Raw genomic sequence first — 172,888 nt, 5'->3', positions numbered from 1 at the left:
GGCCGCCCTCGTACTGGTGGTACGAGGGCGGCCCGGCCGTGCGGCGAGGTGCCGTGCCAGACGCCGCGGACCCGCGAAGATCGGAGAGACGCCCCCTAGGTCGCTCCGGTGAGGTGGGCGTAGACGACGACGTTGCCGGAATAGCCGTCGGTCTTGGTGTAGTTGCCGCCGCAGGTGATGAGGCGCAGCTCGGGGCGGGTCCGCTGGCCGTAGACCTTCGCGTCGGGGAAGTTGGTCCGCTCGTACTCCTCGACCCCGTCGACGGTGAAGTGCGCCGTGAGGCCGTCCGCGCGGGCCACCTCGATCAGGGCGCCCTTCTCCAGGGAACCCAGGCCGTAGAACACCGCCGGACCCCGCTGCGTGTCGACGTGTCCGGCGATCACGGCGGTCCCGGTGCTTCCCGGCATGATCCCGGCGGCATCCCAGCCTGCCAGGTCGGCGTCATCGGGCGGTGGCGGGTCGAGGCCGCCGCCGGCGTTCCTCGCCAGGTCGGTGAGCGGGGCGTCGACGTCGATGCTCGGGATGGCGATGCGGACGGGTGAGGCCTCGGGAAGCGAGGTGATCAGCGGGGGCGTCTCCGGGACCGGGTCGTGGGCGGCCTGCCCCTGGGCCGCGGTGGGTCTGGGCGGCGGCTTCGTCTCCTGGCCGTCGGTCATCCAGTTCACCAGACCCACGATCACGATGATGAAGAGCACCCACGAGGACGTCCGGCTCCGTACGGAACGGGCCGTCGATGAGGAGGAGTAGGCCATGGAATCGCCGTCCTTGCCCGAAGAGGTGCAGCGGTCCGGGCCCCGGCGGGTGAGTCCGCGCTCCGCCCGACGGGGCCCTTCGGACCACGGCGTGGGAGGTCAGCGCTGCCCGGCGGCCTTGCGTCGCGCGAGGAACACCGCACCGGCCGCACCGGCGGCCAGCACGGCCGCACCAGCGGCGAGCTCGGTCGGATCGGTGCTGCCGCCCTGGGCGCCACCCGACCCCGTCCTCATCCCGCCCCGCACCGCCGGATCGGTCGAGTCGCAGAAGCGCTGCGCGGTCGACGCGGCCATGTTGGCCTCGTCCTCCGCGGCCTTCTTGTCGGCCTCGGACGTATTCGGGTCGTTCCTGACCTCGTCGGCGTTCTTCTGGGTGATCTCCGCGTCGTCCAGCGCCTTCTGACAGCTCGGCGACACGGCCTGCGCGGTCGGAGCGGTGATCGCCAGCGCGGCCCCCGCGACAGCCAGCCCCGTCAGCACTCGTATGGAACGCATGTGTACCTCCAGCACCGGCGCGGCCCCCCGAAGCCTGATGCTCCGAAACATGTGTCCTGGCGTTGACCGCGCCTCTACCAACAGCCCTCCCGTCCCACGGCGTGCCGCTATCGCGGACACGCCGCACGTCCCTCGGGTGGCCCACAGGGATACGCCCGTCTTCCGCAGTCGGCCCGCTTCGCCTTCCACTGCGGCTCGCTTCGCCGCGCGCCGCGGAGCGCCCGTCACTCGTGGTGCTGCTCGTCGCGCCGGTCCCGGCTCCACCAGAACCCTTTCCGCTGCCGCCGGTAGCGACGGTCCCAGCGCTCCTCCCGGTCCCGGCGGTCGCGGTAGTCCTGGTAGTCGACGGCGCCGCCCCGGATGCGACCGCCCGAGCGCCGGTGACCGTGGTGGACGATCGCGTAGATCAGCACGGCGGCGACGACCCACCACCAGGCATTGAGGAATCCCAGGCCGACGAGGGCCGCGACGAGAACGACGAACAAGAGGATCACAGCAGGCTCCCCGCCGGAACGTGGCGTACGCGTACCGGGGGCCGGGGCCGCAGTCACCACGCTAGTCCTCCCGCGGGACCGTGGATACGCCCGGCCGCCCGCCAAGGGGCAGTCATGGTTGGGGCAGTCACGGTTCGGCACCTGCTGACGGGCCCCGAGGAGAACCCGCGCCGACGCCTGTGTCACGGTTTCCTCATGGAAAACGATTACGACAGGATCAGGGCCGGCATCGACTTCATGACCGCCTACGCCACCGGCAACGACAGCCTGACCCAGTACGTCGGCGAACAGCGCCGCGACAACCCCGCGGCCGCGGAGCAGATGCTGGACGGCACCGCGGCGCTCTGCGCGCTGCTGCTCCGGAAGGCCGCCGGCGACACCGGGCGCACCCAGCACGAGATCCTGCAGGAGCTCGCCCACGGCATCCAGGAGCACGAGCAGTTGGCCGAAGAGGGCCAGGGGGCATAGGCCCGGGACCGGACCAGGATGGTGCCGACGCGGCGCGCAGCCGCCGGTCGGGGCGGTGCGGAGGGGCAGCCTGGTGTGCCGACGGACGTTTCGTTTGGGCCTTACAGGTCAGGCGGCAGCAGAACACGTCAATGAGAAAGCTGGAGGCGTCGGCATGAATGATGGAGAAGGTAGGGCACTGCTGCCCGTCGAGTACCGGCTGACCGGCCGCCCCGCCTCCGTCGGAGAGGCTCAGCAGGCACTGGGCCGACTGCTCGACGGTCGTTTCCCGTCCTGCTCGGCATCAGCGCGCGCGGACACGCTGCTCGTCGTCTCGCAGCTCATCGATGCCGCGCAGCAGCACGGCATCGATGTCGCCGGCGTCACCGCGCGGGTCGGCGACGACTTGATCGACCTGCACGTGGAGTACGAGCCACAGACCGATGTCCAGGTCGAGAGTGCGCTGACCGACGGCTGGGCCTGGACCAACGCCGCTTCGCTCGCCGACAAGTTGTCGATCACCCAGTCCTCTGCCGAAGGACTCAAGGTCAGACTGCTGGTCCGCCTGCAGTGAGGGCCCCTGCTGCCGGCCGACGGCGGCCGGTGGGCGGCGGAGGGGGGCACGGGGTGCTCGGCAGGGCAGACGGGCGCCGCCGCCCTCGGACCTCGCCCAGGGTGTGTCCTGTCGATCCGCCCCGCCGTTCTGGCCGGCCGGGCAAAATCAGGTGCGCCCGACTGTCCCTGCGGTGTGGGATGTCGGCATGACCATTGTGCTGAACGAGCCTGACGTCGACGAACTGACCGGGGCGGTGGCTGCTCTCCGCGTCTGGCAGGACGACCGCACGCCGCTGCAGCTCCATCCGGGAGACCTCGGCTGGGCCTGGGCGCTGGGTGCGGAGAACCTCGCCGCGGCCGTCCGCACCTGGAGCGTGGACGGACGGATCATCGCCGTCGGATACCTGGACGGCCCTGATGTGCTGCGCCTGACGACCGCGCCGGACCTGCGGCAGGACGGCGATCTGGCGCGCCGGCTGCTGGCGGACCTCGATGATCCGGCGCGCGGGGTCCTGCCGGCCGGGAAGGTCGGCCTCGAGATCCCCGACGGCGCCCTGCTCCGCGAGGTCCTCTTGGAGGCGGGCTGGGAGCTGGACGAGGCTTGGACGCCGCTGAGCCGCGACCTCGCCGAGCCGGTGAAGGACTCCGGCCTGCGGATCGAGGTGGTCGGTCCGGAGACGGCGGGTGTGCGGACCGCGGTGCACCGCTCGGCGTTCGGCAGCCCGGCGTTCACCGAGGAGATCTGGCACGTCCTCGCGGCCGGCCCGGTCTACGCCGACGCACGCTGCCTGATCGGCTACGACGACCGGGACGAGGCGGTGGCCGCGGCGACGGTCTGGTCGGCGGGGCCCGGCCGACCCGGACTGCTGGAGCCGGTGGGCGTGCACGCCGACCATCGCGGTCGCGGCCATGGGACGGCGATCGGTATCGCCGCTGCGGCGGCGCTGCGTGACCTGGGCGCATCGAGCGCAATCGTCAGCACCCCGACCTCGAATGCTGCCGCCGTCGCCGCCTACAGGGCAGCGGGATACGAGCCGTCGGCCGAGCGGCTGGACGTCAGCCGAGCCGCCTGACCATCATTTGCGGACGATCGGGCGGGGCCCGGCCGGAGAGGTCAGGCCACCGCCTGGACGGCGTACAGGATGCCCACCCCCGCGGCCAGGGCGCCGAGCAGCAGACGCAGGGCTGTCTCCGGCAGGCGGGGCTGGAGGCGGGCCCCGACGTAGCCCCCGATGAGTCCGCCGACGCCGCAGGCGAGCCCCAGTTGCCAGTCGGGCGCCACGTCGCCGGGGCTGATCACGGCGAGCAGGGCGTAGCTGAGGGCGCCGACGACGGACGTCGCGAAGGTGGCCGCGAGCGCGGCCGGCGCCACCCGCGCGATCGGCATGCCCCGGCCGACGAGGACGGGGCCCAGCAGGGAGCCGCCGCCGATGCCGTAGATGCCGCCGACCATGCCGACGACGAGCGCCAGCCCGGTCAGGGATGCCTTGGAGGGCTCGGCCGGACGCGAGGGGCGAGCCTTGGCGGGGACGACCGCGCGCAGGCACAACCACATTCCCAGGGGCAGCAAGAAGGCCGCGATCAGCAGCCGGAAGATCCTCGGTCCCGGCAGGGCGACGACGCGGATGACGGCTCCGAGGACGACGCCCGGCAGTGTTCCCGCCACCAACCGCCGGGCGAGAGCACCTCGCAGCGCTCCGCTGGTCCGGTAGCGCCACAGGGCCCCCGGGCCGGCGACCACGTTGAAGAGCAAATTGGTGGGCGTCACGGCCGGGTTGGGCACCGAGAAGACGCTGAGTTGAACCGGCAGGAGGAACACGGCACCGGACACCCCCACGGGTGCGGTCACCGTGGCGATGGTCAAGCCGCACACCACACCGGCCAGCGCCGTCCAACCGTCCACGTCTCCCCCGTTCGCCGCTCGCCCGACCCGCCGCCCGCGCCAGTATCGTCGGCGCCCGCCGCGCCGAAGCCGGAGGGCTGCCACCGTCGCGCCGCCGGTCCCCGACGGGTCCCGGCAAGTGCCGTACGCGGTCCGCGAGTTGCTCGCCTGCGGGCGGCGCACCGGTCCCCGACCGTTCCGGGCGCAGGGCGGCGCAGGGCGGCGTGGTGTTTCGCGTGGCGGCGTCGGCCTGCCGGGTCAGACGTTGGCGTAGCCGGGGATCGAGGCCTTGATGCGCTCCAGCTCCCGCTCGTCGGAGACGCCCTGGAAGTCGTGGCGCGGGGTGTACGGGAGCTCCAGGCGGCGGGCTTCGTCGTCGGTGAGGTCCAGGTCGAGCGAGGCCACCGCGTCGTCGATCTGCCGGACGGTCCGGGCGCCGACCAGAGGGGCGGCGACGACGGGGTTGCGGCGCAGCCAGGCGAGGGCGACCTGGGCGCGGCCGACCCCCCGGGCCTCGGCGATGCTGCCGACCTCGTCGATGATCAGTCGGTCGCTGTCGGCGTTCGCCTTGTAGAGCATGTCGGCGAATCCGCCGTCGGTCGCCGCGCGGGCGCCGGAGTTCGCCTCGTCGAAGGGGCGGGCGAGACGGCCGCGGGCGAGCGGGCTCCAGACCATGGTCGCGACGCCCTCGTCGGCGCAGAGGGGCAGCATTTCGCGCTCCTCCTCGCGGGCCAGGAGGTTGTAGTGGTCCTGCATGGTCACGAAGCGGGCCCAGCCGTTGCGCTCCTGGAGGTGCAGCGCCTTGGCGAACTGCCAGGCGTGCATGGAGGAGGCGCCGAGGTAGCGGGCCTTCCCGGCCTTGACCACGTCGTGCAGCGCTTCGAGGGTCTCCTCGAGCGGGGTCTCGCCGTCGAAACGGTGGATCATGTAGACGTCGACGTAGTCGGTGCCCAGGCGGCGCAGGCTGGCGTCGATCTCGGACATGATCGCCTTGCGGGACAGGCCGCCGCCGTTCGGGCGCCCCGGGCGCATGGCGTGGCGGACCTTGGTGGTGATGACGACGTCGTCGCGGTCCGCGTAGTCCTTCAGGGCGCGGCCCAGAATCTCCTCGGACGAGCCGTACGAGTACATGTTGGCGGTGTCGAAGAAGTTGATGCCCGCGTCCAGGGCGTGCTTGATCAGGGGTCGGCTGGAGGTCTCGTCGAGGGACCAGACGGGGTGACCGCGGCCGGGCTCGCCGTAGGTCATGGCGCCGATGGCGACGGGGGACACGTCGAGGCCGGTACCGCCCAGCTTGATGTAACGCATGAGGGCTCCTACTGTGGGGACAACTAATCCGGAGAGCTCTCCGAATGCCCTGACGACGTTAACGGAGAGCTCTCCGGATCGCAACAGGGGGCGGTCCCCCACAGGTCCGACAGCCGCCACCGCCACCGCCACCGCAGCGAGGAGAAGCCATGCCCGAGGCCGCACGGCAGCGCGCCGACGCGCTCAAGAACCGGGAGCTGATCCTCCAGGTCGCCCACGACACGCTGACCGAGACCCCGGACGCCTCCCTCAACTCGATCGCCAAGCGCGCGGGGGTCGGCCCGGGCACCCTCTACCGGCACTTCCCCACCCGTGAAGCCCTTCTCCTGGAGGTCCACCGGCAGGGCATCGACCGGCTCACCGCCGCCGTGGCGCAGACACTCGCCACCCGGCCCCCGCTGGAGGCTCTGCGCAGCTGGTTCGCCACCCTGACCGGGTACGTGCGCATCAAGCACGGCCTCGGTGAAGCCCTGCACTCGGCCGCGGCCAAGGAGGTCATCAGCGCTTCCTGGCCCCCCGTCACCGCGGCCGTCCAGCAGCTCCTGGACGCCTGCGCCGAGGCGGGCGAGGTCCGCCCCGGCATCGACCCCGTCGACGTCATCATGCTGCTGAGCTGCCTGTGGCGTACGCCGGACAGCCCCGAGGGCGCGGCCCAGGCCGAGCGCCTCATGGAACTCGCCATCGACGGCTTCCGTCCGTGAACCGGCGCTAGGCGGTGGCTTTGCGCCGCGTGACCACGCGGTGCCGAGTGACCACGCGGTAGAGCATCCGCGCCAGCGCATACCCGCGGGGCGGCAGCAGACGGTGGCAGGTCGCGGCGGCCCAGGTCAGGGCTCGGCGCCGCCGGGTGAGCGGGGCCCGCCCCGGCCCGTGAACCGTGAGGCCCGCCAGCCGGGGCGCACTGAGCCAGCCGCACGCGGACAGCCGCAGCAGCACGTCCCACGCTCCGGAAGCCAGCTTCCGGCCCGCGTCCGCCGTGCGGGGGTCGACGGCGGCGACGGTGCGGAAACGGAGCTCCACCAGGTGGGTGCCGTCGTCCTGGGCGGTCGCGACGGGGACCTCCTCGACCGAACTGTCCGCGCGCACCAGCAGTTCGGTACGCCCCCTGCGGTGCCGCAGCAGCGGTGCGACCCTCGCCCTGGCCACGGCGGCGGTGAAGTCGCTCGCCGCGTCGATGCCGGGGACACGAGCCAGTTCGGCGGGCAGGTGCCAGTGGTAGCGCGGTGTTCCGTCGGGCCGCTCGGAGCGTACGAAGAGAACCGGGTCCGGGCGCTCGCCGGCCCGGCCCCGGTGGACGAGGCGGGTGGTGGCCTCGACCTTCAGGGCTCCCTCGACCCACTGGGCCGCCTCCAGGTGCGGCTCTTGGGCGACGTCCGCCTCGAACGAGGCGAAACGGTCCAGCAGGCCGTGGTCGCCGTACCGGGCCAGGGCGGAAACCACCCGCAGCCGCACGGGCAGGTGGGCGTCGACCTCTGGGGGCAGGTCGGCCGCGAGCGCGCAGACGGCGGAGTACCACTGCGCCCGCTCCTCGTCCGGCAGACCGACCAGGCGCTTGCCGGTGAGCCGCTTCAGTGCCTTGTTCCCGTACCAGTTGGCGATCAGACGACGGCGTACCGGCCCGTCGGCGACCCGGGTGTCGGGGGCGTCCAGGACGGCGAGGACCGAGCGGATCGAGGCCAGGTAGGGGTGCGGGTCGATGCGGCGGTAGCTGATGTTGTGCTGGCCGCCGGTGTGCCGGACCCAGTGGTAGCAGGTGTAGTCGTGGACGGTGGCGACGCGCTCGGCCAGCAGGTAGGCGCGGAGCATGAAGATGTGGTCCTCCAGCCGGACCCGGCCCTCCGGAAAGCTCAGCGCGTGACGGCGCAGGAAGGAGGTACGGAACAGCTTGTGCACCGTCATGGTGCCGGTGAGGACCGCGTCCTGACGAAACGTGCCCGCCGCCATCGGCCGGGCGAAGGGGGCACGCGGAGCGCCGCGGCCGTGGCCCGCCATCCGGCCCGCCACGATGTCGGCGCCGGTCTCGCGCGCCCGGGCGTACAGCTTCTCCAGCGCCTTGGGGGCCAGCCAGTCGTCGTCGTCCACATAGTGCACGTACTCGCCGTGGGCCGCCGCGGTGCCCAGGTTGCGGGGGCGGCCGGGCCAGCCGGAGTTGTCCGCGCGGATCAGCCGCATCGACGGCTCGTCGGCCAGTGCCTCTTCGAGCAGGTCGGGGGTGCCGTCGGTGGAGCCGTCGTCGACGTAGACGACCTCGAACTCCTCACGGGGCATGCTCTGCGCGCGCAGCGCCGCAAGCCCGGTCAGGATCGTTTCGCCGGTGTTGTACGTGGGGATCACCACGCTCACCTTGTACCGCGGTGCTTCCTGCGCGCTCTGCGGCCCTGCCGGCCGAGGGCTGGGGGTGGTCTTGGTGGCCGTGGTCATGCAGCGGTTCTCCCTGAGCTGGTCCACCACTCCGGAAGGCACGGATTCATCGTCCCGGAGGGCGTCCTCATGATGTGCGAGCAGCGGGCGCAACCGGTGCATCGTGGAACTCGTGTCGCGCGCCTGGCGGGTGGCTTCTCGTCATCGGCGGTGACGTTGGTCCTATTGCCCCACCGGGCAGTCGGCCACGGTCTCTTCGGCACCGTGCGTCACCGTGGTCGCGTACCCTGCTCGGCACCTGGCACGCGTGAGCCGATGCGCGCAAGACACCACCCCGTACGCACAGTTGTGGCCGGACAGCCACGCGGCTGTCCGGCCACAGATGTTCCGGCGTGCGATGCGGGCGGCTACCGGACCCGGTAGATCTGCCCCGTCTGCGCCCCCTCGATCGACCGGACGTATGCCGTCGCCACCCGTGCCGCGGGGACCGCTTCCATTCCGACGAAGAACGGGCCGTAGGAGGACAGGGACTCCTCGGCGACCGTGGGGCTCACGGCGTTGATGCGCCGGGGCGGGAGCTCGATCGCCGCGGCGCGTACGAACGCCTCGACCGCGCCGTTGGCCGCGGACGCCGCCGCGCCCGCGACGATGGGCTCCTCCGTGAGAATGCCGCTGACCAGCGTGAAGGAGCCCGTCGGGGCCACGTGCCGGGCGCCCTGGCGGACCAGCTCGAGCTGACTGAGCGCCTTGCCGCGGAAGGTCGCGTCGACGTCCCCGGCCGTCAGCTCGTCCAGCGGCTTGAACACGGCGTCGCCCGCCGCGACGGCCACCGCGTCCAGCGGGCCGGCCTCCGCGTAGAGCCGGGTCACGGCCTGCGGGTCCGTGATGTCGGCCACCAGGTCGCCGCCCGAGCGCCCCACACCGACGACCTCGTGTTCGCGTGCCTCCAGCGCCCGGCGCACCGCGCCGCCCAGCGTGCCGCCCGCACCGACCAGAAGAATCCTCATCGTCCACCGTCCCTCACGTATCGAGCAAGAATCCCGGGTGGGAAACACCCGGACGCCCCCACGCTACGAAGGTCTCCCCCGTCGCCGGAAATGCCGTCTGGGCAGGGACTATGCTCCATAGGCATGGATGAAGTGGAACTGCGTCACCTGCGGGCCCTGGACGCGGTGGCCGACGCCGGCACGATCACCGCCGCGGCGGCCCGGCTGCACATGACGCAGCCCGCGCTCTCCCGCACGCTCGCCAAGCTGGAGGCCCGCGTGGGCGTCCGCCTCGTCGACCGCACTTCCCGCCGCCTGGTCCTCACTCCGGCGGGCACGACCCTGCTCGGGCACGGGCGGGCGATCCTCTCCCACCTGGACGCGGCACTCGCCGACACCCGCGCGGTCTCCCGCCCGCTGCGGCTCGGCTACACCTGCGCGGTGCTCGGACAGCAGACCGTACCCCTGCTGCGCTCATGGCGCCGGGCGCACCCGCACGCCCCGCTCGACGTGGTGCGGCGGGACAACAGCACCGCGGGCCTCGCCACCGGCGACACGGATGTGGCGGTGCTCCGCACCGTCCCGGCCGACCCGCGCATCCGTACGGAAGCGCTGTACACGGAGGGTCGCGTCGCCGCCCTGCCGGACGACCATCCGCTCGCGGGCCGGGACCAGGTGCTGCTGGCCGAGCTCACGGCCGGGCCCGAGCTCCCGCTCGCCCTGTGGCCGGACACCGGCACGGCGTCCCCGGACCTGTGGCCGCCGAAGCAGCGGCCGGCCCGGACGATCGAGGTGACGAACGTGGACGAGTGGCTGAACCTGATCGCCATCGGCGGGGCCTTCGGGCTCGGCGCCGCGGGCACGGCGGAGAGCCACGGCCACCCCGGCGTCTGCTTCGTCCCGGTGTCCGACGCGCCTGCCGCCACCGTCTATCTCGCACGCCCCGCCCACCCCACGCACCCCAGGACCGAGGACTTCGTGGCCGCGGTCAAGGACGTGGTGAGCGGCTGAGCTCCCCGCCTAGGCCTGTTGGATGCGCGCGGGTCCGGGCCGGGACCGGGTCCCTGCCGACGTGAGGAACTCGTCGAGCAGGGCGACCTGTTCGCGCTCGGGGAACCGGTCGGGGTCGAAAAGGGCCTGTACGACGAGGCCGTGGGTGAAGGCGACCGCGGAGGCGGCGAGCCGGTCCGTGTCGGTGTCGTCCGGGAGCTCGCCCAGATCGCGTGCGGCGTCCAGATGGGGGCGGATCGTCGAGCGCAGCCGGGTGTAGCGGTCGGCCTGTTCCGCGGTCAGTCCGTCGTCGGCGAGGGAGAGGTCCCAGGAGCTGACCCAGACGCGGTTGCGGGCGGTGTCGCCCGGGGTCAGCGGCAGGATGTCGAGGAGCATGGCCCGCACGGTGGCGAGGCCCGGCGCGGGGCGGGCGCGGCGGGGCCGTTCCGCGGTGCGCTTCTCCAGCAGGTCCAGGGCGTGCGTGAGCAGGGCCCGCTTCGTCGGGAAGTAGTGCATGAGCATGCCCGTCGAGACGCCCATCGCGGCGGCGACGGCCCGCAGCGTCAGTCCTGCGAAGCCCTTCTCCGCGAGGACGCTCCAGACCGCCTCGGACACGTCCTTGCGGCGGGCTTCGCGGTCTCCGGGTGCGGGCGGCATGGTGCTAGCTTACGTACCGAACGCTTGTTACGTACGTCGGGGTGGTTCCCGGCCGCCCGTCGGCCCGGCCCTGCCCCCAGCCCCCGGAGAGCGAGGCCCTCATGTTCACCCTGCCGCTCGGCGACCACGCCCTGCTGAGTCCCCTGGAGCCCTGGCAGGCACCGGAGTTCCTCGCCCATGTCGACCGCGCCAGGGAATCCGTGGATCCGTGGATACCCTGGGCGACCTTCAGCACCGACCTCGACTCGGCCACGGCCACGCTGCAGCGCTATTCCGACCGCCTGGCCCAGGACGCGGGCCGGATCTACGGGATCCGGCTGGAGGGGACGCTGGTCGGCGGCGTCATGTTCACCCGCTTCGACGCCGCGGGCGGCGTGTGCGAGATCGGCTGCTGGCTGGAGCGCGCTGGGGAGGGGCGGGGCCTGGTGACCCGGGCCTGCCGGGCGCTGATCGACTGGGCCTTCCGCGAGCGCGGGATGAGCCGGGTCGAGTGGTGGGTCGCGACGGGCAACGCGCGCAGCGTCGACGTGGCGCGCCGGCTGGGCATGCGGCGCGACGGCGTCCTGCGGCAGCACTCCGCGTACCGGGGCACCCGGCGGGACATCGAGGTGTGGTCACTGCTGCGCGACGAATGGCCCTCCGTCGCCCCGGCGGCCGGGGCGGAGTCGCTGTCCGGCGTGCGCGCCGAACTCGACCGTCTGATGGGCGTGTTCGTCGGCGCGTTCACCAATACCGACGGCCGCCGTCCCGACCTCGGAGTGATCCGCGACCTGTTCATCCCGGAGGGCATGGTCATCGCGAATGTCGGGGGCAAGCCGGTGGTCCACGACCTCGACGCGTTCATCGAGCCGCGGCAGGAGATGCTCACGGACGGGACGCTGACGGAGTTCTCCGAGGCGGAGGTCTCCGAACGGACCGAGATCTTCGGGTCGATCGCGCACCGGTTCAGCGCCTACCGCAAATCCGGCTTCCACCGAGGGACGTGGTTCGAGGGCTCGGGCCACAAGACCACGCAGTTCCTCCGGACCCCGGCGGGCTGGAGGATGTCCTCGCTGGCCTGGGACGACGAACCGGCCCCGGCATGACCTGTGGGAACCCGCGTAACGCGCGGGGGGCGGGCTACCAGTAGTGCTTCCGTCCGCCGACCGCGTGACCGACGGCGCCGAGCACCCAGAGGACCGCACCGATGACGACGAGCACGACACCGATGGTCCACAGGATGGAGATACCGGCCACCAGACCGATGACGAGAAGGATAATTCCGAGTGCGATCATGGAGTCCTCCGACCCTCAGAATTACCTTCAAGTATGCACCTCGGGGACCGCGATGACGGATCCGCTTCACCAGGTATTCGGAGCGGTCTCCGCGACCTCTACGAACCCCTTCTGAAGGGCGGTTCCGGAGCCGCGCCCACGCAGGCCACAGCGGCCCGACCGCGAACGGCCGGGCCGCTGGGCGAGGCGGCGGCGCTCAGGCCTTGGCCTGCATGTCCCGCCGTGCGGGGTTGCCCTGCTGCTCGGCCTTGGGGTCCTTCTCGCCCGCCTTGGCGCGGACGCCCTCCTCGATGCGCTGGCCGATCGACTTGTCGATGTTCGACCAGTACTGGAAGGCGCGCTGCAGGACGGGCTCGGTGACTCCGTTGAGGAGGTGGCCGACCACGTTGTCCACGAGCCGCTCGCGCGCCGCGTCGTCCAGGACCTCCCGGACCATCGTGCCCGCCTGGCCCCAGTCGTCGTCCTCGGCGTGCGAGACGTAGGCGGCGCGGGTGATGTCGCCGTCCGCGTACCAGCTGGGCGGCGTGCCGTGGCGCTCCGTGTCGGCGGCCGGGCCGCCCTTGGAGTTCGGCGCGTAGACCGGGTCGCTGGTCTTGCGGAACGCCATCGCCCCGTCCTTGGAGTACGTGTTCAGCGGCGCGACGGGCGCGTTGACCGGCAGCTGCTGGTAGTTGCCGCCGATGCGGTGGCGGTGCGCGTCGGCGTACGAGAACAGCCGGCCGAGCAGCATCCGGTCGGGGCTCGGTCCGATGCCCGGGACGAAGTTGTTGGGCTGGAAGGCCGCCTGCTCGATCTCCGCGTGGTTGTCCGTGGGGTTGCGGTCCAGCGTCATCCGGCCGACCTCGATCAGCGGGTAGTCGGCGTGCGGCCACACCTTGGTCAGGTCGAACGGGTTGAAGCGGTAGTCCGCGGCGTCCTCGTACGGCATGACCTGCACGTGCAGCGTCCAGCTCGGGTACTCGCCGTCCCGGATGTGCTCGAACAGATCCCGGGTGTGGTAGTCCGTGTCGGCGGACGCCATCTGGTCGGCCTCGTCCTGCGTGAAGCACTCGACGCCCTGGTCGGTCTTGAAGTGGTACTTCACCCAGAAGCGCTCGCCCTGCGCGTTGATCCACATGTACGTGTGCGAGGTGTAGCCGTTCATGTGGCGCCAGGTGCGCGGGATGCCGCGGTCGCCCATCAGCCAGGTGACCTGGTGCGCCGACTCGGGCGACAGGGTCCAGAAGTCCCACTGCATGTCGTGGTCGCGGAGGTTGTTGTCCGCGCGCCGCTTCTGGGACCGGATGAAGTGCTGGAACTTCATCGGGTCCTTCACGAAGAACACGGGGGTGTTGTTGCCCACCATGTCGTAGTTGCCCTCGCTGGTGTAGAACTTCACCGCGAAGCCACGGGGGTCACGCCACGTGTCGGGGCTGCCGCGCTCGCCCGCGACCGTGGAGAAGCGGGTCACGAGGTCGGTCCTGGTGCCGGGCTGGAAGAGCGCCGCCTTGGTGTAGGCGCTGACGTCGTTGGTCACTTCGAAGTGCCCGAAGGCGCCACTGCCCTTGGCGTGCGGCTGGCGCTCGGGAATGCGCTCCCGGTTGAACTGCGCCATCTGCTCGATCAGGTAGGCATCCTGCAGCAGGATCGGACCGCCCGGGCCGACAGTGAGGGAATGCTCGTCACTCTCCACCGGCGCGCCGGAATCGGTGGTCGTCGGCTTGCGTGAATCGTCGGTCATCGGTCTGCCTTCCGTTCAGCTGCCTGGGGCGCGACCCGCTCGGACAAAAACACACAGAACAGAGTCGCGATACTCCGGTTAACCGTGACGCGAGGAGACCAAACATGGATGAGTCCGGTTACTCCTCGTCGCGCGATCCCGACCCAGGGCCTCGTCGCGCCACTCCCCCGGACACAGCGTCATTACCTCCGGACACGATCCGATCATAGGTCGGGGCGGTCACCTCGGCAGCGGGGTGACGGAGAGCTACCCCGCCCGTCCGGCGTCACTGCCCGTCACGGGCGGACGGCCGCGCAGGGGCGCCGTCATTCCGTCGTATCGGCGACCGCGCCCAGGCCGACCTCCTGAATGCCCTCGACCTGGGCGAGGGCCTCCACCAGGGCGTGGACTTCCGCCGTGCCTTCCAGCCGGAGCGCGGCCCTCGCCCGTGCGGGTGAGCCGTCGTCCCGTGTCACGCGTATCGCCGCCACCCGGAACCCGGCATGCGTCGTCTGCTCCAGCACCCGGCCCAGCAGCCCGTGACCGGGGTCGTACACCACCGCAAGGTCCACGGGGCGCTGCCGGGGCTTGAGCGGGATGCGGTCCGTCAGGTGCGGAAGACCGCGCACGACGAGGAAGTGGACGGCCGTCGCCCCGAGCGCGAGCAGCGGCAGCCCACCGCCGCACGCCATGCCGATGCCACAGGTCAGCCAGATCGTCGCCGCCGTGGTCAGGCCCTGTACGGCATCACGTTTGACGAAGATCAGCCCGCCGCCGATGAAGCCGATGCCCGACACGATCTGCGCGGCCACCCGTGACGGGTCGAAGGACACCCCGGCGACCCCCGCGGCCCCGCCGAAGCCGTGGATCGAGACCTCCATGAACAGGGCGCTGCCCACGCCGACCAGCATGTGCGTCCGCATGCCCGCGCTCTTCTGCCGCGCCTCGCGCTCCACGCCGATCAGCAGGGACAGCAGGAGGGCGAGGCCGAGCTCGGCGAACTGGCGCGCGCCCTGCCCGGCGCCCGTATCGAATAGAGGGGCGGCACTCGGCTGCAGTGCCTGAACGGTCGACAACATGCGCCGATTGTTCCACTTCGGCCGACCTCGACGGCGCCTCGTGATCTCCGGGTCCGCGGTGTCCAGGGAGGTGATGTCCCCGGCCGTGGCGGGCCGGTCGTCACTCCCGGGTCAGGTCTGCGCCGGAGATCGGCCGCGTGATCTGGACCTCCTGGTTGTCGGTGAAGGTCCCGTTCGCCACCGTGCCGCCCAGGAGTACGGCGAGCAGGGCCGCGGCACCGGCCAGGGCCCGGCGTGGCAGCCGGGGTCGGGGGCGCCGGGGCCGCGAGTCGGGCGGCCGGCGCGCTGCCGCCGGCCGGATCTCGGCCCGTACCCGCGCGGCGGGCGTGTCACCGCACGCGATGCTCAGGTGAGCCGCCAGCCACGCCCGCGCCTCGTCCGCCTCCAGGCCGCACGCCGCGACGAACGCGACGACCACTTCCCTGCGGGGCAGCCGGTCCTTGCCCAGCAGCGTCGCCGCGGTGGAGTAGGGCAGGACGTGCCCGGCGGCCGCGGCCCGGCGCTCCAACTGCCGGTAACTCAGCCCCGACCACGCCTTGAGCCGCCGCAGGGCGGCCACGAAGGCGGCCGCGTCCGTGTCGGGCGGTGTCGGCGGCGGTGATGGCATCGACGGTGCTGCGGTCATGGTGGCCCCCCGTTGAGCTGGACGTACGCGAGCTCGCACAAGCTCGAACACCTCCACAGCTTGAGGAAGGGGACGAGCGGCGGTCAACCTCGGCGCAGATTCCCGATGTTGGAGGTCAGCCCGATGCATGTGCTCCGCCGCCGTACCGCCGCCACGGCAGGAACGGCCGCGCTCGCCGGATCCCTGCTGGTCCTCTCCTCGCTCGGCGGATGTGCCGCCGGGCGGGCCGACAGCTCCCCCACAGGTCGCACCGAGCACCAGAGGACGACGGCGGCAGCGCCGGACGGGGAGTCGATCGCGGCCTACCTCCGGCGCACGCTGCCCAAGGGCGTCAGCGGCACCGTGATCGCCGCGCGCGGCGGCCACCTCGCCCACTGCGGCGGCTTCGGGACGGCCGACCGCGCCGCGGGCGTTCCGGCCGGCTGTCGCACCGTCTACGACGTCATGTCGATCACGAAACAGTTCACGGCCGCCGCGATCCTGAAGCTCGACGTGATGGGCAGGCTCCGGGTCGAGGACCGCATCGGGCGCCACCTCGGGCCGGGGGCGGTCCCCGGGGACAAGCGCGCCATCACCGTCGAGAACCTGCTCACGCACACATCGGGCCTGGCGGAGGGTCTCGGCGGCGACTACGCCCCCGTCTCGCGCGACGAGTTGGTGCGCAACGCCCTCGCGTCGAAGCTCCGCTCGGCGCCCGGCAAGGGCTTCCACTACTCCAATGTCGGATACAGCCTGCTCGCCGCGATCGTCGAGAAGGCCTCGGGCGAGTCGTACGAACGGTTCCTGGCCCGGCACCTCTTCGCGCCCGCCGGAATGAGGAGCACGGGCTATGTGCTGCCGCGCTGGCCGCGGCGTCTCATCGCGGTGGAGTACGACGCCAAGGGGCGGAGCCAGGGGCGGCCCGTCGACCATCCCTGGGCCGCCGACGGACCGTACTGGAACCTGCGGGGCAACGGCGGCATGCTCTCCACCGCGCCCGACATGCTCCGCTGGTCACGCGCCCTCTCCGACGACACCGTGCTGCCCGCGAGCGCCCGAAGGCGGCTGTTCGCGCCCCGCGTCCGCGTCCCGGGGAGCGACAGCCGGTACGCGTACGGCTGGAACATCCGTGACCTGGGCAGCGGCCGCCTCGCCTGGCACGACGGCGGCAACGGCTGGTCGCTGGCGCTCCTCGCCCGCGCGCAGCCCGATGACGTCCTCGTCCATTGGGTCAGCAACCACGCCTACCGGAAGGGCAGGTGGAACATGGAGGACCGGGCCGAGGAGCTGACGCTGGGCCTCATCGCCCGCGCCCGGGCCGGGGAAGGGTGACAGGCCCCCGCTTCGGGGAGCGGCCGGACGCGGGCCTGACGCGGGCGGCCTGACACGGGGAGGAAACCGGGTGCGTATGGGGTGGTCTGCCCTCGTATACTCGTGTGATCTCAGAGAACGAGGGGACACCAGTGAAACTTGCCGAGGCGTTGGCGGAGCGCGCGGAGGCGACGCGGCGCGTGGAGCAGCTGCGGGCGCGGGTCGTCGGCAGTGCCCGGTACCAGGAGGGCGAGACGCCTCCGGAGGACGCGGCCCAGTTGATGGCCGACGCCGACGAGGTGCTGGACACCCTGGAGTCGCTGATCCGGCGGATCAACCGGACCAACGCGGCCGTGGACCTGGGCGCGTTCGGCACCCTCACCGACGCGCTCGCCCGCCGGGACGTGCTCCGGCTGCGGCACTCGGTGGTGACCGCGGCCGCCGACGCCGCGGCCGGTACGGGCGAGCGCGGATACGGCCGCCAGCTGCGGTCCGAGCTGATGATGCTGTCCGCCCTGCCCGTGGCGGAACTGCGCGGTCGGGCCGACGCGCTCGCACGGGACATCCGCGAGGTCGACGTGCGGATCCAGCAGGCGAACTGGGAGGCCGACCTCCTGGACTAGCGAGGGGAGCAGGTAGCTGTTCCGGAGGCGTGCACACACCGAGGACCGGCGGTTCCGGTCCACTCCTGGCGCGTGGAGAGCAACGCAGGGGTTCAACTCCCCATCGACAGTGCAGCTCAGCACCGCGTACAGGTAACAGTGCACCCTGCACAGCACATCACCAGGTGCAGATCCGGGCAGTGAGGGCGGGTTCGGGGTTTCCCCTCGTGTGACGACGGCCGGTCGCGTTCGCGGCCGGCCGTCGTCGTCAGTCCAGGCCGACCTGGGTGATCCGGTCGTCCCCCAGCCTGCGCTGCACGTCCGCCAGCAGGATGCCCAGCAGGTCGGTGAGCCGGGCCTGCTGTGCGGAGGTCAGGCCCTCGACCAGCTCGGCCTCCCGACCGAGGACCTGGTCGACCGTCGCCTCCACCACGGCGTGACCCGTCCGGGTGAGGGTGACCTCGACGGTACGGGGACGGCCCTCACCGGGACGGCGGGTGACGAGGCCCTCGCGTTCGGCACGGGCCACCCGCTGGGAGACGGCGCCCGCCGTGACCATGGAGAGGCGGCCCAGTTCACGGGTCGTCAGGGTGTAGGGCGCGCCGCTGCGGCGCAGCACGCTGAGCAGGTCCAGGGTCGCGGTGTCCACGCCCGCGCGGACGAGGACGCGGCGCCGGTCGTCGCCGAAGAGCTTGGCCAGCTGCCAGATCGGGGTGACGATGCCGATCGACGTGGCGGGCGTGCCGGGGCGCTCGCGTTCCCAGGCCGCGGCGATGTCCCGCGCGGTGTAGGCGACGGTGCCGGCTCCCCCTCCCGCGTCGCCGCTTTCCGGCTCGCTTTGCGGTCCGTCCCCCGTCCCCGCTGCTGTGTGCCGCTCGTGCGACTCCCTCGCGTTCATGGCTCCTCCGGTGTACGTTTAGCTCTAAATTTAGACCTCAACGGATGTTCGGAGTTCAGCTTATGACACGCACCATCCTGATCACCGGCGGCGGCACCGGTATCGGCCGCGCGGCCGCCCGGCACTTCGTCGGGCAAGGCGATTCCGTGTTCGTCACCGGGCGGCGTCCCGCGCCGCTCGACCGGCTGGCCCAGGAGATCGGCGTACGCGCCCTGGTGTGCGACCACACCCGGCCGGAAGCGCTCACCGCGCTCCTCGCCGAGCTGCCGGAGCGGGTGGACGTGCTCGTCAACAACGCCGGTGGCAACACCGACTTCGACGCCGAGATCCGGGCGGACCCCGGCGTCGGCAGCAGGGAGGACCTGGTCGCGTACGCCGAGGCCTTCCGCGCCAACCTCGACGCGAACCTGATCAGTGCCGCGCTCACCACGCGGGCCCTGGACGGTCGTCTCGCGGCCGGTGGCGCGGTCGTCCACATCGGGTCCATCGCCGCGGACCAGGGCTCCGGATCCTACGGCGCGTCGAAGGCGGGGCTCACCAGCTGGAACGTGGACCTCGCCCGGACGCTCGGGCCGCGCGGCATCACCGCCAACGTCGTCGCCCCGGGTTACATCGCGGACACCGAGTTCTTCCGGGACCGGCTCGCCGACCAGCGGCGCGAGCAGCTGGTGGCGGCGACCTCGACGGGCCGCGCCGGATCGCCCGACGACGTCGCGCGGACGATCGCCTTCCTCGCGTCCGCCGGTGCGCGCCACATCACGGGGCAGGTGCTGCACGTCAACGGAGGTGCGCACGCGACCCGTTGAGCGTGAAGGCCCGTGGCGAGCCGGGGCACGGCCCGGCACCCGCCGGTCAGTGACCGGTCAGCTCCTGCGTCCCCAGGACCGCGAGGAGTTCGAGCCGTTCGGCGTCCTGGGTGCCGGGCTCGGCCGTGTAGACCATGACGCGCAGGTCGCTCCCCGCCACGCTCAGCACGTCGCAGTCCAGCGTCACGGGGCCCACCCGCGGGTGGTCGACGGTCTTGCGGGACGCCTCGTGGCGGCCCATCGCTCCGGAGTCCCAGAGCTCGGCGAAGCGGTCGCTGTTCTCACGCAGCTCCGCGATGAGTCGCCGCAGGCCGAGGTCGGCCGGATAGCGGGCGGCCGCCGCGCGCAGGTCACCGACCACCGCGGTCTCCATCGCCTGCCGGGACCGCGTGGTGTGGCGGACGCGGCCGGGCGCGCCGAGGAAGGTGCGCCAGGCGCCGTTGCGCTCCCGGCCGTGGCGCTCCCCCATCAGCGCCGTGTGGACCGGATTGGCCAGCAGCAGGGTCCAGGACGCGTCGGAGACGGCGACGGGCGTCCCGGTCAGCCGGTCCAGCATCCGGTGCACGCTCGGGGTGATGTACGCGGGGACGATGCCCTGCCCCGGTGGGACGAGGCCGGCGAGGTGGAAGAGGTGCTCACGCTCGGCCGCGGAGAGGCGCAGCGCCCGGCCGAGTGCCTCCACGACCTGCTCCGAGGGGTGCGTCGCCCGGCCCTGCTCCAGCCGTGTCACGTAGTCGACCGAGATCCCGGCGAGCAGCGCCAGTTCCTCGCGCCGCAGACCGGCCGCCCTGCGCTGCCCGCCCTCGGGCAGCCCGGCCGCCGCCGGGGACGCGCGGTCGCGCCAGCGCCGCACCGCCCGCCCGAACTCCGTTTCCGCCATGCCCCCACTGTGCCCGGTCCCGGGCCGTTCTTCCTGGTACCGGCAGTCCCAGGAAGACGGGGCCGCTGGCTGCATCCGTGCCCGCGCCGCAGTGTGGAGCCATGACCACGACACTGATCACCGGAGCGAACAAGGGTCTCGGCCTGGAGACCGCCCGCCGGCTCGTCGCCGCGGGACACACCGTGCTGCTGGGCAGCCGTGACCCCGCCCGCGGGCGGGCGGCGGCGGACCGGGTGGGCGCGCGGCTCGTCGTCCTGGACACCACGGACGACGCGTCGGTCGAGGCCGCCGCGCGGTCTGTCGAGGCGGACGGCGGACTCGACGTACTGGTCAACAACGCGGGGATCGAGGGCCGGGGCCCCGGAAACACCGTCGTCGGCGCCGCGGACGTGACCGCCGCCGACATGCGGGAGACCTTCGAGACGAACGTCTTCGGCACCGTGCGCGTCCTGCACGCCTTCCTCCCGCTGCTCGCGCGGTCCGCCGCCCCCGTGGTCGTGAACGTCAGCAGCGGCCTGGCCTCGCTGGCCCTGGCCACCGACCCGGACCACCCGGCGGCCGCGTACCCGGGCGTCGCCTACCCGGCGTCGAAGACGGCGGTCAACATGGTCACCGTGCAGTTCGCGAAGGCCTTTCCCCGCATGCGGATCAACGCGGTGGAGCCGGGGTTCACCAGGACCGACCTGAACGGCAACACCGGCCTGCAGACCGTCGAGCAGGGGGCCGAGATCATCGTCCGGATGGCACAGGTCGGCCCGGACGGCCCCACCGGCGGCTTCTTCCACGCGGAGGGCACCCTTCCCTGGTGAGGGGGCGCTCCTTCGCTGATGAGGGGGCGCCGTCTCCGCGACGCGGGTCAGGACCTGCCCCAGGTCCCGCGCCGAAGAGCCCTAGGGCCCGCAGGACGGGACCATCGGCGGCCCGGAGGGCGGCGCCACGGGCGTGCAATGGAGCCAGGGGACCAGGCCGAGCAGCCGGCCAGGCCGGCTTTCCGTCCGGAGGCATGTGGTGAGCCAGGAGAAGCAGGGGTTCTGCACGCTCTGCAAGTCGCGCTGCGGCGCGGTCTTCACGGTGGAGGACGGCAGGATCACCGGGGTCCGCCCCGACCCCGACCACCCCACGGGCGCCGCGATGTGCCCCAAGGGGCGGTCGGCGGCCGAGATCGCCCACAGCAGTCGTCGGCTGACCACGCCGCTGCGGCGCACCAGGCCCAAGGACGACGCCGATCCGGGGTGGGAGCCGATCACCTGGGACGAGGCCCTGGACGAGATCGCGGGGCGGCTGCGGGCGATCGCCGCGGAGAGCGGCCCGGAGTCGGTGGCCTTCGGGGTCGCCACGCCGAGCGGCACGATGATCTCCGACGCCACCGAGTGGATCGAACGGTTCGTCCGCGGCTTCGGCAGCCCCAACACCGTCTACAGCGCCGAGATCTGCAACTGGCACAAGGACTTCGCGCACGCCTTCACCTTCGGCTGCCCGCTGCCGCCGCCGGACTACGCCCACACCGACCTCGCGGTGCTGTGGGGCTTCAACCCCGCCAAGACGTGGCTCGCCCAGTCCGCCGCCCTCTCCGCCGCCCAGGCCCGGGGCGCCCGGCTCGCCGTCGTCGACCCGCGGCGCTCCACCAGCGCCCTGCGGGCGGACCACTGGCTGCGGGTGCGCCCCGGCACGGATGCCGCGCTCGCCCTGGGCCTCGCCCACCTCCTCATCGAGGACCAGGCCTACGACGAGGACTTCGTACGGGCCTGGACCAACGCTCCCCTGCTGGTCAGGCTGGACGACGGACACTTCCTGCGCGCCGAGGACCTCGCCGGGAGCGGCGCCGACGGCCGGGCCGACGGTGCGGGCAGGGCGGCGGGCAACGGTGCGGGCTTCGTCGTGTGGGACGAGCGGGTCGGCGCGGCCGAGGCGTACGACACCGCTCTGCCCGCTGACGCGCCGGAGCGGTTCGCGCTGCGCGGGGTGCGCACCGTGCGGCTGCGCGACGGCGCGCGCGTGCGGTGCGTCCCGGCGTTCGAGAAGTACGCCGAGGCCTGCGCGCAGTGGCCCGTCGAGCGGGTCGCGGAGACGACCTGGATCCCCGCGGCGGAGATCCGCGCCCTGGCCGCCGCGATCGGCGCGGCCCGCTCCGTGACGTACTACGGCTGGACCGGCGTGGGGCAGAGCGCCAACGCCGCGCAGACCGAGCGCGCCCTCGCCACCCTGTACGCGCTCACCGGCAGCTTCGACACCGAGGGCGGCAACCGCACCGCCCCGGCACCGCCCTACCGGCGGGCCTCCGCACCGACCGACTTCGCGCCGGCGCAGCGGGCGAAGGCCCTCGGTCTCGACAAGCATCCGCTGGGCCCGCCCGCGGCCGGTTACATCAACTCCGGTGACCTGTGCCGGGCGATCGAGGAGCACGTGCCCTACCGGGTACGGGCCCTGGTCGGATTCGGCTCCAACCTCGTGGTGGCGCAGCCCGGTTCGGACCGCACCGCGCGGGCGCTGCGCGCCCTGGACTTCCAGGTGCACCTCGACCTGTTCCTCAACCCGACGTGCGCGAGCGCCGACATCGTGCTGCCCGTGAACAGCGCGTACGAGCACGAGGCACTGCGTTTCGGCTTCGAGATCGGCCAACGGGCGCAGGAGCACGTGCAGTTGCGGCAGCGCATCGTCGACCCGCTGCCCGGCACCCGCTCCGACACCGAGGTCGTCTTCGACCTTGCCGCGCGGCTCGGCATGGGCGAGGAGTTCTTCGGCGGTGACATCGAGGCGGCCTGGAACTGGCAGTTGGAGCCGCTGGGGCTGACCGTCGAGGGGCTGCGGGCGGCGCCGGGCGGGGTGCGGGTGCCGCAGCCCGCCGTGGAGCGCGGCTACGCGGCCGTCGGGAGCGACGGCACGGTCTCCGGTTTCGGCACGCCGACACGCCGCGTCGAGCTGTACTCCCAGCGCCTTCTGGACCACGGCTACCCCGCCGTTCCCGAGCACCACGAGCCCACCGCGCCCGACCCGTCGTTCCCGCTCGTCCTGACCTGCGCCAAGCACGGCTACTACGTGCACAGCCAGCAGCGCGCCGTCTCCTCGCTGCGCCGCCGCGCCACCGACCCGTGCCTCGACCTGCATCCCCGTACCGCCGCCGACCGCGGCGTCGAAGAGGGGCAGTGGGTGGAACTCGCCACCCGGCTCGGCGCGATCCGGCTGCGCGCCCGCTTCGACGACTCCCTGCACCCCGGTGTCGTCGTCGGCGAGTACGGCTGGTGGCAGGACGCCCCCGATCTCGCCCTGCCCGGCGCCGATCCGCTCAGCGCGCTCGGCAGCAACTACAACCGCCTGGTCGACCACTCCACGACCGACCCGCTCAGCGGCTCCGCGCCGCTGCGGTCCCTCGCCTGCGAGGTCCGGCCGGTGCCGCCGGACGGGGCCTGGAACGGCACGCGCGGCTTCACGCTGACGGCCATCACGGAGGCCGGCCATGGAGTGCGCACGCTGCGCCTGGAGCCCGTGGACACCGGCTCGCTGCCGGACCACCGGCCCGGTCAGCACGTGACCGTACGCGCGGTGGTGCGGGCGGCCTCACCCGCCTGGGATGTAAGGGGTGTTGGGGAGGTCGAGGGCGCTGCGGAGGTCGAGGGTGTCGGGGACGCCGGGGGTATCGGGAGTGTCGGAGCCGGGGGCGTCTCGGACGCGGTCCGCGCCTACTCGCTCACCGGGGCGGCCGTGGACCCCGCACGGCGTGCGTACGAGATCGCCGTGCGGCACCTGCCGGGCGGCACGTTCTCCACGTACGTCCACGAACGCCTTCAAGTCGGCGACCGTCTCGAACTCACCGCACCCGGCGGGGTGTTCAGCATCCCCACCGACACCGATCATCCGGTCGTCCTGCTGGCGGGCGGTATCGGGATCACTCCGTTCCTCGCCTACCTGGAGACGCTCGCCGCCACGGGCGGCACGGTTCCGGAGGTGGTCCTGCACCACGGTGTCGCCCACTCCGGCGACCACCCCTTCCGTGAGCGGCTGCGCGAGCTGGCCCGGCGGCTGCCCAGGCTGCGCGTCATCACCCACTATGCGGCCCCTTCTTCCGGCGATGCCGTCGGCGAGGACTACGACCGCCGGGGATTCGTCACGGCCGCCGACATCGCCGACCCGCTGGTCGAACGCCGCGCCCGCTTCTATCTCTGCGGGCCCGAACCGATGCTTGCCTCGCTCACCGAGGGGTTGCGCTCGCGCGGGGTGCCGCCGTTCGAGATCTTCGCCGAGCGTTTCGGGGCGGCGCGGCGCACGGTCGACGTGCCCGACGACGCGCGGTTCACCGTCCGCTTCGCCCGCTCGGGCCGCGAACTGACCTGGACGGGGCTCACCGGCACACTCCTCGACCTCGGCGAGCGGGCGGGCGTCACGATGCCCAGCGGTTGCCGGGTGGGCCAGTGCGAGAGCTGCGCCTGCCAGGTCCTCGACGGGCGCGTCGCCCATCTCGTCGCACCCGCCGACGATCTGCCCGACGACACGGCCCTCACCTGCCAGTCGATCCCGGCCTCCGACCTCGTCATCGACGCCTGAACGCCGGAGCGCCAGAAGGGCGGCCCGCGGCCCTTCTGGCAGGCGTGACGGCGCGTCCCCGGCGGGGTCCGGCTCGGCCCACTTGTGCGGCAATCATTTGAACTGCTGTGCATGATATTGCTGTTGGGTCGTACGTTGTGCCGTACATGACGCACTCCACGGCGGAAAGACGACGGCAGCCATGACCGAGCACGCCACGACGCCCGATCCCGCGGCACGGCAGAAGATCGACACGACGGTGCCGCACTCGGCCCGGATCTGGAACTACTGGCTGGGCGGGAAGGACAACTATCCCGTCGACGAGGCCGCGGGCGACGCGTACAGCGCCGTCTTCCCCGGCATCGTCACCGTCGCCCGCAGCAGCCGCGCCTTCCTGCGCCGCACCATCGCCCACCTGGTCACCGAGGCGGGCATCCGGCAGTTCCTGGACATCGGGACCGGGCTGCCGACCGTGGACAACACCCATGAGGTCGCGCAGCGGCTCGCCCCGGCGTCCAGGATCGTCTACGTCGACCACGATCCGATGGTGCTCACCCACGCCCGCGCCCTGCTCACCTCCACCCCGGAGGGGGCGACCGCCTACGTCGACGCGGACCTGTCCGACCCCGACCGCATCCTGACGGCGGCCGCCGAGACGCTCGACCTGACGCGGCCCACCGCCCTGATCCTGAGCAACATCCTGGGGCACGTCGGGGACCACGACCGGGCGCGGGAGGTCGTCGCCCGGCTGATGGACGGTCTGCCGTCCGGCAGCTTCCTCTCCGTCAACGACGGCTCGCGGGGCGTGGACACCGCGTACGAGCGGGCGCAGGACGCCTACAACGCGTCCGGCGCCGTCCCGTACTTCCTGCGTCCCGTCGACCAGATCACGGCGTTCTTCGACGGACTCGAACTCCTGGAGCCCGGGGTCGTGTCGGTCCCGTTCTGGCGCCCGGAGCCCGGCTCGCCCGTGCAGGAGCCGATAGGCGAGCACGGCGGCCTCGCCCGCAAGCCGTGATCGCCTGGAGCGGGCCGTCCGGGCCCTGCCGCGCCGGGAGGCAGCGACCCTGAGGTGTGTCAGGGTCAGCGACCCCGGGGTGCCGGTCAGACGCTGCCGAGGTCCGACGAGTACCAGTGCTCGGGCCGCAGGTGGTAGATGGCCTGCTTGCCGTGTTCCTTGGAGGCGAACTCCACGTACCCCTCGACCTTCTCGGGCGCGAGGTAGCGCGCCGAGATCTCCCGCAGGTGCTCGACGGTGGCCTCCTCCGTACGGACCACGGGCCCCTCGACGGAGACGTACCGAATGGTCGGCTCCAGCCGCTCGACCATGAGCGAGAAGCGCCCGGCCGCGGAGATGAGCCGCCCCTTCTTCGATTCGGAGCCGGTCATCACCCACAGCTCGCCGCCCGGCGCGTACTGGTACCAGATCGGGAGCGTGAGCGGTCCCCGCCCCTCCCCCGCGGCCACGGCCAGCGCACCGATGTGCGGCTCGGCCAGGAACTGTTCGCGCTCTTCGACGCTGAGGGGCATGCGACTCTCCTTCGACGTTCACCAACGGTCTCCGGCACTCACGATCCCCAACTCGCCCCCGCCGACAGGTATTCCACGCCCGTGGGAGGCCTCCCCCGACCACCCTCTTCACTCCTTCGAGTAGGAAGGCGACCCGGTTGGGCGTGGCGTCGGCGAGTGCCGCTCAGCTCCTGCCGCTCAGCTCCTGCCGTTCAGTTCCTGAGGAGCGCGACACCGCGCCCGCACACCCGCACGCTGACCTGACCTGACCTGCTACGATGCTGGACATTACGCAAGCCTTCTCGGTGCGGACCCGGTCCACCGAGGAGGCTTTTTTCATGCCTGGCGCCCGCCCCGGGGCCTCGCCCCGGCGTGCCACGCCGCCCGGCGCGCACGTCCCGTTTCCCGATGAAGGAGATCCACGCCATGAGTTCCCGAACGAGCACCGCCCCAGCAGCAAGCACCTGGAACCTCGGCGACCTGACCGTCAACCGCGTCGGGTTCGGCGCGATGCGCCTGACCGGTACGGAGCCCTTCGGTCACGGCCTGCCGCGGGACCGTGACCGGTCGATCGCCGTACTCCGGCGTGCGGTCGAGCTCGGCGTCGACCACATCGACACCGCCGCCTTCTATTTCTCGGCGACACGCTCCGCCAACGAACTGATCAACCGCGCGCTCGCGCCGTACCCGGAGGACTTGGTCATCGCCACCAAGGTCTGGCCGGGCCGTGACTCCTCGGGCGCGTGGTGGTGGGCCGAGCCCGCGCAGTTGCGCGGTCAGGTCGAGGAGAACCTGCGTCAACTCGGCCGCGACCACCTGGACGTGGTGAACCTGCGCGTGCCGCCGAGCTCACGGAGCCGGTCGATCGACGAGCACTTCGGCGTGCTGGCCGAACTGCGCGAGGCCGGACTGATCCGCCACCTGGGCCTCTCCAACGTGACCGCCCGGCAACTGACCGAGGCTCAAGCCATCGCCCCGGTCGTCTGCGTGCAGAACGCGTACGGGATCGGGGCGCCGAGCGAGGACCAGGCGCTGCTGCGGCTGTGCGGGGAACGCGGCCTCGCCTTCGTCCCGTTCTTCGCCATCACCGGTGACCGGCGGGAGGCCGGGCCCGCGGCCGAGGACAGCGAGGCGGTGCGTGCCGTCGCCCGTGGACACGGTGTCTCGCCTGCGCAGGTGCGGCTGGCATGGACCTTGCACCAGGGACCCCACGTACTGGCGATTCCGGGGACCGGGAATCCGGACCACCTCGCGCAGAACATGGCGGCCGGCGCACTGCGCCTCTCGGCGGAGGACTTGGACCGCCTCGCCCCGCCGGAGGCGACCGGCACACCGTCGGCCGCTGCCGACCGTGCTCCGCTTCCCTAGCCAGGGCTCGAAGGCACCGGTCTCACCCCCGAGAGACCCGAGAGACCGGAGTGACCCGAGTGACCCGAGTACTCAACTCCCCATCCGTCTCACTAATCTTCGTACGTATGACCGAACTTCAGACCCGCGACCGGGTCGTGCGTGATCTCGAGAGACCGCCGACCCGCCGCGTCTTATGGTGTGCCGCAGGCGGCACCGCGGCGCTGCTTCTCGCCGACCTCGGCACGCGCGCCTACAACCACTACGACCCCATACCGTCCGTCCGCCGGCTGGTGAACGTCGACGTCGAAGCCAATCTGGCGACCTGGTGGAACAGCGCGCTGCTGCTGGCCGTGGCGGGCGTGGCGCTGATCGCCGCACTGCTCAGCGGCCGCGGCTCGCGTCCCGGACGGCTCTCCTGGCTGGGCCTTGTCGGCGCGGCGGGACTGCTCAGCGTCGACGAGACGATCTCGTTGCACGAACGTCTCGGCCAGGTCGGTAAGTCGTGGAAGCAGTGGGCGGGGGGCTCATTGCCCACGCACGCCTGGGTGCTGCCCGGCGCGCTGCTCGCGGGGGCGGGCACCGTGTGCGCCGTGCTGTGGGCGCGCAGGCTTCCGCGCGACCTGCGGCGCGGATTGCTGGGCGCGCTGGCGGTGTATCTGAGCGGGGCGCTGCTGGCCGAGGCGTTCAACGGCTGGGCGCACGCCCACGGCCACAGCACGGTGCTCATGCTGGGCACGATCGTCGAGGAGGGGCTCGAGATGAGCGGCTGCCTCGTCGCCCTGGCCGCCCTCGGCCGGTACGTGGTGATGGAGAGGGACTACACCTCCGGGCGCATGGCACTGCGGCTGCGGGACGGCTAGGCCCGGGCCCGCCTCGGAGGTCGGCGCCGAAGACACCCCCTGTCGTGCGCTCCTCGCACGAACGGGTGTGGCCGGACCACCTCGACGGTCCGGCCACGCCCTCGGATGCTCGCGCGCACGAGGTGCACCGGGGTTCCGGCCCACGGCCTCTGCTACTTGGTCGTGTGCGTCGGGTAGACCTCGACGTCGGTGTAGGCGCCCTTGATCGCCCCCGCGGCCTCGGGCCAGTCCAGGGTCACGCTGTGGGTCTCGTTCGGAGGCGTCACGACGATCTCGGTCGGGGACGTGAGGCTGTCGCCACTGCCGTCGATGGTGTAGGCGAGGTCGAAGACCGCGGCGTCGCCGGGCTTCAGGGTGGTGACCCGCGGCTGGGCGTGGCCGCGCGCGATGGGGCTCGAGGTGTTGTCGGCGTCCTTGATGTCGACGCCCGCGAACCCGGTGGCGGAGCAGGTGGTCGAACCCCGGTTGACCATCGTGATGTTGATCCGGCCCGAGGTCTCGTCGGGCGCGGCGTTCACGGCGTCGATGGCGAGGTCCTTCGTCCTGCAGAAGGTGACCTTGGCGCCGGTCTTCGTCGCGCCGTTCACGGTCTGGGCCTTGGTGTCCTGCCCGGAACCCGACGCGCCGTCGCCGGCCTGCGCGTCGCCGGAACCCGGGCCACTCTCGGCCTGTGCCCCACCCTTCGAGGACGAGGAAGAGGACGAAGAGGCCCCGGAGCCGGCGCTCTTGGCGGACGAGTCCGTGCCGGAATCGCCGTTGCCACAGGCGGTGAGCGAGAGGGTGGCGGCGACCCCGACAGCGGCGAGAGCGGCGATGCGGGTGTGCTTCATGGTGTTCCCCCAGAAGGAGCTCGGTGCGTGCGGTCTGAATTATTTGTATCCCGCACCGAGTTACGGGCCGTTGCCCGCGAGGTCTTGGTTCTGTCACGAAGGCCGCTGCCTCGCGGTCGGCTTCAGCTCGTTCCGTGCCCCCTCTGGCCCGCACGGCGAGGACGTATTTGACTTGCTCGACGCCGACTTGCCGGACATCGACTTGCGGGACATCGACTTGCTCGACCATGACGCCGGTCGGCCGACGGCCGCCGAGGGAAGGACGTGGACGTGCGCGCACGGGGCATCAACTACGACACCGGGTTCCTCCCGGGCGCGGAGCTCTCCCGCAAGAGCTTCGCCCCGGAGGAGGTCCGGCAGGACATGGCCGTGATCTCCAGGGAGCTCCACTGTGACGCCGTGCGGATCTCCGGAGGCACACCCGAGCGGCTGAGCGTCGCCGCGCGGCACGCCGCCGACGCGGGCCTCGAGGTCTGGTTCGCCCCATTCCCCGTGGACCTCCCCGGTTTCCCCGTGGACCTCCCCGGCGACCAGCTCCTCCCCTTCTTCGCCGACTGCGCCGCCCGCGCGGAGGCCGTACGGGAGACCGGTGCGGACGTGGTGTTCGTCGCCGGGTGCGAGATCAGCGCGTTCTGCGGCGGCTTCCTCCCGGGCGACACCTACGGGGACCGCCTGCAAGCCATGACCGACGCCGACATGGAGTGGTGGTCCCGCCTCGGCCCGATGCAGGACCGCCTCAACGAGACCCTGTCCGGCATCGCCGGGACCGTCCGTGCGCACTTCGGCGGCCGGGTCACCTACGCCTCGGGGCCCTGGGAGTTCGTCGACTGGGGCGTGTTCGACCTGGTCGGCGTCGACGCGTACCGGGCCTCGTACAACGCCGACCACTTTCGCGGCGAGCTGCGCGGGCGCCTGGCCCACGGCAAGCCCGTCGCGGTGACCGAGTTCGGCACCGGCGCCTACCGGGGCGCGGCGGACCGTGGCGGCATGGCCTGGCAGGTTCCGCGCGGTGCGGTCCCGGACGAGGACGAGCAGTCGCGGTACCTCACCGAGCTCCTGGACGTCTTCGAGGAGGAGGGCGTGGACACCGCGCTGTGGTTCACGTTCGCCGGGTACAGCAGGACGGGTCCGGCCGACCTCGGCTCCTACGGGGTCGTGCGGATGCTCGACGAGAGCCGCTGGGAGCCGAAGAAGGCCTTTCACACGATGGCGGCCAGGTATCGCCGCGCCTGAGGATCGGGCTCCCGCACGGTCGGTGGACCCGTCGCCGCGGGCGGGATGCCCGCCCTACGGCCGTCCGGCTGCCGGGCGCGTGAGGATCGCGTGGGCGACGACCTCGAAGAGGTGATCGGCGCGCGGCGCGAGGGACGGCTGGTCGCCGAGCCAGGCGAGCATGGCCACCAGGGCGAACAGATCGGCGCCGTCGAGGTCGCCGCGTGCCACGTCCGCCTCCTGGGCGCGGGTCAGCAGACGCGCCCCGGCGGCACGCAGCGTGACGCAGGAGGCGTGGAGGGCGGACTCGGGGTCCTCGATGGCCGCGGCCATCAGGGCGGTCACGCCCCGGTACTCCGTCGTCCACCCGACGCAGTCCCGCAGCCATGTGACGAGTGCTTCTTCGGGTGAGCTCGACGTCTCGAGCTCGGCCGCCCGGGCCGTCAGCTCGTCGAAGTTCGTGCGGAGCAGGGCGTCGAGGAGCGCTTCGCGGGTCGGGAAGTGGCGCAGCAGCGTCGCGAGTCCGACGTCCGCCTTGCGTGCGATGTCGCGCAGGGAGACGTCGACGCCCTGCTCGGTGATGGCGGTGCCCGCGACGGCGAGCAGGTGGTCGCGGTTCTTCCTGGCGTCGGCCCGCATGTGTGCCTCTCGTGCCCCTCTTGACTATCCGGATCAGTGGTCCATATATTCGGATCAGTGGTCCACTTATGTGGATCGCTGATCCGGATAAGCGTATCCCGCGACCCGTGCAGGAGAAAACGATGCCGACACAGACGATGAGGGCGGTCCGCCTCCACGAGCACGGCGGCCCTGAGGTCCTGCGGTACGAGGAGGTGCCGGTTCCCGAGCCGGGGCCGGGCGAAGTGCTGGTGCGCGTCCACGCGGCCGGCATCAATCCGCCGGACTGGTACGTGCGCGACGGCATGACCGACCTGCCGCCCGAGACGCGCCCCAGGTTCGAGCTCCCCGTGACCCCGGGGACGGACCTGTCGGGCGTCGTCGAGGCCGTGGCAGCCGACGTGGACGGCTTCCGGGTCGGCGACGAGGTCTTCGGCCTCCTCCGCTTCCCCAGCTTCGACGGCAGTACGTACGCCGAGTACGTGGCCGCACCCGCGGCGGACCTCGCGCTGAAGCCGAGCCGCATCGACCACGTACGGGCCGCCGGGGTCCCCATGGCCGCGCTCACCGCATGGCAGTTCCTGATCGAGCTCGGGCACGATCACCCCTCCCCCTTCCAGGAGGCACGGCACCGTCCCGTACCGCTCGACGCCGGCACGAAGGTGCTCATCAACGGCGCCGCCGGGGGCGTGGGGCACTTCGCGCTGCAGCTGGCGAAGTGGAAGGGCGCCCATGTCACCGCGGTGGCCTCCGGCGGACATGAGGCGTTCCTGCGCGAACTCGGCGCCGACGCGTTCATCGACTACACCAAGAACCGTCCCGAGGAGATCGCACGCGACCTCGATCTCGTCCTCGACACCGTCGGCGGCCCCGACAGCAGGCGATTCCTGCGCACGCTCAAGCGCGGCGGTTCCCACTTCCCGGTGTTCTTCGGCGCGTTCGACGAAGAGGAGAACGCGAAGCTGGGGGTCACGGTGACGGGCACGCAGGTCCGCTCCAACGGCGCGCAGCTCGCCGAGCTGGCACGCCTGCTCGACTCGGGCACGGTCCGCGTCGCCGTCGACAGCACCTTTCCGCTCGCGCAGGCCCGCGCCGCGCACGAGCGCGCCGCCCGGGGCCACATCCGCGGCAAGATCGTGCTCACGGTCGCCTGACGGCGGGCGGGTTCGGCGGGGCGGCCCCCGGGGCGCGGGCCGGCCCCCGACGAGGCCCTCGGAGGCCCCGCGATCGCCTGGGTCCTGCGGGCCGCACCGCTGTCGACCGGTCCCGGCGGGCGTACCGCCGTCGGCTCGCCGCGGCAGACGCACCGCGATCGGCTCGCCCCGGCAGGCGCACCGCTGCCGACTCGTCCCCGCAGGCGCACCGCTATCGGCTGGTTGGAGCACAGGCGCGCGCGGGTTCTCGACGGGCGGGTGAAGCTGGGGATCCCCTCGCGCTTCCCTCGCGCCCCTGCCCCAGGAGTACCCCGTGCCCGCTCCCCGCTGTCGTCCGAAGGTGCGTTATCCCGTGGTCGCTCTGCTGGTGGCCGCCTGCGTCGCCGGGCTGGTCGACGTGCCGGTCCAGGCGGCTGACGGCCCGGGGCCCGACGCGCGGGCGCTGCGGCGGCAGTTGCGGGAGCTGACGACGGCCCCGGGTGGCCCGCCCGGAGCGATCGCCGTCCTCAAGCGCGGGTCCCGTACCGAGGTCTACCGGGCCGGCGTCGCAGAGACCGGCTCCGGCCGCCCCGTCGAGGCGACCGACCACATGCGCATCGCCAGTACGGCCAAGGCGTACAGCGGCGCGGTCGCCCTGCGTCTCGTCGACCGCGGGGAACTGCGGCTCGGCGACACCCTCGGCAAGGTGCTGCCCCGACTGCCGCGCGCGTGGCACCGGGTCACGCTGCGTCAGCTCCTGAACCACACCAGCGGGCTGCCGGACTTCAGCGCCGACCCGAAGTTCCTGAAACTGGTGTCCGAGAACCCGCGCCGCCGCTTCGACTCCCGTCGGCTGCTGGACTTCGTGGCCGGGCGGCCGCTGGAGTTCCGGCCGGGCAGCCGCTACGTCTACTCCAACTCCGACAACATCGCCGTCGCCCTGATGGCGGAGGCGGCGACGGGCTGCCGGTACGAGGAGCTGCTCGCCCGGCTCGTGTACCGCCCGCTGGGGCTGCGCGAGACGAGCCTGCCGCAGGGTTACCGCATGCCCGAGCCGTACATGCACGGCTACGACGTCACCCCGCCGAACCCGCCCGAGGACGTCAGCGAGGTCCTCGGGACGTCCGGCGTGTGGGCTTCGGGCGGGATCATCTCGACCCCGAAGGACATGACGGCCTTCGTCCGCGGTTACGCGGGCGGCAGGCTGATCTCCGACCCGACCCGGCGTCAGCAGCTGAAATGGGTGGACGGCGCTTCCGAGCCCGCGGGCCCCGGGCGGAACAAGGCCGGCCTCGCCCTCTTCCGGTACACCACCCGCTGTGGTGTCGTGTACGGCCACACGGGCAACTTCCCCGGCTACACCCAGCTGATCGCCGCCACCCCGGACGGGGAGAGGTCGCTGACCGTCTCCCTCACCACCCAGATCAACAAGACGAACAAGCCGGAGCTGCTGGAGCGCGTGCGGTCCGTGGAGGAGAACTTCGTCTGCGCGCTGTTGCGCAGCTAGGGGGCTTGCGGCGTCAGCGGGCCCCGGGCAGATTCGGAGTCCGCGCCCGGTACGCACAACGGCCACAGGGGGCCGGTGTCGGCCGAAGTTTCGGCGGCCTCCTTGCTGACCCTTCTGGCGCGCAACTCCGTGAACTCCCGCTCTGACAGGGCCAGTTCCTCGCGAATGCGGCGGGTCGTCACGTACTGGATGCCGTCTCGGGCGGTCCGCGCCGACCAGGCGTCGAACCGGTCCGCCAGTGGCCGCGCGACGGACTGGGGCGGCCCGCTGGGGGCCTGTGCCGCCGTCGGTGCGTGGGGGCGTGCGCGCGGGTCCGTCCGGAGCGTGCCGTTGCGGGCACGTTCGCGTTCGCGGGCGATCTCCGAGAAACCGCAGACGCGTACGCTCGCCGCCTCCGCCCCGGCCAGCGTGGTGGTGTCGTGCAGGGCGCGGGCCAGGGGGTTGAGGGCCAGGGCCCGGGCGAGCGGCAGGGCGTGGACACGGGGGCTCGCGTCGGACAGGGTGACCGGCCGGGCGGCGTCGCGGATCCCGCACACGCCGCGCACGCCGTGGGCCGCGGCGGTCACCAGCGCGCTCGCCTCCGAGGGGTGCCAGTCGAAGACGTGCTCGACGGCGCGGGTGTGTTCGGCGGTCAGGGTGAGCGCCGGTGGGGCTCCGCCCAGGCGGCGCAGCACGTCCGCCTCGGGGATCTCGCAGTCCAGGCCCGGGCCGGCGACATGGACGGTGGCCGGAATTCCGGTACGCGCGCAGGCGGCCAGGACCAGGGCGTCTCCCAGCGGGCTGCGCAGGGTGGGTTCGGTCCCCTCGGCGAGGATGTCCCCGCCCACGTCGACGACGTCGATGCGGGCGGCGCCGCAGTGGGCGGCGGCCTCCGCGATCTGCGCGGCGAGGCCCTCCGCCCCGTCGTAGGGGTCGAGCACGCCGAGCCGGGGCGACAGGTCGGCCGCCAGACGGGGCAGCAGGGACCCGGCCGGGGCGACGGGGGCCGAGTCGGGGGTGAGCAGGCGCAGTCGGGGCCCGGCCGCGTCGGTGCCCGTGAAGTCCGAGGCGCGACGCGGCCCGGGGACGGGGTCGACGGTCAGCCGCTCCCAGGCGTAGGTGAGGACGAGGGCCGGCGCGTGCGGACCGTGCAGGGCGCCGTGGACCGCGGTGGTGGTGATGACGTCACCGCCACCACCCGCGGCTATCAAGAGGTTCGTCATGGCCCCACCCGTACCGCATCCGCCCGGACGTGATCCACGGAAAGTCGAAATCCGGACATGGCTCTTTTTGCCGCTCCTCGCGAAACACATGACGAGGAAGGGGGCAATGCGAGGAAGTGCCTATTCGGCGGCGTTCTGGGGCGTGAAATTCGGAGGTTAGCATCGTCGATCTGGAGGAGCGGCGTCCGTAGCGTTGCCGGTGGGCGCGATCGATCATTTCGTACCGAAAGGACGCTTCCGCTCCATGGCGACTACTGTTCCTCTTCCGTTAGTCTCTTCCGGTTCGTCCGAGCCGGAGACCCCCTACAAGCAGTACGTGTACGCCTATCCGCACCAGAAGTCCTACCGTCTCCAGGAGAACGGTCCTCTCCTCAGCGACCTGTGGTCGCGGGAGCGGCTGGACGCCCTCTCGCTGTACGTGCACATTCCGTTCTGCGAGATGCGCTGCGGATTCTGCAACCTCTTCACCCGGACCGGCGCCCCCGAGGACGTCACCCGGGCCTTCCTCGGCACGCTGGAGCGCCAGGCCCGGGTCACCCGGGAAGCGCTCGAAGCCAAGGGGGAGCCGCTGCGCTTCGCTCTCGCCGCGTTCGGCGGCGGGACGCCCACCTACCTGACGGCCGCCGAACTCACCCGCCTGTCCGACATCTGCGAGAACGTCATGGGCGCGGACCTCGCCGCCGTCCCGTGGTCCGTGGAGACCTCGCCGGCCACCGCGACCGCCGACCGGATCGCCGTGCTCAAGGAGCGTGGGGCCACCCGGCTGAGCATCGGGGTGCAGAGCTTCATCGACTCCGAAGCGCGGGCCGCCGTACGGCCGCAGAAGCGCTCGCAGGTCGAGCAGGCCCTGGCGCGGCTCAAGGACGCCGCGTTCCCGGTGCTCAACATCGACCTCATCTACGGCATCGACGGCCAGACCGAGGAGACCTTCCGTGTGTCGTTGGACGCGGCGCTCTCCTGGGAGCCGGAGGAGATCTACCTCTATCCGCTGTACGTACGCCCGTTGACCGGTCTCATGGCACGGCACGACAAGGACGGCCGGGTCTGGGACGAGCAGCGCCTGCGGCTGTACCGCTACGGCCGGGACCACCTGCTGTCGGCGGGGTACGAGCAGACCTCCATGCGGGTCTTCCGGCGCGTGGGGAGCGCCGCCGTGGAGAGCGCGGACGAGACCAGCATCAGCGAGTACAACCAGCAGGCCGGCATGGTCGGACTCGGGGTGGGGGCACGCTCGTTCACCACCGATCTGCACTACACCACCGACTACGCCGTCGCGGTGCCCGAGGTGCGCCGGATCATCGACGACTACATCGCCACCCCCACGGACCAGTTCCGCCGCGTCCAGTGGGCGTTCACCATGGACGACGACGAGCGGCGGCGCATGTACGTCCTTCAGGGACTGCTCGAATCCGGTGGGCTGCGGCGCGGCGACTACCGGAGCCGCTTCGGGAGTACCCCCGAGGGCGACTTCCCCGATCAGTTCGCGCTGCTCGCCGAGCGGGACTGGACGAAGGACGGCGAGCGTGACCTGCTGCGTCTGACGGGCGAGGGCATGGCGTGGGCCGATGCGATCGGGCCGATGTTCTTCTCCGCCCGGGTGAACGACGCGATGGCCTCGTACCAGGACCGGTGACACCGCCCGGTCGCTCCCGGGGCCGCTGACCCCGGACAGGCCCCGGGCGCCTGCCGGTCGGCGCGGGGCTCACCCGCCCTCGCGTCGGCCGGCCACCAGCGACCGGTCCGCGTCGCCGTCCCGGGCCCGGGAGTCCTCGGGGTCCGGCCCGCCCCGGTCCCGGGACGGCAGGGACGTCACGACCAGGCCGCCGAGCAGCAGCACCGCCCCGCAGGCGGCGAGCGCGCCGGGCCGCTCCCCCAGCAGGGCCACTCCCAGGGTTGCCGCCACGAGCGGTTCGATCAGGCTGAGCGTGCCTGCCGTGGCACCGCTGACCCGGGTCACGCCCTTGGTGAACAGCAGGTAGCCCAAGGCCGTGGTGCACAGGCCCAGATACCCCACCAGGAGAAGGCTCTCAGGCCGCGCGAAGCCCTCCGGCCGGGCGAACAGCCACGGGGAGACGACCAGACCGGCGCAGACCACGCTCACCGGTGCGGCCGCCGACGGGTCGGCGCCACGCGCCGCGATCCGGCCGGTCACCGCGATGTAGATGCCGAAACTCGCCCCGGCGACGCACCCCAGGGCCACGCCCAGGGCGTCGGCGCGGGCGCCCGCGCCGGGGACGAGCAACAGCACGAGGCCGCCGACCGCGCAGGCCGTTGCCATGACCCAGCGGACGCCGAGGCGGCTCTCGCCGAACCGGCGGGCGCAGAGCCCCGCCACGACGGGCACCGTGCCGAACGCGGCGGCGGTGGCCAGCGCCGACCCGCACCTGTCGACCGCGGCGAGGAAGCAGGCCTGGAAGCACGCCGTCACCGCGACGCTCACCGGCATCCACCCGCGCACGCCGGGCCGTGCCAGCGTCCGCAGCCCCGCACCGCGGAGCGTGACAAGGCCGAGGACGAAGCCGCCCACCAGCATGCGGCAGGCTCCCAGAGCCACCGGGTCCACCCCGGTGTCGGCCAGCAGTTGGGCGGGGCCGACCGTCCCCCAGAGCACGGCGGCCGCGCCGATCAGGCCGACCCCGCCGTACGACTCCCGCCTGGCTCCGCCCGATCCCGATGTGGTTCGCATGAGTGCTGCCTGCCCGTCCCCTCCGTGACCGCGGCGTCCGGCGCGTGCCTGCCGACGTCCGCGTTCCTGTCGACGTCCCCGGGCGACGCTAGCCCGCTCCCCGCCACGGAGCCCATCAGGAGATGCCACCAACTCCGGCACGAAAAGGGGCCCCTACTTCATGGCTTCGTACCGTTCGTGCCGAGGGCGGGAACGCTTGCCTGGAGTGCGCTCCAGGCTCGTAGCGTTGCGGGCATGCCTGCATCACCGGGTCTCGCCGGCGCCCCGGATGGCTGCCCGACTTCTGTACCGGCTCCCGGCTCGACACGAGGCGACGGGAGCCGGACGACCACCATGTCTGGAGCACTTCACATGAAACACCGCACGCTGGGGCAAGGCCTCGAAGTCTCGGCTCTCGGGCTCGGCTGCATGGGCATGAGTTTCTTCTACGGTCGGTCACAGGACACAGCCGAGATGACGAAGCTGCTGCGGGCGGCCGTCGACCACGGCGTGACCTTCTTCGACACGGCCGAGGTCTACGGCCCGTTCACCAACGAGGACCTGGTCGGGCAGGCGCTGGCACCGGTCCGCGACCAGGTGGTGATCGCCACCAAGTTCGGCATCAGGCACGGCGAGCACGGGCCGACCCCGATGTCGGGGGTCGACAGCAGGCCCGAGCAGATCCGCCGAGTGGCCGAGGCCTCGCTCAGGCGCCTTCGAACCGAGAGCATCGACCTGTTCTACCAACACCGTGTCGACCCCGACGTGCCCGTGGAAGACGTGGCCGGCACGGTCAAGGAGCTGATCGCCGAGGGCAAGGTGAAGCACTTCGGCCTGTCCGAGGCCGGTGCCGCGACGATTCGTCGCGCCCATGCCGTGCAGCCGGTGACGGCACTGCAGAGCGAGTACTCGCTCTGGATGCGCGAGCACGAGACGGACGTCATCCCGACCTTGGAGGAGCTGGGCATCGGTCTGGTGCCCTTCAGTCCGCTCGGCAAGGGATTCCTGACCGGCACGATCGATTCCAGCACCTCGCTGGCCGACGACGACCTCCGCCGTCTGCTTCCACGCTTCAGCCCTGAAGCGCGGCAAGCCAACCAGGTGCTGGTCGACCTGCTGCGGCAGATCGCCGACGACAAGGGAGCCACGCCGGCCCAGATCGCTCTCGCCTGGGTGCTGGCGCAGAAGCCGTGGTGCGTGCCGATCCCCGGCACCACCAAACCGCACCGTCTGGAAGAGAACCTGGGCGCACTCGACGTCGAGCTGACGACCGGCGACCTGCACCGGATCGAAGAGGCCGCGGCCGACATCCGGATCCAGGGCGACCGACTCCCTGAGCAGTGGCAGTCTCGGTTCGGCCGCTGAAAGCCTGCACGGGCAACTGACCGTCCAGTTGAGACCGTACGTCGAGGCCGACCAGCGCACGTACGAGGAGCGTCGTCATCCGCACGCGCCTGTTTCCGCGCCGCGGCCCGCCGCATAGGGTGCGCGCCATGACGATGACCTTGGACCCCGCCCACACCGCGCTCGTGCTCATCGACTTCATGCCGCGCATCATCAGCCTGCCTCTTGGCCCCCGCTCGGGCGACGACGCGCTTCGGGCCGCCCTGTCGCTGGCGGGGCGGTTCACCGCGGCCGGTGCCCCCGTCATCGCGGTGCGTGCGGACCGGCCCGGAGTCCCGGAGCAGCCCGCGGGAAGCGAACTGCACCCGGACGTCGCCTCCGTCGCCGACCGCGTGGTGGAGAAGCAGACGGTGGGCGCTTTCCACAGGACCGGCTTGGACGCGTTGCTGCGCGAGTACGACGTCACCACGCTCGTCTTCGGCGGGATCGCCACGAACATGGGAGTGGAGTCGACAGCGCGGACTGCGGACGACTTGGGCTACACGCTGGTGTTCGCCGAGGACGCCATGAGTGCCTTGACCGCACGGGAGCACGATGCGGCGATCACACTCGACCTTCCACGGTTCGGCACCGTCGTGGCCGCCGGGGAACTGAGCATCTCCCCTGCGCCGCGCGCCCTTTGATGCTTGTCGAGGAGCGTCGTACCCACCACCGCCCGTAGGAAAGTCGCGCGTGCACACCGCAGGACGCTCCGGCGGTCGTCATCCTGCCTTGAACAGTTTGGAGTCAACGTGGCCGTGTGGGAGATGATCGGACTGGCGCGCGAGCACGAGCCGCCGCCGGTGGTCGGCGACCTCCATGAGCGTCTGAACATCTACCACAAGCGGGCCCGGGAGGACCTGGGCATCAGAACGGGTGCGCGGCAAGTCGGCTGAACCCGACGCCAGGTCAGGCTGACTGACCCGACGTCAGGTCCCGTCGACCGACCCGACGTCAAGTCCGGTCGACGTGGTCCGCCGGGCCCACCTCCAGCCAGGTGTAGCGGTCGGCGGGCGTCGTCCGGCCGAGGAGCTTGTGGGTCGTCTCCAGGAGCAGCCCCGTGCCGGGATCGACGACGTACCGGTCCTTCGCCCGGTTCGTGACGGCCTTGCCGGAGCCCGTGCTGTACGACGACTTCCGGGTGATCTCGACGGCGACTCCGGCCCGGCCCCTGCTGTCGCGCACGTCTCCGACGAGGTGCACGCCGGGGGTGTCCGCGAGGATCCGGAAGAGCGTCGCCCGCAGTTCCGGGCCCGCCGGCGAGTCCTCCAGGAGGAGCGCCACCTGCTGGAAGCGTGCGGTGGCGTCCGCGGGGAAGAGCGCGGTGAGCGCCTTCTGGGCGGTCGGCAGCTCGCCGAGCGCAGGCCAGGTGAGCCACCGCTCGCCGACCGGCCACCGCTTGACCTTGCCCTTCTTCCCTGCGGGGGGTGTGTGGACCGTGCCGTCCGGATCCACGGACCAGATGCGGCCCGCGCGGTCGAAGTAGGTGGTGTCCGTGCGCCGGCCGTCGTCCTGGTTGGCCGTCTCGACGCGTACCTTCCAGTACGGCGCGCGCGTCGCGGGCGCCGCCGCGGCCACCTCCGCCACCCCGTCGAGGAACTGACTCGCCGAGGCCGTCGCCGTCGGCTCGCCGCCGAGGTCGAGGACGGGGTACGTCACGGCTCCCGCCGCGATGGCGGTCACCGCGGCGGCGGCGACGAGGAGCCTGCGCGGGCGGCCGCGGGGCCGTTGGCGGCGGGGCGACGGAAGGGGGCGGACCGTCTCCGGTCGCGGGACCGGGATCCTCTCCGCGCGGGCGGAGCGGGCCACCGCCGCCTGCACGGCGGCCAGCACGTCGGGGGACGGCGGGGGCACGGTGCCCGCGGCGGTCAGTTCCGCGGCGCCGGGGAAGTCGAGCAGATCGCCGGGTTCGGTGCGTTCGGTCATGCCGGGTCTCCTGTCAGCTTGAGGGGGATGTCGGCGCGCAGCCGGTGCCGGGCGCGGTGAAGGCGTGAGCGGGCCGTGCCCGCCGGAATGCCGACCACGGCGGCGGCCTCGCCGGGCGTCAGCTGCTCCCAGGCGACGAGCAGCAACAACTCGCGCTCCTCTGCGGGGAGTTCCCTCAGCAGGGTGCGCAGCCGTGGTGCGACGGCCGCCGCGTCGAGCCGTGCGTCCACCGCCTCCCACGGATCGTCACGGCTGTCACCGGCCGGTCCGGGCCGCTGCCGGTCGATGCGCCGCCAGTGCGCGGACAGGACGTTCCTCGCCACGCCGAACAGCCAGGCACGCGCGGGTCCACGGCCCGCGTCGAAGCCGCGCCGGGTGGTGTAGGCCTGGAGCCAGGCCTCGGCCAGCAGATCGTCCGCCGCGTGGGGTGCGCGCCGGGCGAAGTAGCCGTGCAGCGCCGCCGAGTGGCGTCGGACGAGCGGTTCGAAGGCCGAGCCGTCCCGCGCGGCGCGGGCGAGCAGATCCTCGTCCGTGGCCGCGTCGTCGTCCGCGGCGGGGCCGTCCTGTCGTACGACCGGTGTCACGGGTTGTACGTCCGGTGTCACGGGCCCTCCCTCCTGACCGCCGGTCGGCGGTCTCACCCCCTACTTGGCGCCGACGGCCCGTGGCGTTCGCGGGCACGTGCTCATCCTCGCGAGGCGCGGTGGGTGCCCTCGCTCTCGGCGCACGGCGCGGCCCTCGCGCGGGCGCATAGGCGCACGGCGCGGCCCTCGCGCGGGCGCATAGGCGCACGGCGCGGCCCTCGCGCGGGCGCATAGTGGGAGGGTCGCTGCGCGCGGGCCCTTGCGCACGGCCGCTCCCCCGGCGGATGTTGGCGTCGCCCGTCTCCAACGGTCAGCCCGGCTGCGGCGGTTCAACCCAGCTCGGCCGGTTCAGTCCAGCTCCGGCGGTTCAGTCCAGCTCCAGCAGTCAGTCCCGCTTCCTCTTCTTCAGGGCGTCCGTTCCGGGGGCGCAGCTGGCCCGCAGTTCCTCGAATCCGGCGGCCGTCAGCTCCCGGCGGGCGGATCCGCGGCGGCCCCCGTCGAGCCGACGGCACGCCTCGTCCAGCCACCTCGGGCACGGCTCGACCCCGACGAACCCGGCGAGGCGGGCCAGTTCCTGACGGGGTGCGTCGAGCAGGTCCTCGTAGGCGAGGGTCATGCCCAGACCGGCGGGCAGATCCTGGAGGAACCGCGCGCCCTGGACCACGAGTTCGGACCACAGGGCGCCGAACCGCGGCGGGGGAAAGTCGCGGTCCGCCACGAGGGCGGGGTCGAAGCACTCGTCGAGCAGGGGTGCCAGGTCGGGCGGCAGCGCGCGCACCTGCTCCGCGGTCAGGTCGCCGAAGCTCCGCACACCGGTCCGCTCCGCGATCTCCCGTATCAGGGTGATCACGCGGTAGCCCGGATGCCGGCTCATGGACAGGGCACAGTCCGGCCCGTCCCGGAACAGGTGCACGAACCTCGCGTGCGGGAAGGTCGCCCGCAGCTTCACCGCCCACCCGGTCGAATAGCCGGAGCGCTCCACGACCGCGCGGCGGCCGAACCGCATGCCGAGCGTCTCGAAGAGCGCTTCGTGATGCTCGGCGGCGGTCCTTGCGGGCCAGCCGCCGACCGTCTCGCGCAGGGTGTCGAGCAGGCCGTCGGGGTCGTCGGTCAGGTGGGGCAGCACCATGAGGGAGAGCGCGGGGATGCCGGTGGTCTCCGCCGCGTACCGGCCCGGGCGGCGGGTGTAGAGGAACTCGGGCATGAGCACTCCGCTGCGGATCATGCTCGCGAAGTACGGGGTGGGCCGGTAGAGGGCCTGCCAGAAGTCGGCGCCCGAGACCTGCCCTTCAGGGAAGGCCGCGTCCCCGACCGAGGCCATGTACTCGTTGAGGCTGAGCACGTCGGGGTGCGTGTTGAGGATCTCGGAGAGGACGGTGGACCCGCTGCGGCCCGTACCGATGACGAAGGTCAGGCTGCGCACAGTCGCCCTCCCGGGGCGCGGGACGGATGTTCCGGGATGCATGGTGCACCTCAGCACAGTCCCGGCGAGGGCGCCAGGCGGTCGGCGCGATGCCGGACGCCGGTTGACGCCGCTCCTCAACTGCCTTGGGCCTCCAGGGTCCTGTCCGGGTCCGGCGCGCCGGTGGCCGCCGGTTCTCCGGTACGGATCCACAGCAGCGCACCGGCCGCGAGCACCGCCGACCCGAGCAGCCAGGGCAGCGGGCCGGACGGGAGGGCTCCGACGAGCAGACCGGTGAGGCCCGCGACCAGTTGCAGTGCGAGGGACTGGACGGAGAGGGCGGTGGCCCGCCCGGCCGGGGTCACTCTGCGGTGCAGCAGGTCGTTCTCGTTCGGGCCCGCCGCGCCGAGGCCCAGATAGACGAGCGCGAAGCCGACGGCGGCCAGGCCCAGCGGCAGGGCGCCGTGGAAGGTCGCCGTGGCCGCCAGCAGGAGCAGGCCGCACGCCCCCGCGCCGAGGCTGATCAGGACGGCGTGCGCCCCGCCCGCGACCCGCGCGGCGAGCGGCGCGAGATGGCTGCCGAGCGCCGAGCAGACGAATCCGGCGCAGGCGAGGCCCGCGAACAGCACGGCGCCCGTCTCCGCGTCGCCTGCGACCGCGGCCGCCCGGCCCGGCGAGAGCAGTTCGACCGTGGCGAGGGCGCCGCCGGCGGCCCCCGCGCTGAGCAGGATCCGGCGCACCAGGACGTCGTGCCCGCCGAGGCGGAGCCCGGACCGGACGGTCGCGGGCACGTCGCGCAGGACGGCGCGCAGGCCGGCGGGCGGCCTCGGCGGCTCGGGCAGGGCGGTCAGGACGTAGACCAGGAAGACGACGTCCACGACGGCCGCCAGGAGCACGGGGACGGAGAGCGGGAGCACCAGGTCCGAGGTGGCGCGGCTCAGCCGTGCGCCCGGGTCGGGGCCGAGTCCGAGCAGCCAGGGCAGCGCGCCGCCGACCAGCGTGCCGACGGCGAGCGCGGCCGAGGTGGCCGCGCTGCCGCGGGCCAGGCCGGTGCGCAGATCGGCGTCGGGCCCCGCGGCGGCCTGGACCGTGTCGACGTACCAGGCCTCGGCGGGCCCGCTGGACAGGGCGCGTCCGGCGCCCTTCACGGCCATGCCGAGCGCGAGGACCCAGGCGGTGGTGCCGAGGCTCACCATGGTGAACGCGGCCAGGTCGAGGAGGCCCGCGGTGACGAGGATCGCGCGGCGGCCGAGGACGTCGGACAGTCCCCCGGTGGGGAGTTCGAGCACCACGGCGGTCAGGGAGTGCGCGGCGAAGAAGCCCGCGATGGCGGCGAGGGTCATGCCGCGCTCGGTGAAGAGCAGCAGTTGCGGGGCGATCGCCAGGCCGAGCGGGAGCCAGAAGAGGACGGAGACGGTGACGTAACGGCGGCGCGCGGTGCGCAGGGCCACGGCCTCGGTCATGCCTCGCCCCCGGCATCCGGTTCGGTGCCGGGAGAGGGCGGGTCGGGGTGGGTCTGCTCCGCGGCGGCGGTGCGTGGCGCGAGGGGCAGGCCGGCGGTGAAGAGGACGACCTGTGCGGCGCGGGGATCGCCGTCGTCGCGGGCGGTCAGTTCGGCGAGCTTGTCCTCGAACATCTGCCACAGTTCGGTGAGCGACTCCGGGGTCAGCCGCGGCAGCAGGTCGCTGATGCCGGCCGGGTCCAGCCACTCCCGGCCAAGCCGCCCCTCGGCCAGGTCGGCCTCGTGGCGCAGCAGCGCCTCTTGGAGGTGCTCGATCTGGCGCCGGTGCATCGCGTTGACGAAGACGGTGCCGCCCTCCACGCCGTCCATCTCCCGGTTGCTCCAGGACGTCACCGCGTGGGCGGCACGCCAGCGGCGCTCCCGGCCGTCGCGCTGTTCCGCCTCGACGACGAAGGCGTACTTCGCCAGTACCCGCAGGTGGTAGCTGGTGGAGGCGGACGACTCCCCCGTCTTCGCCGCGAGTTCGCTCGCGGTGGCGGGGCCGTCCATCCGCAGCAGGCCGAGCAGCCGGATGCGCAAGGGGTGCGTGAGCGCCTTCAACGCCGTCGCGTCGCTCTCCGGGTCGAGGACCCGCTTCTTGTCTTCGCTGACCATGACGGGAGCGTAGAGCGGAACACGGGGTCCGCAAAAGAAGTTTTGCAAAACTATTTTGGGAAAGTTGGTGCCGGCCCGGGGCGGGCGCCCCGGGCCGGGCCGCGGTCCGCTCGCCGCTCAGCCCGTCACGGTCGCGAGGCGACCGGGCGTGTAGGAGCCGCCCCGGTTGTCGAGGATCACCCCGAGCCGGTTCGTCGCGTTGATCATGGCGATGAGGGAGACCAGCGCGACCGTCTGGTCGTCGTCGTAGTGCTCGCGCACCTGCGCCCAGGTCGCGTCGGACACGCCTCCATGGGCGTCGACGATGCGGGTGCCCTCCTCGGTGAGCGCCAGGGCGGCCCGCTCGGCCTCGGTGAACACCGTGGAGTGGCGCCACGTCGCGACCAGGTGGAGCCGGGCCGAGGTCTCCCCCGCGGCCTCCGCGTCCTTGGCGTGGATGTCGGCGCAGAATCCGCAGCCGTTGAGCTGACTGGCGCGCAACTGCACCAGTTCCTGGGTGGCCCCGGGCAGCGGCGACTCCTGGATGACCTGGCTGACGGCGTAGATCCGCTTGCCGATCCTCGCGCCGATCTCGTGGTCGAACAGGTTCATGCGGGGTTCCATGTCTCTTCCTCACTGGCGGAGTTGGGTGGTCGTGCGACGACCTGACGGCCATGGGATGCCGGCCGCCCCGGCCTTGTGACGACGCGATCTTGTGACGTAGAACACCGATCGGGGGTGTCACAGGACGCGTCGGGCCGGTGTCTCGTGGGTGTCACGTCGAGGACGAACACGGGAGCCGGCCATGCGCGAACGCAGCACGCCAACGGGGGCCACGGGGGCGCCGCCCGGCGGGGGTCGGAGGGAAGCCGTACTCCGCGGTGAAGCCGTACCCCGCGGTGAAGGCATCCCCCGCGGGGGAGGCGGCAGTCGCATGCAATCGGCCACCGAGACGTTCGTCGCCCACCGCAATCTGCTGTTCACCGTCGCCTACGAGATGCTCGGTTCCGCCGCCGACGCGGAGGACGTCCTCCAGGAGACCTGGCTGCGCTGGGTCGACGTCGATCTCGGCAGCGTGCGCGACCGCCGCGCCTACCTGGTCCGCATCGCCACCCGGCAGGCCCTGACCCGGCTGCGCACCCTGCGGCGGCGCAAGGAGGCCTACGTCGGGCCCTGGCTGCCCGAACCGCTGCTGACCGTGCCCGACGTCGCCGAGGACGTCGAGCTGGCCGACAGCGTCTCGATGGCGATGCTGCTGGTCCTGGAGACCCTCGCGCCGGTCGAGCGGGCGGTGTTCGTGCTGCGCGACGTGTTCGCCCTGGAGTACGGCGAGATCGCGGACGCCGTGGAGAAGAGCCCGGCCGCGGTCCGCCAGATCGCACACCGGGCGCGGGCCCACGTCGCGGCACGACGGCCGCGCAAAACCGTGTCACCGGCCCAGAGCCGGGATGCCGTCGCCGCGTTCCGGCGGGCACTGGAGACGGGCGATCTGCAGCGGCTGCTCGACATGATCGCGCCCGACGTCGTCCTGCTGACCGACGGGGGCGGGGTCGTGCGGGCGGCCGTCGAACCCGTCGTGGGCGCCGCGGCGGTGGCCGGGGTGCTCGGCAGGATCGGCGCCGCGATGTCGCTGGGCACGGCGCCGGTCAACGGCCACACCGCGCTCCTCGTCCGGCGGGACGGCGTGCTCGACACCGTGATCGCGGTGCGCGTCGACGACGGTCTCATCACCGGGCTCTACGCCGTGCGCAATCCCGAGAAGCTGTCGCGGGTCGAGCGGGAGACCGCGGTACGCCGCTGAGCACACCGCAGGTCCCCCGTGGACGCCTCGGCGTCCTCCCGCTCAGGCCGCCCGGGGCCGCTCCGGATGCATCAGGCGGGCCAGCAGGTCGTCGAGGGTGACCATGCCCGTCAGGCGGCCCGTGTCGTCGCTGACGACGGCGAGCGAGGCGCGGCGCTGGCGCAGTTGCTCGATGGCGTGGCCGAGCGTGTCCTGCGCGGCCAGCTCCGGGACCGGGCGGGCCAGTTCGCGTGCCGTGACGGCCGACCGGTCCCTGGCGCGGGCGATCAGGGCGTCGCGGGCGTGCACGGAGCCGAGGACGAGCGGGCCGTCGAAGACCAGCAGCCGGCTGCGGTCGTGCGCGGCGGCCGTGGCCAGGACGTCGTCGATGCCCGCCGCGGCCGGGACGGAGATGATCTGCCGGGCGGGCGTCTGGAGGTCGCCGACCGGAGTGTGCGGCTCGGTGAGGGAGTTGGTGATCAGCCCGGAGTCCGTCTCGCTGATCAGGCCGAGGCGCTCGGACTCCTCGACGAGGTGGGTCAGCTGTTCGCGGTTGTGGACCGAGGTGAGCTCGTCGCGCGGGGTCACCCGGCACAGCCGCACCAGCGCGTTGCTGACCTTGTTGAGCAGCCAGATCAGCGGGCGTACGGCCTTCACCACCGCGCGGAAGGGCGGGGAGAGGAGCATCGCCGAGCGCTCGGGGTGCGCGATGGCCCAGGACTTGGGCGCCATCTCGCCGACGACCATGTGCAGGAAGACCACGACGAGCATCGCGAAGGCGAAGGCGACTCCGTAGCTGAGGCCGCTGGGCAGGCCCCACCGGTGCAGCAGCGGGTCCAGTTCGTGCGAGATGGCGGGCTTGGAGATCGAGCCGAGGCCCAGGGTGCAGACGGTGATGCCGAGCTGCGCGCCCGCGAGCATCAGGGACAGCTCGCGCATACCGGCGAGCGCCGCCTTGGCGCCGCGCCGGCCGTCGGAGACCGCCTTCTCCATGCGGTGTCGTTTGGCGGCGACGAGCGCGAACTCGGCGGCCACGAAGAAGCCGCTGCCGATCAGCAGCAGGACGGTGATGAAGAGTGCCAGCGGGAAGCTCACGCGCGCGTCCCCTCTCCGGCCGAACCCTTGTCCGGGTCCTCGGCCGTGACCTCGTGCGGGTCCTCGGCCGTGGCCTCGTTCGGGTCCGGGCGCTCGGCGAGCCGCTCGAGCCGGACCTGTTCCGCCACGTGGCGCTCCAGCGTGCGTACTTCGACCAGGGCGGTGTCCCCGTCGGCCAGCGGGACGGTGAGCCGGTCACCGACGGACGGGAAGCGGCCGAGCCGGTCGACGACCAGACCCGAGACGGTGTCGAAGTCGTCCTCCTCGGGCAGCTCGATCCCGGTGGCCTCGGCGACTTCGTCGAGGCGGCGCCCGGCGTCCACCAGCCAGCCGCGGCCGTCCGCGACGGCCAGGGCGACGACGGTGTCGCTCTCGTCGGCGATGTCCCCGACGAGTTCCTCGGCGATGTCCTCGTACGTGACGATGCCCGCCACGCCGCCGTGCTCGTCGAGGACGACGGCGAACTCGTCGTCGCGCTCGCGCATCTGCCGGACCGCGTCCGGCAGTTCCAGGGTGTCGGGCAGGAGCAACGGCCGCCGGGCGACCGTGCCCGCCGTCGCGCCCGCGAGGCTCGCGGCGGGCAGCCGGGTCAGCTCGCGGACGCCGAGCACGCCGCCGATGTCGTCGGGGTGGTCGCCGAGGACGGGATAGTTGGAGTGGCCGTGCTTGGCGATCAGGTCGATCGTGTCGGCGGCGCTCGCCTCCTTGCGGACGAAGACCGCGTCGGCGCGCGGCACCATCACCTCGTCGAGGGTGCGCTCGGAGAACTCCAGGGCGTGGTCGAGGAGGGCCGCGGTGTCCTTGGGGAGCTCGCCCTGTTCGTGGGACTCGCCGATGAGGTGGCCCAGCTCCTCCAGCGTCGCGCCGTGGTGCAGCTCCTCGACGGGCTCGATGCCCACCCGGCGCAGCAGCCGGTTGGCCGCGCTGTCGAAGATCCGTACGACCGGTCCGACCACCTTGAGGTACGCGAGGGTGGAGCCGGCCAGGGACTTGGCGAGGCGCTCGGGCACGGCGAGGGCGAGGTTCTTCGGGGCGAGCTCGCCGAGCACCATCTGGACGACGGTGGCCAGTACGAAGGCGAGCACGACGGAGATCCCGCCGACCGCGCCCGCGGGTACGCCGATCCCGGTGAGTGCGGGCCTGACCAGCGCGGACACGGACGGCTCGGCGATGAAGCCGACGACCAGGCCGGTCACGGTGATGCCGAGCTGCGCGCCCGACAGCATGAACGAGAGGCGCTCCAGCACCTGGAGGGCGCGGGCGGCCCGCTTGTCGCCCGCCTCGGCCTCGCGGGCCAGGGCGAGACGGTCCGCGGAGACGTACGCGAATTCCTGGGCCACGAAGTAGCCGGTGCCGGCGGTGAGGACGAAGACGGCCAACAGGCCCAGCGCGGCGCTCATCGGAGCGTGGACGGCGAGGGCGCGGGCGCACCCCGTCGCGCGGCTCGATCAGGCCGGTCGTGCGGGGTCTGGCGGGATGGTCGGGGTCTGTGCCCCGGGGGGTCCGTCGGTCTGGCGGACAAGCGGTGCTCCTCGTTCAGTGTGTTTCAGGACAACGATCACGGTCGGGGGCGGGTTCCCGGAGCGTGCGGCGTCGCCGCTCCGATCACTTTCCGCCGCAGGAGCGCCGGGTGCCACCTGATGCGCCGCCGGTCCCGCGCGCCGTCGGGGCAGAGCTCCATGTGCGGGCACCGCGGTCCGTCGGGCCGGAAGGCGATGCCCGTCTCGTCCGTCATGGCGGCGAAGAAGCGCCGTCCGTCGGCGGACTGCCGTGAGGTGGCCCAGGCGTAGCCGAGGCAGGGGGCCAGGGCGGTGTGGACGGCGTGCCGCGCCAGGCCCTGGCCCTGCCAGTGGGCGGCGACGGCGACGGTGCCGATGTGTCCGAGGCGGCACAGGTGGCAGACCTGGTATTCGAGGCGGCCCACCTGCCGGTCGCCGTCGTCCAGCATGACGACGGCCCGGCGTCCCGCGGGCAACGTCTCGACGACACGTTCGAAGTGGACCGCGGGAGGCCGGGCCGGTGGGGTCACGCGGCTCGCCTCCCCGGTCTGCGGCCCTTCGCGACGGCGGCCGCGTCCTGCTTGAAGGCCCACTCCATCCTCGGCTCCATGGCGAAGCGGAACATGCGTTGCACGGGTGGCGTGCAGAGCACGGTGATGACGGTTCCGGCGAGGAGGGTCACGGTGATCTCGCCGAGCGGCCGGTGTATCCAGTCGGCCTCGTACCAGTCCCAGAAGCGGGATCCCTTGGCCAGGAAGCCGTGCAGCAGGTAGCCGTAGAGCGTCCCCGCGCCCAGCGCCGTGAACCAGAGCTTGCGCCCGGGGACCCAGGCGAAGAAGCACGCGACGAGCAGCAGCGAGCAGCCGAACATGGCCAGGGTCATGACGGCGCCGGCCCAGCCGGGCGCCACGAGTTCCTGGGCGCTGTCGCGGCGGTAGAACCAGGCGGCGTTCATCCGCGGCGCCGCCCAGTAGGCGAACGCCAGCGCCATGGCGAAGACGGGCAGGGCCAGGAGCCGTGCCTCGCGGCGGCGCACCAGCTGGAAGTGCTCCGGCTTGAGGACCAGGCCGAGGACGAAGAAGGGCAGGAACTGCAGGACGCGCTGGAGGTCCAGGTCGTCGCCGATGTCCGGCGAGACGGACGCGAGGACGGCGATGGCCAGTGCGAGCGGCAGCGGCCAGCGCACGACCTTCCAGAGCGGCGTGGTGAGCCGCCAGATGAACAGCGCGGCCAGGAACCACGTGAGGTACCAGGGGTCGAGCAGGCTGATCGGGTAGTCCGGGTCGCCGCCCGCCCAGCGCTTGAAGAACGTGTACGCGACCTCGAAGATCACGTACGGCACGGCGATGCCGGTGACCAGGCGCTTGATCCGGTGCGGGCTCGCGTCGAAGCTCCGGGAGAAGTAGCCCGAGATGACGATGAACGCCGGCATGTGGAAGGTGTACACGGTGATGTACAGCGCGGCGGCCGCCCTGCTGTCACCGCGCAGCGGCTCCCACGCGTGCCCCATGGCGACGAGGACGATCGCCAGGTACTTCGCGTTGTCGAAGAAGGCGTCCCGTCGCTTGGTCGGCTTCGCCGGGTCCGGGGCGGCCGTGCCGGTGCCGGGCGGTCTCCCGTCGCCGGAGGAGGGCGCGGGGGCCGCGCCGGGGGCCGTGTCCGTGACGGCGTCGGGCCGCTGGGGAGGGAGCGGCATCGCACGGCGGCCCGTCGTCGGCCGCGATGTCTCGGTCAAGACGCCTCCCACAGTGAACCCGGGCCTGCGAGATCGCGTCTTGCACAAGATGCGGGTGTTGCGTCGTCGCAGAACATCTCCGGCACCCTAGCCATACTTCTACAGCCGCGTAAAACCCCACTGGTCGCGGGACCGATCCCGCGGGACGTACGTCACACGGCCTGCCGGGCCCGCGAGTTCGGCGGGCGCCCCCGCGGATGCGGTGGGCTCCCGGCTCCGAACGACGGAGGGCCGGCCCGGCGCCCGTGGCGTCGAGCCGGCCCTCTCCGGCTGCCGTGCGCCCCTGGCCGGGGCCCCGGTCGGTCAGTCCGTGCCGAACTCCATCGCGGCGCGGTCGAGCATCTCGTCGTCGGCGGAGACGCGTCCGCGGGAGGCGATGGCCTCGGCGCCGCCCTCCGGCATGGTGCCGATCAGACCGGTCGCGGCGGCCTGCGCGGCGCCGATGGCCGGGTTGGCGGTGCCGATCAGGCCGAGACCCGCGTACTGCTCCAGCTTCGCGCGGGAGTCGGCGATGTCGAGGTTGCGCATGGTGAGCTGGCCGATGCGGTCGACCGGGCCGAACGCGGAGTCCTCGGTGCGCTCCATGGACAGCTTGTCCGGGTGGTAGCTGAACGCGGGGCCTGTGGTGTCGAGGATCGAGTAGTCCTCGCCGCGCCGCAGCCGGAGGGTGACCTCGCCGGTGACGGCGGCGCCGACCCAGCGCTGCAGCGACTCCCGGATCATCAGCGCCTGCGGGTCCAGCCAGCGGCCCTCGTACATGAGGCGGCCCAGGCGCCGGCCCTCGGCGTGGTACTGCGCGAGGGTGTCCTCGTTGTGGATGGCGTTGACGAGGCGCTCGTACGCGGCGTGCAGGAGGGCCATGCCCGGGGCCTCGTAGATGCCGCGGCTCTTGGCCTCGATGATGCGGTTCTCGATCTGGTCGGACATGCCCATGCCGTGGCGGCCGCCGATCGCGTTGGCCTCCATCACGAGGTCGACGGCGGAGGCGAACTCCTTGCCGTTGATCGTCACCGGGCGGCCCTGGTCGAAGCCGATCGTCACGTCCTCGGTGGCGATCTCGACCGACGGGTCCCAGAACTTCACGCCCATGATCGGCTCGACCGTCTCGACGCCCGTGTCGAGGTGCTCCAAGATCTTGGCCTCGTGGGTGGCGCCCCAGATGTTGGCGTCGGTGGAGTACGCCTTCTCCGTGCTGTCCCGGTAGGGCAGCTCGTGGGCGACCAGCCACTCCGACATCTCCTTGCGGCCGCCGAGCTCGGCCACGAAGCCCGCGTCGAGCCACGGCTTGTAGATCCGCAGGTTCGGGTTGGCGAGCAGGCCGTACCGGTAGAACCGCTCGATGTCGTTGCCCTTGTACGTCGAGCCGTCGCCCCAGATCTGGACGTCGTCCTCGAGCATCGCCCGGACCAGGAGCGTGCCGGTGACGGCACGGCCCAGCGGGGTGGTGTTGAAGTAGGCGCGACCGCCCGAGCGGATGTGGAAGGCGCCGCAGGTGAGCGCGGCCAGGCCCTCTTCCACCAGCGCCGCGCGGCAGTCGACCAGGCGCGCGACCTCGGCACCGTAGGTCTTGGCGCGGCCGGGCACGGAGGCGATGTCGGGCTCGTCGTACTGCCCGATGTCGGCGGTGTAGGTGCACGGGACGGCGCCCTTGTCGCGCATCCACGCGACGGCGACGGAGGTGTCGAGACCGCCGGAGAAGGCGATGCCGACGCGCTCGCCGGCGGGGAGGGAGGTGAGGACCTTAGACATAGGAAGAGTATGCATCATCGCGCATGGTCATGCAAAGACGCCCGGCCGGAGCCCGCTCCACGACCACGCGGGGCGTCGGTGGAGCCGGGCTGCGGATGCCGGTGAGGGGCGAGGTCCGCCGACGGTCAGGCGGTCCCGTCGAACGGGGTGATGCGGCGGTACGCGGCTCTGGCGTACCGGACCCGGGCCGCCGCCGTCCCGATCAGGGCGGCGGCCAGCAGGCATGCCACCCAGCCCGGATCGCGGTGTCCGGCCCAGGAGAGCTCACCGGTCGGGTGCGCGGCGAAGACGTTCAGCAGGGCCCAGCACAGGAGGGCCGTGCCGGGCGCCGCGACGAAGCGGCCGAGCGTGCCGACGAGGGCGGCCAGGACGGACAGGGCGGCGAGGGCGAGGCCGGTGCGGTCGAGCGCGCCGAGCAGGTCGAAGGCGATCACCAGGACCAAGGAGCCGGAGCAGGCCGTCGTCCAGACGAACGGAGTGGCCATGGGTTCGGGTACGGGCCTCATGCCCCGGGCGATGTACCGCCACTCGACCACCGTCGTCCTCCCCACCGCCGGACGCCGGGTAGGACACCGGCCCCCGGCCTCTCCCCGGCCGAATCCTCGTGCAACGCGACCAGGTCACCGGTGCGTGAGCACCGGTGACCTCGCGTCGGGCGATTGTCCCACCCCGGCCGGAGAATGCCGAGATCGGTCTTCCGGCCAACCGCGGCACCCGCTGGAACCGGCCGGGGCCGGGGGTCAGTACAGCTTGTTCACGGCCGTGGCGGTCGTCTTCTTGAACGCGGCGACCGGGGCGTCCGCGAAGCCGCCCATCTGCCCCCAGTGGACGATCGTGACGGTGCGTCCGTCGCGCCCGACCGAGAACATGTTGATGTCCGTGGCGCCCCAGGTGGCCGTGGTGTGGTAGCCGTACACGTGGGCACCCTCCTCGACGTCCACCTTGCCGTAGTACTTCTGCTTGGCGGTGATGTCCGGGTTCTCCTGCATCACCTTCTTCGCACAGCCGTCGAGGTCCTTGCGCAGCAGCGCGGCGAAGTCCTTGGCCCGCTGCACGTCGCGCTCGACCACGGTCACCTGCAGTGCGTTGGTGTCGAGTTCGGTGCGGAAGGCGCGGTGCACCGAGGTCGACGGCAGCGCCTCGCCGACGCACATCGGCAGCGGGTCCGGCTGCCCGGCCGTCACGGGGCCGGCGGTCCAGGCCGACGACGCGTGCGGCGGCAGCTGGGACGCGGACAGGAACCGGGGCGCATCGGCCGCGGCGGCCGGCACCGTGGCGGCCGCGACGCCGACCGCGGCCAGCGCGGCACCCGTGGCGATCCAGCCCTTGTTCACGCGCATGTTCTTCTTCACTGCTTTCCCCCATCTCACGTGGTGAGCCGGCTCGTTCGGACGGACACGGCCGCCCTTTGCTCCCACGCCACGTACGACCCGCGACCCGGCACACCCGTTGCCCTGCCCGACGTCACAGCTCTGTCCTGCGTGTCACCGAACGGCAACAGGGCGACACTCCGGGGCCGTCGGCCCCGGCGCGGCCACGCGCTCGCCGCGGGTGGCACATGGACACCCGTTCCCGGCCCGGGGACCGGTCGCCTGTGACCATCGCACGATTCACTCGTTTGATGGAGGTCAGGACGCAACGTCGTCAGCCTTCGGAAGGCCCTTTGATCGATGAGTACATCGCAACGGCGCTGGGCGAAGGGTTCCGAGCCCGTGGCCCTCGACCATGCCGAGGCCGTCATCGTCGACCAGTACACCCGGCTCGTACGCCTCGCCTACCTCACCCTGCCCAGCAGCCTCACCCGTCACCGGCGCGTTCTTGTCGCCCATTCCCTGGTACAGCGCGCGCTGCCCGGCTTCGGGACGCGGCGGACCGCGTCGCGGGCGTCGAAGATCCCGCTGCCGAGGGCGGGGGACGACGCTCGGGAGCCGGGCACCGCGGAACCGGACACCGAACGGGCGGCCTCCGCGCCGCCGGGGGCGTCCTGGACGGGGACGTCGTGGATGACGGCGCGCGTCCTGTGCGCCGCGCTGACCCACGAGCGACGGCCGCGCGGCTGGCCGGACCGGCTGCCGCCGCCCCGTGAACTGCTGCCGACGCTGCCGGTCGTCTGGGGGCTGCGGTTGTTCCCCCGTGCCGGCGGCACCGAGGAGATCGCGCTGGCCCAGCTCCTGTCCGAGGTCTCCGCACCGTCCCGCGCCGCGTTCGTGCTGTGCCGACTCGACGGTCTGCCCCGTGCCGAGGTCGCGGAGCTGCTCACCGCCGCGGGCGTGAGTGACGCGGAGAAGGCGCTGGAGACCGCCTGCCACGTCGAGGAGTCGGTGGGCGAGGCGGCCGGGGCGCTGCTGCGGTCCCAGGAGTTCGACGCGTGCTCCGTCCAGACCCGGCCCACCGATCTGCTGCGCCGCAGGCGGCGGTTCCGGCTCGTCTGGTGCGCGGTGGGCATCGCCGCCATCAGCTCGGTGGCGCTGGCGACGCTCAGCTCGTCCGCGCAGCGGGACGAACCCGAGCGCCCCGCGGGCGTGCGGCCCGCGATCAGCGCGGACGCCCTGCTGCGCACCGCGCCGGACGCGTGGGCCGACACCTCCCGGGTGGACTTCACCGCGTGGCCGGCCCGCGGCTCCCGCGCCGACGACCGCGCCCTGCTCACCCGGGCCCTGTCCACGTGGACGAAGCCGCCGCGCGGCACCCGCGTGGGGGCGGGCCGGGCCGCCACGACCGAACCGCCCTCCCCCTCCACGCAGTTGCTGTACGCCGGGGTCGTGGGCAAGGAGGCCGTCGTCCTCTTCCACGACGACAGCCGTGTGGTCCGCTACGGCGAGCCCTCCTCCCCCGCCGAACCGGCGACGCTGGACTTCTCCCGCGCCGACGACTCCGACGTGACCACGGCGGCGGCGCTCGTCGCGGGCCGCGAGGACGGCAAGGTCCGCTACCTCACGGCCCCCTGGATCGCGGAGGCCCGGACGCGCGACCTGCTGAAGCCCAACGCCCCCGGCGGCCCGCTCGACGTGTCCGGCGAGGGGCTCACCGCCCCGGTCGACGTGCCCTCGGCCACGGGCCCCTGCGACAGCCTGCCCGTGCTCCAACTGCGCTCGTCCGTGAAGATCGTGGAGAAGCACGCCTTCCTCGTCACCGACCTCGGGGACCTCACCCCGGCCCACCTCAGTTACACCCCGCTGCCCGGCTCCGGCGTGCCGTCCCGCCAGCCGCGGGAGGCCACGAGCAGCACGGCACTCGTCAGCTGGGCCCGGGGCGCGTGCCGCCTCTCCGAGCTGCGCGGGAACGGCGTACGGTCCGTCAACCAGTGGGACTTCGCCGAGCAGGACCTGCCCGAGAACGGCGGCCGGGCCGTGTGGTCCTGCGTCCGCGCCTCCACCTGGCGCGGCCCGGGTGACGTCACCCTGCAGTTCCGTACGTCCGGCGAGTCCGCCACCGCTCCGGCGAAGGTCGTCGGGCGGGCCAGGTCGACCGCGGCCTGCAGCCGGTTCGGCCAGCACGTGGTGGCCAGCACCCGCTGGACGGCGGGCTCCGGGCACCGGTACCTGCTCGCCGCGGGCAGCCGCGACGTCACCCGGATCTCCGTGACCGGGGACGTCGACGCGGACAAGCGCGGCCGCACGCTGGCCGTCCGCGCCCCTCAGGACGCCCGGGCGACGGTGCGGGCCCGCCTGACCGACGGCGAGGAACTGGCCGAGGTCGGTGCCGCGTCGCCGCGCGCAGCGGGCCGCCCCGCTTCGACGGCCTCGACGGCCTCGCAGCGCGCGCGTGGCTGACCTTCGTGGTGAGCGGCACGGGACGCGTGCGGACACTGTGGGGCAAGTCATGATCACTCAGGGGTGTGAAACAAGCCGCGCAGCGGCTTTACTCACGACATGACCGACACGAATGGACTGCTGGCCGGCAAGGCCGTCATGATCACGGGTGCGTCGAGCGGGATCGGCGAGGCCGCCGCACGCCTGTTCGCCGCCGAGGGGGCCTCGGTCCTGCTGATGGCCCGCCGCGAGGACGTGCTCGGGCGCATCGTCCAGGAGATCCGGGACGCGGGCGGCCGGGCGGCGTTCAGCACGGGCGACGTCGCGGACGCCGGGGACGTGCAGCGCGCCGTGGACGCGACGCGCGAGCACTTCGGCGCCCTCGACGCGGCCTTCAACAACGCGGGCTTCGCCGGCGCCGACCTGTCTCCCCTGCACCAGCTCGACCAGGACGTCTTCGACCGCACGATGGACGTCAACGTGCGCGGGACCTGGAACTGCCTGCGCTCGCAGATCCCGGTGATGCTCGACGCCGGGAAGGGCGCGATCGTCAACACGTCGAGCACCGCGGCCATGGTGGCCACCGGCGCCCCGGTGCCGTACGTCGCCGCGAAGCACGCGGTCCTCGGCATGACCAGGGCCGCGGCGGCCGAGTACGCCGCGCACGGCATCCGCATCAACACGCTCGTCGTCGGCACCACCCGGACCGAGATGATCGAGCACGCGGTGGAGGCGCACCCGGAGTTGGAGCAGCTGTTCGTCGCCCGGCAGATGCAGAAGCGCATGGCGGACCCGGCCGAGATCGCGCAGGCGGCCCTGTGGCTGTGCAGCGACCGGGCCTCGTTCTCCACGGGGACGGCGCTCGCGGTGGACGGCGGCCTGACGTCCAACTGACCGCTGCCGCCGCGGCGGGGGCAGGCCGCTTCAGTGCGACCCCGCCGTGCGGCCCGGAGCGGACCGGCGCGGGTGGCGGGCGTCGATCACGTAGATGTGCGTGTGCCGCCAGCCGTGCGGGCCAGGCCGCGCGTCGGCCAGGTGCGGATCGCCCTCGGGCAGGCCGGTGTGGACGTGCGTGCGGCCCGCCGGATCGTGCGCGGGCCACAGCAGCACGGCCCCGGTCGCCGCGGCGAGCGCAAGAGCGGCCAGTGTCGCGGCGGCCACCGGCATCCCGGCGGCCGCGCCCAGCCGCCCCGCGAGCGGGTAGGTGAGCAGCCAGCAGCTGTGCGAGAGGGCGAACTGCGCGGCGAAGGCGGCCGGCAGGTCCGCGGGCGCCGCCGAGCGGCGGATCAGCCGGCCGACCGGCGTGAGGACCATGGACGTGCCCACGCCGAGCAGCCCCCAGGCGCACAGCAGCCCGGCCCACGACCGGACATCGCGCGCGAGACCCACGGCGCACCCCGCGAGGACCGCGCCGAGGAAGAACCCCGCGGGCAGCATCACCGCCCGGTCGCCCACGTGCTCCAAGACGCGCGGCAGGACCAGCGCGGCCACCATCGACCCCGCCCCGAACGCCCCCAGGGCCAGCGAGACGTCACCGGCCCCGCGGTGCAGACCGTCGCGGACGAGCACCACGGTGTCGACGAGGACCAGGGACCCGGCGGCGGCCGCGGCGAGGTGCAGGGCGAGCAGGGCGCGCAGCCGGGGTGTGGCCCAGTACAGGCGGGTGCCGTAGGTGGCCTTGGCGCAGCGGCCGCCGGAGCGTTCCACCGGGCGCGGCGCGGGCAGGGTGACGGAGACGACCAGGGCCGCGGAGGCGAGGAATCCCGCCGCGGTGCCGGTGAACAGCCAGTGGTAGCTGGTCAGCGCGAGGAGTGCGGCGGCGAGGGCCGGGCTGAGCAGGCTCTCCAGGTCGTAGGCGAGCCGGGAGAGCGACAGCGCACGGACGTAGTCGCGTTCGGCGGGCAGGATCTGGGGGATCGTGGCCTGGAAGGCGGGGGTGAAGGCCGCCGACGCGGCCTGCAGCAGGAAGATCAGGACGTAGACCTGCCACACCTGGTCCACGAACGGGAGGGCGAGCGCGACGGCGGCCCGGGTGAGGTCCATCGTCACCAGGAGCGTGCGGCGCGGCAGTTGGTCGGCGAGGGCGCCGAACAGGGGGGCGAGGCCCACGTAGGCGACCATCTTGATGGCCAGCGCGGTGCCGAGGACGGCGGAGGCGTCCGAGCCCGCGAGGTCGTACGCCAGCAGGCTGAGGGCGACGGTGGCCAGGCCCGTGCCCGCGAGGGCCACGATCTGGGCGGTGAACAGGCGGCGGTAGGTGCGGTTGCGCAGGACTGAGCGCATGGCGGCGTCCCCTGGGTCGGCGGCCCGGACCTCCTCACGGTAGACGACGTGTGCGCAGGTGCGCACACGTGATGCATGAAAAGGCCTGAACCCGGCCTGCGCGGGGGCGGGTTCAGGGGTGCCAGGGCTCGCCGGTGACCTGGTGGTCCGCGTGGTTCAGCGCCTCGGTGACCAGACGGCGCAGGTGGCCGTCGCGCAGCGAGTACACCATCCGGCGCCCCTCCTTGCGGGCCTGGACGAGCCCGGCGAGACGCAGCTTGGCCAGGTGCTGGCTGACGGCCGGCCGGGCCGCGCCGCTCACCGTGGCGAGCTCCGTCACGTCCGCCTCCGCCCGGGCGAGCAGCCACAGGAGGTGCAGTCGCGTCGGGTCGGCGAGCAGTGCGAACACGGTCGTCGCGGTCTCCAACTGCGCCTTTCCGGGGCCCTGTTGGTGCCCATGATGTGCAGGTGGGGGTTCTTCGCGCGCAGGCATGACCTCATCGTAGGAGCGCTCAGACCCCGTTCCGCAGGAACCCCCAGGTTGCGGGGCCGACGATGCCGTCCTTGGGCAGACCCCAGCTGCCCTGGAACTTCTTCACGGCCTTGAGGGTGTCGTCGCCGAACTTGCCGTCGATGCCGGAGCGGCCGATGTCGTAGCCGTTGTAGCGCAGGAGCGCCTGGATCTCCTTGACCTTGTCGCCCCGGTCGCCGTAGTCGCTGTAGGTGTTGGCGGCGTGGTAGCCGCAGTACCAGCCGAGGCCGGAGTTGTAGGCGCACCCGGCCAGGGTGGTGGAGGCGGCGGGCGTGGCGGCCGGGGTGTCGGCGGCGGCGGTGGCCACGCCGGTGACGGTCGTCGCGGCCAGGACTCCCGCGGCCACGAGGGCGGCGGCGTTGCGGTGTACGGGCATGTGGGCTCCCGGTGGAAGGGCGGCGCGGGGCCGCCGCGGACAGGGGGGGGCGTCGGGGCCGGCGTGCCGCGGCCCGGACACGCTCCACGCTAGGGAGGCCCGCGTCGCGGGGCGTCCACCGAGCGTGTGATTCCTGGCTGCACCCAGGGTTTGCGCGCGGTCAACCACCGCCGTAGGGAGCTTCGGTCCTCCACCCGCAGCGGTACGCCCGGCAGCGCTCAGCGCAGCACGGCGGCCAGCAGGTCCGAACCCAGCGCGGTCAGATCGGGCACGTTGAGGGTGTGCCGGACGTAGCGTCCGTGCCGCTCGGCCGTGAGGAGGCCAGCGCGGCGCAGGACGGCGAGGTGGCGGGACACCTCGGGCGACGAGAGGTCCCAGGTGTGGGCCAGTTCACCGGTGGTGTGCGGGCCGCGGGCCAGGGTGCGCAGCAGCCGCAGCCGTACGGGATGGGCGAGGGCGTCGAGGCGCAGGGTGACCGTCTCCAGGGACACCGGCCCGGCCGGACCGGGATCGGCCACGGGGTACTGGACCACGGGCTGCCAGCCGGGCGCGTGGACCACCACCAGGTGCGGGCTGCCGAAGGCGCTGGGGATGAAGGTGACTCCGCCGTCCTGGGCCGTGGTCGCCTTGTCCTGCAGCTTGTCGACGACGACGCAGTCGCCGTCCGGGGCGAGGGAGACCGCGCCGGAGACCGACGCGAGCGCCGCGCCGAGGCCCTGGCGTCTCCTCAGGTCCTGCTTGAGGCGCAGGTCGGTGGCGAGCCGCACGGCGACGTCCGTCCAGGCCGCGTCGAAGAAGGCGTCGGCGCACTCCTCCAGGGTCCGCCGCACCCACGCGCGTACCCCGGCCGGGTCGGTGAGCAGTCGTTCCGCGAAGGCCTCCTGGCGTGCGCCGCGCGCCTGCGCCAGGTCAAGGGCCCGCTCACGGGCCGCCGCGTCGGTGAGCGGCGACGGCGCGGCCAGGCGTGCCCGGCCGCCGCCGCAGGTGGTGACGAGGGCGGCGGTCACGTAGGTCTCGTCGTCGATCCGGTCCACGTCGTCCAGTTCCTCGGCGAGGGACGGCCGGGGCCGGGCGGGCAGCAGGAAGTCGGCCTGCGAGGAGCGCCAGAGGCATTCCGCCTCCCGCAGCCGTTCGGCCAGTTCGGGACGCAGGCCGGCCCAGACCTCGCGGGCCCAGTCGGCGCGCTGCGGATGGTGCCCGGGCTCGGCCAGGACGTGCAGCATCGCGGTCAGCTCGGCCAGCGGGGAGGCGGCGAACCGGAGCCGGTCGGGGGCCAGTCCACTGATGTCGATGCGCACCGTCATCCGCTCATCATCGCTGGTCGGACGGTCGGCGCCGACGTCGGTTGACGGAGTCCGTCAACCGACGCGGCCGATCCGTGGACCGGGCGCACCGTTGCCGCCATGGCAATCACCACCAAGATCGCGCCCCGCGACCTCGTCCGAGCGTCCGGCGGCCCCCGCTATGCCGTCGCCCTGGCCGTGGACGCCCTCGGCACCGGCCTGTTGCGGCCCTTCCTGCTCCTCTACGGGGTGACGGTGCTGCGGCTCTCCGCCCCGGCCACCGGCGTGGCGATGACGGCGGGCATCGTGGCGGGCCTGGTGTGCATGCCCGCGGTGGGCCGGTGGCTGGACCGGGGTGCGCGCAGCACGGTGGTGGCGGCGTCCATGCTGGTGCGGGTCCTCGGGGTGGCCCTGCTCCTCGCCGCCCCGGCCGGGCACGCCGGGCTGTTCGCCGCCGCCGCGCTCTTCCTCGGGATCGGCAACCAGGCGTGGCCGGCCGCCCACGCGGCCCTGGTGGCCACGGTCGCCCGCGGCCGGGAACGCGACGCCGCGCTCGCGGGCGGCCGCGCCCTGCGCAACGCCGGGATGGGTGTCGGCGCGCTGCTCGCCACCGTCTGCCTGGCGGGCGGCACCACGGCGCTGCGGGTGCTGGCGGCGGGGACGGGGCTGGCCTGCCTCGTCGCGGCCTGCTTGGCGTGGTCGGTCCGCCTGCGCGCGTGTCCGGCCGCCGCCCCGGCCGACGGGGCGCCGCACGAGGGGCCCGCACCCCGGATGCGCGCGCTGCTGGCGGCCAACGTGGTCTACGTCTTCTGCCTCAACGTCCCCGAGATCGCGCTCCCGCTGGTCCTGGTGACCCAACTGGGCGCCTCTCCCGTCTGGTCGGCGGCCGTCTTCGTCGCCAACACGGTGCTGGTGGTCACGCTTCAGGTCCCCCTCACGGTGCTGATGTCCCGCTGTCCCCGGCGGGCGGTGCTCGCCGTCGCCGGAGTGGTGCTCGCCGCGTCCTACCTCGGGTTCCTCGCGGCCGCCTCGCTGGGGCCCGGCTGGGACGCCCCGGCCGTCGCCGCGGTCTCCGTGATCTGCACGATCGGGGAGATCCTCTACGCGGGCAGCGCGACGGCCCTGGTGACGGCCCTGGCGCCCGCGCACGTCCTGGGCCGCACGCTCGCTCGGTTCGAACTCTCCACGGGTTTCGGCCTCGCCGTCTCCCCGCTGGTCATCACCGCTCTCGCACCGCGCGGGCCGGGCACGCTGTGGGGCGCCCTGGCCGCCGCGACTCTGTTCTCCGCCTCGGCCGTCGCCCTGGAGAAGGACGGCGGTGCGCCGGGAGACCGTGCGGCGGTGCCGGAGGCGGGTGAGCTCGTGCGTTCCCCGGCGTCGGCCCCGTGACGACGTCCGGCGGGGCGTGCCGCGGGTCCGCACAGCACGCCCCCCGGCCATGAGGTCTTGAGGATCGGTCAGGCCTTGGCCTCCGGCGCTTCCGCGGCGGCCGCGGGCACCGGTGCGGCGGCCGGGCCCTGCCGGGTGGCCGACGGGCGTACGGGGATGAGCGCGGCGACGACCGCGGCCGTCAGGCCCACGCCGCAGCCGATCGCCATGGCGACCCGGAAGCCGTTCTCGGAGGGCAGGGCGTAGCCGCCGAAGTCGGTGGTGAGCTGGGCCAGGACGACACCGATGACGGCGGCGGAGACCGAGCTGCCGATCGATCGCATCAGGGTGTTGAAGCTGTTGGCCGACGCGGTCTCCGAGGGCGGCACCGCGCCCATGATGAGCGCGGGCATCGCGCCGTAGGCGAAGCCGACTCCGGTATTGCAGACGATCGTCACCACGAGCAGGCTCCAGGGGGAGCCGGAACCGGTGAGGGGCAGGCCGAGGCCGTAGCCCACCGCGATGACCAGACTGCCCACCGCCAGGGTGACCTTGGGGCCGCGGGCGGCCGACAGCTTGGCGCCCAGCGGTGACATGGCCATCATCATCAGGCCGGCCGGGGCCATCCAGAGGCCCATGGCGACCATCGACTGGCCCAGGCCGTACCCGGTGGCCTCGGGAAGCTGCAGCAGTTGCGGTACGACGAGGGACTGGGCGTACATGGAGAAGCCGACCAGGATCGAGGCCAGGTTCGTCATCAGGACCTGGGGGCGGGCGGTCACCCGCAGGTCGACCAGCGGGTCGCGCAGGCGCAGCTCCCACCACGCCCACACCAGCAGAATGATGACCGCTCCGGCGAACAGGCCGAGCGTGGTACCGCTCCCCCAGCCCCAGTCGGCGCCCTTGGACACGCCGAGCAGCAGACAGACCAGACCGGCGCCGAGGCCGACGGCGCCGAGCACGTCGAAGCCGCCGGGTGCGGTGTTCTCCTTGTCCTCGGGCACGAGGGCGCGGATGAGGGTGCCGACGGTGACGGCCAGGGCGGCGACGACCCAGAACAGCACGCGCCAGCTGGCGTTCTCGGCGATCGCGGCGGCGAGCGGGAGGCCGAGCGCACCGCCGACGCCCATCGAAGCGCTCATGATCGCGATGGCGGAGCCGAGCCGCTCCGGGGGCACGATGTCGCGCAGCAGGCTGATGCCGAGCGGTACGACGCCCATGCCCATGCCCTGCAGCCCGCGCCCGACGATCATCGGGACGACCGAGGAGGAGAGGGCGCACACCACGGAGCCCACGAGCAGCGGTATCAGGGACGCGAGCAGCATGCGGCGCTTGCCGAACATGTCGCCGAGGCGGCCCGCGACGGGTGTGGCGACGGCCGCGGCCAGCAGGGTGGCGGTGATGACCCAGGAGGCGTTCGACGCGGAGGTGTCGAGCAGTTCGGGAAGTTCCGCGATCAGCGGCACGACCAGGGTCTGCGTGATCGCCGCCACGATGCCGCCGGAGGCGAGGATGCCGACCACGGCGCCTGGTCGGGTCGTCGGTTGCGCACTGGCCGCACTGTCCACACTGTCGCCACTGTCGCCACTTTCCACGGGTACTCCCTCGTTGCCGCGCCGTGGCACGACACCACGGAATCGATGTGCACCGTACACTAGATATGCATCATGCATGCCCTATGCGCCATGCATGCAATGTGCTACATGCACACAATCCGTGATATATCTGCTGCGAGGCGGCCGTCTCGACCGGGAGGCAAGCCCGGGAGCAGGAGGGACCTCGCATGGAGAAGCCGCTGGACCAGATCGAGTTCGAGACCATGCTCCTCGGCCGGCACATGAGCCTGCTCGCCTCCCGCGGGGACGGGCGGCTCGACCGCAGCGCGTACATCCTCCTCAGCCGCATCCTGGCCGAGGGGCCGATGTCCATCGGGCAGTTGAGGGACGCCTTCGGCCTGGACACCTCGACCCTGAACCGACAGACCGCCGCCATGCTGCGGGCCGGTGTCGTCGAGCGCATCCCCGACCCCGACGGGGGCATCGCGCGGAAGTTCGCCATCACCGAGGAGGGCAGGCGCCGCCTCGACAGCGACCGCTCCGAGAACGTGACGGGGCTCGGCAAGCTCCTGGCCGACTGGACCCCCGCGGAAGCGGCCCAGCTCGCCGACTGCCTCGGCCGCCTCAACCGCGACATCGAACGGCTCGACGGACGGCCCTGGCCGCGCGACTGACCCGCGCCGCCGTCTCACCTCCGGTACGCGCCACCCGCGAGCCGGACGAACGAGTGGACCAGGGGGTTCGTGTCGTCCCGTCGCCAGGCCACCACGACATCGCTCGGCGCCATGTCGAGCAGCGGCACCACGGCCAGGCCCTCCCCCGGATCGTGCGGCAGGGGCGCCATGCCGACCGTGCCGTTCCACCGCACCGCCTGCCGGCATTCCGCGACGCCGCGCACCACCGGACCCCGGCGGGGCTCCCCGCCGCTCCAGTACGCCTGCCAGAGCGGGTCGGTCCCCTCCGGGAACACGAACCAGCGGCAGTCGGCCAGGTCGGACAGCTTCAGGGCGTCGCGGCGGGCCAGCGGATCGTCGGTGCGGAGCAGTGCCCCGACCGGATCGGCGCGCAGCACCTGGACGGCGAGGCCGGTCTCGTCGAACGGACCGCGGGTCAGGGCGACATCGACGAGACCGGCGTACAACCCGCAGGTGGGGTCGGCCAGATCGGCCTCGCGGATGCGGACGTCGACGTCCGGATGACGTCGGCGGTAGACGTCCGCGAGGCGGGCCGCGCCCGGGTCGGCGGTGTCCCCGAGGATGCCGACCGTCAGGGTCGCGGTGCCGGCCGCCGCGGCCACGCGGACACGCATCCGGTCGGCTCGGTCGAGCAGGGACCGCGCCTCGTCGAGCAGGACGGACCCCACCGGGGTGAGCGCGACTCCGGCGGGTGAACGGTGGAACAGCGCGGCGCCGGCCTCCGCCTCCAGTTGCTTGATCGCGCGGCTCAGCGGGGGCTGGCTCATGTACAGGCGCGCGGCGGCCCGGCCGAAGTGGAGTTCCTCGGCGACGGCCACGAAGTAGCGCAGCGTCCGCAGCTCCATGCTGCGACGATACCCAGCCGGTATCGGCACCCGACATCAGGTCTTGGACAGTTTCGGGGCCCCCGCAGTGCAATCGACGCATGAGCGACGACACGCAGAGCAGCACAGCGCCGGGGAACGCCGACGCGGGGACACCCCCCGGCGGGCCGGACGACCGTACGCCGACCACCGGCACCGCGTCGGGCTCCGTGCCCGTATCGGTGGTGGGCCCCGGCGACGGCGAGACGATCGTCCTGGGCACCACGCGGCTGCGCATCCTCGAGGACGGCAGCAACACCGGGCACCGCCTCGGCATCGCCGAGTCCGTGCTCGCCCCGCACACGCCCGGCCCGCCCCAGCACCGGCACGCCCAGCACGACGAGGGCTTCTACGTCATCTCCGGGAGCGTGCGCTTCACGGTCGGCGAGACGGACCACGACGCGGCCGCGGGCACGCTCGTCATGGTCCCGACCGGCGCGCCCCACACCTTCGCCAACGTCACCGACCGGCCCGCGGTCATGCTCAGCACGTTCACACCCGACCTGTACGTGCAGTACTTCCGCGACCTCCAGGCCATGATCGCCGACGGCCGGGAACTGACCCGCGAGGCAAACATCGAAGCAATGACCCACTACGCGACGGAACCGGCCACCGACTTCGCCTGACCGTCGGACACCCCGGCCCGCCAAGGGCAGAACCCGCCCCGGCATCCCCCGCTCCCCCTGGCCACGACTCCCCCAGCGGAAACCCAGTCGTAATTGCGCAGCCTGGACTGCGCAAGTTAGCCTGTGCATATGCGTGAGACCAGTAACCCCTCCGGCGGTGTGTCCGAGTCGTCCGCGCGTGCGGCTCATGATCTGCGCGTGGCGTTCAGTCGGCTTCGGCGGCGGATGCGGGAGACGTACGATCCGGGGGATCTCACCCCGTCGCAGACGTCCGCCCTCAGCCGTCTGGACAAGGACGGCGAGGCGTCCGTCAGTGAGCTGGCGGTCGCCGAGCGGGTCCGGCACCAGTCGGCCGCCACCACCGTCGGCGTCCTCGCCGAGCGCGGCCTCGTCGCCCGGCGCGCGGACCCCGCGGACGGCCGCCGCCAGCTGGTCCACGTCACCGAGAGCGGTCACACCTTCCTGGAGGAGCGGCGCCGGGCCGGCGAGGGCTGGCTCAGCGGTGCCGTGGAGGCCCAGTGCACGGAGGAGGAGCGCCGCACGCTCATCGAGGCGGCCGCCCTCCTGGAACGCATCGTGCGGTCATGACCCACGGCCTCACCGACAGCCTGTCCCGCCTGATCCGCCGCGTGCGGCCGGGCGGCGCCAAGGAGGCGGGCGACGGGTTCGACCGGCGGCTGCTCGCCCCGATGATGCTGGGATCGGTGCTCAATCCGGTCAACTCCTCCATCATCTCCGTCTCCTTGGTGCCGATCGGCGCCGCCTTCGGCGCCCCGCCCTCCCGCACCGCGTGGCTCATCTCCGCGCTCTACCTGGCCACCTCCATAGGCCAGCCCGTAGTGGGCCGGCTGATCGACCTCTACGGGCCCCGCCGCCTGTTCCTCGCCGGCACCGCGCTGACCGGCATCGCCGGTGTCGTCGGCATGCTCTCCCCCGGCCTCGGGGTGCTCATCGCCTCCCGGGTCCTCCTCGGCTTCGGCACCTGCGCCGGCTACCCGGCGGCCATGTACCTCATCCGCAGCGAGGCCCGGCGCACCGGACAGGAGAGCCCGGCCGGCGTCCTCACCGCGCTCGCCGTCGCCACCCAGACCATCGCCGTCGTCGGCCCCAGCCTCGGCGGCCTCCTGATCGGCATCGGCGGCTGGCGCGCCACCCTGGCCGTCAACATCCCCCTCGCCGCGGCCGGGCTGTTCCTCGGGGCCCGGCGCATCCCGGCGACCCCTCCCGCCCGGCGCGAGGCCGACCGCCACCCGGTCGGCGACCTGGACCTGCCCGGCATGGGCCTGTTCGCCGCCGGACTCGTCTGCCTCCTGCTGTTCCTCATGAACCCCGGTGGCGGCGACTGGTACCTGCTGGTGCTGGCGCTCGCCGCGGCAGGCGGTTTCACCTGGCGCGAGCTGCGCGCACGGCTGCCCTTCATCGACGTACGGGTGCTCGGCGGCAACCTCCCGCTGCTCGCCACGTACGCCCGGGCCCTGCTCTCCTACGTCGTCAGCTACGCCTTCCTGTACGGCTACACGCAGTGGACGCAGCAGGGGCGCGGCCTCTCGCCCTCCCAGTCGGGCCTGGTGCTGCTCCCCCTGTTCGCCACCGCGATCGTCGTCTCCACCCTCACCGGACGCCGCCAGGCCATCCGGGGCAAGCTCCTGGTGGGAGCCGTGGGGCAGATCGTGGCCTGCGCCCTGCTGCTCCTGCTGCACGACGACAGTCCGCTGTGGATGCTGCTGGCCGTCGTGTTCGTGCTCGGCATCCCCCAGGGCCTCAACAACCTCGCCCTGCAGAACGCCGTCTTCCATCAGGCCGACGCCGGACGCATGGGCTCGTCGGCCGGACTGCTGCGCACCTTCGGTTACCTCGGCGCGATCGTCGCCTCCGCCGCGAACGGCGCCTTCTTCGGCGAGCGCGCCGACACCGGCGGCCTGCACCACCTCGCCGTCTTCATGCTCGCCGTCAGCGTCCTGTTCCTCGTGGTGACCGTCGCCGACCGCTCCCTGCGCCGCGGCACCCCACCCCGTACGGACCCCGAGATACCCCGCACCACGGAAAAGGATCAACCATGACCACGCCCGCGCTGCTCGTGATGGACGTCCAGCAGGCCATCGTCGACCGCCTCCCCGACACCGACCCCGATTACCTGCCGCGTCTCACGCGCGCCGTCACCGTGGCCCGGTCCGCGGGCATCCCCGTGGTGCACGTCGTCGTCGGTTTCCGTCCCGGCCACCCCGAGGCCAAGTCCAGCCCCCTGTTCGGCGCCCTGCCGGAGGGAGCGTTCACCGAAGGCGACCCCGGGGCCGCCATCCACCCCGCCGTCGCGCCCCTGCCCGGTGAGAGCGTCGTCACCAAGAAGCGGGTCAGCGCCTTCACGGGCAGCGATCTCGACCTCGTGCTGCGCGGGGGCGCCGTGGACCACCTCGTCCTGACCGGCATCGCCACGAGCGGCGTCGTCCTGTCGACCCTGCGCCAGGCCGCCGACCTCGACCACCACCTCACCGTCCTCGCCGACGGCTGCGCCGACGCCGACCCCGAGGTCCACCGGGTGCTGACCGAGAAGGTCTTCCCGCGCCAGGCCGACGTCACCACCGTCGACGCCTGGATCGCGGGCCTCACCCACAGCACCCCGCAGGGGCAGTAGGCGGCGCCGCGCGAATCCGGCCACCGGGGCCGCAGAGGGCTCGCCGCGGCGGGGTCGTTCGCGCCACAATTTCGACGCGCCGTCACGGGGCGGGGCAGCGTGCCGTCACGCACGCGGGGGACGGGGAAACGGAATGACCGGTGTGCCGAACGCACCTACGCCCGCTCCACCTTCGCCCGTGCCGCCTCCGCCCCGACCCGTGCGACGCTTCGGCGAGGTCGCTGCCTGGATCTCCGCCATCACAGGGCTCATCGGCCTCGTCCTCGGCTTCTTCGGGCTGCCCGCGGTGTTCAGCTCGCCCACGGCCAGGACGGTCACCGAGACCGTCACGGCCACCGCCACGGTCACGGCTCCCGCCGACCCGGCGAAAGCACCGCCGTCACCGTCCTCGTCCGCCCAGGGCGACCCGCGCGCCTCCGACGTCGTCCGGTCCGTCACCGTCGACCTCGCCGCCGACTACGGCCTCAGTCTGGAAGACACCCCCCTGCGGCCCGTCAACACGAGCGAGGCGAACAAGGAGCTCTTCTGGGACTCGGGCAACCTCCGCGTGGGCGAGGGCGCCCAGTTGGTGGTCCTCGGCCGCAAGGAGAAGGGCACGTACGAGACGTGCAGCTCGGTGACCCGGTTCAGGGAGAGCGTGTTCATCGAGCACATGCGGATCGGCGAACGGTTCTGCCTCCTCTCCCCGTCGGGGCTCGTCGCCCTGGCCGAGTACGCGGGAGGCGACATTCCCTCGGCGTTCGTCCGGCTGAAGTTCACCGTGTGGAACGGGCGGCACTGATCCGGGAACCCCGACGACGCTGCACGGTCACCACGTCTCCGGCTCCGGTTCCCCCGGCCGCCCGGAGCTGCCCTTCCGCGCACGGCCCCGCACCCGCATGCCGAGGAGCGGGAAGACCAGGACGGAGATCATCGCGGCGCCGACGAGCGCGGCCGCCTCGTCCTTGCCCAGGACCTTCTCGTCCAGCCCGATCGTCGTGATGGCCACGACCAGCGGGAGGCACGTGGACGAGTACAGCGTCAGCGCCCGACGGCTGAGCGGTGAGAGGTCCCGCGGCGCGAGGACATACGCGGGGAGGCCCCGTACGACCAGGAAGAGTCCGAGGAAGAGCGGCAGCAGTGCCAGGGCGCGTCCGCCGTCCAGGAGCGACGCGAGGTCGAACTCGATGCCGGTGACCACGAAGAAGAGGGGCACGAGGAAGCCGAACCCCATCGCCTCGACCTTGGCGAGCACCTCCTCGCTGCTCTCGGGGGCCGCGCCCTGAAGCACCAGCCGGGTGAGCAGTCCTGCCGCGAAGGCGCCGAGCAGCACGTCGAGCCCGAAGGCCTGCGAGAGCGCCAGCATGGCGACCAGGAGCAGCATGACGAAGCGGACCGCGAACTGTCCGCTCGTGTGCAGCGTCGTCCGGACGACCTGGCTGAACCACGGCGGGCGCGGCCGCAGCGCCCAGCACACCGCCGCGGCGGTGACGGCCGCGAACGCGGCGAGCACGAAGGTGGCGGCCCCCGGTTCCCGGCCGCTCAGCAGCACCGCCATCGCCACGATCGGCCCGAACTCGCCCACCGCTCCGAAGGCCATCATCACCGTGCCGAAGCGGCCCTGCAGATCGCCGCTGTCCCGCAGGATGGGCAACACCGTGCCCAGTGCCGTGCTGGTCAGCGCGGTGCCGATGATCACGGAGCGGGAGAGGTCGAGGCCCGTCAGGGCCAGCGCCACGGCCATCCCGAGGACGAGGGAGATCACCCACGCCCAGACGGACCTGCGCAGGGTGTCGCCCCGGATGGCGTCGAACTGGATCTCGTACCCCGCGAGGAAGATGAGCATGGACAGGCCGAGGTCGGAGAGCACGTCGATGACGTCGCCGCCGTGCGCCCAGCCGAGCACGTCGGGGCCGATGAGGATGCCGAGCACGATCTCGAAGATGACCACGGGGATGCGGACCCGGCGCCCGGCGGCGAAGGCGAGCAGGGGTGCGAGGACGGCGGCCGCCATGATGAGGATGAGCGTCCCCGGCTGTCCCACACCGCCCCCTGCTCCGCACGGATCGTGATGCTCCGACCCTGGGCGCGGCGGGCGCCCCGCGCATCCGGGGCGGCCCGAGCGGGTGACTGCCGCCGCTCCCGTCCGCGCGCCGCCGCACGCTCTCCGCGCCCGCCACCGCCCTCCCGTTCCGGCCCGCGCGCCTCACCCGGTTGACCCGTGCGGCGTGAAGGCCGGTCGGCGCCGCCGCAGACTGGTGCCTCCCGGCCCGTCGGGACACCGAGGATGGGTGGTGCGCGCCGCGTGACAGCCGGTACGGACAAGTGGGCGCCGCGGTGGCACCGGCCCACCCTGCTCGCCGTGGCGACCGGGGTCATGGTCACCCTGTTCTTCCTGGCGCCCCTGCACCTGCTCGGCCCGCACCGCCCTGTCGTGAGCTGGCTCGCCTTCGTCGCCGGTCTCCTGCTGGTCGCCGTGCTGCTCCTGGTGCAGCTCCAGCACGTGCTGACCGGCCGGGGCGGGACGAGGCCCGGCTGGGTCATCGCCGGGCTGATGTGTCTGACCGTCCTGCTGTTCGCGTCCGCCTACTTCGTCCTGGCGCGGCAGCCGGGCGAGTTCACCGGCCTGCGCACCCGCGTCGACGCGCTGTACTTCACCGTCGTCACCCTCGCCACCGTCGGGTACGGGGACATCACCCCCACGGGCCAGTCGGCCCGCGTGCTGACGATCCTGCAGATCCTGTACAGCTTCGTCTTCCTCACCGCCGGGGCCACCGCCCTGACCCGGCAGCTGCGCCGCAGGTTCCTGCGGCACGACAGGGCGCGGCCGGCCCGCGAGCGGGAGTGAGCCCGCCCCGCACGAGGGAGCGGGGTCAGCCGGTCCGGTCCGCGTCCGCCGCGTCCCGCATGCGCAGCAGGTACGTGTCCATGATCCAGCCGTGCCGGGCACGCGCCTCGGACCGCAGGCTGAGGATGCGCTCGGAGACTTCGGCGAGCGGTCCCGCGACGAGCAGTTCGTCGGGGGTGCCCAGATAGGCGCCCCAGTAGATCCAGACGTCGTCGCCCTCGACGTCGGTGAAGGAGGCATGGGCGTCCAGCATGACGACGATGTCGCCGTCGTCGTTCTGCCCCACGTCCCCCAGCCGGCGCGCGGGCGTGATGTGGACCGGGCGGCCGACCTGGTTCAGCGGAATGCGGTGGCGCGCGGCCAGCGTCGACACGCTGCTGATCCCGGGGACGACCTCGACGTCGCAGGAGACGGAGCCGCGTGCCTCGATGTCGGCGAGGATGCCGAGCGTGCTGTCGTACAGCGAAGGGTCGCCCCACACCAGGAACGCCCCGGTCTCCCCCGGCGCCATCTCCTCGCGCAGCACCCGCTCGAAGACGTCGGCACGCCGGGCCCGCCAGTCCTGTACGGCACCGGCGTAGTCGGAGCGGTCCATGGGGCGGCGGTCCCTGCTCGGGTCGTCCACCTCGACGACGCGGTGGGGGCCCTGCGCATGTTCCTCGATCATCCGGTGGCGCAGGTCCGTCAGGGCGGACTTGTCGGGTCCCTTGCCGATGACGACGAAGACGTCGGCGCGCCGGATGGCCTTCATCGCGCCGAGGGTCAGGTGGTCGGGGTCGCCCGCTCCGATGCCGATGACGAGGATCGTGCGCTGCTGCTCGGTGATCATTGCTGCAGTCTCCCATCAGGGCGCGGGTGGTCCCCTGAGGTGTCGGGGGCGGTCGGTGCGGGGGCGGCGAAGCGCACCGGGGCGCGGAACTTCGCCCGGCGGGCCGCGCGGCGGAACGTGGTGAGGACGGCGGGCCCCGCGAGCAGGACGCAGACGAAGTTGGTGACGGCCCGTCCGGTGTCCCAGCCGAGCGAGGTGGCCAGGTCGAAGGCGACGTAACGCTGCCACTGCTCCGTGAAGGGCAGGCCCGGCAGATAGGCGATCGAACTGTTGGGGTCGAGGGAGAAGGGCCAGAAGGAGAGATTGAGCAGGAAGCCGAAGAGATAGCCGGAGAGGGAGCCGTAGACGGCGAGGAGCAGGACCTCGCGCCGTCCGGTGGCGCGGGGCAGCAACCCCGCGAGCATGCCGACGAAGGCGCAGCCGAACATCTGGTACGGCATCCAGGGCCCGACGCCGCCGGTGATCAGGGCCGATGCGAACAGCGAGGTGCAGCCGAGGGTGAAGCCGAAGCCGGGGCCGTAGACGCGGCCCGCGAGGACGAGGACGAAGAAGACGGTCTCGATGCCCGCCGTGCCCGCTCCGAGGGGGCGCAGGGCCGCGTTGACCGCGGAGAGCACACCGAGCATCGCGAGGGCCTTGGAGTCGATGCCGCCCTCCGCGATCTCGGACAGCACGACGCAGAGGACGAGGGCGAGCAGGACGCCGAAGATCAGCGGCGGGGCGTAGTTCGACCCGAAGGTGCCGGGGGCGACGAGGAACGGCCAGAAGAAGGCGACGACGCCCAGGAAGGCGGCCATCGTCATCACCAGGCCCACGCGGGCGGTGAGGCGGATGGCCACGGTGGGCTCGGCGCGGCTCATGCCGGCTCCCCCGGGTCGGTGCGGTCGAGTGCGGCGGCCACCTGGCCGACCGTCAGGAACGGCAGCGGGGCGAGGATCTTCGCCGTCTGCGGCGCGAAGACCGGCGAGGCGACGATCACGTCGGCGGTGGGCCCGTCGGCGACGATGTCGCCCTCGGCCATGACGACGACCCGGTCGGCGGCGCGGGCGGCGAACTCGACGTCGTGCGTGGAGACGACGACGGCACGTCCCTCGGCGGCCAGCGCGTCGACCGCGCCGACCAGCGCGGCCTTCGCCCGGTAGTCGAGGCCGCGGGTCGGCTCGTCGAGCAGCAGGACCCGGGGAGCGGCGGAGAACTGGATGGCGAGGACGAGCGCCAGCTTCTGCCCCTCGGAGAGGTCGCGGGGGTGGGTGCGGTCGTCGATGCCCGGCGCGAGGCGGTCCAGGAGGGTGCGCGCGCTCTCCCCCGTCGCGGTCTCGCGGTCGGCCTGGTCGAGTTCCTGTTTGACGCTCTCCAGGTAGAGGAGGTCGGACGGGGTCTGGGGGACGAGGCCGACCAGGGTGCGCGCCCGTGCGGCGGGCAGGTCGTGCGGGTCCGACGTGGCCTCGCCGTCGGCCACGGCGACCTTGCCCGCACGGCGCGGCCCGGAGCCCTGGAGCGCCCACAGCAGGGAGGACTTGCCCGAGCCGTTGCGTCCCATCAGGGCGGTCACCTCGCCCGCGTGCAGGTCGAGGTCGACCTGTCGCACGGCCGGCACGCCCTGGTGGGTGACGGTCACGCCCCGGGCCGTCACCAGGCGGGTCCGTTCCCCTTCCCCCGCCGGGCGCACCGGTTCGGGCGCGGTGTCCGCGAGGCTCCGGCGCAGCGGGGCGGCGCTTCTGCGGGCGTCGCGGATGGACAGGGGCAGCGGGTCCCAGTGGGCGGCCCGCCCCAGTTCCACGATCGGGGGTGCGATGTCGGAGGAGCGGAGGATGTCGGCGGGGTCGCCGATGCGGGCGCGGCCGTCACCCGGCAGGTGGATGACGCGGTCGGCGTACTGGACGACACGTTCGAGGCGGTGTTCGGCCATGAGCACCGTGACCCCGAGGTCGTGGACGAGGCGGGTGACGGCGGAGAGGACCTCTTCGGCCGCGGTCGGGTCGAGCGCGGAGGTGGGTTCGTCCAGGACGAGGACGCGCGGGTGGGCGGTCAGGACGGAGCCGATGGCGACGCGCTGCTGCTGGCCGCCGGAGAGCTCGTACAGGGCGCGGTGGCGCAGCTCGGCCAGGCCCAGCAGGTCCAGCGTCTCCTCGACGCGCTTGCGCATGGTGGCGGGCGGGACGGCCAACTGCTCCATGGCGTAGGCGAGTTCTTCCTCCACGGTGTCGGTGACGAAGCCGTCCAGGGGGTCCTGGCCGACGACGCCGACGACGTCGGCGAGTTCGCGGGGCGGATGGTGGGCGGTGTCCCGGCCGTCGACCGTGACGCGGCCGTGCAGGGTGCCGCCGGTGAAGTGCGGGACCAGGCCGTTCACCGCGCCGAGCAGCGTCGACTTGCCGACACCCGTGTGGCCGACGACGAGGCACAACTCCCCTTCGTCCACGGTGAGATCGACGTCCCGCAGGGCGGGTCCGGGCGCGTCGTCGTACGCGATGGTGACCTGGTCGAAGGTGATCACGCGGGGTCGGCTTCCGGTCGGGGGCGGGGGGTCTGCGGCGGTGGGGCGAGCAGGCCCGCCGTGCCGGCCAGCAGGATCGCCAGGGTCGGGACCAGGGGCAGGCCCGGCCAGGTGAGGGGGTAGAAGGTGGGGTTGAGCTGGGCGGGGTCGTAGCCGAGGTTGCCGAACAGCAGGGCCGCGGCGAGCACTCCGCTGCCCGCCACGGCCCACTCGGCGAGCAGCCATGGGTCGGGGCGGTAGGTGGTGCGCGTGACCCGGCGGCCGCCGAGGCGCAGTCCCGCGACGCAGAGTGCGGCGCCCAGGGCCATGGCGGGCAGGCCCAGGAAGGCCGGGGCGGTCGCGTCGAGGAGTCCGTACGCGCCCGCGCACAGCCCGCACATGCCGAGCAGCATCAGGGCTCCGGTGATCCGGCGGGAGCGGCGGGTCGCGGTGCCGGCCCGGCCGTAGCCGCGTGAGTCCATCGCGGCGGCCAGCCGCAGCGAGCGCTCCAGGGCGTCCTCCAGGACGGGCACGACGATGCCGCGCAGCGCCCGAGTGCCCCGGGTGCTGCCCGCGCGCAACTTCCGTGCGCGGGAGACGCGTTGGACGCTCTGTACCAGTTGCGGGGCGACGCTGATGGCGACGGTGACCGCGACGCCCAGCTCGTACAGCGCGCCGGGCAGGACCCGCAGTGCCCGTTTGGGGTTGGCGAGGGTGTTGGCCGCGCCGATGCAGCAGAGCATGCAAGCCAGGCGCAGGCCGTCCGTCGCCGAGGACAGGACGGCCTCCAGGGAGACCGGGCCGCCGATCTGGATGCCCGCGTACCAGTCGGGGGTGGGGATGTGCGGCAGGGAGAAGAGGAAGTGGTCGCGCGGGGTGATGCCGGTGGCGAACACGGCGCGGAAGACGACGCGGATCGCGACGACCGTGAGCGCGAGGTACAGGTAGTACTGGAAGCCGCGGGCCCACGGTGCCGCCGTCCGGCGGGCCGTCACGACGTAGCCGAGGACGGCGAGGACGAGGAAGAGCAGCAGCGGGTTGTTGGTGCGGCTGACGGCCGTGGCGAGGGCCAGGGCCCAGACCCACCAGGCCACCGGGTGCAGGGTGCGGGGCAGGCGGCGGCCGTGGTCCGGGCGTGGGCCGGTCCGTGCGGCCGCCGCCTCGACCGAGGTGCGGGCCACGGCGCTCACTCGTGCGGGCGGCGGCGTGCCGAGTAGACGGCGGCGCCGCCGATCAGCGCGACCAGGCCGATTCCGGCGACCACGGGCAGGACGGAGCCGGAGTCGTGCGGGGCGTCGGCCGTCGGTTCGGCGTCGACCACTTTGGTCTTGCCGCCGGCCCGCGCCGACGGGGACGCGGTCGCCTTGGGGGTGGGGGCCGGTGTGGCGGAGGGTGACGTGCGTGGCTTCGGCGCCTTGGACTTCTCGGGTTTCGGCGTGCTGGCCGGGGGCCGTTCGGTGTCCTGCCGGGCGGGCCGTTCCGGGGCGGGGCCGGTGTCGACGTCCGGCCGCAGCCTGGGTGCCTGCGCGGTGGAGGCGGGGCGGCCCGCGCCGCTCGGCCTGGTGTTGTGGGCGCGGAGCTGGTCGGGGGTGATCTTCGGTCGGCCCTCGGTGCCGCCGATGTCGGTGCCGCCGAAGATCCACAGGTCGACGCTGCCCGGCGCGGGCTTGTAGAGCATGGCGCCGAGCTGGCTGTACTCCCAGTCGTCGGCGCCCGGATCGGCGTGCCAGTACGACCAGTAGGCCGAGGCGGGCGGAGTGAGGACGCAGTCGTCCTGGGAGGCAGGGGGGAACTGCTTGCCGCCCTTGTATCCGCTGAAGCCGATCCGGCAGATGAACGCGGGACCGTCGTGCCCGGTGCCGGTGGTCCGCCAGCCGCCCTGGTTGAGCAGCTCGTATCCCGTCGTCGGTGTGGTGCCGCAGGCCCGGTAGACGGGGCCGCCCCAGCGGCCGAAGTCCACCGCGAGCACGGCACCCGAGGTGGTCGTGCAGCGGCCCATCGCCTGCGGATCGGCCGCCGCGGGGCCGGTGGTGCCCGCGAGCGCGGCGGCGGTCAGCCCGAGGGCGGCGACCGCTCTGGCCAGTACGCGCGCGAGGTGTCCGGTTCCCATCAGTGGTTCCCTCCGGTGGTGGCGCGGCGCCGGGCGGCGACGACCGTGCGCCAGCCGGCCAGGCAGAGCAGCACGGCGACGGCTCCGAGCAGGCCGATCCGCACGCCGGTCGAGGCGAGCGCGCCGTCGTCGCCGGTGGCGTCCACGACGTCTCCGCCGCCCGTGCCGCCGCTGTCTGCGCCGTCCCCGGGCGTGACGATCCGCGGCGCACCACCGCCGCCGTCACCGCCGTCCTTCGGGGCGGGCTGCGCCGATGTCCCCTTGAGGCTGCGCTCCAGGGTCCCGAAGGAGATTCCGGTGGCGCCGCCGACGGCCTGGGTCGAGGCCCGCAGGTCGGAGCCGCGCTGGCCCTGCTCGGCGACGTTGAAGCCGCCGTCGGAGTTCTGCTGCGTGGCCAGGAACTTCAGCGCCGCCGAGATCTCCTTCTCGTACGCCCGCTCGTCGAGGGACAGGCCCTGCACGGCGAGCGCGGCCGAGTTGACGGAGTTGCCCGCCGCGCCGGGGAAGCCGCCGTCGCCGAGCTGCTGGGACGCGATCCATCGGAGGGCCTTGTCGACCGCCCGGTCGGCGGTGTCGCCGCCCGCCAGGTCGAGGGCCATCGCGGCGATCGCGGTGGAGTCCACGTCGGAGTCGCCGGTCGGCGGGACGAGGCTCGGCCAGGCGCCGTCGGCGTGCTGCAGGCTCTCCAGGTACGCGATCGGGTCCCGTGCGTTCCGCTCGTCCCCGGCGCGCAGCTGGGCCATGATCGCGAGGGCCTGGGAGAAGACCGAGGGAGCGTAGGTGTAGGCACCCTTGGCCGCGCAGGACCGGTCCGGCGCCTCGCTCTTCCTGGCGCATACGGCCTTGTCGAGCGCGGCGATCAGGTCGTGTCCCGCAAAGTTGCGGGGGTCCCGGCCGACCGACTCGGCGAGCAGCGCGGTCTTGCCGATCGAGCCTCCGGCGGCGTACTTGGTGCCGATGCCCGTCCAGTCGTCGACCGTGCGGCCTTCCCCGTCCTTGCTTCGCTTGTCGAGGAAGTCGACGACGCCGCGCAGCTTGCCGTTGTTCAGGCCGGTGGCCGCGAGGGCGTAGGCGCCGTCGATGGTCAGGCCGAAGTCGGCGCGCGAGGAGCCCGGACCGGCCGGGTAGTACCGGCTCTGCTTGAGCCGCGCCGCGCCCGTGAGGTAGGCGACGCCCTTCTTGAGGTCGGGCCCCCCGTCCCGCGCCGGGGGCCGCGGTCCGGTGGTGGGCGGGTCGGTGGGCTCGGTCTTCTTCGTGGTGAGCCGCACGAGGTCGGTGCGGGCGCCGGTCAGGACGGCCGTCGGCGTCGTGTAGACGGTGGGCTCCGCGGCGTCCTGCTCGAACCCGAAGCCGCCGCCGGGCAGTTGCTCCCTGGACAGCCAGCCCTCGGCGGCGTCGGCACGCCGGGTCTCGCCCAGGGCGCGCAGGGCCTGGGCCGCGTAGGCGGTCGCCGTCACGTCGCCGGCGGACGAGCCGGTGTAGGCGGTGAACGCGCCGTCGTCGCGCTGGACCTTCGCGAGGTAGTCGCGCGCCTTGCCGACCTGCGTGGTGTGGCCGCCCGCCTTCTTCAGGACCAGGGCGACCAGGCCGGTCGTCGCGGGGTCGCCGTCGCAGTTCTCGCCGGTCCTGATGAGCACGCCGGTGACGCCGCCGTCCCTGCACTGGACTTGGGTCAGCCGGTCCACGGTCGCCGTCGGCGGCTTCTCCCCGGCCCGCAGCAGGGCGAGGACGGCGAGCGCCTGGCCCTCGACGTAGGTGGCGTTGCGGAAGTCGCCCTTCGCGGTGCAGCCGGGGGTGGGCTGTCCGGCGTCGGGGCCCGCGGCGCACACGTTGCCGGTGAGGTCGGCGATCAGGTCACGGCCGCCGAGGTGACGGGCGTCCTTCCCGGTGATCTCGGCGAGCAGCGCGAGGCGGGCCACGGCGGCGGCGTCCGGGGCCTCGCCGGTGCCGTTCGGCGCCACGAAGGCGTCGGCGTGCCGGGTCAGGAACGCGGTGACCTTGTCGAGGTCGGTGCTGCTGCCGCCCGCCGCGGCCAGGGCGTAGGCGGTCTGGACGGTGAGCGGGTAGTCGGTGGCGGAGCCGTCGACGACGATGCGTTCCCCGTCGGTCAGTTGGCCCCTGAGCCAGGCCCCGGCCGCCCGTACGTCGATGTCGCCGGGCGGGCCGGTGGGTTCGCCGCCCGGGTCGGGTCCCCCGCCGCCGCCGGGCCGGACGTCGTCGGGGGTGAAGGCGGGTCTGCCGGTCGTGCCGCCGACGTCGGTGCCGCCGTACACCCAGGCGTCGACGTCGCCGTCCTTGAGCTTGCGGTCCATGGCGCCGTACTGGCTGTAGGTCCATTCGTCCTGGCCGCGCGAGGCGGTCCAGTACGACCAGTAGGCCGTGGCGGGCGGGGTCAGGACGCAGGGCTCCTTGGCCGGGGTGGGGTATTTCGTCCCCGCGTGGAAGGAGCCGTGGCCGATGCGGCAGATGAAGGCGGGGCCGTCGTGCTGGGTGCCCTCGGTGCCGAAGCCGCCCTCGCGCAGGAGCTGGTAGCCGGTGCCGGGGCTGGTGTCGCAGCCCCGCTCGACCGTGCCGCCGAACGGGCCGAAGTCGACGGCGACGACGGCTCCGCGGGTGGCCGTGCAGGCGCCGACGGGGTCGGCCGTGGCCGGGGTGGCGCCGGCGAAGGTGAGGCAGGCGGCGACGGTGACGAGCAGCGCGGACAGCCCGGCTCCGTACACGCCGGGTCGTCTTCGTGTGCGTGCGTCCTTGCGCCCCATGGTCCTCACCACGGCCCCCTCGCTGTGTGGCCGGAGCGGGAGACGGGACGCGGCTTGACCCCGTGCGTCGGCCGGGGGCCTGACACGGGGGCGGGTCGCACCACGCCGTAGTCCGCGACGGCGTCTGTTGCTGTGGAACACGCTCCAGGCATTCCGGCTCGCCCGGCTCGTGCCGGGCCTACGGTTGCGGGTCAGCGCCGGATTTCGACCGGCTTCCCCTGGAACTGCTTGCGTATCAGGGCGGATTGGAACACGGGTGCGCGGCGAGCGTCAAGGCGGTGCGGGGCGGGCCTCAGGTGCCCCTCGAGGCGGGCTGTGGCGGGGCCGGGCGGGCGTCGGGTACTGTCCCGCCCTGCCGAGTGGGGGAATTCCGGTGGGAGTCCGGAGCTGACGCGCAGCGGTGTGGGACGCAGGCCGTCCCGAGCCCGAATGCCCAGGCGGCACAGGCTAGTTGGAAGTCGGTCCACGCGTCCCGGACGGCGGCCACACCCGCCGCGTGCACCCCTTTGGGGCACCGCCCGGGCCGGTCGGCGTCCCTCATTCCTGGAGCACGCCATGCCCCGCCACACCTCCGCACGCCTCACCTCCCCGCGCCGTGCCGCCCTCGCCGCGGCGGCCGCGCTCGGCGCCTTCACCCTGACCACGGTGCCGGCGGCCGCGACCGCCACTCCGGCGCAGCTGGCCACGTCGAAGACGAACGGCGTCGCCTATCTCAAGTCCCTGCAGGCCGCCGACGGTTCGTACGCCGGGTCGGGACTGTCCAACGAGTGGGCGTTCAGCGCGCTCGCCGCCGCGGGCACCGCCGCGGTCGATGTGACACCCGGCGGCGACGCGAGCAAGAACGCGAGATCCGTGTACCGGACCCTGCTGGCCGGCAGCGGCTGGCCCTCGTCGTCCCCCGTCGTCACCGACTACGAGCGGGCGGCCCTCAACGCCTACGCCGCCGGCATCGATCCCGCACGCGTCTCGGCCTCCCGCAACCTCGTCGCCGACATCTACCGGCACTGGCAGACGGCCGAGCCCGGCTACTTCGGCCCTTCGGCCAACTTCAACGGCACCGTCTTCGCCGCCCTCGCCCTGAACGGGGCCAGGACGACGGCCGGCCAGACCCGCGTCCCGCAGGCACTGCGCGACAAGATGATCACCCGTATCCGCGCCAACCAGCACAACGACGGCGGCTGGAACTTCGGGAAGGCCGAGGGCGACCCCGGCCAGCTCGGCGCGGCGAGCGACATCGACATGACCGGGGCCGCGATGGCGGCCCTGTGCGTGTCCGGCGTGCCGAACACGGACGCCGACGTCGTGCGGGCGAAGGGCTTCCTCAAGGGCAAGCTGATCGCGACCTCCGGCGCGTTCAACGCCATGTTCGGCGTGAACACCGACTCCAACGGCTGGGCGGTATCCGGCCTCAACGCGTGCGGCATCAACCCGCAGACCGGCGACTTCCTCACCTCCCGGGGCAAGACGCCGGTGGACTTCCTCATCAGCCAGCAGTTCAACCCCGGCGGCGGCTTCAAGTACCTGCCGAGCGACACCGCGCCGCAGGCCTACGCGTCGATCGACGGCCTGCGGGCCGTGGCCGGGGGCGGCTTCACCGCCGCCCCGCCGACTCCCGTCACCTCCGGCGCGCCCCGGTGGGTGGGCGAGAGCGCCCTGACCGCGGGGACGGCCACGACACTGGCCGTGACCGTGGACGACGGCACGGGCGACCTGAAGGTGTGCTCCGTCTCCCTCACCCCGACGGGCGGCACGACGACCCTCGGCGCCGTCCTGGACGCGGCGCCGGCGTCCGCCACGCCCACGGGCTGTGTCGGCGCGGTCACCCCGTCCTCCGGGAGCGGCACCATCACCTCGCTCAACGGCACGGCCAACAGCGGCACGAACACCTGGAAGGTCAGCGTCGACGGCTCGTCGTTCGCCGCCGCCTCCCGCGGAAAGGTGATCTCCGTCGGCGACACGATCGCGCTGCGCCGGGGCGCCTGACCCGGCGGCTTTCGGGCTCGCCGCCCGGCGCCGGGATCAGGCGGCGCCGGGCCGCCCGCCCATCAGGCGGTACATGCCGATCGAGTCGTGCGTGGCGGTGTCGGCGAAGCCGAACTTCTCGTAGAGGAAGCGCGCGGGGCCGTCCGCGATCAGTGAGACGTAGGCGGTCGCGGGCGCCCTGCGCTCCAGTTCCTCGGTGAGCGCGGCCATGATGCGCTTGCCGAGGCCGCGGCCCTGGTGTGCGGGGTCGACGCAGATGTCGACGATCTGGAACGCCGTGCCCCCGTCGCCGATCACCCGCCCCATGCCGATGGGCTCGCCCTCGTGGGTGAGGACGACTCCGTGCCACGTGCGGGGCAGCGCCAGCTCGACCGCCTCGCGGGCCTTGTCGGAGAGCCCGGCCCGGGTGCGCAGCCGCCGGAAGTCCTCGACCGTGGGTACACCGTCACGCAGCTCGTAAGGGTCCCTCTGCTCACTCATGCATTACATCGTACCCGTCCGGCCTACGTCGGCCCCTCGGGCGGGCGCTCGGGCGAGGGCCAGGCGGACACCCTCCGTCAGGCGCGGCGGATGCCCTCCGGCGGCTCGGGCGCCAGGGTGAAGGTGATGCGGGTGCCGTCCCGGTGGTCGGGGTCGACGGCGATGGTCCCGCCGTGGAACTCGACGATCTTCTTGCACATGGCGAGGCCGATGCCGCTGCCGGAGTAGGCGTCCTTGGTGTGCAGCCGCTGGAAGATGACGAAGACCTTCTCGGCGTACTCCGGCGCGATGCCGATGCCGTTGTCCGTGACGGTGAACCGCCACAAGTCGCCCTCCCTGGCCGCCGCGACGTGGACCTCCGGCGCCCGGCCCGGGCTGCGGAACTTCACGGAGTTGCCGATGAGGTTCTGCCAGAGCATGCCCATCTGGGTGGGGTCGGCGACCAGGGTCGGCAGCGGGTCGTGGGTGACGGTGGCACCGGCCTCCGCGATGCCGAGGCTGAGCGCGGACAGCGTCTCCGCCAGCTTCTCGTCCAGGTCGACGCGCTGGTGTGCGTCGTGCAGCCGTCCCACGCGGGAGAAGTCGAGCAGGTCGCTGATGAGGACCTGCATGCGGTTCGCGCCGTCGACGGCGAACTCGATGTACTGGTCGGCGCGCTCGTCGAGTTGCCCGCCGTAGCGGCGCTGCAGGAGCTGGGTGAAGCTGGAGACCTTGCGCAGCGGCTCCTGCAGGTCGTGCGAGGCCACGTAGGCGAACTGCTCCAACTCGGCGTTGGAACGCTGCAGTTCGACGGCCTGTGCGTCCAGGACCCCCCGGGAATTCTCGCTGAAGGCCAGTTCGCGTACGAGCCGTCGGCGCATGGAGTCGATCTCGCCGCTGAGACGGCGCAGGTCGGCGGGCCCCGTGGCGGTGATGGGGTGGTCGAAGTCGCCGCCCGCGATGGCGCGGGCGTCCGCGCCGAGCTGCTCCAGCGGGCGGGTGATGCCGCGGCGCAGGCCCTCGAAGACGAGCGCGGCGAGGCAGAGCATGAGGATGCCGATGGAGCCCAACACCCCGTTGCGCAGCGCCACCGTGCCCCTCAGGTCGTCCCTGGCCCGCGCGCGGTCCGCCTGCAGCCGCGCCTGCTGCCCGGCCATCGCGGCACGCACCCGGTCGAAGGCCTTCTTGCCCTCCGCCGCCCGCTCGGTCGCCAGCCGCGAGGGTGCGCCGGGCGGCTCGGCGGCGATCGGGCGGGCGATCCGCTCCTGCCATGCCGCCAGGGCCGTACCCACCGCCTTCAGGTCGTCCAGGCGGGCGGAGTCGCCGTCGAGGAGCCGCTCCAGTCGCCGTTCGTCCTTCTTCTGCTCCGCCAGCCCCTCGCGGTAGGGCGTCATGAACTCCGGCGACCCGGTCAGGCCGTAGCCACGGACCCCGGTCTCCTGGTCGAGCACGGCGGACTCGAGACGGATCGCCGCGGTCAGGGCGGGCGACCGGGTGTCCACGAGGTTCTTGCTGAGGGAGCCGGTCCGCCCGAGGACCCACACGCCCGCCGCCCCGAGCACGGCGAGCACGGTCAGGGAGACGGCCACTCCCACGCGAAGCCATCGCCGCGTCGTCCACGCGGGGGGCCTTCGCGTACGCGATCGCCCCTCATCGCCGCCGGTCATGCTGTGCACTCCTCGTGGTGTGAGCCGCGTCGAGGGTGCGGCCCGCACACTCTAGAGCTCGACAACCGGCGTTGTCGCGGGCGGCCCCGGGATCCGGGATCACGGACCGGCCGGGCGGCGAGTGCGGACCGCGATCCCCCTCGTCAGGCGCCCGCCGCCGGCGCGGACTTCCCCGTGATGGACCTCAAGAGCCACGGGCACATGCACGGGGCAGTCCCGTAGTCACAAGGCGGTGAAGCCCCGGCAACGAACGGCACGACCCCGGTGTCCGGACCGGCGTCCGGACCGTTGCCCGGGCATGCAGAGATCAGGCGATATCGGGGAGCGCGCACAGCTGTTGGGCGCCTACTGGCTGGAGATGTCCCAGCGGACGCACAGTGAGTGCTGCGTGTGCGAAGGGCTGCCCGGCCAGGACACGGTGCCGACCGCGACGGCGGTGGCCTTCCCCTGGGGTCGTACGGTGATGCTGACCCTGGCCGCGGTGTCCATCGTCGCGGCGACGGTCCTCGTGTCCCAGTGACCAGGCCCGCACGCCCCGCGCTCCTCCCGGCCACCGCGCGTTCGACGACCGCGTCCGAGGCTGCCGGGCGGACCGCATGCCGCGCGGACTCCCCCTGCCGGGCGTCAGGTGCGGCCGGGCGGCCCGGGGCTCTGTTGCGGCAGCACTCCGAGACCGGCGGCGGGCGGGAGCGGACGGTCGCCCTCCCGGTCCTGGAAGGCCTGGAAGAGGTAGGCGAGCAGACGGCGGGAGGACGCGAGGGCCGCCTCCCGCGGCTGTCCGGCGAGGCCGCTGTGCGCCAGGAGCAGCAGGGTGATGTCGGCGGGGTCGAAGTCCGCGCGCAACTGTCCGCGCGCGCGGGCACGTTCGACCAGCCGCGTCAGTCCCTCCTCGGCGCAGGCCCGTTCCTGCGTGTGGTCCAGGGCGCCGGGGAACCGCGTCATGAACACGGAGGCGAAGCCGCGCTCGGTCACCTGGGTCGTGCAGACCTTCTCCAGGAGCGCGTACAGGCCGCGCCCCGGGTCCGGGTCGGCCAGGGCCTCGTCGAACGCCGCGGCGCACAGGGCGAGCTGTTCGGCGAAGGCGGCGGAGACGAGGGCTGTGCGGGTGGGGAACCGGCGGTAGAGCGTGGCCACGCCGACACCGGCACGCCGGGCGACGGCGCTCATCGGCACGTCGGTGCCGTGTTCGGCGAACGCCTCACGCGCGGCCTCGACGATGCGGTCCCGGTTGCGCCGCGCGTCGGACCGCAGGCCCGCCGGAACAGGCCCGTCCGCTGTTCCCCCGGCGGCCCGGGAACTCGTGCCGCCAGGTGTTCCTGCCCCGGTCGCGGGGGTGTTGTGAGAAGGCTGATCAGGCATGTCTCTCACTTCGAGCGAAACGGACGGTGTCATCCACTTACCGGTCTAGCGTGACCGTACCAGCGGGCAGGCACGGAGCCCGTGCCGCTGCGCGGAGCGACGCCGCCCTCAGGTGACCGCTCCCCCGCCCGCCCCTCCGCCACGCGACCCCCGGGACGAGATCATGACCGACATGCGCGCCGCGCTCTTCGACCGTTACGGCCCGCCGGATGTCCTCTACCTGGGCAGACGGCCCGTCCCGGTCCCGGCCCCCGGCGAGGTGCTGGTGCGGGTGCGCGTCGCCAGTGTGAACGGCGGCGAACTGCTCGACAGGGCGGGGAAGGTGCGGCTGGTGACCGGCCGCACCTTCCCGAAGGCCACCGGGATCGACTTCGCCGGTGAGGTCGCCGCGGTCGGCCCCGCGGCCACCGGCGTCCGCGAAGGGGACCGGGTGTGGGGGCTGTTGGGCCGGCGGACCGGCAGCATGGCCGAGTACGTCGCCGTGCACCCCCGCCAGATCGCCCGCGCCCCGGAGAACCTCACCCCGGAGCAGGCCGTCTCGCTGCTCGCCGGCGGCACCACCGCGGTCACCGCGCTGCGCGACAAGGCCTCCCTGCAGCCGGGTGAGCGCCTGTTGGTGCGCGGGGCGAGCGGCGGTGTGGGCAGCGTCGCCGTGCAGATCGGGCACCTCTTCGGTGCCCGCGTCGTCGCACTGGCCGGCGCCCGGAACCTGGACTTCGTGCGCGGTCTGGGCGCCGACGAGGCGTGGGACCACCGCACCACGCCTCTGGGCGGACTGGGACGCTTCGACGTCGTCCTGGACGCCGTCGGCACGCGGCACGCCCGGCTGCGCCGCCTGCTCGCGCCCGGCGGGCGGATGGTCGCCGTCACCGTGGACTTCGACCGGCTCCTCGCGAGCGTCGGCACGGTCCTCGCCTCGACGGTCCACGGGAGCGGGCGCATACGGGTGTTCAGCGGCCGGCCCGACACCGCGCTGCTGACCGAGATCACCCGGTACGCGGAACGCGGCGACCTGGTACCGGTCGTGGACACCGTGCATCCCTTCGACCGCATCGCCGACGCGCACAAGGCGCTGGAGTCCGGTGGTGTCCGGGGCAAGCACATCGTCCGGATCGCCTAGCCGGGCCCGCCGCCCTCACGCGCTCCAGCCGCCGCCGACGGCCCTGCTCGACAGGTAGGAGTCGCGCAGCGCCTTGCGCAGACCGGGGACGACGCCGTCGTAGTGCGCGGCCAGCTCCTTGAGCCGCTGCTTGTGCGCGCGGCGCTCCTTGCCGGTGAGCACGCTGGTCACCTCGACCTCGGCCGCGAACACCGCCATGGCCAGGTCGTCCGTCGGGAGCGCCGAGGGCGCGGCGGTGCCGAGGACGGCTCCGCGTACGCGCTCCTGCAGGCCGCGCACCTGGCGCGGGTCGTTGACGACGACCCGGTCGAGCGGCAGCAGCCCGAGCCGCTTCTCGTACTCGACGGTGATCGCCCCGGCCGCGACGAGCTGTTGGCGGACCGGCTTCTCGGCCGTGTGGGCCTTGGCGTGGACGAACTGGATCCAGCTCTTCGGCCGGTCCGCGGGGACGTCCTGCCACACCGCGTCGATGAAGGGGTCGTCCGGGGCGTGGCCGGGCAGGCGGACGACCTTGCTGCCCCGGGGTTCCAGCAGCCCCGCCCGGGTCAGTTCGGTCAGCGCGCCGGCACGCAGCAGCTGGCCGCGGCCCTGAAGGTTGGTGAGCTCGAACTTCTCTTTGTCCACGGTGTAGCAGAGCAGGTAGAGGCTCTGCGGCAGGGAGTGGTCCACGGGGTGCTCCTCACTGCTCCTCGGGATGTACGGCACGACGGGTGGCCGGCGGTCCGGCCGGGGACTTGAGTCGCCGCGCGGAGCGGCGGCCCGCCCAGAGGACGACGAGCAGGGCCAGGGCGAGGAGCGGGTAGCCCATCGCGATCCGGGCGACGGCCAGCCAGCCGGTGCGGTCCTCGTCGTAGAGCCACTGCCAGACGGCGAACCGGACGCCGAAGACGCCGACCAGGGTGAGCGTGGCGATGTCGTAGGCGCGTCGCGAGGGCTTGTCCTTGAGCCAGGCGGTGCCGGTGCCGTTGAGCGCGCCCCAGACGATGCCGGCCAAGGGCCTGCGGACGAGGACGGACAGCAGGAAGAGCACGCCGAGGGCGAGGTTGCTCCAGATGCCCGTGAGGAAGAACCCCTTGGCCGATCCGGTCTTCCAGGCGACGAACGCGGCGACCGCGACGCCGAAGAGGCCGGAGAGCGCGGGCTGGAGCGGCTCCTTGCGCACGAGCCGCAGCGCGGCGACGGCCAGGGCGACGCCGATCGCCGTGCAGGTGGCGGCCGTCAGGCCGAGGGAGGCGTTGGCGAGGACGAACGCGACGATCGGCAGCATCATGTAGACGAGGCCGGTGGTGCCGCCCATGCTGTCCAGCGGCGTGGGCCTGGCCGGGCCTTGCGGGGGCGTGCCGGGTACGGGGGGTGTGGTGGGCTCGGTGTGCGGGGTGCCGGTGGAGTCACTCATGCGGGGTCACCTCGTCCGGTGTCGGTGTCGGGTGGGGCGCCGTCCCCAGGTGGCGTGCGAGGAAGCGGTCGGCCGTCCGGTACGCGTCGATGTTGTTCTCCGGGTTCACGAATCCGTGGCCCTCGTCCTCCTTCACCAGGTACTCGACCTCGACCCCGCGGGCGCGCAGGGCGTCGACGATCCGGTCGGACTCGGCCTTGACGACCCGGACGTCGTTGCCGCCCTGGACCACCATGAGCGGGGTGCGGATCTCGTCCACCCTGCTGATCGGCGACCGGGCCCGGAGCCGGGCCTCCTGCTCCGGGTCCGCGGGGTCGCCGGCGAAGAGGTACCAGTTGTTGATCAGGTGGGGCCGGACGAACTCCGGCACGGTCCGCAGGAAGGTGACCAGGTCGGAGATGCCGCAGAAGTCGATGGCGGCGGCGAAGACGTCCGGGGTGAAGGTGACGCCGACCAGGGCTGCGTACCCCCCGTAGGAGCCGCCGAAGATCGCGACGCGGTCCCGGTCCGCGTACCCCTGCCCGACGGCCCAGTCGACGGCGTCGATGAGGTCGTCGTGCATCTTTCCTGCCAGCTCTCCGATGCCGGCCTTGAGGAACGCCTTGCCGAAGCCGGCCGAGCCGCGGAAGTTGACCTGGAGCACGGCCATGCCCCGGTTGGCGAGCATCTGCACGACCGGGTGGTAGCCCCAGCTGTCGCGCGTCCAGGGGCCGCCGTGGACCAGCAGGACCAGCGGGAGTCCGGTCGGTTCGGTGTCGAGGGGCAGGGTCAGGTACGAGGGGAGCGCCAGGCCGTCGCGCGCGGTGATCGTGACCGGCGTCATGGGGGCGAGGCTGTCGGGGTCCAGTTGCGGGAACGGCCGGTACAGGAAGCGGCTTTCGCCCGTGGAGTGGTCGTAGAAGTAGGTGGCGCCCGGGGCGCGGTCGTGGGTGAAGGTGACGACCCAGCGGTCGCCGTCCCTGTCGGACGACACCGCGGCCAGGTCCCCGTCCGACAGCTTCTCCAACTCCGTGAGCACGGCGGCGAAGTGCGGGTCCAGCGGGCGGATCTCCTGGCGCTCGCCGAGGTAGCGGACGCCGAGCAGTTCGCCGGTGCGCCGGTGGCGGATCAGGGGCGACGGCAGGGTCGGGAAGACGGTCGCACGCATGTCGATGTCGTACGCGGGGTGGCTGTCGACCTCGGTCTCCTCGCCGGTGGCCAGGTCGAGCCGGATCAGGCGGGTGCGGTCGCTGCCGCGGCTCGATCCGTGCCACACGCCGGTTCCGTCCGGGGTGAGCTCGAACGGCTGGACGCTGAGCGGGTAGTCGGCGCCGTCGAAGGTCGCGACCGAGCGGACCTTGCCGACCGCCACGTCCCACTGCGCCAGCTCGATGTCGCCCTCGGGCGTCCAGTCGTGGGTGTAGAGGTCGCCGGACGGCGTGTACAGCAGGCCGGCGATCTGCCCGGGGTTCCGCACGAGCATGGTCGGTTCGGCGGTGGCGATGTCGATTTCGTAGAGGTCGAACTCGGTGGGGTCGCGGTGGTTGATCCGTACGAGCACCTTGCCCGGGCGGGACACCATCGTCTCCAGGCCCACGGCCGTGGCCCCGGGGAAGGGGGTCAGGTCGACCGCTCCGGCGTCCGGGTCGTCCAGGTCGACCCGGTAGATGTGCCAGTGCTCGTCGCCGTCGCCGTCCTGTTCGTACAGGAGCCAGCGGGGATCGTCCGTCCAGTGGTACGTGTGCACGCTGCGGCGGTCGTCGGCGGTGACGCAGCGGGCCTCCTCCGTGCCGTCCAGGCTCTGCACCCAGACGTTCAGGCGGTCCCGCCACGGTGCCAGCCAGGCGAGTCTCGTGCCGTCGGGCGAGATCGCGGCGGCGGCACGGACGGGCGAGCCGAACAGGTCCTCTACGGCGAGGTGCGGGACCGTGCTCCGGGCAGCGGACATGGGAGCGCTCCTTCTGTACTCGTGGGGGGCGTACGGTGCCTGTGCTCGTGGGGGGGCCGTACGGTGTGCGGCCGGGGCCGCGCCTGATCGCGGGCGCCCGGCGAGGGGCGCGCGGTGTTCTCAGGTGACGGGGTCGCCGACGACTCCGCCGGTGGCCGTGCGGATCGCCTGGGCGAAGCGCCGGGAGACGGCCGGGACGTCGGTGAACTCCGTGAGGTCGGCGTCGGCCAGGATGGCGGCGCCGATGTACTCGTCCAGGACGCGGATGACGGCGGCGGCCGCCGCGGCGTGCATCCGCACCTCCAGGTCGTCGGCGGGCCGGTCGAGGCGGTCGCCGATGATCACGCGCAGTTGCTGTTCCGTCTGGTCGCAGGCCATCAACCAGGCGGTGCGGAGGGCGGGTTCGGTGTCGGCGAGCCGGATCATCTTCATCGCCAGCATCTCGTCGGCGAGGTCGACGGGCGGCTTCTGCTGGCGCAGCGCGGCCAGACCGGTGACCAGGTGGTCCTCCAGGGAGCTGTCCCGCGGCCACCTGCGCAGCACGCTCAGCAGGGTGACGACGCCCTGCATGACGACGGGCTCGGCGCAGCTCTCCTTGCTGCGGAAGTGCCGCCAGATGGTGCGCGTGGACAGGCCGACGGCCTCCGCGATCTGATCGCCTCCGGTGGCGGCCACGCCCTGCTCCCAGAACAGTCGCGCGGCCTCCCGGGAGATCTCGAGCCGCAGCCGCGCACGCCGCTGCTCGCTCATCCCTCCCCCGGCGCGCTTCTTCGTCGTCATGGTGTCGTGCCACCCTCCTCATTCGATGTCTCCAAGAGACACGATGTCACTAAGTGACACACATGGCAAGGGTGCCCGCCCCCGGACGGTGGCGCGGGCGGCCCCTTGACTCCCTCCCGGGCACTCACGCGTGAGCAGCGCATTCGGGGGGACACGGGAGCCATGGCAACTGACAAGGACGAACCGGGGCCGGTCGAGGAACCCAAGGATCCCACCGACCTGCCGGCCCGCTCGTGGGGCGCGGTGCTCCGTCGCACCGGCAAGGAGTTCCTCGACGACGACTTGCCCGACAAGGCGGCGGCCCTCACGTATTACGGCGTCCTGTCGATGTTCCCCGCGCTGCTCGTGCTGGTCTCGATGCTCGGGGTCATCGGGGAACGGGCGACACGCACGGTGCTGGACAATCTGCGCCACCTCACCCCGGGGCCGGTGCGGGACATGCTCGACGACTCGGTGCGGCAACTGCAGGACAGCGGGGGCACCAGCGGTGTCATCGCGGTGGTGAGCCTGGTCGCCGCGGTCTGGTCCGCGTCGGGCTACGTCGGCGCGTTCATCCGCACCGCGAACGCCGTGTACGACCTGCCCGAGGGGCGGCCGGTGTGGAAGGTGACGCCGCTGCGCATCGCCCTCACCGTCACGCTGATGGTGCTGCTCGCGGTCAGCGCGGTGATCGTGGTCTTCACGGGTCCGCTGGCGCGGCGCGCGGGGGACGCGATCGGTGTCGGCGACGCGGTCGTCACGACGTGGAACATCGCGAAGTGGCCGGTGCTGCTCGTGCTGGTGGTCCTGATGGTGGCGCTGCTGTTCTGGCGCGCCCCGAACGTCCGGGGCCCCGGCTTCCGCTGGCTCAGCCCGGGCAGCCTGGTCGCGGTGCTGATGTGGATGGTGGCGTCGGGTGCCTTCGCGCTCTACGTGGCGAACTTCAGCTCGTACAACAAGACTTACGGCACCCTGGCCGGCGTCATCATCTTCCTGGTCTGGCTGTGGCTGTCGAACCTCTCGATCCTGCTGGGCCTGGAACTGGACGCGGAGCTGGCCCGCCAGCGCGCCATCAGCGGCGGCCTGCCGGAGGGCGAGGAGCCGTACGTGAAGCCGCGCGACACCCGCAAGTGGCCGGCGCGCATGCGGCGGCGCAGGACACATCCGTCGGTGCGGTGAGGTGAAGTGAGCGTCCGCGCCCTCTAGCGGGGCGTGGGCGCCTCTTGCTGTTCCGGGCTTTCCTCCCGGTCCGGAACTGCCACGCGTACGCGGGCCACCGTCGCGCCCCGCAGGCCGAGGCGCGCCTCGTCGGTGCCGGGCAGGACCGTGTCGAACCGCTCCAGACGCCGGCCGCCGAGCGACACGATGCCTTCGAGGACCACCAGGGCGGTGGCGGCCGCGGCGGACACCGGCATCTGCGCGTCGCCCCGCAGCAGGTCGATGCCGCCGCGCAGACCGGTGCACACCATGAGGTTGAGGGCCTGCGCCCTGCCCTGCACGCCGGTCGTGGCCACCTCACGGTCTCCCGCGAACGAGACGACCTGGGTGTAGTGCAGGTCGTGGTCCACCCCGTCCACGGACAGGCGCAGCGGCACGGGCGCGGCCGACAGCAGGTGCCGCCGCATCCCGGGGAACGTCGAGAAGGGCCCGGTGGCCTCGATGTCGGCGAGGCTCAGCCGCCACAGGGTCGCCCCGGGACGGCCGGCCGCGGGTTCGCGGTGGATCTCACGGGTCCAGCCGCCTCCGTTGGCCCACCGCTGTGGTGCGAGCGCGGCCGCCCTGATGACGCGCGCTGCGTGCGTCGTACCGTCTCCCGGCTCTGCCGAGGGCGCCTGGGGTGAGGACATGCCGGTCCCGTCTCCGTCCTTGCCGGGGTGTGTCCCCGGTACGTCGACGGGCGTGGGCCCGTACGGCGCACCGGGCGTGACAGCGTATCCGGTGCGGTCGGGCGGCCGTTCCGCGGCGACCGGCGCCCCTGCGTCCGTCCGCAATCCGGTTGAGATGCCCTTCGCGGTCCACGATGATCCCTGCTCGTGGAGTTCTTCTGCTATCACCGCGACCGGGCCGGATCTCTCGCACTGCGCGAAGAGCTGACCGAAGAGCACTGGTCCTACATGGACGGGTACGAGAAGGAGCTGATCGCCCGCGGGCCGACCTTCGCCTCAGACGGCGAGACCCCCACCGGGAGCGTGCACATCGTCGACCTGCCCGGGCCCGCCGCCGCCCGCGCGTTCGCCTTCGACGAGCCCAACTACCAGGCGGGCGCGTTCCGGGACGTGCTGCTGCGCCGGTGGCGCAACCTCCTCGGGCGCACCATGTGGGACTTCCCCGGCGGCCGGACCGGCGACGACCGCTATCTGGTGCTGGGACTCGGGGCGGGCGGCCCCGTCGATCTCGTCCTGCCGGACGACCGGGACGATCTCGTCGCGTTCGGGCCACTGCTGTCCGACGACGGCGGCGCGTGGCTGGGGACGGCGGCGCTGGTCCGGGCGCCCGATCCGGAACAAGCCCGTGCGGTCCTCACCGCGGACGGATACGCGGGCATCGAGGTCCATGCCTGGGAGTTCGGCGGCCGGAGGTCCTGAACCTCCGCCGCGGTGCGCGGGCCGACGTCGCGGAGGCCGCCTCGGCACGAGTACGCCATCGGTCCGCACGGTCCGTCCATGAGGCACCGATCCGACCTTTTCGGGCAGCGATCCGCCGTCCGTCGGCGTCCAGAATAGTCCTGGACACGGCCCCCGCCCGGTGCCATCTTCTAGGCAACAGCTCACGGGACAGACCACTGGCCACTCTTCCGGACGGTCCAGCACCTACCGCCAATCCACCCTCACAGGATCCCGGTGCAGGCACCACCGGCAGGGCAGCCGAAGCGGGAGACCGGCCAGCCGCCCACCACCGGGAACCGGCCGACGGGTGGGGCCGCGGGCTCCCTGGCGCGCCCCTCCCACCAGGTGAGCCGCCCCCACCCGTCGGACGCATTCCGTCGCCATCGCGGCCGAGGCGCAGGTCGCGGTCGGGTATGAGCGCGCCGTGGGTCAGCGGCTGGAGACACCCTCCAGCTCCCGCTTGAGGTTGCGCAGGGTCCGGTCGATGTTGCCGACCTGGAAGGCGGCGAAGGTGCGGCCGCCCGTGGCGACGCGGTCGAAGACGGCGGCCACGAAGTCCGGCCAGGTCCGCCGGTCGTCCGTCCAGGTCTCCGTCACCCGCGTCGCCGGCCCGGACGCGCCCGCCTCGCCCTCGACCTCCTTGAAGCGGTACTCCCAGGTGGCGATGGGTGCGCGCAGCCGCGGGCGCTTGAGGCCGATCGCGTGCACCCGGAAGGCGAACCGGCTGCCCGGCTCCGCCGCGGTGACCGTGCAGCGCGTGGTCCAGCGGAACATCCCGCGCTTGTTGCGCCCCTCGAAGACGAGGCCCACAGGAGCCGGTCCGTCGCCGTCCGGCAGGTTCGCGCCGAGGTTCTCCGGGCTCCAACGGCCCATCTGCCCGGGCCTGCTGACCTGCTCGTACACGGTGGACGGTGGCGCCTGGACCAGGATGCTGCGGGACACGGTGAACGTGCGGGCCATGGGAATGCTCCGTTCCTGGGGCCCCCGACCCTACCCGCCAGTAGGGCGGGCGGGAAGCGCCTTCCGTCGCGGAAGGTGAGCGGCGGTCGCGCCGGGCCGCCCGCTCCTCGGCAGGGCCTCGCCGATCCTGCCGGTCGACCGGGGCGTTCCGGTACGCCCCTCAGGACCGGAACCCGCCCTCCGGCCTCCGGTAATCTGGCTCTTTTCCCGCAGGAGGAGTTGCGTCAGTGGAGTTCCGGCTGCTCGGAGCGGTGTCCGTCGCCACCGGGACCGGCGTGGTGCCGCTCGGCCCCGCCAAGCGGCGCAGCCTGCTCGCCGCTCTGCTGCTCAGGCCCAATCATCCGGTCACCGTCGGCCAGTTGACGGCCGCTCTGTGGGATCACGAACCGCCCGCGCGGGCCCGCGGGGTCATCCAGGGCCACGTGTCGCGACTCCGGGCGCTGCTCGCCGAGGCGGACGCCGAGATGTTCGGCGTCGAACTGCTCACGCAGGGCACCGCGTACGTGCTGCGCATGCCGGAGTCGCTCCTCGACGCCCACCGCTTCGAGGAGTTGGTGACGCTGGCCCGCGGTCAGCGCACGCCCGCCGACGCGGTGGCGATGTACCAGGAGGCGCTGTCGCTGTGGCAGGGGCCCGCGCTGACCGGGGCGTACCCCAGCCAGCCCCTGCAGTCGGCCGCCCAGGCCCTGGAGGAACGGCGCCTCATGTCGGTGGAGTCGCTGGCCGTGGCGTACTCGCGACGGGGCGAACACGCCCGGGCGGCGGCCGTGCTGCGCGCGGAGGCGAGCGTCCACCCGCTGCGCGAATCGCTGTCCGCCGCGCTCGTGCGCGAGCTCCAGCGGGCGGGGCGCCGTTCGGAGGCGCTCGACTGGTTCCACCGCACGCGTCGGCTGCTCGCCGACGAGCTGGGGGTCGACCCGGGGCGCGACCTGGCCGACGCGTACGCCGACGTGCTGCACGGCGGCGGCGAGGGGGCCGGGGTCGCCGCGCGGGCGGCGGTCCCCTCCCGGGTCACGGCAGCGGCGACCGCCCCCGCGCCGTCCCCCGCACCCATGGCCACCGCCGCTCCCCCGCCCGTGCCCGCCCTGCCGGCCGCGGCGCCGCCGGCCACGATCGACCTCCTGCCGCGGCTGCCGCGCGGCTTCCACGGTCGGGCCGGGGAACTGACCGCGCTCTCCCGGGCAGCAGCGGGCGAGGCGCCCGTCTGCCTGGTCACCGGGCCCGCGGGCGTCGGCAAGACGGCGCTGGTGACGCACTGGGCACACCGCCACCGCGAGCAGTTCCCCGGCGGGCTGCTCTACGCCGACCTACGGGGCTTCGGCGACACGGGCGAGCCCGCACTGCTGGAGGTCCTGAGGGAGTTCCTGCTGGGCCTCGGTGTCGCGCCGCGCCGGATACCGGAGTCGGCAGGCGCAGCGTCCGCGCTGTTCCGCTCGCTGTGCGCCGAGCGGCAGATCCTCGTCGTACTCGACAATGTGCGCGCGTCCGGGCAGGTCAGGGAGCTTCTTCCGGGCGGCGCCCAGTGCGTCACGGTCGTGACGAGCCGGTATCGGCTGCGCGGTCTGATCGCCTCCGACGCCGCCCGGCCCGTACCGGTGGACGTCCTGGAACCGGCGGACGGCACCGCCCTGCTTGCCGCGGTGCTCGGCAAGGAGCGGGTCCTCGCGGAGGAGGTGGCGGCCCGGCGCGTCGCCGAGCTGTGCGGCGGGCTTCCGCTCGCGCTGCGGGTGGCCGCCGCCCGGCTCGCGGACCAGCCGGACTGCTCCCTGAGCGCGATGGCGGCCGAACTCTCCGACGAGTCGCGCCGGTTGGGCCTCCTGGACGTGGAGGACACGGGCGTACGGGCGGCGCTGCGGCTCACCGTACGGCGGTTGCCCGAGGACGCCGCCCACCACTTCGCCCACCTGGGGCAGCACCCGGGCACGCGCATCGACCGGTACACGGCCGCGGCCCTCGCCGGTTCCGACCCGGACACCGCCGGGGCCGCGCTGGACACGCTCGCCGCGGCGCATCTCGTGATCAGGGAGTCGCCCGACCGCTGGTCGCTGCACGACCTGGTGCGGCTGTACGCGCGCGGCCTGGACACCGGCCCCGACGCCCTCGTCCGCGGTCTCGACCACAGCGTCGCCACGGCGCTCGCCGCCGCCGACGCGGCCGAGCCCGGCGACGAGTCGTGCTTCGTGCTGCCCGCGGACTTCCGGTCGCCGCCCGCGACACGGGAGTTCACCGGCCGGGAGCAGGCGATGGAGTGGTACTCCGCCGAGCGCGACGACCTCACCCTGGCGGCGGCCGCCGCCCACGCCGCCGGGCTGCACGGGAGGACCTGGCGGATCGTCCTGGGACTGTGGCCGCAGATCGTGTGGCGGGTCCGTGACGGCTGGACTCCCCTGCTGCGGACCGCACTTGAGGCGGCGCGGGCCGACGGCGACGCACGCGCCGAGGCACGGGTCCTCGCGCTGCTCGGCTGGGTACTGACGGAGGAGGGCCGCCTCGGGGAGGCGCTGCCCCATCTGGAGGCGGCTCCGGTGCTCGCCGCCCTGGCCCGTGACACACGCGGCGAGGCGACCGCGCTGATCAACCTCTCGCTGGCGCAGGGCGAGCTCGGCAGCCCCGAGGAGGCGGCCGAGGGCTGCGCGCTCGCCGCGGAGCTCGCGCACAGCGTCGGCGACCGGAACACCGAACGCCTCGCGCTGTACCACCTGGCCCGGCACCGCCTCGACGCGAGGGAGTGGCGGCCCGCCTTCGAGACGGCGCTCGCCGCGCTCGACCTGGACGGCCCTTCGGAGGCTTCGGTGGCGGCCCGGGTCCTGCTGCGCACCGTCATCGGTGAGGCGCTGCTGGGGATGGGCGACGAGACGGAGGGCATCCGGCGCCTGGAGGCCGCGGCCCTGGACGCCGAGGCGTGCGGCTACGACGACGGCGCGGTCCGCGCCCTCGGGGCGCTGCTGCGGGTCTCCGCGGACGCCGGGCTGCAGGCGCGGTACGACACGGCGATGGTGCGGCTGATGGCACGCACGTGAGGTGTACCTGATGACGGCACGTACGTGAGGTGTGCCTGATTACGCGGCGTGCACGTGAGATGTGCCTGATGGCACGTCCGTGACGTGTGCGTGGCGTGTGCCTCACGGGTCGCCCGTGCGGATGTGGGTGCGGGGCGGGAGCGCCGCGCGGAGTCGGGGCGCCCCGGGCCCGGTCGGGCGACCGGTGTCCTGCCCGGCCGGGCGACCTGCCCCGCCTACTCCGCGGCCCGGTCGGGTGTGGGCCCGTCCGCCGCCTGCGCGGCGTGCTCGGCGAGCTGGTCGTTGACCTCCCGGGTCTGCTCGGCGAGCCGGCGGGCCCGCGCCTCGGCCTGGTCCGCGCGGGCGTTGATGCGCGCGATGTCGTCCTCGATGACCTTCAGGGCCAGCTCGGTCGCGGCGTCCGCGTCCTGGGGCGGAAGGTCGCCGGGGAGGTCCTCCAGCGCGCTCTTGACCGCGGGGATGCCGCCGCGTTCGTGAATCTCTTTCCAGAACTCATAGTCCATCGAGCCATCTTGGCCGATCGTCGGCCTTCGACGCGAGGCGGCCCCGCGGCGGCCGTCGGCCCCTCCCCCGGCCCCGGGCGGTCCGGGGACCTCCGGGAGGGCGCCCGCGCCGTCCCGCCGACCCTCAGGACGCGGGCGCGGGCGACGCGCTCGCGCCGGAGGCCGTTCTGAAGTCCAACAGGTCCTCGGCTGTCTGCTGGGTCTCCTCCGCGGCCTTGCGGGCCGTGGCGACGACATCGCCGTGCTCCTGGACGAGGGTGTGGTAGATCGGCGCCTGAGTGGCGTCATTGGCCGGCATGACCTGCGGCTCCTTGTTCGGTGACGGTGTTGCTCGGGTGGCCGTGTGCGGCCGACCCGCGACCTTACGCGAACCATGGGGGCCGATGGCACCCGACCCCGATCATGAGGGGGCCGCTTGTGATCACCTTCACACCGGGGGCGGCCGACAGGGCGCCCGTGCCGCTCAGCGGGCCGGGTCGTAGGTCAGGCGATGGAGGGAGGTCGACGGGACGACCGTCACCGGGGCCCCTTCCGAGTCCGGCTGGATGTGGAGGAAGGCTCCGTCGAAGGCGACCCGTGCGGCGCTGATCGATGCCTTGCGGTCGCCCTCCCGCTCGTGCGGTCCGGACGAGATCGACGGGGCGCTCAACTGCACCAGCTTGGCCGCATACCAGGTGAGATCAGTCATATCTCCAGCATCCCGCCTCGAAGGCCCCGCTACACGCTCCGGGAGCCGCGGCTTCTCCGTGCCTTCACGGCCTTCACGGCCTCCACGACTCTTATGGCGTCCATGGCGTCCATGGCCTTCATGGTTTTCACGCGTCCGGGGTTCCTGGGGCCGGCGGCGCGGGCGAGGGGGCGACGGTGAACGCGCGGGTGACCGGATTGACCCGGGCCCGCAGCACCGTCCCCTGCGTGACGCCGCCGAACCGGTACCTCAGGACGTCGCTGCCGCACTCGAAGGGTTCGAAACCGGGGCCGCTGATGCGCATCAGGAGCCGGATTTGGTGGTGGTCGTCGTTGGTCGGCGGGGCGGAGGCGACCGCGAGCACCAGGGCGCTCCCGTCGACGCCGAGGGCGGCGAGCTGGAGCGTGGCCCGCCGTTCCTCGCGGGCGAAGAGGATGGTGGACAAGCCGACGCAGGCGATGAACGCGGCGGCCAGGGCGAGGCCGACGCCGGCCCACATCCACCCGCTCCCCGTCTCGTCCAGGTCGGCGACGGTGCGGACGGTGACGTAGGCAAAGGCGCCGCCCGCCCCCAGGAACAGGACCGCGCCCACGGTGCAGGCGATGGCCGTGATCACCGGACCCTTGGGTTCCAGCAGGACGGGTTCGAGGGCGCGGGCGCTGGCCATGGCCGCACCCTAGCCAAGGAGACGTGGCATGCGCAGGGGTGCGGGCACCCCTCTCCCCGCGCCGGTCGGCCCAGGGGCGGACCGGAGTGCGATCACGCAGGTGAGCGGCCTCCGTTCGCGGGTACCCGGAGACGGACGCAAGGAGGAGTCCATGCCACTCACGTTCCGCAAGAGTTTCCGGATACTTCCCGGTGTGCGGTTGAACATCAACAAGCGCTCGTGGTCCGTCACCACCGGCGGCGGGAACGGCCCCCGGCGCACCCACAGCAGTACGGGCCGGCGCACCACGTCCATGGACCTGCCCGGTCCGTTCGGCTGGCGCCGGACGACGAAGCGGCGGCGCTGAGGCCGCCCGGGCGGCGCGAAGGGCGGGCAGCAAAGGGCGGGCAGCAAGGGGCGCGAAAAATAAGTCTCGTGGCGGATCGGGTTCTGCTAGCTTCACCGGCATGAAGAAGCGCGCTGTGATGACGACGACGCCGGAGAGTGTCCCGGCGCGCTGACCGATGTCCGAGTCCGAAGCCCCGGGGCGAGTGCCCCGGGGCTTCGTCCTTTCCTCCCGCGGCCACTCGCCCCACCGTCCGCGAGGAGACCGCTATGCACGACCACCGCAAACTCGGCCGCGAGCTCGACCTGTTCGGCACCGACCCGCTGATCGGCGCGGGCCTGCCCTACTGGCTGCCCGACGGCGCGGCGGTGCGCCACACCCTCGAGGAGTACATCCGGGACGCCGAACGGCGGGCGGGCTACCGGCACGTGTACTCGCCGGTGCTCGGCAAGCGGGAGCTGTACGAGATCTCCGGGCACTGGTCGCACTACAGCGAGGACATGTTCCCGCCGATGGATCTGGGCGGCGAGCAGGTCGTCCTGCGGCCGAGCCTGTGTCCGCACCACGCGGTGATCTACCGCTCCCGAGCGCACAGTTACCGCGAGCTGCCGCTGCGGATGGCCGAACTCGGCGGCATGTACCGCGCCGAACTCTCCGGGGTGCTGGGCGGGTTGAGCCGGGTGCGGGCCATCCACCTCAACGACGCGCACATCTTCTGCACCCTGGACCAGGTCGCCGACGAGGCGAGCGCGGCGCTGGCGATGATCCGCGCCGCCTACGACGCGCTCGGCATCAGGGCGGCCCGCTTCCGGCTCTCCCTGCCCGGCCCCGGCGGCAAGTACGTCGCCGACCCCGAGAAGTGGCGGCGGTCCACCGCGCTGCTCGCCGAGGTGCTCGACCGCGCCGGCGTCGAGCACGAGGCCGTCGAGGGCGAGGCCGCGTTCTACGGCCCCAAGATCGACGTGCAGGTAGTCGACGGCGCGGGCCGCGAGTCCACCCTCTCCACCGTCCAGGTCGACTTCCACCAGCCCGAGCGGTTCGACCTGCACTACATCGGGGCGGACGGCGCCAAGCACCGCCCCGTCATGGTGCACCGCAGCATCATCGGCAGCGTGGAGAGAGCCGTCGCCCATCTCATCGAACAGCACGGCGGCGCCTTTCCCGCCTGGCTCGCCCCGACCCAATTGGTGGTCCTGCCGGTCTCCGAGGCGCAGGTGCCCGGCGCCGAGCGGCTGCTGCGGCGGTGCGCCGAGCTCGGACTGCGGGCGGAACTGGCCGGTCCCGAGCACGGCAGCCTGGGCGCCCGCATCCGGGCCGCCCGGCTGGTGCCCTACCAGGCTGTCCTCGGCGCCAAGGAGGACGCCGACGACCTGGTCGCGCTGCGGCTGCGCGACGGGCGGCGCATCGACCCGCTGCCCGCCGCCGAGGCGCTGGCCCGCGTCGAATCCCTGGTGGCGGCACACCGCACCGAGCTGTGGGACGCCGAACCGCCGGTCCTGCGGTCGGCGTGAGCGGCACCGGATCCTTCAGAGCACCCCGGCGATCAGCGTGCCGCCCATGACCGTCATCGTCGCGGCGATCACGAAGTCCAGGGCCCGCCAGGACGCGGGCCGCTCGAAGAAGCCGCTGAGCAGGCGGGCGCCGTAGCCGAGCGCCATGAACCAGCAGATGCTGCCGAGCATCGCGCCGGCGCCGAAGGCCCAGCGCAGCCCGTCGTGACCGGCGGCGACCGAGCCGAGGAGGAGCACCGTGTCGAGGTAGACGTGCGGGTTGAGCCAGGTCATGGCCAGGCAGGCGAGCAGCGCGCCGCGCCGTGACCCGGCCGCCGCACCCGTCGTCGTCATGGTGCCGGGGCGCAGCGCCCGGCGTGCGGCGAGCACCGCGTACGAGAGGAGGAAGCCTCCGCCTACGAGGCCGACCAGGGTCAGCGCCGGGGGCCAGGCCGTCACCACGGTCCCGACCCCGGCCACGCCCGCCCCGATGAGCAGCACGTCGGACACGGCGCAGATGGCCACCACGCTGAACACCGCCTGGCGTCGGATGCCCTGGCGCAGCACGAAGGCGTTCTGCGATCCGATGGCGACGATGAGCGAGAGTCCGGTGCCGAAGCCGGCGGCCGCGGCGGTCAGTGCTGTTCCCATGAAGATCGACGTTAAGGAGCCTTGACGCCCTAAGTACAGGTAAAGATTCTGATGTAGCTTAAGCAATCGTGATGTCACGAGCCGAAGATGCGGGCCCGGTGGCGGGGGCGTTGTCGGAGCTGCCGCTGGAACATGTACGGACGCTGCTCGCCGTCGTCGACGAGGGGACCTTCGACGCGGCCGCCGCGGCCCTGCACGTCACGCCGCCCGCGGTCAGCCAGCGCGTGAAGGCGTTGGAGCGTCGGACGGGCCGGGTGCTGCTGATGCGCACGAAGCCGGTGCGGCCGACCGAGTCCGGTCAGGTCGTGGTGCGCTTCGCCCGGCAGCTGGCCCGTCTGGAGCGGGACGCGCGCGCCGAGCTCGGCATCGGTGACAGCGGCGAGCCCGCAGTGCTTCCGGTCGCGGTGAACGCCGACTCGCTGGCGACCTGGTTCCTGTCCGCGCTGGCCCGCGTCCCCGACGAGCCGCGCCGCTGTTTCGAGCTGCGGCGCGAGGACGAGGACCACACGACGTCGCTGCTGCGCGAGGGCTCGGTGATGGCGGCGGTCACCTCGTCGCCGGACGCGGTGTCGGGCTGCACCGTGCGGCGCCTGGGGCGGATGCGGTATCTGCCGGTCGCCTCGCCCGGGTTCGTGGCGCGGTGGCTGGGCGACTGGCCGCGGACGCCGCTCGGACAGGTCCTCGCGGACGTGCCGGTGGTGTTCTTCGACCGGCGCGACTGTCTGCAGGACGACTTCGCGCGGCGCGTGACGGGCGGGCGCGGGGCGAGCGCCCTGCGGCACTACGTCCCGTCGTCGCGCGGCTTCGTCGAGGCGATCGAGGCGGGTCTCGGCTGGGGCGTGGTGCCGCGGGAACAGGCGGAGCCGCTGCTGCGCGCCGGGGCACTGACGCTGCTCGACGCCGACCGCTTCATGGACGTACCGCTGTTCTGGCAGCAGTGGAAGCTCGACTCGCCCGCGCTCGCCACGCTCGCGGACGCGGTGATCGCGACCGCCGCCGAGGCCCTGGACCAGTGAGGCGCTTGACCTTGACACGGTGTCAAGGCCTTCACTGCGGGGCGAGGAGGTGGTCCCGATGACCCCGTCGGTTCAGGACACCGAAGTACTGCGGGCCGTTGCGGCGCTCGGCGACGCGCACCCGTCGGTCCGGCTGCGGGCGGCGCTGGCCCTCGGCACGTACCCGGACCCGCGCTCCCTCGGCACGCTCGTCGAGCGCTGCGCGGTCGAGCCCGATTTCCAGGTCCGCGAGATGCTCACGTGGGCGCTCACCCGCCAGCCGGCGGAAGCAACCGTTCCCGCGCTGCTCGACGAGGTCCGCTCGGGCGGCGCGCAGGCCCGGAGTCAGGCGCTGCACACCCTGTCCAAGGTCGGTGACCGGCGGGCCTGGCCGGTGATCACCCCGGCGCTGCTGGCCGACGCCGACGACGAGGTGGCCCGCAGCGCCTGGCGGGCGGCCGTCGCGCTCGTCCCCAACGGGGCGGAGCCCGGCCTGGCCGTCGCGCTCGCCGCCCGGCTCGGGCGCGGCGGGCGCGAGACACGGCTGAGTCTGAGCCGGGCGCTGATCGCGCTCGGTGAGACGATCCTGCCGACGCTGCGCGCCGCGTCGGCCGACCCCGACCCGGACGTGCGGGAACACGCGCTCGCCACGGAGCGGCTGTTCCACGACCCGGATGCCGGATTCGAGTTCGCGCTCCACGAGGCCAGGCGCGTCGCGGTCCTCGGGACGCGCGGCCGGGAGGAGTGACAGGCACGTGTTGATCGGTGAGGTGGCCCGGCGGTCCGGGGTGAGCGCCCGCATGCTCCGCCACTACGAGTCGCTCGGCCTGCTGCGGCCGGAGGAGCGAACCGGCTCGGGCTACCGCACGTACGCCGACGAGGACATCCGGCGGATCTTCCACATCGAGAGCCTGCGGTCGCTGGGCCTCTCGCTGCGCGAGGTGGGCAGGGCGCTCGACGATCCCGGCTTCGCGCCCGCCGAACTCGTGGCCGACCTGGTGCGCCGGACGCGCGAGCGCATCGCCCGCGAGACGGAGCTGCTCACGCGCCTGAACCGGATCGGCGCCGCCGAGCCCGACGGCTGGGGGGACGTCCTGGAGACCATCGCGCTCCTGCAGGCGTTGGGCTCGGCGAGCGCAGGCGAGCGCCAGCGCGCGGCGCTCGCCTCGGTCGACGGGGTGCCGGTACCGGTGGAGGCGCTGGTCGAGGCGGCGCTCGGCGAGAGCGACCCGCACGTCGCGGGGGCCCTGCGGTGGGCCCTGGCACGGTCAGGCCCGGCCGCCGTCGCACTCTTGGCGCGCGGGCTCGACTCCCCGGTCGCCGCCGTGCGCGAGCGTGCCGTGCGGTCCATCGCCGAGTTCCCGGACGACGAGACGGCGGCGGTGCTGCACGACGCCCTCGGCCACCCGGACGTCGTGGTCCGCAGGCGGGCCGCGCTGGCGCTCGGCGCGCGGGGTGTGGCCGACGCGGTCCCCACCCTCGTCGAGATGGTCGTCGACGAGGTCAATGACGTCGACGCGGCCGACGCGCTCGGCACGCTGGCCGTCCGTCCCGCGACGGCGCAGGACATCGCCGCCCGGCTCGTCGGCCGCCTCGCCGACGGCACGGTCGACGCCCCGGCGCGCCGGCGGCTGACGCAGGCGTTCGCGGACGTCCCCGGGCCCACGGCGGAGCGGGCCCTCGCGAAGCTGTCCCGGGACGACGACCGCGGGGTCGCGGTGACCGCCGCGTACCTCCTGCGGATCCGCGCCACGCCGTAGCCCCGCCACCGGGCGCGGCGCCGGCCCCGGGCGGCCAGAACGTGCGGCGCCCGCCACTCGTGTCTAGCGTCACTGGCATGAACAGTGAACCGCAGCGTTACGAGCTTCTGCTGATGCCCGAGTTCACCGAGGGCGGCACGGGGACGGACGGCGCCCTGCGCTCCGCGGTGGTGACGGCCACCGGGGACACCGGCGCCTCCGGCTATCCCCGGTACGTGGGGGACGGCATGGAGGCCGACATCGACCCGGCGACCCGCTCCGTCGAAGCGGTGCTCGTCGACGGCGCCGAGCTGGACTACGGCCTGTCGGTCCGGGTCGCCGACCACACCGGCTGACGCGGCGCCCGCCGGCCGCTCAGGCGCCGAGGGGTGAGACCGGGCGCTCGAAGAACGTCTCCAGGGATACCGTGGCCTGCGTACCGCTGACGCCCTCGATCGCGTACAACCGGCGCAGCACGTCCTGCAGTTGCTCGGTCGTCGCCGTGCGGACCTTCACCAGGACCGACGCGCTGCCCGCGATCACGTGCGCCTCCTGGATCTCGGGGATCGCGGCGAACGCGTCCGCTGACTCCCCCATCCACACCGTCGATTCGACCATCACGAAGGCCAGCACCCCGCGGTCGAGCGCCGCGGGGTCCACGTCGACCGTGGTGCGCCGGATGACGCCCCGCTCGCGCAGCTTGCGCACCCGCTCGTGGGCCGCGCCCGCGGAGAGCCCCGCCCCCTTGCCGAGCGCGGCGTACGCGATGGTCGCGTCCTCCTGGAGGAGGGCGATCAGCCGTCGGTCGATGTCATCCACGGTCACCATGGCGCAACCATACAGCGTTCTGGCATAGTCATGATCAACCGAATGCGATTCAGTCTTATTCAGCCGAGGGGTAACCATGTCCGGCAGCGACGACACCGGCCTGTACGAAATCCTGGACGAGCGGTTCCGCACCGGGCGGTGCGCGAACGGCGACGACCGGCTGGAGCAGCTGTACGGGGGCTGCCGGTGGGCCGAGGGACCGCTGTACCTGCCCGCCTGGCGCCAGCTGGTGTGGAGCGACATCCCCAACGACCGGCTGCTGCGGTGGGACGAGGCGACCGGCGCGGTCGCCGTCTTCCGCTCGCCCGCCGGGCACATCAACGGCAACACCCTCGACCGCGAGGGCCGTCTGATCAGCTGTGAGCAGGGCAACCGCCGGGTCACCCGCACCGAGCCCGACGGCCGGATCACCGTGCTCGCCGACCGGTACGAGGGCAAGCGGCTGAACAGCCCCAACGACGCGGTCGTCCGCTCGGACGGCTCGGTGTGGTTCTCCGACCCGGACTTCGGGATCACCAGCGACTACGAGGGATTCCGCGCCGAGCCGGAGATCGACGGCTGCCATGTGTACCGGATCGACCCGGCGACCGGCGAGGTCCGCCTGGTCGCGGACTGCTTCGCGACGCCGAACGGGCTCGTGTTCTCCCCCGACGAGCGGCAGTTGTACGTCTCGGACACCCGCGGCGGCCGCATCCACGTCTTCGACGTGCGCGACGACGGCACGCTCTCCGACGGCCGGGTCTTCGCCGAGGCCAAGGACGGCGTGAGCCGCTTCGACAACCTCCGGTTCGACGACGGCGGCCGGCTGTGGGCCGCCGCCATCGCGGGCGGGGTGCACTGCTACGACCCCGACGGCACCCTCATCGGCCGCCTGCGGGTGCCGGAGCCGGTGTCCAACATCGCCTTCGGCGGCCCGAAGAACAACCGCCTCTTCATCACGGCCACCAGCTCGCTCTACTCCCTCGTGATGGGCGTGACGGGACTGCCGCGCGTACACCCCTGAGCTGCCCCGCGGCCGAACCGCGACGACGGTCGGCCGCGGGCGCACAGCGGGCGCCCCGCCCGGTCAGGGGCTCGCGGGGCGGCGGGCGGCGGCCCGCTGGGCGCGGCGGGAGACGCGCCCCTCGGCGCCCGTGGCGGGCGTCCCAGGAGCGCCGTCCGGGCTGATGCCCAGCTCTGCGCTCAGGTCGGCCACGAAGGCCCGCACGGTGGGGTACTCGACGAACGCCGAGGAGCGCACCGGATGGGCGAGTTCGTCGCCGAGCTTGGCGATGACCTCGATGAGGATCAGCGAGTCGAGGCCCATGTCGAACAGGTTGGCGTCCTGGTCCACGGTCTGCGGGTCCGGTGCCCCGAGGACGGCGGCGATCTCCTGCCGGATGAAGGCCGTGAGCAGCGTGGCCTTCTCGGTGTCCGGGATTCCCTCGAAGCGGTCCTTGAGCGTCTCGCCCGCGGCCCGCGTCACCGGCGCGGCGCCGCCGTGCGGCTCGATCCAGTGCCGCTGCCGGTCGAAGGGGTAGCGGGGCAGCGGCACCCGGCGCACGCGCTCGCCCTCGTGGTACGCGGCCCAGTCCACCGGCTCCCCCGCCGTCCACAGCCGGCCCAGCACCTCCAGGAGGAAGGCGGGCCCTGCCGTGTCCGGCGACCGCGGCAGCAGCGCGACGGCCGGGCGGCCCGCCGCGGTGGCATGCTGCGCGGCACTCTGCTCCAGCAGCCGCAGGGCCGCGTCGGGCAGATCGGTGCGGTCGGCGGCGACCACCGTCGTGCGTACGCCCCAGTCGGCCAGTGTCCGCAGCGTGGCGTACTGGACGGCGAAGGCCCCCAAGGTGCCGTCGGCGCCGAGGAGTTCGTCCGGGCCGCCCGGAGTGCCGAGCTCCGTGGCGATCCGGTCGAGGTGCTCGCGGAAGGCCGGGACCTCCTCGTACAGGGCCGTGGCGTGTCCGGGGACGCCGGGCGCCGGGTCGCCGAGGGCCAGGTCGAGGACCGGCTTGTCCGCGGTGGGGTCGCCCGTCAGGACACGGTTCTCGTCGCCGAGGGCCAGGGCGAGCGCCGCGTCGCGCACGTCGGTGGCGACGAGGGCGCGTCGGTAGGTGTGCACGCGCCGTCCGACGGCCAGCGTGTGGGAGACGGCGGCCAGGTCCAGGTCGCGGTCCTTGCGGAGCTGCCGGGCCAGGTCCGCGGCGACCGTGTCGAGCGCCGCCGGGGTGCGGGCGGAGAGCACCAGGAGCCGGGGCCCGGCCGTCCCGGCGGCGGGCGGGGGCGGCGGCGGCTCCTCGACGACGAGGTGGGCGTTCGTGCCCCCGATGCCGAAGGAGCTGACGCCGGCGCGGCGCGGGGTCGCGCCCGCGGGCCACTCCTTGGTCTCGGTGCCGACGTGGAACGGCCCGGCCGCGAAGTCGATCTCCGGGTTGGGCGCGTCGAAGTAGAGGCTCGGGACCAGGGTGCGGTGGCGCAGCATCAGGACCGTCTTGATCAGGCCCGCCATGCCCGCGGCCGTGTCCAGATGGCCCACGTTGGTCTTGACCGAGCCGATCGCGCAGGATTCCGGGGCGAGTCCGGCGCCGTAGGCCTGGTTGAGCGCGGCGATCTCGATGGGGTCGCCGAGCGGTGTCGCGGTGCCGTGCGCCTCCACGTACGAGATGGTCTCCGGTCCGCAGTCGGCGATCTGCTGCGCCTCGGCGATCACGGCGGCCTGGCCCTGCACGCTGGGGGCGGTGTAACCGGTCTTGGCGGAGCCGTCGTTGTTGACGGCGGTGCCCTTGATGACGGCGTGCACGGTGTCGCCGTCCGCGAGCGCGTCGCTCAACCGCTTGAGGACGACCACGCCGGCGCCGTTGCCGATCACGGTGCCCTGGGCCTTGGCGTCGAAGGCACGGCAGTGTCCGTCGGGCGAGAAGATCATGCCCTCGTGGTGGAGGTAGCCCTCGCCCTGGTCGGCCTGGATGTGGGCGGCGGCCGCCAGGGCCATGGTGCAGTCGCCGGACAGCAGGCTGAGGCAGGCCAGATGGACGGCGACCAGCGAGGTGGAGCAGGCCGTGTTGGTGCTGATGCTCGGGCCCTGGAGGTTCAGCTTGTAGGCGGTGCGGGTGGCGGCGAAGTCCTTGTCGTTGGTGATCATCATGCGGTAGCGGTCCACGGACGATCCGGTGCGGTAGCGCTCCGCGAGGTTGCGCAGCAGATAGGTGTTCATGCCGACGCCGGCGAAGACCCCGATCCGCCGCTCGTCGCGCTGGGGGTCGTAACCGGCCCCTTCCAGCGCCTCCAGCGAGCACTCCAGCAACAGCCGCTGCTGCGGGTCGATCAGCTCGGCCTCGTCGTGGGTCATGCCGAAGAATCCTGCGTCGAACGTGTCGGCGCCCTCGACGATCTGGCCGGCCTTCACGTACCGCTCGTCCGCGATGAGCTGCTCGCCGACACCGGCCGCGCGCAGTTGCTCGTCGGAGAAGTAGGTCAGGGTCTCGCGGCCCTCGCTCAGCACGCGCCAGAACTTCTCGGGGGTGTCGGCGCCGGGGAACCGGCAGGCGAGGCCGACGATCGCGATGTCCGCGTCCCGGACGTCGAGGGCCTCGCCGGTCCGATCCCGGTCGTCCTGCTCCATCTGGTCGTTCATCTCTCTCCTCAACCCACCTTGATGCCGAGGTCCGCCGCGACACCGCGCATGTCCAGGAACGTCTCGGCGATGAACCTGGCTCCGTCGTCGGTGGTGTCCATCTGCTTGAAGAGCTCCACCAGCGTCTCGCGGTGGCTCTCGCGGTCGCCCTCGCCCGCGGCGATCTCCAGCACCACCCGCTTGAGCCGCTCCTCCACCTCGGGCAGGTCCAGGGAGCGCGGGAACTTGATGCTGAACGTGGAACGGTCGTAGTCCTTGTTGCGGCTCACCGCGCGCGTGTAGCTGGACGCGTTGAGCTTGTAGAACATGCAGTCCCAGTTCTTGAACGAGTAGTAGTTCAGGAGCGGGAACAGCGTGCAGTGCGTCTCCATCGGCGAAGAGGCGTACAGCCCCTTCTCCTTGAGTTCGGCGACCATGCGGTCGGGGTCGTAGTCGTGCCGCATGGCGATGAACGGGAAGACGATCTTGGGGAGTTCGTCGTCCTCGGCGAACAGGATCTCCTCGATCTCGCCGTTGAACAGTTCGCTCGCGAGCTCCGGCCCGAACGACTTGTAGAAGCCGCGGACGACCTCACGGACGTTCGACTCCATGGTGAGGATCTGCTGCGGGTCGGCGCACAGCGCGATGTAGGGAATCCGCTCGCGGAAGGCGTACAGGATGGCCCGGATCACGAAGAAGGTGCGGCAGGAGACGCACGGCAGCTTCTCGTCGAGATACTGGCCGGGCTTCTTGGGGCGCGGCCGGTTGAAGACGTCCCGCATCATCTTCTTGATGTTGTCGTCGTCGGAGTCCACCACGAACGTCGCGTCGAGCTTCTCCTGCGCGAGCTTGATGTTCTGCGCCGCGTGCGTGCTCTCGAAGGGCACGTCGAAGGTGTACGCGAGCGTCCGCTTGCCGTATTCGTTGACGAACTTGTCCAGCATGTACGTGCTGTCCTTGCCGCCGCTGTACATGAAGAGGCAGTCGAACGCGCCGTTCGGGTTCGGCGCGGCCGCCTGGAACTGCGCGAACACCTCATTGGTGTACTTGTAGTTGGCGATCAGATCGCCCGCGAAGTCCAGGTTGCACAGATTGCAGACCTGCTCGTCGTCGAGCACGATCCCGGGGTGGCCGGCCTTCAGTGAACAGATCTTGCAGCGAACGGTGGTCGGTTCCATGGTGCCTCCTTGAAGAAGTGCCGACGCATACATGCCGGTTGCCCGCCCTCGGGCGGCTCAGCGCTCCGCGCCCGACCGTCGTCGGCGCGCCCCGAGCAGGGACCGGCTCCGGCCCTGCGGCTGCCGCTCGCGCGTCGGCGCCGGCGTGCCCGCCGAACCTCCGTCGAGATGACGCGCCATGGTCCGGATCGTCGGGTGGCGGAACATGTCCAGTCGGTTCAGCGAGGGGCGCAGCTCCGCGCGGAGCCGCGCCACCACCTGGGTCAGCCGCAGCGAATCCCCTCCGGCGTCGAAGAAGTTGACGTCCACGCCGACCGTCGACCGGCCGAGCGCGCCCTGCCAGATCGCGGCGATCCGGTGTTCCACCGCGCCCTCGGGCGCCGCGCCGCCGCTCCGCCCGGCCTCGGTGGCCGTGTCGTCGGGCGCCGGCAGGGCCTTGCGGTCGAGCTTGCCGTTCGGGGTCAGCGGCAGGTCGGGCAGGGTGACGACGGCGCCGGGAACCATGTAGGCGGGCAGTCGCTCCCCCACGTGGTCCCGGAGCTCGGGGACCACCAGCGGCCGGGTGTCCGCGCCGACGACGTACGCCACCAGACGGTCGCCGACGTCGTCCTCACGCACGGCCACCGCCGCCCCGGCGACCGCGGGGTGCTCCCGCAGCACCGTCTCGACCTCACCGAGCTCGATGCGGTGGCCGTGCAGTTTCACCTGGTTGTCGACGCGGCGCAGATACTCCAGGCGGCCGTCCGGCAGATGGCGGACGAGGTCCCCGGTCCGGTAGACCCGGCCGGGGGCGAAGGGGTCGTCGAGGAACTTCCGCGCGGTGAGATCGGGCCGCCGGTGGTAGCCGTCGGCCACGCCGTCGCCGCCGATGTACAGCTCGCCCGGCGCGCCGGGCGGCACGGGCCGCATCCGCTCGTCGAGCACGTACATCCGCGTGTTGGCCAGGGGCCGCCCGATGGTGACCGGCCGTCCTGCCAGCACCTCGTCGACGGAGGACCAGATGGTGGTCTCGGTCGGCCCGTACATGTTCCAGACCCGGCCCGCGCGCCGCAGGAGGTCCTCGGCGAGGTCGGCGGGCAGCGCCTCGCCCCCGCACAGGACGGTCAGGCGTCCGTCGCCCCGCCAGCCCGCCTCGATCAGCATGCGCCAGGTGACCGGGGTGGCCTGCATGACGGTGGGGCGGCGGGCCTCGACCAGCTCGCGCAGCGCGAACCCGTCGGCGGCCGTCGGCGCCGGGGCGATCAGGACCTGGCCGCCGGTCACCAGCGGCAGGTACAGCTCCAGGCCCGCGATGTCGAAGCAGGCCGTGGTGACGGCGAGCAGGGTGTCCGTGGCGGCGAACCCGGGCTCCTTCGCCATGGAGCAGAGGAAGTTGGTCAGCGCCCGGTGGCCGACGCGCACGCCCTTGGGCAGCCCGGTGGAGCCGGAGGTGTAGATGACGTACGCGGGGTCCTCGGCCACCGCCCGGTCCGGGAGGCCTTCCTCGAACGGACCGGCCGGAGCCGTGCCCGTGTCCGTGTCCGCGTCCGTGTCCGTGGGGTCGGTGTCCGGCGCGTCCCGTGCGACCACCCGGGCCGGGCAGTCCGGTGGCAGCGACGCCGTCAGGGCGGACTCGGTGAGGACCAGGAGCGCGCCGGAGTCGTCGAGCATGTGGCGGATCCGCTCGGGCGGGTAGACCGGGTCGAGCGGTACGTAGGCCGCGCCCGTCCGCAGCACGGCGAGGAGCCCGGTGAGCAGGTCGGCGTCCCGGTGCAGGAACACCCCGACGAGGGTGCCGGGACCCGCGCCGAGCCGGGCCAGACGGCGGGCGAGCAGCTCGGAACGGCGGTCGAGCTCGCCGTAGCTGAGGACCGTGTCCCCGCACCGCACCGCGGGCGCCTCGGGCGTGCGGCGGCTCCACTCGGCGAAGAGCTGGTGCACGCAGCGGTCGTCCGGGTAGGCGGCCGCCGTGTCGTTCCAGGCCTGGAGCACCTGACGGCTCTCGTCCGGCGTGAGCAGGGCGAGCAGTCCGGCGTCCTCGCCGGGGTGTTCGGCCGCCGTGCGCAGGAACACGCCGAAGCGCTCCGCGAGTTGGCCTGCGGCACCGGCCGTGCGGGGGTCGGAGGTCTCGAACGTCACGGCACGGGCCCGCTCGTCGGACGTCCCGATCCGGACGGTGAGGGCGGGCGCCGCCGTGCCGGTGCCGGTGCCCGTGCCGTCGGTCAGGTCCACCGCGATCGGCAGCGTGCCGCCCGACGCCGCGGAGCGCTCGCGCAGCAGGGGGTCGCGCAGACGGAGGCCGCGCGGCGGGGCGCCGCGCCGGGCCACCTCGGCGAGTTGCTCCGCGACCGTCTCCTTGAGGTCGTCCAGGGTGCGCCCGGGCGCCGGTTCCGGGGCGCGGAACGGCACGTCGGGCATGACCGGGTCCGGTCCGTGCGCAGCACCCGGCGCCGGGCGGACGCGCAGCCCGACGTCGAAGCCGCCGGCGGACTCCCCGGCCATGCGGCCGAGGAACAGCAGCAGTGCGGCGAGCAGCCAGGCCGTGCGCTCGGGCTCGGCGAAGGAGCGGACCCGTTCGGGTACGTCGGCTGCCGCGGCCGGCGGCGCGGACGTGTGCGTCCCGGAGGGCGTGGCAGCCCTCTCCCCCTCCCCCGCGGAGTGTGCCGGCTCCCCGGCGGGCCAGGGCACCGCCAGCGGAGCCTGCGCGGTGAGCCGTCGCAGCCAGTACGTCTCGTGGCGGCGTGCGGCTTGGGCGGCCGACGTCCAGCGTTCGGCCGTGGCGTCGTCCGGCTCGCTGAAGCACGCGCCGGGCCGGATGCCCTGCTCCGCACCGGCCGGGTCCCCGCTGTCCGGGTCGGCCAGCCCGGTGAGGCGCACGTCGAGGTCGGTCGTGGCGACGACGACGGCGCCGTCGTCGACGGCCAGCACGGTGCCGGGCGGGCGCGTGGAGCGGCGTGCGGTGATCTCCGCGCCCCGCACCGCGAACAGCCGTCGGTCCAGGGCGAGGAGGGCCAGGCCGAACGTGTTGCGGTGCGGTCCGAGCGTGGTGGCCCGCACCAGCGCGCCGAGTTCGGCCGCGGGTCGCCGCCAGGAGAACAGGCCCTCGCGGGGCGGTCCGTCGTGCGGGCCGTGGTAGGTGCGGCGCGTCAGGTCCTGCGGGGTCCGCGTCTCGGTGCCGGTGGCCAGTTCGTCGGCCAGCTCGCCGAAGGACGCGGCGGCGGCCTCGTAGCAGGCATGGTTGAGCGTGTACGCGGTGTCGTCGGGGCCGACCGGGACGGACCGCTGCTTGAGGATGTCGCCGGTGTCCGCCTCGCGCTCCATCACGTGCCAGGTCACGCCGTGCTCGGTGGCGCCCTCCAGGACGGCCCAGCTGGTCGCGTGCAGACCGGCGTGCCGGGGCAGCGGCCCGTCGTGGAAGTTCACCGGCATGCGCTCGGGCAGCGCGAGCACCTCGTCGGGGAGCATCCGCAGATTGGTGACGCTGAACAGGTACGCGAACCTCAGCGGACGCAGCCGCCCGGCCAGGCCGCGGCCGGGCTCGACGACGGTGAGGCCGTGTCCGGCGGCCCAGCGGCGCAGGTCCTGACTCGCCGCGACGACGGCGGTCACCTGGTGGCCGCGCGTCAGCAGGTGTTCCCCGCACTCGGCGAGGAGGGGTTCCTCGCCGATCAGGACGGCACTGAAAGGGGTGGTCATCGCTGCTCCTCCTGGTCCTGGAGAACGGTGCTCAGCTGGTGGAGCAGGCGGTCCACCTCCGCGTCGGACAGGCCGTCGACGATCTCCTCGATGTCGTTCGCGGGCCGGGCGGGCGGGGCCGGCGGCGCGGCGGGCGCCGTCCCTCCGCCCTCGGGGTGCCGGCCGGCGAGGTGGCGGGCCAGGCGCTCGATGGTGATGTGCTCGAACAGCAGGGTCGACGGCAGCGGCCCGTACTCCCGCTCCAGTTCCTTGGTGAGGCTCAGGACCACCAGCGAGTCGATGCCGTAGTTCTCGAAGGTGGCCTTGCGGTCGAGGAGTTCCTCCGGCATCTCCAGGACGCGGGCGAAGACCGCCCTGACGCGGAGCTCGGTGGCACGGATGTCTTCTCCGGCGGCTGTCGTGGTCGGTGCCATGCCTTGCCGTTCCGTGCCTTTCTGTTCCGAGCTCTTCTGTTCCGTGCCCTTCTGTTCCGTGCCTTCCTGACGGGTGGGTACGGCTTCTCGGGTCGTCACTCCCGCCGGGGCGGTCGGGGCGGGTTCGGGGGCCGCCACGGGCACCGGCACCAGGCCGTCGCTCTCCGCGACGAGGACGCGCTGGTGGCTGCCGCCCGCGGGGCTCCGCTCCACGGCAATCCGGCGGAAGCCGTTGTGGGCGAGGACGTCGTGCCAGGCGGTCAGGCCGAGCAGCGGGGATCCGGCCAGCCGGTACTCCGCGTCCTCGAACAGCCACCAGCCGGTGGCCAGACCGAAGATCAGCGACATCTGGTCACGCAGTTCGACGCCTTCGTTGACCACCAGCACGCCGTTCGTGCGCAGCAGCCGCTTCGTGTGCGTCAGGGTGCGGTCGATCCGGCTCGTCGCGTGGAACACGTTGGTGCCGAGCACCAGGTCGTAGCCTCCGATCTCGAAGTCCTGCTCCTTCGGGTCGCGTTCGACGTCCAGCGTGCGGAAGTCGGCGAAGGGGTACGCGGCGCCGAAGCGCCTGCGTCCGTGCCGTACGAATCCCTCGGAGACGTCGGTGTACACATAGTCGACGTGGTCGCCATGGCCCGCGGCGGCCAGCTCGGCCAGCACCCGCGCGCTGGTGCCGCCCGTGCCCGCGCCCACCTCCAGGATCCGCACCCGGTCCCCGGGCCGCGCCCGCAGCCGCCGCGCCACGTACGTGAGCACGATGTCGGCGACCTGGGCGTTGCACCGGTCGGTGACCGGATCCCCCGCGTAGACGGCCTCCACGAGGTCGAAGGAGCCGCCGGGGAAGAGCACGTCCAGGTGGCTGCGGCGGCCCGTGAGGATGCCGGGCAGCGCGTCGAGGCAGCGCAGCAGCAGCGTCGTCACCGCCGCCGTCCCGGGGTGCCGCCGCGTCAGGTCGGCCACCGCCTGCTCCGGTCGGGCGATGGCGTTCAGCAGGTCGGGATCGTCGACACGGTCCGTGACGACCAGTCCGCCGCCGCTGCCGTTGCCGTCGCCGTGGGCCGGGTCATCCGCTTCGCGCAGGTGGCCGCCGCGGACGAGGACGTCGACGAGCAGGTCGAACAGCCGCTCCTGGACGGCCGTGACGCCGAGGCGGTCGCGGAGCCCGTCGCGGGTGTGCCGTTCGCCGGGGGCCCGCAGGACGCCCGCGCCGCGCAGGGTGCCGACCAGGAGCTGTCGGGCGAGGTGCTCGGTGTCGGTGGAGGAAGTGTCGGTGGAGGAAGTGTCGGTGGGGGTGGGAACAGTGGCCGTGGGAACAGTGGCCGTGGGAACGGTGACTGCAGGGGTGGTGTCCGTTGCGCCCGGGTTCTCGGTCCCCGGTCGCGTCGTGAGCCCGGCCGGTGCGGGCCGCTGGTGCGGCTGCTGCCGCAGCACGGTGTGCGGGTCGGCGCCGAGCCCGGCGAGGATCTCCGGCGCGGCCTTGACCACCACGGTCTGCGGCAGCCCGCCCGCCAGGATCCGTTCGACGGCGGCCATGCCCTCCTCGGCGCCGATCGGCTGGATGCCCGCGGCCGCGAAGCGGCTCAGGACGCGTTCCCGGTGGGCGTCGCCCGCCGCATGCCAGTAGCCCCAGTTGACGGTCCGCACCGGGTAGGGGACGGTCCGCGCGGCGGCGGTCGCCCAGGCGTCGGCGACATGGCAGCCCGCCGCGTACCCGGCCTGGCCGTGGTTGCCCTCCAGCGTGACGGCGGAGGAATAGAGGAGCGCGAAGTCGAGCCGCTCGCCGCGCAGGGCGTGGAACATGCTCCACACGGTGGCCGCCTTCGCGTCCAGGGCGCCGCGCAGCTCCGCCTCGCCGAGGTCGCGGACCGGCTTGTCGACGAGCACCATCGCGGAGTGGATGACGCCGTGCAGGGCGCCGAAGCGGCTCTTGGCCTCGTCGACGGCGCCGCGCAGCGCCACCGGGTCGGCGGCGTCGCACGGCACGTACAGCACCTCGGCGCCCAGCTGTTCCAGGGCCGCGAGGTCGGCGCGGCGCCGCTCGTCCGGTGCGCCGCGCCCGACCAGCACCAGGCGCGCGCGGTAGGTGCGGGCGAGGTGGGCGGCGGTGTCGCGGCCGAGGACGCCCAGGCCGCCGATCACGAGGTAGACGCCACGGTCCCGGAAGCGCGTCGGCATGGCGGGCAGCTCGGCCTTCTCCAGCGTGCGGACCCGTCGTACGCCGCCGCGCAGGGACACCGGGCGGACCTTGGCCCGCACCGGCTCGGTCACCAACCCCCGGACTCCGTCGGCGAGTTCACCGCCGCGGACGTCCAGGTACGCCACGCTCAGCCGCGGGTACTCCTTGGCCGCGACCTCGCAGAAGCCGACGAGCCCGGCGGCCGCGGGCCGCACCGGGTCGTCGTCGCCGAGCGGCAGACCGTCGGCGGTCAGGACCTTGAGGCGCAGCGGCCGGTCGAGCAGGCCCGCCCGGTCGAGGCCGCGCACCAGGCGGTACAGCGCGACGACGCCGCGGTCCTGCGCCTCGCGGACGAGCCGGACGTCGTCCGGCAGTCCCTCGGGGCCGTCGGTGGCGAGGAAGTACACCAGGTCGACCTCGGGCGAGCGGGCCAGGACCTGGTCCACCGCGTGCTCGTCGAGTCCGGCCGCGCCGATGTCGATGCGCACGTGCCGCGCGCCCGGGTGGGCCTTCTCCGGCACCCGCGCCAGGGTCGGCGCGTCGTGCGGGGCGACCGTCAGGACCGTGCGGGGCGCGGGGGCGTCCTCGGCTTCGGGCGGCGGCGCCGGCGTCCAGCGGGGCCGGTAGTCGATGCCGGGCGGTGCCTTCGGCTCGCGCAGGGCCAGCCCGGACACGCGGACGCAGACGTTCCCCGCGTCGTCGGTGACGGTCACGTCGTACCGGTGGGAGCCCCGGTCCGTGACGCAGGACCAGCCGTCGTGGGGCAGTGGGGCGTACGTGTCGACGCGGTCGGCGGCGAAGGGCAGGAGCGGGCGGCCCGGGGTGTCCGCCCGGTCGGCGAGCAGCAGGGCCAGCGGGTGCAGCGCCGCGTCGAGGGTGCCCGGGTCGAGCGGGCCGGAGCGGGTGCCGTCGGGTCCCGCCGGGTGGCGCAGCCGGGCGAGTGCGGTCCGGTCGCCGGTCCACACCTGGTCCACGCGCCGGAAGAACGGGCCGTAGGGCAGGCCGCGCCGGCGCAGGTCGGCGTAGAGGTCCTCGTGGGTCGTCTGCCGGGGGCAGTCCGCCCTGAGCCGGTCGAGGTCCAGCGCGGCGGGCCGGTCGGGGAGCGCCGAGAGCACTTGGCCCAGCGAGTACACCGGTTCGTCCCCGGTGCCACCGGTCAGGCGGTAGTCGTGGGCGGCGCCTTCGGCGCCTTCGGCGGCGTCGGTGTTCATCGCGGGGCCGAGGTGGAGCGTCAGCTCGGTGCCGTCGTCGGGCACCTGGACGGGCGCCGCCCAGCGCACGTCCCGGAAGGCCCGCGCCGCGCCCTCGTCCAGTGCCCGGGCGACGAGCGCGAGGTGACCCACGCCGGGCAGCACCCGCACGCCGTCGACGACGTGGTCGCGTACGACCGGATCGGTGGCCGTCAGGCCGAGGGCGATCCGCTGATCCCGCGCCGCCCGTGCCGGGTCCGAGGCCACCGTGTGCGGGGCCACCGTGTGCGGGGCCACCGTGTGCGGGGCCACCGTGTGCGGGGCCGCGGCGCCGGTCACCGGCAGCCAGTGCCGGGTCCGCTCGAACGGGTAGCCGGGCAGCGGCACGGTGCGGCGGCCCGGTGCCGTCGCGGCCAGCGCGGCCCAGTCGTCGAAGGCGCCGGAGACCCAGAGCCGGGCCAGCCGCGTGCGGTCGCCGTCGGCGGCCAGGGTCCGCAGGAAGCCGGGGCCCGCGCCGTCGGTGAACACCTCCGCGAGCGCGGTGTGCTGGTCCGCGTTGCCGCGGATCGCCCAGGGGGCGTCCTCCCCGTCGGCGAACGCCGAGAACTTCCCGGCGGCCTCGGCGACATCGGAGACGAGGAACGCGAGTCGTTCGGGCAGCGCCTCCCTGCCGATGCGCAAGGTGTGCCCCAGGTCGGCGAGCGCGGTGCCCTCGCGGCCCAGGTGGGCGGCGAGTTCGGCGGCGTACGCCCGCAGCCGCTCGGGGCCGCGCGCGGAGAGCACCAGCAGCTCGGGGCCGTCCGTGGGGGCCGTGGTCCGGTCCGCCGGGGCTCGGTACTCCTCCAGGACGACGTGTGCGTTGGTGCCGCCCGCGCCGAACGAGCTGACGCTCGCCCGGCGCGGCAGCTCCACCCACTGGCCGTCCCGCTGCGTGACCGGCCTCGGCCACGGGGCGAGCGAGCGCTGCACCCGGAACGGGGACCGTGTGAAGTCGATGACGGGGTTGGTCTCGTCGGAGTGCAGCGAGGGCACCAACTCGCCGTGGGACAGCTGGAGTACGGCCTTGGTGAGGCCCGCGATGCCCGCGGCTCCCTCCAGGTGGCCGATGTTCGACTTCACCGAGCCGAGCGCGATGCTCCCCGCGGCCGGCCGGGCCGCCGCGAAGGCCTGCTGCAGTCCGGTGTGCTCGATCGGGTCCCCGAGGGACGTGCCGGTGCCGTGCGCCTCGACGTAGCCGATGGTCGCCGGGTCGATGCCGGCCCGGTCCAACGCCTCCTCGACGAGGGCCTGCTGGGCCTGCGGGTTGGGCACGGTGAAGCCGCCGGTGCGGCCGCCGTGGTTGACCGCGGTCGCCTTGATCACGGCATGGATGTGGTCGCCGTCGGCGACGGCCTCCGAGAGCCGCTTGAGCAGGACCGCGCCGACGCCCTCCCCCGGCACGTACCCGCTGCCGCCGGCCCCGAAGGAGCGGCAGCGGCCGTCGGTGGAGAGCATCCGCATGCGGCTGAGGTGCGCGTACTTCAGGGGATGCGCGGACACGTTGACGCCGCCCGCGAGCGCGTAGCGGCACTCGCCCGCGCGGATGCTCTCGCAGGCCTGGTGCAGGGCGACGAGGGAGGCGGAGCACGCGGTGTCGACCACGACGCTGGGGCCCCGGAAGTCGCCGAAGTACGAGACCTGGTTGGCGATCGCGGAACGGTTGGCGAGCACCGTGTGGTGGTGGCCCCCGGCCGACTCCTCCGCGGCGAGCTGGGCGTAGTCGCCCCACATGACGCCCGCGAACACGCCGACGTCGTGCCCCTGGCCGCCGTAGCGCGGGCGCGGGAGCCGCGACGGCGGGTACCCGGCGTTCTCCAGCGCCGACCAGGAGGCCTCCAGGAACAGCCGCTCCTGGGGGTCCATCAGCTTGGCCTGCGACGGCGGGATCCGGAAGAACAGCGAGTCGAAGGCGGCCACGTCGGAGAGGAAGCCGCCCCACTTGCCGTAGCTGGTGCCGTCCTTGGATCCGTCGCCGTCGAAGTGCGCCTCGGCGTCCCAGCGTTCGCGGGGCACCTCGGTGACGGAGTCCCGCCCCTGACGCAGGTTCTCCCAGAACTCCGCCAGGTCGCGGGCCTGGGGGTAGCGGCCGCTGATCCCGATGACGGCGATGTCGCCGTCGCCCGCCGCGGGGCCGCGCGCGGGGCGCTCCGGGGTGGGGAGCGGGTCCGGCCGCTCCTCGGCGGTGACCGTCGGGGGCTCCGGGGGCGTCGGGGAGGTCGTCGCGGGTGGCGCCGTGTCGGGCAGGACGTCGGGGAACAACCGGCGTACGGCGTCGGCGTGTTCGTCGACGAGGTACTCGGCGAGGTCGTGGACCGTGCGGTACTCGAACAGCAGGGTGCCGCGGGCGCCGGGGAAGTCACGGTCGAGCTGTTCGTTGGTCTCCATGACCAGCACGGAGTCGAGACCGTAGGCGTCCAGGGTGGTGTGGTCGTCCATGCGCTCGCCCGCGAGGCCGAGCACCTCGGAGAGCATGCCGCGGACGTGGTCCTTCGTCCTGGCGAGCAGGGCCGGGGCGGACGGCGTCCGCGCCGGGTGGGCGGCATCCGGCTCGGTGCGGGGCGCCGGGGCGGGTGCGGTCCGGGGCGCCAGCGCCAGGTCGACGGCGCGGGGGTCGCCGACCGCCGGGACGAGCCGTACGAGACCGGTCCGCCAGGCCAGGTCGAGCGCCCGCATCCCCTCCGCGCCGGTGAACTCCCGCATGCCGGTGCGCCGCCGGTAACCGGCGCGCTCCTCCTCGCCCATCAGGGCGTCCACGCCGCCGATCCGCCACAGCGGCCAGGCGAGGGCGAGCGTACGGCCCGATGCCTGCCCCGCCCGCACCCGGGCGTCACGCCGGGCCGCGTACGCGTCGAGGTAGCGGTTGGCGGCCGCGTAGGCGCAGGTGCCGAAGTCGCCGACGGCCGAGGCGATCGAGGAGAACACCACGAACAGGTCGAGCGGTTCGTCGGCGGTGAGCGTGTCGAGCAGCGCGACGCCGTGCGCCTTGGCGGCGAGGAGTTCGTCGAAGCGGGCCGCGTCGGCGTCGAGGACGGTGCCTTGATCGGCGGCGCCCGCGAGGTGGAAGACGCCGTCGAGGTGGCCGAAGCACTCCTTGGCGTGGGTCACCGCGGCGCCCAGTGTCCGCGGATCGGCGCTGTCGGCCGCCACGAGCAGGACCTCGGCGCCGAGCGCGCCCAGTTCGTCGGCGGCGGTGCGCGCCGCTTGCCGCTCGGCGGACCGGCTGACCAGGACCAGCCGCGCCCGGCAGGTGGCCGCGAGGTGGCGGGCCAGTCGCAGGCCGATGCCGCCGGTTCCGCCGGTGATGAGGTACGTGCCGCCCTCCTTGAGCGGGTTCGTTCCGTGCGGCGCCGCGGGATGCGTGCCGTCGGGCGCGGGGGCGGCCTCGGCGGTCCTGCGGAGGGTCCTGACCTGGCGGCCCGTCGCCGCGTGGCGGACCTCGGCGCCGGCGAGGCGGCCGCCCTGGGCGAGCTCCGCGGCGAGCAGGTGCGGCAGGCGCGGACCGTCGGCGAGGCCGTCCGCGCAGGCCACGGTGAACAGTTCGAGACGCGGCAGCACCGCGCCGGTGGAGAGCGCGAAGCCCGCGACGGCTTCCTGGTCGGGGCGTACCCCGTCCGCCGTCTCGGCCAGGACATAGGCGCAGCGCACCCGTCCGGGGAGCGGTGCCCCGTCGAGGGCCAGGGCGAGGGAGCGCAAGGAGCCGAGGCCCCGGGCGAGCGCCGTGCCGAGTGCCTCCGTGACCGAGTCCGCCTCGGTGACCGCGACGCCGACCGGCACGGGTGGCGTCGTCAGTCCCCACAGGTGGGCGATGTCGAGGGACCGGACGCCGTCGCGTGCCAGCTCCGCGAGGAGCCGCTCGAAGTCGGCGGGCCGGGCGGGATCGACGGCGTACCGGTCGGGGCCGCCGCGGGTGAACGAGGGCGCTGTGCGGACGCCGATGACGCGCCGCCCGCCGGACACGGCCGCGAAGGCCTGTGCGGTCGCGTCGTCGTCCGCCAGGACGAGCAGGGCGTCGGCGGCCACGGGGGCGTCCGGCGCGAGATCCTGGTCCTGCCAGACGTGCTGGTAGAAGAAGGGGGTGTCTACCGGTTCGGGTGCCGTCGGTTCGGGTGCCGTCGGTGCGGGGCTCGTCCGGGAGGTGTCCGTCCGGAGGGTGTACGTCCGTGCGGGGGCCGTCGGCGTCGCCTCTCCGTCGAGGTGACCGCCGCCGAAGTCGTCGATGCGGACCAGTTCGGCCCCCGACGCGTCGAGGATGCGGACGTCGAACCGGGGCAGACCGGACGCCGTGTCGGCGCCGCGGGCGGGGACGGCGTGCGCGTAGCACCTGCGGGGCAGGGGGCCCGTCGCCCGCACGACCTCCAGGGCTCCGAGGTGGAACGGCACCGCGAGGCTCCGGGACTCCCCGGGGGCCTGCCGATCCGCCCAGTGGCAGGCGCGCAGGGCGCCGTCGAGCAGTGCGGGAGGCAGGACTTCGGTGGCGCCGGTGTCCTGTTCGGGCAGGGCGAGCGCGACGAGGGCGCTGCCCTCCCCGAAGTGGACCTCCTCGATGACGTCGAAGGCGGGACCGTAGGCGAAGTGGGCTTCCTGGTAGACGTGTTGGACGTCCGCGGCGTCCCGGTGCCGGGCGTGGTCCGCGCGCAGGGCGTCGAGGTCGACGGGCGGAGTGGGGTCGCCGGGGCGGCCCGTGGTGACGGTGCCACGGACGTGGACGGTGCGCTCCGGGCCGTCGGACGTCCAGACGGTGAAGGCCAGTTCGCCGGGGCCGCCGTCGCGTGCGGTGCCCGCGCGCGCCAGGCTGACGTGGACGTCGCACGGCTCGTCCCCGATCACCAGCGGCCGCCCCCACAGGACGTCCCGCAGGCCACGGGCGTCGTCGAGCCCGGCGAGTGCGGCCGCGGCGCGGGCCATCTCCAGGCAGGCGGCACCGGCGAGCAGGGCCCGTCCGTCGATGACGTGGTCGCGTACCAGAGGTTCGTCCGGCAGGAACGTCCTGCGGAAGCGGATCTCGTCGACGGTCGACTCGTTGGCGTCGATCAGCGGGTGCGGGCGGGCGGTGGCGGACGGCCGCGGCGACCGGTCCCCCGCGGGCACCCAGTAGCGCTCCCGGGCGAACGGGTAGAGAGGGGCGGGGATACGGCGGGGCCGTGTGCCCCGGGCGGGGACGAGCGTGTCCCAGTCGGCGGTGCCGTCCCGCGTCCAGCGCGCGGCGAGCGTGCGAGCCGCGTCGTCCGCTTCCGGGCGTGCGCTCGCGGCGCGGTCGCCGGGCAGTACGAGTCCGGGGCAGGCCGTGCCGCTCCGGTAGGCGCGCAGGGCCCGGACGAGCGCGGCGCCGTCCTCGGCGACCACCGTGAGGCGCTCCGCCATCACCTCGCGGCCGTGCTGGAGCGTGTGGGCGAGGTCCGCGGCGCGTACGTGCGCGCGGGCCGCGAAGTCGGCGACGCTGCCCGCGTACGCGTGGAGCCGTTCCACGTCCCGTGCGGAGAGGGGGAAGACGAGGGTCTCCTCGAAGCGCTGTTCCGCCAGCGGCTCGGCCGTGCGCTCGGGTCCTCCCCCGTACTCCTCCAGGACGAGATGGGCGTTGGAGCCGCCCGCGCCGAAGGAGCTGAGACCCGCCCTGCGGGGTGCCGGGCCCGCGTCCCCGGCCGGTTCCGCCCACCGGGCGGCTTCCCGCTGCACCCGGAACGGCGCACGTCCGAAGTCGATGTTCGGGTTGAGCTCATCGGAGTGCAGGGAGGGCGCCAGCGTGCGGTGCCTGAACTGGAGGAGGACCTTGGTGAGACCGGCGATGCCCGCCGCCGATTCGAGGTGGCCGATGTTCGACTTCACCGAGCCGATGGGCCAGCGCCGGCCGTCCGCCGGGGTCCCGCCGAACGCCTTGGCGAGCCCGGCGACCTCGATCGGGTCGCCCAGTGACGTGCCGGTGCCGTGCGCCTCCACGTACCCGATGTCGGCGGGGCGCAGCCCGGCGCCGTCCAGCGCGCGGCGCACCGAGTCGGCCTGCGCGTGCGGGCTGGGCACGGTGTATCCGTTCGTACGGCCGCCGTGGTTGACCGCGTGGCCGCGGATCACGCCGTAGATGTGGTCGCCGTCGCGCTCGGCGGCGGCCAGCGGCTTGAGCAGGACCGCGCCGACGCCCTCGCCGGGCACGTAACCGGTACCCCCGGCGCCGAAGGCACGGCACCGGCCGTCGGCGGAGACGAACCTGCCCTGGCTGAGGAAGACGTACTTGTACGGGTGCAGGGAGAGGTTCACGCCGCCCGCGACGGCGACCTCGCTCTCGCCGCCGCGCAGGCTCTCGCAGGCCAGGTGGATGGCCGTCAGGGACGACGAGCACATGGTGTCCAGGGCGATGCTCGGCCCGTTCAGGCCCAGCGTGTAGGAGACCCGGTTGGCGATCGAGGCGAAGGAGGAGCCGGTGACCCGGATGCCGCCGCGTTCCGCGTCGGCCGCCCCGTAGAGCTGGTACTCGCCGTACATCACTCCGACGAAGACGCCGACGGCGCGGCCGGACAGCTCGTCGGCCCGGTATCCGGCGTCCTCCAGGACGTGCCAGGCGTTCTGGAGGAAGAGGCGTTCCTGCGGGTCCATCAGCTCCGCCTCGCGGGGCGAGATGCCGAAGAACAGCGGGTCGAAGCGGTCCACGTCGCGCAGGAAGCCGCCCCACTTGGAGGAGGCGCGGCCGCGGGCCGCCGGATCCGGGTCGAAGTACCGGTCGTGGTCCCAGCGGTCCGCGGGGATCTCCGTGACGCAGTCGCGGCCCGCGGCGAGGTTCGCCCAGAACTCGTCGATGTCGTCGGCCATCGGGTAGCGCCCGGTGAGTCCGATGACGGCCACGGCGCCGTCGTCCTGGGGCGGCGGGCCGGCGGGGACCGCGTCGCTTGTCGCCGGGTGCGGGGTTCCTGCCGCGACGGTGGTTCCTGCCGCGACGGCCGAGGGGGTCGCCGGGGTCGGCGCGGGTGTCTCGTCGCCGTACGCGGAGCCGTCGCCTGACGCGGAGCCGGACACCGGGCCCGACCCGGGGCCCGGCATGGGTGCGGAGGCGCCCGCCAGCTCGGTCAGCCGGTCGGCGTGTTCCGCCACGAAGTGGCCCGCCAGTTCCTCCAGCGTGGCGTACTCGAAGAACAGCGTCTTGGGCAGGTCGTCGAAGTGCCGCTCCAGCTCGGCGTTGAGCTGGGTGATGATCAGCGAGTCGATGCCGTAGCGGTCGAAGGGCACCCGCAGGTCGAGCTCGGCCGGGTCGAGTTTGGTCCGCTCGGCGAGCAGCTCCCGCAGGAAAACGCTCGCCCAGTCGGTCAGTTCCCGCTCCGACAGCGCCGCCGACGCCCCTGCGGCCGCGGTGGTCCGCTGCTCGGCGCGCCGGGGTGCGGGGGCGAGCGCCGCCGCGATGCGGTCCGGGTCGCCGTGGCCGACGAGAAGCGCGCCCTGGTGCCCCCGCAGCGCCTCGTCGAACGCGGCGAGGCCCGCCGCCGAGGGCATCGGGACCAGGCCGAGCCGGTGCCGCATGGCCCGCGCCGCGTCCTCCTCCTGGCGCATCCCGCCGTCCTGCCACAGCGGCCAGGCCAGGGACAGGGTGCGGCCCGTGCGCAGGCCCGCCGCGGTCTGCGCGCGGCGCCGTTCGGCGAAGGCGTCGAGGAACGCGTTGGCGTACGCGTAGTCGCTCTGGCCGGCGTTGCCGAAGGCGGCGGCGATCGAGGAGAAGCAGACGAAGAAGTCCAGCGGGTCGTCGGCGGTGAGCCGGTCCAGATGGACGGCGCCGTGCGCCTTGGGCCCGACGACCCCGGTGAACTCCTCCCAGCTCTTGTGCAGCAGGAAGGAGTCGTGGAGCGTGCCCGCCGCGTGCACCACCGCGCGGATCGTGCCGTGCTCGGCGCGCACCGCGTCGAGCACGGCGCCCAGAGCGTCCGCGTCGGTGACGTCCGCGCGCCGGAAGGCGACGTCGTGCCCGGCCGAGCGGAGGGCGTCGATGCGGCGGTCGGCCGCCTCGTCCGGCTCGTTCCTGCCGATCAGCACGACGGGCCGCGCGGAGCGGCTCGCGAGGTGTTCGGCCAGGGCAAGACCGAGGCGGCCCGCACCGCCGCTGATCAGGCAGGCGCCGTCCTCGCCGGGCTCCTCGCCGTCCTCGCCGTCCCCGCCGGGCACCCCGCCGTCCTCGGCGGCGAGCGGCTCGGCGCGCCGGTGGCGGCGTACGCTCCGGACGCCGCCGCCGTGCCGGGTCTCGGGCTCGCCGTCGTCGAGGCGGGCGAGTTCGGCGACCAGGGCGGGCAGCGCCGGGGTGTCCGCGTCGAGACCGACCAGGCGGTGGGTCACGCGGGGGTTCTCCTGCGCGATGCTGCGGGCGAAGCCGGTGAGCGCGGCGGCGCCGGGGCCCGGGCCGTGGATGTCGTGGCGGTGCGCGGTCAGCAGGGCCGTGCGCCGGCCGCCGCCGCGTGCGACGAGGGCCTTGGTGAGCGCGAACACCGCGCGCGGCCCGGGGCCGAGCGGCGCGGCGGCGAGCGGGTCGCCCGGGTCGTCGGCGTCGCCCCAGGTGTGCAGCACGCACGCGGGTGTACGCCCCGTCTCGGCAAGCCGGTCGAGGAGCGCCGCGTAGTCGGCCTCGCTGCCGGGGTCGACGGTGACGTGTCCCTCGTCCGCGACGGCGAACCCGGATCCCGGGGTGACCAGGACGACGTCGGGGTCCAACTCTCCGGCGGCGCGCAGCGCTTCGACGAGCTCGTCGCGGCGGGCGGGTGCGTGGGCGAGGAGCAGGTGGGGGCCGGCCGGTGCCGTACGGCGTTCGGCCGGGTCCGCCGCGGGTTCCCAGACGCGCTCGAAGAGGACCGTCCGCGGGCGGCCGTCGCCGTCGCGCAGTGTCCGTACGGACAGGTCGCGCAGCCGTGCCAGCGTCCTGCCCTCGGTGTCGAGGACGACGGCGTCGGCCTTGAGCTGTTTGTTGCCCGCTCCGCCGTCGGGCAGCGTCACGTGCACGAGGCAGTTCCGGGGCAGCGGTGCGAGGACCTCCAACTGCCCGAGTGCCAGCGGCAGATACGTCGTCCCGTCGTCCTCGTCGGCAGCGAGCAGGCCCACCACGGCGTGCAGGGCGCCGTCGAGCAGCGAGGGGTGCAGGACGAACGCGCCGTCGCCGTACGCGGTCGCGGCGGCTGCGGGAAGTTCGAGGACGCCCAGCGCCTCCCGGTCGCCGCGGCGCAGCTCGCGTACGGCCTGCATCTCCGGGCCGTAGTCGAGTCCGCGGTCCCTCAGGAGGTCGTAGAGCTCGGGTGCGGCGAGCCGGTCGGTGCAGCGTGCGGCGAGCACCGCCGGGTCACCGCTGCGGTGGGCAGTGCTGTCTGCACCTTCTGTGCTGTCTGCGGGGGTACGGGTTATCAGCTCGCCGCGGGCGAACACCTCGGGGGCGTCCTGTGCGGTGTCATCCTCGGCGGCCCGGCCGTCGATCACGAACCGGGCGCCGTCGCCGTGCGGGGTGAGCCGGATGTGCACGGTCCGCGGCCCGTGCGCGAAGGACAGCGGGCGTTCGAAGGAGACCCGGCCCAGCGACGGACCGCCCGGACCGCTGCCGGGCAGCGACAGGGCTCCGGCGGCACGGGCCATCTCCAGATATCCGACGGCGGGCATGATCGCCTCGCCCGCGACCCGGTGCCCGGCGAGGAAGAACTCGTCGCCGCTCAGGGTGGTGGCGTAGTGGTGCTCGGCGAGGGTGGAGACGTTGGCGCCGAGCAGGGGGTGCAGGGTCCGCGGCGCGTCGTCGGCGGTGTCGCCCGTGCCGGGCCTCGGAGTCTCCCGGGGGGCCTCGGGGTCGAGCCAGATCCGCCGCCCCTCGAAGGGGTACGTGGGCAGGGGAATGCGGCGGCGGCGCTCCGCACCGTAGAACGCGGCCCAGTCCACCTCCTGCCCGCCCAGCCAGGCGGCGCGCACGGCGTCCAGCAGGGGCCGTCCGGTCAGCTCGGCGCCGGGCACGAACGTCCCCTGCTCAGGGGCGGGTTCGCCGTCGCCGGTGGCGCACTGCGGCGCGGACCGCTCGCGCAGGGCGCGGACGGCCCCGGGACCGTCGGCGCACAGGACGGCGCGGCGGTGGCGCTGGGGGCGGCGACCCAGGGCGAGGGTGTACGCGGCGTCGGCGAGGTCCGTGTCGGGGTGCTGTTCCAAGTGGTCGGCGAGGTCGTCGGTGAGGGTCTCCAGGGCCGTGGCGGTCCGGGCGGACAGGACGAGCAGGTGCTCGTCGCGCGGGGAGGGGTCCGAGGGCCGCGGGCGCGGGGCTTCCTCCAGGACGGCGTGGGCGTTGGTGCCGCCGATGCCGAACGAGCTCACGCCCGCCCGCAGCGGGCCGTCGCCGACGCCGGTCCATGGAGCGGTCTCGGTGCTCACGTAGAACGGGGTGGCCGCGAAGTCGATGGCGGGGTTGGGCCGTTCGTAGTTCAGGGTCGGCACCAGCGACCGGTGGCGCAGCATCAGCGCGGTCTTGATCACTCCGGCCACCCCTGCGGCCGCGTCGAGGTGACCGACGTTGGATTTGAGCGAGCCGATGGCGCAGAAGCCGGTGTCGCGGGTGCCGCGCCGGAACGCGTCGGTGAGCGCGGAGACCTCGACGGGGTCGCCGAGCCGGGTGGCGGTGCCGTGCGCCTCGACGTAGGTGATGTCGGCCGGTTCCGTGCCGGACACGGCGTGCGCCTCGGCGACGACCGCAGCCTGGCCCTCCTTGCCGGGTGCCGCGTAACTCACCTTCAGCGAGCCGTCGTTGTTGGTCGCCGTGCCCTTGATCACGGCGTGGACGGTGTCCCCGGCGTCGAGGGCGTCCGCCAGGAGCTTCAGGACGACGATGCCGACGCCGTTGCCGAGGACGGTGCCGCTGGCGTCCGCGTCGAAGGTGCGGACGCGCCCGTCGGAGGAGAGGATCGCGCCCTCCTCGTACAGATAGCCGCGCTTCTGCGGGAACTTGACGGTCACGCCGCCCGCGAGCGCCATGTCGCACTCGCCGTTGATCAGCCCCTGGCAGGCGAGGTGGACGGCGACCAGTGAGGTCGAGCAGGCCGTCTGGACGCTGTAGCTGGGGCCGCGCAGGTCGAGCTTGTAGCTGACGCGGGTGGCCAGGAAGTCCTTGTCGTTGCCGACCATCACCTTGAAGTGGTCGGACGTCGCGGTCTGGTCGATGCGCGGCAGAACGTTCTGCTGGAGGTAGGTGTTGATCGCCGCACCGCCGTAGACGCTGATCAGCCCGTCGTAGCGGCGCGGGTCGTACCCGGCGTCCTCCAGTGCCGTGTGGCAGCTCTGCAGGAAGAGCCGCTGTTGCGGGTCGATGACCTCGGCCTCGGCCGGGGTGAGCTCGAAGAATCCCGTGTCGAAGAGGTCGGCGTCCGGCAGGATGCCGTGCGCCGGTACGTAGGCGGGATCGGAGCGCAGGGCCGCGGGGACCCCGGCACCGGCCAGTTCGTCGTCGCCGAACCGCGTGATGCCCTCGCGGCCGTCGCGCAGCAGCTCCCAGAACTCCCCCACGCTGTCGGCTCCCGGGAAGCGCCCGGCCATGCCGACGATGGCGATGTCGTTCCCGGACACTTCGGTGGCGTCGTGCGAACTCACGGTCGTCCCCTCTTCCTTTGCTGCTCGGCTCAGAGTGCGGCGAAGCGGGCCGCGCGGTGGCGCAGCAGTGCGGCGGTCTCGGACATGAGCTGCTCGGCGATCGTGTCGACGTGGCGCGACTGCCACGGTTCGAGGACCGTGCCGCGCACCCAGGCGTTGAAGGCCCCCATCGCGGGCCCGCAGTAGATCAAGTAGTCGACGGTGCGGCCGGGTTCGCCGCTGCGGGCGAGCGCGAAGCCTCGGTCGAGGTAGGCCCGGAAGGCGTCGGCCATCCGCCGCTTGGCGTCGTCGCCGGGGGCCGCGCCCGCCGGATCGAGGGGGCCGCGCAGGAACTTCTCCTCGATCTGGCGGCGGGTGGCGGCGTCGATGTCGTCGAGCGAATCGTGCCGGCGCCACAGCTCGTGCAGCTTTCCCGCGCGGGCGGGCAGGAACACGCCGCGCTTGACGACCTGGGCGCGGACGCCGAGTTCGAACATCTCGGCGGCGGGCGCGAGGGCCACGTCGTGCACGTCGAGCTCCTGGAGCAGGTCCTTGACCGGGGTGCTGGTGTGGGCCTCGGGCGTGCACTGGTTGATGGACCCGGTCAGGAGGAAGTCCGCGCCGAGCAGGAACGCGGCGGCGGCCGCCTCCGGGCTGCCGATGCCGCCCGCCGCGCCGACGTGCACCCGGGGCCCCGCGCCGGAGGCCGCGTCCCGCAGCCGGACCACGGCGGGCAGGAGGGTGGCGAGGCTGCCCACGGCGTCGTACCAGCCGGAGCCCGCCTCGACGCACAGGTCGTCGGCGAGCGGCAGGTCCGCGTACCGCGCGGCGTCGGCGGCGGGGACCTGGCCGGAGGCGACCAGGTCCCGGACGACGGCTGGCGGTGCGGGCGCGAGGAAGGCCGCCGCCATGTCGGTGCTGGACACCTTCGCGAGGATCCGGCCACCGCTCAGCCGGAACTTCACGAGGGCGGGGGTGATCCGCAGGAAGCCGGAGGCCTCGACGGTGTGGACCCCCTTGCGCAGGAACAGGTCGACCAGCGCCGCTTCGCGCTGTGGGTCGGCGTGCTGGTGGAGCAAGTTCGCGCCGTATGCCCCGTCGGCGCCGAGGTCGGCGCGGACCGTGTCCAGGCCCGTCTCGATCTCGGCCGGGGAGAGGCCCCCGGTGCCGAGGAACCCCATGCAGCCGGCCTTCGCGAGGCGGACCAGGAGGTCCGCGCCGGAGAGTCCGCCGTACATGGATCCGGCGAGGTAGGCGTGGCGCAGGCCGTAGCGCTCCCGGAAGGAGTCGGCGCCGAGCGCGGCCGGACGGAGGACGGAAGCCCGCTCCCCCTCCGGTCGCGTCGCGGCGACGGCGTCCCCGAAGGGCTTCTCGACGGGGACGGCCTCCGGGACGGTCTCCTCGGCGGCCTGTCCGACCGGCTCGTGGACCAGCGCGTCTACGGGTTCTCGGACCGGCTCGTAGACCGGGTCTTCTGCGGGCTCTTCGACCGACTCGTGGACCAGCTCCACTACAGGTGCAGGTACAGGTGCGGGTGCAGGCTCTGCGACGGGCTTTAGGACCGGCTCGCGTACCGACTTCTCCGGCGCGTCCACCGTCAGCGGCTCCGCCTCCGCCTTGATCTTCGTGACGAGCTTGCGCAGCACCCTCCCGGGGCCCAGCTCCTCGAAGGTGAACTCGCCCTGGCCCATGAGGTAGCGCACCGTCTCGCTCCACCGCACCGGCGACGAGATCTGCCGGGCGAGGAGCTGTTTCACCTCACCGGGGCCGTAGGGCCGGGCGTGCGCGTTGGCAAGGACGGGGATCGCCGGGTCGCGCAGGTCGAAGCCGTCCAGGTAGCGGCCGAACTCCTCCGCCGTGGCCCGCAGGTAGCGGGAGTGGAAGGGGGCGCTGACGTTCAGCGTCACGTAGTGCGCGCCGAGCCCCTCGAACACCGCCTTGGCGCGGCCGATCGGGTCCGCGGGCCCCGCGAGGACGAACTGGGTGGGCGCGTTGTGGTTCGCGATGTCCAGCTCCCCCAGGCCGTGCTCGGCGAGGGCCCGCTCCACCGTGGGGAGGTCGGCGCCGAGGACGGCCGCCATCCGGCCGCCCTCGGCACGGCTCATCAGCTCGCCCCGGCGCGCCACGAGCCGGAGCCCGGTCTCGAAGTCGAAGGCGCCCGCGGCGAACAGCGCCACGTACTCGCCGAGGCTGTGGCCGACCAGCCAGTCCGGCGGTTCCGGGTCGTCGCGCCGGGCGCGCAGCCAGGTCAGCGCGCTGACGGTGTACAGCGCCGGCTGGGTGAACCGGGTGAGTTTGAGCTCGCGCCGCGGGTCGTCGACGCACAGTTCACGGATCGAGTACCCGAGCACCGAGTCGGCGATCGCGGTCTCGTCGGGGAACGCGTCGAAGAGGTCCTTGCCCATCCCCTTGGCCTGGCTGCCCTGGCCGGGGAATCCGTATACCTTCATCATGCCGTCCTCGGGCCGGGGGTTGGCCGAACGGGCCGCCCGCCGTGCGCGGGGGGCCACCGCCTCGCGCGCGGCGGCCAGCGACCGGGTGTCGTCGCCGAGGGGGCTCAGCAGCGGCAGCGACCGTGACCGCGAGGCCGCGGGCAGACCGTTCTTCGCGAAGTTGTGCAGGGTGCCGGAGGGCCCGAGGTCCAGGTAGGTGAAGGGACCCCGCCGTTCGAGGCCCGTCAGGGTGTCCTGGAATTCGATGGGCAGCCTCGTCGCCCGCCACAGGTGGTCGACCGTGATCCGGTCGACCTCGCCCGCGGTGGCACAGGACACCATCGGGATCGCCGGGTCCTTGAGGTCGATGCCCGCCAGGGCGGACCGGAACTGCGCCTGGGCCGGGTCCATCCGGCGGGAGTGGAAGGCGTACGCGACGGGCACGCGGTGGCACACCACCTGGCGGGCACGCAGCAGTTCCTCGGCGGCGACCAGGTCGTCGTGCGCGCCCGAGACGACGAAGTGGCCGGGGTAGTTGCGGGCGGCGACCTCGGTGCGTTCGCGCAGCAGCGGGACGTCCCCGTGCAGCGCCACGTCGTCGAGGACGGCGAGCATGCCCCCGCGTGCCGTGTCGTCGAGACCGGCGGCCTGGCGGACCAGGAGCCGCAGGCACTCCTCGGCGTCGAGGGCGCCCGCGACGACGGCCGCGCTGAACTCTCCGAGGCTCGCCCCGAGCAGCAGGTCGGGCCGCACGCCGTGGTGGGCGAGGGTGTCGGCGAGGCCGAGTTCCACCATGACGATCGCGGGGTGGGTGAGGACCAGCTCGTCGAACGGTTCGGCGGGGCCGTGGTCCTCGGCGTACATGTGCCCCAGCACGGACCGGCCGAGTTCGTGCATGACGACCGCGTCGAGACGGTCGAGCGTGTCCCGGAACACCGGCTCGGACCGGTACAGGTCCTGGCCCATGCGGTGGTACTGCGAGCCTTGCCCGGAGAACATGAAGACGGTGGGTGGCGTCATCGTGCCTCCCCGGGCGTGGTTGCGGCCGTGTCGTCGGTGCCGGGCTCCTCCAGCAGCGCGCAGACGTCCTTGACCACGAACTCGCCCTCGCGGAAGGAGAGCAGGCCCTGGGGCGGCGGGTTGTCGCGGCGCGCCGCCGCCATCAGGTCTCCGACGGTGCGCGGATCCTCGGCGGCGAGTTCCTCCAGTACGGCGGTGAGGGAGCCGAGCAGGCGGGTGATCGTGGCGTCGGTGAACCGGTCGCGGTAGTACGACATGTGGATCTTGACCGTCTCGGTCGGGAACACGTCGAGGCGGAGGGGGAAGCCCATCCGCGAGATGTAGTAGGCCGCGCTGAACCGCTCGGAGTTGTCGAGGCCGACGTTCTGGAACACCAGGTAGCTCTCGGTCGGCGGCACGTCGTCCGGCTGCCCCGCCCAGGCCAGCGCCCGGTGCAGCGGGGTGTTCTCGTGGCCGCTCAGGGCGATCAGCTCGTCCCTGACCCGGGCGAGGTGGCCGGGAACGCCCTCGGCGGCGTCGACGCGGGTGCGCAGCGGGAGGATGTTGAGGGTGGGCGCGACCATGTCGTTCACGCCCTGCGGTCCCGCCGAGCGGCCGGTGAACAGGACCCCGTGGGCGAGGTCGGCGTGCCGCCCGTCGCCGTCGGCGACGAACGCCGCGACGGTGGCTGCCCAGCCGGCCTGGAACAGGACGTTCAGGGTCAGCCGGTGGTCGCGGGCCACCGCGCGCAGCCGGGCGGCGAGCCGGTCGGGCAGCGCGATCCACTGGCGCCCGAAGCCGCTCTCGGTGCCGGTGTCGTTGCCGGGCAGCCGTGCGGAGAGGCGGGTGGGTCCGGGGAGGCCGCCGAGCGCGCGCTGCCAGTAGGCCTCGGCCGCGCGGTGGTCGGCGCCGCGCACGCTCGCCACGAACTCCTTGAAGGGCAGGCCTTCGGTCAGTTCGAGCGGCTCGCCCGCGGCGAGGGCGGGCAGTCCGCGGTCGACCTGGTTGGCGATGATGTCGAAGCTCCAGCCGTCCAGGCACAGGTAGCTCAGGCTGACCACGATGACGCAGGTGCGGTCGTCGACGTCGGCCACGAAGTAGCGGATGGCGCCCGGCAGTCCGGGTTCGATGCCCCGTTCCCGGTCGGCCTTGAGGTGGCTCTCCAGGGCCGCGTCCTGCTCGTCGGCGGTGAGGCCGCGCCAGTCCACGAAGTCCAGCTCGACGCGCGGCTCCCGGTGGACGGCCTGGACCGCCTGGTCGGCGCCGATCCAGTGGAAGGACGTCCGCATCGTCGGGTAGGTGCGGGCCTGGACCTCCAGGAAGCGCCGGAAGTCGTCCTTGTCGGCCATGCCGAGCGGTACCGCGGTGAGGCGGTGGACCTGGAACATGCCCGGCTCGGGGTCGCGCAGCTTGCGCAGCGCCCACTCCTGGAAGGGGGCGACCGGGTAGACGTCCTCGACGTCCGGGTCGGCACGGAGCCCGGCGAGGCGGGCGGCGGCCTCCTGGTCGTCGGGTTCGGCCTCGGCGCCCGCCGCCGCGACGGCCGTGCCGTGGTCCTCGGCCGCCGCGGCGAGCTCCGCGAGGGTGTCGTACTGGAAGATCATCTGTGGGGTCAGTTCCAGGCCGCGGTCGCGGGCCTTGGACACCACGTGGATGCTGTGGATGGAGTCGCCACCCAGCCGGAAGAAGTTGCTGCCGGTGCCGATCGGCTCCACGCCGAGCACCTCGGTCCACACCTCGGCGATGATCCGCTCGGCGGGCGTGCCGGGCTCGGTGGTGTCGTCGGACTCGTCGCGTGTCTCGGCCGGGGGCTCCGGCAGCGCGGCGCGGTCCAGCTTTCCGTTCGCGTTGCGGGTACGTCTTCAGCGGGACGTAGGCGGCGGGGAGCATGTAGTCGGGCAGCCGGTCCTTGAGGTGGCCGCGGAGTTCGGGCACCACGGCGTGCGCCCACTGATTGAACAGGGGGTCGGTGGCGTACGCGTCCCAGCGGCCGGTGGGCGCGGGCACCGGCACGGCGGTCACGTCGGGGGCGCCGCCCTCGGGGGCCAGCAGCACGCTGTAGCTGCCGTCGGTGCGGTCCGGCATCCAGTCGACGCTCACGGTGCGGTGCAGGCGCTCGGCCAGTCGCCACCACTGTTCGGGCTGGATGCCGCCGGAGCCGCAGCCCGGCACCGCGAGACGCGCGTTGGGTACGCCGAGGACCGCGAGGGTCCGGTCCGGTCGGGCGCGCAGTCGCTCCTCGGCGACGGCGAGCACGTCGTCGTCCGCCGTCCAGACGATCTCGTCGTCCGGGGCCGCGGGGGCCGGTGCGGGCGCGCCCACGTCCAGGAAGGCGTCGTACCGGTAGCGGGTCATCTCGTTCTCGTGCTCCCCGCGCCGCAGTTGGGTGCGCACGCGCGCCAGGCGGGGCTCCTCCTGCTGGACGGCCCGGAAGAAGTCGGGGTGCAGCACCAGTTCCTGGTCCTGGGCGACGCGCCTGCGGACGCGGGTGCGCAGCACCTCGTCGCTCGGTGCGGGTCCCGGCTGGTGGAGTTCGACGTCGGTGTGGAAGGTCTCCAGGAGGGCGAGGTTGCGGACGTCCCCCACGAGCACCGTGCCGCCGTCGTCGACGCGGCGCACCGCCTCTCCGAGGGTGTCGCGGAGGTAGCCGGCGCTCGGGAAGTACTGGACGACGGAGTTGAGGACCACGAGGTCGAACCGCTGGTCCCGGACGGCGGACAGGTCGTCCGCTCCGCCCGCGTGCAGCGCCACATGCCGCAGGTCCTCCCGCTGGTCGAGCAGTCGGGAGCGCACGTGGTCCAGGGCCGTCCGGGAGATGTCGGTGGCGTGGTACACCTCGCAGTGCGGGGCGACGCGGGACAGCAGCAGGCCGGTGCCGCAGCCGATCTCCAGGACGCGCCGGGGGCGCAGGGCCAGGATGCGCTCGACGGTGGTCTCCACCCACTCGCGCATGTCGTCGTCCGGCAGCGGGGCGCCGTCGTAACTGCTGTCCCAGCCGGTGGTCTTGAAGTCGGCGGGCCCGCCGTCGCCGTCGGCGTAGACGCGGTCGAAGACGTCCTCCCACGTCGTGCCCTCGGCCGCGCCCCGCCCCGGTGGCTGCTCGTCGCGCCCGGTGGCGCCGCGCGCGTCCGGCACGACGTACGCGACCAGCCGCTTGTTGCCCGTCCCCGTGGGCTCGGGCCCGGCGAGCACGACGGCCTCGCCGACGTCGGGGTGCCCGGCGAGCGCCGCCTCGACCTCGCCCAGTTCGATGCGATGGCCGCGGATCTTCACCTGGTCGTCCGCGCGGCCCAGGTATTCCAGTTCCCCGTCCGCCGTCCGGCGGACTAGGTCCCCGCTCCGGTACCAGCGCGAGCCGTCCGGGTCGCGCAGGAAGCGCTGCTCGGTCAGTTCCGGGCGGTTCAGATAGCCGAGGGTCACCCCGGCCCCGCCGACGTACAGTTCGCCCCGCACCCCGACCGGGGTGGCGCGGCCGTAGCGGTCGAGGACGCGCACCTTCAGATCCGGGAGGGGTCGGCCGATGGGGCTGCGCACCACGGCGGCGTCCACGTCCGCGCGGGTCACCGGGCGGTAGGTGACGTGGACGGTCGTCTCGGTGATCCCGTACATGTTCACCAGCCGCGGCGACCGGTCCCCGTGCCGGTCGAACCAGGGGCCCAGGCTGCGTACGTCGAGTTCCTCTCCGCCGAAGACGACCACGCGCAGGCTCAGGGCGCCCCGCTCCACGTCCGACAGGTGCCGGAAGGCCAGCGGCGTCTGGTTGAGCACGGTGACGCGCTCGTCGCGCAGCAGCTCGTAGAAGTGCTCGGGGGAACGGCTCACCCAGTGCGGCACCACGACCAGGCGTCCGCCGTGCGCGAGCGCGCCCCACAGCTCCCACACCGAGAAGTCGAAGGTGAAGGAGTGGAAGAGGGTCCAGGTGTCCGCGCGCCCGAAGCCGAACCATGCGTCGGTGGCCGAGAAGAGCCGGAGCACGTTGGCGTGGCTGACCAGGACTCCCTTCGGCGCGCCGGTGGAGCCGGAGGTGTAGATGACGTACGCGGGGTCGTCGGGTCCGGCGCCGGGCGCGCGTTCGGGCGCGTGCTCGTCCGTCGCCCCGCCGAGGACGACCAGCTCGGCGGTGTGCTCGGGCAGGCCGTCGACGAGGTGCGGCTGTGCGACGAGGATCGGCGCGGAGCTGTCCGTCAGGAGATAGGAGACGCGCTCCGGCGGGTAGTTCGCGTCGATCGGCAGGTAGGCGCCGCCGGACTTCAGGATGCCGAGGATGCCGACCACGAGGTCGACGGAGCGCTCCGCGCACAGGGCGACCAGGGTGCCGGGGCCCGCGCCCAGCCGGCGCAGCCGGTGCGCGAGGGCGTTGGCCCGGCCGTCGAGTTCGCGGTACGTGACGTGCTCGCCGTCGTGGCTGACCGCGACGGCGCCGGGCGCCTCGGCCGTGCGCCGCCGTACCACCTCGTGCAGCAGATCGCCCGGTGCGGGAGCGAGGCCGGGGGCGGCAGCGAGGTCGGGCGCGGGCGTGGGACTCTCTGCACCGCTCCCCTGCGCCTCCAGGCGCTCGCGGTCGGCGTCGGGCATGACCGGCAGCTCCCCGACGCGCAGTCCCGGGTCGGCGACGATCGCCTCCAGCAGGACGCGGTAGCCGTCGAGCAGCCGCTGCACGGTGTCCTCGTCGAAGACCGCGGAGTTGTACTCCACCTCGACCAGGAAGTCCCGGTCGCGGTCCACGACACTGATCCACAGGTCGAACTTGGCGGTGTCGTTGCGGATGCCCTCGATGGCCTCGACCGTCAGGTCGTCGCCCGAGCTGAGCCCGCGCGCGGGCAGGAAGCTGAACGACACCTGGAACAGCGGGTTCTGGCTGAGGTACCGCTCGGGCTGCAGGGCCTCGACGACCGCCTCGAAGGGCACCTCCTGGTACTGGTGCGCGCCGTTCACGACCTCGTGCACCCGGCGCAGCACCTCACGGAAGTCCGGCTCGCCGTCCAGGCTCGTCTTGTAGACGAGGGTGTTCACGAACAGCCCGATGAGCTGCTCGATGTCCAGCCGGGTGCGGTTGGTGACCGGCGAGCCGACCGCGATGTCGTCCTGCCCGGTGTAGCGGTGCAGGAGGACGTTCAGCGCGCCCAGGAGCACCGTGAAGAGGTTGACGCCCTCGCGCTTGCACAGATCGCCGAGGCCGCTCCGCAGCTCCCCGGGGAAGACCGTCCTGAGGTCGCGCCCCTCGAAGGTCTGCACGGGCGGGCGCGGCCGGTCGAAGGGCAGCTCCAGCGGTTCGGTGCCTTCGCCCAGTTGCCGTCGCCAGTAGGCGAGTTGCTGTTCGAGCCGGTCGCCGCTGAGGTGCTCGCGCTGCCAGGTGGCGAAGTCGGCGTACTGCACCGGCAGTTCCGGGAGCGGGGACGGGCGCCCGGCGGCGAAGGCCCCGTACAGGGTCAGGAGTTCCTGCCAGAACAGGCCGAGCGACCAGCCGTCGACGACGATGTGGTGGGCGTTGAGCAGGACGACGTGCAGCTCGGGGCCGAGGCGGTAGAGGGTGACCCGCAGCAGGGGCCCGGCTGCCAGGTCGAAGGGCCTGCGCGCCGCCTCGTCGACCAGTCCGTCGAGCGCTCCCGGGTCGGCGGCCAGGTCGACGAGCTCGACCCGCACGGCCGACTCGGGCAGGATCCGCTGCCAGGGCTCGCCGTCCTCGCTGGGCAGGACGGTCCGCAGCGACTCGTGCCTGCGGACGATCTCGTCGACGGCACGCTGCAGGACGTCGTGGCGCAGCGGGCCGCGGAGCCGGAAACTCATCGGGACGTTGTAGGCGGCGCTGCCGGGCACCATCTGGTCGAGGAACCACAGGCGCCGCTGGGTGAAGGAGAGCGGCGGCCGCGCGCCGGCGGGCCTGCGGGGGATGCCGCCGGTCCCCGACGGGCGGGCCGCGCCGGTCAGCTTCTCCAGCAGCGCCCGCTTCTGGGGGGAGAGCTGCGACTTGCGTGCGGGGGCGAGGTCTTCGGGGGACATGGTGCGGGCAACTCCTTGGGGTCGTCGGCGGCGTCCCGGCTCTCGCCGGTTCAGGCGAGCAGGGTGCTGACGGTCTCTTCTGGCAACTCCTCGATGCGGTCGATCAGTTCGGCTTCGAGGAGCCGCACCATGTCCGCGAGGGTGCGGGCCTGGAAGAGTTCGCCGAGGTCCAGCTCGATCGGGAAGCCGCTCTTGATCCGGGAGATGATCTGGGTCGCCAGGATCGAGTCGCCGCCCACCTCCTGGAAGTCGTCGTCCGGGTGGACGGCGGTGACGCCGAGCACCTCGCGCCAGGCGTCGGCGACGAGCTGCTGGAGCGAGCCGCCGGGCTCCGCGGCGGTGGTGTCGACAGCGGGCGCGGCGGGGGCCGGTCCGGTGCGGGCCGGCTGAGTGTGGGCCGCCGTCCGGGGCGCCTCGTCCGGTGCCGGTGCGGGCCGTACTGCGGGCCGTGCGGGGGTGACGGGCGCGGCGCCGGTCGGGGCGCCCCCCTTCTCGGCGAGGACGACCGCCTGGTAGGCCCGGTCCTCGCGGACCGGCGCGGGCGAGAGACTGCGCACCGAGCGGAAGCCGCCGCGTTCCAGGGCCCGGCGCCACAGGGGGACGCTGAGCAGCGGGGAGCCCGGCAGCCTGCCGTCGTCCTCGAAGGCCCACCAGCCGCCCATGAGGCCGAAGGTGAGGGTGAAGAAGTCCTGGGCGCGGGTGGTCTCCAGGAGGATCAGGACGCCGCCGGGGCGCAGCAGTTGCCGGGCGTGGGCCAGGGTGGTGTCGATGTTGCGGGTCGCGTGCAGGACGTTGCAGGCGAGGACGAGGTCCTGGGTGCCGGGGGCGAAGCCCTGCGCGGCGGGCGCGCTCTCGATGTCCAGCGGGGCGAAGGTCACGAAGGGGTGGTCCTTGCCGTACTGGTTGCGCCCGTACTGCGTGAAGCCGCGCGAGATGTCGGTGTACACATAGCCGAGCCGCCCGTCGGTGCCGTCCAGCGCGGGCAGCACCTTCGCGGTGGTGCCGCCGGTGCCCGCGCCGATCTCCAGGACGGAGACGGTGGCCTCGGGGTCGCGTTCGCGGCGGGCGCGCACGTACCGGGCGACGAGCCCGGCGACCAGCCCGTTGGTGTCGCCGTCGCTGTGGTAGACGGCCTCCACCGCGTCGAAGGAGCCGCCGGGGAACAGTACTTCGTGGGCCTTCCTGCGGCCGGTGAGGACCTCGGGGAACTCCTCCAGGCAGATCGTCAGGAGGTGGAAGTAGCCGTCCATCTCCGGGTATTCGGCGGTCACCTCGCGCTTGAGGGCGGCCAGTTCGTCCTCGTCCCAGGTCAGGCGGCCCGGCTCGGTGACGAGGTCCGTGGTGACCAGTTCCTCGCCCTCGGCGCGCAGATAGCCGCCTTCGGTCAGGACGCCGAGCAGCCCGTGGAAGAGGGGGGCGTGCTCGTCGACGACGCCGAGCCGGCCGGCGAGGTCCTCCTCGCGGTGGCGCTCCCCCGCCGTGGTGAAGACGTCCATCCGGCGCAGCGAGGCGAACAGCATCCGGCGGCACACCTGGGTGAGCTCGCGCACCATCACGTCGGAGCGCAGGGCGGCCGCCAGGTCGCCCGCCGCGGGGTCGGCGCGCAGGTGTGCGTCGGCGGCGTCGTCGAGTTCGGCGAGGACGGAGGGCACGGCCGCGGCGTCCGGTTCCTCGGCCGCCGCCGTCCGAGCGGTGGTGCCGGGTGCGGTGCCGTCGGCCCAGACGTGCGGGAACACGTCGCGTACGAAGGGGTGGCCGGGCAGGGCGACGCGGCGCGGGGCGCCGCCGGTGTGCAGGCGGGGCCAGTCCACCGTGGCCCCGGTGGTCCAGGCGGCGGCCAGCTCGTCGACGTCGCGCCCGGCGACCGCTGCGCCCGGGCGGCGGTCGGTGACCTGCCCGTGCCGCGTGCCGGCCACCTCGGTGGCGCCGTCGGCGAACGCGTCCAGGCGCTCCAGGAGTTCGGCCATCGTGTCGGCGGTGACGGCGAGGCGTTCGGCGAACGCCTCGCGGCCGACCTGGAGCGTGTACGCCACGTCGCAGAGCGCGTCGTCACCGGCCTCGGTCCCGCGCAGGTGGGCCGCCAGCTCCGCGGCCTTCGTCCGGAGCTGATCGGCGCTCCGCGCGGAGAGCGGCACGAGTTGCCTGCGCCGGGGCAGGGTGCGGGTGGGCGCCTCGGGCGCCACGTACTCCTCGATGATGACGTGGGCGTTGGTGCCGCTGTAGCCGAACGAGCTCACGCCCGCCACTCGCGGGGCGGGGCCGTCGGCCACCCAGTCGGCGGGCTCCCCGCTGACGTAGACGGGGCTCTCCTCGAAGTCGGCGTGCTTGTTCTCCGTACGGAAGTTGGCGGCGGGCGGGAGCGTGCCGTGGCGCAGGCACAGCAGCACCTTGATGGCACCGAGGACACCGGCGGCGCCCATCGTGTGGCCGATGTTGGCCTTGACGGAGCCGAGCGCGCAGAACTGCCTGCGGTCGGTGAAGGCGGCGAACGCCTCGGTCAGGCCGTGCACCTCGATCGGGTCGCCGAGGCTGGTCCCGGTGCCGTGCGCCTCCAGGTAGCGCAGGCGGCCCATGTCGACCCCGCTGCGGCGGTAGACGTCCCGGAGCAGGTGGCTCTGCGCGGCGGAGCTGGGCGAGGTGATGCCGGAGGTGCGGCCGTCCTGGTTGGTGCCGCTGCCGCGGATGACGCCGAGGACGCGGTCGTGGTCGCGGACGGCGTCGGAGAGCCGTTTCAGGACGAGGACGCCGACGCCCTCGCCGACGAGCATGCCGTCGGCGTCGGCGTCGAAGGGGCGGCAGGCCCGTCCCGGCGAGACGGTGCCGAGGGCCTCCATGGTGACGAAGGTCCCGGGATGGTTGGCCACGTACACGCCACCGGCCAGCGCGAGGTCCGACTCGCCGTCGAGCAGCAGCCTGCGCGCGATGTCGACCGCGACGAGCGAGGAGGAGCAGGCGGTGTCGATCGTCATCGCCGGGCCGCTCAGGTCGAGCTGGTAGGCGAGCCGGGCCGCCATGATGCTGGTGTCGGAGCCCATCAGGGCGTGCGCCGAGTACTCGGCCTGCGGCGCGAGACCGGTGCTGCCGACGACCGTCGCGACGGCGCGGCCCCGCAGGGCGGAGGCGTCCTGGCCCGCGTCCTCCAGGGCGTGGTAGCAGGATTCGAGCAGGACGCGCTGGGCCGCGTCCATCGCGGCGGCCTCGCGCGGCGCGATCCGGAAGAACGCCGGGTCGAACGCGTCGCTGTCGGCCATCGCGCCGTAGCGGGGCGCGGCGACGTCCGGGAAGTGCTCGGCGAGCAGGGAGAGCGCGACCGGGTCGTCGACCTCGGTGGTGCGGTCCTCGCCCGCGCTGATGACCTGCCACAGCTCGTCGGGGTTCCGGGCGCCCGCGGCGCGGCAGTGCATGCCGATCACCGCGACGGCCTCCGGCGGCGCCTGGCGGTCCAGGGCGGCCGTGACGCGCTCGGCGAGCCGGTCGAGGTCGCCCGCGTCAGCGACCGCGCCGGTGGGCAGGGCCGTGCCGAAGCGGGCGTTGACCTCTTCGGTGAGGGCGACGGTTGCGACCGGGGTCAGACCGAGGTCGTGGAAGGACGCCCGGGCGATCCGCTCGGGTTCGGCGTCGAGGACCCGGGCCGCGATCTCCGACAGCGCCTGCTTGACGTGGAGCGACATGAGCTCTCTTTCTCCTTCAGCTTCGCGGGGCGCGCGGCTGCGCGGTGGTCTCGGCCAGGTGGGCCCGGTTGGTCCGCAGGCGGTCCTCTTCGGTGGTGGAGGTGTCCTTGCGCAGCCGGAACAGGCGGCGCTCGATCCAGCCGTGGCGCAGCGGCCCGGCCAGGTCGGGGTCGGTTGCGGGGCCCGGCTCGTCGTACGCCGTGACGGCCTCGACCACGAACCTGTTCCGCGCGAACAGTTCGGTCCAGGTGCGCGCGGTGGGGACGCTGATTCCCGCGTCGGAGTCGGCCAAGTCGCCGCTGAGGGTGCACAGATGGTCGTCGACGAGGAGCTGTCCGCCGTCCACGAGGGCCGCGTCCAGGTGGGCGAAGAGGGTCTGCTTGTCCTCGGTCCGGGCGCAGCCGTCGATGCCGTACGCCAGGTCGTAGCGGCCGGGGAAGGGGGCGAGCGGGCCGCTGCGGTGGAACACCGCGGCCCGGTCCGCCAGGCCGTGTCCGGCGATCTGCCGTGCGGCGGCGTCGGCGAGTTCCTTGTCGCCGGTCGCGCCGTGCACGATCAGCTCCGGGTGGTCCGCCGCGAGGGCGACGAGGGGCTCGCTCCCGTGACAGGCGAACTCCAGGACGGCGCCGAGCCGTTCGAGCCCGGCATCGGCGAGCAGACGGCGGTGGCGGTGGTACGGGGGTTCGGCGACCGGGGCGGCCTGGGTGGTGGAGGACGATGCCTGCGCCACGGTGTCGGGCGAGTCCTTCGGCGGGTTCGCGGTCGCCGCCGCCGTCGTCGTCCCCGTTGACACCGTGGTCGGCTCCGACACCGTGGCCGGTTTCCCGGTCGTGGCCGCTTTATCGATCCTGGCCGGCTTCCCCGCCGTGGTCGCCTTCTCCGCCTTGGCCAGCCGGTCGCGCAGATACGCGGCGAGCGGTCCCGGCGCCGGGTGGTCGAAGACGAGGGTGACGGGCAGCCGCAGCCCGGTGGCGCGGTTGAGCCGGTTGCGCAGTTCCACGGCGGTCAGGGAGTCCAGGCCGAGTTCGACGAAGCCGGTGTCGGCCCCGATCGTCGCGGGATCGGTGACCAGGACGGCCCCGACCTGGCGGCAGACCAGATCCAGGAGCGCGGCGAGCCGCTCCGCCCCGGTCAGGTCGGCGTACCCGTCGAGGCTGTCGCCGTCCGGCGCCTCGGCGGGCGCCGTCGACCGGGGCGAGGTCCGCACGAGGCCCCGGTGCAGCGGGTGTCCCGCGCCGGACTCGGCCTGGGTGCGCAGCGCCTCGGGGTCGAGGCGCATCGGCACCTGGAGCGGTTCGTCGGCGCCGCGGGCCACGTCGAAGAGGGCGAGTCCGTCCGCGGAGGGCAGCGGCAGCAGGCCGCCGCGGGCCATCCGTCCGGTGTCGCCCTCGCTGAGGTGCCGGGTGAGGCCGGTGGCCTGCTCCCAGTAGCCCCAGGCGAGCGAGGTGCCGGGCAGTCCGTGTGCCCGGCGGTGCTGGGCCAGCGCGTCCAGGAAGGAGCTGGCGGCCGCGTAGTTGGCCTGTCCGGGGTTGCCCAGGACGCCGGCCGCGCCGGAGAAGAGGACGAACTCGGCGAGGTCCTTGTCCCGGGTCAGCCGGTGCAGGTTCAGGGCGCCCTCGGCCTTGGGCCGCAGCACGCGGGCGAGCCGCTCGGGGGTCAGCGCGTCGAAGACGCCGTCGTCCAGGTCGCCCGCGGTGTGCACGACGGTGCCGAGCGGGTGGGCGGCGGGGAGGGCGTCGAGCACCTCGGCGAGCCGTGCGCGGTCGGCGACGTCGCAGGCCACCACGGTCACCTCGGCTCCCGCGGCGGTGAGTTCGGCGGTCAGCTCGGCCGCGCCCGGGGCGTCCGGGCCGCGCCTGCTGAGCAGGAGCAGGTGGCGGGCGCCGCGCGCGGTCACCAGGTGCCGGGCGAGGAGCGCGCCGAGGGTCCCGGTGCCACCGGTGATCAGGACGGTGTGCGCGGGGTCGGGTCGGCGCGGCACGGTCAGGACGATCTTCCCGACGTGCCGGGCCTGGCTCATGTACCGGAAGGCGTCCGGTGCGCGCCGCAGGTCCCAGCTCCGGCGCGGCAGATGGCTGAGGACGCCGCGGGCGAAGAGGTCGACGATCTCCCGCAGGATCTCGCCGATGCGCCGCGGCCCCGCGTCGACGATGTCGAACGCCCGGTAGCGGACGGCGAAGTGCTCGGTGGCGACCTGTCCGGCGTCGCGGATGTCGGTCTTGCCCATCTCGACGAACCGGCCGCCGCGCGGCAGCAGGCGCAGCGAGGCGTCGACGAACTCGCGGGCCAGGGAGTCCAGGACGACGTCCACGCCGCGGCCCTCGGTGACGGTGCGGAACTTCTCCTCGAAGTCCAGGTCGCGCGAGGAGGCGAGGTGGTCGTCCGGCACCCCGAGGGCGCGTACGGCGTCCCACTTGCCCTCGCTCGCGGTGGCGAAGACCTCCGCGCCCAGGTGCCGGGCGAGCTGTACGGCGGCCATGCCGACGCCGCCCGCCGCCGCGTGCACGAGGACCGCCTCGCCGGAGCCGAGGCCGCCCATGTCGACCAGGCCGTAGTAGGCGGTGGCGAAGGCGACCGGGACGGCGGCGGCCTGCTCGAAGGTCCAGCCCTCGGGCATCGGTACGACGGTGTGCGCGTCGGCCACGCAGACCGGCCCGAGGCCGCTCGGGAAGAGCCCCATCACCCGGTCGCCGACCGCGAGGTGCGTGACGTCGGCCCCGGCCTCGACGACGGTGCCCGCCCCTTCGGCGCCCAGCGTCAGTTCGCCGGGGTACATGCCGAGCGCGCCGAGCACGTCGCGGAAGTTGAGGCCCGCGGCCCGCACCTCCACGCGCACCTGACCGGGCGCCAAGGGGGCGTCGGCGGCGGGCCAGGGCAGCAGGGCGAGGTGGTCGAGGGTGCCGGCGCCTTCGGTGTCCAGGCGCCAGGCCGTGCCGTCGGCGGGCGGCACCAGCGCGCCGCCGGTGGCGAGCGGGGCGAGGCGGGCGACCGTGGCCGCTCCCCCGCGCAGCGCGACCTGGGATTCACCGGCGCTGACGGCGGCGGTGACCGCGGCGGGCAGCGCGGCGGTGGAGGCGTCGTCGCCGTCCACGTCGACGAGGAGGAGCCGGTCGGGGTTCTCGGCCTGCGCGGCCCGCAGCAGACCCCACACCGGGGCGTTCACCAGGTCCTCGACGTCCTCGCCGACCCGGGTGGACACCGCCCGCCGGGTGACGACGGCCAGGCGCGTCGCGGTCTGGGTGTCGTCGGCGAGCCAGCCGCGCACGAGGTCGAGCGCGCGGGCGGTGGCGTCCTGGATGCCGGCCGCCGGGTCGTCCGTGGCCGCGGCGTGCAGGGACACCAGCGCGATCTCGCCCGCGCCGTCGGCGGCCGCCTCGGTACCCGCCCGGCGCAGCGCCGCGGCGAGCCCGAGGTCGTCGGGCCCCGCCGTGGTCCACGGGAGCGCGGGCGCGTCGGCCGGCGCGAGCGGCGTCCAGTCCAGGCGCAGGAGCTCGTCGGGCAGGGCGGGGCGGGCCGGGCCCTGCCGTGCGCCGCCGGCCGGGCGCAGCACGAGCGTGTCGAGAGCGGCCAGCGGCCTGCCCGCGGTGTCGGCGACGATCGCCGCGACGGCGTCCGTCCCCGCCCCGGTCAGCCGTACCCGGACCGTGTCGGCCCCGCCGCCGAACAACCGCATTCCGGACCAGGAGAACGGCAGCAGTCCCCCGCCGTCGCGGACGAACCCGCCGAAGCCCATGGCGTGCAGGGCCGAGTCGAGCAGCGCGGGGTGCAGGCCGTAACGGGCCGCTTCGGCCCCGTCGTCGAGGGCGGCCTCGGCGAACACCTCGTCGCCGCGCCGCCACACGGCGCGCAGCCCGCGGAACGCCGGGCCGTACGCGTAACCGGCGTCGGCCATCAGGCGGTAGTAGTCGTCCACCGGGACGGACTCGGCGTCGGCCGGGGGCCACACCGCGAGGTCGAATCCGGCGTCGGCGTCCTCGGCCGTGAGCAGCCCGGCCGCGTGTCGTGTCCAGGTCCGCGCGGACACGTCCGGCCCGGTGTCCTTGCCGTCGTGGTCCGCTCCGCCCCGGTCCGTCCCGTCGGGGGCCGGCGAGTACACCTCGACGGGCCGGGCGCCGGTGGCGTCGGGGGCCCGGACGACGAGCTGCAGCCGGGCGCCGCCCTGCTCGGTGAGGGTGAGGGGTGCCTCCAGGGTCAGCTCCTCGATTCGCCCGCAGCCCAGTTCCCTTCCGGCGTGCAGCGCCATCTCCACGAAGCCCGTGCCGGGGAAGAGCACGGTGCCGGACACCGCGTGATCGGCGATCCAGGGGTGGGTGTCCAGCGACACCTCGCCGCTGAACACGGTGCCGCCGTCGGCGAGCGGGACGGAGGAGGCGAGCAGCGGGTGCCCCGCGGTCCGCCGCGCGTCGGCGACGGCTGCGGGCGCGGCGGCCCCGACCCAGCAGGACCGGCGCTCGAACGGGTACGTCGGCAGGCCCGGCTTCCGCGCCGGGACGCTCTCCGGCCCGTCGTACAGACCGGTCCAGTCGACCGTCGCGCCGCGCACCCACAGGTCGGCCACCCGGCCGAGGTCCCGCTCGCGCAGCGCCGCGTCGAGCCCCGCCGCGTCCGGCCGGCCCGCGACCGCCGCGAACACGGCGTCCCCGGCACGGCCGCGGCGCCAGCGCGTCAGGTGCCCGCGCAGTTCCTCGGCGCCGGACGCGAGGACCGCCAGACGGTGGGTCAGGTCCACGCGTCCGACCTGGAGGGTGTACGCGATGTCCGTGAGGTCGGCGGAGGGCTGCCGGCCGAGGAAGTCGAGCCAGATGTCCACGTACGCGCCGAGCCGTTCCTCGGTGTGCGCCGAGAGGACGAAGAGGACCGGCCCGCGCCGGGCCGCCCGGGTGCGCGGCGGGGGTTCGGGGGCCTCCTCGACGACGACGTGCGCGTTGGTGCCGCCGCCGCCGAGGCCGGTGATGCCCGCGCGGCGCGGCGCGGGCACGCCGTCCACCACGACCCGGTCCCACGGCACGGGGTCCGGGGACAGTGCGAAGGGCAGCCGGTCGATGTCGATCGCCGGGTTGAACGCGTCGGGCAGCCGCGTCGGCGGCAGGGTGCGGTGCTGGAGGGCGAGGACGACCTTGAAGAGCTGGGCCATCCCTGCGGAGGCCTCGCCGTGGCCGATGTTGGGCTTCAGGGAGCCGATGCCGAACCGCCCCACGGTGCCCGGCCGGTCCTCGAAGGCCTGGGTGAGGGCCGTCATCTCGACGGCGTCGCCGATCTCCGAGCCGTTCGCGGTGGCTTCCACGTAGCTGACCGTCCGCGGGTCGACCCCGGCGTCTTCCAGGGCCGCCCCGATCACCTCGGCCTGTCGCCGGGAACTGGGGCTGGTGAAGCCGATGGTGCGGCCGTTGTGGTTGACGGCGCTGCCCCGGATGACCGCACGCACCGGGTCGCCGTCGCGCAGCGCCTGGCGCAGCGGCTTGAGCAGCACCGCGCCGACGCCCTCGCCGGGCACGATCCCGTCGGCCGCCAGGCCGAAGGACGCGCAGTCGGAGCGGTCGGAGAGCAGGCCCACGGTGGCCAGTTCGACGTACGTCGAGGGGTGCAGGTAGAGGTTGACGGCTCCGGCGAGGGCGAGGTCGCAGCGGCCGGCGCGCAGGCTCTCGACGGCCTCGTGCAGGGCGACGTGCGCGGAGGAGCAGGCGGTGTCGACGGCCTTGCTGGGGCCGCCCAGGTCGAACTGGAAGGAGACCCGGTTGACCATGTCGCCGAACGAGGTGCGGGGCATCTCCAGGCGGCCCTCGGCGCCGAGCCGGGTGAAGCCGTGCTTCGCGCCGCCCGCGAACACGCCGATCCGGCCGCGTACGTCGGCGGGCATCTTCGAGGGGGCGTAGCCCGCGTCCTCCAGGGCCGTCCAGCACTCCTGGAGGAACAGCCGCACCTGGGGATCGGTGTTGCGCGCCTCCGGCTCGGTGAAGTGGAAGAGCGCGGGGTCGAACCGGTCGAAGTCGGCCAGGAACGCGCCCCACTTGGAGTGCGCCTTGCGCACGACGTCGTCGCCCTCGGGGTGCGGGTCGTAGTGCTCGCGCCAGTCCCAGCGCCGGTGCGGGATCTCGGTGACGGCGGAGCGGCCGTCCATCAGGAGCCGCCAGTAGCTGTCGCTGTCGGGGGCGTCGGGGAAGGTGCCGCTCATACCGATGATCGCGACGGCGCCGTCGAGCGCGTCGGCTTCGGTCTCGGCCGCCGCGTCGGCGTCGGCCTCGGCCTCGGCCTTGGTCTCGGTCTCGGCTGTCGCGTCGGCTTCTGCCTCGGGTTCCGTTGCGGGGTTCGCCTCGGCTGCTGTCTCGGGCCCCGCCTCCGGCGACGGCTCCGGCGTGGGCTCCGGCATGGGTGCCGTTTCCCGGGCCTTCGCGTCGGGGGCCGGTTCCTCGTGGGCCGGTGGGGCGACGGCCGCCGTGCCGTCCCGGCCGAGGAAGGCCCGGCACGCGTCGGGGAAGGCGCCCGTCAGGTGCCCGGCCACGTCCTCGACCTTCGCGAACTCGAAGAAGAGCGTGCGCGAGGCCGCCGGGAACGCCTCGCTCAGCAGGCTGTTGAGGCGGGTGCGGGTGATCGAGTCGATCCCGAAGCGGTCCAGCTGTTCCCTCGGGTCGACCGCGTCGTCGCCGTCGGTGCCGCCGGTGAGTTCGGTGGCCAGCGCGGCGATCCGGTCCTCCATGGCCTCCAGCAGCCGCTCCGGGCGCTCCTCGGCGGCCTGCGGCCGCTCCGGGCGCCGGGCGGGAGCCTCGGCCGCCGGGACCGGGCTCTCCGCCCGGGGCGCGGCCGCGACGGCGGGCGGCGCCGTGGTGGCGGCCGCGGGGATGCCGTGGTGCGTCGGCTCGAACGGATAGCCCGGCAGCGGCACCCGGTGGGGCGTGCCGTCCCCGTGCAGTCGCCGCCAGTCGACGGGACCGCCGCGCACCCACAACTCCGCGACCCGGGCGAGCTTGCCGCGCTCCAACCACTTGCCGACGGCCTCGCGCAGCTCGTCGTCGTCCCCGAAGAGCCGGACGACGTCACCCCGCGCGTCGACGTCGCCCGCCCAGCAGGTGTCAGGGAGCTCCCGCCCCGCGGCCAGGGCCCGTAGCCCGGAGAGCAGTTCGGCACGGTCGCGTACGAGGAGCGCGGCGCGGGACGGGAGTGCGGCGCGGCCGAGCTGGAGGGTGCGGGCCACGTCGGCCAGCGACGCGGGCGCGGCCCCGTCGGCCACGGTCCCGGCCGGGTCGGCGCAGCCCTGCGCGTCCCCGTCCGAGGCGAGCCGTGCCAGCTCCGCGGCCGTACGGCCCGCATGCGGGGCGTCGGCGTCCGGGCGCGGTCCGAACGCGGTGTCCAGCGCCTCGCCGATGCGGGCGAACTGTTCCGGGCGTACGCCGTAGGAGTCCAGTCGCTCGTCCGGGTCGATCTCGGCGGGATCCACGCCCAGGACGCCCGCGACCAGCTCGCACACACGCGCGGCGGTCACGGGGCGGGCCGCGGGGCGCGGCGGGACGGCGGTGGGGGCCTCCTCCAAGTGCTCCGCGAGCACGCGTGCGTAGGCGCGCAGCCGCTCGGGGGTACGGGCCGACAGCGGGACGAGCCGGGGTGTGCCGTCGTCGATGCGGCCGGGGCCCGGGGCGAGGGGGACGTACTGCTCGACGACCACGTGCGCGTTGGTGCCGCTGTGGCCGAAGGAGTTCACCGCGGCCAGCAGGGGCGTGTCGGCGGGCGGCCAGGGCCGGGGGGTGTCGTCGGGCACGAAGGCCGAGTCGCCGAAGTCGATCAGGGGGTTGAGGGTGCGCAGGGTCGGCAGGCCGACGAGCCGGCCGTGCCGCATCGACAGCAGGACCTTGATCAGTCCGACGACGCCCGCGGGGGCGCCCGTGTGACCGATGTGCGCCTTCGCGCTGCCGATGGCGCAGAACTCCCGCTCGCCGGTCAGCCGCCGGAAGGCCCGCACCAGTGCGTTGGCCTCCACCGGGTCGCCGAGGGCGGTGCCGGTGCCGTGCGCCTCGACGTATCCGACCCGTTCGGCGGGGATGCCGAAGCGCCGGTAGGTGTCGACGACGAGCTCTTCCTGCGCGGTGCCGTTGGGAGCGGTGATGCCGTTGCTCGCGCCGTCCTGGTTCATGCCGGTCGCGCGCACCACGCCGTGGATGTGGTCGCCGTCGGCCACCGCGTCCGCCAGCGGCTTGAGCACGAGGACCGCCACCGCCTCGGAGTAGACGGTGCCGTTCGCGTCGGCGTCGAAGGTGCGGCACTGCCCGCTCGGCGACATCGCGCCGCTCTCGACGAGGAGGTCGAGGCCGCGGGCGTCCAGGCCCGCGTTCACGCCGCCGACCACAGCCAGTGACGACTCGCCGGAGCGCAGGCTCTGGCAGGCCAGGTGGACGGCGGCGAGGGAGGACGAGCAGGCCGTGTTGACGACGAGCGCGGCGCCGCGCAGGTCGAGGAAGTAGGACAGCCGGGACGCCACGAGCGCGTCGGAGGCGCCGGTGAACGACTCGTGCGGGTAGCCGGTGGGCTCGGCGCCGATGAACAGCCCGGTGCGGGAACCCGCCAGGGACGTGGGGTCGAGTGAGGCGTCCTCCAGGGCGTGCCAGCTCTCCTGGAGCAGCAGCCGCTGGTTGTGGCTCATCAGGTCGGCCTCGTGCGGGCGGATGCCGAAGAACTCCGCGTCGAAGCTGTCCCGTTCGGTCAGCGCGCCGCCCCAGCGGTAGCCCCCGGGGTCGTCCGCGGCGACGTAGTGGTCGGGCAGCTCGCCGTAGCCGACCCGGCCCTCGGTGAGGTTGTGCCAGAACGCGCGGACGTCGGCGGCACCGGGGAACTGTCCGGCCATGCCGACCACGGCGATGTCCAGCATCGGCGAACGGTCGGCGGATTCGTGCCGGTCCCGGCCGTCGCCCGCCGGGGTGGGCGTGCCCGGCCCGGCGCGGCGTGCGTCCAGCAGACCGCGTGCCTGCTCCGCGCCGACCGTGCCCCTCGCGTATCCGTCGAGGATGTCGCGGAAGTCTGCGCTGCTCATCGTTGCTCCCTCGTGGCCAGTTCGGCGTCGAGCAGGTCGAGCACGTCGGCCGCGGAGAGCTCTCCGGCGGCGAAGCGTGCCTCCAACCCCGCGATCAGGTCGTCGGATGCCGCTGTCATGGGTGTCCCTGGAGGCGTCGGTGTCTCGGGTGCCGTCGGCGCGGCGGGTGGCGCTTCCCGGAGCAGCTCGGCCAGATGGCCGGTCAGGCGCTCGACGGAGGTGAACTCGTACAGCGCGGCGGCGTTCAGCTCGATACCGAGTTCCTCGCCGATCCGTGCGACGAACGTCGAGCCGGTGATCGAGTCGACGCCGAGGTCGGCGAACGCCGTCGACGGCGACAGGTCCGCCTGCGGCACGCGCAGCGTCCGGGCCAGCCGCTCCACGAGCAGCCGCCGGATCTCCGGACGCCGGTCGCCGCGGCCGGCCGGGTCCGGTCGCGAAGTGTCCTGCTGGTGCGGGCCGGTGGTCGTCCGCCCGGGCGTCGTGCCCGCGGGGCGGGCCGTCGCGGGAGCCGCCGCGCGCATCCCGACGACCTGCCGGTGCCGGTCCGCGCGCAGCAGGCGTACCGCCGTGTCGAAGCAGGCGGCTCCCTCCTCGTCGTCGAGGAAGCCGAGCCCCGGGTAGTCCTTCGCCGCCTCGCCGAACGACGCCCGCCAGGCACCCCAGTTGACGATCCCGACCGGGAACGGAGCGTCGGGGCCGACCGAGCGGGCGAAGGCGTCGGCGGAGGTGATCCCGGCCGCGTACGCGGCGTGGGTGCCCGCTCCGCCGAACGAGAAGGCCTGTGCGGAGGAGAAGTAGAGGAGGAAGTCGAGCGGCTCCTCGGCGACCGCCTCGTACACGTTGCGCGCGCCCTGGGCCTTGACCTCGTAGTGCGCGCGGAACTCGTCCTCGCCGAGTCCGGCGAGCGCGCCGGGCGCCCCGGTGATGCGGGTGGCGCCCGCGAAGAGCACGCCGTGGATCTCCCCGAGGAGCGCCTTCGCACCGGCCATCGCCCGGCGTGCCTGGTGCGGGTCGGTGACGTCGCCCTGGACGTAGCCGACGCGGTCGCCGTACAGCGCCTCGCGGACGGCGGGGTCGCTCTGCGGCCTGCGCCCGACGCAGACCACCTTGGCGTCGTACCGGTCGATGAGATGGCGGCTGACGACGCGGCCGACGAATCCGCTGCCGCCGACCACCACGTAGGTGCCGCCGGGCCGGATGCCGGGCAGGCCGGGGCGGGCCGCCTCGGACGGCTCCACCGGGCGCACCTCCTGCCGGTGGCGGCGACCGCCGCGCAGCGCCACGAGGTCACCGGCCGGGGACGGGGGCTCGGCCGCCACGGCGGCGGCGACGGCCGCGCGGCCCCCGGGCGTGCGCAGGTCGGTGCCCGCCACGTCGAGGTTGCGCACCGCGAAGCGGCCGGATTCGCGGGCCACGAAGTACGCGAGGCCGGCCAGGCCCGCACCGTGGGGCGTGCTGCGCTCACCGGCCACGGACTGGGTGTCCTGGGTGGTGACCCAGAGGCCGGTGGTGCCCTCGGGTGCGGTCCGCCGGACGGCTTTGACGACGCGGAGCAGGGCGAGTTCGGCGGCGGCCGCCCGCTCCTCGGCGTCCGGGGCCGCGCCGGTCACGAGGTGGACGCGGTCGGGGGCCGGTCCGTCGAGGTCGGAGAAGCCGTCGAGCGGGACCTCGGTCACCGCGGGGGCTCCGCCGCCGTGCCGGTAGTGCTCGGCCAGGGCCCCGGCGAGTGCGGCTCCCGGCCGGTCGGCGACGATCAGTACCCGGCTCGGCGCAGGGCCGGCCGCGGCGGGCGCGGGTGTCGCGGTCCAGCGCGGCACGGTCAGCAGACCGGGGGGCGGGACGACCGGCGCCTCGACCGGGGCCGCCGGGGCGGCCCGGCCGGCTTCGGCTGTCGGACGCGGGGCGTCGCGGCGGCCGTCGGTGGGCACCCAGTGCCGGTCCCCGGCGAAGGGGTACGTCGGCAGGGACACCTTGCGCGGCGGCGCCTCGCCCGGGGCGGCGGGCCGGGCCTGCCAGTCGACGGTGCCGCCGTCGGCCCAGTGCCGTGCCGTGGCGTGGAGGTCCGTCGTGCCCTGCGCCGGGGGCGTCCCCCGGGTGGCGAACGCGTCGAGCTGTCGCGTCAGTTCGGCGGTGTCCCGGACCACGAAGGCGACGCGTACGTCCCAGGCGACGCGGCCGGTCCGCAGGGTGTGCGCGAGGTCGCGCAGCGCGGGCGCGGTGCCGTCCGCCGTGGCCCCGGCGAGGGCGTCGCGGAGCCGGGCGGCACTCTGCCGCAGCTGCTCCTCGGTACGGGCCGACAGCGGCACGAGCACGGGCTGCTCGGCGGCGGCGGCCGACGGGGTCGCCGCGGTGGACGGTGCGGGGGCGGCGGGCACGTACTCCTCGAGGACGATGTGGGCATTGGCTCCGGTGGCCCCGAACGAGCTCAGGCCCGCGCGTCGCGGGCCCTCCGGCGGCGCGGGCCAGGCGACGGTGTCGCGCTGCAGCCGGAACGGCGTGTCGGCCAGGCCGAGCAGCGGGTTGACGGTCTGCGCGTGCAGCGAGGGCACCAGCGTGCGGTGGTGCAGTTGCAGGACCGCCTTGGTGAGGCCGGCGATGCCCGCGGCCGCCTCGGCATGGCCGATGTTGGACTTCACCGATCCCAGCGCGCAGAACCCCTTGTCGGCGGTGTCCTTGGCGAAGGCCGTGGTCAGGCCCCGCACCTCGATCGGGTCGCCCAGCGAGGTGCCGGTGCCGTGCGCCTCCAGGTAGCCGATGGAGCGGGCGTCGACATCGGCGGCGGCGAGCGCGGCGGAGATGACGGCGGCCTGGCCGGCCGGGCTCGGCACGCTGAACCCGCTGGCGGCGCCGACGTGGTTGACGGCGGACGCGGCGACGACGGCGTAGATGTGGTCGCCTGCCGCCTCGGCCGCGGCGAGCGGCTTGACGACGACCGCCCCGACGCCCTCGGCCGAGACATAGCCGTCGCCGCCCTCGCCGAAGGAGCGGCAGCGGCCGTCCGAGGCGTGCATGCCGACCTGTCCGTAGGTGCGGTACTTGCCGGGGTGCAGGGAGAGGTTGACGCCGCCCGCGACGGCGACCTCGCACTCGCGGCGGCGCAGGCTCTCCACCGCGAGGTGCAGGGCGGTGAGCGAGGAGGAGCAGAGGGTGTCGACCGTCATGCTCGGGCCGTGGAAGTCGCAGACGAAGGAGACCCGGTTGGCGATCTGGCCCTGGTTGAGGCTGAGCGGTACGGGCGACGCGGCCTCGGCGGCCACCAGTGTGTAGTCCTTGTGCATGGCGCCGACGAACACGCCGACCGCGCGGCGCAGGTCGGGTCCCCTGGCCTCGGCGAGGGTGGCCGGGGTGTGACCGGCGTCCTCGATCGCCTCCCAGCAGGTGCGCAGGAACCAGCGTTCCTGCGGGTCGGTGATCTCCGCCTCGGGCCGGGAGATCCGGAAGAAGTCGGCGTCGAACCGGTCGACGTCGTCGAGGAATCCGCCCCAGCGCGATCCGGTGTCGGCCGCGGCGTCCCAGCGCTCGGCCGGCACCCCGGTGACGCTGTCCCGGCCCGCCTTGAGGTTCTCCCAGAAGGCGGCGAGGTCCGCGGCGCCGGGGTAGTGACCGGCCATGCCGACGATCGCGAACCGTTCGGTGCGCGCGGTCGGCAGGCGGCGCCGGTGCAGCCGGGGGCGGGCCAGGGGCTGCCGGGCGGCGGGTGCGGTGCCGGGGCCTTCGGGTGCCGCGGCGATGATGGCGTGGGCGTTGGTGCCGCCGTCCGCGAAGCTGGACACGGCGGCCACGGGCGGCGCGTCGGGCCAGGGGGCGAGCTCGCGCGCGAACCGCAGCGGCACGGCGCCGAAGTCGAAGTGCGACAGCGGCTGTTGGCCGCTCAGGAAGGGGACGATGCTGCGGTTGCGGAGCATCAGGACGGTCTTGACGACTCCGGCGATGCCCTCGGCGCACTGCGGGTGGCCGATGTTCGGCTTGACCGAGCCGAGCGAGCAGGGGGTGTCGGACCCCGGCCGGTAGACGGCGGCTATCGCCTTCAGCTCGATGAGGTCGTGGACCTGCGAGCCCGCCGCGTTGGTCTCGATGTACGTCACGTCGTCGGCGGCGACACCGGACCTGGCCAGCGCGCGGGCCATGACGGCCTGCTGCGCGGCCGGGTTGGGGGTGGCGGGGCCCGCGGTCCTGCCGTCGTTGTTGACCGCCACCGCCTTGATCACCGCGTGCACCCGGTCGCCGTCGGCGCGGGCCGCGGCGAGCGGCTTGAGCAGGACGACGCCGACGCCCTCGGCGGGTGTGAAGCCGCGGGCGCGCCGGTCGAAGACGTGGAATTCCGAACCGGTGTTGAGCAGTCCGCGCCGGTCGAACAGGCGGTGCCCGTCGGCGTTCGGGAGCAGGGTGATCCCGGCGACCACGGCCGCCTCGATGTCGCCGGAGCGCAGGGACTGCACGGCGTGGTGCATCGCGACGAGCGCCGAGGAACAGGCGGTGTCGACGACCGAGCTGGGGCCGCGCAGGTCGAAGTGGTGCGACAGGTTCGCGGCCAGGTAGTTCTGGCCGACGGCCACGACCGGGTTGCGGCTGCGGCCGAGGGAGGTGTCGTCGGGCGTGTGCCGGGTGCGCCCGCCGACGTAGACGCCGACCTCGCGTCCCTTCAGCTCGTCGGGGGCGTATCCGGCGTCGCAGAAGGCGAACAGCGTCTCCTCCAGGAGCAGCAGCGCCTGCGGGTCCATCGCCGCGGCGTCGCCGTCGGAGAGGTGGAAGTACCCCGGGTCGAATCCGTCGACGTCGACGAGCCCCGCCGTGTATCCGGTCTCGCTCCCCCAGCGGCGCGCGGGCACCGGGGCGATGGCCGAACGGCCCTCGCTCAGGAGCCGCCAGTAGGCGTCGAGGTCGGGGGCGCCCGGGAAACGACCCGACATGCCGATGACGGCGACGTCGTACGGGCCGTCGGCGGGGGCCGGTCCACGGGGAGCCGCAGCAGGGGCGGGGGACCGCCGGGCCGCCGTGGAGGTCAGGTCCGGAGAGGGGGCCCGGTCCAGAGAGGGGTCACGGTCCAGAGAGAGGTCCCGGTCCAGAGAGAGGTCCCGGTCCGGAGAGGGGCCCCGGTTCGAAGTGAGGTCCCAGGCCGGGGTGGAGGGTGTCGCGGCGGCGGTCGGGTGTCCGGCGGCCGGCGCGTCCGGGTGGCCTGCCGGGTCCGGCGCGCCCGTGGGCGCCGTCGCCTCCGCGCCGAACCTCCGCGTCAGCGCCGCACCGTGCTCGGCCGCGAGCCAGTCGACGAACGACTCCACGGTGGGGTGGTCCACGAGGACCGACGGGTCGAGCTCGGCGCCCAGTTCGGCGCCGACCTTGCGCAGGATCTGCACCATCATGATCGAGTCCGTGCCGTAGTCGGCGATGGCGACCTCGGCCGACAGCCGGGCACGGTCGAAGCCGAGTTGTTCGGCGAGCAGGCCCAGGAGCCACTCCGCGGCCGCCGGGGCGGCACTCCCCCGGTCTGCGGGCGCGGACGGTCCGGCCGGCGTGCGGGGGGCCGCCACGGTGTCCTCGGGTGCGCGCGCCGGCGTCTTCGGCCTGGTGCCGCGGAGCGCCGCCGGAGTCCAGTCGGGTGCGACGACGGCCGGGAGGACCACCGGGCCCGCGCCGGTGGACAGGATGTGGTCCAGGAGCCGCAGCCCCTGCTCCTCGGAGAGCGTGCCGAGGCCGGTGGCCCGGTAGCCGGGGCCGGGCCGTTCGCTGCCCATGCCGATGCCCTGCCAGCTGGGCCAGGCCACGCTCACCAGCGGCAGCCCGTGCGGTGCCCGGCGCGCCACGGCGTCCAGGTGGGCGTTGGCCATCGCGTAGTCGCTCTGTCCGACGGCCGCGTCGGGCACCGCGGACGCGACCGACGAGAAGAGCACGCAGAACCGCAGGGGATCGGTGGCGAGGCACTCCACGAGGGCGTCGAGTCCGGCCGTCTTGGGGGCGAGCACCGCGCGGAAGGCCTCGACGGGCTTGCCGACGAAGGCGAGGTTGTCCCGGTCGACGAGGCCCGCCGCGTGCAGCACCCCGCCGATCGGGCCGAACTCCACGCGGATGTCGGCCAGCGCGGTGCGGACGGCCTCGGTGTCCTCGCCGAGCGGCAGCGCCAGCACCCGGAGCCGGACCCCGTCGTGCTCCAGCGCGCGCAGCCCGGCCAGCTTGCGCCCCAGCGCCGTGTCGGTGCCGTACCGGTCCCATTCCCGGCGCGGCGGCACCTGTTCACGGCCGGTCAGGACGAGGGTGCGGGCACCCCATCGGTCGACGGCGTGCCGGGCCAGCGCGAGTCCGATGCCACGGGTGCCGCCGGTGATGAGGAGCGGCAGCTCGGGCGGGAACGAGACCGCCGCGCCGGTCGTGAGGGGCAGCTCGGCGAGCACGGCACGGTGCCGCGTCCCCGCGCGGTAGGTGACCTCGACGTCGTCGCCGCCGTCGGCCAGCTCGCGTGCCACCAGGCCGGGCAGGTCCGGGTCGGCGGGGTCCGCCGCCAGATAACGGGAGCGGACCCTTCCGTACTCGCTCTGCAGCATGCGGTAGAGCCCGGCGCGGGCATCGTCGGCGCCGACCCCGAGGAGCAGCGCCTCGCGCCCGGCCATCCGCTGCACCACGGGCAGCCAGGCGGACAGCGCGAGACCGCCGAGGTCAACGAGCGCGTCGAAGCGGTCGTGCAGGTCGGCGACGGATCCGATCGTTTCGGCGTCCGGGAGCGCGGCGGCGAGCCGTCGGGCGTCGGGCCCGGTCCCGAGGACGGCCACGGCGCGCGGCCGGTCGCCCGCGGTGGCGTCGGCGGGCTGCCACGCGCGGGCCAGCAGCCGGGTGCCCTCGGGTGCGGGGACCCCGGCCGTGGGGCGCTGCGCGGCGAACACCTCGCCGAACGAGTCCGGTTCGGCGACGGGCCGCCACACGTCGTCGAAGCCGGCGTCCCGCAGGACGTCCTGCCAGCGGGGCGCGGAGAGGATCGGGGCGCCGGGGACGCGGACCTCCTCGTCGTCGTAGAGCCACCAGCCGTCGAGCAGCCCGAAGGTGAGGGTGAGCACGGCGGACTTCCGGGTGATCTCGTTGACGACGAGGACTCCGCCGGGACGCAGGGCGGCGGCCAGGTTGCGCAGGACGAGGCGGATGTCACGGGTGGCGTGCAGCACGTTGGTGGCGACGATGACGTCGCAGTCGCCGCCGGTGAGGCGCTCCCCCGCACCGGGCCGTGTCACGTCCCAGCGGCCGTAGCGCAGGTGGTCGCGGCCGGGCCCGAAGCGGCGCTCGGCCTGGTCGAGGAAGGCGGGCGACAGGTCGGTGTACCAGTACTCGACGCGGTCGGCGTACGCGTCGAGACGGGGCAGCACGACGGCCGTGGTGCCGCCGGTGCCCGCGCCGACCTCCGCGACGCGGACGGTGGCGGACGCGTCGTCGGCGAGGCGCTCGCGCACGGCCGTCGCGGTGAGGTCGGCGACGACGTCGTTGAGCCGGTCGGCGACGGCGTTGCCCTGGTAGACGGCGGTGAGCTTGGCCATGGAGCCGCCGGGGAACAGCACGTCGGTGGCGGGCACCGCGCCGGAGAGGATCTCGGGCAGCCGCTCGACGCACTCCTCGACGAGCGAGAGTTGTGCGTGCCAGTACGGGTCGGCCGCGAAGCGTTCGCGTACCGCCGCCCATGCGGTGTCGTGGGCCGGGGGCCGGGCGGAGACGAGTTCGAGGGTGTCGCCGGCGAGGCGGGTCAGTCCGGTGGCGGTGAGCAGCCGGGCGGCCTCGTCGAGCCAGCGCCGGTACTTGTCCGCGACGGCCAGGCGCCGGGCGAGCGCGGGCACGGACTCGGTGCGCCCGTCGGCGAAGGCACCGGCCGCGCAGAGCGCCGCCAGGACCCGTCCGGCGATCAGCCGGTCGAGTTCCGCCGCGGACAGCGCCGCCGGAGCGGGGGCGGGCGGCACGACGGCGCCCCGCCGGATGCGGTCGAGGCCGCCGGAGGGCTCCGGTGTCACGGACCGCTCCGGGGCGGGCTGCTGGTCCGGCGCCGTGCCGAAGGTGCCGGGGTACTGGCCGGCCAGATGCGCGGCCAGGTCGCGGACCGTGGTGTATTCGAAGAGGAGGGTCGGCGGGAGCTCGCGGCCGACGACGCCCTGGAGGGTCTCCACCAGTCCGAGCACCTGCACGGATTCCAGGCCCAGTTCGTAGTATCCGGCGTCCGGCGGGATCGACTCGGGGGTGCGGCCGAGGTGTTCGGCGAGCAGGCGTCGCAGGAAGTCCGCGACGCGTGCGGTCTCGGGCTCCCCGTCGGCGACGGCCCCGGCGGTGGACGCGGGCGGTTCAGCCGCTCCCGCCAGGGCCTTGCTGGACAGCCCGGACAGCTCGGCGACCTGGTGTCCCGCCGGGTCGAAGAAGTCCACCGAGAACCGGACGACCTCGCCGCGCCGCCGCACCGAGTCGCGGCGTACGCGGGCCGTGCACGGGCCGGTGAGAGGTCGCGTCGTACGGAACGACACGCAGTGCAGCGGAAGGAACGCCTGCCCGTCGGTGTCGAGGAGCGAGCCGGCCGCGACGGCGGCGCCGAGCAGGAGTGCCGGGTGCACGAGCATGTCGCCCTGCGGGGCGGTGAGTTCCGCGGTGAGCCGGTCCTCGTCGACGCGGACCCGGCCTTCGGCGCGCGCGGCGCCGCTGTAGTGCTGGCCGTGGGTGGCGTCGCGGTGGTACGTGTCGGCCAGCGGGGTCGGCGGGCCGCTCGGGTGGCCGTCGAGGCGTGCGGTGAGGGGGGCGGCCTCGCCCACCAGGACCTCGGCGGTGGCGTAGGGCTCTCCGTCGGTGACGGTGACCTGCCAGCGGCCCGTGCCGTCCGGGGTGCAGCGGATCTCGGCGGTCACCGGTCCGTCGGTCACGTCCAGGGGGCGCAGCGCGGTGAGGTTGCGCACCGTGATCCGGTCGAGGGGGTGGCCGTGGTCGTGGAACAGCCGCGCGATCAGGTCGAGATGGGCGACGGCGGGCAGCAGCAGGCGGCCCTGGACCCGGTGCCCGGCGATGACGGGGGTGTCGGCGGAGAGCCTCACCGTGCCGTGCGGGGGCCCGGCGTCCGGCGACGTGGCGGCCGGGGCGCCGGTCGACGGCACTGCGGGCTTGTCGGTGCGGGCCGGGATCTCCTCCCCGACGGGCTGCGCGAGGACCGCGTCGGCAGCGGGGAGCCAGCAGCGGTCCTTGGCGAACGGGTAGCCGGGCAGGGAGACGCGGGGGCCGGCCGCGGGCCACGTGACGTGCGCACCGCGGACCCAGGCCGCCGCGCGCTCGTGGGCCGTGTCGTCGGCGGCGGGCTCGGCGGACCGTCCCGCGATCCCGGTCAGGACGCGCGGCGCGGCCGTTCCCGCCAGGTGTGACGTCAGCGCGTCCACCAGGTCGGCCACGCCGTCGAAGACCACGGCGAGCCGGTGTGCCATCGGTTCCCGGGTCTGGAGCGTCGCGGCGAGCGCGGCGGGTTCGGTGTCCCGCCCCTCGCCGCGCAGGAACTCCACGGTCCGCTCGGTGTGCTCGGTGAGCCGCTCCGCGTCGCGCGCGGAGAGCACGCACACGTGCGGTGCCTGCCGCACGGGGGGCTGCGTCGGTGACACGAACTCCTCCAGGATCACGTGGGCGTTGCTGCCGCCCGCTCCGAACGCGCTGATTCCGGCGGTACGGGGCAGCGGCCTGCCCGCGGCGTCGACGCGCGGCGTCCACGGGGCGAGTTCGCGCTGCAGCCGGAAGGGGGTGGCGGCCAGGTCGAGGTTCGGGTTGAGCCGGTCGGCGTGCAGGGAGGGCACCAGGCTGCGGTGCCTGAGCTGGAGCAGGACCTTGGTGAGCGCGGCCATTCCGGCGGCCGACTCGGCGTGCCCGATGTTGGACTTCACCGAGCCGATCGGGATGCGCACGCCGTCCAGGTCGTGTCCCTGGAAGGCGCGGACGAGGCCGGTGATCTCCACCGGGTCGCCGAGCGAGGTGCCCGTGCCGTGCGCCTCCAGGTAGTCGAGTTCCGCGGGGGTCAGTCCGGCGCGGGCGAGCGCCTCGCCGATCATCACGCCCTGCGCCTTCGGATGGGGCACGCTGAAGCCCTTGCCCGCACCTCCGTGGTTGACCGCCGTCGAGCGGACGACGGCGAGGATCCGGTCGCCGTCCGCCTCGGCCGCGGACCGCCGCTTCAGCAGGACCGCGCCCGAGCCCTCGGCGGGGACGTATCCGTCGCCGCCCTCGCCGAAGCTCCGGCACCGGCCGTCCGTGGACAGGAAGCCGCCCTTGGCGAGCTGCAGGTACTTCAGCGGGTGGCTCGACACGTTGACGCCACCGGCCACGGCCACCTCGCAGTCGCCGTCCCTGATCGCCCGGCACGCCAGGTGGAGGGCGGTGAGCGAGGACGAGCACATGGTGTCCAGGGCGATGCTCGGACCGTCGAAGTCGAAGAAGTACGACACCCGGTTGGCGACCGAGGCGTACGACGAGGAGGTCGCCGCGCCGACGCCGCGCAGGGCCTCGTCGACGCCGTACAGCTGGTAGTGGCCGTACATGAGGCCGACGAAGACTCCGGTGCGTACCCGGGACAGCGCCGTGCGGGAGGTGCCCGCGTCCTCCAGGAGGTGCCACACCGTCTGCAGGAAGATCCGTTCCTGCGGGTCGATGTGTTCCGCCTCGACCTGGGACATGCGGAAGAACAGGGGGTCGAACGACGCGACGTCGGAGAGCCAGCCGCCCCACTTGGCGTACGTCTTGCCGGGGACGTCACGGTCCGCGTCGTAGAACCGGTCGTGGTCCCAGCGGTCCTCGGGGACCTCCTCGACGCTGTCCTTGCCGTCGCGGAGGTTCTGCCAGAACTGCCCCAGGTCGTCGGCCTGCGGGTAGCGTCCCGCGACGCCGACGACGACGATGTCGTCGTCCTCGGCGGGCCTGCGGTCGGTCACCTCGGCGATCGCAGCGGGGGCGTGGGTCCGTTCGGCGGGCGCGGGGACCACGGGGGCAGCGGGAGCCGTCGGGGCCGGGGCGGCGGGGAGGGGTTCGGGGAACAGCAGGTCGCCGAGCTCGGCCGGGTACTGGCCGATCAGGAAGTCGGCCAGCTCACCGATCGTCAGGTACTCGAAGAAGAGCGTCTTGGACAGCGGCCCGAAGCGCTCCTCCAGGGCCCGCGTCAGGCTGAGGACCAGCAGCGAGTCGACTCCGTAGTGGTCGAACGCCTCGTCCTCCACCACGTCGTCCAGGGGCATCTTCAACTCGTCGGCGAGCAGCCCGCGCAGGAACGCGACGGTGGGCGCGCGCAGAGCGGCGGCGCTGTTCTCCCCGGTCTCCGGCGCCGGGGCGGTCCCGGGAGCGTCGGTGGCCGCGGGGGCCGCGGGGGCAGTGCCCGTGCGCCCGCGCAGCGCCCGGCCGATCCGTTCCCGGTCACCGGCGGTCAGCAGGACCCGCGGGAGTCCGCTCACCAGGGCGGCCTCCAGTGCGTCGAGCGCGCCCTGCGCGGGCAGCGGCTGCATGCCGAACTCGCGCAGCATCGCCTGCCGCACCTCGCGGGTGACGCTCATCCCGCCGTCGCGCCACAGCGACCAGTCGACCGCGAGGCCGCCGCCGGGGCGCCGCGCCAGATAGTGGTCGAGGAAGCTGTTGGCGTACGCGTAGTCGGTCTGGCCCGGGTTGCCGAACACCGCGGCGGTCGACCCGAACGCCACGAAGTAGTCCGGGGCGTCCGCCCGGGTCGCCTCGTCCAGGTGGACCAGGCCGCGCACCTTGGGCGCGAGCACCGCGTCGGCGTCCGCGCCGTCCTTGTGCAGCGCGAGTCCGTCCCGCAGTGTCCCGGCCGCGTGCACCACGCCGGCGATCCGTCCGAAGCGGCGCCGCGCCTCGTCCACCACGCGCTCGACGTCCGCCCGCACACCGACATCGGCCCGGGCGTACGTCCAGCCGTCGGGAAGCCGCTCCGCCGGGCGGGAGCGTCCCACCAGGACGACACGGGCGCCGGGGTGGCGGGCGATCCTGGCCGCGACGAGCAGTCCGAGCTTCCCGGTGCCGCCGGTGATGATATGGGCCCCGTCGCGCGCCAGCGGCGACGGGTCCGTGCCGGTTCCCGTCACGGGAAGCTCGCGGGCGCGCCAGGAACGGATCGTGCGGCGCGGCCCGTCGGTGCGTATCTCCGCCTCGGCGCCGCCGAGTTCGGCGAGCACGAGCTCGGCCAGGGCCCGCGGGGACGCCGGTCCCGCGTCTCCGGCACGGGCGAGCACGCTCATCCGGATCCCGGGGTGTTCCTGACCGATCGTCCGGGCGAACCCGTCGAGCGCGGCGTGCGCCGCCCCCGCCGCACCGGGCCGGTCCTCGTGGACGTACAGGTAGCGCACGGGTCCGCCGCGTGCGGCGATCCTGGTGCGGCAGAGGTCCAGTGCGGTGTGGAATCCGTCGCGCAGCGCCTCGTCGAGTCCGCCGCGTGCCGCGAGGTGCACGAGGTGCGAGGCCTGTTCGTCGACTCCGATCCGCACCGGCATGCCCGGGGCGAGCGAGCGGAGTTCGTCGCGCAGTGCCTCGGCGCGACCGTCGCCGGCGTCGACGAGGGACAGCAGCGTGACGGCCTCCTCCGGCGCGGCCACCGCGTCCTCCAGGACCGGCTCGAAGGCGTGCACGGCGGGCTCGCCGCCCGGCACGGCCCGCAGGGTGAACCGCTCCATGCGCGCCGCCACCGTGCCGTCGGGGGCGGCCAGGGTGATGTCGAAGACCTGCGCGTCGGCGCGGCTCTCCACCGACACGGCGTGCACGAGGCACTCGGCGGGCAGTTCGCCGAACAGCCGCACGGAGCCGATCGAGTACGGAAGATGGGCGGTCGAGCCGGGGACCAGGCGGCCCGCGGTCTGCAGCGCCCCGTCGAGGAGCGAGAGGTCGAACCGGTGCGTGCCCGCCCCGGGGCCGCGCAGCCGGGCCAGCGCCTCGCCGTCGCCGAGCGCCAGTTCCTCGATGACCTGGAACGTCGGGCCGTACCGGAAGCCGAGGCTGCCGAAGTAGTCGTAGCACTCCTGCCGGGTCCTGCTCTCCGGGCACCTCGCCCGGACCGCGGCAGGGTCGATCCGGTCGATGACCGGGGCGTGTGCGGCATCGGGGCCCTCGAACACCAGGCGCCCGCGGGTGTGCGGGCGCTCCCCCGCGATCTCGAACTCGCCGGACGGCGCGACGACCACGCGGAGGTCCTGCCGTTCGCCCGGGGCGAGCGCGACCGGCGCGGCCCAGACGACGTCGTCGATGCGCCGGACCGGTGCGGTCCCGTGGGCCCGCTCCCCGGCCAGGCGCGCCATCTCCAGGTACACCACGCCCGGCAGCACGCGCTCCTCGCCGACCTGGTGGTCGGCCAGGTAGTACTCGGCCCCCGTGAGGTGCTTGGCGAACGCGGACGCACCGAACGTCGAGATGTTCTCGTCGAGCAGCGACTCATTCGGCGGCGGGCCTTGGTGCGCGCCGCCTTGCCGCACGTCACCTTGTTGCGCGCCGCCTCGTGGTGCGGGGTCCTGTCGCCCGGGTCCGGCCGGAGCGTCGACCCAGTGCCGCACCGGATCGAACGGATAGGTCGGCAGTCCGATCCGGCGGCCCTGCGGGAGCCCGGACCAGTCCACGTCCGCGCCGTCGATCCACAGCTGCGCGAGCGACTCCAGGTCCCGTTCGGCGCAGAGCGCCCGCGCGAAGTCGTGCCAGGCGGCACCGCGCGACGCAGCGGCGCGGCGTCGGGCGGCACTCACCCGCCCGCGCAGCACGCCGTCCACGGGACGGTCCTCCGCGCAGGCGTCCAGGCGGTCGAGGAGCTCGGCGTGGTCGGCGGCCACGAAGGCGAGCCGCTCGTCCATCGGCTCGCGGCCCACGCGCAGGGTGTGGGCGACATCGGCGTCCGAGCAGTCCTCGGCGCGCAGGTGGGCGGCCAGGCGCCGGGCCTGTTCGCGCAGCGCCCGCCCCGACTTGGCGGACAGGACGAACAGGTCCTCTCCCCGGCGGCCGGACCGTACGGGGCCGGGGGTGTGCCCGAAGGGCGGCTCGTCCGGCGCCTCTTCGACGACGACGTGCGCGTTCGCGCCGCCGAAGCCGAAGGAGCTGACGCCGGCCCGGCGGCGCCGCGCCGAGCCGTCCGGTGCCACCGGCGCGGCCCACGGGCGGGTCGAGTCGACGATCTCGAAGGGGCTGCCGTCCAGGGCGAGATAGGGGTTGCGCTCGCGGAAGTGGAGGCTGGCGGGGAGCGTGCGGTGGCGCAGCGCCAGGACGACCTTGAACAGTCCCGCGATGCCCGCCGCGGCCTCCAGGTGACCGATGTTGGTCTTCACCGAGCCGATGCCGATACGGGCGGGCGAGCCGGTACCGGACGAGTCGTCCGCGCCCGCGACCGCGGCGCTGTCCCCGTGGTCGCCGCTCAGCCGCTCGAACGCCTCCGTCAGACCGCTGGTCTCGATCGGGTCGCCGAGCGCCGTACCGGTGCCGTGCGCCTCGATGTAGCCGACCGTGCCCGGCTCGACCCCCGCCGCACGGTAGGCCTCGACGAGCAGGTCGGCCTGGGCCGCGGGGTTGGGCGAGGTGAGCGAGGTGGTGCGGCCGCCGTGGTTGACCGCGACCGCCTTGATCACCGCGGCCACCCGGTCGCCGTCCCTACGGGCGCACGCGTGGTCGCGCAGCACCACGACGCCCACGCCCTCGCCGCGCACATAGCCGTTGGCGGAGGCGTCGAACGCCTTGCACCGGCCGTCCTCGCTGAGCATCTCGTTGCTGCTGAGGGCCTCGTACAGGCCGGGGTCGAGGATCAGGCTGACCCCGCCCGCGATGGCCAGGTCGCAGGTGCCGTCGCGCAGCGCGGTGACCGCCTGCTGGACGGCGGTGAGCGAGCTGGAGCAGGCGGTGTCCACCGCGACGCTGGGGCCGCGCAGGTCGAGGAGGTACGAGATGCGGTTGGGGATGATCGACAGCGCGGCACCGGTGAGGGTGTGGGCGTCGGCCGACCGGCCCGCGGCGCGCCGCACCTCGGCGTAGTCGGAGTTCGTGGTGCCGATGAACACGCCGACGCGCTTGCCCGCCAGGTCGGAGGCCCGGTATCCCGCGTCCTCGATCGCCGACCACACCACTTCGAGGAGCAGCCGCTGCTGGGGGTCCATCAGTTCGGCCTCGCGGGGCGAGATCGCGAAGAAGGCCGCGTCGAACCGGTCGACGCCGGTGAGGAAGCCGCCCCAGCGCGAGCGGGATCCCTCGGCGTGCGCCCGCCAGTCCCAGCGGTCGGCGGGGATCTCCGAGACCAGGTCCCGGCCGTGGACCAGGTGCTCCCAGAATTCGCCCAGATCGGCGGAGCCGGGCAGTCGCCCCGCCATGCCGACGATCGCGACGTCCCCGGACGCACCCCCGGGCCGCGTTCCAGCAGCTTCGTCGGCCTCCCCGGTTTCCCCGGTCCCGGTGGTCCTGGTGGTCCCGGTGGCCTCGGTGATCTCTGCGCCCTCTGCAGCCTCCGTGGCCTCCGTGACCTCCCCCGGCGCTGCCCCGTCCGCGCCGGGACCGGTCCGCGCCAGATGCCCGGCGATCGCCGCGACGGTCGGGTGGCGGTAGAACAGCGTCGGCAGCACCTCGGTCCCGTACAGCTCGCTGATCCGCGTGCTGAGCGTGGTGAAGCTGATGGAGTTCATGCCGAGCTGCCCGAGCGGTACGTCGTCGGGGATCTCCCCGGTGTCCGTGCCGAGGAGGTCGGCGATCACCGCGGTCAACTCGGCGACCTGGGCGGCGGACGGCCGCGCGGCACCCGTCGCCGGCCCGGCCGTCCGGCGCGCGGGTTCCCCGGGCGCGTCCGCCGCGTCCGCTCCTGCGGTACGCGCGCGCAGCTCGGTCAGCGGGGTGCAGGTCAGCGTGGTGCGGTCCACCTTGCCGTTGAGCGTCTGCGGCAGCGTCGGCAGCGGCACCAGGACGTCCGGGACCATGTGCGCGGGCAGCCACCGTGCGAGGGCGTCCCGGCTCGGCGGTTCCGCCCCGTCGGCCAGGACGAGGAAGGCGTGCAGGGCGTTGTCGCCGCCCACGCTCCGCGCGACCACGACCGCCTCGTGGACACCGTCCTGTCCGCGCAGGGCCGCCTCGATCTCGGCGGGTTCGATGCGGAAGCCGCGGACCTTGATCTGCGCGTCGAGCCTGCTCAGGTACTCGATCCTGCCGTCGGGCAGCGTGCGCACCAGGTCTCCGGTGCGGTAGCGGCGCACGCCGTCCGCGGTGACGAACCGCTCGGCGGTCAGCTCGGGCCTGCCCAGGTAGCCGGTGGCGAGGCCCGCGCCGCCGATGTGCAGCTCGCCCGGCACACCGGGGGGCACCGCGCGGCCCCGGTCGTCGAGCACGTACAGCTGAGTGTTCGCGATCGGCCGGCCGATGGTGACGCGGTCGCCGGGCGCGAGCCGGCAGACGGTGGACCAGATGGTGGTCTCGGTCGGGCCGAACATGTTCCACACCTGTCCGGCGCGGGCGAGCAGCCGTTCCGCGGTGTCCTGGTCGAGGGCCTCTCCCCCGCACAGGACCTTCAGGCCGGGGTCGCCGGACCATCCGGCGGCCAGGAGCATCTTCCAGGTGGCGGGGGTGGCCTGGACGACGGTGGCCGGGCTCGCCTCGACCAGGCGGCGCAGCAGGACGCCGTCGCGGGCGACTTCGGTGGGCACGATCTCCACCCGGCCGCCGGTGGTCAGCGGCAGGAACAGTTCGAGGGCCGCGATGTCGAAGCAGACGGTGGTGAGCGCGAGCAGATGGTCGTGGGCCGAGAAGCCGGGCTCCTCGGCCATCGAGAGGAGCAGGTTGGCCAGGGCCCGGTGCGGCACCTGGACGCCCTTGGGACGCCCGGTCGACCCGGAGGTGTAGATCACGTACGCGGGGTCCTGGGCCGTGGGCCCGGCGCAGGGGACCTGCGCTGACGGTCCGTCGTCCGCGGTGTCCCCGCCGTCGTCTTCCCCGTCGCCCCGGTCGTCCGCGTCGTCCGCGTCGACCGGCAGGACCGGGGTCCCGAGGTCGGGACCGGTGCCGGTGCCGGAACGGACGAGGAGCAGGTGGAGTCCGGCGTCCTCGGCCATGTACCGCAGGCGTTCCACGGGGTAGTCGGGGTCGAGCGGCACATAGGCGCCGCCCGCCGCGAGCACACCGAGCAGGGCGGTCAGGAGATCCGCGGAGCGCTCGACCAGGACGCCGACGTTGCGCCCCGGCGCGACGCCGCGCGCCCGCAGTCGCGCGGCCAGCGCGTCGACGCGTGAGCCGAGTTCGCGGTAGGTCAGGGTGGTGTCGCCGTCGAGGACGGCGGTCGCGTCCGGGGTGCGACGGGCCTGCTCGGCGAGGAGGGCGGGCAGGGTCCGGTCCTCGGCGTAGTCGCGCCGGTTCCGGCGCCGGCGCTCCGCGTCCGCCCGCTCCTCCGCGGGGCCGCGCAGGGAGAGCAGGCCGAGGTCCCGGTCGGGGGCGGCGAGGGCCGAGTCGAGGAGCAGGCCGAAGTGGTCGCCGAGCCGCCGGACGGTCTCCTCGTCGAACAGGTCCGGGTTGTACTTGAGGCAGTACCGGGCGCCCTCGGGCTCCTCGACGATCTCCAGTGTGACGTCGAACTCGCCCTCCTGATGGATGCCGGGGAACACCTCGGCCACGGGGGCGGTGTCGGTGTCGTCCTGCACCCAGTTCTGGAAGTAGAAGGCCGTGTCGAACAGGCGGGACGCCTTCAGTTCCTGGGCCAGCGTGAGGAGCGGGTAGTCGCTGTGCTCCAGTGCCGCGAGGACGGTGTCGCGTGTCTCGCGCAGGAGGGCGCGGAAGTCCTGGCCCTCGTCGATGTCGTGGCGCAGGACGACCATGTTCATGAAGTAGCCGAGCACCGCGTCGAACCGCGGGTCCGGCCGCCCGGCGACGGGTGTCCCGACGTGGATGCGGTCCTGCTGGGTGTAGCGGTGCAGCACGGTGACGTAGGCGGTCAGCAGGACGGCGAAGAGCGAGGTCCGTTCGTCGGCGGCGAGCTGCCGGGCGGCGCGGACCTGCCGGGCGTCGAGCCGGCCTTCGAACGAGGCGCCGTGGAAGCTCGGGGCGGCGGGACGGGGCCGGTCCAGGGGGAGCCGGAGCGTGGGCAGCGGGCCGGAGAGCCGGTCGAGCCAGTAGGCCCGCAGGGTCTCGCCGCGCCGCGAGTCCAGCAGCTCGCGCTGCCGGTCCACGAAGTCGGCGAAGGTCACGCAGGGGGCCTCGCCGGGCGGCCGGCCACGGTAGTACGCGGTCAGTTCGCGCAGGAACACGGCGATGGACAGGCCGTCGAAGACGATGTGGTGGAAGGTGAGCAGCAGCACCCGGCGCCCGTCGGCGAGGGCGAACAGCGTGACACGCCACAGGGGCCCGCGGGCCAGGTCGAAGGGCTCGCGGACGCACGCCCTGGCGGTCTCGCGCACCTCGGCCACGTCGGAGGTGTCGAGCTGCTTGCGGTCGAAGTCGACGTCCCGGCCGGGTGTGACGGTCTGCCGGTCCCCGTGCACCCGGGCGCGCAGCTGGGGGTGCCGTTCGGCCAGGGAGCACAGCGCCTCGCGCAGGGCGCTCTCGTCGGTGTCCGGCTCCAGCCAGAACGCGAGGGGCAGGTTGTACGCGTAGTTGCCGGGCGCGGTTCGTTCGATGACGCTCAGCGCGAGCTGTCCGGCGGAGAGGGGGAACTCGACGGGCTCGGGCTCCGGTGCGGTGGGCTCGTCGACGCGGGTCGCGTCGTCCGGGCCGGAGCCGGTGTCGGGCCCGTGGGCGCCCGAGGCGGCGAGCGCGTCGCCGAGGTCGCGCAGCGTGGGGTGCTGGAGCAGGTCGCTCAGCCGCAGGCGGATGCCGAGCTGTTCCTCGATCACCGCGGCGATCTTCATGCCGCTGAGCGAGTCGAATCCGTAGTCGGACAGGAGCCGGTCCGGGTCGGCCGGTTCGTCCAGCTTGAGGGTCGTCGTGATGATGTCCCCCAGCGCGGCGAGTGGCCCCTGCCCGGCCTGGCGGCTGCCGTCCGCTCGTACGGGTGTGGTGATGCCGGCCGGTGCCGGGGCGGGGGCCCCGGCGCGGCGGCCCGCGTTCTCGCCGACGATCACGTGCTGGCCCAGGGCCGCGCCGCGGTCCAGGACGAGCGCGTCGGCGAAGCCCTCTTCGAGCAGGAGGCGCTGCCAGGTCTGCGCGGTGGCCAGCGGGGCGTCCTTGATGCGCAGTTCCGGATCGGTGAACGCCCACCAGCCGTCCAGGACCCCGCCGGTGACGGTGATGCTGCTGCGGACCGACGTCAGCTCGTTCAGGACGAGACGGCCGCCGGGGCGCAGCAGTTCGCGGGCCGTGCGCAGGGTGCGGCGCAGGTCGGCGGTGGCGTGCACGACGTTGGTGGCGACCACCACGTCCACGCTGCCGGGCGTGAACCCCTGGGCGGACAGGTCGCGTTCGAGGTTGAGCGTGCGGAAGCGGGTGAAGGGGTGGCGGTCGCCGAAGCGCTGCTCGGCACTCTCCAGGAACTGCGGGGAGATGTCCGTGAAGACGTACTCGGTGCGGTCGGCCCACGGGGTCAGGACGGGCAGCACGCGATCCGTGGTCGCTCCGGTGCCCGCGCCGAACTCGACGACGCGCAGCCGCTCGCCCGCGCCGAGTCCGGGCACCCGCGTGCGGGCGTGTTCGGCGACCGCCTCGGCGGCCAGTTCGTTCAGGGAGTCGGTGAGCGGGTTGCCCCGGTAGAAGTCCTCGACGAGGTCCATCGACGCGTTCGGGAACATGATCTCGGTGGCGCCGACCTCCCCGCGCAGCACGCGCGGGTAGTCCCGCAGGAAGAGGCGGGTCAGCTCCACCGTGGCGGCGATGTCCGGGTGGTCGGCGGCGATCAGGTCGAGCTCGTGCTCGGCGTGCTCGCGGTCGGTGGCGCCCGCCGGTGAGCGGACCTCGACGGTGTCGCCGCGCACCGTCAGGTGGCCTGCGTCGGCGAGGATGTTGAGCAGGGCGACGTGCAGCGGGTGGTACTTGGGTGCGATGCCGAGCCGGTCGGCGAGCGCGCGCACGCCGTGCCGCTCGCCCGGGCGGGTGAAGGCCCCCATCCGCTGGTAGACGTCGAGCAGTGCGGTGTCGCAGAGCGCGGAGAGCCGGTCGTAGCCGGCGAGGACGGCGTCGGCGCCGGGCCCTGCGGGGGCGGGCGCGCCGAACCGGGCGGCGAGCGGGCAGGGGCGGTGGCCGAGGGCCGCCAGGGCACGCTCGTCGGCGCGGATCGGCATGACCTGGACGGCTCCGCAGGACAGCACGCGCTCCAGCGCGTCGAGGCCTTCGCGGACCGTGAACCCGGCGACGCCGGTCCTGCGGAACATCTCCGGCAGCCCGGGCCGGTCACCGGATCCGACCCGTCCCCAGTACCCCCAGTTCACCACGCGCACGGGGTACGGGAGGCGGCCGGCCAGGAGGCGGCCGTAGGCGTCCTGGAAGGAACTGGCCGCCACGTAGGGGGCGTTGCCCGATGCGCTGACGAAGGAGCCCACCGAGCTGAAGAACGCCAGGAAGTCCAGCGGCTCGTCCCCGAGCGCGGCGGTCAGCGCGAGCGAGCCGTCGACCTTGGCGGCGAGCGCGGCACGCAGCGCGGGCTCGGTGAGCTCCGCGATCGTGCTGGCGTCGAACGTCATGGCGGCGTGCACGACGCCGTGCAGCGTGCCGAACTGCCGCCTCGCCTCGGCGACGGCCTCCCGCAGGGCGACGGGGTCGGCGGCGTCGGCGCGCAGGTGGAGCAGCCGTCCGCCCGCCGCGCGGACCCGTTCGGCCGCGGCCCGCTGTGCGGGGCCGAGTGCGCCGCGGCTGATCCACACCACGTTGGCGTGGAAGCGTTCCGCGAGGTCCTCGGACAGGGCGCGGCCGATCCCGCCGGTGCCGCCGACCATCAGGTAGGTGCCGCCGGGGCGGTAGGGGGACCGTTCGGTCCGCGGTACGGGGGTCTCCACGAGCCGCCGGACGTGTCGGCGTCCGCCGCGCAGCAGGACGGCGCGTCCCGCCGGGTGCGGCGGCTCGGCGAGCAGGGCGGACAGCGCGCTCCGCGGATCGGTGTCCACGACGTCGACGCAGGTGACGTCCCGTTCGGGGCACTCGGCGGCCAGTACTTGGGCGTAGCCGAGGAGGGCGGCCGCGTGCGGGTTGTCGGTGTGCGCGCCCGCGGTCACGACGGTGAGCCGGGCGCCGGTGCCGTGGATGCGGAACAGGGCGAGGACGCCGTCGCGCAGGGCGTCGTCGAGGCTGTCCGGGCGGTGCAGTCCGCCGAGGTGGAAGAGGTGCCGGACCGGTTCGGCGAGCAGGGTCGCCGGGTCGTCGCGGTCCAGGCGGAGGTGGCGGGCGCCGGGGTGGTGGCGGAGCAGCGCCTCGGCGAGGGCGTCGGGTTCACCGGCCGTGAGCACGACCACGGGGCCGGGTGCGGAGGGGGCCTCGGGGGTGGCGGTGGGGGGTGTCGGGTCCGGGAGTTCTTCGGGGGCCCAGACGGGCTGGTAGAAGCCGAGTTCGGGGGTGTCGCCCGGGATGTGGCCGCTCGCCCGCGGCGTCGGCGGCGTCGGACCGGCGGGTGCGCGGTCCGTGTCCTGCCCGGGCCGGGGTATCCAGTAGCGCTTGCGGGCGAAGGGGTAGGTGGGCAGGCCGATCCGGTGTGCGCCGCTGTCGGGCCAGGTCGCCTCGGCGCCCCGGGTCCACAGGCGGGCCGCGGTCGCGAGGTCGCCGTCGGCCAGGGCCTGCGCCAGGCGCTCCGCCGCGTCCGGGTCCTGCGAACGGCGCGTGCGGCCCGTGTCGTTCAGCTCGACACCGCTCTCCGTCCCGGCCGCGACGGCCCGTAACACCTCGAGGACGTGGGAGAGGCCGGTCGTGGGGAAGGCGAGCCGGACGTCGAGCTGCTCGCGGCCGACGCGCAGCGTGTGCGTCATGTCCGCGAGGCTCGGGGCGAGTTCGGGTCCGGAGCAGGCCAGTTCGCGCAGGGAGGTCTTGTCGGTGACGGTCCGGTCGAGGCCGAGCCGTTCGCTCAGTCCGGCGAGTTCGGGTGCGCCCAGGCCGTACTCGGCGAGTTCCAGGTCGGGGTCGAGGTCGTCGGGCCGTACGCGCAGCACGTCGGCGGCCACGCGCAGCACCTGCGTCAGCGACCGCTCCGTGGCCGCCCGCCCGTCGAGGAAGGCGGCGAGCTCACGGGCGTAGGCCCGCAGGCGCTCCTCGCTCAGTGC

Annotated in this window: 114 protein-coding genes, 1 pseudogene and 2 riboswitches (1 of these 117 cut by a window edge); of the genes and pseudogenes, 45 read left to right on the top strand and 70 right to left on the bottom strand. The window is 73.7% G+C overall.

The window, feature by feature from the left end:
* Positions 1-95: 95 nt before the first annotated feature.
* The 3 genes from ACFYXE_RS11575 to ACFYXE_RS11565 all read right to left on the bottom strand — a co-directional run bounded on the left by ACFYXE_RS11575 (position 96) and on the right by ACFYXE_RS11565 (position 1,741).
* Entirely contained in the window at positions 96-752 is a 657-nt protein-coding gene (locus ACFYXE_RS11575) for a class F sortase (RefSeq protein ID WP_389311349.1), read from the bottom strand.
* 99 nt (positions 753-851) lie between these two features.
* Positions 852-1,247, bottom strand: a complete 396-nt coding sequence (locus tag ACFYXE_RS11570; protein ID WP_389311347.1) for a hypothetical protein — start codon at positions 1,245-1,247, stop codon at positions 852-854.
* 224 nt (positions 1,248-1,471) lie between these two features.
* Positions 1,472-1,741 (bottom strand): hypothetical protein, encoded by a 270-nt coding sequence (locus ACFYXE_RS11565; RefSeq protein WP_389311345.1) that lies wholly within the window; start codon positions 1,739-1,741, stop codon positions 1,472-1,474.
* Positions 1,742-1,936: 195 nt separating this feature from the next.
* Between ACFYXE_RS11565 and ACFYXE_RS11560 the strand changes: the two genes are divergently transcribed.
* The 3 genes from ACFYXE_RS11560 (at position 1,937) to ACFYXE_RS11550 (ending at position 3,816) form a co-directional block, all read left to right on the top strand.
* Positions 1,937-2,209, top strand: coding sequence for a hypothetical protein (locus ACFYXE_RS11560; protein WP_389311343.1), 273 nt, complete (start codon positions 1,937-1,939; stop codon positions 2,207-2,209).
* A gap of 154 nt (positions 2,210-2,363) precedes the next feature.
* Positions 2,364-2,762: a hypothetical protein gene (locus tag ACFYXE_RS11555; protein ID WP_389311341.1), complete on the top strand. Its 399-nt coding sequence runs from the start codon at positions 2,364-2,366 to the stop codon at positions 2,760-2,762.
* 187 nt (positions 2,763-2,949) lie between these two features.
* Positions 2,950-3,816 (top strand): GNAT family N-acetyltransferase, encoded by an 867-nt coding sequence (locus tag ACFYXE_RS11550; RefSeq protein WP_389311339.1) that lies wholly within the window; start codon positions 2,950-2,952, stop codon positions 3,814-3,816.
* Between the two features lie 41 nt (positions 3,817-3,857).
* On the opposite strand, the gene ACFYXE_RS11545 is transcribed toward ACFYXE_RS11550, so the two are convergent.
* The gene (locus ACFYXE_RS11545; protein WP_389311337.1) at positions 3,858-4,646 is read right to left on the bottom strand and encodes a sulfite exporter TauE/SafE family protein; all 789 of its coding nucleotides are present in this window, start codon (positions 4,644-4,646) and stop codon (positions 3,858-3,860) included.
* A 237-nt stretch (positions 4,647-4,883) separates the two neighbouring features.
* Positions 4,884-5,933: an aldo/keto reductase gene (locus ACFYXE_RS11540; RefSeq protein WP_389311335.1), complete on the bottom strand. Its 1,050-nt coding sequence runs from the start codon at positions 5,931-5,933 to the stop codon at positions 4,884-4,886.
* A gap of 149 nt (positions 5,934-6,082) precedes the next feature.
* Here ACFYXE_RS11540 and ACFYXE_RS11535 point away from each other — a divergent pair, with 149 nt between their 5' ends.
* Positions 6,083-6,634, top strand: a complete 552-nt coding sequence (locus tag ACFYXE_RS11535; protein WP_361174724.1) for a TetR/AcrR family transcriptional regulator — start codon at positions 6,083-6,085, stop codon at positions 6,632-6,634.
* Between the two features lie 7 nt (positions 6,635-6,641).
* Here the strand turns inward: ACFYXE_RS11535 and ACFYXE_RS11530 are convergent, their stop codons facing one another.
* Together ACFYXE_RS11530 and ACFYXE_RS11525 are read right to left on the bottom strand one after the other, a co-directional pair.
* On the bottom strand, positions 6,642-8,396 hold the full coding sequence (locus tag ACFYXE_RS11530) for a glycosyltransferase family 2 protein (protein WP_389311333.1): 1,755 nt from the start codon (positions 8,394-8,396) through the stop codon (positions 6,642-6,644).
* A 305-nt stretch (positions 8,397-8,701) separates the two neighbouring features.
* Positions 8,702-9,301, bottom strand: a complete 600-nt coding sequence (locus ACFYXE_RS11525; protein ID WP_389311331.1) for a short chain dehydrogenase — start codon at positions 9,299-9,301, stop codon at positions 8,702-8,704.
* 123 nt (positions 9,302-9,424) lie between these two features.
* Here ACFYXE_RS11525 and ACFYXE_RS11520 point away from each other — a divergent pair, with 123 nt between their 5' ends.
* Positions 9,425-10,291: a LysR family transcriptional regulator gene (locus ACFYXE_RS11520; protein ID WP_389311329.1), complete on the top strand. Its 867-nt coding sequence runs from the start codon at positions 9,425-9,427 to the stop codon at positions 10,289-10,291.
* Positions 10,292-10,300: 9 nt separating this feature from the next.
* Here the strand turns inward: ACFYXE_RS11520 and ACFYXE_RS11515 are convergent, their stop codons facing one another.
* Complete coding sequence (locus ACFYXE_RS11515; RefSeq protein WP_389311327.1) at positions 10,301-10,927, bottom strand: TetR/AcrR family transcriptional regulator; 627 nt, start codon at positions 10,925-10,927, stop codon at positions 10,301-10,303.
* Positions 10,928-11,028: 101 nt separating this feature from the next.
* Between ACFYXE_RS11515 and ACFYXE_RS11510 the strand changes: the two genes are divergently transcribed.
* Complete coding sequence (locus ACFYXE_RS11510) at positions 11,029-12,012, top strand: GNAT family N-acetyltransferase (RefSeq protein WP_389311325.1); 984 nt, start codon at positions 11,029-11,031, stop codon at positions 12,010-12,012.
* Positions 12,013-12,046: 34 nt separating this feature from the next.
* On the opposite strand, the gene ACFYXE_RS11505 is transcribed toward ACFYXE_RS11510, so the two are convergent.
* From ACFYXE_RS11505 to ACFYXE_RS11490, 4 genes are all read right to left on the bottom strand, one after another.
* Positions 12,047-12,202, bottom strand: a complete 156-nt coding sequence (locus tag ACFYXE_RS11505; protein WP_361176149.1) for a DUF6131 family protein — start codon at positions 12,200-12,202, stop codon at positions 12,047-12,049.
* A 196-nt stretch (positions 12,203-12,398) separates the two neighbouring features.
* A complete protein-coding gene (locus tag ACFYXE_RS11500) occupies positions 12,399-13,922 on the bottom strand; it encodes a catalase (protein WP_361176147.1) in 1,524 nt (507 codons plus the stop codon).
* A gap of 305 nt (positions 13,923-14,227) precedes the next feature.
* Positions 14,228-14,980: an MgtC/SapB family protein gene (locus ACFYXE_RS11495; RefSeq protein ID WP_389311322.1), complete on the bottom strand. Its 753-nt coding sequence runs from the start codon at positions 14,978-14,980 to the stop codon at positions 14,228-14,230.
* Positions 14,981-15,080: 100 nt separating this feature from the next.
* Positions 15,081-15,605 carry a hypothetical protein gene (locus ACFYXE_RS11490; RefSeq protein ID WP_389311320.1) on the bottom strand — a complete coding sequence of 175 codons (525 nt, stop codon included), beginning with the start codon at positions 15,603-15,605 and terminating at the stop codon, positions 15,081-15,083.
* Between the two features lie 123 nt (positions 15,606-15,728).
* Here ACFYXE_RS11490 and ACFYXE_RS11485 point away from each other — a divergent pair, with 123 nt between their 5' ends.
* Together ACFYXE_RS11485 and ACFYXE_RS11480 are read left to right on the top strand one after the other, a co-directional pair.
* Positions 15,729-16,916, top strand: coding sequence for a serine hydrolase domain-containing protein (locus ACFYXE_RS11485; RefSeq protein ID WP_389311318.1), 1,188 nt, complete (start codon positions 15,729-15,731; stop codon positions 16,914-16,916).
* A gap of 131 nt (positions 16,917-17,047) precedes the next feature.
* A complete protein-coding gene (locus tag ACFYXE_RS11480; RefSeq protein WP_389311316.1) occupies positions 17,048-17,518 on the top strand; it encodes a DIP1984 family protein in 471 nt (156 codons plus the stop codon).
* 247 nt (positions 17,519-17,765) lie between these two features.
* Here ACFYXE_RS11480 and ACFYXE_RS11475 read toward each other — a convergent pair whose 3' ends face one another.
* Complete coding sequence (locus tag ACFYXE_RS11475) at positions 17,766-18,395, bottom strand: MarR family winged helix-turn-helix transcriptional regulator (protein WP_389311314.1); 630 nt, start codon at positions 18,393-18,395, stop codon at positions 17,766-17,768.
* Positions 18,396-18,457: 62 nt separating this feature from the next.
* On the opposite strand from ACFYXE_RS11475, the gene ACFYXE_RS11470 reads away from it, so the two are divergent.
* Positions 18,458-19,201 carry an SDR family NAD(P)-dependent oxidoreductase gene (locus ACFYXE_RS11470; protein ID WP_389311312.1) on the top strand — a complete coding sequence of 248 codons (744 nt, stop codon included), beginning with the start codon at positions 18,458-18,460 and terminating at the stop codon, positions 19,199-19,201.
* Between the two features lie 46 nt (positions 19,202-19,247).
* Here the strand turns inward: ACFYXE_RS11470 and ACFYXE_RS11465 are convergent, their stop codons facing one another.
* The gene (locus ACFYXE_RS11465) at positions 19,248-20,081 is read right to left on the bottom strand and encodes a helix-turn-helix transcriptional regulator (protein ID WP_389311310.1); all 834 of its coding nucleotides are present in this window, start codon (positions 20,079-20,081) and stop codon (positions 19,248-19,250) included.
* A 101-nt stretch (positions 20,082-20,182) separates the two neighbouring features.
* Here ACFYXE_RS11465 and ACFYXE_RS11460 point away from each other — a divergent pair, with 101 nt between their 5' ends.
* From ACFYXE_RS11460 to ACFYXE_RS11450, 3 genes are all read left to right on the top strand, one after another.
* Positions 20,183-20,890 (top strand): SDR family NAD(P)-dependent oxidoreductase, encoded by a 708-nt coding sequence (locus ACFYXE_RS11460; protein ID WP_389311308.1) that lies wholly within the window; start codon positions 20,183-20,185, stop codon positions 20,888-20,890.
* 199 nt (positions 20,891-21,089) lie between these two features.
* Positions 21,090-24,620, top strand: coding sequence for a molybdopterin-dependent oxidoreductase (locus ACFYXE_RS11455; RefSeq protein ID WP_389311306.1), 3,531 nt, complete (start codon positions 21,090-21,092; stop codon positions 24,618-24,620).
* Positions 24,621-24,801: 181 nt separating this feature from the next.
* Positions 24,802-25,617, top strand: a complete 816-nt coding sequence (locus ACFYXE_RS11450) for an SAM-dependent methyltransferase (RefSeq protein ID WP_389311304.1) — start codon at positions 24,802-24,804, stop codon at positions 25,615-25,617.
* 86 nt (positions 25,618-25,703) lie between these two features.
* Here the strand turns inward: ACFYXE_RS11450 and ACFYXE_RS11445 are convergent, their stop codons facing one another.
* Entirely contained in the window at positions 25,704-26,129 is a 426-nt protein-coding gene (locus ACFYXE_RS11445) for a pyridoxamine 5'-phosphate oxidase family protein (protein ID WP_389311302.1), read from the bottom strand.
* Positions 26,130-26,534: 405 nt separating this feature from the next.
* On the opposite strand from ACFYXE_RS11445, the gene ACFYXE_RS11440 reads away from it, so the two are divergent.
* Entirely contained in the window at positions 26,535-27,476 is a 942-nt protein-coding gene (locus tag ACFYXE_RS11440) for an oxidoreductase (protein WP_389311300.1), read from the top strand.
* A gap of 107 nt (positions 27,477-27,583) precedes the next feature.
* Positions 27,584-28,318, top strand: a complete 735-nt coding sequence (locus ACFYXE_RS11435) for a hypothetical protein (RefSeq protein ID WP_389311298.1) — start codon at positions 27,584-27,586, stop codon at positions 28,316-28,318.
* A gap of 152 nt (positions 28,319-28,470) precedes the next feature.
* Here ACFYXE_RS11435 and ACFYXE_RS11430 read toward each other — a convergent pair whose 3' ends face one another.
* Positions 28,471-29,148, bottom strand: a complete 678-nt coding sequence (locus ACFYXE_RS11430; RefSeq protein WP_389311296.1) for a DUF4232 domain-containing protein — start codon at positions 29,146-29,148, stop codon at positions 28,471-28,473.
* Between the two features lie 270 nt (positions 29,149-29,418).
* Here ACFYXE_RS11430 and ACFYXE_RS11425 point away from each other — a divergent pair, with 270 nt between their 5' ends.
* Entirely contained in the window at positions 29,419-30,381 is a 963-nt protein-coding gene (locus ACFYXE_RS11425; RefSeq protein ID WP_389311294.1) for a hypothetical protein, read from the top strand.
* A gap of 54 nt (positions 30,382-30,435) precedes the next feature.
* Here the strand turns inward: ACFYXE_RS11425 and ACFYXE_RS11420 are convergent, their stop codons facing one another.
* On the bottom strand, positions 30,436-30,999 hold the full coding sequence (locus tag ACFYXE_RS11420) for a TetR/AcrR family transcriptional regulator (protein WP_389311292.1): 564 nt from the start codon (positions 30,997-30,999) through the stop codon (positions 30,436-30,438).
* 122 nt (positions 31,000-31,121) lie between these two features.
* Here ACFYXE_RS11420 and ACFYXE_RS11415 point away from each other — a divergent pair, with 122 nt between their 5' ends.
* Both ACFYXE_RS11415 and ACFYXE_RS11410 read left to right on the top strand, forming a co-directional pair.
* Positions 31,122-32,132, top strand: a complete 1,011-nt coding sequence (locus ACFYXE_RS11415) for an NADP-dependent oxidoreductase (RefSeq protein ID WP_389311290.1) — start codon at positions 31,122-31,124, stop codon at positions 32,130-32,132.
* Positions 32,133-32,484: 352 nt separating this feature from the next.
* The gene (locus ACFYXE_RS11410; protein ID WP_389311288.1) at positions 32,485-33,618 is read left to right on the top strand and encodes a serine hydrolase domain-containing protein; all 1,134 of its coding nucleotides are present in this window, start codon (positions 32,485-32,487) and stop codon (positions 33,616-33,618) included.
* On the opposite strand, the gene ACFYXE_RS11405 is transcribed toward ACFYXE_RS11410, so the two are convergent.
* On the bottom strand, positions 33,615-34,820 hold the full coding sequence (locus ACFYXE_RS11405) for a DUF1152 domain-containing protein (protein WP_389311286.1): 1,206 nt from the start codon (positions 34,818-34,820) through the stop codon (positions 33,615-33,617). The two genes, ACFYXE_RS11410 and ACFYXE_RS11405, sit on opposite strands and share 4 nt — an antisense overlap.
* A 244-nt stretch (positions 34,821-35,064) precedes the next feature.
* On the opposite strand from ACFYXE_RS11405, the gene ACFYXE_RS11400 reads away from it, so the two are divergent.
* Positions 35,065-36,453, top strand: coding sequence for an STM4012 family radical SAM protein (locus tag ACFYXE_RS11400; RefSeq protein ID WP_389311284.1), 1,389 nt, complete (start codon positions 35,065-35,067; stop codon positions 36,451-36,453).
* 69 nt (positions 36,454-36,522) lie between these two features.
* Here the strand turns inward: ACFYXE_RS11400 and ACFYXE_RS11395 are convergent, their stop codons facing one another.
* A complete protein-coding gene (locus ACFYXE_RS11395; RefSeq protein WP_389311282.1) occupies positions 36,523-37,506 on the bottom strand; it encodes a DMT family transporter in 984 nt (327 codons plus the stop codon).
* Positions 37,507-37,857: 351 nt separating this feature from the next.
* Between ACFYXE_RS11395 and ACFYXE_RS11390 the strand changes: the two genes are divergently transcribed.
* The 3 genes from ACFYXE_RS11390 to ACFYXE_RS11380 all read left to right on the top strand — a co-directional run bounded on the left by ACFYXE_RS11390 (position 37,858) and on the right by ACFYXE_RS11380 (position 39,764).
* Positions 37,858-38,850 carry an aldo/keto reductase gene (locus tag ACFYXE_RS11390; protein ID WP_389311280.1) on the top strand — a complete coding sequence of 331 codons (993 nt, stop codon included), beginning with the start codon at positions 37,858-37,860 and terminating at the stop codon, positions 38,848-38,850.
* Between the two features lie 128 nt (positions 38,851-38,978).
* Positions 38,979-39,512, top strand: a complete 534-nt coding sequence (locus tag ACFYXE_RS11385; protein WP_389311278.1) for an isochorismatase family protein — start codon at positions 38,979-38,981, stop codon at positions 39,510-39,512.
* A 108-nt stretch (positions 39,513-39,620) separates the two neighbouring features.
* Entirely contained in the window at positions 39,621-39,764 is a 144-nt protein-coding gene (locus ACFYXE_RS11380; protein WP_389311276.1) for a hypothetical protein, read from the top strand.
* A gap of 58 nt (positions 39,765-39,822) precedes the next feature.
* Here ACFYXE_RS11380 and ACFYXE_RS11375 read toward each other — a convergent pair whose 3' ends face one another.
* From ACFYXE_RS11375 to ACFYXE_RS11350, 6 genes are all read right to left on the bottom strand, one after another.
* The gene (locus ACFYXE_RS11375; protein WP_389311274.1) at positions 39,823-40,794 is read right to left on the bottom strand and encodes a hypothetical protein; all 972 of its coding nucleotides are present in this window, start codon (positions 40,792-40,794) and stop codon (positions 39,823-39,825) included.
* Positions 40,791-41,399 (bottom strand): RNA polymerase sigma factor, encoded by a 609-nt coding sequence (locus ACFYXE_RS11370; protein WP_389311272.1) that lies wholly within the window; start codon positions 41,397-41,399, stop codon positions 40,791-40,793. The genes ACFYXE_RS11375 and ACFYXE_RS11370 overlap by 4 nt, the downstream gene beginning before the upstream one ends.
* Before the next feature lie 364 nt (positions 41,400-41,763).
* Complete coding sequence (locus tag ACFYXE_RS11365; RefSeq protein ID WP_389311270.1) at positions 41,764-42,801, bottom strand: sulfotransferase; 1,038 nt, start codon at positions 42,799-42,801, stop codon at positions 41,764-41,766.
* Between the two features lie 116 nt (positions 42,802-42,917).
* Positions 42,918-44,243: an MFS transporter gene (locus ACFYXE_RS11360; RefSeq protein WP_389311268.1), complete on the bottom strand. Its 1,326-nt coding sequence runs from the start codon at positions 44,241-44,243 to the stop codon at positions 42,918-42,920.
* A complete protein-coding gene (locus ACFYXE_RS11355) occupies positions 44,240-44,896 on the bottom strand; it encodes an ArsR/SmtB family transcription factor (protein WP_389311266.1) in 657 nt (218 codons plus the stop codon). Before ACFYXE_RS11355 ends, ACFYXE_RS11360 begins: the two co-directional genes overlap by 4 nt.
* Before the next feature lie 117 nt (positions 44,897-45,013).
* Positions 45,014-45,499 (bottom strand): carboxymuconolactone decarboxylase family protein, encoded by a 486-nt coding sequence (locus ACFYXE_RS11350; RefSeq protein WP_389311264.1) that lies wholly within the window; start codon positions 45,497-45,499, stop codon positions 45,014-45,016.
* Between the two features lie 310 nt (positions 45,500-45,809).
* Between ACFYXE_RS11350 and ACFYXE_RS11345 the strand changes: the two genes are divergently transcribed.
* Positions 45,810-46,676, top strand: a complete 867-nt coding sequence (locus ACFYXE_RS11345) for an RNA polymerase sigma-70 factor (RefSeq protein ID WP_389311262.1) — start codon at positions 45,810-45,812, stop codon at positions 46,674-46,676.
* Positions 46,677-46,718: 42 nt separating this feature from the next.
* Here the strand turns inward: ACFYXE_RS11345 and ACFYXE_RS11340 are convergent, their stop codons facing one another.
* The 7 genes from ACFYXE_RS11340 to ACFYXE_RS11310 all read right to left on the bottom strand — a co-directional run bounded on the left by ACFYXE_RS11340 (position 46,719) and on the right by ACFYXE_RS11310 (position 54,073).
* Positions 46,719-47,750: a hemolysin family protein gene (locus tag ACFYXE_RS11340; RefSeq protein ID WP_389311260.1), complete on the bottom strand. Its 1,032-nt coding sequence runs from the start codon at positions 47,748-47,750 to the stop codon at positions 46,719-46,721.
* Positions 47,747-49,150 carry a hemolysin family protein gene (locus ACFYXE_RS11335; RefSeq protein ID WP_389311258.1) on the bottom strand — a complete coding sequence of 468 codons (1,404 nt, stop codon included), beginning with the start codon at positions 49,148-49,150 and terminating at the stop codon, positions 47,747-47,749. The genes ACFYXE_RS11340 and ACFYXE_RS11335 overlap by 4 nt, the downstream gene beginning before the upstream one ends.
* Positions 49,151-49,308: 158 nt before the next feature.
* Complete coding sequence (locus tag ACFYXE_RS11330) at positions 49,309-49,779, bottom strand: GNAT family N-acetyltransferase (RefSeq protein WP_389311256.1); 471 nt, start codon at positions 49,777-49,779, stop codon at positions 49,309-49,311.
* Complete coding sequence (locus tag ACFYXE_RS11325) at positions 49,776-50,984, bottom strand: acyltransferase family protein (protein WP_389311254.1); 1,209 nt, start codon at positions 50,982-50,984, stop codon at positions 49,776-49,778. The genes ACFYXE_RS11330 and ACFYXE_RS11325 overlap by 4 nt, the downstream gene beginning before the upstream one ends.
* A gap of 303 nt (positions 50,985-51,287) precedes the next feature.
* Complete coding sequence (gene argG / locus ACFYXE_RS11320) at positions 51,288-52,733, bottom strand: argininosuccinate synthase (RefSeq protein WP_361177808.1); 1,446 nt, start codon at positions 52,731-52,733, stop codon at positions 51,288-51,290.
* A 125-nt stretch (positions 52,734-52,858) separates the two neighbouring features.
* Positions 52,859-53,239 carry a hypothetical protein gene (locus ACFYXE_RS11315; RefSeq protein WP_389311252.1) on the bottom strand — a complete coding sequence of 127 codons (381 nt, stop codon included), beginning with the start codon at positions 53,237-53,239 and terminating at the stop codon, positions 52,859-52,861.
* Between the two features lie 234 nt (positions 53,240-53,473).
* Entirely contained in the window at positions 53,474-54,073 is a 600-nt protein-coding gene (locus ACFYXE_RS11310) for a hypothetical protein (protein WP_389311452.1), read from the bottom strand.
* A gap of 330 nt (positions 54,074-54,403) precedes the next feature.
* Between ACFYXE_RS11310 and ACFYXE_RS11305 the strand changes: the two genes are divergently transcribed.
* Positions 54,404-56,506 carry a hypothetical protein gene (locus ACFYXE_RS11305; protein ID WP_389311250.1) on the top strand — a complete coding sequence of 701 codons (2,103 nt, stop codon included), beginning with the start codon at positions 54,404-54,406 and terminating at the stop codon, positions 56,504-56,506.
* 99 nt (positions 56,507-56,605) lie between these two features.
* The gene (locus ACFYXE_RS11300; protein WP_389311248.1) at positions 56,606-57,379 is read left to right on the top strand and encodes an SDR family NAD(P)-dependent oxidoreductase; all 774 of its coding nucleotides are present in this window, start codon (positions 56,606-56,608) and stop codon (positions 57,377-57,379) included.
* Between the two features lie 30 nt (positions 57,380-57,409).
* On the opposite strand, the gene ACFYXE_RS11295 is transcribed toward ACFYXE_RS11300, so the two are convergent.
* The 4 genes from ACFYXE_RS11295 to ACFYXE_RS11280 all read right to left on the bottom strand — a co-directional run bounded on the left by ACFYXE_RS11295 (position 57,410) and on the right by ACFYXE_RS11280 (position 60,959).
* On the bottom strand, positions 57,410-58,768 hold the full coding sequence (locus ACFYXE_RS11295) for an MFS transporter (RefSeq protein ID WP_389311246.1): 1,359 nt from the start codon (positions 58,766-58,768) through the stop codon (positions 57,410-57,412).
* Between the two features lie 112 nt (positions 58,769-58,880).
* Positions 58,881-59,240, bottom strand: a complete 360-nt coding sequence (locus ACFYXE_RS11290; protein ID WP_389311244.1) for an ArsR/SmtB family transcription factor — start codon at positions 59,238-59,240, stop codon at positions 58,881-58,883.
* A 19-nt stretch (positions 59,241-59,259) separates the two neighbouring features.
* Positions 59,260-59,655 (bottom strand): peptidoglycan-binding protein, encoded by a 396-nt coding sequence (locus ACFYXE_RS11285; protein WP_389311242.1) that lies wholly within the window; start codon positions 59,653-59,655, stop codon positions 59,260-59,262.
* 218 nt (positions 59,656-59,873) lie between these two features.
* Positions 59,874-60,959: a DUF5937 family protein gene (locus ACFYXE_RS11280; protein ID WP_389311240.1), complete on the bottom strand. Its 1,086-nt coding sequence runs from the start codon at positions 60,957-60,959 to the stop codon at positions 59,874-59,876.
* 99 nt (positions 60,960-61,058) lie between these two features.
* On the opposite strand from ACFYXE_RS11280, the gene ACFYXE_RS11275 reads away from it, so the two are divergent.
* The gene (locus tag ACFYXE_RS11275; RefSeq protein ID WP_389311238.1) at positions 61,059-62,327 is read left to right on the top strand and encodes an MFS transporter; all 1,269 of its coding nucleotides are present in this window, start codon (positions 61,059-61,061) and stop codon (positions 62,325-62,327) included.
* A gap of 68 nt (positions 62,328-62,395) precedes the next feature.
* Here the strand turns inward: ACFYXE_RS11275 and ACFYXE_RS11270 are convergent, their stop codons facing one another.
* Positions 62,396-63,829 (bottom strand): MFS transporter, encoded by a 1,434-nt coding sequence (locus ACFYXE_RS11270; RefSeq protein ID WP_389311236.1) that lies wholly within the window; start codon positions 63,827-63,829, stop codon positions 62,396-62,398.
* A gap of 260 nt (positions 63,830-64,089) precedes the next feature.
* Here ACFYXE_RS11270 and ACFYXE_RS11265 point away from each other — a divergent pair, with 260 nt between their 5' ends.
* Positions 64,090-64,536 (top strand): MarR family transcriptional regulator, encoded by a 447-nt coding sequence (locus tag ACFYXE_RS11265; protein WP_361174219.1) that lies wholly within the window; start codon positions 64,090-64,092, stop codon positions 64,534-64,536.
* A gap of 14 nt (positions 64,537-64,550) precedes the next feature.
* Here the strand turns inward: ACFYXE_RS11265 and ACFYXE_RS11260 are convergent, their stop codons facing one another.
* Complete coding sequence (locus ACFYXE_RS11260; protein WP_389311233.1) at positions 64,551-65,402, bottom strand: LysR family transcriptional regulator; 852 nt, start codon at positions 65,400-65,402, stop codon at positions 64,551-64,553.
* A gap of 80 nt (positions 65,403-65,482) precedes the next feature.
* On the opposite strand from ACFYXE_RS11260, the gene ACFYXE_RS11255 reads away from it, so the two are divergent.
* The 5 genes from ACFYXE_RS11255 (at position 65,483) to ACFYXE_RS11235 (ending at position 69,459) form a co-directional block, all read left to right on the top strand.
* A complete protein-coding gene (locus ACFYXE_RS11255; protein ID WP_389311231.1) occupies positions 65,483-66,046 on the top strand; it encodes a cupin domain-containing protein in 564 nt (187 codons plus the stop codon).
* Positions 66,047-66,175: 129 nt separating this feature from the next.
* Entirely contained in the window at positions 66,176-66,634 is a 459-nt protein-coding gene (locus tag ACFYXE_RS11250) for a MarR family winged helix-turn-helix transcriptional regulator (protein WP_389311229.1), read from the top strand.
* A complete protein-coding gene (locus tag ACFYXE_RS11245; protein WP_389311227.1) occupies positions 66,631-68,106 on the top strand; it encodes an MFS transporter in 1,476 nt (491 codons plus the stop codon). Before ACFYXE_RS11250 ends, ACFYXE_RS11245 begins: the two co-directional genes overlap by 4 nt.
* Positions 68,103-68,678 (top strand): cysteine hydrolase family protein, encoded by a 576-nt coding sequence (locus ACFYXE_RS11240; RefSeq protein WP_389311225.1) that lies wholly within the window; start codon positions 68,103-68,105, stop codon positions 68,676-68,678. The genes ACFYXE_RS11245 and ACFYXE_RS11240 overlap by 4 nt, the downstream gene beginning before the upstream one ends.
* 199 nt (positions 68,679-68,877) lie before the next feature.
* Positions 68,878-69,459 (top strand): hypothetical protein, encoded by a 582-nt coding sequence (locus ACFYXE_RS11235; RefSeq protein WP_389311223.1) that lies wholly within the window; start codon positions 68,878-68,880, stop codon positions 69,457-69,459.
* 27 nt (positions 69,460-69,486) lie between these two features.
* On the opposite strand, the gene ACFYXE_RS11230 is transcribed toward ACFYXE_RS11235, so the two are convergent.
* Positions 69,487-70,671: a cation:proton antiporter gene (locus ACFYXE_RS11230; RefSeq protein ID WP_389311450.1), complete on the bottom strand. Its 1,185-nt coding sequence runs from the start codon at positions 70,669-70,671 to the stop codon at positions 69,487-69,489.
* 363 nt (positions 70,672-71,034) lie between these two features.
* Between ACFYXE_RS11230 and ACFYXE_RS11225 the strand changes: the two genes are divergently transcribed.
* A complete protein-coding gene (locus ACFYXE_RS11225) occupies positions 71,035-71,505 on the top strand; it encodes a potassium channel family protein (protein WP_389311448.1) in 471 nt (156 codons plus the stop codon).
* A 25-nt stretch (positions 71,506-71,530) separates the two neighbouring features.
* Here ACFYXE_RS11225 and cobF read toward each other — a convergent pair whose 3' ends face one another.
* Genes cobF through ACFYXE_RS11195 form a run of 6 tightly spaced genes read right to left on the bottom strand, consistent with a single transcriptional unit; the run spans position 71,531 to position 79,679 of the window.
* Positions 71,531-72,334, bottom strand: coding sequence for a precorrin-6A synthase (deacetylating) (gene cobF, locus ACFYXE_RS11220; RefSeq protein WP_389311221.1), 804 nt, complete (start codon positions 72,332-72,334; stop codon positions 71,531-71,533).
* Positions 72,331-73,194: an ECF transporter S component gene (locus ACFYXE_RS11215; protein ID WP_389311219.1), complete on the bottom strand. Its 864-nt coding sequence runs from the start codon at positions 73,192-73,194 to the stop codon at positions 72,331-72,333. The genes cobF and ACFYXE_RS11215 overlap by 4 nt, the downstream gene beginning before the upstream one ends.
* Entirely contained in the window at positions 73,191-74,831 is a 1,641-nt protein-coding gene (locus tag ACFYXE_RS11210) for an ABC transporter ATP-binding protein (protein ID WP_389311217.1), read from the bottom strand. Before ACFYXE_RS11210 ends, ACFYXE_RS11215 begins: the two co-directional genes overlap by 4 nt.
* Complete coding sequence (locus ACFYXE_RS11205) at positions 74,828-76,000, bottom strand: energy-coupling factor transporter transmembrane component T (protein ID WP_389311215.1); 1,173 nt, start codon at positions 75,998-76,000, stop codon at positions 74,828-74,830. The genes ACFYXE_RS11210 and ACFYXE_RS11205 overlap by 4 nt, the downstream gene beginning before the upstream one ends.
* A complete protein-coding gene (locus tag ACFYXE_RS11200) occupies positions 75,997-76,920 on the bottom strand; it encodes a hypothetical protein (protein ID WP_389311213.1) in 924 nt (307 codons plus the stop codon). The genes ACFYXE_RS11205 and ACFYXE_RS11200 overlap by 4 nt, the downstream gene beginning before the upstream one ends.
* Positions 76,920-79,679 carry a prenyltransferase/squalene oxidase repeat-containing protein gene (locus tag ACFYXE_RS11195; RefSeq protein ID WP_389311211.1) on the bottom strand — a complete coding sequence of 920 codons (2,760 nt, stop codon included), beginning with the start codon at positions 79,677-79,679 and terminating at the stop codon, positions 76,920-76,922. The genes ACFYXE_RS11200 and ACFYXE_RS11195 overlap by 1 nt, the downstream gene beginning before the upstream one ends.
* 125 nt (positions 79,680-79,804) lie before the next feature.
* A riboswitch (cobalamin riboswitch) is annotated at positions 79,805-79,937 on the bottom strand.
* 104 nt (positions 79,938-80,041) lie between these two features.
* A riboswitch (cobalamin riboswitch) is annotated at positions 80,042-80,114 on the top strand.
* A gap of 120 nt (positions 80,115-80,234) precedes the next feature.
* On the opposite strand from ACFYXE_RS11195, the gene ACFYXE_RS11190 reads away from it, so the two are divergent.
* Entirely contained in the window at positions 80,235-81,662 is a 1,428-nt protein-coding gene (locus tag ACFYXE_RS11190) for a prenyltransferase/squalene oxidase repeat-containing protein (protein WP_389311209.1), read from the top strand.
* A gap of 36 nt (positions 81,663-81,698) precedes the next feature.
* Here ACFYXE_RS11190 and ACFYXE_RS11185 read toward each other — a convergent pair whose 3' ends face one another.
* On the bottom strand, positions 81,699-82,142 hold the full coding sequence (locus ACFYXE_RS11185; protein ID WP_389311207.1) for a GNAT family N-acetyltransferase: 444 nt from the start codon (positions 82,140-82,142) through the stop codon (positions 81,699-81,701).
* 77 nt (positions 82,143-82,219) lie between these two features.
* Complete coding sequence (locus ACFYXE_RS11180) at positions 82,220-83,788, bottom strand: ATP-binding protein (protein WP_389311205.1); 1,569 nt, start codon at positions 83,786-83,788, stop codon at positions 82,220-82,222.
* Positions 83,789-84,086: 298 nt separating this feature from the next.
* On the opposite strand from ACFYXE_RS11180, the gene ACFYXE_RS11175 reads away from it, so the two are divergent.
* A complete protein-coding gene (locus ACFYXE_RS11175) occupies positions 84,087-84,308 on the top strand; it encodes a hypothetical protein (protein WP_389311203.1) in 222 nt (73 codons plus the stop codon).
* Between the two features lie 104 nt (positions 84,309-84,412).
* Here the strand turns inward: ACFYXE_RS11175 and ACFYXE_RS11170 are convergent, their stop codons facing one another.
* Positions 84,413-85,147, bottom strand: coding sequence for a TetR/AcrR family transcriptional regulator (locus ACFYXE_RS11170; protein WP_389311201.1), 735 nt, complete (start codon positions 85,145-85,147; stop codon positions 84,413-84,415).
* A 163-nt stretch (positions 85,148-85,310) separates the two neighbouring features.
* On the opposite strand from ACFYXE_RS11170, the gene ACFYXE_RS11165 reads away from it, so the two are divergent.
* The gene (locus ACFYXE_RS11165; RefSeq protein ID WP_389311199.1) at positions 85,311-86,267 is read left to right on the top strand and encodes an NAD(P)-dependent alcohol dehydrogenase; all 957 of its coding nucleotides are present in this window, start codon (positions 85,311-85,313) and stop codon (positions 86,265-86,267) included.
* 15 nt (positions 86,268-86,282) lie between these two features.
* On the opposite strand, the gene ACFYXE_RS11160 is transcribed toward ACFYXE_RS11165, so the two are convergent.
* From ACFYXE_RS11160 to ACFYXE_RS11145, 4 genes are all read right to left on the bottom strand, one after another.
* Entirely contained in the window at positions 86,283-86,936 is a 654-nt protein-coding gene (locus tag ACFYXE_RS11160) for a GPP34 family phosphoprotein (protein WP_389311197.1), read from the bottom strand.
* Positions 86,937-86,946: 10 nt separating this feature from the next.
* Entirely contained in the window at positions 86,947-87,663 is a 717-nt protein-coding gene (locus ACFYXE_RS11155) for a DUF3159 domain-containing protein (protein ID WP_389311195.1), read from the bottom strand.
* Entirely contained in the window at positions 87,656-89,590 is a 1,935-nt protein-coding gene (locus ACFYXE_RS11150) for an alpha/beta fold hydrolase (RefSeq protein ID WP_389311193.1), read from the bottom strand. The genes ACFYXE_RS11155 and ACFYXE_RS11150 overlap by 8 nt, the downstream gene beginning before the upstream one ends.
* Positions 89,591-89,710: 120 nt before the next feature.
* The gene (locus ACFYXE_RS11145) at positions 89,711-90,370 is read right to left on the bottom strand and encodes a TetR/AcrR family transcriptional regulator (protein WP_389311191.1); all 660 of its coding nucleotides are present in this window, start codon (positions 90,368-90,370) and stop codon (positions 89,711-89,713) included.
* Between the two features lie 162 nt (positions 90,371-90,532).
* On the opposite strand from ACFYXE_RS11145, the gene ACFYXE_RS11140 reads away from it, so the two are divergent.
* Positions 90,533-91,528: a YihY/virulence factor BrkB family protein gene (locus ACFYXE_RS11140; protein ID WP_361174153.1), complete on the top strand. Its 996-nt coding sequence runs from the start codon at positions 90,533-90,535 to the stop codon at positions 91,526-91,528.
* Positions 91,529-91,551: 23 nt separating this feature from the next.
* On the opposite strand, the gene ACFYXE_RS11135 is transcribed toward ACFYXE_RS11140, so the two are convergent.
* Positions 91,552-92,196, bottom strand: coding sequence for a HutD family protein (locus tag ACFYXE_RS11135; protein WP_389311189.1), 645 nt, complete (start codon positions 92,194-92,196; stop codon positions 91,552-91,554).
* 186 nt (positions 92,197-92,382) lie between these two features.
* On the opposite strand from ACFYXE_RS11135, the gene ACFYXE_RS11130 reads away from it, so the two are divergent.
* Positions 92,383-92,934: a YciI family protein gene (locus ACFYXE_RS11130; RefSeq protein ID WP_389311187.1), complete on the top strand. Its 552-nt coding sequence runs from the start codon at positions 92,383-92,385 to the stop codon at positions 92,932-92,934.
* 450 nt (positions 92,935-93,384) lie between these two features.
* Here the strand turns inward: ACFYXE_RS11130 and ACFYXE_RS11125 are convergent, their stop codons facing one another.
* A complete protein-coding gene (locus ACFYXE_RS11125) occupies positions 93,385-93,915 on the bottom strand; it encodes an SRPBCC family protein (RefSeq protein WP_389311185.1) in 531 nt (176 codons plus the stop codon).
* Positions 93,916-94,142: 227 nt separating this feature from the next.
* Between ACFYXE_RS11125 and ACFYXE_RS11120 the strand changes: the two genes are divergently transcribed.
* Positions 94,143-96,935, top strand: coding sequence for a BTAD domain-containing putative transcriptional regulator (locus ACFYXE_RS11120; RefSeq protein WP_389311183.1), 2,793 nt, complete (start codon positions 94,143-94,145; stop codon positions 96,933-96,935).
* 215 nt (positions 96,936-97,150) lie between these two features.
* On the opposite strand, the gene ACFYXE_RS11115 is transcribed toward ACFYXE_RS11120, so the two are convergent.
* The 4 genes from ACFYXE_RS11115 to ACFYXE_RS11100 all read right to left on the bottom strand — a co-directional run bounded on the left by ACFYXE_RS11115 (position 97,151) and on the right by ACFYXE_RS11100 (position 98,793).
* Positions 97,151-97,438, bottom strand: a complete 288-nt coding sequence (locus tag ACFYXE_RS11115) for a hypothetical protein (RefSeq protein ID WP_389311181.1) — start codon at positions 97,436-97,438, stop codon at positions 97,151-97,153.
* Between the two features lie 124 nt (positions 97,439-97,562).
* A complete protein-coding gene (locus tag ACFYXE_RS11110) occupies positions 97,563-97,736 on the bottom strand; it encodes a hypothetical protein (RefSeq protein WP_361165139.1) in 174 nt (57 codons plus the stop codon).
* Positions 97,737-97,901: 165 nt separating this feature from the next.
* Entirely contained in the window at positions 97,902-98,126 is a 225-nt protein-coding gene (locus tag ACFYXE_RS11105; protein WP_389311179.1) for a hypothetical protein, read from the bottom strand.
* A gap of 127 nt (positions 98,127-98,253) precedes the next feature.
* Positions 98,254-98,793 (bottom strand): hypothetical protein, encoded by a 540-nt coding sequence (locus ACFYXE_RS11100; RefSeq protein ID WP_389311177.1) that lies wholly within the window; start codon positions 98,791-98,793, stop codon positions 98,254-98,256.
* Positions 98,794-98,944: 151 nt separating this feature from the next.
* On the opposite strand from ACFYXE_RS11100, the gene ACFYXE_RS11095 reads away from it, so the two are divergent.
* Both ACFYXE_RS11095 and thrS read left to right on the top strand, forming a co-directional pair.
* Positions 98,945-99,139, top strand: coding sequence for a DUF4236 domain-containing protein (locus tag ACFYXE_RS11095; RefSeq protein WP_361165149.1), 195 nt, complete (start codon positions 98,945-98,947; stop codon positions 99,137-99,139).
* A gap of 137 nt (positions 99,140-99,276) precedes the next feature.
* Complete coding sequence (gene thrS / locus ACFYXE_RS11090) at positions 99,277-100,629, top strand: threonine--tRNA ligase (protein ID WP_389311175.1); 1,353 nt, start codon at positions 99,277-99,279, stop codon at positions 100,627-100,629.
* Positions 100,630-100,644: 15 nt separating this feature from the next.
* Here the strand turns inward: thrS and ACFYXE_RS11085 are convergent, their stop codons facing one another.
* Positions 100,645-101,259: a LysE/ArgO family amino acid transporter gene (locus ACFYXE_RS11085; RefSeq protein WP_389311173.1), complete on the bottom strand. Its 615-nt coding sequence runs from the start codon at positions 101,257-101,259 to the stop codon at positions 100,645-100,647.
* 71 nt (positions 101,260-101,330) lie between these two features.
* Between ACFYXE_RS11085 and ACFYXE_RS11080 the strand changes: the two genes are divergently transcribed.
* The 4 genes from ACFYXE_RS11080 (at position 101,331) to ACFYXE_RS11065 (ending at position 104,349) form a co-directional block, all read left to right on the top strand.
* A complete protein-coding gene (locus ACFYXE_RS11080; RefSeq protein ID WP_389311171.1) occupies positions 101,331-102,275 on the top strand; it encodes a LysR family transcriptional regulator ArgP in 945 nt (314 codons plus the stop codon).
* 58 nt (positions 102,276-102,333) lie between these two features.
* A complete protein-coding gene (locus ACFYXE_RS11075) occupies positions 102,334-103,002 on the top strand; it encodes a HEAT repeat domain-containing protein (RefSeq protein ID WP_389311169.1) in 669 nt (222 codons plus the stop codon).
* Between the two features lie 7 nt (positions 103,003-103,009).
* Positions 103,010-104,014: a MerR family transcriptional regulator gene (locus ACFYXE_RS11070; RefSeq protein ID WP_389311167.1), complete on the top strand. Its 1,005-nt coding sequence runs from the start codon at positions 103,010-103,012 to the stop codon at positions 104,012-104,014.
* 77 nt (positions 104,015-104,091) lie between these two features.
* Complete coding sequence (locus ACFYXE_RS11065) at positions 104,092-104,349, top strand: hypothetical protein (RefSeq protein ID WP_389311165.1); 258 nt, start codon at positions 104,092-104,094, stop codon at positions 104,347-104,349.
* Between the two features lie 19 nt (positions 104,350-104,368).
* Here the strand turns inward: ACFYXE_RS11065 and ACFYXE_RS11060 are convergent, their stop codons facing one another.
* A complete protein-coding gene (locus tag ACFYXE_RS11060) occupies positions 104,369-104,812 on the bottom strand; it encodes an Lrp/AsnC family transcriptional regulator (protein ID WP_361165258.1) in 444 nt (147 codons plus the stop codon).
* 85 nt (positions 104,813-104,897) lie between these two features.
* Between ACFYXE_RS11060 and ACFYXE_RS11055 the strand changes: the two genes are divergently transcribed.
* Positions 104,898-105,824, top strand: coding sequence for an SMP-30/gluconolactonase/LRE family protein (locus ACFYXE_RS11055; protein WP_389311163.1), 927 nt, complete (start codon positions 104,898-104,900; stop codon positions 105,822-105,824).
* A gap of 63 nt (positions 105,825-105,887) precedes the next feature.
* Here ACFYXE_RS11055 and ACFYXE_RS11050 read toward each other — a convergent pair whose 3' ends face one another.
* The 10 genes and pseudogenes from ACFYXE_RS11050 to ACFYXE_RS11005 form a co-directional block, all read right to left on the bottom strand.
* Positions 105,888-108,431, bottom strand: a complete 2,544-nt coding sequence (locus tag ACFYXE_RS11050) for a type I polyketide synthase (RefSeq protein WP_389311161.1) — start codon at positions 108,429-108,431, stop codon at positions 105,888-105,890.
* 8 nt (positions 108,432-108,439) lie between these two features.
* Positions 108,440-109,588: an OzmP gene (locus tag ACFYXE_RS11045; RefSeq protein ID WP_389311159.1), complete on the bottom strand. Its 1,149-nt coding sequence runs from the start codon at positions 109,586-109,588 to the stop codon at positions 108,440-108,442.
* Positions 109,589-109,645: 57 nt separating this feature from the next.
* Positions 109,646-113,263: an amino acid adenylation domain-containing protein gene (locus tag ACFYXE_RS11040; RefSeq protein ID WP_389311157.1), complete on the bottom strand. Its 3,618-nt coding sequence runs from the start codon at positions 113,261-113,263 to the stop codon at positions 109,646-109,648.
* The gene (locus ACFYXE_RS11035) at positions 113,260-128,646 is read right to left on the bottom strand and encodes an SDR family NAD(P)-dependent oxidoreductase (protein ID WP_389311155.1); all 15,387 of its coding nucleotides are present in this window, start codon (positions 128,644-128,646) and stop codon (positions 113,260-113,262) included. Before ACFYXE_RS11035 ends, ACFYXE_RS11040 begins: the two co-directional genes overlap by 4 nt.
* Positions 128,647-128,675: 29 nt before the next feature.
* Entirely contained in the window at positions 128,676-132,077 is a 3,402-nt protein-coding gene (fabD, locus tag ACFYXE_RS11030) for an ACP S-malonyltransferase (protein ID WP_389311446.1), read from the bottom strand.
* Positions 132,074-133,792 (bottom strand): condensation domain-containing protein, encoded by a 1,719-nt coding sequence (locus ACFYXE_RS11025; protein WP_389311444.1) that lies wholly within the window; start codon positions 133,790-133,792, stop codon positions 132,074-132,076. Before ACFYXE_RS11025 ends, fabD begins: the two co-directional genes overlap by 4 nt.
* 889 nt (positions 133,793-134,681) lie before the next feature.
* Positions 134,682-137,876: pseudogene (locus tag ACFYXE_RS11020) on the bottom strand (amino acid adenylation domain-containing protein); the annotation flags it as partial.
* 230 nt (positions 137,877-138,106) lie between these two features.
* Positions 138,107-141,727, bottom strand: coding sequence for a beta-ketoacyl synthase N-terminal-like domain-containing protein (locus tag ACFYXE_RS11015; protein WP_389311153.1), 3,621 nt, complete (start codon positions 141,725-141,727; stop codon positions 138,107-138,109).
* Positions 141,728-141,743: 16 nt separating this feature from the next.
* Entirely contained in the window at positions 141,744-150,743 is a 9,000-nt protein-coding gene (locus ACFYXE_RS11010; RefSeq protein WP_389311151.1) for an SDR family NAD(P)-dependent oxidoreductase, read from the bottom strand.
* Positions 150,740-172,888: the 3' portion of an amino acid adenylation domain-containing protein gene (locus ACFYXE_RS11005; RefSeq protein WP_389311149.1), read on the bottom strand. Its footprint extends 1,479 nt past the window's final position; 22,149 of the gene's 23,628 nt are visible here — the last part of the coding sequence; its start codon lies beyond the right edge, outside the window — the gene reads right to left on this strand; the stop codon is at positions 150,740-150,742. Before ACFYXE_RS11005 ends, ACFYXE_RS11010 begins: the two co-directional genes overlap by 4 nt.

Source organism: Streptomyces sp. NPDC002564, assembly GCF_042889645.1.
GTDB lineage: Bacteria > Actinomycetota > Actinomycetes > Streptomycetales > Streptomycetaceae > Streptomyces.
This window is presented reverse-complemented; position numbering and strand designations above follow the sequence as displayed.

What these genes read in the sequence shown, in the direction of transcription:
- ACFYXE_RS11295 (WP_389311246.1), bottom strand. Translation starts at nt 58,768, where the DNA reads ATGCGCTCAGTCCTGCGCAACCGCACCTACCGCCGCCTGTTCACCGCC.
- ACFYXE_RS11175 (WP_389311203.1), top strand. Translation starts at nt 84,087, where the DNA reads ATGCAGAGATCAGGCGATATCGGGGAGCGCGCACAGCTGTTGGGCGCC.
- ACFYXE_RS11460 (WP_389311308.1), top strand. Translation starts at nt 20,183, where the DNA reads ATGACCACGACACTGATCACCGGAGCGAACAAGGGTCTCGGCCTGGAG.
- ACFYXE_RS11550 (WP_389311339.1), top strand. Translation starts at nt 2,950, where the DNA reads ATGACCATTGTGCTGAACGAGCCTGACGTCGACGAACTGACCGGGGCG.
- ACFYXE_RS11300 (WP_389311248.1), top strand. Translation starts at nt 56,606, where the DNA reads ATGACCGACACGAATGGACTGCTGGCCGGCAAGGCCGTCATGATCACG.
- ACFYXE_RS11335 (WP_389311258.1), bottom strand. Translation starts at nt 49,150, where the DNA reads ATGAGCGCCGCGCTGGGCCTGTTGGCCGTCTTCGTCCTCACCGCCGGC.
- ACFYXE_RS11095 (WP_361165149.1), top strand. Translation starts at nt 98,945, where the DNA reads ATGCCACTCACGTTCCGCAAGAGTTTCCGGATACTTCCCGGTGTGCGG.
- ACFYXE_RS11390 (WP_389311280.1), top strand. Translation starts at nt 37,858, where the DNA reads ATGAAACACCGCACGCTGGGGCAAGGCCTCGAAGTCTCGGCTCTCGGG.
- ACFYXE_RS11050 (WP_389311161.1), bottom strand. Translation starts at nt 108,431, where the DNA reads ATGAACGACCAGATGGAGCAGGACGACCGGGATCGGACCGGCGAGGCC.
- ACFYXE_RS11085 (WP_389311173.1), bottom strand. Translation starts at nt 101,259, where the DNA reads ATGGGAACAGCACTGACCGCCGCGGCCGCCGGCTTCGGCACCGGACTC.
- ACFYXE_RS11110 (WP_361165139.1), bottom strand. Translation starts at nt 97,736, where the DNA reads ATGCCGGCCAATGACGCCACTCAGGCGCCGATCTACCACACCCTCGTC.
- ACFYXE_RS11115 (WP_389311181.1), bottom strand. Translation starts at nt 97,438, where the DNA reads ATGGACTATGAGTTCTGGAAAGAGATTCACGAACGCGGCGGCATCCCC.
- ACFYXE_RS11275 (WP_389311238.1), top strand. Translation starts at nt 61,059, where the DNA reads ATGGCAATCACCACCAAGATCGCGCCCCGCGACCTCGTCCGAGCGTCC.
- ACFYXE_RS11360 (WP_389311268.1), bottom strand. Translation starts at nt 44,243, where the DNA reads ATGACCGAGGCCGTGGCCCTGCGCACCGCGCGCCGCCGTTACGTCACC.
- ACFYXE_RS11170 (WP_389311201.1), bottom strand. Translation starts at nt 85,147, where the DNA reads ATGCCTGATCAGCCTTCTCACAACACCCCCGCGACCGGGGCAGGAACA.
- ACFYXE_RS11315 (WP_389311252.1), bottom strand. Translation starts at nt 53,239, where the DNA reads ATGAGGCCCGTACCCGAACCCATGGCCACTCCGTTCGTCTGGACGACG.
- ACFYXE_RS11475 (WP_389311314.1), bottom strand. Translation starts at nt 18,395, where the DNA reads ATGAACGCGAGGGAGTCGCACGAGCGGCACACAGCAGCGGGGACGGGG.
- ACFYXE_RS11470 (WP_389311312.1), top strand. Translation starts at nt 18,458, where the DNA reads ATGACACGCACCATCCTGATCACCGGCGGCGGCACCGGTATCGGCCGC.
- ACFYXE_RS11575 (WP_389311349.1), bottom strand. Translation starts at nt 752, where the DNA reads ATGGCCTACTCCTCCTCATCGACGGCCCGTTCCGTACGGAGCCGGACG.
- ACFYXE_RS11055 (WP_389311163.1), top strand. Translation starts at nt 104,898, where the DNA reads ATGTCCGGCAGCGACGACACCGGCCTGTACGAAATCCTGGACGAGCGG.
- ACFYXE_RS11560 (WP_389311343.1), top strand. Translation starts at nt 1,937, where the DNA reads ATGGAAAACGATTACGACAGGATCAGGGCCGGCATCGACTTCATGACC.
- ACFYXE_RS11525 (WP_389311331.1), bottom strand. Translation starts at nt 9,301, where the DNA reads ATGAGGATTCTTCTGGTCGGTGCGGGCGGCACGCTGGGCGGCGCGGTG.
- ACFYXE_RS11080 (WP_389311171.1), top strand. Translation starts at nt 101,331, where the DNA reads ATGTCACGAGCCGAAGATGCGGGCCCGGTGGCGGGGGCGTTGTCGGAG.
- ACFYXE_RS11400 (WP_389311284.1), top strand. Translation starts at nt 35,065, where the DNA reads ATGGCGACTACTGTTCCTCTTCCGTTAGTCTCTTCCGGTTCGTCCGAG.
- ACFYXE_RS11265 (WP_361174219.1), top strand. Translation starts at nt 64,090, where the DNA reads ATGGAGAAGCCGCTGGACCAGATCGAGTTCGAGACCATGCTCCTCGGC.
- ACFYXE_RS11355 (WP_389311266.1), bottom strand. Translation starts at nt 44,896, where the DNA reads ATGGTCAGCGAAGACAAGAAGCGGGTCCTCGACCCGGAGAGCGACGCG.
- ACFYXE_RS11465 (WP_389311310.1), bottom strand. Translation starts at nt 20,081, where the DNA reads ATGGCGGAAACGGAGTTCGGGCGGGCGGTGCGGCGCTGGCGCGACCGC.
- ACFYXE_RS11150 (WP_389311193.1), bottom strand. Translation starts at nt 89,590, where the DNA reads ATGTCCGCTGCCCGGAGCACGGTCCCGCACCTCGCCGTAGAGGACCTG.
- ACFYXE_RS11450 (WP_389311304.1), top strand. Translation starts at nt 24,802, where the DNA reads ATGACCGAGCACGCCACGACGCCCGATCCCGCGGCACGGCAGAAGATC.
- ACFYXE_RS11260 (WP_389311233.1), bottom strand. Translation starts at nt 65,402, where the DNA reads ATGGAGCTGCGGACGCTGCGCTACTTCGTGGCCGTCGCCGAGGAACTC.
- ACFYXE_RS11230 (WP_389311450.1), bottom strand. Translation starts at nt 70,671, where the DNA reads ATGGCGGCCGCCGTCCTCGCACCCCTGCTCGCCTTCGCCGCCGGGCGC.
- ACFYXE_RS11540 (WP_389311335.1), bottom strand. Translation starts at nt 5,933, where the DNA reads ATGCGTTACATCAAGCTGGGCGGTACCGGCCTCGACGTGTCCCCCGTC.
- ACFYXE_RS11240 (WP_389311225.1), top strand. Translation starts at nt 68,103, where the DNA reads ATGACCACGCCCGCGCTGCTCGTGATGGACGTCCAGCAGGCCATCGTC.
- fabD (WP_389311446.1), bottom strand. Translation starts at nt 132,077, where the DNA reads ATGACGCCACCCACCGTCTTCATGTTCTCCGGGCAAGGCTCGCAGTAC.
- ACFYXE_RS11280 (WP_389311240.1), bottom strand. Translation starts at nt 60,959, where the DNA reads ATGACGGTGCGCATCGACATCAGTGGACTGGCCCCCGACCGGCTCCGG.
- ACFYXE_RS11500 (WP_361176147.1), bottom strand. Translation starts at nt 13,922, where the DNA reads ATGACCGACGATTCACGCAAGCCGACGACCACCGATTCCGGCGCGCCG.
- ACFYXE_RS11350 (WP_389311264.1), bottom strand. Translation starts at nt 45,499, where the DNA reads ATGGAACCCCGCATGAACCTGTTCGACCACGAGATCGGCGCGAGGATC.
- ACFYXE_RS11135 (WP_389311189.1), bottom strand. Translation starts at nt 92,196, where the DNA reads ATGTCCTCACCCCAGGCGCCCTCGGCAGAGCCGGGAGACGGTACGACG.
- ACFYXE_RS11245 (WP_389311227.1), top strand. Translation starts at nt 66,631, where the DNA reads ATGACCCACGGCCTCACCGACAGCCTGTCCCGCCTGATCCGCCGCGTG.
- ACFYXE_RS11445 (WP_389311302.1), bottom strand. Translation starts at nt 26,129, where the DNA reads ATGCCCCTCAGCGTCGAAGAGCGCGAACAGTTCCTGGCCGAGCCGCAC.
- ACFYXE_RS11310 (WP_389311452.1), bottom strand. Translation starts at nt 54,073, where the DNA reads ATGCGCGTGAACAAGGGCTGGATCGCCACGGGTGCCGCGCTGGCCGCG.
- ACFYXE_RS11520 (WP_389311329.1), top strand. Translation starts at nt 9,425, where the DNA reads ATGGATGAAGTGGAACTGCGTCACCTGCGGGCCCTGGACGCGGTGGCC.
- ACFYXE_RS11165 (WP_389311199.1), top strand. Translation starts at nt 85,311, where the DNA reads ATGACCGACATGCGCGCCGCGCTCTTCGACCGTTACGGCCCGCCGGAT.
- ACFYXE_RS11305 (WP_389311250.1), top strand. Translation starts at nt 54,404, where the DNA reads ATGAGTACATCGCAACGGCGCTGGGCGAAGGGTTCCGAGCCCGTGGCC.
- ACFYXE_RS11125 (WP_389311185.1), bottom strand. Translation starts at nt 93,915, where the DNA reads ATGGCCCGCACGTTCACCGTGTCCCGCAGCATCCTGGTCCAGGCGCCA.
- ACFYXE_RS11225 (WP_389311448.1), top strand. Translation starts at nt 71,035, where the DNA reads ATGGTCACCCTGTTCTTCCTGGCGCCCCTGCACCTGCTCGGCCCGCAC.
- ACFYXE_RS11395 (WP_389311282.1), bottom strand. Translation starts at nt 37,506, where the DNA reads ATGCGAACCACATCGGGATCGGGCGGAGCCAGGCGGGAGTCGTACGGC.
- ACFYXE_RS11485 (WP_389311318.1), top strand. Translation starts at nt 15,729, where the DNA reads ATGCATGTGCTCCGCCGCCGTACCGCCGCCACGGCAGGAACGGCCGCG.
- ACFYXE_RS11215 (WP_389311219.1), bottom strand. Translation starts at nt 73,194, where the DNA reads ATGAGCCGCGCCGAGCCCACCGTGGCCATCCGCCTCACCGCCCGCGTG.
- ACFYXE_RS11100 (WP_389311177.1), bottom strand. Translation starts at nt 98,793, where the DNA reads ATGGCCAGCGCCCGCGCCCTCGAACCCGTCCTGCTGGAACCCAAGGGT.
- ACFYXE_RS11440 (WP_389311300.1), top strand. Translation starts at nt 26,535, where the DNA reads ATGAGTTCCCGAACGAGCACCGCCCCAGCAGCAAGCACCTGGAACCTC.
- ACFYXE_RS11385 (WP_389311278.1), top strand. Translation starts at nt 38,979, where the DNA reads ATGACGATGACCTTGGACCCCGCCCACACCGCGCTCGTGCTCATCGAC.
- ACFYXE_RS11045 (WP_389311159.1), bottom strand. Translation starts at nt 109,588, where the DNA reads ATGGAACCGACCACCGTTCGCTGCAAGATCTGTTCACTGAAGGCCGGC.
- ACFYXE_RS11375 (WP_389311274.1), bottom strand. Translation starts at nt 40,794, where the DNA reads ATGACCGAACGCACCGAACCCGGCGATCTGCTCGACTTCCCCGGCGCC.
- ACFYXE_RS11180 (WP_389311205.1), bottom strand. Translation starts at nt 83,788, where the DNA reads ATGACCGGCGGCGATGAGGGGCGATCGCGTACGCGAAGGCCCCCCGCG.
- ACFYXE_RS11435 (WP_389311298.1), top strand. Translation starts at nt 27,584, where the DNA reads ATGACCGAACTTCAGACCCGCGACCGGGTCGTGCGTGATCTCGAGAGA.
- ACFYXE_RS11040 (WP_389311157.1), bottom strand. Translation starts at nt 113,263, where the DNA reads ATGACCACCCCTTTCAGTGCCGTCCTGATCGGCGAGGAACCCCTCCTC.
- ACFYXE_RS11010 (WP_389311151.1), bottom strand. Translation starts at nt 150,743, where the DNA reads ATGAGCAGCGCAGACTTCCGCGACATCCTCGACGGATACGCGAGGGGC.
- ACFYXE_RS11285 (WP_389311242.1), bottom strand. Translation starts at nt 59,655, where the DNA reads ATGCCCGTACACCGCAACGCCGCCGCCCTCGTGGCCGCGGGAGTCCTG.
- ACFYXE_RS11515 (WP_389311327.1), bottom strand. Translation starts at nt 10,927, where the DNA reads ATGCCGCCCGCACCCGGAGACCGCGAAGCCCGCCGCAAGGACGTGTCC.
- ACFYXE_RS11200 (WP_389311213.1), bottom strand. Translation starts at nt 76,920, where the DNA reads ATGGGAACCGGACACCTCGCGCGCGTACTGGCCAGAGCGGTCGCCGCC.
- ACFYXE_RS11405 (WP_389311286.1), bottom strand. Translation starts at nt 34,820, where the DNA reads ATGACGAACCTCTTGATAGCCGCGGGTGGTGGCGGTGACGTCATCACC.
- ACFYXE_RS11140 (WP_361174153.1), top strand. Translation starts at nt 90,533, where the DNA reads ATGGCAACTGACAAGGACGAACCGGGGCCGGTCGAGGAACCCAAGGAT.
- cobF (WP_389311221.1), bottom strand. Translation starts at nt 72,334, where the DNA reads ATGATCACCGAGCAGCAGCGCACGATCCTCGTCATCGGCATCGGAGCG.
- ACFYXE_RS11490 (WP_389311320.1), bottom strand. Translation starts at nt 15,605, where the DNA reads ATGACCGCAGCACCGTCGATGCCATCACCGCCGCCGACACCGCCCGAC.
- ACFYXE_RS11415 (WP_389311290.1), top strand. Translation starts at nt 31,122, where the DNA reads ATGCCGACACAGACGATGAGGGCGGTCCGCCTCCACGAGCACGGCGGC.
- ACFYXE_RS11145 (WP_389311191.1), bottom strand. Translation starts at nt 90,370, where the DNA reads ATGACGACGAAGAAGCGCGCCGGGGGAGGGATGAGCGAGCAGCGGCGT.
- ACFYXE_RS11290 (WP_389311244.1), bottom strand. Translation starts at nt 59,240, where the DNA reads ATGCCTGCGCGCGAAGAACCCCCACCTGCACATCATGGGCACCAACAG.
- ACFYXE_RS11195 (WP_389311211.1), bottom strand. Translation starts at nt 79,679, where the DNA reads ATGGGGCGCAAGGACGCACGCACACGAAGACGACCCGGCGTGTACGGA.
- ACFYXE_RS11505 (WP_361176149.1), bottom strand. Translation starts at nt 12,202, where the DNA reads ATGATCGCACTCGGAATTATCCTTCTCGTCATCGGTCTGGTGGCCGGT.
- ACFYXE_RS11185 (WP_389311207.1), bottom strand. Translation starts at nt 82,142, where the DNA reads ATGAGTGAGCAGAGGGACCCTTACGAGCTGCGTGACGGTGTACCCACG.
- ACFYXE_RS11535 (WP_361174724.1), top strand. Translation starts at nt 6,083, where the DNA reads ATGCCCGAGGCCGCACGGCAGCGCGCCGACGCGCTCAAGAACCGGGAG.
- ACFYXE_RS11190 (WP_389311209.1), top strand. Translation starts at nt 80,235, where the DNA reads ATGCCCCGCCACACCTCCGCACGCCTCACCTCCCCGCGCCGTGCCGCC.
- ACFYXE_RS11555 (WP_389311341.1), top strand. Translation starts at nt 2,364, where the DNA reads ATGAATGATGGAGAAGGTAGGGCACTGCTGCCCGTCGAGTACCGGCTG.
- ACFYXE_RS11255 (WP_389311231.1), top strand. Translation starts at nt 65,483, where the DNA reads ATGAGCGACGACACGCAGAGCAGCACAGCGCCGGGGAACGCCGACGCG.
- ACFYXE_RS11155 (WP_389311195.1), bottom strand. Translation starts at nt 87,663, where the DNA reads ATGAGTGACTCCACCGGCACCCCGCACACCGAGCCCACCACACCCCCC.
- ACFYXE_RS11495 (WP_389311322.1), bottom strand. Translation starts at nt 14,980, where the DNA reads ATGTTGTCGACCGTTCAGGCACTGCAGCCGAGTGCCGCCCCTCTATTC.
- ACFYXE_RS11065 (WP_389311165.1), top strand. Translation starts at nt 104,092, where the DNA reads ATGAACAGTGAACCGCAGCGTTACGAGCTTCTGCTGATGCCCGAGTTC.
- argG (WP_361177808.1), bottom strand. Translation starts at nt 52,733, where the DNA reads ATGTCTAAGGTCCTCACCTCCCTCCCCGCCGGCGAGCGCGTCGGCATC.
- ACFYXE_RS11430 (WP_389311296.1), bottom strand. Translation starts at nt 29,148, where the DNA reads ATGAAGCACACCCGCATCGCCGCTCTCGCCGCTGTCGGGGTCGCCGCC.
- ACFYXE_RS11420 (WP_389311292.1), bottom strand. Translation starts at nt 30,999, where the DNA reads ATGCGGGCCGACGCCAGGAAGAACCGCGACCACCTGCTCGCCGTCGCG.
- ACFYXE_RS11105 (WP_389311179.1), bottom strand. Translation starts at nt 98,126, where the DNA reads ATGACTGATCTCACCTGGTATGCGGCCAAGCTGGTGCAGTTGAGCGCC.
- ACFYXE_RS11345 (WP_389311262.1), top strand. Translation starts at nt 45,810, where the DNA reads ATGCAATCGGCCACCGAGACGTTCGTCGCCCACCGCAATCTGCTGTTC.
- ACFYXE_RS11250 (WP_389311229.1), top strand. Translation starts at nt 66,176, where the DNA reads ATGCGTGAGACCAGTAACCCCTCCGGCGGTGTGTCCGAGTCGTCCGCG.
- ACFYXE_RS11015 (WP_389311153.1), bottom strand. Translation starts at nt 141,727, where the DNA reads ATGTCGCTCCACGTCAAGCAGGCGCTGTCGGAGATCGCGGCCCGGGTC.
- ACFYXE_RS11075 (WP_389311169.1), top strand. Translation starts at nt 102,334, where the DNA reads ATGACCCCGTCGGTTCAGGACACCGAAGTACTGCGGGCCGTTGCGGCG.
- ACFYXE_RS11570 (WP_389311347.1), bottom strand. Translation starts at nt 1,247, where the DNA reads ATGCGTTCCATACGAGTGCTGACGGGGCTGGCTGTCGCGGGGGCCGCG.
- ACFYXE_RS11510 (WP_389311325.1), top strand. Translation starts at nt 11,029, where the DNA reads ATGTTCACCCTGCCGCTCGGCGACCACGCCCTGCTGAGTCCCCTGGAG.